The organism is Paenibacillus sp. p3-SID1389, assembly GCF_025151705.1.
Lineage (GTDB): Bacteria > Bacillota > Bacilli > Paenibacillales > Paenibacillaceae > Fontibacillus > Fontibacillus phoenicis.
Window position 1 is genome coordinate 1 of the sequence record NZ_JALXVO010000001.1, and the last position, 212,777, is coordinate 212,777.

The following is a 212,777-nucleotide window of genomic DNA, read 5'->3' on the forward strand; positions in this document are numbered from 1 at the left end:
TGTAACCGTCAAGTACCTTTGAACAAATTTCGCGAATTTATTTTCAACAACTAGAAATTTTCAAATATGGTTTGGCGGTGCTTGAGCCGGTAGCTGTCTCCTGTCAGGTGAATCACCTCGCTTCGATGCAGGATCCGGTCCAGAATGGCGGTTGTGACGGCCGGATCCCCGAGCAGTTCTCCCCAATCTTCCGGTCCTTTGTTGGACGTCAGGATGATGGAGGCCTGCCCATACAGTTTGTTGATCAACTGAAAGAACAAGTGAGCCTCCTGCCGATCCAGCGCCATGAACATCAGATCGTCCAGAATCACCAGATCGGAACGGATGATCCGATTCACCCGCAGCTGGGCGTTTCGGGAAATCTCTTGCGTCTTCAAGAGATGCAACAACTGATCCATCGTGACGAAACTGACGCTATATCCTTGATTCAATGCCTCGACGCCCAGTCCAATCGCCAGATGCGTCTTCCCGACGCCTGGCGGGCCCAGAAAGAGCAAGTTATAATGCTGCTCCAGCCACATCAGTTCCCGAAGTTGCTGCAACTGACGTTGTCCCAGGGACGGTTGTTCGTCGACCCGAAATTCGTCCAACGTTTTCAGTTCCGGGAACGCGGCGCGTTTGTACCGACGGGCAAACTGCTTTTCTTCCCGTTTTTTCAACTCGTACGAAAGCACGCGCTGCAAACACTGGCGGTAACTCCACTGCCTGGTTTCGGCTTCCATCAGGAGTTCGTCCAGCGCCCCAGCGGCGGCGGTTAACTGCAGCGCGCTGAATACGGACTTCAGTTCCATCGTCGCTTCACTCATCGGGCTCCCTCCAGGATGGCTTGATATACGTCAAACGGGCGAACTTGCGGCTTCATCTTCAGTTTCTGCCGTTCCGGCTCGCTGAGCAACCGGACATCGGTCGGAACGGCTGGTGCCGCGGCCGATTTCAGAGCCGCGTAATAGTGCAGGGCATCCACGAAATCCGTGGCCTGGTAGAGTCGATGTTTCAGACAATAGGCCAACGCTTGCGCCAGCACATCCGGATCCGCGTCTTTGGCGTGTCGATCGATCCATTGCAACTGGTCCCGAATGTAACGCGGTTTTTGTTCCCGGATAACCGCCAGATAGGATCGGGCTTGCGCCGGTTCTGGAAAGCGGGCGGCCACGTGTTCCATATAGGCGCCAATCCCTTTGGAACGATCCCGGGCATGGTTGGTGTTTTTGATGAGTTTGCCTTTACCCGCATGCAGCGGATGGCGGGCCAGTTCCTCGCCGGTTGCCGGATCGAACGCCACCAACTGCTTGTCCGGCGTCACGCGAATCTCCACAGACGTGTCCGTGCCGGTGTAGGTGCCAAGCGGCAGCGAGTACCGGTTCCCCTGAAAGACAATCGTATTGTCTTTTCGCACCCGTCTTGTTATACTGGGTGCAGAATTGGTTTGTATTTTTTCGGGAACCGGCAGGAGATGGCGCCGCTCTTCGGCGAACACGTCCGCCGGTATTTTTTTGGTCGTGTGATGCATTCGCCCGTTTCCGGTTCGGTTCAACCAAGCCAAACAGTCTTCGTTCCACCGGTCGATGTGGGTAAACGTCCGATGGCGCGCAAAGTTGCGTTTGACGAAACCGACGACGTTTTCCACCCGCCCCTTGCTTTCCGGATCTTGCTTGCGGCACATGCGAATCTGAAATCTGCGCTGCCGGACGTAGGCGGCAAATTCGGCCTTCAGAATCAGATCGCCGTGGTTTTCGCTTACAAGCAGAAGATGATCCTGGTCATAGACGATCTCGCGAGTCATGCCGCCGAAAAATTCAAAGGCGTTCTCGTGGCAGCGGATCACATCCGCCGTGGTAAACGGTCGATCCTGCCATTCCACGTATTTGTACCGGGAATGGGACAGGACAAACGTGATGCACCATAACCGTACGGGATGCTGATGAAGATCGTGCGTTCTCGTTTCGCCGAAGTCAACTTGCATCTGCTGTCCCATGGGCGGGTCTTCCACCGCTTCGTACTGGCGCATCGGTTTGCTTTTCGGGATACCATGCCGCTCACGCAAGTGCCGGACGAAGTGCCGAACGGTGCTCTCGCAGACGTTGGCATCCAAGCGCCGTTCCTTCAACCAGTCATGAATCTGAGCGGCCGATAGGTCCGGATATTCCCGCAACCATTGAAGAACTTGGGATTCAAACGGATCCAGCTTCTTTCGCCGCGTCTTCACCGATTCGATGAATGCCTGCATTTCTTCCGGCGACATGTTCAGATATTTGTACACGGTGTTTCGAGAAATGTTCAGTTTGCGGGCTATCTGTGAAACATTGAGCCCCAACTGTTTCAGTTGATAGATTTCAATGTACATAGGCCACCTTTCCGCAGATTTCATTCTCCTCACCCTACACTGATGAATTTCCAGCTTGATTATATCGGGTGAGGGAGAATCAGGGAATTCGTGTTCAAGATTATTTCGTGTTTCTTGTTAATTTTATTTTAGCGGTTACACCTTCAGGAGCAGAAGACCATTAGCAAAATGCCCGTCAAATCAAGGTTTCTGCGGATTGTAACAGATCACATCGCAGAACAGAATGTTCCCGCATTCGGTGCATGTGGAGTGCTGTGCGTTGATAGAACGGAGCAAATAAGAAGCAGGTGGGTTCGAGAATCTGTAGTAGATTCTCGGTGACCCGTCTGCTTTTATTTTTTTATACACCTAAAAATATAAACAGCATTTTCATCCGATTGGGGGAGAATGAGGGAAGACAGGCGCCCGCTTAATTCCATAGTAAAATCGCTAGCTTCTCATAGGAATTTTGGGGAACTGGCCAAGAACAAAGAACGACTTCGGGTCTGTATTAGAAGCGCGGTTTTTGCGTCCATCTTCTCTATACAGGCAGGATAATCGATGTAATGCTTCCAGCTATAGCCATCCGTTACGTCTGGGAAAGAGCTGAAGTGGGGCATACCGTTATTTTCCTTGTCTGAAGATCAAGCTCTTTCTTGATTTTCAGGGCTATTTGGTTTCATAATGAAATTCTGACGAGATATGTATGAATATGCCTCTCATTGGGATAATGGTATTATTAATGTCATTATTGATGTCGCACAATTGAACTTGTGCGACATTTTGTTCATTTTTTGTTCAATATAGCATAGAAGATCGGGGATATTCAAGGATTAAAACGCTTCTTTTAGACAGTCTTCGACAAAATCCGGAGCTGCTTTTTTGATTTGTTCCACAGTATGTATATAACGCTGGGTCGTATTGATGTGGGAATGCCCCAGCGTCTGCTGCACCTGTTGAAGGGACGCCCCGTTGAGCAAAGCCAAAGTTGCATTGGTGTGCCGTAACCAGTGAGGCGTAACTTTTTTGGAAAAATTGGCTTTTTTACGGGCGATTTCGATGATTCGTTCAATCTGACGGGGGGTAAGCGGGAATACTTTGCCGCTTCTTCTATTTTCCATACGGTATGTACAAAGCAGCTTCCAGAGCATATCCGGCACTTTGACCTCCCTTTCTTTCCGCCCTTTGCCATTACGCACGGTCAACCAAATCGAAGTTCCCATGGGATCGGTATGAAAATCGTCCCATTCGATAGAAACCAATTCGGAAACCCTCAAACCGAGCATGACCAAGGTCAGACCGATAGCATAATTGCGAAGCCCCATCGTGTTTAATTGCTGCAATATCTTTACAACCTCATGTTTCGTTAAAAAATGACGGCTGCTGTTATTTGACACTTTAGGCTTCTTGATACATGCTGACGGATCGTGGGTAAAGCATTGAATATTCGGGCTATTCCCCCACTTATATAGGGAACGAAGAGGAGTCAGCAAAACGGAAATCGTTGCCGCTGCATATTTGCATGGGTGATTCCCATCCCCTTCGAGCAAGCTCAGTTTATATAGCTCGATATCCCTCCAGGTAATGTCATTCAGCCTCTTTGGATTGATGAAGCTTTGAAATCGCTTAATCGCGTATTTATAATTTCGCAACGTATGTTTTGAATGGTGGTAGTTCGCCAAAAACATGCTGACAATGACTTCGTCCGTTAACTTCTCTTGCCCTTTCTCAGACAACTCCAAAATTCCGTGTTTCATGTTTGTCCCTCCTGTTGTCGCACAAGTTCAATTGTGCGAAATTGTACATCGTATGTCGCAAAATGTACATGACTTTATTTAGCAGCTATTCCATATCCCTAAGGGGGTGTAAACGAGTGGAAGTTTCACAGCAAGAGCAGCATCAAGACCAGTACATCGTGATTGAACTGGGCGCGGAAAAATACGCTCTAAAGCTTGCTGAAGTCTATGAAATTATCAAAATGCAAAAAATCACGGCCATCCCTAACAGCAAGACATTTTTGGAAGGCGTTACGAATATTCGGGGGAGAATAGTGCCGATCATCAGCTTGCGTAAAAGATTTCAATTGAAAGAGGCGCCCGTCATTCCTAAAGCGAGAATCGTCGTGGTGAATTATAACGAAGAAATGATCGGCATCGTTGTAGATGGAGTGAAGCAAGTGATCAAGTTTGCCGATATCCAGCCTTCTAGCGAAATTGTTTCCGGAGTTGACGGCAGTTATTTTGAAGGGATTGGCCAGTCGGAAGAGGGGCTGATCGGCATCTTAAATTTAGAACATGTTCTTGTAGGGTAAGGGGGAAACCCGTATGAATCGTTCGGAAATGATGGGAGTCTTCCTGTCAGAAGCGGAAGAATTGCTCCAATTGCTGGAGATCGAGTTTCTGAATTTGGAACAGCACGGCGAGTCGCCGCAAATCATACAAAACATTTTTCGGATTGCTCATACATTAAAAGGTTCGTCCGCGGCGATGGGTTTCGAGGAAATGAAGCAACTGACCCATGAAATGGAAAATATTTTAGACAAGATCCGAAATCAGCTTCTGCCGGTGACGCAGCAGGTTGTGGATGTGTTATTTCAATGCTTGGATTATTTAAACGGGTTGAAAAGGGAAATTGAACAGCAAGGGGCTACAAAAACCAATATCGATGCGATCGTGCAGCAATTGCGGCTATTGGACAATGGGACGGAAGAGACCCTCGAATCGAAAAGCGGGATGTTGGAAAGCAAAAAACAGAGCTTAAAAAAGTGGATTTGCAAAGTTCGTTTATCCGAGCATTGCGAGATGAAGCTTCCTCGGGCACACCTTGTGCTGCATCATCTTAAGAAATGGGGAGACGTTATTTCGACGGAACCGGAATTGGACAGCGTCATCGAGGAAAGTAATCTCCATGAAGTTTCCTATATCGTCGAGACGAACGGGGATTCCGAATACCTAGAGCATTCGTTGAGCCAGCTTATGGATGTGGAAGCTGCTGAAGTGGCGCCTTTTTCAGATGAGAACTTGGCCTTGGCCGATGCTTTCATGCCACGGACAGATGCCGACAAGGAGGCGGAGCAACAAAACCCGATCCCCGGCCCGGACAGCAAAGAAGAGAAGAAAATAGGACAAACGATTCGCGTCGATGTGGAACATTTGGATAGCATTATGAATCTGGTCGGCGAATTGGTCATCGACCAGACAAGAATCGCCCAAGTCGGAAATTTGTTGCGCGATCGTTACGCTTCGGATGAAACGATCGATGATTTGGAGCTGATTTCCAATCATGTCGGCCGACTAATCGGAGAACTTCAAGAATCCGTGATGAAGACGCGAATGCTTCCCGTCGAGCGGTTATTCAACCGGTTTCCAAGGATGATGCGCGATTTATCCCGTACGTTGCACAAGGAAGTGAATCTGCTGCTTGAAGGGAAAGAAACCGAACTGGATCGGACTGTCATCGAGGAAATTAGCGATCCGTTGATTCACCTGATCCGAAATGCCGCAGACCACGGTATCGAAGAAGCGGAAGTTAGAAAAAAACTAGGGAAATCCCTTAAAGGGACGATCAAAATTAGGGCATCCCATCAAGAAAATCAAGTGGTGCTGACGGTAGAGGATGACGGGGCGGGAATCAACGCGGAGAAAGTAAAAGAATCCGCCATACGCAAACAATTGATTACTGCGCAAGAAGCCGAAACGATGTCTCAGCAGGAATTGATTCAACTTATTTTTCTTCCCGGTTTTTCGACAGCCGCCTCTGTCAGTGATATATCCGGCCGCGGAGTCGGGATGGATATTGTCCGCAATCATATCGAGAAATTAAACGGATTAATCGATGTGGAAACCCGTTTAGGCGAAGGGACGAAATTCACGATTAAGCTGCCTCTCACTTTAGCTATTCTTCGGGGACTGCTCATTAAGCTGCAGGAAACGACTTTTGCCTTGCCTATGAACAGTGTGATCGAAATCGTTCGTATATCGCACAAAGAAATCCACTCCGTTAAGGGACAAGCTGTTGTCAAAATCAGAGAAAAAATTGTTCCGCTCATCGCTCTGCACGATCTGTTTGGCATGCCCGGCGGCAGAAGAAAAACAAAACATGTATTTATCGTCGTTGTCGGACTGGCGGAAAAACGGCTCGGCTTGGTTGTTGATGAATTGATCGGCAGCCAAGAAATTGTAGTCAAATCGATCGGTTCTTATGTCGGACAGGTCGAGGGCGTTTCGGGGGCAACGGTGCTGGGCGACGGAAGCGTAGCGTTGATCCTGGATGTAACCGGCATATTCAAAGCGGCAAATAACCTTAAGTCTATCGAATCCAAACTTTTGGATGTGCGGGAGGGATGATCCGTTGACAGCTCCCCAACAAATCCAGCAATTGGTTACCTTTCGAATCGAAACGGAGGAATTCGGGCTTCCTATTGCGGATGTATATGAAATCATTTTTGTCCCTGCCATCACCCCGATTTCGCAAGCGCCAAAATCGATCGTCGGAGTGATTAATCTCCGCGGGGAAGTCATACCGGTCGTCGATCTTAGAATTCAATTTTTGAAAGAACCGGTGAAGTCGAAAAAGCAGCGCATTATGATAACCCGCTTCCAAGAAAGAGCGATCGGGTTATTGGTCGATGAAGTGAAAGAGGTGCTGCGGATCGATGAAAACAGCTTGGAGCCGGTTCCCGACACGCTTGTGACCTCACAAACGGCTTATATGCGAGCCATCTGCAAAATGGATCATCGTCTCATCGTTTTGCTTCATCTGGAACATTTGATAGATACCATGGAAATGAATTCTATCATCCGTGAAATTGATCATAAGGAGGAGAACGTTCTATGAGCACTTTGAAGAAAAACATGGCTTACAAATTTATGAGAGCCGCAGGCGTTTCCGAAACGATTGAAGCGGCTATCGCCGATTCCAAAAGGTTAGAACAAAATTTGCAGGATCTGGCCGCAATTGCGGAACAGATCTCTTATGGGACCAGCCAGCAGGCGTCAGGCATGGAATCCACATCCGGCGTTATTGTGGGGATATCGACATCCATTCAAGGGGTAAGTAACCATTCAGATCGTCTGGCGGCTTCCGCCAGTGAAATCTCGGAGGCTATCCAAGAGATGGTCGCTTCCGTACAGCAGGTAGCCGGGAACAGCGAGAGTACGGCAAGCTCGGTAGAGCAAATTTCCGCGTCGATTGAAGAAATGGGGCAATCGATCAAAGGCGTGGCCGGCAATGCGGCGAGCCTGACCGCTTCAGCGGAAGAAACATCGAATGCCATTCAGGAGATGGTCGCCTCCATTCAGCAAGTAGCCGGGAACAGCGAGAGTACGGCAAGCTCGGTAGAGCAAATTTCCGCGTCGATTGAAGAAATGGGGCAATCGATCAAAGGCGTGGCCGGCAATGCGGCGAGCCTGACCGCTTCAGCGGAAGAAACATCGAATGCCATTCAGGAGATGGTCGCTTCCATTCAGCAAGTAGCCGGGAACAGCGAGAGTACGGCAAGCTCGGTAGAGCAGATTTCCGCGTCGATTGAAGAAATGGGGCAGTCGATTAAAGGCGTGGCCGATAATGCGGTGAGCTTGACCGCTTCGGCGGAAGAAACTTCGAATGCGATCCAGGAGATGGTCGCTTCCATTCAGCAGGTTGCCGGAAATGCTGCAAGCACGGCAAGTTCGGTTGAACAAATCTCCGTGTCCATTGAGCAGATGGGAAAATCGATTCGCGGCATTGCTGCCAATGCAGATGAGTTGGAGCAAATCGCCGGTGATACCTCCGCTTCGATTCAGCAAATCGCGGCCTCGATTGAACAGGTGGCTCAAAATGCGCAAAACGTGAATTCACTGACAAGCCAGGTTCAAACGGATGCCCAAAATGGCCAAAAGGCGGTTAGTCAGTCCCTCGCGGGAATGAAAGAAATTGCGAGCGTCGTTAAACAGGCCTCCGGCGTCATGAGCAATTTGGGAAAAAGTTCGGAAGAAATCGGAAGCATCATTGAAGTGATCGATGATATTGCCGAGCAGACCAACCTTCTGGCGCTTAACGCCGCAATTGAAGCTGCGAGGGCGGGCGAACACGGAAAAGGGTTCGCAGTTGTGGCCGATGAAGTGAGAAAACTCGCTGAAAGGAGCGCAAAAGCCACCAAAGAAATTGCCCAATTAATTAAAGGGATCCAAAGCGAAACAACCGATGCCATTAAAGCGATCGAAATCGGCATGGTCAAAGTCGAACAAGGAAATAAATTGGCGGATGAAACAGGCATAGCCATCGAAAAAATCGTAACCGGAGTCGAGAAAATTACGAACGAAATCAGACAAATTACGACGGCCACCGTTGAACAGGCTAAAGGAAGCGAACAGATTGTTAAAGCCGTAGGCGCATTAACCAATCAAGCGGAGATGATGACGCAGGCGACGAAGGAACAAGCCGCCGGCGTCGAAGAAATCGTGAAAGGCGTTGTGAACGCCCGTGAACAGGTGCGCCAGATCACCGTAGCGACCGGCGAACAGGCCAGACAAGGTGAAAATATCGTAAGAGCGGTGGAAAATGTAGCAAGTCAAGCAGCGATGGTGACGCAGGCGACGAAGGAGCAGGCCATCGGCGTCGAAGAGATCATCAAGGGAGTCGTGAACGCCCGTGAACAAGTGCATCAAATTACCGTAGCGACGGGCGAACAAGCTAAGCAAGGTGAAAATATCGTAAGAGCGGTGGAAAATGTAGCAAGTCAAGCAGCGATGGTGACGCAGGCGACGAAGGAGCAGGCCGCTGCCGTCGAAGAAGTCGTTAAAGGTGTCGTGAACGCTCGCGAACAGGTGCGGCAAATCACTGTAGCGACGGGCGAACAGGCTAAGCAAGGTGAAAATATCGTAAGAGCGGTGGAAAATGTAGCAAGTCAGGCCGCGATGGTGACGCAGGCGGCGAAGGAGCAGGCCATCGGCGTTGAAGAGATCATCAAGGGAGTCGTGAATGCCCGCGAACAAGTGCGTCAGATTACTGCAGCTACAGTGGAACAAGCAAAACACGGACAGGATATTGTAAAAGTTGTCGGTAACCTTACAAAACAGGCTGCCGAAATTACGGAAGCGGCGAAATTTCAAACGAAAGAAACAAACAACCTTGAAAAGGCGATATCCGAAGCAAAGCGCGCTGCTGAGCGGAATATTCAAGATGCGGGAAGAATGGTTGCAGTGGCGAGAGAATTGGCAGACCAATCTTCCACAATAAAAAATTCACTTCGTATTTTAATATGAACCATGGAGAGGACGCTAAAGGCTTAGTCCAAGAGCTGCTCATATAGGAGTTGCAAGATGAAATGAATATGGAGTACTTAAGCGAAATTCAGGATCATAAGATGCGCCTCAAAGATTTGGCGCAAATGATTTATGATCTTTGCGGACTGAATTACTTGGACAATCTTCCGCTACTGGCCTCGAAAGTCTCAAAGAGACTATCCGGTCTGAATATGACGTTCGGGGAGTACATCGAATGCTTAACAAGGAACCCGCAAGAATGGGATCACCTTGTTGAACTCATTACGAACAACGAAACCTATTTTTTTCGTGAAGAGAGTCAGCTCAATGAATTGAGCCATGTGATTCTTCCCCAATTCCGTGATAAAAAATGTATTCGGATTTGGAGCGCCGCGTGCTCCACGGGAGAAGAACCTTACAGCTTGGCGATGACCATCGCAGAATCAGGCATTGTACCGCTAAAGTCTGTACATATCATTGCAACCGACATTAATCGAAAGGTTCTGCAAATCGCAAGACGCGGGTGGTACCCTAAGAATTCGTTATGCTTCCGCCGGACTCCTAAGGAGATGTTGGACAGGTATTTTATTCCGCAAGATGATGGATTTCAAATCATGGGCTTCATCAAAGACAGGATTGAATTCCGGTATGCGAATCTCTTAAATGACCAGGATTTGGCGCCGGTCGAAAAAGTCGATATCCTTTTTTGCAGAAATGTGCTCATTTATTTCGATTCGGAAGCCACGCGACGGGTCATAGCGAAGTTTGACCGTTTATTAAATCCGGGGGGCTATTTATTTCTGGGACATGCCGAAACGCTCACAGGCATGAACACCAATTTCGAGACGATTCATGCTCATTCGACATTTTACTACCGAAAGCGGAGCAATGATTCGGGAGTTCATCATTTGGACGAGACTTTATCACAGGGAGGCAAAGCGAATTGAGTCGGTACGGTGTGCTCATCGTCGATGATTCCGCCTTTATGAGGAAGGCGATCAGCACCTTGTTCGAGAAGGATCCTGATTTTTTTATCGTGGGAATCGCCCGCAACGGCCTTGAAGCCATCGAAAAGATAGAGCGTTTCAAACCGGACGTCGTTACGATGGATGTGGAAATGCCGGAGATGGACGGAATCACCGCCTTGGAATTCATCATGAAGCATCATCCGGTATCGGTCGTGATGCTGAGCGAACTGACCAGCAAAGGAGCAGAAGCAACGCTAACGGCGTTGCAATTGGGCGCGGTAGATTTTTTCCCGAAAAGCTCTTTGATCAAGGACCCGATCGATCCGAAAATGATAGACGATTTTCTGATGAGGGTAAAGGCCGCCGCCAGCGCGAAATTGCCGATCAGAAACCATATTGCGTCTGCGAAAGAAATAGCGGCAGAAAAAAAGAGAAAGGGGGCCGCTGCCGTTGAACTGCTTATGATCGGATGCTCTACAGGCGGACCGTCGGCTATCCAATCCATTCTGCCCCGGTTTACAACCGACTTTCCTGCGGGAATTGTCGTTATCCAGCATATGCCGCCGGGATTTACCAAACCGTTGGCGGACCGTTTCAACACCATTTGTAATTTGCAGGTGAAAGAAGCGGAGGATGGCGATGTTGTGAAGCCAGGGGTTATCTATATTGCGCCTGCGGGGTATCAAGCCTTGTTTCAAAAAACAAATGACGGAAAGACGATTCTCAAAATCGTAGAGGATGACGGCAGATTGTACAAGCCGTCGATTGATGTTTCGCTTCAGTCCGCAGCTCCGATTTACCGCGATCGCTTGTTGGCCGTTATTCTTACCGGAATGGGGTCGGACGGGTTAATCGGCTGCGGTGAAGTGAAGCGGCAACAAGGTCATGTGATCGTTGAATCCGAAGAATCGTGTATCGTCTATGGAATGCCTAAAGTGGTTTATGAGGCGGGATACGCCGACCGGCAAGTCGCTTTGCCTCATATTTATCAAGAGATCCTATCTTTTATTTAGGACGATTTCTGTTCATGATTCGGTAACATTGCAAGGAGGTTCTAAATATGGAAAAAGAAAAGGAAATCCTCACACCTGAAGAAATCGAGGAAATCATCCGCAAATTGGAGCAAATCGATACATCAGATTCGGCGGGAGTGGAGTGAAATCGTTCAAGATCAACGTTGATCGGTACGTATAAAAATGTGATTTTTCGCCCGCCGGGATTTCCGGCGGACGAAAACAATCGCATCAATTCCGTTTGCTTAAAACATCCACGGCCAAAATGGCGTTGGCCACTTGTTCTGCCGTGATTTCACGGGAAAGGTTGTTCATCGTTTCATTCGGCGCCGTGGCGGCCTCGCCGACTTTCAGCAGCTCCTCAAAAGTCACATTCTCCAAATGCAGTTCCTCTAAAGTTGTCGGTAGACCGAGCTCCCGGTAAAAGTTAATGTACTTAACGATCTCCTCTTCGGGGTGAAGCTCAAGCACCAACTGAACAAGCGTTCCGTAAGCTACTTTTTCGCCGTGCGTTAAATGATGGATTTCGCCGGACAACACCGTCAATCCGTTATGAATCGCATGCGCGCCCGCTAGGCCGCCGCTTTCAAACCCAAGACCAGATAGCAGCGTATTGGCTTCGATCACCGCTTCGACGTGCTTGGTCACCAACCCTTTTTGCACGGCTTTATAGGCGGGAATTCCGTATTGGAACAATGTTTCTTCGCATGCCTTGGCGATGGCTTGCGCGGCGATGCTAGGTTTCCCGCCGGACATCGCGGTGCCGCCGCTTTTGACCGTAGCGCGCACTTCAATCCATGTCGCCATCGCGTCGGCAATGCCGGAAGCGAACAAGCGGGCCGGAGCTTTGGCCACGATGGCGGTGTCGACCAGGACGAGATCGGGATTTTTGTTGAAGAACCGGTAGGACTCGAACACGCCTTCGTCGCTGTAAATGACGGAGAGAGCGCTGGTCGGCGCGTCGGTCGAAGCCGTTGTCGGGACAATCACCACTTTAGTCTTAAGCTCATCCGCCACGACTTTGGAGGTATCCAGCGTTTTGCCTCCGCCTATCCCGATGACAAAATCAACCGATTGCGCTTGTCCTTCCTCGGCAATACGGCGTATTTCATTAACGGAGGCTTCGCCGTTGAATAAAACAAAATGATGTTCAATCTGCTCCGACGATAAGCTTTGGGTCACCGTTTCTTGGGTAATGCGCCAAACGACATCATCGGCGATCACGAGCGGTTTACGTCCCAACGCTTTGACGTATTTCCCCAAATCCCGCAAAGCGCCTTGACCTTGGATATACTTGTTGGGTGAAACAAAAACGATGTTTGCCATGTAGCTCTCCTCCTGCAACATTATAAATTCATCTTTCATTAATATCGCCTGCGCTTGGAAGAATATGCATTTTTAACATAATAACATAACAGACGGGGAAAGGCGCCCTTTAGAAAAGAGTTTATAAAATTTTAAATAAATTGCTTGAAAAATCTCCCTTCTCCCATTACAATCCTAATTGATAATGAGTTTCAATATCATTTAGGACAAACAATAGGGGGAGAAGGGGAATTATGTTGAAATTCAACAAAACGTTTCTAAGTATGATCCTTATTTTGATGATCGCCGCTTTGGTCGGCTGCGCAGCCGGCGGACCGGCAAAAGGGACTTCCGATACCGGCAGCCAGGCTGGCGCAGCCGTCGATTCGAATCAAGCGAAGAGCGGCGGAACGGACGCGGCTGGGGAAGAGATCCGGGTCGTCAAGCACGCCATGGGCGAAACGGAGATCAAAGGAACGCCTAAAAGGATCGTAACCTTGTTCCAGGGAGCCACCGATGTGGCCGTTTCGCTTGGAGTGAAGCCGGTCGGCGTGGTGGAATCCTGGGTGCAGCAGCCTATCTACGAATATTTGCGGGCCGATCTGGAGGGCGTAGCGATCGTCGGTCAAGAGACGCAGCCGAATCTGGAAGAGATACATAAACTTCAGCCTGATCTGATCATTGCCACGAAGACGCGGCACGAGGATGTTTACGAACAGTTGTCGCAAATCGCACCGACGGTCGTGACGGAAACGCTTTTTGACTGGAAAGAAACGCTGAAGACGGCAGGCGAGGCGTTGAATCTCAAGGACAAATCCGATCAGTTGCTCGCCGATTGGGATGCGAGAGTAGCCGACTTCAAGCAGAAGATGGGCGACCGCTTGCCGATCGAGGTAACGATCACCAATTTCAGAGCTGATCAGGTACGGATTTTCTATATGGGCTACGCGGGGAAAATTCTCAAAGAGCTTGGCTTTACAAGACCTCCCGGACATGATCAAGACATCTGGGGCGTTCAACTCGCTTCCAAAGAGAGCATCCCGGATATGAATGCCGACATCATCTTCAACTTCAATTCCGGCACCGATACCGAAGCGATTCAGAAAAACTATGAGGAATGGACGAAGAGCAAGCTATGGGCCAATCTGGACGCAGTTAAGAACGGCAAGCTCGTTCAGGTGGACGAAGTGGTGTGGAACAGCGCCGGCGGCTACAAGACGGCCAATATGCTGCTCGACGATCTGTACGAATATTTCGAGCTGAATTAATCGCAAGCAGGAAGGCCTGCCTTGAACAGGCAGGCTTTTTGCCGCATTTTAAATGACGAAGACGAAAGAGTGAGGAAATGTTTCCGCTTTTTGTACGGGAAAAATCGAAGCTGTTGGGGCTGGCGGCGCTGCTCGTTCTGCTTGTTGCGTCATGTGCCGCCAGCATGATCTTCGGCCGCACGGAAATTACGATTTCCACGGCGGTGGAGGCGTTCAGGAATTACGACGAAGAATCCGTCGAACATATCGTACTGCATACCGAGCGGCTGCCGCGGACGGTTATTGCCGCCGTCGTAGGGGCCGGCCTGGCGGTTGCCGGAGCGCTCATGCAGGCATTGACCCGCAATTCGCTGGCGTCGCCGAGTGTGTTCGGGATTAACGCCGGAGCGATTTTTTTCATCGTGCTGGCGGTCGTGCTGCTGTCGGTGTCCTCGTTAAAGGCGATGATGTGGTTCGGCTTTGCCGGAGCGGCGATTGCGGCGGTGATCGTCTATGCGCTCGGCTCGATCGGGCGGGACGGCTTAACGCCGATCAAAATCGTGCTGGCGGGCACGGCGATTACGGCTTTGTTCTCATCCTTCACGCAGGCCGTGCTCGTTCTGGACGGGACGGGGCTAGAGGATGTGCTGTTCTGGCTGGCCGGCTCCGTCAGCGGGCGGACGCTGGAGATGCTCTATCCGGTTCTGCCGTATATGGCTTTGGCGGTGCTAACCGCTCTCTTCATGGGCCGGGCGATCAACCTGATGTTGACCGGCGATGATATTGCCAAAGGCATGGGGCAGAACGTCGTGCTGGTCAAAACGCTGATGGGGGCCGTCATTGTGCTTCTTGCCGGAGGTTCGGTGGCCGTCGCCGGCTCGATCGGTCTCGTCGGACTCATCGTGCCCCATATGATGCGCGCCCTGGTCGGGAACGACTATCGCTGGCTCATTCCTTACTCGCTCGCAGGGGGAGCGGTACTGCTGCTATGGTCCGATGTAGCCGCCCGGTTGGTCATTCTGCCGGACGAACTTCCGCTTGGCGTCGTGACCGCCTTGATTGGCGGGCCGTTCTTCATCTATATCGCCCGCAAGGGGGGAACGAAGATATGAAGGAAACGATCATGGTTCGCAGCAAAAAAGATACCGTATCTTTCCTGATCGAGCGCAAGGCGGCGCTCGCCATTGCCGTGCTAGCCGTCCTGGTTCTGCTCGCCGCTGTGGCCGGACCAAGCCTAGGCGGCGACATCCTGTCTCCGCTGGAAGTGCTCCGGACGATCTTGGGGCTAAACGCCGGGGAGCATGATTTCGTCGTGCTCACGCTGAGACTGCCGCGGGTGCTGCTGTCCCTGCTTGTCGGCGCGGCGCTGGGCATGTCCGGCGCCATCCTGCAGGGGGTCATCCGCAACCCGCTCGCATCTCCGGATGTCATCGGCATCACCGGAGGCGCGGCGGTGGCGGCGGTCGGTTTCGTCTCGCTGCTGGGAGGCGCGCTCAGCATCAAGCTGCTGCCGGCGTTCGCGGTTGCCGGCGCCATTACGGCTTCGCTGGTCATTTACGCGCTGGCTTGGAAAGAGGGGGTCACGCCGATTCGCCTGGTGTTGATCGGGATTGGCATATCGGCCATCACCGGCGCCGGCACCACGTTTATGCTGATCCTAAGCCCGTTCTACACCGCCGGGCAAGCTTACATTTGGCTAACCGGCAGCGTGTACGGCGCTTCCTGGGCGGATGTTTACACCATTCTGCCGGTGATCGTGCTTATCGTGCCGCTGGCCCTTTGGCTTGCGCGCAGCCTGAATGCGCAGGCGTTCGGCGACGACCTGGCCGCCGGGCTTGGCGTTGCCGTTCAGCGCCATCGTCTGGCGCTGCTATTTTGCAGCGTGCTGCTCGCCGGATTTGCGGTATCCGTGGCCGGCACCCTCGGCTTCGTCGGCCTGATCGCACCGCATATCGCCAGAAAGCTGGCGGGCCGCATGTTCGGCAGCGTGCTGCTCGTGTCGGCGCTGCTCGGGGCTCTGCTTGTGTTCAGCGCCGATTTGATCGGACGGACCGCATTTGTGCCGCTGGATGTTCCGGCCGGGGTGTTCACGGCGGGAGTGGGCGCGCCTTTCTTCTTGTACTTGCTGTTTAAGAACAGAAACCAATTTTGAATAGGGGGAGAACCGTGAGTATTTTGGAAGCGAAAGACCTTACTATCTCCTATGGAGCGGAGCCTGTGATCGAAAATTTGAACTTGACGATACCGAAAGGCCAAATCTCGGTCCTGATCGGCAGCAACGGCTGCGGTAAGTCCACGCTGCTGCGCACCATTGCGCGCCTGCAGAAGCCCCGTTCGGGCACGGTGCTGCTGAGCGGGGAAGAGATCGCCAAGCTGCCGAGCAAGGAAATCGCCAAGCGGATGTCCATTTTGCCGCAAGGTCCTTCCTCCCCGGAAGGCTTGACGGTGAGCCAACTCGTCAGGCAGGGAAGATACCCGCACCAGAGCTGGCTGAAGCAATGGTCGCGTGAGGATGAACGGATGGTTCGCCTGGCGCTTCAGGCCACGCGCCTGACGGAACTCGCGGACCGACCGGTGGACGCGCTGTCGGGAGGGCAGCGCCAACGCGCCTGGATCGCCATGACGCTCGCCCAGGGAGCGGAAACGTTGCTGCTCGACGAACCGACGACCTACCTCGATATGAGCCATCAGATCGAAATCCTCGATTTGCTGTTCGAATTAAACGAGAAGGAGCGTCGCACGATTGTGATGGTTCTGCACGATCTGAATTTGGCCTGCCGCTACGCCCATCATATCGTCGCGGTCCACGGAGGGTCCATTTACGCCCAGGGACGGCCAGAGGAGATCGTGACCCGCGAGATGGTCCGCACCGTCTTTCGGATGGACTGCGAAATTGCTGTCGATCCGCTGTTTGGCACACCGCTGTGCATTCCACATGGAAGGGGCAGGAATGTTCATGAAGAACAACGCTATGGCCACCTGGCTTGAGCCGGAGGAATTTCAGGTGCTGTCCGACGAGTACCGCTTAACCCGAGAGCCTTCCGCCGACCGGACGTTCTCCATTCCGTTTACCGACCTTTTAAATCCGGAGAGAAGCGAGGCTTATTTTCGCGGCGTAAGCGGCATTTTCGAGACCGACTCGCAGTCGGCGGCCGTCTCGCTTTTCGCCAAGCGGTATGCCTTTCTCGTTATCGCTTCCAATTTATACGCGATGTCTTGCTTCAATAAGGGATTGAACCTGGAACTGGAGAACGGCTGGATCGAGTCGTGCTATCAGGGGCAGGCCTGGCTGCCCAAGGCGCGGCTGAAAGACTGGCAGGCCAGCGAGCCGCAAGCGGATCAGCGCAGCGAATGGCGCGATCTGATCCTTGAACGGATGTTTGCCGGTAATCTGTCCCGGGTATGGAACGGCGTTTCCAAAACGGCGCGGATCTCCAAAGCGCTGTTATGGGAAAACACGGCCATTTATGTCTATTGGTTGTATGAGAAAAAATTTGCGGAAGGAGCGGGGCCCGAGCAACAGCGGCGGATGAAAGAGGATTATCATTATTTGCTTCACGACGCGCCGCCCCGCCTGTTCGGCGAATCCCGCAATCCGCTCAAGCGGTTCGACAGTCCGAAAGTGTTCAGGGACGGTTACGACAAGCCGCTAAGAGTGCGTAAAACCTGCTGCCTTTATTATTTGACGTCGGATGAGCCGGGTGATTACTGTTCGACGTGCCCCAAACGGACTTAATACGCCTTCTCCATCAAAGATAACCGCTACATCACTGCCACGCCGACGATATCGGTACCCGCTTAGAATCCCCTTGTCAGAATATGAATATCGGCTTTCCTGCCGCCATATCAAAAAGCATGTTCTGCCGTTTCCGCGCCGTCGGTCTAGCGCAACCCGCACTGGCCGATGGCTTTTGCTTCCGCATTCCTTTTCTGTGCAAAAGATGAATATTTTCCCTTTAAAGATAAATATTGACAATTTTAAATCAGGTCACGTAAGATAGTTTTATAAATGATAGTGATTATCATTATCATCAAAACAATCCGACGGGCTTTCACAAACCCTCCTTAAGTCAACAAAGGCAAAGCTCGCCGGATAGGAAGGAGGGGTTATCATTGACGTATCCGACCGGGAGCCGAAATGCGCTTAACCGGCTGCTGATCAACAAAGCCAGAGAAATGGGCATCGGCTGCCGGCTGCTCCTTGCGGGGTGCGAGGATTTTTTGGAGCTGAGCTATCAGGGCAGGAGCATCGTGATCAACAAAACGAGATCGCATCGGCTGTCCTTGATTGCCGGGCTGCTGGCCAAGAATAAAGAGGCTACAAATTTGCTGCTCTCGCAACGGGGGCTTCCCGTGCCGCCTTATATGGTCGTTTCGGAAACGGGGGCGGAAGCGGTCCGGTTCCTGCAAACTCATTTGTCCGTTGCGGTCAAGCCGCTCGACGCAAGCGGCAGCGCCGGCGTCACGTTGGACGTCCGGACCGTGCCGCAGCTTGAAACGGCTATCCAAAGGGCGGGAAGCTATGGCGGTAAGGTTATGCTCCAGCGGTTTGTGCCGGGGGCGGATTATCGCGTCCTGGTGATCAACTACCGCATCGCGGCGGTTACCGAGTATCGCCCTGCCTTTGTGACCGGCGACGGCGCTTCATCGCTCAGGGAGCTGATCCGGCGTCTGAACGAAACCCGAATCCGCCAAAGCGAGATCGGCGAGATCGAGGCGTTTGCCGAAATCAAAACCGATTCGGTGCGCTTGCTGGCGGCGCTGGACCAGCAAGGCGTGGCGCTAGACGATATCGTTCCGGCGGGATGTCTGGTAAAGCTGCAAGATATTCGCAACGCTCCGGCCGGGGAAATCAGCGAAATTTATGCCGACCGCACGGATTTGATCTGTCCGGCTAACGCGGCTATGGCCGTTGAAGCCGCCAAGGCGCTGCAGATTGACGTCGCCGGCATCGATATTCGCTGCCCGGATATCGCCGTTCCTGTCACCGAGGCGTCCGGCGGCATCCTGGAAGTCAATGCGCTGCCCGACATGATCCACCATGTTGTTCCGTATGAGGGCGCTTCGCGCGATGTCATCCGCATCTATTTGGAATACCTGTTTGAAGAGGCGCTTACTTGGAATCGATAGACGAGAATAAAAGGAGCGTAGGCCCGATATGTCAGCAAAGGTCCGCAATGTACAAAACGAATATTTAAGGCGGCAGGAAGCAAAAGAGTCCAATGCCCGCACGTATCCCCGGCATTTTCCGCTGGTCATCAGCAGCGCGAAGGGCATCACGGTGACGGATACGGAAGGCCGGACGTACTATGACTGCCTGGCCGGCGCCGGCACGCTGGCGCTGGGGCATAATCATGAAGTGGCGCTGGAGGCGATCCGCAGCGCGCTTGAGCGGCAAATCCCGCTGCACACCCTCGATCTCGCCACTCCGCTCAAGGTGGATTTTATGGAGGAAGTGTTCTCGTTATTGCCCGAGGAATTAAAGGATCGCAGCAAAATCCAATTTTGCGGCCCGACCGGGGCCGACGCGGTAGAAGCGGCGATTAAGCTGGTCAAACATGCAACCAAAGGCAAATCCGTGCTTGCCTTCCATGGCGGCTATCACGGTTCGACGCAGGCGGCCATGGCGCTAAGCGGCAATCTGGATAAGAAGCAGCATTTGCAGAGCCTGCTGCCGGATGTGCATTTTCTGCCTTTTCCTTATGAATACCGCTGTCCGTTCGGGATGGGCGGAGGGATGACCGCGAAGCTGAGCGCATGGTATATCGAAAACTTGCTCGACGACTGCGAAAGCGGCATCGCCGCGCCTTGCGGCGTTATCGTGGAGACGGTGCAGGGCGAGGGAGGAGCGATTCCCGCCGATCTGGACTGGCTGCGGGAGCTAAGACGCATTACGGCCGAACGAAACTTGCCGCTGATCATCGACGAGGTGCAGACGGGGATCGGCCGCACGGGGCGGATGTTTTCGTTCGAGCATGCCGGGATCGTCCCGGATGTCATCGTTTGCTCCAAAGCGATCGGCGGCGGCCTGCCGATGTCCCTGGTGATCTACAAGGAGGAGCTGGATGTGTGGCAGCCGGGCGCGCATACCGGAACCTTCCGCGGCAACCAGCTTGCCATGGCCGCGGGATTGGCGACGCTTCGCTATATCCGGGAGCATGACGTGCTCCTTAACGTGCAAAAACGCGGCGAGCAGTTCATGGCAAGGCTTGGCACCTTGAAAGAAAAATACGCGGCGATCGGCGACGTTCGCGGCCGCGGGCTGATGATCGGGGTGGAAATGGTCGACACCGCCGGCCCGAAGGACCGTCTCGGCCACTATCCGCCGCATGGAGAACTGGCTGCAGCCATCCAACGAAGCTGCTTTCAAAACGGCTTGATCGTGGAGGTTGGCGGCCGCCGCTCCGCCGTTATCCGCTTTCTTCCTCCGCTTACGATCACCGAGCGGGAGACGGAGGAAGTGCTGGACATCTTCGAGCGGTCGGTAGCGGAGGCTTTGGCCTCAGCCGCCGTAGCGTCCGCTCCATGCTGAGCGCGGTTAATATGTGAAGCAGTTGGACTATTTTATTTTTCCAGGAAAGAAGGTTGGCATCATTGTTGGGGACGGAAAGCAAGCTTCGGCCGGAAAGCCTGAAGCAAGCGAACGAGCATACGTGCAAGCTGTTGCTGAACTGTTATATCCGCGAGCTGGGACGCGAAAGACGCAGGCACATCGATCTGAATGCCCGAACGCTGGACTATGCCGTAGTATTTCCGGCAAGCGGGGTTACCGTTTTCGGCAAGCTTGCTTATTATTCCGCCGCAGGAGAGCATGAATATCACAGTATGCGCTGGCTCGGCGGGAGTGAGGAAGGCGCCGTCGGGTACGAAGAGCTGGTGCGCTGGATCGTCGGCGAGCTTACGGAGAACGAAGGCCCGTTAACGGGCGGGCTATGGATTACGGCGGAGAAGAAACGCAGCTTTGTGGAACAAGTCGGAAATAGCTGCCGCAATCTGGCGTTATTTATCGAACGGGCGGCAGAGCATGGCGTGTTCGACTACCGTTCATCGGAGCAGGCGCTGATTTACGGGCATCCGTTTCATCCTTTTCCCAAGAACATGTCCGGATTTACCGAGCGGGATGTGCTGCTTTACAGTCCGGAGCTGCGCTCCTCGTTCCGGCTAAGCTATTTTGCCGTAAGGAGGGATGTGTACCGGGAGGAATGGGTGTCAGAGGGCGGAAAAGTGCCGCCGTATGAAAGCGTGCAGGACCATCTGCGGCACGTCCTTGGCGGCCAAAGCGGCGAATACGCCCCGCTGCCTGTACATCCTTGGCAATACCGGCACGTGCTGGGCCTCGCCAAGGTTCGCGAATATATCCGCGACGGGAAATTGATCCCCTTAGGCAGCCTGGGTCCGCTCGCTTATCCGACCACTTCGGTGCGCACGGTCTATATCCCCGAGATGAACTGCAACATCAAGCTGCCTTTGAATATGCAAATTACCAATTTAGTCCGCACCAACAGCGGCGAGCAAATGCGCAGAACGCTAGATGCTTCCCGCTATTTGCTGCGGCGGGGCGGATTCGGCCCGGACTCGCCCGCGGGTATCGCTTACGAAACGGGCATTGGCACGTGCCGCTTCGAGGAGGAGGAGCTGACCCGGCAGTTTACGGTTGTCTACCGTCCGATCGAGTTCGATCCATCTTGCACCTATGTGCTGGCCAGCCTGGTGGAAGCGCCGCGGCCGGGAAAACCGTCGCGCCTCATGACGCTGCTCGGCGGCGGCGAGGTTCCCATCGAGCGCTGGTTTGAGCGCTATCTGGAGCTGTCGATGCTGCCGATCGTGCGCCTCGCCGGGGAGCAAGGCATTCATTTCGAGGCCCATCTGCAGAACACGCTGCTCACCGTGCAAGGCGGCATGCCGGCCGCCTTCATCATCCGCGATCTGGAAGGCGTCAGCGTCGAAATCGACAAGGCGCATGCGAACGAGGAGGAGGCTCCGTCCCCGCCCGGTCCCCTGTTCTATCCGAGGGAAGAGGCTTGGAAGAGGACGGGGTATTATTTTTTCGTAAACCATTTGGGCTTGCTCATTCATTCCATAGCTCGGGACGTGAACGCTTCGGAAGAGCAGTTCTGGGGAATCGCCCGCGACATGCTAATGCGGGAATACGCTAGAAGCGCTAATCCTTTCGCCAAGCATTTGCTGACGGCCGAAACGTTTCGGGCCAAGCGGAATATGCTGAGCTGTCTTGCGGGTAACGGCGAAACGCCGTCTTATGTGGAAGTGAACAATTTGCTTAGAAGAGAGGGTGAGCCATGTGGAGACTACGATCCGTTTGCCTGACCACAAACCGGCCGGCTATGCCGACGTGCAGGAGAGAATGATGCGCCAGACGCTTGAGGCGTTATGGTTCGAAGGCATCCTGGACTGCGCGAAAAACGGGGGGATTTGGCGCACGCATGGCATCGGCGCGGACAGACAGCCGGTCGTCTATACCTGCGAGGCGGAGGAGAAATATTCGTTCGGCCGGGTGAAAATCGCTAAGGGCTCCATCCGAAGAGCAGGGGAGCCCTGCGCCGATCTGCATCTATTTCTGGAGGAGCTGGTGCTTAACCGCCTGCAGGGAGAGCGGATCGGCTCGTTTGTCCGCGAACTGCTGGAAACGCTGGCCAAGGACAGCCAGTGCAGGGCCGTGCTGCCGGAGCGCATCCCGGACGGCGACAAGCACTACGATGCGCTGGAAAGCCATATGACAGACGGGCATCCTTACCACCCCAGCTACAAGTCCAGAATCGGCTTTACGCTGAAGGACAATTTGGCGTACGGTCCCGAATTCAATCAGCCCATCCGCCTGTTCTGGGTCGCCGTCAAACGGGAGCTGACCGATACGGCGCTGGCTGCGGGCTCTACGGCGGAAGATTTGTACCGGCCGCATTTGACGGAACAAGATATGGACCGGTTCGGCCGGATTTTGCGGGAAGAGGGCGACGGAAGCTCGTATACGTTCATCCCCGTCCATCCCTGGCAGTGGGAGCATCGGCTGGAATCCGTCTTCACCCGCCAGCGGCAAAGCCGCGAGCTTATTCCGCTCGGGTTGTCAGACGGCGTATACCGGGCGCAGCAATCGATCCGCACGCTGTCGCACAGAGAGCACCCGCAGGCTCCCTATCTCAAATTGTCGCTTGGCATCACCAACACCTCGACCGGCCGCATTTTGGCGCACCATACGACGCAAAACGCCCCGTTGATCAGCGACTGGCTGGATGGCCTGATCCGCGAGGACGAGCTGCTGCAGCGTGAGCGATTCGGCATCCTTAAAGAAATTATGGGCGTGTCCTTCCGGTACGATAGGCTGCCCGCGGTTCAGTACGGCAGTGCCTACGGATCGCTCGGAGCGATCTGGCGGGAGAACGTATCTGTTCATTTGCGGGACAAAGAGGAGGCTTGGCCGCTAAACGCGCTGACGCTGGTGCAACAAAACGGCGTGCCTTTCATCCAAGACGCCGTTCGGCGGCACGGGATCGGAACCTGGAGCGAAGCGCTCGTCCGAACGCTGACGCTGCCGATGATCCATCTGCTGTATGCGCACGGCATCGCCTTGGAATCTCACGCGCAGAACATCATTCTCGTGCTGAAGGACGGGCTGCCGAAGCGGATCATCGTCAAGGATCTGCACGACGGGGTGCGTTTTGTCCCGGGCAGGCTGCGGCATCCGAAGCGGGCGCCGAAGCTGCATCCCGAGCCGGAAACGCACCGCAAATTCAACCGGTATTCGTTCATCCACGCCGAGACGATGCCGGAAGTGCGGGATTATGTGTATGACGCGTTCTTTTTCATCTGCATGAGCGAGATCGCCTGGACCCTGGAGACGTTCGGGCTTGCGGAGCGGAAGTTCTGGAGCCTGTGCGCGGCGGTCATCTTGGAATACCAGCGGCAATATCCCGAGTATGGGGAAAGTTTTCAAGGCTATGACCTGTTTAGCACCGACGCGTTGGTGGAGGAGATGACCAAGCGGAGGCTGTACGGCGACGGCGAGCTGTATTTCCGCAAACCGCTCAACCCGCTGCGGCTGGCGAGGGAGAGTCTGGCGGCGTTATGAGACCCAATGCACTTAAGCTGAAAATAAACCGTAAACAGCCGGTGTTCGGCCTGTTCGTCTCCATTCCGCATCCCGTGATCGTGGAAATGATCGGCCATGCCGAATACGATTTCGTCATTATCGATTGCGAGCACGCTTCTACGAACATGGAAAGCGTCGAGGAGCTGATCCGCGCCGCCGAATTGATGGGCGTGACTCCGCTGGTCCGCGTTTCGGGTGTGAACCGCTCCGAAATCTTGAAGGTGCTGGACTGCGGAGCGCAGGGTATCGTCATCCCTCATGTCGAGCGGCGGGAGCAGGTCGAGGAAGCCGTCCGCTGGGCGTATTACCACCCGCTTGGAAGCCGCAGTCTCAATAGCGGCCGGCCGGGCGCGTTCGCCAAATATTCGCTGACGGAGTATATCCGGGAGGCCAACGAAGCGGTCATGGTGGTGCCGATGATCGAAAACGTGGAAGGTATTAGGCAATGCGAGGACATTTTAGCCCATCCGCAGATCGGGTTTGTGCTGGAAGGCGCGGCGGACCTGTCGCAATCCCTCGGCTTGCCGTGGCAAACCGGGCATCCGGAGGTGCGGCGGGAGTTGGAGCGGCTGCATGCGGCCGCGCAGCGTCTCGGGGTTCCGTACGCCGCGGTTGCGAGAAGCAGGGAGGAAATGCGGATGTGGGCGGAGCGCGGGGTGCTCATTTATGTGCTGGGAGATGACCGAAATACGGCGTTTCGCGCCTATATGCAAAAGCGAAACGACTACCGGGATATGGGAGATTGGACATGAAAGCATACGTGCGGGAAGCGATCAACAGGCTGCAAGCGGAAAGCCGGGAGCCGTTTTGCGCTTATCTGTATGACCTGGGCGGCATTCGCGCGCATGTGCGAAGGATGCGGCGGTATATGCCGGAACGGACGGGGCTGTTTTACGCGATTAAAGCCAACCCGGACCGGCGCATTATCGAAGCGCTGCTGCCGCTGATCGACGGATTTGAGGTAGCCTCCGCCGGCGAGCTGCTCAAGGTCAGGGAGGTGAGCGGCAGCGTTCCGGTTCTGTTTGGCGGCCCCGGCAAAAAGGAAGCGGAGCTGGAGGCGGCCATCCGGCATAATGTTTCCTATATTCATGTGGAAAGCCTGCTGGAGCTGAGAAGGCTGATCCGGCTTACACAAGGGCGGAGCGAGCCGGTCCGGATTTTGCTGCGCATGAACCTGAGAACGAGCGCGTTGCCGCTGACCCAAATTACGATGGGCGGCCGTCCGACCCCCTTCGGGCTGGACGAGGAGCTGCTTGATGAAGCGATCGCCGTTATACGGGAAGAAGGGCGGGGCGCGGTTAGGTTATGCGGCTTTCATTTTCACTCGCTCTCGAACAACTTGCGGGCGGAGCTGCATGCCGAAATGATCGAGCTGTATTTGCGAAAAGCGGAAGAGTGGATGGAACGCTACCGTCTGGACATTGAGATCGTCAACGCGGGAGGCGGCTTTGGCGTCCGTTACGATGACGCTCCGGCGTTCGACTGGGCCTTGTTCACTTCCCTGATCGCACGAAGCGAAGCTAGAAAAAGGCTAGCCAGAGTTCAGTTGTGGTTCGAGCCGGGCCGGTTTCTCGTAGCAGACCACGGTTATTACGCCGCGGAGGTGATCGATATCAAGCCTTCGCATGATCGGCATTTTGCTGTGCTGAGGGGAGGGACCCACCACAACCGGCTGCCCGCTTCCTGGGGGCATAATCATCCATTTGCTATCTTGCCGGCGGAGCGTTGGGCGTATCCTTTCGCCAGGCCAGAGATCAGGCGGGGCAAGGTGACGCTGGTCGGCGAGCTTTGCACGCCCAAGGACCGGCTGCATGCGGATGCCGAAGTCGAGCTGCTGCGCGTCGGTGACATCGTTGTGTTCGAGAAGTCGGGCGCTTATTGCTGGACGATCTCGCACCACGATTTTTTGGGGCACCCGCACCCGAAATTTTATTATTTAGCGGAAGGAAATGATCATGCATACCATGCGAACATGGACAATTGAATCAGGACGGCAGGCGGCGGAGTTACGGATTACCGGCGATTTGATGAACGCCTTTTTGACAGAGCGGTTTTTCCGGCTGGATGAGGGGACTTTCGGGACGCTGTCGGCCGCGCCCGAGCAGATTCGGCGGTTATACAGCGGCTATGGCGGTAATGGAGCGATTCGCATTTTTGCCGGGGAAATCGCGTTTTTGGTTGAAGACAGCCCCAGGCTTGGCGTTCAGTGGGTGCAGGATTCTCCAATTTTTAAACGCGCGTCCGACGGAAGCTGGGCTTTCATCAACTCTCCGGCGGAGCTGGCGAAAACGGTGTTGCGTGCGGTGTTGTCGGAGGAAGCCTACAGCCATCAGGGGGTTGCAGACTTTTTGACCGGCGTGGAGGTGGCGGCCCGGCAGCTTGCGTTGAGCCTGAGCCCGGAATGCGCGGAGGGGCTGCTGGCGTTTGCTCCGTCCTCGGCTTACGAGTGGTTTATCAAAGGAGAACGAATCGCTGCGCTGCGCGATCGCCCGTTCCATCCGTCGGCCAAAGCGAAAATCGGGTTTACTGAGCAGGACTGCCTGAAGTATTCGGCGGAGTTCGGGGAGCCGATCCGCCTGCGCTGGGTAGCGGTGCGCGCCGATTCGGTCGTACGGGGTTGCCCGGAAGGGCCGTTGTCCTGCATGGATCTGCTTGCGGCTGAGCAGCGGGCCGCCGTGGAGGACGAGATGCAGCGGCGGGGGCTTAGGCCGGACGAATACGTGCCTCTGCCTGTGCACCCGTGGCAGCTTCAGCAGGTGATTTTGTCCCGCTTTATCCGGGAAATCGAGGAGGGGACGATCGTGGTGCTGGATGCGGAGGCTGGTGAATTTCTAGCCACCTCCTCCTTGCGTTCTCTTGCTCCGCCATCCATCGTGGAGGTGGGGAGCGGAGCGGACGTTAACGCTGTGGCCGCTGTGGCGATGCTCAAGCTGCCGGTCAGCGTGCTGTCGCTGGGCGCCGCCCGCTATTTGCCGGTCGTGAAGCTGCTGAACGGCTTGGCCGGGGAGAAGCTGCTGCGTCAGGCCATAGCTTGCGACGACACACTGCAGGGCCGGGTTTTCCTATGCGAGGAGCGGCACTGGTGGGGATACATGCCGGCATCGATGGGGCTGTTCGACGACCATCCGCGCCATTTGGCCGCCCAGCTTCGCCTATACCCGCCGGAGCTTTTTGAGGCGGAACGCAAGGTGATTCCGATGTCCGCGCTTGGCGTCCATTTGGGAGGCCGGCATATTTTGTCGGAAATCCTGGGCAAGGAGCTTTCCCGCGAAGAGGTGTTCAGCTTCTATAGCGACCTCGCGCACCTGTTCTATGACGTGGTGATGCGGCTGTTCAAGATCGGAATCGTCCCGGAAATTCACGGGCAGAACTGCTGCCTGGTTCTGGAGCGCAATCAAGTGAAGGGGCTGCTGCTCCGCGACCACGATTCGGTGCGCCTGCATCAGCCATATCTCGATAAGCACGGCATCGGCGATCCCGGGTACCGCATACGGCCCGGCTATTCCAACAGCCTGTACAACGAGACGATTCACAAGCTGATTTTTTATGTTCAATCGCTGGGGACGCAGGTCAATCTGGCTTCGATCATGGAAGCTTTGTCCTGCGCGTACGATCTGCCGGAGTCCCGGTTGTGGACGATCACGGAGCAGGCCTGGAAAGAAGCGCTGCAAGGGGCGGGGCTGCCGGAAAGCGACCGCGCCGAGCTATACCGGGCGATCTTCGAGAGCGGAGAGTGGCCGGTGAAGCTGGTCGTTCGACCGCTGCTGGAAGCGGACGGGGTGCCCGGTGCGATGCCGTCGGGAAAAGGAACCGGGCATAATCCTTTCCTTAGAGGACGGTTGTAGGAACAAAGTTTTTAGACTGCAAGGAAGTAATTTTCTTGCAGTCTTTTTTTGTTAGTCTAGTGAGCTGATCTTCTGGGCAATCAATTTCGTCATGGCATGTTTGTGAGGAATCCCTGAGGAATGGCAGTCGAACACAATTTCTGAGCTATCTTTGATCAGCCAGTTGTGATAATGGGAGAGCAATTCACCAGAGTACCATTTATAGGCATGGGGCTCTTTTTCGGGAGGTGGAGCGATAAACGGTTTATGTACGAACACATTCAAGACGTGCAGGCCGTTTTCATTCGTGAATTGCTTATAATTTTCAAAGATGTCTTTACGATACTCCGGTTTGATGTAGTGAAGCACCCCGCTGGAAAAGATGATGTCGTAATAAGTATCTAAACGGTAATCTAAAATATCTGCCTTAAAGACATGAACATGAACGCCGGCTTGTTCAGCAAGTTTCCTCGTTTTCTCAATTCCGGCATCCGAAACATCAAAGGCGCTGACATCATATCCATTTCGTGCAAAGAAGACCGCGTCTTTCCCTTCGCCGCATCCCACATCCAGTAATTTTAAGTGTTTGGTTGGCGGCATAAGTTGTAAGACCTGATAACAGGCTTGATTCGGCACAGTCCCCCAGTAATATTCTTGCGTCTTATACGCATCCTCATAAATCGTAATCCGTTTGTCTTGCGAGGCATAGCCCAGAAGTTTGTCGATGCTGACTTCCAGGGTTCTGGATAACGGGGGTAAGAGCGATATATCAGGCATCGTCTGGGCATTTTCCCATTTGGATATGGCTTGAAAAGAAACCCCGAGGATTTGTGCCAATTCTTCTTGCGTAAGCCCCTTCTCTTTGCGGTAGATACTTATGTTTCTCGCCAATTGTTCCTTCATGTTATCTCACGCTCCTTCATGTACCCCATTGTAGGGGCGCCGCCCGGAATGAACAATAACCTCCTATTTGAATTTTTCTTAGATTCAACTACCCGTTGAGAAAAAAATAAGGTTTGGGGGCGTCCAGGTAGTCGGAAGATTTATTTAGGACTTAAGCACCATTGGAATTATTTTCATATTTTTGTATGATCGAAATGTAAATATTTCTTTTATTTAACAATATATGAAAATATAGAATAGAAAGCGATTACAATTTTGTGGCTCATATCCGGAGTGAGTCGCAAATTATTTATACTAGGAGGTATTCAAATGATTAGTAGAAAGGTCTCTATTAAAGCCGCATCACTTATGGTTGCTTTAGCCGTATTCCTATCTACATTTTTCGCAGTTCTTCCAGCGAGTGCAGCCTCCAGAGGAGCATGGGCTCCAAATACTTCCTATGCAGTCAACGATACCGTAACTTATAACGGAAGTACTTATACTTGTATTCAAGCGCATACTTCCCTCGTCGGTTGGGAACCCCCGGTTGTTCCTGCTTTATGGTCGTTAAGCGGCGGCGGCGGTGGAACTACACCAACCCCACCACCAACAACCCCGCCTTCCACAGTAACAAAACCAGCGGAAGTTCCGAGCCGCATCTGGACCTATGTGATGAATGCGGATAATGCCTATGGCAAAGGCGGAGATTTTGCTTTATTGCTAAGCGCCGTGATCAAGAAGGAAAGCTACTTTGGAGATGGTTTATCGGGCAGTCCCTCAGCCGGCGACGGATTGATGCAGGTTGAACCCAACACGCGGAATGCGTATTTATCTCAATTTAGTGCGAAATATGGCCATGCCTATAATCACAACAGTGAGCAGGATCAGGTATATATGGGTGCACTGATTTTGAATGAGAAGATTGTTCGATTCGGCAGCATCTATAACGGCTTATTGCACTATAACGGGGGAGATTATTGGTATCCGGGTGCTACGGATTCCTATGGCCGCCCGATTCTGGCCGACCAATATGCAAATACCGTTTACGCTCAGTATAAGAGCTATGGCGGCAGATACTAAGGCGTAGAGGATAACAAGATCCACCTAAACGTCTGGTTTGGGTGGGTCTTGTTTTTGTTTTTTTAATTACCTATAGCCGCTTCCAAGGCTTCTGCACCTGGCCGTCATCATGCCTGAGGGCGACTTCTTTCTCCTTCAACGCTAACCCAGCTTCGATCCTGCTACTTTTCCCGGAGCTTGCATGCATGACCATTTGAAGAAAGTGGGGATGATTATATAATAGATAAGGTATTATAACGAGAGGATTTGAGGTTGAAGTGAACCGAAATTTTTGGCGTGATTTACCGCGGCCTTTTTTTATACTTGCACCAATGGAAGATGTGACGCATGTGGTGTTTCGTCATGTCGTGAGTCAAGCAGGCAGACCGGACGTCTTCTTCACGGAGTTTGCCAATACGGAGAGCTATTGTCACCCGGAGGGGAATCATAGCGTACGCGGGCGTCTGCTCTTTACCGAAGATGAACAACCGATCGTGGCGCATATATGGGGCGATAAGCCGGAGTATTTTGCAAAGATGAGTATCGGTATGGCCAAGCAAGGATTCCAGGGGATCGATATCAATATGGGGTGCCCGGTTCCGAATGTGGCCACCAATGGGAAGGGGAGCGGCTTAATTCTCCGTCCTACGGTTGCCGCCGAAGTGATCCAAGCCGCCAAGGCCGGGGGATTGCCTGTAAGCGTGAAGACGAGACTTGGTTTCAACAAGGTGGAGGAATGGCGGGATTGGTTGACCCATATTTTGAAGCAAGACATTGTGAATCTGTCGATCCACCTGCGCACCCGAGAAGAAATGAGCCAAGTTGCGGCCCACTGGGAATTGATTCCGGAAATTAAGGCGCTTCGAGATCAAGTGGCACCACAGACCCTGCTTACGATTAATGGAGACATTCCGGACCGGCAAACCGGTTTGAAGCTGGCAGAACAGTATGGGGTGGATGGGATCATGATTGGAAGAGGGATTTTTAAGAACCCATTTGCCTTTGAAAAAGAGCTGAGAGAGCATAGCACTACCGAATATCTTGATCTGTTAAGACTGCATTTGGATCTCCATGATCAGTATTCCGAACAATTGGAGGCGCGTCCGTTCAAGGCGCTGCAACGTTTTTTCAAGGTTTATGTCAAAGGGTTCCGCGGGGCAAGTGAATTAAGAAATCAGTTGATGAGCACAACGTCAACCGATGAAGTGCGGAAGATGCTAGATGAGTTTGCTGAGCAGACGGTCAGTGACTAGAGTGAGCCTAAAGCAAAAACAGGTCAATTATGGTAGAACACCCATGCTCTGAAAGAATGTGCCGAATGGCGTCAATCTCTCGTCCACCCACAGATCGAGCTTCTGAATGACACGGTCAACGGCTCCTCGGTCGGAGATCCGGTGCATTCTTCGTGCGATCTCCAGATTTTCCACCACGGATGCGGCGCATGTTTGATAAATTTTACCAAGGCGATCCCTCCCGTTCCATGACGGGGACCGGATTGGGATTAACCATTGTCAAGCGCATTATCGATCTGTGCGAGGGGACAGTTGAGGTAGACAGCGAACTTGGAGTAGGCTCGGTATTTACGATTCGGCTGACTCTTGGTATAGATCTCCAATCTAAGGGACCATAAAATGACGCCCCACATCACTCTCAATTTCAGGGTGAAGGGGCGTCTTCGTCTGTTCACTTCTCATTTCAGCAGCGGCAAAAAAATCTCATCCACGATCTCCTCCATGGTCGCCATGGAGACGGGTTCTAAAGTAATCAACCACTCATGTCTCACGAGATCTACAGGCAGCCTTGTAATGCGCGGCGTAATTTTCTCAGGACGGATTTCCCCTCTCTCTGCCGCTCGGTTCAAAAGGATCGTCATGGCGTTGGTTCTTCGGAAATTGAGAATATCGGAGAAGGGGATGCCAGATAATACGGACATGAGGCCATGAATCGTTTTGGGCCCAATTTGATGCAGAATCTCATTTAACTGATTGAGCAAGAGGAGCACATCGCTGCGCAGTTTCCCGGTATCCGGGAGTTTCTCCGAAACCGCCGGCAGATGATTTAGGATGGCTGCCAGGACAAGCTCTTCCCGATTCGGCCAACGCCGATAAATGACAGGCTTGCTGGTTTGAGCACGAGCGGCAACTCCTTCAATCGTAAGGTTATGAAAACCAACCTCCATCAATTCTTCCCACGCGGCTTGAATTATGGCCGCCTCCAATTCAGATCCTCGTCTTCTCGTCGTTCCTTCGCCTTCATTAATTTTATTCATAAACGAACCTCCAATAAAATACGTTGAGTTTCTTATTTGTTTGTTATATTATAAACTCAAATAAGAAACTTTCGGTTTCTAAATAGATGAGGAGTGGTACACATGAGTAAACCAGGCGAACTTGCAGCAGCTCAATCGAAAATAGATCCAGCTGTGATGAAAGTGGCATGGATTCTGCTGGTTGGGATGCTTGCCCCTTTATTCGATACTACCATAATGAACGTCGCCATCGATACCCTTGGCACTGTACTGCATGCTCCGGTTACATCGATCCAGTGGGTGATGACGAGTTATTTGCTCGCCATTAGCCTGGTGATTCCGATTTCCGGCTGGTTGGTCGATCGTTATGGCGGTCAAAACATGTGGATATTGGCTTTAAGTTTATTTTTAGTCGGTTCTGTATTATGCGGCTTGTCTTGGAATGTGGGAAGTCTCATCGCTTTTCGAGTGATTCAAGGCTTGGGCGGCGGTTTGATGATGCCCATCATGCAGACGATGATTGTACGCGCAGCGGGCGGAGCGAACTTAGGCCGGATCATGGCGATTGTAGGTTTGCCGGTTCTGATCGGTCCGATTCTTGGCCCCGTATTAGGCGGGGTGATTATCCATAATCTAGATTGGCGTTGGATTTTCTATGTCAATCTTCCGGTGTGCTTGATCGCGCTGCTCTTATCTGTAAGGGGGCTGCCCAAAGATGATGTCGCAAATCATCCGCAGAAGCTAGACCTCTTAGGTTTAATTTTGTTGTCTCCGGCTCTCGTGCTCATGATTTATGGACTCACCAAAGTCAGCTCGGAGCATGGTTTCTTCAAAAGTCTTGTCCTTGTCCCGATCGCGATTGGACTGCTGTTTATGATCGTCTTCTGCTGGTATGGGCTAAAGAAATCGGATCACCCGATCGTCGACCTGCGAATATTTAAGAGCAAAACTTTTTCAGCGTCCTCTTGTCTGTTGTTTATTTCAGGACTCTCTTCCTATGCAGGCATGTTGTTATTGCCGCTCTACTATCAACAGGTTCGTGGTCAGAGCGTGCTTGCTTCAGGGTTACTATTGATTCCTCAAGGCGTCGGGATGTTAATGACCCGCTCCTTGGCAGGGAAACTGACGGATACCATCGGCTCCCGATGGGTGGTTCTCGGTGGTACCATTCTGACGCTGCTCGGAACCCTTCCCTTTGCCTTGGGGGCAGCCGATACCAGCGAGGTTCTGCTGGCGATCTCCCTGATTGTCCGCGGCGGAGGACTTGGGGGCCTGATGCTCCCCATCATGGCAACCGCCTATGAGGGATTATCTAAGGAATTGATTCCGCATGCCAGCAGCGCGACCCGGATCCTCCAACAAATTGGGGGTGCGTTTGGAGCTTCTGTTTTTGCCGTCATCTTACAGAATCAAATTAACGCCCAATCCGTTCACGATATCTCAACGCTGAATACAGCTTTTAACCATACCTTTATGTGGTCAGTGGGCTTCACGATTGTATCGCTTGTGTTTATTTTCTTCTTGCCTCATAAGAAAAGAGCCTAAACTCAAGAAGACACTCGGAATTCTTCCGGGTGTCTTCTTTATTTCAAACAGCTGATAGTCTAAAACTCAACCCCGCGAACCTTCGAAAATACCATGGTATCCCTTAGCGAACCATCAACCGCACATGCATCGTTACGTAGAATTCCTTCCAATCTAAAGCCCAAGCGTTCGGCTACTCTTGCACTCCGTGTATTACGTGAGTCACATCTGATCTCAATACGATTGGCTTGCAGCTCTTCTAAGGAAAAACGCGTAATGGCATTTACGGCTTCGGTTACGTAACCTTGTCTTTCAAAAGAGGTACGCACCCAATATCCAATTTCAAATTTACGTGCCTGCCAATCGATTCGATGGAGACCACTGCTGCCAACGATTTGACCTGTATTCTTATGTACTAGAATAAGCCTCAGATCTTTACGTTCTAGGAAGTGCAATCGGGCTCGTCGTATGTCTGCCTCGGATTGTTCGATCGTTGAGATGCTTTGTGCCCAGGGCATCCACGGCCGTAATTGCTCAATACTCTCTTTAACAGCCTCATTTATGGCCGCTCCATCTCCCCATAATGGCGCACGGATCAATAAGCGCTCACTTTCGAAGCTTTCAGGGAACTCTATTAATATTGGATCCATATTTGTAGTGCCCATTATCTCCACACTCCCAGAAAATATTTCCAATCAGCATATCATATGCATTGATTTTTACTCAAGTGGAAGTTAATCATGATGACTAGGAGATGTCATTCTAGCAAAATTGAGTTATAGTAGGTAATGCAATCGGAACATTCGAAAGGGCAGTCATCATGAACAAAGCAAATTCCTTCTTCCTTCGCAAGAACGAAGAATTAGGTGTTGAATTAAATGAAATCCAGAAGCAAGCGGTCCTTCAAACAGAGGGACCCTTGCTTTTGTTAGCTTCACCGGGATCGGGGAAGACCACAACGATCATTATGCGGATCGGGTATCTGATCGAGGAGAAGGGGGTTCCTCCCAGAAGGATCAAGGCGGTAACGTTTAGCCGCGCTTCGGCGAACGATATGAAGGAGCGGTTTAAAGCCTTTTTCCCAGAGCTGACGCCTGTTGATTTCTCCACGATTCATAGCCTGGCTTACGAGGTGGTGCGAGAGCATTTCCGTGCGACCCAGACGCCGTTCCAGATCATCGAAGGCGATATCGACGCGGCCCAGCAAGAAACCAGCGGTTCGGAGCAACTCCCGCTACACAAGAAGATCATATTGCGGAATCTCTTTAAAGCGATAGCCGGAGAGAATATTACGGATGACCAGTTAGATGAGCTGACGACCTATATTAGCTTTATCAAAAATAAAATGATCCCCTCCGAGCAATGGTCTAAGGTCAAAGTAGAGGTGCCCCATGCCGAACGGATCTTGCGGGAGTACGAGCTCTTTAAGCAGTCTGGCACCCGGTCGCTGCTGCTTGATTATGACGACATGCTGGTGGTTTGCGAACGGATTCTGGCGGAGAATGAAGGGGTGCTTCGCAGGTATCAGGGGCGTTATGATTATGTCCTCACAGATGAGAGCCAGGATACGTCCAGGGTGCAGCATGCGATTATCGAGAAGCTGGTGCATAAGCATCGTAACTTATGCGTCGTCGCCGACGATGATCAGAGCTTGTACAGCTGGCGAGGGGCGGATCCTGCGTATTTGCTGAACTTCAAGCAAGTCTATCCGGAGGCGGCGATTTTGTTTATGGAGCAAAATTACCGCTCTTCCCCGGATATCGTGAACGTCGCCAACACGTTTATCCAGCGCAATCAGGACCGATACCCGAAAAAGATGTTCACCGAGAATCCCCCGCATAAGCCAATTGAGATTCGCTGCTTGGACGATTACGGCGATCAGGCCAAATATCTGGCGAAAGAGATTCAGCAGATCGAGAACCTTGCCGAGGTGGCGATCCTTTATCGGAATAATTCCTCATCCATCGCTTTAATGAACGAATTTGATCGTGCGGGCATTCCTTTTTATATGAAGGATGCGGATAACCGGTTCTTTTCCCATTGGGTTGTCGAGGATATCCTGAATTTCATGCGGATGACGTTCACGGATAAACGTCCCGATATTCTGGAGAAAATCCATCTGAAATTTAATGGTTATATCAGCAAGGAGCAGATGGCGGCGCTGCTCAAGATCCAGAATGACGAATCGGTCTTTGATAATCTGCTGAATCGGGTGCCGTTGAAGGATTATCAAGTGAAGCAGCTGCAGATGTGCAAGGAAACGTTTCAGGAAATGAAGGGGATGCCGCCGCTGCATGCCATTCACGTGATCCGCGATCGCTTGGGCTATGAGAAAGCCCTTGAGAAGATTTGCGAGTGGAAGGGGTTCCGCATGGAATATCTGATCGGCATCCTGAACACGCTGGAGGAAATTGCGGCGGGGCTACATACCATGGAGGAGTTTGCCGCCAGATTAAAATACCTGGAGTCTGCCTTGCGAACGGCAAGGTCCAAGCGAGGGCAAAATGCCGTCACCTTCTCGACAATGCACAGCTCCAAGGGCCTGGAGTTCGAGCGAGTGTATATGATCGATCTTGTTGAGGGGATCATCCCGTCTAAGGCGGATAAGGAGAACGCGGAAATGATGGAGGAGGCGACCCGGCTGTTTTATGTGGGGATGACCCGGGCGAAGAAGCATCTGGAGCTTCTGACTTACAAGAAACGGGATGGGGTAGAGGTGACGGAGTCGAGGTTCGTGGCATCCGTCAGGTACATCCAACTTCCACCCCAAGCGTCCGCGGCTTCATCCGTGGCTTCACCCCCCATCCCCGCTCAATCGCAGGTCAACCCCAACGCCATCCGAAATCTGGCCGAGCTAAGGGAAGGGGAATCCATTGTCCATCGGGCTTTCGGAAAAGGCATGATCGTTCAAGTGAACGGGGAACGGGTTCATATCCGGTTTGAGACCGGGGAAAAAGCCTTATCAACGACCACCTGTCTCCAAATGGGCTTGTTGGAGCGAGCAGAAGGTGCATCATAACGATCGCCACCCCAATCGCACCGGCTATACACAAGTATACCGCTAAGAAATAAGCATCTGCTTAAACAGGTTTAAGCAGGAGAGACGCTGATCATTTCAGCGTCTTTTTTTTTATCAACCGCCCTGCAAGAAAAATCAATTCCAGGAAATGTACTGCCAATCCTGAATTTCCTTCATTCTGCCCGCCTGCAAAAATAAGCGATTGCTGGAAATTGACGGGCATCTTAGAGTGATTACATCGAACATCAAAGGGAAAGGAGAGGGAAACATGGCTTCCTCCTTGGAACCGATTACAAAACGGACACCGCCTGTAACCAGGGCCCGCAGTCATCGGCTGCGACAAATTGGGAAAATCCTGATCCGGGATAAATTCCTTTATGTGTTGGCACTACCGGGCCTGCTGTACTTTCTGATCTTCAAATACGTTCCGATGTGGGGAATCATCATCTCATTTCAGAACTATTCGCCTTATCAGGGGGTGTTGGCCAGTCCTTGGGTGGGACTGGAGCATTTCCGGCGGTTTTTCTCCAATCCTGATTTCTTTATGTTGTTTCGAAATACGCTCGCAATTAACACGTTGTCGCTCATCTTCTTTTTTCCGCTGCCCATTCTACTCTCCTTGATGCTCAACGAAGTGAGGCAGCAGGCTTATAAGAAAATTGTACAATCCATCGTTTATCTGCCGCATTTCTTATCTTGGGTCATTATTGTAGGGATTACCTTCATTTTGTTCTCAACGGGAGATGGAGCGGTTAATCAAATGTTGGTGAGTTTGGGCTTTGAGAAAATCGATTTTCTCACCAGTAAAAATTATTTCTGGGCCATGCTCACCGCCCAATCCATCTGGAAGGATGCCGGGTGGGGAACGATTATCTTCTTAGCAGCGATGGCCAGCATAGATCCGCAGCTCTACGAGGCGGCCAAAATCGATGGGGCGGGCCGGTTCCGCCAAATGTGGAATGTTACGCTGCCCGGCATTCGCTCGGTCATTGTCATTTTGCTGATTCTGCGCATGGGTCACATTATGGATGTCGGCTTCGAGCAAGTGTTCCTCATGATGAACGGGGCCGTCTCAGAGGTGGCCGACGTCTTCGATACGTATGTGTATCGTCTAGGCGTGAAGCAGGGACAATTTAGTTACAGTACGGCCGTTGGTTTATTTAAGTCGATGGTGGGATTGATTCTCGTCATTGGGACGAACAAGCTGGCTAAGAAGTTTGGCGAGGAAGGGGTGTACTAACCGGATGAGTTATCGCAGCCGTGATCGGATGTTTCAAGCCGTTAATGCCATCCTGCTCGGCATCATCAGCCTGATTACGTTTTTTCCGTTATACTACGTGTTTGTCGTTTCGTTTACGGAACCGTCCGCGTACCGTTCCAGCGAACTTCAACTGTTTCCCAAACAGTGGAGCCTGGATTCTTATAAATACTTAATGTCCACCAATGCATTCTTAAACGCTACCGGCAACAGCGTCTTTCTGGCGCTGGTTGGCACGGCGCTTAGCCTGTTAATTACCTCTTGCTTGGCCTATGCGATTTCTCGTAAGCGCTTGCTGGGGCGGAAAGTCATCATGCTGCTGATCTTACTGACCACGTTGTTTAATCCTGGCATCATCCCGCCTTATTTGCTGGTCCGTGACCTGCACCTGATCAATAGCATTTGGTCCCTGATTCTCCCGGTGCTGACCAATGGGTGGTACGTCCTCCTGATGAAAGGATTTTTTGACAGTATCCCAACCAGTCTGGAGGAGGCGGCCCGAATTGACGGCTGCAATGATGTCAGCGTGTGGTATCGCGTCATTCTTCCCTTGTCGCTGCCTTCGCTGGCTGCATTTGGGTTGTTTTACGCCGTGGCTTATTGGAACACCTTCTTTACGGCGCTTCTTTATATCAACGAGTTCTCCAAGCAGCCGCTCCAAGTGTTGCTGCAAAATATGCTCATCGATGCTTCAACCGCTGCCGGGGGTTCCGTTGCGGCGGAAATGATGTCCGAGCAGCGAATTCCGCCGGAGACGCTGAAAATGGCGGCCGTAGTGATCGCGACCGTTCCGATTCTACTCGTGTATCCCTTTTTGCAGAAGCATTTTGCCAAAGGGGCCATGGTGGGTTCGGTCAAGGAATAGTCTTATCTATTTATTCGAATAGGGAGGTCAATGCGTCATGCAAAAAAAGAGTTTCGTCTTGTTGAGTGTCACCTTGCTCGTGAGTCTGTTGCTATCCGCTTGTTCAGCTGGCACGAAGTCGGGATCCAGCGGTTCGGAGGGCTCGACCAAGCCGCTGGAGGTAAGCATTATGACCATGTATTACACGCCGGAGCCTCCGGGACCGGATAATGTGGTCGTCAAAGAATTCGAGAAGCGGACCAATACCAAGTTGAATATCACCTGGGTCTCTCCCAATAACTATGGGGATAAAGTGAATGTCACCTTGGCTTCCGGCGATATTCCGGATCTCATCCTGCTGGATGACCCGTTTAATGCGCAAGTGCGGGGGATGGTGGCGCAAGGTGCTTTTTGGGATCTGACCCCGTATCTTCAGGACTACCCGAACTTAATGCAGTACCCCAAAGAATCCTGGGAAAACACGAAGCAGGCTGACGGTAAAAACTACGGCATCCCGCGTCCGCGCCCTACCGATGGCGGAGGGTTCACTTACCTGCGTAAGGACTGGCTGGATAAGCTGAAGCTGGACGTTCCAACCACGACCGACGAGCTCTATGAAGTGCTTAAAGCGTTCGTTGAGCAAGACCCGGACGGAAATGGGAAGAAGGATACGATCGGGTATATCGGGTTTGTGGATCAAAACGGGATGGCCAATTTCGGTCAGCTTCAGAACAGCTTCACCCAAGTGAACGGCGAGTGGAAGTTGATCGACGGCAAGCTGGTAAACGTCAACCTGTTGCCTGAAGTCAGAGAGAGTCTGGTTTGGCTGAATCGGGCTTATACGGAAAAGCTGATTCCGGAGGACTTTGCCGTATTAAAAAATACGCAATCCAAGGACTTGCTCAAATCGAATCGCGGCGGCGGGTTCCAGGATACGGTGGAGGCGGCTTGGGAGCCTACGGAAGAGCTGCGTAAAACGATTCCTGAAGCCGACTTCCTGCCCTTGGTTTCGCTGAACGGGTATTCCAATAAAGACAGCGGATTTTTCGGGATGTTTGCGATTCCCAAAACCGTTCCCGAAGACAAAATGAAGCAGCTGCTGAAGCTGATGGATTATGGGGCAAGCCAGGAAGGAAGCGACTTGGCCAACTTCGGCTTCAAGGATGTGCACTATACCGAGGAGAACGGCATCAAATTAGCGACGCCGCAAGCCCAGAAGGATATTGTCGCTCAGCAGGCGCTGGGTCAAATTTTTCTGAAATATGATCCCTACCTCCGGGCTTATCGTACAGGAATGCCGCTTGATGTCCTGGAACGGAACAAGAAAATTATCGACGAGAAAGCGAAAATCAGCATTGGGGATCCGGCGATCGGACTGTATTCGGAGACCAGCACCTTAGTAGGGACGGAGCTGCGCAAGAAAATTCAAGATATGAAAACCAAGGTGATGATGGGGAAAGAACCGATCAGCGCTTGGGATGAATACGTGGAGAAATTGAAGGCGGATCCGGATTTGCTCAAAATTACCGAAGAGATGAACGAAGCCTATCAGAAACGTGCAAAAAGTGAATAATGACCCAGCCCCCGAGACCAAAAATATGGTTTTCGGGGGATTTTCCTCGTTTCCATCTATAGTAAGATAGGGAGTACCAATGGAAACTACGGAAAGGCGGGGATTTATGAAGAAGAGCCATTTTTTTCGAAGAAGCTTATTTTTGGTGTTATGTGTCACCAGCCTGCCCACCGTGATTATAGGGATTACGTTCTACATCGCTGGCCGTGCCTATATGGAAAATGAAATCACGCGTCATCATGACGCTTTATTGGTGAAGACAATTGATCGAATGAACGAAAATTTAGCCCAACTGGAGCTGGCTGCGACGCAGTGGTCCTTGGACAGTCGTCTGGACGGAAGGCTCGGAGAGATTGATTTAATTGACGAATATAACGTGACGCATAACCTTTATCGTTTTTTGGGGGTCATGAAAGGAGCCTATCCTTTAATTGACCAAGTCTATTTGTATTTAGACCGGCAGAAGCCGGTGATCGTATCGGATATTGAAGGGATCGTCCCAGTGACCGATGTCCGGCAACAGAAGCAATTTCACGGGTTGCTGCAGCAAGGCAGAGCGGAGTTTTGGCAGTTCGACTTAACGAAGGTAAACGGAAAAGGGGCAGGCCCTTATGTGGCTCTCGTCCATAAGCTGCCGAGTATCGGCAAGCCATACGGCGCGCTGATTTTTTATTTGGATCAGTCGAAGCTGGTGCAAATGGTGGAAGGCATGTCGGTTGATAATGAGGGCGCTTCCTTTTTGATGGGGAAGGATGGCTCGCTGCTGGTCTCCCCGTCGTCCCTGAACCGGAAGAATGCGGAGCTGGAGCTTGCCGTGCAGGAGAGCGTCATGCTGAGGAAGGAGAAGACCGGCTCTTATCTATTTGAATGGAAAGATAAATCCTATTTGATCTCTTACGGGGAATATTCCCGCTTAGGCGAACCTTGGAGATACGTCACCACGATGCAGCTGTCGCAACTCACCGCGCCGATCGTGATTATCTCCCGAATTATTTTGGGGATGGGAGGCGTCGGGCTGATCGTGGCTTGTCTGTTCTCCTGGATGGCTTCGCATCGGCTCTACCGTCCAATCCGCCGGTTGGTTCGCCTGGTCAAAACGCAGAAGCCGGACCCCGGGTCTGAGGTAGGAGATGAATTGGACTATATCGCCAACCAGTGGAACCATTTGAGCGAAGAACGTAAAGCCTTGGAGACGAAGCTGAAGCAAGCGTATCCCTCGCTGAGGGCCGCTTTTATGATGCAGCTGGTGCAGGGGCATGTTTACTCGCTGAAGGAGCCGGAAATCCGTGCAAGGTTAGAGACCTTTGGATGGTCATCGGAATCGCAGTGGTTTGGGCTTATGCTGGCGCGGGTCACGGGGGTGTCCAAAGCAGACAACCGTTTTATGGAGAACGATGAATATCTGGTCTCCTTCGCCGCGGCCAACATCGCACAGGAAATGGTGCGAAGCCGGGGCATTCAGGCGGAAATTATCCATTTCCATGACCTCACCGTGGGGATCCTGCTCTCTTTTCCGTCCGAAACAAGAAAACCGCATGTCAAGGAAGAGCTGTTCAGCTTGGCGGAGGATTTAGTCCGTACAATCAGTTCGCTGCTTAAGATGCAAACGACGATTTGCATTGGCCGGTTAACCAACGAGATCAAGGATATTCCGGAAATGCTGCCGTTTCTCCAGAACGCGATTCTTTATCGGGATCTAAAGGAACAATGCCAGGTGCTTGATTTAGAGGAGATTCTGCCCTATACGCCACAAGAGGTTCATTATCCCTTTGCTTTGGAGAAGGAACTGCTTCAAGCGTTGCGGATGGGGCAATGCGAGCAGGCGATGCAGCTGATCGAGGCATTTATCTCGGAGCTGGTCCTGCATTCGGGCAAAGAGAAGCTGCTGAAGGAAGGCGTGATGCAGGTGCTGGGAAGCATCATGCATACGTTATTGGAGACCGGCTACCAGCCTCACCAGTTATACGAAGGTGACAACCCGTTTGAGCAATTAAATCAAATTCGGGAGCCGGAGCAGATCGTGCGTTTTTTTCAACAAAAAATCATCCTCCCGTATGCGCAGAAGTTAAGCGAGGATCAGACGGCCCGAGCGAAGCCGCTCATCGAACAGGTGACGGCAATGCTGAAGGATCAGTTCGCAGAAGGGATTTCGCTCGAAGCGTGCGCGCATCATTTTAATACAACGCCATATACGCTTAGCCGCTTGTTCAAACAGGTGACCGGCATGAATTTCATCGATTATTTAACGGCCCTCCGGATCGATAAGGCGAAGGAACTGCTCAGCGACTCGGATATGAAAGTGAATGAGATTGCAGAGCAGGTTGGGTTACAACCTTCCTATTTTATTCGGCTATTTAAAAGGTTTGAACAGATTACGCCGGGACAATACCGTGAGAAAATCATGAAATAAAGTAAAAATTTCATATCCCTCACTGCATCCTTTTTCATTATAATAGAGAAATATAATAAGATTTGGGGGTCGTCATGAAAACAACACAAACTCAGCTAGGCCAAGGGCGGAATGAGCGTTTCTCTTCTGCCGGTTTTATCTTGGCTGCGATTGGCAGTTCCGTAGGTCTCGGAAATATGTGGAAATTCCCGTATATTACGGGCGAACACGGAGGGGCTGCCTTCTTCCTTCTCTTTATTATCTGTTTGATCTTGATTGGCTTGCCTCTGCTGTTGGCGGAGCTGGCCATTGGGCGGGCAGGACGCGGAAGTGCGTCTACCTCCTTTGTTAAAGCCGGCGGTCCTAAAGTGTTTGGCCGTCTCGGGCTGCTGCAAGTCATCGCTCCTTTTCTCATCCTGAGCTTCTATGTCATCGTTGCCGGCTGGACGCTTCATTATGCTGTTCAGTCCTTCAGCGGAAGTCTATATGTCAATTCCGACTATAGCGGGCAATTCGGCTCGTTCACCCAAGGCCTGATGCCGCTCGTATGGCAAGCGGTGTCTGTGCTGGTTACCGCCATTGTGGTAGGGAAAGGGATCTCCGGCGGCATTGAAAAGTTCAATAAAGTGCTGATTCCGGGTCTTGTTGTTCTTCTGATCATTTTGATGATTCGGGCATTAACCTTACCGGGAGCTGGGGAGGGCGTCTCCTTCTTCCTTCAACCGGATTTCTCGAAGCTGAGTCCGGAGGCGGCTTTGGTTGCGCTGGGACATGCCTTCTTCTCGTTATCGCTGGGGATGGGGATTTTGCTCACCTACGGGGCTTACGTAGATAAGCGTCAATCCCTTGGCACGGCCACGCTGGCGATCGGGGCAGGGGACTTGGTCTATGCGTTTATTGCGGGGTTGATCATTTTCCCGACGACCGCTTCTTTTGGCTTAGAGTCCAACGCCGGGCCGTCCTTGGTCTTCATCGCGCTGCCGGCTGCGTTCTCGGCTATGCCGTTTGGCGCCTTCTTCGGCGGGTTGTTCTTCATCCTGCTGGCGATTGCAGCATTGACCTCTGCGGTATCGCTGCTGGAAGTGCCGGTTACCTACGTGATGGACCGTTGGGGCTGGGGCCGCGGAATGTCCGTGACGATCATCAGCGTCCTCGTTCTGTTGGTCGGGCTGCCCTCCGTCTTGTCCTTTGGCGTCGTACCTGCTTTGACGGACATGGGCGGGAAGAACTTCTTCGACTGGCTTGATTTCATTACCTCGAATATTTTGCTGCCGGTGGGCGGCTTGATTACGACCCTCTTTGTAGGGTACTTTTGGAAAAATGCCGCGGAAGCTGCCGGGCTCAAGTCCGGTTGGTTCCGGTTATGGCTGTTTATGGTTCGGTATATCGCGCCGGTACTCGTCGTGCTTGTGCTGTTGCATACCACCGGAGTGATCAAGTTTTAGGAAGTTTAAGCAAGGGGCGCGGTCTATCGCGTCCCTTTTTTTGTTTGACTTATTTACAAAGCTTGCTATATATTTAGATAGCATGCTCTGTAAAAGGTGGTGAAGGGATGCAGCATGAAAGCAGAAAACCAATCCTGATATCTTCTTTGAAGATCATCGAGAATCAGGCTAGCAAAATCGGAGATCTTCACCTGAAGGAAGTTGGATTAACGCATAGTCAAGCCAACTTGATCTTATTTCTGGCTCATCACGCGGATCGAAAAATCCGCCAGCGGGATATTGAGGTTGCTCTCAATTTAACAAACCCAACGGTGAGCGGATTGATTAAACGGCTGGAACAGAAACAATTTATCGTACGATCTGAAGATCCGGAGGATTCGCGAGCGCGGATTATTTTGCTGACGGAAAAGGCGAAACTATTGGTGGATCAGATCTTTGAACATATACATCAAACAGAAACCAAACTGCTTGAAGGGTTTGCTGAGGAGGAAGTGAAGCTCGTGTCGAGCCTGCTAAGACGAATTGCCGAAAATGCGCTCAAAAATTTCTAACCCGGGGCCTGGAAGTAGATATGAATGATGGAGGGATGGCAATGGCAAAGCGCTCATCACAGTTTTGAGCGATTTTACGCCGCTGGCGCTCGCAGCCGGATTAGGCGCAGGTATTGGCCGACAGCGTGGCCGAGATCACGAAGATGGCCGCTCAGACTGGGGTTGGCGGATTGTATTGGACCGCAGCCATTTCGGGGATGGGATCATCGTTGGGGCGCTGGTTCTGATCCCGTTAAGAAAAAAGAGCCCACAAAGGCACCTGAGCGGATTTCGGGTGTCTTTTTTTATCCGCATATGAATCTACCAAAAAGTTAAAAATTAAACATTTCGCAAGCCTAACCTTGCATAAAATGAATTTGAATCGCTTACATATATTGGGTGACTTACAAATTTAGAGATTTGGAGGGTGAAGGATGGCTGCGAAAGTTGCAAAAGGTGCGAAGGCCGCAAAAGCGGCGAAAGGGAAGAGCTATACCGAGGTGTGGCATTCCGCCAAGTTCAAGACGCTGATCTCCCGCAAGAAACGGTTCATTATTCCGTCGACTGTCTTTTTCCTGCTGTTTTACTTCGCGCTCCCGATCATGACCTCGTATTCGGAGGTATTGAATCAGCCGGCGATTGGCCCGATTTCCTGGGCATGGCTGTTCGCGTTCGCTCAGTTTATCATGACGTGGGCGCTGTGCATCCTGTACTCGCGTGTTGCGCGAAGGTTCGACCGGTTGGCGGATGAAATTCGGCGGGAAATGGGGGCGTAACGATCATGGCATTTACTTTATTTTGCGCGATTGTGCTGTTGACGTTGGTCATTACCTATTTTGCCGCGAAAAAAACGAACAACACCAGTGAATTCTACACCGCAGGCGGCGGGCTGAAGGGCTGGCAAAATGGAACCGCCATCGCCGGTGACTATATGTCGGCCGCGTCATTTCTCGGTATTGCCGGGTCGATCGCCTTGGTTGGGTTCGACGGATTCTTTTACAGCATCGGGTTTCTCGTTGCTTATCTTGTCGTGTTGTACCTGGTTGCGGAACCGCTGCGGAATCTGGGCAAGTATACCGTTGCTGACATGATTGCGTCCCGCTTTGCGAACAAGGAAGTCCGCGGCTTTGCGGCGCTGAATACGATTGTGATCTCGATCTTCTATATGATTGCGCAGCTTGTTGGAGCCGGGGCGCTGATCAAGCTCCTGCTGGGACTCGATTACGTCACTTCGGTGCTGATCGTTGGGGTGCTTATGACCATCTACGTTGTGTTTGGCGGGATGCATGCCACAAGCTGGGTGCAGATCACCAAAGCGATTTTGCTGATGGGCGGCACCTTCGTGATCTCGCTGATGGTCTTCGCCAAGTTTGATTTTAGCCTGACCGGCATGTTCGAGCAGATGAAGACCGCAACGCCACTCATGGAAAAGTACTTAAATCCGGGCAACAAATATAACGTGCCGCTGGAGACGATATCGCTTAACCTGGCATTGGTGCTGGGGACGGCGGGGCTGCCGCATATTTTGATCCGGTTCTTTACGGTGAAGGACGCCCGTACGGCTCGCAGCTCCGTGGTTTACGCGACTTGGATCATTGGGATCTTCTACGTGATGACGATCTTCCTTGGCTTCGGGGCCGCTGCGTTCGTTGGCACCGAGGAGATCACCGCCGTCGACAAAGCCGGCAATATGGCCGCTCCGCTGCTGGCTAAGGCGCTTGGCGGCGACTTCCTGTTCGCTTTTATCTCGGCGGTCGCGTTTGCGACGATCCTGGCTGTGGTCACCGGCCTTGTTCTGTCCGCAGCGTCGGCTTTTGCACACGACTTCTACGGACAGATCGTCCGCCGCGGCAAAGCGTCCGAAGGCGAGCAGCTGCGGATGGCTCGCTGGGCCTCGATTGGCGTATCGATCATCTCGATTCTGCTGGCTCTTTTTGCTCAGAAAATGAACGTGGCTTTCCTCGTCTCGCTGGCTTTTGCCGTTGCGGCAAGCGCTAATCTGCCGATTATCCTGTTCACCGTGTTCTGGCGAAGATTTAACCGCACGGGGGCGATATCCGGCATGCTGGTTGGTTTGTTCAGCACGATTATCCTTGTGGCGCTAAGTCCAAACGTCTGGGATCCGGAGCCGGGCAAGGCGATTCTGACCGGAACGGCTCTTTTCCCGATGACGAACCCGGGAATTATTTCCATCCCGCTTGGCTTTCTTGCTGCGTTTGTCGGCACCTTCCTGTCCCGCGAGAAAGATGAGGCGAAATACGCCGAGGTGCTGGTTAAAGCGAACACCGGAGCTTAAGCAAAGGCTAAATTGCAACCTAACGACTCCAATTGGGGTCGTTTTTTTAAGATATCAGAAAGTATAAACTTCGGGGCATTGGCATCCTGATATCGCAAGAAAAACTTCCGCTAAACGCGGTCTGTCTACTTTGAATGTACGTCGATAGACGTTTTTCTTATATGTAAAAATCTAGATAAAACCTTTAATTCGTGAAGTGAAATGTATGCGCTTACCTACTATAATTTTCTATCAAAGGGGGTGATAGTTAAATGTTGGTAAAAGAGGCTCCAAGGTAGGTGATGCCCCAGGAAACGAAGCTTGACCTCGGTAAGAAGCAGGGAGCAAGAATTATTTTTGTTAGTCAAATCTATTTCTGAGGAGGAATGTTTGATGAAATTAAAAAAGAAGATGCTCACTTTACTCCTGACGGCTTCGATGAGTTTCGGTTTATTTGGGGCAACCTCGAGTGCAGCAACGGATTATTGGCAATATTGGACGGATGGCGGCGGAACGGTGAATGCGGTTAACGGGTCCGGGGGCAATTACAGCGTAACTTGGCAAAATAGCGGGAACTTCGTGGTCGGCAAAGGCTGGAGCGTAGGGTCGCCAAATCGGACGATCAATTACAATGCCGGCATCTGGGAACCTTCGGGGAACGGGTACTTGACCCTTTACGGATGGACTAGAAACTCGCTGATCGAGTATTACGTTGTCGACAGTTGGGGGACGTACCGGCCAACAGGTACTCACAAAGGAACGGTGAACAGCGACGGAGGCACCTACGATATTTATACGACCATGCGCTATAATGCGCCTTCCATTGATGGCACGCAGACGTTCCAACAGTTCTGGAGCGTGCGGCAATCGAAACGACCAACCGGCAGCAACGTCTCCATCACCTTCAGCAATCACGTGAATGCTTGGAGAAGCAAGGGCATGAACCTGGGCAGCAGCTGGTCGTACCAGGTCTTGGCGACGGAAGGCTATCAGAGCAGCGGAAGATCCAACGTCACGGTGTGGTAATGGTTCATCGCTAAATTTGGTCTCAAGGCCGTTCGGTTTGCCGCCGGCGGCCTTCACTGATCTTCAATCAAAGGGGAGCTGACCTTGAGGAAGCGATACATGAGCATGATCTTGTCCATCACCATCATGGTGCTGGTCTCCGCCTGCTCGCAGGCAGCAATGGGGAGACCGGAGCGGCAGAACGACTCCTTCGTGCTAGTTCAAGGCGGGAGCGTGAAGAACACCCGGTCTAATTTTTATGGCTCGAGCAGGGTACTGGCTGATTTTTATATCGGAAAATATGAAGTGACCCAGAGAGAATGGGTGGAAGTGATGGGCAGCAATCCGTCTCAGTTCCAAGGCGACCAATTGCCGGTGGAGATGGTGAGCTGGTACGACGTGATCGAGTATTGCAATCAGCGGAGCATAAAAGAGGGCTTGAAACCTTTTTACAATATAGATAAGCAAAAAATAGACCCCAACAATCAAAGCGAATACGATCCTGTGAAATGGACGGTCACCATCAATCCGGACGCGAACGGGTACCGGCTTCCGACGGAGGAAGAGTGGGAGTATGCAGCTGGGGGCGGGCAGCACAGCCAAAGCTATAAATACAGCGGAAGCTCGCGTGTGGACGATGTGGCCTGGTATTGGCGGAATGCCGGAGAGGAGTACCTGAGCGGGGACTGGAACTGGCCGATCATTGAGAGTAATCATAGCCGAACCCGGCCTGTTGGCGGCAAGGAGCCCAATGAGCTGGGGCTGTACGATATGTCTGGCAATGTGAGGGAATGGTGCTGGGATTGGTACGGGGACGAGGTGAACCAGAACTATAAGCGTGGCTCATTTCGCGTAGTGAAAGGCGGCGGCTGGATCGGCGATGTCAGCAGCAGCGAGGTGTCGTTTCGCGGCAAGTTTGAAGCGAGCGGCTTTGGCCCGGATCAAGGGTTCCGCCTGGCGCGCAACAAGTAGTTTGGCGAGGACGCTTGGCCTTATTTTGGAATTGAATCAAGCCCTTCTCACGTAGTAAGCTAGGGGGAGAAGAACCCATACGGGATGAAGGGAGCTGGCTCCATAAATGAAGCTGGAAACGGTGATGCAGGAGCTTGAGGCACTCGGTAAGGAGCGCCTGAAAAAAATGTACATGTCCAACGGCGCGCGGGAGCCGCTGTTTGGTGTAGCCACAGGAGAAATGAAGCCGCTGTTCCGGCAGATCAAGATCAATCAGCCCTTGGCTGAGGAGCTTTACGCGACGGGGAATTACGATGCGATGTATTTTGCGGGGATGATTGCGGATCCGAAGGCGATGACGCATGCGGATTTTGATCGCTGGATCGAGGGGGCGTATTTCTATATGCTGTCGGACTTCGTGGTTGCCGTCACCTTGGCGGAGGCGGATATCGCCCAGGAGGTGGCCGACCAGTGGATCGCCAGCGGGGACGAGCTGAAGATGTCGGCGGGTTGGAGCTGTTACTGCTGGCTATTGGGGAGCCGGCCGGACAGCGAATTTGACGAGGGCAAGCTCGCCGGCATGCTGGAAACGGTGAAAAACTCGATTCACGATGCGCCCGAGCGTACGAAGTCTGCGATGAATAACTTTGTTTACACCGTCGGGGTTTCTTACCGGCCACTCCACACTCAAGCGGTGGAGACCGCCCAGGCGATCGGCCCGGTCGAGATGAAACGGGGGAAGAAGAAAAGCGCCATTCTGAACGCTTCGGAAAGCATTCAAAAAGCGCTGGATCGCGGGCAACTGGGCTTTAAGCGGAAGTATGTGCGGTGTTGAGATTGGCGGGGAGGGGACACGGAGCTGGTAGCTGTGGGCGTTAGTCCACCGGGTGCATTCTATATGAAAAATCGAATACAATCGGCTAAATTCGGCGATATCGGCGAAATGTATTCGAAAAATCATACAGAATTGGGCCTGATGCGGGTGAAATCGAGCTACAACGGTTTCCCATTCAACGTCGGCGGGTCCTCGGGCTTCATCTCGGGACCGAAATCGTCCGTCGCTGCGGCAGGGTTGCCGTCCTGGTTCCAGGCGTCTTTCGTCATGAAGGCGCCTTTTCGGCCTTCGTTGGTGGAGTCCTTGGCCTTGGCCCGCTGCAGCTGCTGCTGAGTGTAGTCCTCATTTTTGCTCATCTTAGGCACCTCCTTAGGTTTCGTGTATCGTGGGTGGTTATTTAGTATTCCCAAAGATCATTTCCTCAAAAAAGAAAATCCGCCAAAGCTCGAACTCCTTGGAGTCCAAGCCTTGACGGGTCCCTATCTCATGATCCTTCAGCTTATTGCGCCTTCACGAACTCGGCCGCCTTCACGCCGGCCTGACGTCCGAAAATGATAATATCGGCCACGGAGTTGCCGCCGATCCGGTTATCCCCGTGCAACCCGCCGGTAACTTCGCCAGCGGCAAACAGACCTGGGATCGGGTTGCCTTCTTTGTTCAATACTTCTGTGTTGGTGTTGATTTTCACGCCGCCCATGGTGTAGTGGATGCCGGGAGCAATTTTGATGGCATAGTACGGTGCGCCGGACAAATCGTTATCCATCCCGGTGGTTCTGCCGAATTCGGCGTCATTTTGATTCTGAACAGCCGCGTTCCAAGTTTCTAACGTTTGCGCCAAAGCATTTGCCGGTACACCCATCTTTTCGGCCAAAGCTTCAATCGTGTCGCCCTGGAGTACAATGCCCATCTTCTCATATTGTTGGATCGCTTTAGCTCGGGATTTCACACCGGAATCAAAGACAAGGTAGGCGGACTTCTCAGGCAGGGCATTGATCGCGTTGGTCACTTTATCGCGCGTGTCCATTTCATTAAAGAAACGCTTGCCTTCGCTGGAAACAAGGATCGCGCCTTCGCCGCGCACGGCTTCACCGATCAGATAAGATTTCTCCTGTTGAACAGTCGGGTGAACCTGGATCTGATCCATATCAACGGTAACGCCGCCCAATTTCTCAATCATCGTAATGCCGTCGCCGGTGCTGCCAGCTTGGTTGGTCGTGACATATCCCTTTAAGTCCGGTCTAAACTGCGTGATCATTTCCGGATTGGCCCCGTAACCGCCGGTCGCCACGATGACGGCTTTGCCGGTAATCGTTTTTTCTTCGGTATCGTTCAGGACCACCTTCACGCCGCTCACTTTGCCGTCTTGCTGAGTAATCTCCTTGACATTGGCGTTGACGAACAACGGAATGCCTTGTTCTTCAACGTTTCGGACCAGGCCGTCCACCAGGTATTGTCCCACGGCGGAGCCGTCTTCCGGACGGTGCGTGCGTTTTTCGCTCATGCCGCCCGTAATCGTGAGGTTATTCAACCGAATGCCAATGGAATCGAGCCAATCGATCGCGCCTGCGGAATGGTCAACGAAGAAACGCAACAGTTCGGTATCATTTGTATTGTGGCCACCTTTTAGCGTCTCTTCATAGAACTTGTCGTTGCTGTCTTCAATGCCTTGTTCCTTTTGGAATTTCGTCTCCGAGGCGTTCATGCCGGAGGACGATTTCGTCGTGTTACCGCCGGCCACCGGCATTTTCTCGAAGATAACGGGGTTCATACCGTTGGCTTTCGCTTCGAGTGCTGCGGTCATGCCAGCACCGCCTGCGCCGATGATAATGATATCGTAGCTGTCCTTCAATTGATCGTGAGGCGTATAGCTTTTTTCGGATGCGCCGGCTACGGCTTCGGCTTCGTTTTCTTTGGCTTTGTCCGTCTGTCCGCCAGCCTGCGTCTGGTTCTGATCCTGAGCCTGGTTCTGAGGCTCATTCCCATTGTTGCCGCATCCCGCGATGACAAGCATCAAGGATAAGACGAGAATGAGTGCTGCTGTAACTTTCTTTTGCATGATAAACCCTCCACTTCTGTCTATATCGGGGTGCTGTTTCTCTTTCGTTCCCCTTGGAGAGGATAACATAAGGGCATACCATAGTAAGTGAACCATTTCACAATTCGACAAATTTTGATATCCCAGCGTCCGGTACCCAGCGTCCGGTAAAAACAAAAAGGCAACTCCGTCAGCCAGGTTAAATTGGCTTGGCGGAATTGCCTTTATTTTTGCATGATCTATACAGCTTCCATCTTCTGCGCGGTATACAAGCGGTAGTACAGACCACGTTTGGCCATCAGCTCATCATGCGAGCCGGATTCGGCAATCCCCTTGTCGGAGACATACATGATGCGGTCGCAGTTCTTCACCGTCGACAGCCGGTGCGCGATGATGAACGAGGTGCGTCCCTTGAGCAGCTCGTTTAAGCCTTGCTGAAGCAGGCGCTCCGTCTTGGCGTCGATCGAGGAGGTCGCTTCGTCCAGGATCAGAATGCGCGGATTGGCCAGCAGCGTCCGGGCGAACGAGATGAGCTGCCGCTGTCCTTGGGAGAGCTTCGAGCCGCGTTCGTTCACCTCGGTGTAGTACCCTTGCTCAAACTCGCGGATGAACTCGTCCGCGCAGACCGTTTTGGCCGCGGCGATGACTTCCTCCTCGGTGGCGTCCAGCTTGCCGTATCGGATATTATCCATGATCGTACCCGAGAAAATAAAGCTATCCTGCAGCATTATCCCCATCTGGCTGCGCAGCGACTTCAACGTCACTTGAGAGATGTCGTGACCATCGATCAGAATCGCGCCTTCGCTCACATTATAGAAGCGCGAGATGAGGTTGACGACCGTGGTCTTGCCCGCGCCCGTCGGTCCGACGAGGGCGATGCTTTCCCCGGCTTTTACCTCGAAGTTCAGGTGCTCCAGAATGTTCAGGCCTGGATCGTAAGCAAACGTAACGTCTTTGAATTGGACGTTGCCCTGCACCGGCGGCAAAGCCTTCGCCCCCGGGACATCGCTGACCGTCACCGGTTCATCCATCGTTTCGAAGATCCGTTCCAGATAAGCGACGGCGTTAATGAAGTTGTTATACAGCTGGGACAGGTTCAGGATCGGTTGCCAGAAGCGGGCCGCATAGTTACTCATCGCAAGGATGACCCCGAAGGTCACGCCTTCCGGACCCATCGCAAGCAAGCCAACCATATAGATCAGCGTCGTGACGATCGTCGCCAGGTTGTCGACGGAGAACGGGATCAGGGCGTTGTAGCGAAGCGCCCGCATCCATTCCTTGCGGTAGTTGCCGGCCAGGCGGGTAAAGATGCCTTCGTTATGCTTCTCGCGGGAGAAAATTTGCGTCACGCCAATCCCGCTGATGCTCTCCTGCAAATACGCGTTCATGTTGGAGCTTTTGTTGGAAACAGCCTGCCATGCCCGGCGCTGCCGGGTTTTGATCAGCAGCATAACGCCGAGGAACACCGGCAATCCGGCCAAGGTGACGAACGACAACCGGACATCCAACGCAAACATAAACACAGCGATAAAGATCAAATTGACGATCTCCAAAATAAAGTTGATGATCCCGTTGGACAAAACGTCCGATACGGCGTTAACGTAGTTGACGACGCGGATCAGGATTTTCCCTTGCGGGCGGTCGTCGTAATATTTAAACGGCAGCTGCTGCAGATGCTTGAACAGATCCGTACGGATATCGAAGATGATATCCTGGCCGACCCGGGTCATGATCCGGGAGCGGATCGTCGCCAGCTCGACGCTGACCACGATCGTGAGCAGCATCAGCGCAGACCACCCGACCAGCGCACCAAACGCTTTCTCCGGAATCGTCACGTCCACAACGTGTTGAATAATGAGCGGCGCCGACAGCGCGATTGCAGCCGACAAGGCGCTCAGCACAAACGCGATGATCATCGGCTTCTGCTGTTTTCGGATGTACACCATGGCACGTTTGAAGTGCTTTATGTCAAAAGGAGACTCCAGATTCTCATCCACATCGAACTTATTTCTGGCCATGGGCGCTCACCGTCCTTCCGATCCCTTCATTTTGAAGCATAAATACATCGTAATAATAGCCGCGTTTCGCGAGCAATTCCGCATGGGTGCCTTCCTCGATCAGCCGTCCGCCGTCCAGGATCAGAATGCGGTCCGCTTCGGCTGTGGTCGACACGCGCTGGGCAATGATCAGCTTCGTGCACGGGAAGTTCAGCTCGCGCAAGCTCTTCTGGATATGCTCCTCGGTTTCCAAGTCAACCGCGGAGGTGGTGTCGTCGAGGATCAGAATCGGTCGGCGCACCGCCAGCGCCCGGGCCAGCGCAATCCGCTGCTTCTGACCGCCGGATAAGCCGACGCCGCGTTCCCCAACGATGGTGTCATACCCTTCCGGCATTTTCGTAATAAAATCATGCGCAGCAGCGAGCCGGGCATACTCTCTCGTTTGTTCCTCCGGCAGTTCGGGATCGCCGTAAGCGATATTTCCGTCGATCGTATCGGAGAACAGCAGCACGTCCTGGGTCGCGATGCCGATGTTGCTGCGGAGCTCATCGAGCTCCAGGTCGCGGACGTCCACGCCGTCAACCAACACTTGCCCGTCGGATACGTCGTAAAAGCGGGGGATCAGGTTTACGAGCGATGTTTTGCCCGAACCGGTTGAGCCCATAATGGCGATCGTTTCCCCCGGATTCACCGAGAAGCTGATATCGTGAAGCACTTCATTGCTGTCATATTTGAAGCTGACATGCTTGAATTCGATCCGTCCTTCGTAACGGCGCTTTTCGATCGCTTTGTGCTCGTTTACGATTTTTGGTTTGGCGTAATAAATTTCTACAATTTTACTTAAGCTGGCGAAGAAACGTTGAATATCGTTAATGATAATGCCGATGTTGCGCATCGGGTTGGATACGGCCCAGATCAATGCGGAGAACGCGGAAAATTCCCCGAAGGTAATCCGTCCCTGCATGACAAAATATCCGCCAGCCAGCATCAGGATCACGTTAAACGCTTGTGCGAACGTCTCCAGATACGGGAAGTAGTCCAGCCACACGAGCGCGGCTTTCTTGTTCGCTTCTGAGAAGTGAATGTTCTTGTCGGTGAACTTCTCAATTTCAAATTCTTCACGGGCAAAGGCTTTAACGACGCGGTTCCCCGAGATGTTCTCTTGGGTGATCGTGTTCAGTTGGGACAACCGCTCGCGCAGATCCACGTACATTGGACGGACCTTTTTCGCGAAGATGTAAGCCACGATGAAGATCGGAGGCGCCAAGATCAGCAGCCACAGCGTCAACACAGCATCAATTGTGAAAAAATAAGCGACGGCCGCAACAAAGATCGTCACCGATTCAATAATCGTCTTGATAATCCACGCCATCGAGTGCCGCACCATGTCCAGGTCCCCGGTCATCTTGGTCATGAGGTCCCCGGTCCGGTTATGGTCATAGTACTCCATATCCTGGCCTTGGATTTTGTTGTAGAGGTAGATGCGGACTTTGTACAGCATATTTTGCGAAGCCTGCTCGTATTGCATCGTCGTCAAATAAGCAAGCCCCGTCCGCAGCAGAGAGAAACCAATCATCCCCAAGCAGAGCATGATCAGCAGTCCCCGTTGCTGCGATAAATTTTCCATCGCATGTTCACCTGTGATAAACGTGTCGACAATGCGTTGGCCTATGTACGGATTGATAATCATGAGCGAGGAGCCCACGACGGAAAGCACCAGCGCCGTGATATATCTGGCCCGGTTGCCCTCCAAATTCTGCCACAGCCATTTGAGTTCAAACAATTCTGATCACCCGTTTCTGTTTGTTGTTGCAAGCTGTCAAATGCAACCCCGTTTTCGCAAATCATCGTGATTATACCACAACCGTTCACAGGTAAAACCCGCATATTCCAGCGTGTTGTCACGTAGGTTAGCGTTTTCGTGATGGGATCGCCTCTTTGCTTTTATTTCGGTAAAATCTTTAGAATATGAAGTGAATAGCTCCGATTTTGCAGGCCGATATGAAAAAAGTGAAGGAGGGGTTGCCATGGTCGAGGATATCGTCATCGTACCGTTAACCGCTGAAGATCGAGAGGAAGCCTGCCGGGTATTCGAGCAGACGATTCCAGAGGCGTTTGCCGCGGAAGGGTTTGGACATTTAATAGAAGATATTCGCGAGGAAATTGAGGGGAAAATCCAGCTGGTGGACGCAGCGCTTGGGGCTGCACCTGGCTTTGATTCACGCGGGGATGGGCCACAAGCGGTGGAGAGCCCTGTCTTTTTCCTCGCTGCGAAGATCGCTCGGGAGGTGGTCGGCATCATTTCCTTTGGCCCTTGCGGGAAGGAAATCAGGGAATGTACCCAGCACGCGTTGGACGATGTTGGCGAGCTGGGGAGCTTGTACGTGCTGTCCGCCTATCAAGGACAAGGCATCGGATCGGCTTTGATCGAGGCGATGGCGAAGGCGCTGCGGGAGCGGGGCATCGAGCGGTTCTGCCTCGACAGCGGCTACAAGCGGGCGCAGCAGAAGTGGCTTCGCAAGTTCGGTGAGCCTTATGCCGTGGCCAAGGACTACTGGGGGCCGGGGCAAGACCATATGGTATGGTTGTGTCAGGTGGAGGACTACGTGGTGCGCAGGTAGGGTTTCCGACTTCACTCGGTGCTGAAATAAGGGTAAAAAGTGGTCTTATTCTTCAAAATCAACACGTTCCTCGTAAAATAAGGCACTAAAATGTCCTTATTGATCTCAAATCGGGCCAATACGGGACATTTCAGCCTCTTTTCCTCCAAATAAGACCCTAAAAGGGCCTTATTTTCTTCATGGAGTGCAAAAGGGCGGAAATAACGCCACAAAAGGGCCTTATCGGAATGCTCTGCCGAAATGAGAACGGTCGGCCATCGCGCATGCACCGAACCGGTCCGATCCAACTCTCCATTTGCCGGGTTACCTGTGAAGTGTTATATTGGTAAGATTGGTGGAACGAGCTTCAAGCCTTGGGCGCTTCCTGCCAAAATTAGCGATTCCGGCAGTAAGGCCGGCAAGGAGTTATTATGCAATTTAAAGAACTGAACCTGATCCCTTCGATCTTAAAAGCGTTGGAGCAGGAAAACTATACGGCACCTACGCCCATTCAACAACAAGCGATTCCTCCGATTCTGGGCGGCCAAGACTTATTGGGTTGCGCGCAGACCGGTACGGGGAAAACCGCAGCATTTGCCATCCCCACCCTGCAGTTGCTGCATAAGGATGGCGCCCCGCGCGCAGGCCGGCGGAACATCCGCGCGCTTGTGATCACGCCAACCCGCGAGCTGGCGCTGCAGATTTACGAAAATTTTTGCGCCTACGGCAAGTACCTGCCTCTGAAATGCGCCGTCATCTTTGGCGGCGTGTCGCAGAAACCGCAGGAGGCCGCGCTGCAAAAGGGCGTAGACATTCTGGTGGCCACGCCCGGAAGGCTGAACGATCTCATGCAGCAGAAGCTGATCGATCTGAAGAACGTGGAGCTCCTGATTTTGGATGAAGCGGATCGCATGCTGGATATGGGCTTTATCCACGACGTCAAGAAGATCATCGCCAAGACACCGTCCCAGCGGCAAACCTTGCTCTTCTCCGCCACGATGCCAGATGCGATCGCGCAAATGGCCGATTCCATCCTGAGAAATCCCGTCAAGGTGGAGATTACGCCGGTTTCCTCAACGGTGGACACCATCGGGCAGTATCTGTATTACGTGGACAAGGGCAACAAGAGGGATCTGCTGATTCATCTTTTGAAAGACCCATCCATCGAATCCGCCATCGTCTTTACGCGGACCAAGCATGGGGCGGACCGGTTGGTGCGCCACTTAACGAAGGCGCAGGTCAGCGCCAAAGCCATCCATGGCGACAAATCGCAAGGCGCTAGGCAGACGGCTTTGCAAGATTTCAAGAATCGCACCTTGCGCGTCCTGGTTGCTACCGATATTGCGGCACGGGGCATCGACATCGACGAGTTGTCCCACGTCATCAACTATGAGCTGCCGAATATTCCCGAAACATACGTCCACCGGATCGGGCGGACCGGCCGGGCCGGACAAAGCGGCGTCGCCATTTCGTTCTGCGATTTTGACGAGAAGCCGTACCTGGCCGATATCGAGAAATTGATCGGAAAGCGGATCCCTGTCATTAAGGAGCACCCTTATCCGATGCAACAGACCGCCTTAGCTCCAAAGCCGGTGCAGCCGGCAAGGGAGTCCAAGAAGCGCACGGAATCCTTGAACACCAAACGTGTAAGACAATCCCGCTAAATGAAGAAGGAGTTGCACCTCCCATCTTGATGATGGTACAGGGCAACTCCTATTCTTGTAGGTCTTCCTAAGGCTCATTCCCCGCCCGACAACAACTTCAGCAGCTTCTGCGGAATGTTGAACTTCTGGTTGTCGATGAGCAACTGGAACTCTTCGGAGGCTTCGACTTGGTGAGCGTGCTTGATTTCCTCCATTTCCTGCTGCAGCTGTTCCATTTTCAAGTCCAGCTCGTAGGCGGTGTCGGCGGCGTTCTTGAGATCCTGGAGCAGACGATCCGGTACGGACTCGTTGTATTTATAGAAAATTTTGTGCTCCAGACTGGCCCAGAAATCCATGGCAATGGTGCGGATCTGAATTTCGACGCACACCATTTCCTCGCCGTCTGACATGAACACCGGCACTTCGACCAGCATGTGCAGGCTTTTGTATCCGTTCGGCTTGGGGTTCTTGATGTAATCTTTGATCGTAAGGATCTTCAGGTCCTTCTGCGCCTGCAGCATTTCGCTGATCCGGTAAATGTCCGAGATAAACGAACAGGTGATGCGAATGCCGGCGATGTCGCGGATACTGCGCTTGATATCCTCTAAGGAGGAAGCGCCGCCTTTGCGGTACAGCTTCTTCATGATGCTTTCCGGAGACTTGATTCTAGACTTCGTATGCTCGATCGGATTGTAGTCGTGGAGAAGCTGAAACTCCTCCTGCAAAATTTCGATTTTTGTCTCCACCTCGTGGAGAGCAAATTTGTACATCATCATAAATCGGGTCAACGACTTCTGCAAGGCCTTCATTTGCTCTAAGGGGTTCACAAAAGATTGATTTATCATTAGGGGCTCCGTCCTTTAACATTGTTCATCACATGATTTCCATTTCCATTATAGCTTAGGAGACAGGCCAGATGCCAGAAAGGGGGATATCATGAGCGAACGCCCCTGATTGATTGTACTTACGAGGTTTGCAGCAGGGGCAACGCGTCCGTCAATTGGATCTTATACGATTTGACCAGGGTCTCCCCATTGGTGGTATCAGCTTCGTAAGCCCGTTCGAATCCGAGGCTCTCATACAGCTTCACCGCAGCGGCCATCATGTCCGACGTATGTAGGTACAGCGTGCGGGCGCCCAGCTCCAGGGATCGGCGGGCGGCCTCACGAATAAGCTGCTTTGCAATTCCGCGTCTGCGGGCATAGGGGGATACGGCGAGCAGCCGGATGATGGGGGATTGGATGCCTAGGTCCGATCTCCCATAGGCCGCTTCCGAGTTCAGGAACAGCTGCACGCTGCCCACGATGTCTCCGTTAAGCTCGGCGACAAGGCGGGCATAAGGGCCGTTGTCGTAGACAGAGCTTCGGATGTTCTCGCGATATTCCTCCCACCGCTCACGGGGCATATCAAACGCATATTGCCGGTAAGCTTCCAGCATCACCTTGGCAATTTGTTCCCGTTCATCCTCCCGGGCATCCCGGATTAACACTTCCTGCTCTAAACGGCTCATCTCTCCAACACTCCTTATCGAAGTAATTCATTTAACATCCCAATCAGGTGAAGTGAAATCAGTATAGACTAAATACCGACTAACCGCATCGGAATATAAAAATATTTACACAGTCATTAAAAAATTCTATATCGAACGATTGACAAAAAGTGGCGGGCTCCCTAAGATTAAGGATAATTTTAATAAAACCGCCTATGTAGATTGGTATAGTAAGAAATATAGATTAATTTGGGGAGGGATCTTTTTGAACATCGATCATATTGAGGCGTTTGTATACATCAATCACTACGGCAGCTTCAACAAAGCGGCGGAGGTGTTATTTCTTTCGCAGCCGACGGTGACCGCGCGGATTCAATCGCTGGAGCGGGAGCTGGATTGCCGATTGTTCGATCGCTTGGGGAAACAAATCCAGCTGACGGAGAAGGGGAAACAATTTCTGCCCTACGCCCAGCAAATCCTCCAGATTTACCAAAAGGGAAAACATCATCTCCATTCCCGGCCGGGAACTCCTGAGGAACTTCGAATCGGGAGCACCGTATCCGTGTCCAACTATTTAATGCCGCACCTGCTCGTGCTTCTGCATAGGCGCTTTCCGTTAATCAACCTCAAGGTGATAACCGGTCCGACTGACGTTCTGGCAGGCAAGCTGGCGGCTAAGGAAATTGACGTCGCTTTTGCCCGCAAGCAGATGAGCCCGTCGTTCCAATCCTATCCCTTCTACGATGATCCGATTCGGTTATACGTGTATAAGGATCACCCGCTTGCCGCTGTCGGAAGTGCATCCATCCGCGACATTCGGCGGGAACCGCTGGTCTTCTTCGAATGCGGCTCCCTCGATTGGATGCGAATTCATCGCGCGTTTGAAAGCCTGGAGCAGCCGCCCAACATTGTGTATCAGGTCGATAATGCCGAGACGGCGAAGAAGCTTGTGATCAGCCGGGCCGGCATCTGCTTTCTCCCTGGGTTGTCCGCCAGACAAGAAGTGCAGGAGGGAATCCTCGTGCCGGTAGACATCCTTGAGACGGCCGGCGTTTCTTTACAAACCCACCTTATCTCCCTCAGCGGTGAAAACAACGTGTTTTTGGACGCTTTGTTAGAGCTAGGCGCTTCTCCTATCGACGATTTGCATGTACCCATAGAAAAACTCGATTAGACGTGTAACAAAAATCACAGTAAAGTAGTGTCAACATAATCCTGACTAAACTTATAGGGATTGTAAAACAAAGATCACCGTGAATAAGGAAGGGGTTAGAGACATGAAGAGATGGTTAAGTGCAGCGGCCGTACTGGTGTTAGCGGGGGCGCTGGCAGGATGCGGAGCGGGAGCGTCCGGCGGGACGGAAGCGAAGGATACGGCGGCGAGTGCGGACACGGGGGAAGTGAAGAAAATCATCGTAGGGACGGGCACAGGCTTTCCGAAAGTATGCTTTATCGACGAGAACGGGAAATTAACCGGATTTGACGTTGAGCTGGTCCGCGAGATCGATCAGCGTCTTGAGGAATATGAATTCGAGTTCCAGACCCAGGAGTTTTCCAACCTGCTGCTGAGCTTGGAGACGAAGAAGATCGATTTTGTCGCTCATGAGATGGAGAAGAACCCGGAGCGGTCCGAGAAATACCTGTTTAACAAAGAGCCCTACGCGCACTGGAGAAATAAGATCATCGTCGCGAAAGACAACAATACGATTCATTCCTTGGATGATTTGAAGGGGAAGAAGGTGTTGACCTCACCAACCAGCGCGCAGGCACAAATTTTGGAGAACTACAACAAGGAAAATAACAATGCTATCGAGATCGTGTACCAGAGCGGTGCAGCCAACGATACGGTCAGCCAAATCACTTCCGGCCGCGTCGAAGCCACATTGGGAGCGGACTTCTCGCTGTCGCTGATCGATCCTCAAGGCAAGCTGAAGACGACCGGGGAGGAGCTGTCACAAGCCGATATTCTCTTCGTCTTCCGCAAAGACGATCCGGAGGGACAGAAGCTGGCGGATGCGATCGACGAGGTGATCAAGGAATTGAAGGCGGACGGAACCTTAGGCAAGCTGAGCAAGGAATGGCTGGGAGAAGACTTCACTAGCTAATCAACAAGGCGGGAAAGGAGGGAGATTTTCGTGGGGGCACCGTTTGATTTTTCTTTCGTGATCAGCGCCTTTTCGAAGCTGTGGTCGACGCTGGGCGTCACCTTGCTGATTGTGGGCGGGTCGCTGCTGACGGGAATGATCGTCGGGTTTGTGATCGCGTTCCCCCGGCTGTATCGGATTCCGGTGTTGCAGCAGTTTTCGAAGGTATATGTCTCTTTTTTCAGAGGGACGCCGATCTTGATCCAATTGTTCCTGTTCTACTATGGCTTGCCGGAGCTGTTGAAGCTGGTCCACCTGGATATCTCCCGAGCGCCCGTGTTGTTCTTCGTCATTTTGACCTACGGCCTGCATACCGGAGCCTTTATGTCGGAGATGATCCGCGCTTCGGTGACGGCCGTGGATCGGGGACAGGTCGAAGCAGCCTATGCGATCGGGATGAAGGGGCATCAAGCATTCACCCGAATTGTATTGCCGCAAGCGTTGGCGGTGGCGGTGCCGGTCTTCTCCAATATGGTGATTGCCTTGTTGAAGGATACTTCGCTGGCGTTTACCCTTGGCGTCATGGAACTCACCGGCAAAGCCCAGACGCTTGGCGCGCTTACTCAGCATTTTATTGAAGCGTATTTGGCTCTGGCGTTCATCTATTTGGTCGTGAGCTTCACATTAGAGAAGCTGCTGCGGGCCGCCGAACGGCGTTTGCTGAAGCATGAGCAGCCGGATGGAGCGGAGAGAAGGAGATTTCGGATCGAGCGGAAGCCGTCGCTGAGAGGCATGTTTGTTGGGCTCGGCGCAGAAAAAGGAGGCGCAAAACTATGAAAATCGACCCTTCTTTTGTCTGGACGGCCTTCGTTCAGCTGTTGTCGGCGATTCCCACCACCTTAATGATCACTGCCGTGTCCGTCTCGGTTGGCTTTGTCATTGGCGTGATCACCGCGCTGTTCCGGCTGTATCGGGTTCCTGTGCTGGGGCAAATCTCCACCGCTTATGTCACCTTTATTCGCGGAACGCCCATGCTGACGCACTTATTGCTGATTTACTTCGGGTTGCCGGTCATTATTGACGGCTTATCGGAGGGGTTCGGCTGGGGCTTTAAGTCCGCCTCCATTCCGATGATTGCTTTTGCCTATATTTCCTTTTCTATCACGGCCGGGGCTTATATGTCCGAGGTCGTCCGCTCGGGGCTGCTGGCGGTGAACCGCGGGCAGCTCGAAGCGGCCTATTCCATCGGGATGACGACGTTTCAGGCGCTGCGGCGGATCGTGTTCCCCCAGGCGCTGGCGTTCAGCCTGCCGAACCTGTCCAACTCGGCGATCGGGATGCTGCACGGGTCGACGCTGGCTTTTACCGTATCCGTCGTGGATATTAACGCGAAAGCGCAAATCGTTGCCTCGACCAACTGGAAGTTTTTTGAGGCCTATGTTGCGGCGGCGTTGATTTTCTGGGGGCTGACCGTCCTGATCGAACGGCTCACGGCGCGGCTCGAGAAACGAATCCAACTTTACAATCGGGGGGGAGTGGCATGATTCAGCTTCGTCAATTATCCAAGTCTTTTGGGCGCCAGCAGGTCTTAAAATCGATTGATCTGACGGTGAACCAAGGCGATGTCGTAGTCATTCTGGGACCAAGCGGCTCCGGCAAAACGACGCTGCTGCGATGCATCAACTATCTGGAGAAGCCCAGCGGCGGCGAGATTGCCATCGGCGATTACCGGGTGAACTGCAGCCGCGCGACCAAGAAAGACATTCATACCCTCCGGCAAAAGACGGCGATGGTGTTTCAGCAATATAACTTGTTTCGGCACAAGACGGCGCTGGAGAACGTGATGGAAGGCTTGGTGATCGTCAAAAAAATACCCAAGGAAGAAGCCAAAGCCCGCAGCATCGCTTTGCTGGAGAAGGTGGGGCTGGCCGGTAAGCTGGACGCTTATCCAAGCCAGCTGTCCGGAGGCCAGCAGCAGCGGGTGGGCATTGCCCGAGCACTGGCGCTTGAGCCGGAGGTTATTTTATTTGACGAACCTACGTCGGCGCTGGACCCGGAGCTGGTTGGCGAAGTGCTGGAGGTCATTCGCAAGATTGCCAAGGAAGGGATCACGATGATCGTCGTGACCCATGAGATGGGGTTTGCCCGGGATGTGGCCAACCACGCCGTATTTATGGACGGCGGCGTCATCGTGGAAGAAGGGAGCCCGGCGGAGCTGCTGTATCATCCGCGTGAAGAGCGGACGAAGCAGTTTCTGAAACGGATTACCCCTGAGCCGAGCTATAGCATTTAAGCATTTAGGATTTAGGAGGCGACTGAGAGATGGGACTCACGATTAGCGTGTTGGATCAAAGCCCGGTTTACCCGGGGGAGAGTGCGGAGCAGGCGTTTAAGCATACCGTATCGCTGGCCCGCAAATCCGAGGAGCTGGGGTTCCGGCGGTTTTGGGTGTCTGAGCATCATGATTCGGAGCAGGTGGCCGGTTCCTCGCCCGAGGTGCTGATTTCCTACCTTCTGGCGAAAACGAGCACGATCCGGATCGGCTCCGGCGGCGTGATGCTCCAGCATTACAGCCCGTATAAGGTGGCGGAAAATTTCAACGTGCTGGCTTCTCTGGCGCCGGGGCGGGTCGACCTTGGCGTTGGCCGGGCTCCAGGAGGTTTGCCGAAGAGCACGCAGGCTTTGCAGCAAGGCGTAAGGGAATCGGCGACCTTGACAGACAAAATCGTGGAGCTGCGCAAATACGTGCAGAACCGCCTGGAGGCGGACCATCCGCTGGCCGGATTGCGCGCGGCCCCGCTCCCGGCGGAGGCTCCTGAGCTCTACGTGCTTGGGGCGAGCGTGGATAGTGCGCAAATCGCTGCAGGACTAGGCTTGCCTTATGTGTTTTCCTTGTTTATTAACGGGGATCCGGCGATTGCGCTCAAGGCGATCCAAACCTACCGGGAGAGCTTTGAGGCGTCCCACGGTACCGAGCCTCAAGTCATCCTGGCGTTGTCCGTCATCGTCGCCGAATCTGAAGCGGAAGCCGCCGAGCTTGCCGGCAATCAGAAGGTTGTGAAGGTGCGGCTCGCCAGCGGCAAATTGGTGACGCTTGGCACACGGGAGCAAGCGGAAGAGTTCGGCCGTCAGGCCGGAGAGCCCTATACGATCGAGGAGCAGGAGCCTTGGATTGTTAAAGGGACCAAGGCAACGGTCCGGGAGCAGCTGTTCGCGCTGCAGAAGGACACCGGCATCGAGGAAGTGATTGTCACCAGCAATATCACTCCTTTCGAGAAGCGAGTCCGCTCCTTTGAGCTGCTTCGCGAAGCATTAGTCGAAGTGCCGGTGGAGGCGTAACATGTCTAACGATACTTATACGACTCAAGAGTTGTCCGGTACAGCGGCAGCGCGGTTCGTAGAGATTCGCCGGGAGCTGCACCGGTACCCGGAACTGTCAAACGAAGAGTTCGAGACGACCCGTCGAATTCGCGGCTGGCTGGAGGAAGCGGGCATCCGGATCCTGGACATTCCGCTGACAACGGGGCTGGTAGCCGAGGTTGGCGGGCTCCAGGGCGGGCCGGTCATCGCGCTTCGGGCGGATATCGACGCACTGCCGATTCAGGAGGAGACGGGACTCCCGTTTGCTTCGGCGAATCCCGGCAAGATGCACGCCTGCGGGCATGATTTCCATACTGCCGCCCTGATCGGTACGGCGTATGCGTTGAAAGCGCGGGAGGCAGAGCTGAAGGGCACGGTCCGGCTGATCTTCCAGGCAGCCGAAGAGAAGGCCAAAGGCGCGCGGCAAGTCATCGCCAGCGGGGCGCTCGATGGGGTGCAGGCGATCTTCGGCATGCACAATAAGCCCGATCTTCCCGTCGGGACGATCGGGATCAAGAGCGGCGCGCTTATGGCCGCCGCCGACGGCTTTGTCGTTGAAGTCGCCGGACGGGGGACCCACGCTGCCGTGCCGGAAGCCGGCAACGATCCGATCGTCACCGCCGCGCATCTCGTGACGGTGCTGCAATCGATTATCAGCCGGAACGTTGGTTCCCTGGAAAGTGCCGTCATCAGCGTCACGAAGCTGCACAGCGGCACGGCGTGGAACGTCGTCCCTGAAACAGCGCTGCTGGAGGGCACGATCCGCACCTTTGATGAAGAGGTACGGCGGCGGGTGCTGCAGCGCTTCGAAGAGGTGGTTCAAGGAGTGGCGGCTGCATTTGGCACGACAGCTTCCGTCCGCTGGATCGAAGGGCCGCCGCCCGTGCTGAACGATCCCAAGCTGGCGGAGCTTGGGCTGGCGGCCGCAGAGGCGGCGGGGTATCAGGGCATCACGCCGGTTCCGTCGCCGGCAGGAGAGGATTTTTCGTGGTATCAACGGGAAGTTCCGGGGCTCTTCGTCTTTATGGGGACGGATGGGCCGCAGGAATGGCATCATCCAGCCTTTGATCTTGACGAGCGGGCGATTCCGGTAAGCATCGGCTTCTTCACGAAGCTGGCGGAGCTGGCATTGGAGGAGCTGGCACGGGATAACCGACGGAAGGAAGGCGCGTCCCGATGAGCACGCCCGCCGTTTATGACGTCATCGTCGTTGGCGCAGGCTCCATGGGGATGAGCGCCGGGTACTATTTGGCCCGTAAGGGGCTGCGAACGCTGCTGATCGATGCATTTGATCCGCCGCACCGGGAAGGCAGCCATCACGGCGAACCCCGGCTGATCCGGCATGCTTACAGCGGAGATCCCGTGTATACGGAATTGGCGGTTCGCGCCCACCGCTTATGGAATGAAGTGGAGGAGCTGACCGGAACTCGGCTGCTGGAGCCGTCCGGCGTGCTGAATATCGCGGATCGCACCATCTATTCCTTTAAGGAGCGAATTGCGCAATCGGAGGCGCTGGGCGTCCGTACGGAATGGCTGGATGCGGCAGAAATCCGCGCCCGCTGGCCAGAGCTGACGATCCCGGATTCGTTTGAGGCGATGTATGAGCCGGACGCCGGGTACTTGTACAGCGAGCGATGTGTGGAGGCGTATCGCAAGCTGGCGTTGGCGCAAGGCGCGGAGCTGCTGACGTACGCCATCGTGCGGAATTTGAAGGTACACAGCGGAGCAGGCGGCGTGACGGTTTATACCGCGGACGACAAGTTTCATGCCGGGGCCGTTCTGCTTACTGCCGGGGCATGGTTCAGCACGCTCGCCCCGTTCGTCAACCTTCCCATTCGCGCCGTGCGCAAGGTGGTCGGATGGTTCGAGACAACCGGTCCTGGCTTCGACGCGGGACGTTTTCCCGGGTTTACATTGGGGACGCCGGAAGGCGGGTATTACGGGTTCCCGAACATCGGCGGAGCCGGTCTTAAGATCGGCCGCCATGACGGCGGAATCCCCTGGACCCCGGGGGAGACGTTGGCGCCTTTCGGAAGCCGTCCCGAGGATGAAGCGGATTTGCGCCGCGTGCTGTCAGCCTATATGCCGGGGGCGGCCGGCCGCCTAAAGCAAGGCGCGGTCTGCAAATACGAGATGTCGCCGGATGAGGATTTTATCATCGACCGGCATCCAGAGCACCCGCAGGTTTGGGTGGCGGGCGGCTTTTCCGGACACGGCTTCAAATTTGCCAGCGTGATTGGGGAGCGGCTTGCGGACTTGGTTGAAAAAGGGAAGACGGATGACTCGCTGCGGCCGTTTGCGCTGGATCGTTTTGGCCAGTTGGCGAAGTAGAGAGATTTGGCGCTGGACCTGATTGGGCCAGTTGGCGTAGCAGGGAGTTCGGGAAGAAGCTTAATTTGGAATCGGAGGGGATGGCATGACTAAAGTAAATTTTGAAGCTTTTTTGAATACACATGGACAGCTCGTTACGGCCATTGATGGCCTCAGCGAGGAGCAGACCACTTGGAAGCCAAAGCCGGAGAGCTGGAGCGTACTGGAGGTATTAACCCACTTGGTGGATCACAGTATCGTTGTCTCTTTTAGGATCCGGGATATTCTGGCGGGAACGGAGGCGCGGCTGCCGGCTTTTAACCAAGACGCCTGGATCAGCGGGCAATATGCCAACGCAGGTAAAGTCTCCGATGTGCTGCAGGCCTTTCATGCGTTGCTTTTGTACAACAGCCTGCTGTTAAGCCGCCTGGATGCGGCCGACTTGGAGAAAACCGGCGTGAACGCCAAGGGAGAAACTGTCTCCATCAAGGATATTGTCGAGGGCTTTACCAACCACGTCCAACGTCATTTGGGGCAAATCGATCGAATCAAACAAGCAGCCGGGTTTGCCCTAAGCAAGAGCTAAGGGCTAGGAAACGAACGATACCCAAACGATAAGGAGGAACGAGATCATGGCGAAACCAAGACAACTCAAATTAGGCGCATTATTGCACGGGGTAGGAGGAGGAACCTCCCTGTGGCGTCATCCGGATGTGCAGGCGGATGCCAGCGTGAATATCGACGTGTATAAACGTTGGGTGCAAAAGGCGGAGGCCGGCAAATTCGACCTGGTATTTATTGCGGACGGCTTATACATCACGGAGAAATCGATCCCCCATTTCCTGAACCGCTTTGAGCCCTTAACGCTCCTCAGCGCCCTGGCGGCGGTCAGCAAGCATGTGGGTCTGGTCGGAACGTTGTCCACTTCGTACAGCGAGCCGTTTACCGTTGCCCGGCAGTTCGCCTCCTTGGACATGATCAGCGGAGGGCGCGCAGGCTGGAACGTCGTAACCTCCCCGTTGGAAGGCTCGGCGCTGAACTATGGGAAGAAGGAGCATCCGGACCATGCCAAACGTTACCGGATTGCCACCGAGTTTCTGGAGGTGGTCCGCGGTCTGTGGGATTCGTGGGAGGACGACGCATTTGTGCGGGATAAGGAGACGGGGGTATTTTTTGATCCGGAAAAAATGCACACGCTGAACCACGTCGGAGAATTCTTCTCGGTGAAGGGGCCGCTGAACATCGCCCGCTCTAAGCAAGGGCAACCCGTGATCTTCCAGGCGGGCTCCTCTGAGGTCGGCAAAAATTACGCAGCCAAGCACGCGGACTCCGTGTTCACCGGGCATGAGACGATCGAGGACGCGCAAGCTTTCTACCAAGATGTGAAGTCCCGCGCTGCATCGTTTGGACGGAATCCGGAGGAAGTCCTGATCTTTCCGGGGATCAGCCCGATCCTTGGCCGTACGCCGGAGGAAGCGGAACGCAAATATCAAGAGGTCGCCAGCCTGGTGACGATCGAGAATGCGCTGGACTATTTAGGCCGTTTCTTCGAGCATCATGATTTCTCCCAATATCCGCTGGATGAGCCGTTCCCGGATGTCGGGGATTTGGGCAAAAACAGCTTCCAAAGCAGCACGGATAAAATCAAAAAAGACGCCAAGGAAAAAGGGTTGACGTTAAGACAAGTGGCGCTTCAAGTCGCAACGCCGCGCGGCGGATTTATCGGGACGCCGGAGCAGGTCGCAGACCGGATTCAGGCCTGGTTTGAGGGAGGCGCAGCCGACGGGTTTATGATTACCGCTGCCGTTCCGAACGGGCTGGAGGATTTTGTGGATCTGGTCGTACCGATTCTGCAGGAGCGCGACCTGTTCCGGACTGAATACGAAAGCGATACGCTGCGCGGCAACCTGGGCCTGCCGTTTCCGGAGAACCGATATACGCTGGAGCGTAAAGCGGTAGCGGCTAAATCCTGAGGCGGGTACCGGCATGCTGAGGTGGTGCAGTTAGCTTTGCCAAATTAGGAGATGGATCACGAATAGGAGGAGATCAAATTATGAGCAAAATCGTTATTATCGCTGGGAGTCCAACCTTAGGTTCACGGTTGTTCGGATTAACGGATTACGTACAGGAGAAGTTGACCCAAGCGGGCAATTCCATCGATTGGTTCTCGGCGGCAGAGCTGCCGGCGGAGGATTTGCTCCGGGCGAATTTCAACAGCGAGGTTGTGAAGGAGCTGAACGCAGCGGTTGAAGCGGCCGATGCCGTTATCATCGCCAGCCCGGTCTATAAAGCGTCTTATTCGGGCGCGCTGAAGACGATCCTGGATTTGATCCCGCAAAAAGGGCTCCAAGGCAAAGTAGTGCTGCCGCTGTTCATCGGCGGGACGATTGCCCATTTGCTGGCGGTGGATTACGCGTTGAAGCCGGTGGTTGCGGCGCTTGGCGGAACTCATATTCTCAGCGGTGTATTTGCCGTCGATCAATGGGTTAGCCGGTTGGAGAACGGCGGGTTTGCGCTGGAAGAGCAGCTTCGGGTGCGGCTGGACGAGGAGGTAGCCGAGCTGAACCGGGAACTGGCCCGTTATCGGCTTGGGGCAGAGGAGCAGAAGCAAGGCCAGGTTGTGTAAATTCAGAAGGCGATGTGCCTGAAGGTGAAGGAGTGCTTCACGGGATTCTGTGCTGCACTAATGCCGACTAAACATATGAGTTAATGATTGATTAGAGTGTCATGATTTCTAAATTAAACAAAGGTGGAGTGAACAATGGGTTCCCATTCCAATAGACAGCTCCGGTTCGGAGCCGCGATTCATGGCGTAGGGAGCAGCCATACGGCGTGGAGGCATCCGCAGATTCCTTCGGATGCCAGCGTAAGCCTTGCTTTTTATACGCAACAAGCGCAAATCGCTGAAAACGGAAAATTCGATTTTGTATTCATTGCGGACGGTCTCTACATCAATGAAAAATCGATCCCGCATTTTCTGAACCGGTTCGAGCCGATTACGATCTTGTCTGCGCTTGGCGCTGTAACTTCACGGATCGGCCTGGTCGGAACGCTGTCGACCTCGTACAGCGAGCCCTTTACGGTCGCCCGGCAGTTCGCGTCGATCGACCATATTAGCAAAGGGCGGGCCGGTTGGAACGTTGTGACTTCACCTTTGGAAGGGACGGCCCTCAATTTTGGCGGCAAACCGCACCCCTCGCATTCTGAGCGATACCGAATCGCCGAGGAATATTTGGAGGTCATCAAAGGCCTGTGGGACTCCTGGGAGGATGACGCTTTTATTCGCGACAAGGAGAGCGGGGTTTTCTTCGACCCGTCCAAAATGCATCGGTTGAATCACGAGGGCGAGTATTTCTCCGTACAGGGCCCGTTAAACATCGCGCGTTCCAAGCAGGGCCAACCGGTCGTGTTCCAAGCCGGCTCCTCCGAAAGCGGCCGCAACCTTGCGGCCAAGACGGCGGACGCGGTATTCACCGGACCGGAGACGCTTGAAGAAGCCAAGGCGTTCTATCAGGACGTGAAGCGGCGCGCCGTCGAAAATGGGCGTTCCCCTAATGAGATTCTGATCTTCCCGGGAATCGGTCCAATCATTGGCCGGACTGAGGAGGAAGCGGAGCGGAAATACCGCGAAATCGCCGAATTGGTGACGCCGGACAAAGCGCTGGAGTACCTTGGACGGTATTTCGAGCACCATGATTTCTCCCGATATCCGCTGGATGAGCCGTTCCCGGATCTGGGCGATTTCGGTTCGAGCAGCTTCCGCAGTACAACGGAACGTATCAAGAAACGGGCGAAGGAGCAGAACCTGACGCTCCGGGAAGTTGCGCTGCAGGAGGCGACGCCAAGGACGGTGTTCTTTGGCACGCCGGAGAAGGTTGCGGATATTGTGCAGCAATGGTTCGAGGAACAGGCGGCGGACGGTTTTATTATCGGAGAAAGCGTTCCGGGCGGGCTGAGAGATTTCGTGGAATGGGTCGTGCCGATTCTGCAGGAACGCGGATTGTTCCGCACCGATTATGAGGCGGATACGCTTCGCGGCAATCTGGGGCTGCCTGTGCCGGTGAACCGTTACACGGCGCAGAGGGCGCTGCAACAGGCCGGCAGCGTTCGGTATGTCTGATCAAACGTTAGTTTAAGCACAGGGAGGGCGTTGATGCCATGAGAATCATGAAAACCAAGCGCAGTAAATCCATCGTCGCAGCGGCAACGATGATGGTGGTGCTGCTATCGGCCTGCGGGAGCCATCCAACCGCACAAGAAAGCCCAAAGGCTGAGGCGTCCGCCTCGGATGCCGAACAAACAGCTGCCGCACAAGGCGGGGAACTCACTTATGCGCTGGCGACCTCACCCGATACGTTGGACCCGCATCGCAGCGGGCTTGCCGTAGCGGTTCGGGTCCTTCGCACGATCTATGACAGCCTGGTCGTCCAGCTGCCGGACAATACCATCAAGCCGTGGTTGGCGAAGGAATGGACGGTTTCGGAGGACGGGCTCAGCTATACCTTCAAGCTCCGGGAGGATGTCAAATTCCATGACGGAACCCCGTTTAATGCCGAAGCGGTTAAATTCAACTTCGACCGGATTCTCGATCCGGCCACAAAAGCGGCGAATGCGGCTGCCTTGCTTCAGCCGTATGAATCCTCCGAGGTAATTGACGAGTACACCGTCAAGCTCAACCTTTCGACACCGTCCAGAGCGTTCCTTGGCAACCTCAGCCAGGCGCTGCTTGGCATCGTCTCGCCGACGGCAGCCAAGCAATACGGTGATCAGCTGGGACAGCACCCGGTGGGAACCGGACCGTATAAATTCGTGAAATGGGAGGAAAACGCCGGCATTCAGGTGGAGCGCAATCCAGATTATCATTGGGCGCCTGAATTGGTCGACAACCCGGGAGCGCCTTATCTGGACAGCGTGAACTTTCGTATCATTCCGGAGGAAGCGACCCGGATCGGAAGCGTGCAGAGCAAGCAAGTGCTCGCTGCCGAAACGGTGCCGCCTCAGAATGCGATCGCACTGAAGAACCATGCCGAGCTGCAGTTGCTCCAGACCAATACGGTCGGCCTGCCGTATACGTTATTTTTTAATCTGGACCATGCCCCCTGGAATGAGCTGAAGGCCCGGCAAGCCGTGCAGCTCGCAGTTGATGTGGATGCGATCGTCAAGACCTTGTACTTAGGCACTTACGAGCGGGCTTGGTCACCGCTGACGCCGGGAACGTTTGGCTACGATCCTTCGCTGGAGAACTCGATTCAACCTGATCTAACGAAGGCCAACCAGCTGCTGGATGAGTTGGGATGGGTGAAGGGAGCGGACGGCATCCGGGAAAAAGACGGCAAGAAGCTCACCCTGCATTACGTCGACGGAACCCCGAACCGGGAAAAACGCAACGACATCGCAGTGATCATTCAGCAGCAGTTGAAGCAAATCGGCATCGCCGTTGAGGTGGAGATCACCAAAGATGTCCGGACCGTGGTGTATACCAACGGAGATTACGATTTATACGGAAACAGCCAAGTCAATTCTGATCCGAACGCACTCTATTCGTTCTACCATTCCTATGATCCGAACGGACAGCCCACCTTGTCGCGGCTGAACAGTCCAGAGGTGGATGAGTGGCTCGAGCAGGGAAGAGTGGAGAAGGATGACGCGAAACGGGCGGAGCTGTACAAGAAAGTGCAGCATTACATTATCGACAATGCGATCATTCTTCCGATCTACGTGTTCCCTTATACCGTAGCTGCATCCCAGTCCGTACAAGGAATCAAATTCGATTCCCTCGGCTATCCGTTGTTTAACGATGTTTCATTAAAGAAGTAACGCGAAGGGAGCTGCATTAGGAAAATGGTTTGGACGATCTTCCAGCGGCTGATCGCCTCGTTGCTGGTCATTTTCGGATCGCTGGTGCTGGTCTTCACCATTTTGTACGTCCTGCCCGGCGATCCGACGGACGCGATGATTGATCCCGCGCTGGCGACGCCGGAGGCGATTGCGGCCTTACGGCACCAGCTTGGCGTTGACCAGCCGTTCCACGTTCAGCTCCTGCGGTATTTCGGCGGTATATTCCGGGGAGACTTCGGCAACTCGCTGCTGAATTCGGACCCGGTGCTGCCCAAGATCGTGGAGAGCTTGCCGGCTACGCTCGCTTTAACGGCGGCCAGCGCCTTCGTGTCCGTCGTTGTCGGGATCCTGCTGGGCGTTCTCTCGGCGATCCATCGCAACCGGGCGATTGACATTATTGCCCGGATCATCGGATTATTTGGCATCTCCATGCCGACGTTCTGGTCGGGCATTCTGCTGATCCTGATCTTCTCGATTACGCTGGGCTGGTTCCCGGCGATGGGATCGGACGGCTGGAGGACCCTCGTCCTGCCGGCCCTTGCACTTGGCACCGTCGGGGCGGGATTTATCCTCCGGATGGTTCGAAGCAGCATGCTCGATGTCATTGGGGAGCAGTTTATCGTCACCTTGCGATCCAAGGGACTCACCGAGCGCGCGGTGATGTACCGGCATGCGCTCAGGAACGCGTTGATCCCGGCTGTGACGATGATTGGCATGCTGATCGGCGAGATGCTGGCCGGCACGGTCGTGATCGAGACCGTATTTTCCCGACAGGGCATCGGCAGGGTGATCTCGGACGCCATCATGGCCAAGGACTTGCCGGTGGTTCAAGGCGTTATCCTGTTTTCTGCCGCCATTTATGTATTCGTTAATCTGCTAGTGGACATTTCTTATGCGATCATCGATCCACGAGTCCGACGCTCCACTTAATGAGGTTCACGTACTCTATGAACGGGAGGGAAATCGAGTGAGAGAAGCGATCTTCTCCAAAACCGTCTGGCGCGAACGTAAAGCCGGAGCTTCGGCCGCGCCGCGAACCGGCCGATTTTCGGTCAATGACCTGCTTCTGGTGTTGGCCGGATTATTCATCTTGTTTATCGTCGCATGCGCCATCGTCCCTTCCTGGATCGCTCCGTATGCTCCGACGGAAATGCTGACGGACCGTATCCTGCAAGCGCCCAGCCGGGCTCATCCGTTGGGTACGGATTATTTCGGCAGGGATGTCTTCAGCGTGATCGTGCATGGAAGCCGCGATTCCCTCTTTATCGGGCTGGCTTCCGTGCTGACCGGCGGGTTGATCGGCGGAGCTTTCGGAGCCATCGCCGGGTATGCGGGCGGATGGGTGGATACGGTAATGATGCGAATCAACGATATTCTGATGACGATTCCGGGGATTCTGCTCGCGCTTGCGATCGCCGCGGCCCTTGGCCCCAGCCTGTTTAACATCGTGCTGGCCGTCGCCGTCTCCTCCGTACCGGGATATGCCCGCGTGATGCGAGCTCAAATTTTAAGCATTAAAAACCGCACGTTCGTGAAAGCCGCCGCCTCCATCGGCGCTTCGCCCTGGTCGATCTTCTGGAAGCATGTGCTGCCGAACTCCCTTTCACCGCTGCTGGTCATGGCGGCGGTGGGGATCGGCACGTCGATTCTGACGGGATCGGGTCTCAGCTTCCTCGGGCTGGGCGTGCTTCGCGAAATCCCGGACTGGGGGACGCTGCTGTCCCAGGGCAGAGGTTACCTGACCGTAGCTTGGTGGATCTGCACTTTTCCAGGGCTGGCGATTACCTTGTTTGTCTTGGCAGTCAATATACTGGGGGACCGTCTGAGAGATCATCTGGATCCGAAAAAACTTACGCAGCGATAGGAGGGGGCCATGAGGAGCGCATTGTTGGATATTCAGCAGCTTTCCGTTGATTTCAGCACCCGAAACGGACTGATCCAGGCGATTCGGGATGTCACCTTAACGATCGGAGAAGGGGAAACCGTTTGCCTCGTCGGCGAGTCCGGAAGCGGCAAGACGGTCACCTCCAAAGCCATTATGCGCTTGATCGATCATGAGAACGGCAGGATCACGGGCGGCAGCCTCCGCTTAGGCGGGACCGATTTGACGGGACTGTCTGAGGCGGAGCTTCGCCGGGTTCGCGGAAAAAAGATGGCGATGGTGTTCCAAGAGCCGATGGCCGCCTTTGACCCGGTATTTACAATCGGCCGGCAAATCCGGGAAACCATCCTGCAGCATGAGCGGATCTCCAAGCGGGAGGCCGATGAGCGGGCGGTTCGCCTGCTTGAACGCGTGGGCATTCCGGAGCCGAGGCTGCGGCTGAAGCAATACCCGGGCGAACTGTCGGGCGGCATGCTGCAACGGGCGATGATCGCGATGGCGCTGTCCTGCGGCCCGGACCTGCTGATCGCAGATGAGCCGACAACCGCATTGGATGTGACCATCCAAGCGCAGATTCTGAGCTTGCTTAAGGACTTGCAGCAAGAGTTCGGGATGTCGATTTTGCTCATCACGCATGATTTGGGGATTGCCGCCGATATCGCTGACCGTATTGTGGTGATGTATGCCGGGGAAATCGTGGAGGAGGCGCCGGCAGAGCAATTGTTCCGACTCCCCCGCCATCCGTATACCCGCGGACTGCTTCGCTCCATCGCTAAGCTGGATACCGTCCGCGGGACCCGGCTCCATTCCATCGAAGGGTCGATTCCCAGCCTGGCCGAGCCGCCCAGCGGGTGCCGGTTTCATCCCCGTTGCGCTTACGCCACGGAAAGCTGTATTCGGGAAGCCCCGCCTTTAGTGGCAGATGCAGAAGGCCGCCGAACCGCTTGCTGGCACTCGGAAGAGCTGGTCCGGCAGGATAGCTGGCTTGCGGCGCAACCGGAAATCGAAGCCGCCCCGATACACGTACGCAGCTCTTCCTCGGAGAGCGAAGGCCCCATCGCGACGGCCGAACCGACTGATGTAAACGAAGGCGAGGTGCTGTTTGCCGCTGAGCATTTGCGCAAATATTACCGCGTTCACGGCGGAGGCTTAGGGAAACGGACCCGGCTGATCCGTGCCGTAGACGATGTCACGTTTACGATCAAGAAAGGGGAAACCTTTGGCCTGGTTGGCGAATCCGGCAGCGGGAAGTCGACGCTGGGGAGGGTGCTGCTGCAGATGGAGAAAGCGACGGCAGGAAGCGTGTTGTTCGCCGGCGAGGACCTTACTCGACTGAGCGGAGCAGCCTTGCGTTCGGCCCGCCGCCATATGCAGACGATTTTTCAGGATCCTTATGGCTCGTTTGATCCGAGGTGGAAAATCGGGGACAGCATCGCTGAACCGCTCAAAGTTCACGGAGATTTGCCCTCTGGGGAAATCAAGGAGCGCGTTCGCGAATTGTTGGAGCTCGTTGGTTTGGACCCATCTTGGGACGAACGGTATCCGCATGAGTTCTCCGGCGGGCAGCGGCAACGCATCGGCATCGCCCGGGCTATCGCCTTGAACCCGCAGTTCATCTTAGCGGATGAAGCCGTCTCGGCCCTGGACGTGTCCGTCCAGGCTCAGATCATCAACCTGCTGCAGGACCTGCAGCAGAAGCTGGGGCTGACCTATCTGTTTATCGCCCACGGGCTGCAGGTCGTGCGGCATATTTCCGACCGGATTGGCGTGATGTATCTCGGGAAGCTGGTGGAGATTGCCCCAAGCGAATCGCTGTTCCTTCGGCCGGCCCACCCGTATACCCGGGCGCTGATCGACTCCATTCCCCGGAGCCGCCCGGGCGAGGGACAGGGGCAAGGGCAGCTTCCCCGCGGCATCACCGGTGAAATCCCATCCCCGGCGAATCCCCCGGCAGGCTGCCGGTTTCACACCCGCTGCCCGTTTGCCGTCTCGCGCTGCCGGGAAGAGGAGCCGCAGCTTCGGCCGCTCGAAGGCGGCCATTACGCGGCCTGTCATTTTCCGTTATGAGGACTGGAACTGAACGCCGGTTCTGGCCCATTCTCCTGACGTTGTTTTTAGGGTCCTTTGCCGGGGTATATCACGTCGTGTCGCTAAACGTCTCGCTTCCCGGCTTTATCGGGATCTTTCATGCCGAGCTGAATACCGTACAGTGGGTGATTACCGGCTTTTCCTTGGCCTGCGGCATGATCGCGCCGGTCAGCGGATATGTATGCCTTCGGTTTGGGAGCAAACGGGTGTTTCTGTGGTCGCTGGCAGGGATCAGCGTGACCTCGCTGCTGTGCGCGATCTCGTGGAACGTTCAGGCGCTGATCGGGTTTCGTATCCTGCAGGGGGTGTTCTGCGGACTGATCCAGCCGGTTTCCCTGATGATGATTTACCAGACGCTGCCGCGCGAACGCCAACCGCTGGCCGTCAGCGTCTGGTCGTTTTCCACGGTGCTGGCCACAGCGATTGGACCTTCGCTAAGCGGTTGGTTTCAGCAGGTGGATTGGCATCTGATTTTTCTCGTGACCGTGCCGCTCGGCATCGGCGCCTGGATCGCCGCGAAGGTTCTGCTGCCGTCCGCAGGAGGCGCCGATGCTTCGAGAAAATTAGATATCGCCGGGCTGTTCCTTGCCACCGGAGGAAGCCTGGCCATGCTGCTGCTGTTCGGGAATTTGCATCAATGGGGGCTTGCTTCTCCTTTAACCTGGGCGTGCTTGATCGCCGGAGGTGCAGCCTTCGTAATGTTTGTGCGAGTGGAGTTACGCACCCCAGAGCCGCTGTTGAATCTGCGGTTATTTCGCAATTTACCCTTTACAGCAAGCTTAAGTCTGACCCTGATTCTTACGGTAGCCCTGTACTCCGGGGTGTATTTCATCCCGCTGTTCCTCGAGGAAATCCGCGGAATGTCCGCCTTCCATATCGGGCTGCTGTTTCTTCCGGCTGCGGCGTGCCTGACCTTGGCGACCTTCCTCTCAGGGAAAATATACGCTTCCCGTGGCCCCGCGCTGCTGGTTGGTGCGGGCAGCTTGCTGCTGCTGGCGGCCAACCTGCATTTCAGCCGGCTTCATCCGGAGACGACGCTGCTTTCGGTGATCATCTGGTTATGCATTCGTAACGCCGGTACGGGGTTTGCACTCACTCCAGCCACCGGCAGTGCGATGGGGGCGGTGTCCGAGCAGGAATCGGGAGATGCTTCGGCGCTGCTCAGCTGGCTGAGGCAGATCGTTAGCTCCATCTCGCTGGGGATGTTCACGTCTGTGTTCTACGTCCGTTTGGGGATCCATGAAGCCCGGATGCATGCCGAGCTTAACGCTAACGGGCTGAGTCGAGAACAGTTGTACAGGGAGGCGTATACGCAGAGCATTGGAGATGCCTTTTGGCTGGCGAGCGGGTTAATTGCCGCAGCGATTCCTCTTGTTTGGCTGATCCGTAGAAAGAGACAGCCACAAGATGCCGGTGCTCCTGCTTTAAAACGCTCTGTCTGAGGAAAGTAGTCCAATGTAACTTTGATTAACCCGGTAGGAGGCGAAAGCCTGATGAAAGTTGCTTTGTTCAGCTTGATGATGAATGTTCCCAATGCGGTAACGGGGGAAGCGTGGACGGCGCAGCAAAAATTTCAAAATGTGATCGACCAGGCCATCCTCGCCGAAAAACTGGGGTTCGATGCTTATGGGATCGGTGAGAGACACGGGGAACCTTTTCTCTCTTCTTCACCGCCGTTGGTCCTGACCGCGATCGCTGCTCAGACCACCCGCATTCGCCTTCTCACCACCGTTACGGTGTTGAGCGTGCTTGACCCAGTTCGGGTCGCCGAGGATTATGCCACCTTGGATCATTTGTCCGGAGGGAGGCTGACGATGATCATCGGCAAAGGCAACGATCCCCGGCATTACTCGTTGTTTGGCATCACAGAAGAAGAGCAATGGGAGTCGCTCGCCGAACGATACGGATTGCTGAAGCGGCTGTGGACGGAGGAGAAGGTAACCTGGTCGGGCCGTTACCGGCCCCCGCTCCAAGAGGTAACGACCTTTCCGAGACCCCACCAATCGGAAATCCCCGTATGGCACGGCAGCGCATCAAGCACGCTGTCGACGGAGCTCGCCGCCCGGTACGGGGAGCCGATTTTTTCTTCGAACTCTTTTCACCCGTTTGAAAAATACAAAGCCTTAATCGATCATTACCGCGAACGACTGGTCTATTATGGCCATGATCCCCACAAAGCGGTGGTGGGAGCCGGTTCGGGAAGTTTATATCTCGCGGACACGGCCGAGGAGGCCTTGCGGCGGTTTAGACCCTATTATGAGGCGTTCAGCGGGACGGAGGCCGCCAAGCACAATCAATCGCCGTTTACCTCGCTAAAGGATATGGTGGAACGGGTACCGGCCTTAATCGGCAGCGCTGAACAGATTATCGTGAAAATCCTGAAATACCACGAGGCCTTCGGACATACCGTGCTGGGGATTAGCGTGGACGGATTAAGTGAGGCCGAGCAGCGGGAGCAGCTTCACCGGTTTGCCGAAGAGGTGCTGCCGGTTTTGAAACGGGAGATTCCAAACCCCTTGTACCGTGGAATTTAAAAAAAGAGCTTCTTTACACCCGAAAGGGGGTGGAGAAGCTCTTTTTGCTGTTCACTCAAGCTGGGGTTTCACTCAGCCGCCCAGCTGCGATTTTACCTGCTGCACTTCCTGATCGTCCGCCATCATCGCCGGCTGGTAGAATCCTTTGGACTGAGCCAGTTGGAACAGCTCGTATTGCGATTTCTCGCAATTGTCCCGGATTTGCTGAATCGTTGATCTCAGCTGGGGATTCGCGCATTCGGAAATGACGCTGGAGTAGGTGGTCAGGCTGCTTTTGACCATGGACAACGCGTCGTTCACCATATCTTTATCCTGCATCATCGTGTAAAGCTCCTCCTAATTCAGAAATGACATGAGCTGCTGCTTCGTATTCAGTGCGTCCTGAGCCGATTTTTGAAAGTAAGCTTTGACTTGCGGATCAACGGACTGCTGCGCGTAGGCAAGCATTTTTTGATGTGCTGTTTCATGAGCGCCAATCAGGTGCCGCAGGCTTTGCAGCTCCTGTTGATTGATTTGGGCCATGCCATCTGCTCCTTTCAGGTGGTATTCGCTGGTTATTGTTTGCGAAACCGGAGCAAATATGCGATGAGTTGATTTTTTCTTGGAAAAAAGCAGCGGATCTATGAAGAGCATTACAATTCTCATCCCATGTGAACTATTAAAATAGTCACTGTAATTTTGCGGAAAATAGTTAAAAATAAAGATGAAACGTTATTTAGACTCATTCTAATGAGGCAGTTCAAGCAGCAGGGTATCAATCTATGAAAATTTAATACAAAGGTGGAATCATCATGTCCAGGCGAGGCAATCCTTTCCAATTGTTGAAGAGATTCAGGTTCCATTCGCTAACCGGCAAAATGCTGGGAATGATCGTGCTGCTTATGACGATATGCGCCGTTTCTTTCACGTTGGTGGCCTATTATGAGGTTCAACGATCCATGACCAGCCAGATGAAGAGTGACGGGACGACTCTGGTGACCAATATTAAACGCGAAATCATCAGCAATAAGTTGTTGGATAAGAAAGAACTGCAGAAGGTATTTCAAACCATCATGGAGGAAGGCGACGGCAATCTTATTTATGTCTCGCTCTACGATGCCCAGGGGAATCTGATCGTATCGGATAACAGTCAGATTGCTGGAGGCTCCGCAGGAGAAAATGACGCCGTTGCATCTGCATCGCTCACGAAGTCGAGCATGGATTTAACCACCGTGGTGGCCAAACAAGAGACCACAGGCCAAATACTAAAAACGCCAAGCGGTGAGAAGGTTTATAATATTTCAACGGATTTTACATATAACCAGGAGCTCTCCGGTGCATTAAATTTGGGGATCTCGCTGAAAAGCATGAATGAGCAAATTCGTGATGCCCTGATTGAGACGATCGGGATATCGCTGATCATATTGCTGCTAGCAGTTGGCTTGGGCATTTGGATGGGGCGCCGGATGATACTTCCGATCCAGAAGATGTCTGAATGCATCAAGCGGTATGCTGCAGGGGATTTTACAGAAGAATTTCACCATCACAGCCAGGATGAAATCGGCAAAATGGCTCAGGATCTGGCCCATATGCGCAGCAAGCTGGGCGGAATGATGGAGAACATCCAGCAACGTGCCAGCCAAGTCACCTTCGGTTCGCAGCAGCTCTCGGTAATGATCGGAGAGAGCTCGCAAGCGGCGAAGGAAATCTCAACCGCGACCGAAGCGCTGGCGACCGGTTCCAGCGATTTGGCGGTGCATGCGCAGGAGGGGTTTGAGCGGCTGAATAGCTTAGCCGAAGAGATTCTTGCCCTGACCGCGCGGGCAGACCAGATGAAGGCAAGAATTGAAGAGACGCAGGAAGCGAACCAAACGACGATGAACAGCATGAAGCAACTGCAGAAGGCGATCCGGGATAACGCGGAAGTTACCGTCAACATCGAGGAGCAGGTGAACGACCTCAGCGACAAATCGCAGTCAATCACCCAGGTGACGACCGTGATCAAGGCGGTTGCCGAGCAAACACACTTATTGGCGCTGAACGCTATGATCGAAAGCGCAAGAGCCGGCGAACAAGGCCGGGGCTTTGCGGTGGTCGCGGAGCAGATCCGCAAGCTGGCGGTACAGACGACAGGTTCGGTGCAGGGGATCGAGGAAATGGTGAGGGAAGTCGCCGCTGCAGTTGAGAAGACCCGAGAATATATGCATCAAGGCACTGAAGTTATCACGCGGACGAGCGAGGTGTCGCGGGAGACTGGACAAGCGTTCCGTCATATTTATCAGACGATCCGTCAGATGATTGCGGGCATGCAGGAAATGATCGAAGGCATCACGCAAGTAAACAGCGACAAAAACGAAGTGATCGGCACCATCGAAAACATCTCCTCCATCGCCCAGGAATCTACGGCATCGACTGAGGAAATCTCGGCTTCTACCGAACAGCAACTCGCCAGCATGGAGCAGGTGTCCGCTTCGGCCGTCGAGATGAAAGAGATCGCCGACGATTTGCATCGGATGGTGGGACAATTTAAGTTCTAAGTTGATAGCCACCAAGAACACCCCGTTTCTCTCAATTTTTTCGGAGGAACGGGGTGTATTTTCTTCCGCTTCAGATATTTTGCTTTATAATAGAACCCAGGCAATGGCTTGAACGATGACATGAGAGGTGGAGGGTGCATGAAGACGACAGAGCTGGCTGTTCCCCGATTAGGGGTGGGCGCGGTCATTCGGAATGATCGGGGAGAGATTCTGATGGTGCTGCGTAATCGGGAGCCGGAAAAGGACACTTGGAGCATCCCCGGCGGCAAAATCGATATCTATGAGACGATGGAGCACGGCGTTGTGCGGGAAATCAAAGAAGAGGTGAACCTCGACATCGCAGTCATTGGGGTACTGTGTACGGCAGAGACGATCCGACCGGAAAAAGCAGAGCATTGGGTCTCGGTGATTTACGAAGCGGAGATTGTTGGCGGCGAGCTGCGGAATATGGAGGAAGGGGGCGCGATCGGGGCGATCGACTGGTTCCCGCTCCATCGCTTGCCGGACAAGCTGGCTAGTTTCACAACGGCTGCGGTTGCGGCGTTAAGGCAACAGAAGTAGGCGGGGAAAAAGAAAAAGGGGAGACCTGTTCCATCAGCGTGGATATCGGTCTCCCCTTTCGTTGGAACGAGCAATCATCCGCGTTTGGCCAATGACAGGCGAAGCTCGCGCCGCAGCCCGCGCACCTGCGCGTACACGGCGACGAGCTGCGTCAACAGGCCGGCGATGCATACACCGGTCCAGCCGAAATGCGCATAGCTGAACGAGCCGATCCCGGAGCCCAGAGCTCCGCCGATGAAATACGATACCATATAGATCGTATTGATACGGTTGCGGTACTCGTCGCTGATGGCGTGGATGCGGGCCTGGTTGGAGATCTGCGTCGACTGGACGCCAAGGTCGAGCAGAATGACGCCGACAACCAGGCCCGCCAAGGTGTAGCCGAAGCCGAGCATGCAGGCGTAGGCGAGGATCACCGCGCCCATGCCGATGGCGATGGTGAAGCGCGGACTGCGCCGATCGGCCATCCGCCCGGCGATCGGCGCAGCCAAGGCTCCGACGACGCCAATCAGGCTGAACAGACCGGCCGCGTCAGGGCCGAGGCCGTAGTGCGGTTCGGCCAGCAGGAACGACAGCGTCGTCCAGAACACGCTGAAGGCGGCGAACATCATGCCGCCGTTCAGCGACGCTTCGCGAAGCAGCGGCAGATCTTTAATGAGTGACGCCATCGAGCGGAACAAATCCCCATACCCGGCCATTGCCACGGACGGGGACTTGGGCAGGCGGAACGCTAAGAAGAAGGCCAGAAGGATCATGAGTCCGGAGGCGATAAAATAAACGGTCGGCCAGCCGAGATATTCGCCAACGAGCCCGCTGAACGTCCGGGAGACGAGAATCCCGATCAACAGTCCGCTCATGACAGTGCCGATGATTCGGCCGCGCTCCTTTGGGTCGGCCAGCTGTGCGGCGAGCGGCACGATCAGCTGCGGGACGATGGAAGTGAAGCCCACGGCGAAGGAGGCGACGCTCAGGATGATGCTGTTCCAGGCAAATGCCAGAAACAGCAGGGCGCCGGCGGAGCAGACGAGCATGAACAGAATCAGCGATTTTTTCTCACGGATATCGGCCAGCGGCAGGATCATCAGCATCCCCAGGGCATAGCCAACTTGCGTCAAAGTGGCAGCGTACCCGACCTGGGATTGCGTAACGCCAAACGAGGCGGCAATTTCCGCCAGCAGCGGTTGAATGTAATAGAGATTCGCCACGGCGATGCCGGCGGTGACCGCCATGGTCAACACGAGAAACCGACTCAGCCGAATCGGCGTGCTTTCCGTACTTTCGGTAGGCATGTTTTCTCCAGCCCCTCCTTTCGAGATTTTGGACAAAAAAACAACCTAAGTCCTGTGGAAACGGGGCTTAGGTTGTTTCGCGTAGGGACACTTAACTTACGGCAAAATGTTCCCCGCAGCACGGTAAATTTCGTACCATTCCTCGCGGGTCAAACGGATGTCGCTGGCTTTGATGCAGTCCTTCAAGCGGTCGAGGTTCATCGTCCCGATGACCGGTTGCATTTGGGCCGGGTGACGCAGCAGCCACGCGATGGCGATGGTCGTATTCGTGACGCCGTATTTCGCGGCGATTTCGTCAATTTTCTGGTTCAGCTCAGGGAACTTCTCGTTGCCGAGGAAGACGCCTTCAAAGAAACCGTATTGGAACGGCGACCACGGCTGAATCGTGATATCGTTCAAGCGGCAGAAGTCCAGCACGCTGCCGTCACGGTTAATGGCGGCTTCGTTTTCCATATTTACGTTAATGCCGGCCGAAATCATCGTCGTGTTCGTGATGCTCAGCTGCAGCTGATTGGCGACGATCGGCTGTTTGACGTATTTTTGCAGCAGTTGAATTTGCATCGGGTTCTGGTTGGACACGCCGAAATGGCGTACTTTGCCCGCGGTATGCAACTGGTCGAACGCCTCCGCAACCTCTTCGGGTTCTACCAGGGCATCGGGACGATGCAGCAGCAGCACATCGAGATATTCGGTTTTCAGACGCTTCAGAATGCCGTCCACCGACGACAAAATATGCTCTTTCGAGAAGTCAAAGAACCCTTGGCGGATGCCGCATTTCGATTGCAGGATGATTTTCTCCCGAATTTCTGGATTCATGTGAATCGCATCGGCGAAAATCTCCTCACAGGAGCCGCCGCCGTAGATATCCGCGTGGTCAAAAAAGTTAGCGCCTTCTTCCAGCGCGGTTTGGACGAAACGTTCCGCTCCGGCTTTGTCCAGCGAGTTAATTCGCATACAGCCGACGGCAATGACAGGGACCTCCAGCGTGCTCGTACCAAGCTTGATCGTCTTCATTAATCGGATCCTCCTCTATGGTTAGGAATAGATGATTTATTCACCCGGGCCGGATATGTAAAAATATGAGATCGAATCCAGTTCCATCGATGGCGCCTGGATGCCCCCATCATTGTGACATAGAAAAACGGCGGATTCAAGAGCAGGGCAACGCGTTAAAGAAAAACAGCCCAAAAAGGCCGCCGGATCATAAATCCGGCAGCCGAAAGCGGAAAGGAAGGGAAGCCCCTGACCGTTTAGCGAAGGGCTTCGCTGGTAGCAGCAACGCGTTTGTCTTTCAGCACGACGTTGTTGCTGTACAACATCGAGTCGCTGCTCAAACGGTAAGTTGGGTAATTCTCATGGGCAAACAAGCGTAAGACGTCATCAAACAAAATTTCTTGCTGGCGATCCACCAAAAAGGTGAAGCCGCCCGATTCAAATGCGATATCAGTAGGAAGCGGCTCGCTGACCAAATGCAGCGAATAAACGCCGGCTGCGCTGCACCCTTCCGATTCGCCAACCAGCTTGAAGTACCCCGGCTGGCCGCCTAGGCTTTGCGCAAGTTTTTCTTTCGTCAGGTTCGTCATGTCTACTCTCATTCGACACACATCCTTTAGCCTCTATTTATATTTAGTAAAATTAAATTTCCTACAATTTATTTATAAACAATTTAATGAAAGGTGTCAAGTGGGGGAAAGATCACTTGTACGCCGAAGACCTGAGCGAAAGTATGCAGCTGATGGAATGGGTTTGGCAACGGGATGACAGAGCACTGCGGAACCTTGGACGCTACGAATATTTTATTCGCGGCAGCGAGGCGCGGGCGGGAAAGGATTCGCTTTTTAAGAGAAAAAAGCAAAAAAATTTAGATAATAATGATTTTCATTCTCAATTAGATATGATACGATGGTTCCATCCAAGTAGATCATTTACTTTGTTTACGTGATAAAAAAGGAGAGGTAACGACGATGGAACCAACCGTATATGATGTCACGATTATCGGAGGCGGCCCTGCCGGGTTGTATTCGGCCTTTTATAGCGGCTTGCGCGAGATGAAGACGAAGCTGATCGAGTATCAGCCTTTTCTTGGCGGCAAAGTGAATGTGTATCCGGAGAAAATGATTTGGGACGTCGGCGGCCTGACGCCGGTCACTGGAGAACAGCTGATCCAGCAATTGATCGAGCAGGGAATGACGTTCCAACCGGAAGTTGTGCTAGGTGAAAAGGTGACTTCGATTTCTCGGGGCGAGGATCGCATTTTTACATTGCATACTGCATCGGGAGCCAAACACTACTCCAAAACGATCATCCTGGCCATCGGCGGCGGGATTCTGAAGCCCACGAAGCTCGACATCGAAGGGGCGGAACGATTCGAAGTGACGAATCTCCACTATACGGTGAAATCGCTGGGCCGGTTCAAAGGCAAAACCGTGCTGATCTCCGGCGGCGGGAATACCGCGATCGATTGGGCGAACGAGCTGGCTCCGATTGCGAAGAAGGTCTATCTGACGTACCGAAAAGAAACGCTGAAAGGCCACGAGGCTGAGGTGACGAAGCTGATGAAGAACGATGTGGCTTGCCTGTTGAACACGTCGATCGTGAAATTGACCGGCGCCAAGGGCGGAGATTCCATCCGCAGCGTATGGATTCAAAACCATGAGGACGGCTCCATCGTCGAGCTGGAAGTGGATGAGGTGGTGGTCAGCCACGGGTATGAACGGGATAAGGCGCTGCTGGAAAACAGTGAAGTCAAGATCGAAATGGCGAACGAGTACGGCGTAAAAGGAACGGCCATGAGTGAAACCACGGTGGAGGGGATTTTTGCTGCGGGGGATATTTTGTCTTATGAAGGCAAGCTGCATCTGATCGCCGGGGCTTTTCAGGATGCGGCGAACGCTGTGAACCGAGCCAAACAGTACATCAACCCGGAGGCAGAGGCATATGGAATGGTCTCCTCGCATAATGATCTGTTCATTGAAAAAAATCGGGAGCTGAAGAAGCAACTGTTTGCGACAATGGCAGAATAACCGAATCTACTACATATGGATGCGTTTACCTGAATTGGGTAGGCGTATTTTTTTACCCTTTTACTGTTTATGTGCCATAAAAGTGGGAATATATCGAAACCTCACCCAATAGATATAAAGTCAGCAGCTTGTATAGGCTCCTTGAAAACTATGAACGGTGAGGGAGATGAGAGTTTGAGCAAGAAAGTCGTTGCAGGAATCTTAAGCTTCCTCCTGGCATTTACGCTGCTTCTGCCGATGGCAGGAGCCGAAGGCGACGCTTTGGCGGGAGCCGATGCAAGGAGGGACGGCGTTCCCCGGTTGAATCAGGACGCCGTGACGCAGGAAGCGCTGCGTAAGCAAGTATCGGACGTTCAGCTGAAAGGCAGAGAGCAACGGGAGGTTTTGGGTCAAGCCTCTCCCGCAGGCAATAAGTTGCAGCTGGAACGCCAGGACGCCGAAGCGGCCGCGGTTCAACCGCAAAACTTCGTTCCGCTTACGGACGGCAGCGAGTTAACGACGGTCATCGTCGAGCTGCAGGAAGCGCCGTTAAAGGTGTTTGAGGCTACGCAGAGCAAAATGAAAACAAGCCATTCGCTGAGCTCCCACAGAAAGGCGATCGATTTGCAGCAGCAAACGTTCAAGACGCAAGCGGTTGGTAAACTGAAGGCCAAAATTAAACGCGAGTACGAAAATATTTTTAACGGGTATTCGCTGATCCTTCCGGCCAATGAGATCGAAAATCTGCTCAAGCTTCCGGGAGTGAAGGCCGTTTATCCTAACGAAACGGTCTATGCCACGGAGGAGGAAGAGACTCCGACTGCGCCGCTGGACAGCGTGTCGTTTATCGGCAGCGGTGACTTCTGGGCCGAAGGAAACGAAGGCCAGGGGATTAAAGTTGGGGTCATCGATACCGGTGTGGCGAAGGTCCATCCCGATTTGGCGGATGCGGTTCCGGATGGGTATTGGGGTTATGACTTTGTGAACGATGATTCCGAGCCCTACGAAACAACGAAGCAGGATTATTTGGATGCACATGCCCAGAATCCGTCGCTGCCTGAGTTTGATGAAAACGGCAGAGCTTACTATACTTCGCACGGCAGCCACGTCTCGGGAATCGTAGCCGGTCGTGGCGTTGGCACGGATGAACTGGCAGGGACCAAAGGGGTCGCACCAGAAGCGGAAATTTACGCTTATAAGGTGTTAGGTCCATACGGCAGCGGTACGACGGAGGATGTGATCGCCGGTATCGAGCGTGCAGTCGTGGATGGCATGGATGTCATCAATCTGTCGCTGGGCTCCAACACCAATAACCAGCGCTCCGCCGACTCGATTGCGGTCAACAATGCGATGAAAGCCGGCGTTGTGGCCGTGGTATCCAGCGGCAACTCCGGACCGGGGGCTGCGACGGTGACCGATCCGGGCAGTTCGGAGCTGGCGATTACGGTTGGCGCATCCAAGCCGCCGCTCGTCACGCCGATTATGCGGATTCCGGCGATGGGCGGAGAAGGCTTCTTTATGGATACGTTTGATAAGTCCGCCGGGATCGAGGATTTAACCGAGTCTTACCCGTTGGTGGATGTTGGACTCGGGAAAGCAGCGGATTATGCGGGTAAGGACTTGAACGGAAAAATCGCCTTTATCAAACGCGGTGAGATTTCCTTCGCGGAAAAAGCGCTCAACGCCCAAGCCGCGGGTGCGGTCGCCGCGATTGTGTTCAACAACGTGCCGGAAGCTTTGGAAAGCGGGACGTTGGGGGACGCAGATGTTCAAATCCCGGTTTACGCTCTTTCTGGAGCGTATGGGGGACGAATTCGGGAGGCTTTGAAGGAACAGGAGCTGTCTGCTGAATTCAGTACAACGATAGAAGAAGATATTATGGCGGGCTTTAGCTCGCGTGGACCAGCCAAACCGGGGTATGACCTCAAACCGGACATTTCCGCACCAGGGATGAGCGTTCGCTCCAGCGTGCCGGATTATGAAGGCTGGTATGCCGCTCAAAACGGCACCAGTATGGCCGCGCCGCACATTGCAGGTGCAGCAGCCCTCGTGCTGCAAAAATATCCAAACCTGACGCCTTATGAAGTAAAGTCCTTATTGATGAATAATACCGTGAAACTCAGCGATCGGAACGGTGACCGCTATACCCACATGGATCAAGGGGCCGGTCGGGTCGCGCTGGATCAGGTTCTGGAGGCCAAAGCGGTAGCGATGGCAGAGGATTCGACGCCTTATGTGGATGGGGATCTCCCGGAAACTTTTTATACGGGCAGCCTGTCGTTTGGATATGTTGGCAACGGCTTTTCTGCCAAACAACATGTGATCGTGAAGGACATCGTCGGGGAGTCCTCGACCTACACGGTCAGTTCGCATTGGTATGGCAATGCATCGATTGACCTAACCTTGTCTGCGGCAGAGGTTGCGGTCAGCGCTGGCGGGGAAACCAGCTTCGACGTCGAAGTTGTCGTGCCGGAAGAAGCCGCCAACCAACGGTATGAAGGTGAAGTGATCCTGACCGAAACGGCAACCGGGCATGTGATTAACCTGCCGGTATCGGTCTACGTTGGTGATACGCCGCAGGTGGATGTGGTGACGGATGTAGATCTGTCCAGCAACCCGATTTCGCCGAATAACGATGGACTTTATGATACTACAGACATCTCATTCACGGTGAATGAATATACCGATTACTTCTCGCTGGAAGTCCATGATCTGAACGGAAATTGGCAGGGCGTGGTCTTTGAAACCGATCAAGGCATTGATCCCGGCAGCTATACTTTGAGAGGTTGGGACGGAAGTGTTTTTGATGAAAATTACGACGAAGTGTTACTTCCCGATGGCGGATACCTGCTGATCCCTTATACTGGAACATCCTTGTTTGACTCCGTTCCTTCGGAAGACTCTGCTTATGTATTCTTCGTCGATACGACGGCACCGGTATCCCATCTTAGTGAACCGCCATTGACAGTGAAGAGCTCTGGTCAAACGGGAGTCATCTCCGGCGAAGTGACGGAGGATATGCTGATTAATTATCTCGTGAACTTCGGCGGGCTGGATATGGAGCTTGTGATTGGTGTCGAGGCGTGGTTTGCAGATCCAGAGGGCAATGTAGATTATCGGTTTGGCACTATTGATAACCAAGGGAATTTCAAAATTGAGGTTCCCGTATATCCTGGCGACAACGAATATGAAGTGTACATCTATGACTTGGCCGGGAATGGGTTCTGGGATCCGGCACATGTGTTTAGCTACAACCACGCTACAGAACCGGAATTGATCGTTGACACTGAAAATCTGACGCTGCAAGCAGGAGATACCGAACAACTCACCGTAACGTATAAAGCGGCAAACGGTGAGGAGAGCGACGTCACAGTAGCAGCAGAATATTCCGTAGCTGACTCGACTATCGCGACAGTTGACCAAGGCGTCGTAACCGGGGTAGCAGAAGGAACGACAACGATTGAGGTTGTGCACGAAGGTCTCTCCCAAACTGTTCATGTGACTGTTACTGCTGAAGGCGGCGAAGAACCAGAACCAGGGGAACCTTCGCTGATCGTTACACCACCTTCTCTGACTCTGAAAGTTGGAAAAAGCAACCAGTTAGCAGTGACTTATCGGGATGCGGATGGCAATGAAACCTCTGTGACAGATGCGGTATACGTATCGAGAGATCCGCTGATTGCTGCCGTTTCAAGTACGGGACTGGTTACGGCCTTGAAAGCAGGCTCTACCACGATCGACGTGACTTCCCAAGGTTTGTCGAAGTCCGTCCAGGTCACAGTCACCCCAGCTGACCCGCCTAACAATGGCGGCGGAGGCAATGGCGGAGGTAATGGCGGCGGCAACGGTGGCGGAGGCGGATCCAGCAGCGGCGGTTCCACTTCTACGCCAACCACGACACCAACAACGACGCCAACTAAACCAGCAATACCTAAGGATGCCGTAGCTATCAAGGCAGGCGAACCAACGGTGGTGAAGCTGCCAAATGGGTTTACGTTAACGATTCCGGAAGGCGCGATCACTTCCCCGGATGCCGCTTATGTCCAAGTCACGCCGGCAACCGAGGAAGAAACGAAGAAGCTGCTGGAAGGATTGAAGCTGCCAGCAGAAGTTCAACCGTTTGGAATCTATTATGATATCAACATTTTAGCGAAAGACGGGAAAGCGCTGGAAAATATCCAGCTCAGCAAGCCAGCCGAAGCCGCAATCCCGCTGACGGCATTGAATCCTGGAGCAATCCATGGCGGGAAGATCAGCCTGTTCAAGCTGGGGGACAACGGAGAATTAACTCAATTCTTCGGACGATTGAAGGACGGTAAAGTGGTTGCGAACCTGTACGGCTCTAGCCGTTACATCTATCTGGCCAAGAACGTCACCTTTGCTGATGTCACCCCAGCGAAGTTCGCTTGGGCGGTGGATGCGATCGAAATTCTGGCATCGAAAGACATTCTCGCTGGATCCATCGACGGCAACTTCCATCCGACATCGCAAGTCACTCGGGCGGAATTCGTATCCATGCTGGTTCGGGCACTGGAATTGAAGGCTGATCCAAACGCAGCTAGCCAGATTTCCTTCCTTGACGTTCCTGCAGGAAGCTGGTACGAGGAGGCCGTGAAGATTGCGACATCCAAGGGGCTGATCAGCGGTTATTCCAACGGTACTTTTGCGCCGGACCAACCGATTACTCGCGGTGAAATCGCAGTGGTTTTGGCGAAGGCGCTGGAGGTCCTGGGCCAATCCGCAGGGGAAGGCGGAGCGAATCACAGCTTTGCCGATCAAGCTCGCATTCCAGCTTGGGCCGCCGAGGCGGTAGCCAAAGTCACGAGCCTTGGCATCATGAACGGCAAGGCGGGGAACCGCTTCGAGGCCGAATCGCCAACGACCCGAGCTGAGGCAGCCGTCGTGGTGTACCGCATCTTCAAAGATTTTACCAAATAAGATTTGAACGTTCCGCCGTCGGTGCGCATGATGCCGGCGGCGGTTTTCATATACATGAGGTAAGGTTCGATCTCACCGAAGGAGCGTGGACAAGTGGAACAGAAAGTACGTCGTTATCATGAACTAAAACAGCTGCAGAAAGAAACGGAGCAAGAGCTGGCCGCATTACGTGGCGAAATTTTAGAACATTTTCAGGAACAAGGCATTTCGGAGCTGGACGTGGGGGAATACCGGGTTAGAACCATCCGCCAGGAACGGAAGGAGTACGATGATCGTAAGCTTTACGAAGCGCTTCCCGATCCTGGCGTGTGGCGTTTGGTTTCCAAAGCGGACGCCCAGAAGATCGCCGGACTCGTGAAGCTGAACGTAATCCCCGAGGAAAAGCTGGAAGGAACGTTCTCCATCAAACAAGTCACGCTGGTGCAGGTGGACAAGAAGTAGCGACGCAAAGCCGGAATTAGTCCGGCCGCCGCGTTGCCCCAGGACTGGCTGTCGACACAGGGATGGCTTGGCGATTCCGGCGCAAATCCAGCGGCGCTTGGTGGTACCATTTTTTGAATTGATGATAAAAATGGCTGACGTTCTCGAACCCGCACTCCAGGGCGATTTCCACCACGCGCAGCTCCGTCGTCAGCAGCAGGTTGCGGGCTGCGCTCAGCTTCAGCTGGTTCAAATATTCCGTTGGCGTCTGCTGCAGATATCGGCGGAAGGCGCGGTTCACGTGGCCGATGCTTCTTCCGGACAATTCATACAAGGCGGGAAGCCCGCGGTGGAGATTTTCTTTCAGCTGCATTTTGCTGAGTGCATGCTCCAGCCATAATGGAATCTCCTCCTGCTTGACCGGATTCGGGTTAAAAAAGTAACGGGTTAGCAGGTCGATCAGTCCGCTTTTGAGGACGAGGCGGGCCTTCTGTTTGTCGATGGAGGACAACAGCTTGATGCGTTCGAATAAGGCGACGAATTCGCCAACTTCGGTTGGCGACAGCAGGGCCACCTGGGGCAGATGCGATTGCAGCAGCCGCTCGGCGATCTCTTCCTCCCCCAAAAAAGCCATCGCTTCGTCCATCAAGCTATGCCGGCAGGGAACATTGTAAAACCGGCAGTCCTCCTCCCCGTTCCGCTCGTATCGATGGATATCCTCCGGCCGGATGAAGACCAGGCAACCCGCCTGTAGCAATTGGGTCTCCCCATTCACAACATGGCGGCAGCTCCCTGCTTCAATTACGAAAAATTCATAGAAATCATGGGTATGCTCCGGCGAAACCTGAGACAAGGCCTCCACCCGAAACGGGTTGACCGGCACCTCCGGATCAATGTAGTTTTCCTCGGTATATTTCAGCATGGAAGACACCTCTCCACAACAAGATGATGTTAAAATAGCACATGACTTAGGTGAAGACAATACAAGAAAATATCCAGCCTCTTTAGTACAATCAAACCATGGTCAGGATAAAAAAGTACATGAGGAGGCAAAACAATGCTGCTTGTCGACTTGGGCGGAGCTTGGCGGATGAAACGGCTGGACCAGACGGAATGGCTCCCGGGAACCGTGCCGGGTTCGGTTTATTATGATTTGTTGAATGCCGGACAAATGCCGGACCCGTATTACCGCGATCAGGAGTACGAGGTACTGGAGCTTTCGAAATACGATTATGAATATGAACGGACCTTTCAGGTGGACGAGCCCACGTTGGACCATGACCGGGTGGTGCTGCTTTGCGAGGGGTTGGATACCCTGGCTGAGGTGTACTTGAATGGGACGCTCATTCTGAACGCAGACAATATGCACCGGACGTACGAAGTTGACATCAAATCGCAGCTGATTCTCGGGGAAAATCACATTCACGTGATTTTGCGTTCGCCGGTTGAATACGTGCTGCGCAAGCAGGCGGAACGGCCGCTGATCGGCTGTGCTGACGCCGTGCCGGGGATTTCCCATCTGCGTAAGGCGCATTCGATGTTCGGCTGGGATTGGGGGCCGCAGCTGCCAGACCTCGGGATCTGGAGGGACATGACCATCCGCGGTTACGATCGTTCCCGGATCGAAGATGTGTACATCACGCAAACCCACGAGCCCGGCAAGGTCAGCTTGGATGTACGCGTGCGGACGGATAGCTGGGCGGAAGGGAACCGGGAGATCACGGTCCGCGTAACCAGTCCGTCGGGCCATGTGCTGGAAACCCAAGTTTCGGAGCAAAAAGAGCAATCCACCGCTGGGGCAAATGGCACTCTCCGAGAGCGGCATATTCCGGTAGTGATCCTAAATCCGGAGCTGTGGTGGCCCAACGGGCTCGGCGAGCAGCCGCTATACGAAGTGGAGGTTGTGCTTAGCGAGCAAGGCCGGGAGCTGGACCGGCACGACCTGCGCATCGGCCTGCGCACCCTGACGGTGCTGCAGGAAGAAGACGAATGGGGCGAATCGTTCCAGTTTGTCGTGAACGGGATTCCGTTCTTTTCCATGGGGGCGGATTATGTTCCTGAGGACAACATCTTTCCGCGGCGCAGCCGAGAGCGGACAGAACACCTGATCCGCAGCTGTGCTGAAGCCAACTTTAATACGATCCGCGTCTGGGGCGGGGGACATTATCCGGAGGATTATTTTTACGATTTATGTGATGAATACGGGATCGTGGTGTGGCAGGACCATATGTACGCGTGTGGCGTCTATGAGTTGACCGAGGAATTCAAGGCGAACATCACGCAGGAGACGATCGACAATATGAAGCGGCTGCGCCATCACGCTTCGCTGGGGCTTTGGTGCGGGAACAACGAGCAGGAGATGGCCTGGGATGAGTGGAATTGGGCGGAGCAAACCTCGCTGCAACTGCAAGCGGACTACATCAAGATGTATGAGGTGCTGCTGCCGGAGATCGCGAAGGAAATCGATCCGAATACGTTCTACTGGCGGGCCTCGCCGTCCTCGAAGGGGAGCTTCGACAAGCCGAATGACGAAAATTACGGGGACATGCATTACTGGGATGTGTGGCACGGCAAGAAGCCTTTCACCGCCTACCGCACCATCTACCCGCGTTACATGTCGGAGTTCGGGCTGCAGTCATTCCCGTCGCTGAAGACGGTGGAGACGTTTACGCTGCCGGAGGACCGGAATATTTTCTCTTATGTAATGGAATCTCACCAGAAAAACGGGACGGGGAACGAAAAAATCCTCTACTACATCGGGGAAACGTACCGTTATCCCAAGGATTTCTCGTCCCTGCTGTATGCCTCCCAGCTGGTTCAAGCCGAAGGCATGCGTTGCGGAGTCGAGCATTGGCGTCGCAACCGCGGCCGCTGCATGGGGGCATTGTACTGGCAGCTCAACGACATTTGGCCGGTAGCCTCTTGGTCGAGCATCGATTACTACGGCAGATGGAAGGCGCTGCAATATGAGGCCAAGCGCTTCTTTGCTCCCGTGTTGGCGTCGGCCTGCGAGGAAGGTACACGAGTCGCCTTGCACGTATCTAACGAAAGCAAGCAGACCGCGAAGGGCAAGCTGGTCTGGACGCTGCGGAATGCCTGCTCCGAAGTGCTTCGGCAGGGAGAACGGGCGGCGGAAGTCGCTCCGTTTACCAGCGTGGAGCTGGAGCAGCTTGATTTTGCCGGAGAGCTGGACACCAAAGCGAAGCTGCGGAGCACCTATCTCGAATATGCTTGGGAGGAAGACGGAGAGATCGTCAGCGGCGGCACGGTCCTGTTCGTCAAAGCGAAGCATTTCGAATTCGCCAATCCGAACATCCAAGCCGTGATCACGGAGGCGGAAGACCGCTTTACGATCACGCTGACCGCAGAAGCGTATGCTCGGTTCGTAGAGCTGGATTTTACGGGGCTGGACGCCATCTTTAGCGACAATTATTTCGATTTGTCCGGCGGATCGAAGAAGACGGTCACCATCGCCAAATCGACTCTGAGCCGTCCGGCGGCATTAACCGAGCTGCAAGAGCGGCTCACGGTTCGCAGCGTGTTTGATATCTAAACCGCAGAAGATAAACGGGGGTGTTCCTTAGGGGCCCCCCTTTTTTAAGCAGATGATCTTCAAAATGACATATCCGTCGTAAAAACAACATATTTACCCCTCATGCTGCAATCGCCTATCGTTAGGAGGAACAAGCATAGAGGGGGAATAGCGATGTTACCATGGTTTGAAGACGCCAAGCTGGGGATCTTTATCCATTACGGGATTTACGCGGTTGACGGTGTTTCCGAATCTTGGTCCTTTCATAACGGCGTGATCTCGTATGAGGATTACATGAAACAATTGGACGGGTTCACAGCTTCCCGGTTTGATGCCGACCACTGGGCGGAATTGATCGAGAAGTCCGGGGCCAAGTACGCGGTGTTGACGACGAAACATCATGACGGCGTAGCGCTGTTTGATACCCAGTACAGTGATTTGAGCGTGGTCAAGCGAACGCCGGCCAAACGTGACATCGTTAAAGAGTATGCCGAAGCGATAAAGAAACGGGGAATTCGACTAGGTTTGTACTATTCGTTAATCGACTGGTCCCATCCTGATTATCCTAGCGTGTATCCAGGCGGTGCTGTGCCCGAGGATCTAAGCCAGGTTAACCGTTTCTCGGAACCGCTGGACGGTAAACAGGACGAGGCGAAGTGGCAGAGGTTCTTGCAGTTTAATCGTCATCAGCTGAGCGAACTATTAACGAAATATGGCAAGGTTGATTTGCTCTGGTTCGACGGGGATTGGGAACGAAGTGCTGAGCAATGGGGATTGCCGGAGTTTAAGGAGTTTTTGCTGTCTTTTAACCCCGATCTGATCATCAACTCACGCCTAGCCGGTCACGGGGATTATAAAACGCCGGAGCAAGGGCTACCGATCACAAGACCCGAAGGACCTTGGGAGTTCTGTACGACGATTAATTCGTCTTGGGGCTATCAACACAATGATCATAAATATAAATCGTTAAATCAAATTATCCGTATGTTCTGCGACTGCATCTCTATGGGCGGCAACATGTTGTTAAATATCGGTCCCCGCGAGGACGGAACGATCGATCCGAGACAAGCTGTCATTTTGCTTGGGTTAGGCGATTGGATACGCGCGCATGAAGAAGCCGTGTATGGAACTGTCGAAGGGATCATGACCCGCTATTGGTTAGGCGGAAGCACGTTAACGAAAGATCGGAAGACGTTATATCTGTTCGTTTACGATGACCCGAAGGAAAGCGTCTGCCTCAAGGGCTTATGTAATCCGATTCAAAAAGTGACCGTGCTCCATTCGGGCAAAGAACTGAAACATGAAATTCATGGCGGTGTGCCCTGGTTTAATATCCCGGGAACGACGTGGATCTATTTAACGCCTGAGGATTGTCATGAGCATGTTACCGTTCTGAAGCTGGAGTTTGCTGAGCCAGTCGAAATGTACGGCGGTTCGGGTGCGGTTGTCACCCATAACTAGAGTAGGGAGAAGCATTGGGCGTACGTCGGTCGGCAGGTCCAGGCCTGTCGTCCGGGCCCGTTTTACAGGATTATCCCGTTTGATCAGAAGATAGGCAAAAGGTAAGATCGTACCCCTCCGACCAAAGCCGACGCAGGTTGTCCGCCCTTTCCTCAAGACCTCCAGGCAATCCTCCTCGTTAGCAAAATCGTCTGCAAAATGGTGGAAACCGATTCCACCGTTACCTCCAAAGTCCTTTCCTCTCTCGTGAGAAAAATAGGTACATATCGTTTGTCTGGACGATTTATCGCAAACATATGCTCATCTTTTTTACCTCATTGGGCCCCCTGACCAAAGGGGATAATCCTGCAAAGAAGGGGAAAAGAGGGGTCCGCATCTTTCCCCACTCATTGGAGCCATTTGACGATGCGGGTGGACAGCCATTGGCAGAGCAGGGCTATGAGATATTGCTCAGCCACAAGCCCAGACTCATCGGCAGGCGGCGGACATGCCAAAGATGCATTCTAGTCCATGTTTTGTTGTCAGAGAAAAAGGGTTTATAGAGAGATACATGGAATTAAAGTTTTATACATACTTTGTTTGTTCTGAAAAGCGGTCACCGAGAAGGATTTGTTCATCAGCTATGCACAAAACGAGCGGGTTATCCGAGTACCTAGCGATATCCAAGCCGATTGGCGATAAGCAGGAGCCTACCAATCTCGAGGTGACTTTCTCCTACCAGGCGATTCTTTCGTTCGGCGGCACGGTGAGCGTGCAAAGCGCACCCGGAGCGGGGACGAAGTTTACGATTAGCTTGCCGATCTATAACTGTGAGGAAGAAGCAAAGGGGATGAATGAAGGATGAACAAATCCGTCGGAGAGCTTGCGGCCAAAATTGTGCTCTGTGTCCTGTTGTCTAGTGTGATTTTATTCTTAGGATTTTTTGCCGGTTTAATCGTGTCATTCTCCGGCGGAGCGGTGTTCTATACGCCTTTGGTGCTGGTTGCGGCGGCCGTGTTGGTCGTCTTTCTGGCTTTCTTTATGTTCTTGCCGGAGCGGCACCGTCGCAAGTTGTATTTCTCGCTGCTTGCCGTCGTGATCTTGGGCGGCTTGACAACAGGGGGATACGAGATTCGCAAAGCTTACCACAACAGCATTCCGGTCGTCAGCGACCAGGAGGTAGATATGAGGCCGTATCGGCCGTTTGCGGACACGGGGAAGCTGGCCGTGCTGCCGGAACCGTCCAAATTGACATTAACGGAGGATTTACCGCGGCTTGACGGAGCAACGGCACTTTATCCTCTGTATGCAGCGTTTGCGCAGACCGTATATCCGCGCCAGGATTATGATCTCTACGACAGCGAGGTCATGGTGAATACGACACCTGTGGCTTATAAGAATTTAATCGAAGGCCGGGCGGATATCATTTTCGCCGCCGCGCCGTCGGAGGGGCAAATAGCCGCCGCCCGCAAGGAAGGGAAGGAATTAAAGCTCACCCCGATCGGCCGTGAGGCGTTTGTCTTTTTCGTGAATGCGTCGAATCCGGTAACCGGGTTAACGACGGAGCAGATCCGTGGGATCTACTCGGGGGAAATTACCCGATGGAGTGAAGTGGGGGGCCGCGATGAGCGGATCCGCGCGTTTCAGCGCCCGGAGGACAGCGGAAGCCAGACGATGCTGATACGGGTGATGGACGGACGGGAGCTCGCCAAACCGCCCAAGGAGAATGTGGCCTCCGGGATGGGTGGCATCATTTCGCGGACCGCGGATTACCGCAACTACAAAAACGCGCTGGGCTATTCGTTCTTGTTTTATGCCACCGAGATGGTGAAAAACGGGAATATCCGCCTGTTGGCCATCGACGGCGTGAAGCCGGAACGAGCGACGATTGCCAGCGGCGAATATCCGTTTGCGGCCGAGTTTTACGCGGTAACGGCGGGCAGTGACAATCCGAACGTGGAGAAGCTGATCGAATGGATTCGCTCCCCGCAAGGGCAGTATTTAGTGGAGCAAACGGGCTATACGCCGCTCGCCCCCTAGGGCGTATTGACACTCGAATTGGGGATCGATAAACTAAAAACTAGGAATTAGCACTCTTCCTTGTAGAGTGCTAATATGTTGTAAGACAAGTTCCCCCATGGGGTGAAAGGAAGGAGATCCGATTCATGGCGAAAAAGCAGTTTAAAGCAGAATCTAAACGACTGCTGGAAATGATGATCAACTCGATTTACACACAGCGGGAAATTTTTCTGCGTGAGCTGATTTCGAACGCCAGCGATGCCATTGATAAGATTTATTATCGGGCGTTAACGGATGACAAGCTGGTATTTAACAAGGACGACTATTTTATTAAGATTAAGCCGGATAAAGCAAACCGCACCTTGACGATTTCCGATACCGGGATCGGCATGACCAAGGAAGAGCTGGAGAAGCACCTGGGGACTATCGCCAACAGCGGTTCGTATGCGTTTAAGAACGAAAATGAACTGAAGGATGGTCATAACATTATCGGGCAGTTTGGTGTCGGCTTCTATTCCGCATTTATGGTCGCCGACGTGGTTACCGTGATCAGCCGGGCGCTGGGTTCGGACGAGGCCTACAAATGGGAGTCCAAAGGGGCGGACGGCTACACGATCGAACCGTGTGAGAAGGAAACGGTGGGTACGGATATTATTTTGAAGATCAAAGAAAACTCCGAAGACGACCAATATGACGAATACCTCGAGGAATACCGTCTGAAGTCGATTATCAAGAAATATTCGGATTTCATCCGTTATCCGATCAAGATGGACGTCACGAGCAGCCGGCCGAAGGAAGGCAGCGAAGGCGAATACGAGACGTACACCGAAGAGCAAACCATCAACAGCATGGTGCCGATCTGGCGGAAGAACAAATCCGAACTGACGGAAGAGGATTATGTCAACTTTTACATGGAGAAGCGCTACGGGTTCGATAAACCGGTATCGCATATCCATATCAAGGCTGACGGCGCGGTCGTGTACAATGCGATTTTGTATATTCCGGAGAAGACGCCGTTTGACTATTACACCAAGGAATACGAAAAAGGGCTGGAGCTCTACTCCAACGGCGTGCTGATCATGAATAAGTGCCCGGATCTGCTGCCGGACTATTTCAGCTTTGTCAAAGGGATGGTCGATTCCGAGGATCTGTCGCTCAACATTTCTCGGGAAATGCTGCAGCATGACCGCCAGTTGAAGTTGATTGCGAAGAACATCCAAAGCAAGATCAAGAGCCAGCTGCAAACGCTGCTGAAGGAAGACCGTGAGAAATACGAGAAGTTCTACGCTTCGTTTGGCCGCCAGCTGAAGTTTGGCGTGTACAACGACTACGGCATCAACAAGGACGTGCTGCAGGATCTGCTGCTGTTCACTTCGTCCAAGGAGAAGAAGCTTGTTACGCTGGATGAATACGTCTCCCGCATGCCGGAAGACCAGAAGTATATTTATTATGCTGCCGGTGAATCGGTAGAACGGCTGGAGAAGCTGCCGCAAACCGAGCTGGTGCTGGATAAAGGATACGAGATCCTGTATTTCACCGACGACATTGACGAGTTCGCGATCAAGATGATCATGAAATACAAGGATAAGGAATTCAAATCGGTATCGAGCGGTGATTTGGGCATCGAAGCCGAGAATTCCGAAGATAAGGCGAATACGGATGAGAACAAGGAATTGTTCGCCGCAATGAAGGACCTGCTGGCGGGCAAGGTGAAGGAAGTTAAAGCGTCCAAACGTCTGAAATCCCATCCGGTCTGCTTGTCGACGGAAGGTGAGCTGACGATCGAGATGGAAAAGGTACTGAACTCGATGCCAGGCTCGAACGGCCAGTCGGTTAAAGCCGAAAAAGTGCTGGAGATCAACGTGAACCACGACGTCTTCCAGTCGCTGAAGAAGGCTTACGAGAGCGACAAAGAGAAGCTGGCCTTGTACACGAACCTGCTGTACAATCAGGCGCTGCTGATTGAAGGGCTGCCAATCAACGATCCAGTTGAATTTACGAACGATATTTGCAAAGTGATGGTGTAAGCGGAAGAACCACCTTCCTCCGAAAAATGCGGGAGGGTGGTTCTTTTATTTTTGGCCTGGAATATGCCATCATGAGGGTGGGGGCGATACAGGGTGTTTCATGAATTTAAGCTTGTGGCGGAAACGCCGGTTTACGTGCAGGTGAAAAATTATATCAAACGACTAATGATGCAAGGCGCTTTGCAGGCCGGGCAAAAGCTTCCCTCAACACGGGAACTGTCGGAGCTGCTGGGCGTCAGCCGGGGCAGTATCATTGCTGCCTATGAAGCCTTGCAGGATGAGGGGCTAGTGTATGCTGTCACGGGGAAAGGGAACTTCGTCGCCGAGGCCTCTGCACCAAGCGGGCAGGCGGTCCCCACCTGGCGGATGGATTGGCGCGAGCGGATGAATCGGCAAGCCCGGCTGTCCGTGGAGCTCGACCATATGAAACGCAGCAGGCCCGGCCTGCGGGCGGCGAAAGGCGCCATTTTGTTTACGAGCATCGCCCCTGACGAGGAGCTGTTTGATCTGGAGAACGTCAAACGCGCATTCTTGGATCGGATGGCGGTGGAAGGCCGCGTCTTATTGAACTATGGATACGCAAAAGGATATAAACCACTTATCGATTATTTGCTGAACTATATGGAACGTAAAGGCGTGGATCTGCAAGGCAAGGATTTGCTGATCACCAGCGGCTTTACGGAAGGGCTGGACATCGTGTTGTCAGCCCTGGGGCGGGATGGCAGTGCGGGCGGACGCATGTTATGCGAAAACCCAACGCACCAAACCGCGATCAAAAATTTGCGGCGGCACGGGTTCGAGATCACCGGGATTCCGATGGAGCCGGACGGCCTGGACCTGGCAGCGCTGGAGCGCGAGCTGAAGACGCAGGCTTTTGACGGCGCGTTCCTCGTTCCTTCCTATCATAACCCAACCGGGATCGTGACGTCCGCTGAGAAACGGCTGGCGATACTAGAGCTGCTCGGCCGCTACCGGGTGCCGGTGATCGAGGATGGATTTAATGAGGAGCTGAGGTATTCCGGCTCCCACGTCGCGCCGTTGATTGCGATGGCAGGGCAGGGGAACGGCGTGGTGTATTTGGGAAGTTTCTCGAAGGTGCTGTTCCCGGGGATTCGTGTCGGCTGGATCTTAGCAGACCGGAAGCTGATCGAGGTGCTGGAAAGCGTCAAACGGGCGCGCAGCATTCATACCTCAACGTTGGACCAATCCCTGCTGTATCAATACTTGCTGAACGGGAATCTCGAAAAATATCTGAAACGGGCCAGGGCCGAATATCGGCGGAAGTACGAATGGACGAAGGCCTGCTGCGAGCAGTACGTGCCATTCTCCCGGTTGTCGGGCAGCGGCGGGTTACATTTGTTCCTGGAGTTTCCGGAGGAGTTCGATACGTGGAAGCTGCTCGAGCTTTGCGCGGATCAGGGCGTCCTCTTTACTCCGGGGGATATGTTCTACGTTGACGGCGGAGGACGGAACACGATGCGAATTGGTTTTTCGCGGGTATCCGAGGAAGACATCGAAAAGGGGATTCGCCTGATCGGTGATACGGCTACAAAGCTGTTAGGAGATCAGAGTTAGCAACGGGGTAGTTAGGTGCTGCATGGACTTAAACAACGGGTGAAGGAGAGAAACAGGATGAAGGTAGGCGTAATTATGGGCGGCGTCTCCTCGGAGCGCGAGGTCTCGCTGATGACGGGGAAGGAAATCGTGGGGAAGCTGGACCCCAATAAATATGAAGTGGTGCCGATTGAGCTGACGAAGCGGGAGGAGTTGATCGACCGGGTGCGGGGCATCGACTTCGCTTTGCTGGCGCTGCATGGCGCGTTTGGCGAGGACGGTACAGTGCAGGGTGTTCTGGAGACGATGGGCATCCCGTACTCGGGCAGCGGCGTGTTGTCCAGCAGCTTATGCATGGATAAGAATCTGACGAAGAGGCTGCTGCAGACTGAAGGGATTGCGACGCCGGACGGGGCCTATCTGGAGCGGGCCATGTTCGCGGACGGAACGTGGGAACCCAAGATGGCGGGGCTCGCGTATCCGCTGTTCGTCAAGCCGAATGCAGGAGGCTCCAGCATCGGCGTCCAGCGCGTCGATCGGCCGGAGTTGTTGCGCGGTGCGCTGGAGGAGGCGTTCCGCTGGGGCGAGTCTGTGCTCGTCGAGTCCATGGTGTCCGGCCAGGAAATCACCTGCCCGATCCTGGACGGGGAGCTGCTTCCGGTGCTGGGCATCCGGGCGGCCAATGGAGCGGAGTGGTTTGACTACGAAGCCAAATACAGCGACGGCGGGGCGGAGGAGAAGCCGATCACGCTGCCTCCCGACGAAGAGACGCGGGTACGGGCGGCAGCACTGGCGTGTTATCGGCTGCTGCAATGCCGCGTTTATGCCCGGGTCGATATGATTCTCAAGGACGGTGTCCCTTACGTGCTGGAGGTAAATACGCTGCCGGGGATGACGGCGAACAGCCTGCTGCCGCGCAGCGCCGCTGCTGCTGGCATCAGTTACAGCGAACTGCTCGACCGGATCATCGAGCTGTCGCTGGCCGAGCGAGGGAGCGGCGTTGCCGCCACATAAAATAAGAGACCCGCTGGTTGCGGATCTCTTGCTCTTGTTGAATGCGGCGAAATCGCCTAGTTAACTGGGGAACTGGGCAGCTCCAGCGCTTGCTCAACAGGCACATACTCGTAGTGAAGGTCCCGGGCAACAGAGGCGTACGTAATCGCACCAGCGGCGACGTTAACGCCTTTGCGCAGAGCTGCCCGTTCACTGAGCGCCGTGTAAAGGCCCTTCGAGGCGATCTCCAGCGCATAAGGCAGCGTAGCGTTGGCCAGCGCCAGCGTAGAGGTGCGCGGTACGGCGCCCGGCATGTTCGCCACGGCGTAATGCACGACGCCATGCTTCACATAGGTCGGATCGGAATGGGTCGTGATCCGGTCGACCGTTTCGAAGATGCCGCCCTGGTCGATGGCCACGTCCACGATGACCGAGCCGGGGCGCATCGCCTTCACCATGCTTTCGGTGACCAGCTTTGGCGCCTTGGCACCGGGGATCAGTACCGCGCCGATCACCAGGTCGGATTCAGAAACCGCCTCGGCGATGTGCTGCGGATTCGACATCAGCGTCTGCACGCTGGCGCCAAAGATGTCCTCTAGCTGCCGCAGGCGATCCGGATTCAGATCGATGATCGTCACGTCGGCGCCTAGGCCGATCGCCACTCGGGCTGCGTTCGTGCCAACGACGCCTCCGCCGATGATCGTCACTTTGCCGCGCTTCACGCCAGGCACACCGCCGAGCAGGATGCCTTTGCCGCCGTGCGGCTTCTCCAGGAACTGCGCCCCGATTTGTACGGACATCCGACCGGCAACCTCGCTCATTGGCGTCAACAGCGGCAGCGTTTTGTTCACTTCAACCGTTTCATACGCGATGGCGGTCACACCTTGATCTTTTAACGCTTGCGTCAGTTCCGGTTCCGGCGCCAGATGCAAATACGTGAACAGGATCAGACCTGGACGGAAAAAGCCATACTCCGACGGCTGCGGCTCCTTCACCTTCATCACCAGATCGGCCGACCAGGCTTCGGCGGCGCTGCCGACCACCTTGGCCCCGGCGGCCGCATATTCCGTATCCTCAAAGCCGCTGCCAGCACCCGCCTGGGTCTCGATCCATACCGAGTGACCTGCTTTCACCAGCGAATAGGCGCCCGATGGGGTCAGGGCAACTCGATTCTCATTATTTTTGATTTCTTTGGGGACTCCAATGATCATGCTGTAACCTCCTCTGTCAAACGATCTGACATCAGTATAGGACAGGAGCTGTGATTTTTGTTTGTGGCGATATGAGAAAAAAGACAGCCCGCATTGTGAAATTTCACAATGCGTTGCTGCCGCCGAAACGTTCGGCTTTGAGTTCCAAATATAAGGTTACTTTCTGCTCCATGCTGGTTAAGTCGATCCGGCCGATTTCAGCGATTCGCTTCAGCCGGTAATTCAGGGTATTCGCATGAACATGCAGGGCTTCGGCGGCTGTCTTCGCATTGCTGTCATGCGCCAAAAACACCTCCAGCGTGTGCACCAGCTCGCTGTGATGCTCCTGATCGTAGGCCCGCAGCCGGGCCAGTTGGCTGCCCGCGCGGCCATGTCGCTGGAGCTCCTCCCAGATTCGGGGAAGATACCGGTAATACCCGAGATCGCTATATATCACGAGATCTCCGGTCTCCTTGGGAAACCGCTGCTTCACCTCAAGCAGGAGCAGCGCTTCGCGGTAGCTGTCTTCCAGCCGTCCGTATTCGCTGTAGAGACATCCGCTGGCCAATCCTAGGAAATGCGGCGAAAAATAGGTGCGCAAATTCTGCTGAAGCAGCCCCAGCTGGCTGGCGACTCCATCCTTAGTATCCGCCGTTATCGGCGCAAATAACAAAATCAGCTGATTTTTATTGATGGCGTGCAGCACGATCCGGCTATAAGCGGAGAGGGGAGCGCATTTCTCCAGCGCCTGCCGCTGCCACGATTCCTTCACTTCGGCGGCAAACTGCAGGACGACCACATGGAATTGCGGAGGGAGTGCGATCCCGATCCGCTGAGCCTTATCCCGGATTAGGGTTTCGTTGGACAGATGCCCGGTCAGCAGCTGCCAGAAAAAATCGCGATGCGCCTCTTCCTCCTTATGGCGCTGCAGCTGCCACCTAGCCATTTTGGTGCGGGCGGCTTGGGCCGCCTTGGCGAATAACGCCATTTCCCGTTCTGAAAAAGGCCTCTCCGCCTCCAGCACCCAAATAAAGCCGACAACCCGGGAGCCCGAACGGATCGCCGTTGCAACGCGGCCGCTAAGCCCCACCTCTTGAATCGGAGCGACGCGAATCGGCGCTTCGCTCTCCAATAGGCGAGGCATAACGCCGTCCCGCCAGAGACTGCCAATGATCTGATCGGGCACCCGGCGCCCGACGATGGTGGCCAGCCGCGCCGCGTCGGTCTCTGGCTCGTGCGAGCTGTAGGCAACCAGCCGATGGTTGGCGTCTTCGATCGTGACCGGACGGCCCAGCACGTCGCTGATCTTCTCCGCGAGCAATTCCAGATTGTCGGAGTATGGCTCGAAAATATCGTCTTGATCTTGGCTCATAGGCGAGCGTCACCTCCGATGCGGTATGGTTTGTGAAGCCGCACTAGGATCATGCCGTTTTTTTGGGGTAGGAAGACAAACCCCGGCAGGAGCGGCTCAATTATACTTAATTTCAAGATGCTTCATGCTGATTATTGATTAGGAAAGAGGTATTCCACGATGACAACGATGCAATCGAGGGTCTCCACCCCTACCGGCTATCGGGAAACTTGGGCGGAAGTGTCGCTGGACGCCATCGCCCACAATACGGGGCTCTTCCGTAAGCAAATCGCCGAGGGCTGCCGGCTGATGGCCGTAGTCAAAGCGAACGGCTACGGACACGGAGCGGTGCAAGCGGCGCAAGCCGCCATCCATGCCGGCGCCGATTGTCTCGGCGTTGCCCTCGTTGATGAGGCGCTGCAGCTGCGAGCGGCCGGTATATCACAACCTATTCTAGTGCTCGGCTACACGCCACCGTTTGGCGTCGAAGCGGCGGTTCGGCAGGGCATCACCTTGACGGTGGATACCCAGGAAGTCCTGCAGGAGACGATCGCTTGCGCCAAAAAGCAAGGGTGCGCGGCGCGCATCCACTTGAAGGTGGATACCGGGATGTCCCGGATCGGCTTATCTACCACCCGGGCGGTGATTGAGCTCGCTGAACTTGCGGCAGCCGCTGCGCCCTTCGTCATCCTTGAAGGCGTGTTTACCCATTTCGCTGATGCGGATGGACCTGACCCGGCGTATACGTTGGAGCAATTCGCCCGGTTCCAGGCTTGCCTCGATGCCCTTGAGGCCCACGGCCTGCATGTGCCGATCAAGCACTGCTGCAATAGTGCCGCCACGATGCGGTTCCCGCAAATGCACCTGGATCTGGTTCGCATCGGGATCGCACTCTACGGGCTATATCCTTCGGCGCAGCTGCGTTTGCCGGAATATCCTTTGCAGCAGGCGATGCAGCTCAAGACGAAAATCGCTTCGCTGCGGCGGATCAAGCCGGGCCAAACCGTCGGCTACGGCCGGACGTACCGGGCAGCCGAGGAGCGGCTGATCGCCACCGTGCCCATCGGGTACGCCGACGGGCTGTCGCGGACGATCTCAAACCGAGGGTTTGCGCTCGTTCGCGGGCAGCGGGCGCCAATCATTGGCCGAGTTTGCATGGACCAGACGATGTTGGATGTCACCGATATAGAGAGCGTCCAAGCGGGAGAGGAGGTCATCCTCTTCGGCGGAACGGGCGAAGCGGCGTCGATATCGATTGACGAGGTCGCCGATTGGATTGGAACAATCAACTATGAGGTCGTTTGTCAGCTCGGAGTCAGAGTTCCGCGCGTTTACCCTCAAAACTTAAATATGTAAGATTAGGTATCATGCTTATGGCATCATAATCCAAGGTGCCGGTTTTCGTAAAGAGGGTTTTTGCGGTATTTTCCGTAAAAACCTCTTTTATGTCATATATCTTAACGTTGCGTGCGGGAAGGTTTCAAGTAGAGTGGGAATGATCCGGATTACTCCTTGCGCGGCTTACATGATCCGGTCTAGAATTGGGGCATGAGTTCCTTTATTTAAAATCCAAACATCGCAGGAGCGTGAGAGGATGAAGTACAGAAGGTACGGAACGACCGGCAAGCAGGTGTCGGAAATCGGCTTTGGCGCTTGGCAGCTCGGCAACAAGCAGGATTGGGCAGCGATGGAGGATGATGAGGCCATTCGCCTCGTACATGAGGCGTTGGACCTTGGCGTGAATTTTTTTGATACCGCTCCCAATTACGGTCAAGGCAAAAGCGAGGTCTTACTCGGCAAAGCGCTGGAACGAAAACGGGATAAAGCGGTCATCAATACGAAGTTCGGTCATTCCCCGGAAGGGACCGATTATTCCGCATCTCAGATCCGCAATTCGGTAGAACGCAGCCTGACGCGGCTGCAAACCGATTATTTGGACTCCGTATTGATCCACAACCCGCCGTTTGATGTTCTGGACGGCAAATACGGCCACTATCAGGTGCTGGAGGATCTGAAAGCGGAAGGGAAAATCCTGGCGTACGGCGTGTCCGTCGATTCCAGCCGTGAGATGTTGGAGGCGCTGGAGCATTCCCGGCTTGGCGTAATGGAAGTGATGTTTAACATCTTTTATCAGGAAACGGCGCAGGCGTTCCAGGCGGCGAAGGAGAAGGATGTCGCGCTCATTATTAAGGTGCCGCTGGATTCCGGCTGGTTGTCGGGGAAATACGACGGCAACAGCTCGTTCTCCGGCGTTCGCAGCCGTTGGTCTCCGGAAGTGATTCAGACCCGCGCGAAGCTGGTGGAGCAAATTCGCTTCCTGGAAGATGAGCAAACGACGATGACGATGGCGGCGCTGCGCTTTATTTTGGCTTATCCGGAGGTGACGACGGTGATCCCCGGCGTCCGAAGCAGCGCCCAGCTCCGTGAAAATGTGGCTGCAAGTGACGCGGTCCTGCCGGACGAATCGCTGCGAAAACTGCAAGAGCTTTGGGAACGGGAAATCCGGTATAAATCGCTGGGCTGGTAAGTACAAATGAAATTTATGGTGCAGGATAAGGCATTTTATCGCAGCTTCTTCAGACTGACTCTGGTAATTGCTTTGCAAAACATCATTTCCTTTGGCGTCAACTTATCGGATAATATCATGCTTGGCGGTTACAGCGAATCGGCCTTATCCGGAGTAGCTCTGGCCAACCAGATCCAGTTCCTGCTGCAAATGCTCGTGCTGGGCGTAGGGGAGGGCGTCGTCATCCTGTCGTCACGGGCATGGGGCGCGCAGGACATGGGGACCATCAAGCAGGTGGCCAGCATCGGGATGCGCCTGGCGCTGCTACTAGCGTTGCTGCTGTGGCTGGCGGTGTTCTTGTTCCCGCACGGATGCCTGTCTTTATTCACCAACGAGGACAGCGTCATCGCTGAAGGGGCCAAATATTTACGGATTATCGGCTTCTCCTATCTCTTTTTTGCGGCAACCAATCTGCTGCTGGCTTCCCTGCGCAGCGTGGAAACGGTCAGAGTTGGATTTATCCTCTCCGTATCGACATTACTGATCAACGTCTGCCTGAACTATTTGCTGATTTACGGGCATTTTGGCTTTCCGGCTTGGGGCGTGCGCGGCTCGGCCGCAGCGACGTTAACGGCCCGGATCATCGAGTTGGCCATCGTGGTGGGATATCTCAAACGGGTGGATCGCAAAATCCGGTTCGCGCTGCGGGACTTCTTCCAATTTGACCGGGGCACGTTCAAGCAATACCTTAGCGTGGGCTCCCCAATCCTGATGTCTAATGCCCTCTGGGGGCTGGCCATGGCGGTACAGTCCGGGATCTTGGGGCATATGGGGGAAGCAGCGATCGCCGCGAACAGCATCGCCACGACGGTCTTCCAAATCGTGTCGGTCGTCACGTACGCTTCGGCCAGTGCAACGGCCGTCATCATCGGGAAGACGATTGGCGCCGGACATCCGGAGAAAATCAAGCCATACGCCCAAACGCTGCAGGTGCTTTATGTGATCATCGGTTTGGGGACGGGGGCGGTGCTCTTCTTGATCAAAGACATGGTACTGGGATTTTATGCCATATCCCCGGCATCGAAGGATCTGGCCCTGCAGTTTATGACGGTGCTCTCCATTACGGCGGTAGGCACGGCTTACCAAATGCCGGCGCTGACGGGAATTGTGCGCAGCGGGGGAGATACGAAATTTGTGTTGTACAACGATTTTATCTTCATGTGGCTGATCGTGTTGCCTTCCGCCTTTCTATGCGCTGCGGTGTTGGGGTTATCGCCGCTGCTGACGTTTATCTGTCTTAAATCCGATCAGATTCTGAAATGCTTGGTGGCGATCGTGAAGGTGAATCGCTATCGGTGGATTCGGACGTTTGGAAACCCGGAGCCTCGAGCATAAACTCCACATAACAAAGAAAGGACCGCGATCGTCCGGCTGCTGCCGGACCCATGCGGTCCTTTCTTTTTTTCATATCATGCGGGTTATTTCGATTGGGCGCCCAGCACCGGCTGGTATCCGGCCGGAATGTACGTGACGGCCTTCACCTCGGAAATGACCTGAGGATAAAATTGTCCTGGCTGAGGCTCTACGACGCGATAGTCGATGATCGCCTTGCCGTCTTTAAAGGAGATATTCGACACTTCCAGGCCGTAGCCCGGATGCGGCGCCATCGCCGTGATCTTCACTTTCGTCACGTCACTGGTGATTTTGTCTGTGCTCACTCCAAAATCGTACAGGCCGGGAATCGGGTTCACAATCGGCTCATTGTCTTTGATAAATTGCAGCGTCCGGTCAAGCATGCCTGCGGCTTCACTGCGGGAGATCGGTTGCTTCGGTCCGAAGTTGCCCTTCTTATCCAGGGTGACGATTTTGGCTTTCAGAAGCGCTTGAATGCTGTTCATATAGTCTTTGTTGATTTGCTTCTCATCATTGATGGACAAATATTGCATCGTAAACGCGTATTCGCCCTTCGTGCTCAGCGCTTTGAACAGCCAGTGGCTGAATTGCTCCTTCGTCACTTTGGCGGCCGGGTTGATGTCCTTCGGAATGTCCAGCCCGTAGTAGTTCGCGATCACGAAGGCTTCGGAATACCAAGCGTTATCTTTCACCTTGGTGTAATAGTTGCTGGCTTTTGGCAATTGGATGAACCGGACCGTATCGAAGTTCAGGTCCAGCGTTTTCACGATCAGAGAGACGGCTGCAGCACCCGTCAGCTTCTGGGCCGGGTAGTAACGACCGTGAAGGCCGCCTTTAATGATCCCCAGCTTCTCCAGGCGTTCGATCGCCTTCTGCTCCTTGTCGCCTTTAATGTCGCTGAAAGCTGAGGCCGTACCGCCAAACATCATCGTGAACGCGATGACCATTAGCAGCGTCAGCTTTGAAAGTTTAGAGAAAGAGAAAGTTCTTTTCGGTTTCATTCGCAAAATCCCTCCTGGAAACAGTAGTGAGTTAAACGCATCCGATCCGCCGGCTGCTCTGCTCTTGCGCAGCGTCCGGCGAGGCTTTGGGTATCATTTCCCTCCTTCCGGATTCAGTTTGGTTTAACCCTTTGACGCAGGAAGGGCTGCAGATGTTTCAAAGAATCTCCCATTTTTTGCGAAAAGTCTCAGTTAATCAGTCCCGCATAACGCAGCCCCTGACGGATACCGCCCTCATCCACGGCAGCCGTGACATAATCGGCATAAGGCAGCAGCTCCGGATAGGAATTGCCCATGGCGATCCCCAAACCTACTTCCTGCAGCATTTCCTTATCATTCAAACCGTCCCCGAAGGCTACAGCAGCGGACAGGGGGATGCCGAGACGCTCCAGCATGGCTGCGATGCCTACCGCCTTGGAGCCGCCGCGGAGCGTCACATCCATCGCTTTCGGGTGCCAACGGATCAGACGCAAGTCCTCGAATTGCCCATCGTACAGCGCTTCGTCCTGCTCCTCACAATGCAGAAAGGCTTGATACACCGGGGATTTGCTCCAAAATTCCGGATCGAATCCCGGATGCTCGACCTTCAGGGAATTAATGGATTCCACGACAAAGGGGTGAGCCTCGGTATTGGCGCAGTAGCGTTCATGCCCCTGAAACACCAGCGGATGCTGATGACGTCCGGCCAGCTCGACGAGCTTCCGGAGACTTTGCGCGGGCAGGGGCCGCTGGAGCAGCGGCTCGCCCCGGTAGACGACGTAAGCGCCGTTCAGACTGACGAAGGATTCGATGCCCAGCAGCTTGGCGATCGGTTCAAAAAAATACGGCGCCCGCCCGGTTGCAATCACCGGCTCGATGCCGTTCGCTTTTAGTTCGGCGATGGCCTGGATTGTATCCTGAGGGACTTGCTTGTCCTCGTTCAGCAGCGTGCCGTCGAGATCAAAGAAGACGATTTTGTAGTTGTTGTTCATCTGTATGGCTCCTATCCGTTCGTTTTTTTTTATCTTCATCTATAAAAATAGTGTACCATGGGCACGCAAACTGGTCATACTTCTCCTTCCTCTTGTATAGAAAGCGTTGTCAAGCTATACTGTGAGCGATGGCCCGGCAACTGCTACAGTTCAGCCGGACGGTAAAATTAGACCCTATTGTGGAGAGAGGAAGAGGTCAATGCCGGTTATCGACAAGCCTTTGGACGAGTTACGCAAGTACAAAGGAATGAACCCGAAGCTGCCGGATTTCGACGCTTATTGGGAGGTAGCGCTGCGGGAAATGCGCGCGGTTGATCCGCAGGTGCGATTGGAAAAGGCCGAATATCAGCTGCCGGGTGTGGAATGTTATCATCTTTATTTTACCGGGGTAAAGGGAGCCCGCATCCATGCGCAATACGTGCGTCCGGCTAAATCGGATGGCCCGGCGCCGGCCGTGATCCTGTTCCACGGTTATTCCGGGAATGCCGGGGACTGGACCGAGAAGCTGGGGTACGCCTCGCTGGGCTTCCATGTCTTTGCGATGGACTGCCGCGGCCAAGGCGGCAAATCGGAGGATGTCGGCGGAACGATCGGCAATACGCTGCAAGGCCACATCATCCGCGGGGTAGACGGGGATCCGCAAAATATGTTGTTCCGCCATATTTTCCTGGATGCCGTGCAATTGACGGGGATCGCGATGGATATGCCGGAGATCGACGAGAATCGCGTTGGCGTTACCGGTTGGTCGCAAGGCGGCGGGATCACGTTAGCTTGCGCAGCGCTGGAGCCGCGGGTTCGCCGGGCTGCTCCAGTTTATCCGTTCCTCTCCGATTACCGCCGGGTATGGGAGATGGATTTGGCCAAAAACGCATACGAGGAGCTGCGTTTGTATTTCCGCCGCTTCGATCCGCAGCATGAGCGGGAGGAGGAGCTATTTGCCAAGCTAGGCTACATTGACGTGCACCATCTGGCCAGCCGCATTCAAGCCGAAGTGCTGATGGGCGTTGGATTGATGGACGAGATTTGCCCGCCGTCCACGCAATTTGCCGCATACAACGCGATTACTTCGCCGAAGAAGCTGGAAATCTACCCGGATTTCGGTCATGAAGGGCTGCCGGGAATGCACGATAAGATCGTTCAGTTTATGCTTGGGATGTAATGTAAGTCCGCCGTGAAAAGAAAGCAGGCACACAGGCCGACGGATAGGCAGAAAGGAGCGGTGTTCGTGACAGGCACGTTATTTATCAACGGGAGAATCCAAACGTTGGAACAGAGCGGACTCTCCGAGAAAGAAGCGGATGCGATATACTTGGAGAATGGGCGCATTCGCGCCATCGGGAGGACGGCAGAGCTCAAGCTGCAGCTGGCGGGCCGGGCGGTGCGTACCGTCGACTGGGAAGGGGCCGTGGTGCTCCCCGGCTTAACCGACTCGCATATGCACCTGTCCATGCACGGCATGAAGCTCGCCATGCTTGATTTCAGCGGCGTCACTTCGAAGGAGGAGATGCTGCGCCTCGTGCGGGAGCGCGCTGCCGTGACGCCGCCCGGCGAGTGGATTCTCGGCTTGAATTGGGACGAGAATCGGTTCGTGCCTGCCGCTGCGCCAACGCTGGAGGAGCTGGATGCGGCCAGCGACCGCCATCCGATCTTCCTGACGCGCACCTGCTTCCATGCGTATCTGGCCAACTCCGAGGCGTTTCGCCGCGCGGGGATTACGGCGGATACGCCGGATCCGGAAGCTGGCGCTTACGGCAGAGACGAGGACGGCCGCTTAAACGGCTGGGTGTATGAGGAGGCGTCGGTGCCGTTCACCCGGGCGCAGCCCGAACCGGACTACGCCGCGAAGAAGGACGCCATCCGCCGCGCCTGGCTCGACGCGCTGCGCCTTGGGCTCACAGCTGCCCATACCGAGGACCTGCGGTTTCTAGGCAGCATCGAGACGATGCGGCGAATATGCCGCGAGCTGCGCGAGGAAGGGATCGCCTTCCGCACCCACCAGCTGCTGTACTATCCGTTCCTGGAGGAGGCGGAAGAGCTTGGGGTGCGGGCCGGCGACGGCGATGACTGGCTGCGCATCGGTGCGGTGAAGCTGTTCGCCGACGGAGCGATCGGCGGCCGCACCGCGCTGCTAAAGCAGCCGTACAGCGATGCGCCGCACACCCGGGGCATGGCGATCCATCCGGAGGAGCGGCTCGCCGAGATCGTGCGTGAGGCGCGGCGGCAGGGCTTCCCGATCGCCGTGCACGCGATCGGCGACGGCGGCGCCGATCTCACGCTGCGCGCGATGGAGGCGCAGCCGCTGATCTCCGGCAGCCGGCTCCCGGACCGGCTGATCCATGCGCAGGTGCTGGACGCCGGGCTCGTCCAGCGCATGGCCGCGCTGCCGCTCGCGGCGGATATCCAGCCGCGGTTCGTGGCCAGCGACTTCCCCTGGGTGCTGGAGCGGGTGGGGGAAGGGCGTACGGAGTACCTGTACGCCTGGAAGAAGCTGCTGGCGGCCGGAATCGCCTGCGCCGGCGGCAGCGACGCGCCAATTGAGCCGCTCAGCCCGTTCCTCGGGCTGCATGCGGCGGTGACCCGGCGGGCGCCGGGGGAGACGCACGAGGGCTATCTGCCCGAGGAGAAGCTCTCGACGGCGGAAGCCTTGGCGCTCTTTACCCGCGGCAGTGCACAGGCCGCCGGGGAAGCGGAGGAGCGCGGGGAGATCGCCGTGGGGAAAGCCGGCGATTTTACAGTCATCGACCGGGAGATCGAAGGCGATCCCGAGCAGCTTCTCCAAGTCCAGGTGCGGATGACCATCGTCAACGGGGAGATCGGTTACCGGGCGCCATAGACTTGCACGGTGAAGCCGGAGGTCATGTCCAGCAACTTGTTCCGCTGTTGAGCCTTCCCACTCCCCTCTCGCGCCTAATGTATATGAAAAATCGAATACAATTTAACGATTTGGGCGGATTTAAGGGAATCTATATGAAATTTCATATACATTTGCTCATTTCCGAGAGAAACAGCCTAAATCTATATGAAAAACCGAATAGATTCCCTTTTTTTCTTCGTTGGCACCATTTTATATATGAAATTTCGAATAGATTTCCGATATGACCTAAAGAAGCCGTCCCAGGGAGCTTGAACTCCCGGGACGGCTTTCTTTGTTGTGCTCGAGCATGGTGCCTGAACATCCTTACACCGTGAAGCCGGAGGTCATGTCCTGCAGCTTCTTCGCCATCGCGGCCAGCTGGTCGGCGGTGCCGTCGATTTCGTTCATCGTGGCGAGCTGCTGCTGGATGCTGCTACTAATCTGCTCCGTGCCTCCGGCGATCTCTTCGGTCGCGATCGCGATGCTGCTGATCGCTTTCTCCATCTCCCGGGTGCTCTGCGCCTGCCGATCGTTATCCTCATCGATGCGGGCGATCTGGCCGATGATTTCTTGCACGCTGCCCAGAATATGATCGATACTGCGCTTTGCCTCCGCCGCTTTTTCCACGCCTTCTTGCACCTTGCCGGCCGCTTCATTGGCCGAGGCTACGGCTTCCGCCGACTTCAACTGGTTGTCGGCAACCACATCGGCGATCTCTTGAGCGGCGATCCGACTCTCATCGGCCAGCTTGCGAATTTCATCGGCCACGACGGAAAATCCTCTGCCGGCTTCCCCGGCGCGGGCCGCTTCAATCGCGGCATTCAGCGCCAGCAGATTGGTTTGGGCAGAGATGCCGGCGATCAGCTCGGTCATGTTGGCGATGCGCTCGGATGAATCGTTAAGCTGGCGGATCGTTGACGTAACGAGGCGGGTTGACGACTCGATATCGGTAATGGCCTCTTCGATCTCTGTAATTTTCATCGCCCCGTTGGCTGCGGCTTCGCCGACGATTTTACTCTTCTCCGCTGTATGTTTGCTGGCGATGGCCGTGGATTCGGAGAACCGGGCCATATCGGTTAAGCTGGCGGACGTTTCCTCCGCGACAGCGGCATTCTCCGAGGTGCCGGAAGCGATCTGCTGTACCGTGGCGGAGATGTTTTCCAGTGAAGCGGTGGTTTCTCCCGTTGCCCGGCTCAGCAACTGACTGGCGGAATACATCGTGCCGCTGGAGGCGATGATTTCCCCGATGATCGTTTGCAGCTTGGCCATAAAGGCGTCAAAGCTTTGGCTGAGCACGCCGAGCTCATCCTTGCTGCGATAACCGATTCGCCCGGTTAAATCGCCGTTGCTGTCGGCAATCTCCTTCAGCTTGGCGGTTACTTTTTCAATCGGATGGACGACGGCGCGAATAATAAACAATGCCAGAACGACAGTGACGGCGGCGGAAATGGCCAGCAGGATCAACATGGTGATCCAGGTGGAACGGTAGACCGCTTTGCTGTCTTCATAGGTTTGCCGCGCTTCATTGATATGTTCATTGATCCAGCCGTCCATCGCGTCGATCAATTCGGCTTTCGCCGTATCCAAGGCGGTCATTTCTGCTGGAGGTCCGCCGGGTTCCCCTGCCGGTTCGGCGGCTGGGTCTGCCCCCGCCGCAACCCCTGTTGCATCCCCTGCTTCAGCACCCGCTTCAGCGGCCTCCTCCGTTGCAGGCGCGTTCGCCCCTGGGCCTCCTGGACCGGTCATGCCGTTCTGGTACGTCGTCAGGAAGTTGTCCAACGCCTCAGTATATGCTGCGTATGTAGTCAATACATTGCTTACAGTCGCTTGGTCAGTTTCATCGTTATATTCGGACAAGCTTGCCTCGATCTTCGTTAAGGTTGCGGTGATTTCCTCCTTCAGCGAAGCGCGTTCTTCGTCATCGGAGGCGTTCATGTAGCTGTTGGCCGAGGTGCTCGCCGCAATCATGCTCGATTTCAGCTCCTCCAGCTTCACGATCGGCACGAGCCGTTCGTTATTCAGTTCCTCCAGCTTGTCGTTAACGTTGGAAATTTCCCGAAGACCCACGACACCGATGATAAGGAGAAACGCAAACAGGCAATACGCCAGCAAGCGGATTTTTAGCGCAATCTTCATGTCTTGGATGAGTTTCACGTGATTGTCCCCCTAGGTATGTATTCGTATAATGGATATGTCCAGTGTATCTGGGGGGACTGAAACCAGCATGAATAACAACTGAATGGAGCATGAAAGACCGCTGAATTCACGATGAACGGATACTGAATTTTTACTGAAAAGAACATGAGGAGGTTTTTTCCGTTGTCGCTGGAAATTGAACGCAAGTTTCTGTTACCGGCGTATCCGGAGCAACTGATTCGGGAGGGAGCGCTGGTGGTTCGGTCGGAACATGCGATCGACCAGACGTATCTAGCCCTACATGAGGATCAGGAGCTGCGGGTTCGCAGAATTGAGGACTTGCGTACCGGAGAGATTCAATATACGCATACCTTCAAAAGAGGGTTTGGCCTGTCCCGCGAAGAAGTGGAGGTGTCCATTTCGGAGGGGCTGTATGAGCAGATTATCGCGATTCATCAGGCGATCCCTTTGACCAAACGACGGGTGACTGCCGAATGGGACAAGCGTACAGTAGAGATCGACGTTTACGACCAGATCGATTTTATCGTGCTCGAAGTGGAGTTTAGCTCGGAGGAAGAGGCGCGGTCCTTTGAGCCGCCGGCCTGGTTTGGCCCGGACATCAGCACCAGCAAGGAATACAGCAACAAGAAGGTATGGCGCGATTTACAAGCCCGCAAAAAAGAGACCTGACATCCTCAGGTCTCTCGTTCTATGACAGTTCTCTATTCCAGCGCCAATCCGCCGCTTCCTTCCCGCAGCAAGAACCGGTAGTTATTGCGGACGAACTCCAGCACCTTATCGCAGATGATCCGGTGACCGTCTTCGTTCGGATGGATACCGTCTGAGCAGAGGAACTTCGTGTAATCGGGGTGCTCCAGAAATGCGCCGCGCACGTCGATCATTTTGGTCTTGGTCATTTCCGATACATTCAGAATCGTTGAATTGTACCGTTCCTGCCACCAATAAATCTTTGTGACGCTCCCCAGCCATTTCAGGATGTTCTTCTCCGCTTCCGGGTCGTTGCGGCTGACCCATTTGAAGTAATTGTCGGCGTTGAGCGGCGGCAAGCTCATCAGGACCGGTACAATGTTCTGACTCTTAACGAATTGGATCGCTTCGGTCAGCATTTTTTCGAATAAGGAAAAGTCGGTTTTCGGGTGGTGTTCTGCATCGGGATGCTCAGCAATTTCGTTCCAGTTGAAATCACAGTCATTGCCTCCATACTCGATTAAGATGATGTGGGGTTTATCTTTCTCCACGTCCCTCTTGAGGTTCGTGAGCCCCTTCATTAACGTGTTGCCAAACCGCGCGGTATTATGAACCGCACCCTTCAGCTTCTGCTGCAGCAGTGAAACATAATTGTTCTCCAAGACGACGTACTTATGACGTTGTTCATCATAGATGACGCCTTTGGAAATGGAGTCTCCGCTGACCATATACTTGATTTCATTTTTGGAAAAAAACTTGCTGTCGTTAATCACAATATCACCCCTCTTAAACCCCGAAACCTTGTTCATTTCGTTATATCTATTGTAGATGAGTTTTCTTGCCATGCGCAAGTAAGCAGTTTGTATTGACAGGATATGTGAATGCATGCGAAAGTGGACAAGGTTGACAGGGAATGAGAGAATACGAGTGAAGCAACCATGAACAAAGGGAGGAAATCAATGTGATACGTTTCGCCACGATTGGAACGAACTGGATTACGGAACGTTTTATTCAGGCAGCACTGGAAACGGAGCAATTTGCCTTAACGGCGGTTTACTCCCGGACCGAGGAGAAGGGCAGAGAGTTTGCTGCCAAGTTTGGCGATCCGCAGGTATATACGGATTTGAAAGCCTTAGCGGCCAGCTCTGACGTCGATGCCGTTTACATCGCCAGCCCGAATTCATTTCATGCGGAGCAGGCCATCTTGATGATGGACCACGGCAAGCATGTGTTATGCGAGAAGCCGATGGCGTCCAATGCGGCAGAGGTTCGCCGGATGATCGAAGCGGCGCGTCGCAACGACGTGCTGTTAATGGAGGCGCTGAAATCGACGCTGATGCCGAACTTCCGGGCCGTTCAGGATAATTTGTACAAAATCGGCCAGGTGCGGCGTTATTTTTCAAGCTACTGCCAGTATTCTTCGCGGTATGACGCCTTTAAGCAGGGCAAGGTGATGAATGCCTTTAATCCTGCGTTTTCCAGCGGGGCTTTGATGGACCTCGGCATTTATTGTATCTATCCGATGGTGACGTTGTTCGGGAAACCGGAATCCGTGCAGGCTTCGGCGATCATGCTGTCTTCAGGCGTAGACGGGGAAGGCAGTCTCGTTGTGCGTTATCCGGAGATGGACGGCGTGATTATGTATTCCAAAATTACCGACTCCTATTTGCCAACGGAAATCCAGGGGGAATACGGAACGATCGTGATCGATCGAATCAACCAGCCGTATGAGGTCAAAATCCTGTACCGTGACGGCACAACCGAGGAGCTGACCTGCTTCCAGCCGCAGGAGTCGATGTACTACGAGGCGCTGGAGTTCATTGAGCTGATTCTCAGCGGCAAGCGGGAGAGCCAGATCAATACGCATGCCCGTTCGCTGGCTGTCGCCGAGCTGATGGAGGAAGCCAGACGCCAGTTTGGCCTGCGGTTCGCAGCGGACGAGGCATAAAGGGCGGCAGTGTTGTCGCCCGCTTAAAATTATTTAAAGGTTTTAATTGTTAAAAATTGAAAAATACCACTGTATGTTGTATTCTATTAATGTAAATTTATATCAAATTATCCTTAGAGAGGAAAGGTGGTATTTGTAATGAAGTTTTCGAAGTTTCCTGTCGTCCTGTCACTTGTGGTAAGTATGTTTGCATTCGCAGTTCCTTCGACTTTTGCTGAGAGTGGGAGTATAGGTTCAGAAGAGATTAAAGTAGTTAGAGCGATCTTAGTTGAAAATGGCGTGAAAAAAGAGTTAAGTGCAACAGAATACGAGGTACTTATGGAACAAAATAACCATAAAGTACAAAGAGATTGAGAGACAAAAGAATATAAACCAGGCAAAACTAAACAAAAATGATGGTGTTGCTAATGAATTGAAACCAGACGAAATAACTCCTTTTGCATTAATAGACATGAGCATATATACTGAGGCTGGTTTTATTCAATCCGTGTATCGTAACGACTTAACTCGTAGGATTTCTGTTCCTGTATACAATGAAACAAGTCAAGAAGTGACCCGGACTATTTCTTTCACTGCTTCGCAATCTTATACAAGCAATGTATCCCTTACCTCCACGTATGCGAAAAACGCATTCACAGCAGGTGTAACAGTAGGCTCTTCTTGGAGTAATACTTACAGTGATAGCGATTCTGTTACACAAAAAATTCCACCCCACAAATATTCCTGGATGGAATATACCCCCAATATGAGTAATTCCTATGGAACTATGCATGAAGAAGTATGGAATTTTGATGGTTTTACTAATGTGAAAATTGTGGACAAAACCTATTTTCTTGATGTTTATATAGCCAAACCAGGAAATGCTGGATTACCCGACGGACTCTATACAGTAAAAGAGAGCAGCACTAAACCCAACTGAAATATAAGGTGACAAGTTATGAATAAACGAGGTACCGGTACAATCCTAATCGTGATCGCGGCAATGTTATTTATATTCCGTAATTCAACTCACTTACTAGTGGCTGCAATCATGGGGCAAAAGAATGGCAATTTTGCTGAAGGTACATTTAGCAATGCCATGGGGGCAACCTTTTCTTACTCGATGATTCCTGAAATTATTGCATTAATTGCGGGGCTGATCTATCTGATTTGGGCAGAAATCCAAAAGGAGAAATAATCAGCTAAAATAAAATATTGTCCGATAGCTAGGCTGTTCATTCCATTCGAAGCTGTCGCGAGCTAATGGTGGACGTCAGAAGCCAATTTCGGCCTGCTGCACGCGGCAGACGCTTCGATTTCCGCAGAATAAATAGAAATCAAGCCCAAACTGGTTGGCCAGTTTGGGCTTATTCGTGTGCGCCCGGCATGGGCGATAACTAGGCGGTGAAAGTCCGCTACAGGCTTGGCAGTAGGAACTGTTAGCCAAGGGCAAGGGTGTCCGTCGCGAGGCGGAATCTGAAGGAAGCCGGAGGCAAACCCTCGGTCTGACGAACAGAAATCACATACAAGGCATGGTGAGACGGACGAGCTTGCACGACAAAGTAAAGTCCAATACTGCCCGAATCTCATCATGTAAATGTGGCAGATAGATGAGGGGAAAGTTATCGCTCTTACCCGGGGAGGTCTCACAGACATGGAGTAGGAAAATCCGAAGCATGGAGTAAAGCTTGCTGTGAGAAGTCAGCAGAGGCCATAGTACGCGGAGCCGGGACAGCGGCGAGCGGAAGGGCTGAACAATCTAAACGAATTTGATCAGGAGATGGAAGCCGAGGCGTGGAGGTGATCCGCTATGCCGATGACATCGTGGTGCTAGCAAAGAGTAAGCGAGCAGCCATACGACTGCTGGAATCCAGCCGGAAGTATCTGGAACAGAAGCTAAAGCTCCAAATGAATACGCAGAAGAGCAAGGTCGTTAGCGTCTTAGCGCAAAGGCACTTCAAATTCCTCGGATTTGCTTTGGGAAAGAACGGAGACGGCGTATACATACGCGTACATCGTTAATCCCTGGCCAAAGCGAAGAAGAAGCTAAAAGAGCTAACGAGTCGAAGCCAAGGCAGAAATGCACGGCAAGTCATGGAAAACGTAAAGGTCTACATTCGCGGCTGGATCGGCCATTTCTATGTAGCGGACATGAAGCGAATTCTGCAGAACTGGAATGAATGACTGCGAAGACGGATGCGGATGTACATCTGGAAACAATAAAAGAAGCCGAAGACGAGGGTGCAAAACCTGCGAAAGCTGGGAATACCGGAGTGGCAGGCATACCCATGGGGAAACACTCGATTGGGCTATTGGTGTGTAGCCGGAAGCGCAATATTAAATCGCTCTGTAACAAACGAAAGGCTCGCACGAGCAGGGTATTATGACTTCCCTGCTCAATACGAGCGATTACGTCAATTGCACTCAAGCGGTTGAACCGCCGTATACCGAATGGTACGTACGGTGGTGTGGAAGGTCGGCTACTCCATTATTGGGTAGCCTCCTATCCGATTGAACCTACTTACGATAATTACACTCTTCTGATTGCTATCATCCCCCACTATCGCCCCCCGTATTTTCGGATATAAATCTTAAAGGGACAATCATTCTCTCCTTCACAATCATGTAATTGAGAAACGTAGAGGCTTGACAGGCCTGAGATCTGAATATTGAAAGGGCCCGCTGTTAGATAGCTTTTATCAAACCTAGTTGCAACCGTTTACATCCTGAGATAGGATTATCGGAAGAGGTGAACTGGTTCATGAAGGACAAGAAATGGCTGGCGGGCATCATGATCTGCATCGTTGTATTGGTCTATTTGTTTATCGGCTTTGCCAGGTACTCGGGGAAAATCGGCAGCATTGTCAAGGAGCTGCAAGGGCAGCCCGCGAGCGGAGAGCCACGCTATCATATCGTGCTGATCGAGCAAGAGCGCTACCATCCCTATTGGGAAATGGTGGAGAAAGGTGCAGCGGAGGCGGCGGAGAAGTATGGAATCGACATCGAGTTCACGGGACCAGTGCGCAACAACATGGAAGAGCAACTGAACCTGCTGGAAAAAGCGATCGCCGCCCACGTCGACGCGATTATCGTGCAGGGGCTCAATGAAGAACGGTTTACGCCGGTCATCGATAAGGCGGTACGCCGCGGTATCCCCGTCGTGACCATCGACACCGATGCGCCAAACAGCCAGCGGCTGACTTATGTCGGCACTGACAATTTAGCCGCGGGCGAGCGCCTGGGTCGCCTTGTCGTGGAGACGACTGGCGGGATAGGCAAGATCGGCGTGATCATCGGCAGCGATCAGGCCGCCAACCAGCTGCAGCGGCTGGACGGGCTGAAGAAAATCGTCGCCGAACACGAGGGGCTGGAGATCGTGGACGTTCGCAGCTCGAACATCTCCCACATGGAGGCGATTCAGCAGGCGGCCAACATGCTCCGGAACCATCCGGAGATCACCATTATGGTTGGCACCAGTGCAACCGATGCGCTTGGCATGCTGCAGGCGGCCAAAAACCGCGACGACCTGACGATTATCGGCTTCGACAATCAGAAGGAAACGCTGGAGGCGATTCGCAAGGGGGAGATCGAAGCGACGGTTGCGCAGCAGCCTTTTTTGATGGGGGAAACGGCCGTTCGGCTCCTTTATGAGCACTTTGGGGGACAACCGCTGAAGAAGGCTTACTTCACGGAAGTGAAGGTGCTGAATGCGCACAATGTGGAGGAGGGCGAGAGTTTATGAGCATCCGCCGCAAGTTGTTTCTGTTCATCCCGCTGTTCGTGCTGGTGATGAGTTCGGTATCGTTTTTCCTGTTCCAAAGCGGAAAGAGTGTTCAGGAGAGCTACCACTTGATGATGAAGCGCATCTTGCTGTACAAAGAGATCTCCTACGAGGTGGGAGAGAACATGCGGTCGATGAACCGTTTCATCATGCAAGTGGACATGGAAAGCTTGCCCGAGGTTGTTAAGCATTTAAACGCAGTCAAGTCCTTGAGATCGGATCTCGACGGCCTCCAAACGATTGGCGGAAGCGACCTGGCCCTCGCCAATTACCGCAACCTGATCGACACGTTCCTGGAGCAGGCCGAGGCGATGATCGAGCGGATCAGTTACGAGGATTCCGATACGATGGCCGGGGCTTATATCGAAGCCGAGCAGACGCAGCGCTTTATCCGCGAGGAGGCTCAGGAGCTGGTCGACTTGGAGCTGGAGCAATATAAGCCGATTTACGAAGAGATGATGGATGCGACCGGAAATCTGAACAAGCTGGGCATTCTGCTGGTGGTGACGGCAGCGGCCTTCAGCATTCTGCTGGCGATTTGGTTGTCGCGCAGCATCACCAATCCGATCCGCCGGCTGGTCGCGACTGCCAAGCAGATCTCCAAAGGGCGGATGGACACGAAAGCGCCGGAGAGCGACAGCAACGATGAGATTAGTATTTTGTGCCGGGCGTTTAATGGAATGATTGACAACATCCAGCAGCTGATGGCGGAGAATATCAACAACTTGGAGAAGGACCGGCTGGTGAAGGAGCTGGAGCTCAAGACGCTGCAAAGCCAGATCAATCCGCATTTTTTATTTAATACTTTAAACTCCATCTCCAAGCTGGCATATCTCGAAGGGGCAACCAAGACAAGCGACCTGGCTGTTTCCGTGTCTCGTCTGCTGCGCTACAACTTGCAGAAGCTTGACCAGGCGGTCCCGCTGCGCGAGGAGGTGGCCCATGTTACGGAATACATGAACATCCAGAAGGCGCGGTTCCGCGATCGGATTGCCTTCAGGATGAACATCGACGAACGCGCACTGGACGGGAGAGTCCCTTGCTTAACCTTGCAGCCGATTCTGGAGAACGCTTTTGTACACGGCATTGAACAGATGGAGGAAGGGGCTGTGCTGGAGCTGGCGATTCGCCTTGGCGAGGGGGATCGGGTCGAGATTGAAATCCGCGATAACGGGGTTGGCATGAGCCGAGAGACGGTGGATCGGCTGCTGCAATCGGTACGCGGCGATGCTCCGCAGATGGGGGGTAAAAGGCATTCGACCGGCTTGGGTACGCATAATGTGTTCAAGCGGCTGCATTTATTTTTTGACGGAGAGGAACAAATCGAGATCGACAGCGAGGAAGGGGCTGGAACCGCCGTCCGGTTTACGCTGCCTCTTCGCGTAGGGATTTCATAGGACAGGGAAGGGGGAATCCGAATTGTACACTTTGCTGATTGCGGACGATGAAGCATTGGAACGGGAAGGTCTGGAAATGATGATCAGCCACGCGATGCCGGATACGTTCCGTTTTGTTCATGCGGAGAATGGGAGGCGGGCGATCCAGCTGGCGGAGGAGGAAAGGCCGGATTTTATTTTTATGGATATCAAAATGCCGGGGATACAGGGCTTAGAAGCGGTGCGGGAGATTATGGCCCGTCAGCCGGGGGCACGGGTGGTTATTATCACGGCCCATGATTATTTTGCCTATGCGAAGGAGGGGCTGGCGCTAGGCGTACGGGAATATTTGCTGAAGCCGGCTCGGCGGGAAGAGATCGTAGACGTACTGAAGCATCTAATCGCTGAGACCGAAGAGGCGAAGCGGGCCCGCGACGAGCAGCTCTCCCTGCAGGAGAAGCTCTCCCACCTGCTGCCGCTGGCGGAGAACGAACTGTCGCTGATGTTAATGCTGGAGTATGCGCAGGAGGTCGAGGCCGACCAACTGGCCCGAATGCTGAACCTCAAGTGGAGGAAAGGCTACGCGATGGTATTGTCATTTGTGAAGCACACCCCCAAGGAATGGGCCAGCTTCCAGGTGGTCAAGAAGGAGATTTACGATGCGGTCAAGCAATGGGCGAAGCCGGGCTTGTCCTGCATTGTCAGCCCGGTGGTGGGCCATCAGATCGCTTTGTTTATCCCGTTGCCGCCGGGACGGCCGGGGTATGAGCAGCGGGTGATGGCGTTGGAATGGGGCGAGCGGCTGCGCAGCCAGGTGGAGGAGCGGTTTGGGCTGCCGTTGTCCGTCGGGATCGGCGGGGTCCGCGAGGGCTGGGACGGGCTAAGCCGCTCGTACCGCGAAGCGGTTCGCGTCTGTGCGGAGGAGCAGGACATCGTCTGCGTCCGACATTATGACGATATCGCCGAAAGCTCGGGCGGCCCCGCGATTCCGCTGGATGAGGAGAAGAAGCTGCTGGATGCACTGCTGCGGCAGGACAAACCCGAAGCAGCCGAGCGCTTTGACCTGCTGTTCGAACGCCTGAAAGGGGGGCGGTCGGATTATTTTCCGCGTCTGCGCGGGGATGTAATTGGGTTGCTCCTCTATTTGAGCCGCGGCGTGGAGGCGGGGGACGGTCCCGAGTTAATCGAGGATCTGAGCGCCTGCGAGGATACGGCATCGCTGCGCGAGCGCGCGCTGCACCGGCTTGGCGGCTGGATCGACGGCCTGCGGGAACGGAAGGAACGCAGCCGTTCACATGTGCTTCAGCGGGCGATCCTATTCGTCAACCAGCGGTTCAAAGAAGAGATCTCGATGGAGCAGACGGCGGAATACGTGAATCTCAGTCCTTACTACTTCAGCAAATTGTTTAAGCTGCAGACCGGAGAGAATTTTAGCGATTATCTCACCCGACTGCGGATTGAGGAGGCGAAGCGGCTGATCGCCGAGCGCTCGTTAAGCCTGAAAGAAATCTGTTATGAGGTGGGTTACAAAGACCCGAATTATTTTAGCCGGGTATTTAAGAAATCCGTTGGCATCACCCCCAGTGAATATCGCCAGCAAATCGAAATCGAATAAGTCCGTCCGTTCGGTTAGCTTAGGTGAGTCCTTGTCCCAGACAAGGACTTTTTTGTTGTGATTGCACAAAAAAATCCATTGAAAGCGTTCGGTTTGAAAGCATTTACATCCGATGGCAAAGGAATGCAGAACAAGCGCAAACAAGTGCAGGCTTTGACCGAACCGAAGCGCGAGGAGCGATGCTACGATATTTTTGTAAGCGGAATCATCAAACGATTATTTAAAAGAAGGGGCGTAGGCGTAGTGAAAAAACATAGTCATTTTGTACGGTTAAGCTTGGCAGCCATTTTGTTAGCTTCCACCCTGGCAGGCTGCGGGGTTGTTTCGGACGGCAGCGCCAACAGCGGGAACACAAAGAACAATGCAGAGAGCGCGGCTGGAGGCAAGGACGACGGGAAAATCGTCATCGGCATGTCGATGGACACCCTGAAGGAAGAACGGTGGCAGAAGGACCGGGATTTATTCACCGCCAAAGTCGAAGAGCTCGGGGGCGAAGTGAAGGTGCTTGCGGCGAACGGTGACGACGCAACGCAGTTGAGCCAGGCGGAGCAACTGATTTCGCAAGGCGTTGACGTGTTGGTGGTCATCGCACACAACGCCGAAGCAACCGCACCCATCGTGGAAAAAGCGCACAAAGAAGGCATCAAGGTCATCGCGTATGACCGTTTGATCAGAAACTCGGACGTTGACTATTACATCTCCTTCGATAACGTTCGGGTCGGCGAACTTCAAGCCCGCGCTGTAATTGAAGCGGCACCAAAGGGCAACATCGTTTACATCGGCGGTGCGGACACCGATAACAACGCGCACATGTTCAAGGAAGGCGCGATGAACGTGCTGAAGCCGCTGGAGGAGAAAGGCGACATCAAGATCGTATATGACCAGTTCTCCAAGGACTGGAAGCCGGAAGAAGCACTGAAGAATATGGAGAATGCGCTGACCGCCAATAACAATGACATTCAGGGCGTGGTCGCTGCAAATGACGGCACGGCCGGCGGGGTAATCCAAGCGTTAAACGCACAAGGTATGGCCGGCAAAATCCCGGTATCCGGGCAGGACGCGGACTTGGCCGCAGTCCAACGGATCGCCGAAGGTACGCAGCTGATGACCGTCTACAAACCGATTAAATCGATTGCCATCACCGCTGCGGAAATGGCAGTTGCGGCCGCCAAAGGCGAGGAAGTAAAAGCGGACAAAACCGTCAACAACGGCAAAATTGACGTGCCTTCCGTGCTGCTGGATCCAATTCCGCTCAACAAGGATAGCCTGAACGTCGTGATTGAAGACGGGTTCCACAAGCTGGAGGACGTGTACAAAAACGTACCAAAGGATCAATGGCCGAAGTAATGCGAACCGGACATCGGTAAGGGCGGAAGCGGCGAAAACCAGGGAGCGTTCGGCGCCTCCTTGGTTTCGCGCTTTTCGCCGATCCTTAGGCGAATGAAGGAGAGCTAAGCCTATGTATGTATTGGAAATGGTGAATATCAGCAAGGAGTTTCCCGGCGTGAAAGCCCTTGACCGCGTGAACTTCCAAGTGCGTAAAGGGGAAATCCACGCGCTCTGCGGCGAGAACGGAGCGGGTAAATCAACGCTGATGAAGGTGCTGAGCGGCTTGTACCCAGCCGGCACCTACAGCGGGGACATCGTCATCGGCGGCGAGAAGAAGCAGTTCCACAACATTGCCGATGCAGAAAAAGCCGGCATCGCCATCATTCACCAGGAGCTGGCGCTCGTGAAGGAGATGACGGTGGGCGAGAATATTTTCCTTGGGGCGGAACCAACCAAACGCGGCGTGATTCAGTGGGATGAGCTGTATCATAACGCGGCGCAGTGGCTGAAGCGGGTTGGGCTGAATATTTCTCCGGATACGAAAATCGGCAGTCTCGGCATCGGCCAGCAGCAGCTGGTGGAGATCGCCAAGGCGTTGTCCAAGCATACGCAGATTTTGATTCTGGATGAACCTACGGCCGCTTTAACGGAAAGTGAAGTGGCGATCCTGATGGACATCTTGAATCAGCTGCGCAGCGAAGGGGTGTCTTGCGTTTATATTTCGCACAAGATGCCGGAGGTGTTTGCTCTGGCCGACTCGATTACGGTGCTTCGCGACGGTCGCACGATAGCGACGCTGGATCGCAAGGAAACGAATGATGACCAGGTCGTGTCGATGATGGTCGGACGGGAGCTGACGGAACGGTACCCACGGGTGGAGCATCGCCCATCGGATACTGTGCTGGAGGTTCGGAACTATAACGTGTGGCATCCGGAGAAGCGGAATCAGAGGGTGATTAAGGATGTCAGCTTCCGGGTGCGCAAAGGGGAAATCCTCGGCATCGCGGGGTTGATGGGGGCCGGCCGGACCGAGCTGGTCAGCAGCCTGTTTGGCGCATACGGCGGTAAGGCGACGGGGGAGATCTTCGTAGAAGGCAATCCAGTGCGGATTCGCTCCGTCTCCGACGCCATCCGCGCCGGACTCGCCCTCGTCAGCGAGGATCGCAAGCGTCAAGGGCTCGTCATGGGGATGGACGTCAAGACGAATACAACGCTGGCGACGTTGGCTAAGGTCTCGAAGTTAAGCGTGATTAACGATAATGAGGAAATCCGCTGGGGTCTGAAATATGTGCAGGATTTAAAGACGAAAACCGCGTCGTTGGAAACCCCTGTCGGCACATTGTCCGGCGGGAACCAGCAGAAGGTTGTTATCGGCAAATGGCTGATGTCTGACCCGAAAATTCTCATCATGGACGAACCAACCCGCGGCATTGATGTCGGGGCGAAATACGAGATTTATCATCTTATGAATCAGCTGGTCGACCAGGGCGTGGCCATCATCATGATCTCTTCGGAGCTTCCAGAGGTGCTCGGGATGAGTGACCGAATTCTGGTGATGAGCGAAGGCAAATTTGTCCGGGAGTTCGACTGGCGCGAAGCGACCCAAGAAAATATCATGCAAGCCGCTACGGGAGGGAAATAAACATGGAGCTTCAAAAGGAACTAGGTAAACAAACGGATGGGGCCGCCTTAAAGCCGACGCTGTGGGGCAGCCTGTTCGGCAAAATGGACGTGCGGGCCTACACGATGGTGGGCGCACTGGTGTTGATCTGGGTGCTGTTTGGCCTGCTGGACCCGACTTTTTTGACGGCGCGGAACTTATCCAACCTGTTTACGCAAATGTCGGTGACGTCGATTTTGGCGATTGGGATGGTCTTGGTGATCGTCGCCGGGCATATTGACTTGTCGGTGGGTTCCATCGTGGGGTTGACCGGCGGGCTTGCCGCGATTTTCAGCAACTGGCTGGGGCTGCCGGCGATTGTGGTGATCCTCGCTACGCTGGCAGCTGGCGCGATCTTAGGCTTGCTGCAGGGCTGGTTGGTCGCCTACAAAATGATCCCCGCCTTTATCGTCACGCTGGGGGGCATGATGGTCTTTCGCGGCACGCTGATGGGCGTGACCAAATCGATGACGATCCCGGTCTCCGATAAAGTGCTGGCGCTGCTGGGTAACGCGTATTTTGCCTCGGGATTCGGCATCATCCTTGGGATATTGGCCATTGGCCTGATTGTGTGGAGCACGCTGCGCAAACGTCGTTCCCGGCAGAAATACGGCTTTGAGGTGGCGCCATTTGCAGTGGACGTGATCAAGATGGCCGCGCTCTCCCTGCTGGTCGTCGCTTTCGTGCTCGTGATGAATGCCTACAAGGGCATTCCGTTCCCGATCATCTTCGTTATCGCGCTGGCGGCCATTTTCTACTTCCTGTCCACCAAAACAACCTTCGGCCGGCACATTTATGCGATCGGCGGCAACCTGGAAGCGGCCCGGCTGTCCGGCATCAATATCCGCCGCAAGACGATGATCGTCTTCCTGCTCAGCGGGTTGCTGGCGTCCATCGCGTCGATTGTCTTGACGTCGCGCCTCGCTTCGGCGACGATCACCGCCGGGAACATGGCGGAAATGGACGCGATCGCGGCTTGCGTCATCGGCGGGACATCGCTGATGGGCGGTGCGGGTACGGTGCTGGGCGCCTTAATTGGAGCGCTCGTCATGACCTCGCTCGACAATGGGATGTCGTTGATGGGGCTGGAGTCGTTCTGGCAATACGTGGTGAAGGGCTCGATCCTCGTCTTTGCGGTTTGGCTCGACATTTCGAATCGGCGTAAAGGGTTGAGATAAGAGGGTGATGTAAAAAGACGGCACTTCTTTGGAGCTTGTCCCTGCGGGGTGAACTCCTTGGAAGTGCCGTTTTGATTGTTGATGGTCTTACGTTGGTTGGTCGCTTCGTTGCTGTTGACTTTCTTGCTTATTGGTAGGTGACGATCAGCGCATTGCTGATTTTGCGGCCCGGTTGGGTCAGGTATTTCCCGTTATAATACAGGCCGCTGGAGGCGCCGCCGTCGAGGTTCATCGCTTGGTACGCGCCGGCTTGCTTCATGATTTCCGCGAGCTGCGGAATCGTGGCGCCGCCGGTGGTCAGCAGGATCAGCTTATGGTCGCGCGTGAGGCCTAAGGCGCTGCGGGCACCGCCGCCGGTGAGAATTTTCGGGTCCTTGAAGCCCTCCGCTTTGACGTCAACGGCTACTTTGCCATTGACCACAAGGCGCGGCCCGGCTTGAAGCGCTCCCTCCATCGTGCCTGCGTTAAAGGCATCGTTGAAGTCATCGCCGGGGATCAACCGCGCCAGCAGGTTGGAGTCATAGGTGAAGATGGTGCGCTTGTCGCCGGAAGCTTTCATCTTCAACTCGCCGCCGCTGACGATATAGCCGTAAGGAGCTTTGTAGGCGTTATCTGTATAAGCGTTGAAGAACGTGCCGTTGATGGCAACGACAGCCTTATGGCGCTTGGCGAGGCTGCTCAGTTCCTCGACCTTGCCGACCGCGTCGCCAGCGAGCGCCACCTTCAGGCGGACTTTGGGATCCATCAACGAGATGGTGACCATCTGCGTGGAGAAGGAACGTCCGCCCACTTTAAACGTCTTGCGCGCGCTGACGATCGCTTTTGAGGCGCCGGCGCTGGTGAGCGCGCTGCGGCTTGTATACGGCAGGGTCAAGCGGGCATCGCCTTGACCCAGGGTAACTGAGCCGGCGGTTTTGTCCCATTCCGCCGGCAAATTGAACGTGGCGCTGACGAATTGCAGCGGCACGTAGGTCGCGCCGGCCTGGGGGAACGGCGCGTCGGCTAGGGTGGTCGGCTCGCCGTTAACCTCGGCCTTGGCGGAGCCGACCTTCAGGATCGCGGACGTGGCTTCGCCCTGCGCGATCGTCAACTGCTGCCGGGCTGCATCCCACTGAACCTGGATACCGTTCAGTCCGTTTAAGGCCCGGCTGGGCACAAAGGCATGTCCGCTGGAAGCGTCCAGCAGGACGACGTTTTTGGCAGGCGCCGCCGTCGCCGTGCCTGCGGCGGAGGCGGGAGCGGGGGCAGAGGCCCAACTGATGCCGCCGGAGATGAGGCAGACCAGGGCGAGCCCTAGAAGCAGCAGGCGTTTCGCAAAGGCGCGATAGAATATGCTCGTTTTGTTCATCAAGTTGGTTTCTCCTTTTATGTATATTGGGAATCGCTTCTTTAGGTAATATCGGAAATGTATTCGATTTTTCATATACAAAAGGGTGCCAACGACGAAAAAAATTGGAATATATTCGGTTTTTCATATAGATTTCGATCAATTCTCTCGAAACTGGGCAAATATATATGAAATTTCATATACATTCCCTTAAAACCGCAGAAAACGCTGAAATGTATTCGATTTTTCGCATACATTTGGTGCGGAAGGGAAGTGGAGATGAACTACATTGTGTGGAAGGTGAGTGTGGGCGCACCCATACCAATAAACAACGGTTCGAAGGGGAAGTTGAGCTGCATCGACACCAAATAAATAACGATAAAATAACGATGCGAGGAGGGGAGCCGCATCCATACCAGTAAATAACGGTTTGGAGGAGATAAACAACGGTGTAAGAGGGGAAGTCACATCCACACCAAAAAACGGTGCAAGTGCAACCCCTCACACTGCGTTGCAGCTTTATCCGCCGCATTCACAATCACACCTCATTCACCACCGCTCTCGCCAAGCTCACCATCCGCCGCATCCACCGCGTTCGCCAAGCTCACCATCCGTCGTATTCACCGCTATTGTCACGTTCACCACTGCTTTCGCCGCATCCACCGCTTTCACCGCATATACAGCTTCCGGTAATACTCCTCCAGCATCCGCTTGGTTGAGAATGCCTCGCGGGTGGTTTCGATGCTGCGCTGCATCATCTGCACCCAGCGGGGGCGATCCTCGTAGTAGGCCGGCACGACCCGGTTGAGCAGCGTGTCGTAGAGCGCTGCGCTGTCATGCCGGTCCAGCTCGTCCGGGTCGGCCGACTCGAAGCCGTCGCCGATCTGCCAGCCGTTCTCGCCGTCCAGGCAGGCCTCCGGCCACCAGCCGTCGAGGATCGAGCAGTTCAGCACGCCGTTGACGGCGGCTTTCATCCCCGAGGTGCCGCTCGCTTCCAGCGGCCGGCGCGGGTTGTTCAGCCAAACGTCCGCGCCGCGGGTCAGCTTGGCGCCGATCGTCATGTCGTAGTTTTCCAGAAACACGACGCTGCCAGGATATCGCTTCATCATCGCGACCAGGTTGCTGACGATCCGCTTGCCAGTTTCGTCATTCGGATGGGCTTTACCGGAGAACACAAGCTGGATCCGTCCGGATTCAAGGTAAGGTGCGATTAGGTCCGGACGGGAAAAGATCAGGTCGCTGCGCTTATACGGCGCAGCCCGGCGCGAGAACCCGATCAGCAGCCGCTCCGGATTCAGCTCCACTCCCGACCGCTCGCGGATCAACCCGATCAGCTCGCGCTTCAACTCCATATGGACGGCCCATACATCGCCGCCCTCGTCATAAGCGCGGAGCATCCGCGGGTCGGCCCACGTCGGCAGGTGGATCGCGTTGGTGATCCCGATGATCTCCGCGCGCCCGGCCACGTCCTTCCACATGCGGTTTGCGGTCTCCGCATGCAGCGCAGCCACGGCGTTGGCGCGGCGCGCCAGCCGCAGACCGGCGACGGTCATGTTAAACGGGTTGCCGCCAATCCGCTCCATCTGATCGCGGCTTAACCCGTTAAAGGCGGACATCGCCTCCAGCAAATCCAGCCCATGGGCTTCGTTGCCTTCCTTGACCGGCGTATGGGTCGTGAACACGACCGTTTCGCGGGTATTCCGCCAAGCGGATTCGAAGGTCAGCCCGGCCTGCATTTTTTCGCGGATCAGCTCCGTGGCGGCCAGGGCGGCATGCCCCTCGTTGAAATGGTACACCTCTACCGGGATGTTCAGCGCGCGCAGCGCCTTTACGCCCCCGATGCCCAGCACGATTTCCTGGGCGATCCGCTCCTCGCCGAAGCCGCCGCCGTATAAGCGAGCGGTAATCCAGCCGTTCTCGCTGCCCGGGAGGTCGGTATCAAGCAAATAAAGTGGATTATTGCCAAACTGTTCGGTTTTCCATACTTTGCAAGGAACCTCGGTATTTTTGATCGTCACCGTGACGGTGATGCCGGTGTCCTCAAGAAACTCGTATTCGTGATCGGTAAACATATCGTAGGGCCGTCCATCCTCGCCGATCCGCTGATCGGTATATCCTTGCTTCCACTTGATGCCAACTCCGACGAGCGGAGCGCCGATATCTTTGGCCCCTTTGATAAAATCACCGGCGAGGACGCCAAGTCCTCCCGCATACATTTTAAAATCGGAATGAAGACCGTACTCCATGCTGAAATAAGCAACGGTAGGGAGCTGCCTTTCGCCCATGGGAATACCTCCTTTGCTATGCAAACGTCATGCTGCACTGAAAGCGATTTACGCTATTAGTGTAGTCCGGAGGCGGGCGGAAGGTGACTGAAGGGGGATTGGCCCGTGAGAGCGGGGAGAGAGAGGCAGCGGGGAAAAGGGGGATTACTGCGTTAACACCCGGGAAGAAATTCGCTTAAGCCGGGCCATATTCATCCGGGCGGATGTCGCTGTCAACGTAAGCCCGCTCCTGTTCTTCGCTAGCGATTGCTTGAATTTCTTCGGAACCGATGTTGATGTAGACGTAACCGTCCTGGGCTTGCTTCTTTAAGGCACGTTCCTTAAAATATTTCGGGCTTGCCTCGCCCGACTCCTCGTCATAGACGAGCAGAATACCATCGGTCTTCCGGAATAGCAGCTCGTCCCGGCCCGCAAACTGCCAAGGGCCGAGGTAAGGATCTTTGCTCGCTGCAGCATAATGGTCGACCTGGCGAAGAATTTGCGAATAGTAGTCTTTTTTCTCATCGCTCCATTTCTCTTCTTGACGGCTGTAGGCGGTGATGATCGAGCATTTCAGCTGGGGGTACCGCTTCCTCAACTCAAACACAGCTTCGCAAGCCCACAGATCCACGCCGTATTGGCCGGGGGTAATGACCCACTCTAACCCTTCTTCCAACAAGGGGATGAGGCGATGGGTGATCGCTTGACGGATATAGGGAATGCCTGGGTGCTTCTGGTTGTAAATACCGAGCTCATGGGCGCGGTAACCGGTGACGAGCAGATTTTTCAAGTTGATAACTCCTTAGCTTCAGTTGTTCCTAGGGCCGATCGCGGCCACGTAACGTATTATACCTTGCTATCCCTTCCCGGCAAAAACAAAAATACCGCCTCGCGCAGGAGGAAGACCTCACCGGCTTGGCGGTAGATGTGCTTAAATCAAGAAGTTGTGATAGCCATTTGACATGGCTCTTACGCGGGATCAGGCAGATCGCCCAAGCCCATGGCAGCGGTTACAAAAAACGCGACCCATTAACCGTGAATCGAGAGTAGGGTAAATACCGTGTAGAACACTGCGTAAAAAACACCCAGCCCAACAATCCATAGAAAAGCGTTGCCTTTCAATTTCTCCGGTTGCCACATGAGGACTCGCTCCTTTACGTTTCACTGGACTTACAAATGTGAACAAATTGTGTCTGATTTAATTATTGAACATTTTGTGTCAAAAATCAAACAATTTATTGAACGAATTCAAACTTTTTTTGAAATCAACAAAAAACCATGCCCCGTAAGGCATGGTCGGTCGCTCGAGTTTCAGTTATTATCCTTTAAATGGGGAAAAGCCTTCCTCCGCCAAATACTCTCCGGCTTCCTCGCGGGTTTCGAAGGCCATCTCCAGGCTTAATCCGGAGTAGATATACCACAAATCATCCTCGTATTTGAGCGTCAGCTTCTCGCCTTTGGCATTTGCCCACACACCCCCGGTTGAGGTGTTCTGCAGGGAAGCGTCTTTCGATCCGGAGTTCACAGAGGGTGAAACGCTGTCTTCGTCCTTCCGGACGGACAAAGCGGTAATTGACGCCTTGACCAGGCGGCGCAGCTCGGGCTCCGCCATGTCCCGAATATTCACGAATCCTTTGGCATCGGTCTCATAACCGTCCAGCAGCCCGGCGTAAACAAACCCGTTCCCGTTGGGGTGCAGGTGGTAGACGACGGTCTTTTTATCATAAACGCTGCCTTCATAGTGGAAATTTACCCGGCCCAGCGATACGTTTCTTTGTTCCAGCTCAGGGAATGATTTGAAGATTTCCAGTTTCTGCTCAAATGTCAGCATGCAGCCCAACCTCTCAAATGGCGAAATTGCGGGGGCTTGTCCTTCCCGCGTCTATTGATTATAGCATATCGGACGCTCCAATTCGTTCCGTTTCCCCATCGGCGGGTTAACAGTTATAATGAATGGAAGATGAATCGAGCAAAGGAGGAAGGAACGAATGGGAGAGGCGACGATCAAGTGGGGAATTTTAGCGGCTGGGGGAATTGCCGAATCGTTTGCGGGGGATTTGGCGCATGCGAGCAACGGCGAAGCCTATGCCATCGGTTCGAGAAATCTGGAGAAGGCCAAGGCGTTTGCTGAGAAATTTGGGATTCCTAAAGCGTATGGAAGCTATGAGGAACTGGTCGCCGACCCGGAAGTCGATGCCGTCTATGTAGCTACACCGCATCCTTACCATAAGGAAAATGTGATGATGGCACTGCGTGCGGGAAAGGCTGTCTTATGCGAGAAGCCGTTTACGGTCAATGCCGCCGAATTGGAGGAACTGGTAGCCTATGCCCGCGAACACAAGCTGTTCCTGATGGAAGCGATGTGGACGCGGTTCCTGCCAGTCATCCGCCGGGTGCGGGAATGGCTGGCGGCCGGACGGATCGGCGAAGTGCGCATGGTGAAAGCGGACTTTGGCTTCCGCGCCGGCTGGGATCCGGCCGGGAGGCTGCTTAACCCCGAGCTTGGCGGCGGGGCGCTGCTGGACGCCGGCATCTACCCGGTTTCGTTTGCGTCGATGGTGCTGGGGCCGCACCCGCAAAGCATCCAAAGTACGGCGCATATCGGGGAAACCGGGGTCGATGAGCACTTCTCCGTATTGTTGACCTATGAAAATGGGGCTGTCGCTTCCTTAAACGGCGCCGTGCGGTTGGCGATCGGCAACGATGCTTATATTCATGGAACGAACGGCAAGATATACATTCCCGGGTTCCTTAACGCGACCACGGCCACGTTGTATATCGATGGGGAAGAGCCTGAGACCGTGACCGATGATCGGACCTTTAAAGGTTACACCTATGAGGCGGAAGCCGTCGGTCTGGCCCTGAATGCCGGGTTGACCGAAAGCAGCGACATTTCGCTCGATGAATCGCTGGCTATCCTGCGCTTGATGGATCAGATTCGCGGGCAATGGGGGCTGAAATATCCGTTTGAATGAAATGAAGAAGGAGTAGTTTTACATGACTGATCAGACGAACCAACTGCTAGAGGAGAACAATATTAAGCATGCGATGATTGGCGAGGTGATGCATCGGCTGTCGGACATCTTGCCCAGCCTGACCAAGACCAGGCTGGCGGCGTTAGCCGCCGTTTATAGCATCCCTGGCCGCTCCAAGATGAAGAAGGAGGAGCTGGCCGCCGCCGTTCAAGCAAGCATTGAGAATCCCGAATCGCTGGAGGTTGCTTTACGAAATAGCAGACCGAAGGAATGGGAGCTGTTCGCCTCGCTGCTTTACGGTTCCTATCAACCAAGCAACGCGACACCTTTCGGATACTACTATTATTTCCTGGATCGCGGCTTGCTGTTTACTTTTTTCACTGATAACCAGTTGCACCTGGTGATTCCGGACGAAGTGAAGGCAGCCTTCCGGAAGCTGGATCAACCGGCTTTCCGGCAAGCGCTGGAACGAAGCCACCGGCTCTACAATTACTTGATGGCCGCGATTAATCTGTATGGAATCATCGCGCCAGCGAAGCTTACGGAAATCTATAACGCGCAGAACAGCCATGCATCCATCACAGAAGAGGAATTGCTGCAACAGCTGAACCAATTTTTACTCCGGACGGATCAGTATTTTGAGCTTCGTCAGGGCTATATCGCCTCCTTGGACATGGAAGACAAAGAATTTGACGAGCTCAAGGGCAAAGTGCAAGGGAAACCTTACTACGTGCCGGAGGCGCAGGAACTGCTTAAATATGCGGATCAAGACTACTTTGAGATGACTCCGCAACTGACGGCGTTGCGGGAGTTTGTGACGAAGGAGTTTCATTTGGATGCGGAAAGCGCGGAGTATTTAGTAGACGACATTCAACTCGGCTGCTCGATGGAAGCTTCCTTGCAGGATCTGCTCTACGAATTCGAACGTCGGGACCTGAACTTCTCGTCGCAGAAGCAGGCACAGCAAGCGGTAGCCCTCATTGGCGACGTATACGATCACACCCGGATGTGGTCCAATGTCGGACACACGTTGGACGAGCTGCGCCGGATGCAGGACAATTCCGGAAGCTCGCAAGCGAGACCTTCCATTCGCGGGCATATCGTTAAGCAAGCCCGGTCGAACAAGATCGGCCGCAACGAACCTTGCCCTTGCGGAAGCGGTTTGAAGTACAAGAAATGCTGTGGAAAATAAACCAAAGCATCAATTCTAAAAGGCTGCCTAAGCACTCAAGCTTAGGCAGCCTTCTTCTCATTCTGGAACCACCGTCTTATCCGACATCGGCCGAGTCCGAAATCGGTGGATTGCTGGATTCCACCTGGGAGTACAGTTTGCGATACTGGCCCGGAGTTAAACCGGTTTCCTTCTTAAACTTACGGATGAAGTTAGGCGTGTCGAGGTAGCCGACCCGCTGAATAATGTCCTTCAGTGGATCGTTGGTGGACGTCAGATCGTTCATCACCGCCATCATCCGTTTTTGCCAGATGTATTGAACGAAATTGATTCCCATCTGATCTTTGAAGGAGCGGCTGAAATGGGACACCGAAATCGAATATTTGCAGGAGATTGCTTCCAGACTTAACGAGTGATCCATATAATTGCTGTCGATGTAGGCGATAATTCGGTCCATCAGGGAATGCTCTTCCTTGCGTTCGTTATGCAGCGCCAACTCGCAGATCCGCGAAGCAAGGCCAAGGAAATGGCGCTCCAGCTCCTGCAGGGAATTAAACGCATCGGAACTTGGGATTTCGTAGGTCCAATCGCGAATATCCATCTCCATTCCCGTTCGCAGAATTGTATTCAAGATGTCAAAGCTAATGCAGCGCTTCATCTCGACGGATAGCTCCGGATTTTGCAACACCTTCATCGATTCGCCGATCGTTTGGGCGGCCACTTCGTAGCTGCCTTGCTTTAAGCTTTGGGACAGCTTCAGCAACTCGTTCTTAGGCACCCAGGACGTTTCTCCCGGCGCATGGGACAGCTTCTCGAAGAAGGTGATGCTGCCATGCCCGGTAAACATCCGCGATTCAAACGCCGAGCAAGCCTCAATAAACGATTGGTTCAGTTGATCAGGATCGCTGTAATAAGTACCTACACCGATAACCGGGTCGATCCGGAACTGCTCCAGCAGATTGTCGTGGATGCGGTGGACGATCCGGCGGAACTGGTCGGGTCCGGACCAGGAGTCGACCTTGTCAAAGCCAACGATCAGAGCGATTTGTCCGGGTTTAGGCAGCTCCACGCTGTAAAGGCACGCGCCATATTCAGGAATTTCCGCCGCGGCCAGCCGCCCGATCATCGCCTGCCAATCGTGGGTGTTCAGCCGGCTCTTCGCCGCTTCATCCCGGCCGATTACCATGGCGAAATAATGCGCTTTGTTCAGGTTGATCTCCAGCGAGCTTAACAGCTCTGGCATCAGGCTGCGGGCGTTTCCGTATTTCAGCAACATCAATAGAAAATGATTGCGTGCATACGGCTCCTGCAGATCGGCGCGCGAGCTGTATTCCTGCAGCGCCGTACGGATGCGGTCCAGCTCGTTGCCGGTTTTGTGCGGTTTGGCAGCCAGTACGCCGGGCTTCGATTTGGAATCGGCAAACTTGACGAGGTCAAGAATCGGATGAAGCTGACGCCGCGCCAAGATCAGAGCCGCCAAGGTTCCGACGACGGTCAGCACAGCCAGCAGCAGAATCATTAGGCTGCGCAGATGCATCACGCTGTCAAGGAACTGCGAGCTGGGCATCAAGGTGACGTATTCCCAGCCGTTGGTCTCTGACTTGACCGAAACCACGGAATGCGATACCCCGCCTATCTCGATGCTGTGGATTCCTGTTGAAAGCGCAACCAATTGTTGTAAGTCCGATCCCTGAAGCGATTGTTCTTGATTGTTCTTGGAAGCCATGACACGACCGTGGTTATCGAAAATATAAGAAGATCCTTCATAGTTGCCAAGAATTGTATCGATCAGTCGGGTTAATTCCGATTTTGGGATCAAGTACATTAATGTCCCGTGCGGGTTCGGGTTGTTAGGTGTAATCGGAACGAGATAAGCCAAGACCGAATGCTGTATCGTTCCGTTCTGGTTCAGCATCTCGGTGGAGTGAATGACAGGAAACTTGACGGAATTCAGTTCCTCAACCAGTGTAGAGCCTTCCCAGTTCAGAAAATGATAACGTTCGTGAAACACGTCCAGACTTGTCATCCCGGCGGTGGAATAAATCCTCTCATCGCCATGGAAGTAAAGGAACATTTCCCCGATGATTGGGCTGGTCGCCTTGTAATTTTTGAGCGCATTGATCGCCTCTAAGCTGTAATACGGATCATGCACGCGATAACGGGCCAGTTGATCGTCATAAGCAACCCGCGAAGCGATATCGCTGAGCTGCTTAACATGGCTGTCCACGATCGTCTTGGCCTGCGTTAACTGGTTCAAATGGGATTGTTCAATTTCGGAGCGGAGATTGCGGACCGCGCTGTTATAGATGAAGACCGATAACAATGCAAGTGGAACCAGTAGCATGAACAAGTAAGACCAGGTGTATTTTTGAAAAAGCTTAGACTTAAAGTAATTCAGCTTCACGTTACGTCTGCCCCCTCGCCCGCTCTATTTTATTTTTTTATATAAAATGTAAAGGAGTTTGCCGGATAACGCAAGGGAGGAAAGTAGCGGAAGCGGGTGGTAAAAACATGTTATTTTTGCTTGCCAGCGCTTGTTCTCTGGCTTTATTCGGCTTAGATCGCGGCATGAACCGTAAAAAAATACACATTTCCTCCATTTGTTCAGGACAACTAAGTGTTAAGTTTATTTACATGAAAAGATATGAAAATCAATCAATTTGTTAAAATTGCCACGGCGTTTTGTTATCTCGAAGCAAAATGACATATTTACGAAGGCCTGGCGGCCCCATTACACTTCAGAAAAAAAGGAGGAGTCGCCGATGCAGAAAAGCGCACCAACCGCGATCGACACCAGGCCTATAACCCCAATCGCTACCAAAAGTAAACTTAGGACAAAAATCCTCCGGAATTGGCAATTGTACATTTTTATCGCACCTGCATTATTAAGTATTTTGATCTTTAGCTACGTGCCGATGTACGGGATTCAAATCGCTTTTAAAAACTTTATTCCCGTGAACGGAATTTTGGGCAGTCCATGGGTTGGCTTCGATCACTTTGTTCGTTTCTTTAATTCTTATTATTTCTGGGATCTGCTATGGAACACGCTGGGGATCAGCTTATACGGGCTGGCCGTAGGGTTCCCGCTCCCGATTATCCTGGCCTTGGCTTTCAACGAGGTGAAGGACGGCTTCTTTAAACGTACGGTTCAGACCGTAACCTATGCACCGCACTTTATTTCGATGGTCGTAATGGCGGGGATGATCATTACGTTCCTGACGCCTTCAACAGGGATGATCGTGAACTTGATTGAAGCGTTTGGCATCAAGGCTCCTGACTTCTTGTCCGATCCTCGCTGGTTCAAAACGGTGTATGTGCTGTCTGACGTATGGCAAGGAACCGGATGGGGCACGATCATTTATTTGGCCGCATTAACCGGGGTTGATCCGGGTCTTCATGAAGCGGCTATTTTGGATGGGGCCTCGCGTATGCAGCGGATTCGGTACATCAATATTCCGGCGATTCTGCCCACGATTACCATCCTGATGATTCTGAATATGGGCAGTCTGCTGGGCGTTGGGTTCGAGAAGATCCTGCTGCTGCAAAACCCGCTGAACATGGAATCCTCCGACGTCATCTCGACGTTCGTCTACCGGTCAGGCTTGCTGGATGCGCAGTACAGCTTCTCCACGGCGGTTGGCTTGTTCAACTCGGTTGTTAACGCGATATTGCTTGTCACCGTCAATCAGATCGTTCGGCGCGTCAGTGAAAACAGCCTATGGTAGAAGAAAGGAGTGGGGCATGTGGTATCGGCAATTAAGGAAACTCGGCGGGATCGCATTTTTCTAGCATGCAACTATGCGTTTTTGTTTCTGGCGCTGGTCATCGTCGCATATCCGATTATTTACATCATTAGCGCCTCTGTCAGTACCCCGAAATACGTCTCTTCCGGGGAAATGTGGTTATGGCCGATGGGCCTTACCTTCGAAGGGTATGAACGGGTGTTCCGGGATCCGCAAATCTGGACCGGCTACGGGAACACCATTCTCTATACCGTTGTAGGGACGCTGGTGAATCTGGCGGTGACAATCCCGGCCGCCTATGCGCTTAGCCGCAAAGACTTTGTTGGGCGGAACCTGTTTATGGGGATCTTTATGGTAACGATGTTCTTCAGCGGTGGTTTGGTCCCGACCTATTTGCTCATTAAGGATTTGGGCATGGTCAACACGATGTGGGCTTTGATCCTACCGGGGGCCACCTCCGTTTGGAATCTTATCGTTTGCCGGACGTTTTTTCAGTCCAACATCCCAAAGGAGCTCCAGGAGGCCGCAGAAATCGATGGCTGCAGCAACTTCCGGCTATTTTTCCAAATTGTGCTGCCCTTGTCGACTTCGATTATCGCGGTAATGGCTCTGTTCTTCGGGGTAGGTCACTGGAACAGCTACTTTTCAGCCATGATTTATCTGAATGACGATGCGAAATATCCGCTGCAGCTTGTGCTACGGCAAATTCTTGTCCTGCAGGAGATGTCGGCGCAAACCGGTTCGATCGACGCCGCTACCGCAACTGCCTTAAATAACCGGGCGGAAGTGGCCGCGCTGGTCAAATATGCGGTGATTATTGTAGCGACGCTGCCGGTCATTGTGGTGTATCCTTTCCTGCAACGTTATTTCGTGCAAGGTGTCATGATCGGTTCCGTTAAGGGATGATCTTGCCATACATTCAAAATATTCAAAAGGAGGATTCATTCATGCAGAAGCTGAAAAGACGGGGAGCATTAGCCTTAAGCTTGCTCCTGCTGGCCTCGTTGCTGGCAGCCTGCGGTTCGTCCGGCAATTCGGGCAACACGGCAAGTAATTCGGGAAATGGGGCGAATTCGGGAACGAACGCATCCAATTCCGAACAAGCTGGTGAAGTGAAGGGCGTTAAGAAAGAGGGATTCCCCATCGTCGATGAGCCGCTTACGCTGACGATGTTTGCGCCCGATGCCGGGATGGCTGATTGGAGCACGATGCCCGTAGTCCAAGAGATGGAGAAGCTGTCGGGGATCAAAGTGGAGTTCCAAACGGCTCCTATCGATAGCTTCAGTACGAAGAAAAACCTGGTGTTCGCCAGCGGTGACCTGCCAGATGCACTGTACGCAGCGGACATTACCCCTGCTGAGCAAGTCACCTATGGCAGCCAAGGGATTCTGATTCCTCTGGAGGATCTGATTGACAACTACGCTCCTAACTTGAAGAAGATCCTCGACGAGAACCCAGATATTCGTAAGAACATCACGACGACGGATGGGCATATTTATGCCCTGCCGTTCATCGATACCGCAGCGGTATGGTATCGCGGTCCGATGTGGTATAACGGCAAGTTCTTGAAGGCGTTAAACGCCGAAGAGCCAAAGACCACGGAAGAGCTCTACACCTATCTGAAACGGGTGAAGGAAGAGGATCCGAACGGGAACGGCAAAGCCGACGAAATCCCGCTCTCGTCCGTGAAGCTGGACGATCTGCGGATGTTCTTCTTCGGGTTCTGGGGGATGTATGACACGACCATCTATGCCGATAAGGACGGCAAAGTGCATTATGCGCCGCAAGAAGAAGGTTATAAAGGGTATTTGACCTTTATGAACCGCCTGTGGAAGGAAGAGTTGCTGGATCACGAGACGTTCTCGCAAACCGATGACCAGAAGAAGGCAAAAGGGAAAAATAACCAAATCGCCTTGTTCAGCGATTATCATCCCTATTTCACGCTCGGCGGGGAACCAAGTGATGAGCATCCGCTGATGACGCCGGTGGCGAGTGAAATTGCCGGTACGCCGGTTTACGGCAAGCATCCGGGCATGTCGGCCAACGGGACCTTCGCCATTACGAAGAGCAACCCGAATCCGGCAGCGACGATGCGTTGGATCGATTATCAATACAGCTATGAAGGTGCAACCTTGTGGACGCAAGGTCCGGAAGGACTGTTGTGGCAGTACAAGGACAAAGAGAACAAAGTGAAGGAATGGCTGCCGGTGCCGGATGGCAAAGACCGTGAGGAGTATCGCGGAACGATTACACCAAACTACGGTATTTTGACGCCGGGGGTCAACCTGAGCGAATTGACGAACGGCTTGAAGACAGAATTTGACGAATGGATTGAACAGCAAACCCAAGAGAAGCTGGCTCCGATCGGCAAACCGCCGTTCCCGAACGCCTTCCTGACGACCGATGAGCAATCCGAGGTGTCTGCGTTGCTGTCTGACCTGAATACGTATGTGACGCAAATGGAAGCGAAGTTCGTTACCGGCCAGGAATCGCTTGATAACTGGGATAAATATGTCAGCCAGCTGAAGAAAATGGGCAGCGATCGCATTGCCGAAGTATACCAAGCCGCTTATGACCGTTGGAATCAAGGCAGCTAAGGCAGCTAAGGTAGCTAATACGAACAAATAAATCTATCGGACCGAGATAAGGAGGCATCCATGAGCGAGAAGGAAATCGCGTATCAGGAGCCGTCGGCCGAGCCGCAGAAGGCGCCCTCCGAGGCGCCTTTTGCAGCTGAACCGGCAGTGGAGCAAGGCGTGCACAATTACAGCAGTGAACGGAACTGGGTGAAACCGGAAGATCCGTTCATCCTCGAGCGGCTGGAATGGTTCCAGGATCAGAAGCTGGGCCTGATGATGCACTGGGGGCCATACTCCCAGCTTGGCCTGGTGGAGTCCTGGGCGCTGAGCGATGAGGACGGGGACTGGTCCCGGAACGACATTGACTGGATCGATGACATGGAACAGTTTAAGCAGGAATATTTTGATTTGAATCGTACGTTTCATCCGATCCGCTTTCAGCCCGAATTATGGGCGAAAGCTGCAGCTGATGGCGGGTTCAAGTATTTAACGTTTACGACCAAGCATCATGACGGATTTTGTATGTGGGATACCCATACCACCAACTACCGGATCACCGGGCCGGATTGTCCGTTCCATATGCACCGTTATGCGGATATTTGTCGGGTGCTGTTCGATGCGTTCCGCGCCGAAGGATTGGCGATCTCCGCCTATTTCTCCAAAGCGGACTGGCATACGCCGTATTACTGGGCGCCGGGCATGGAACGGGGCCGCAGAATGTGGCGCGGACCTTCGTACGATCCGAAGCAGTACCCTTGGCTGTGGGAGCAGTTTGTTCAGTTTACCCATGCGCAAATCATGGAGCTGATGACGCGGTATGGCCGCATCGATATGCTGTGGCTGGACGCCGGGTGGGTGAATGCCCGCCGCGGTCAGGACATTCGTCTCGGCGAAGTGGTGGAGAAGGCGCGGCAAATCCAACCTTGGTTGTTGACCGCGGACCGGACGGTCGGCGGGCCGTACGAGAACCTGATCACCCCCGAGCAAACTGTGCCGGAGCGGCCGCTCACCGTCCCTTGGGAGAGCTGCATCACCATGGGGCATTCGTTCTCGTTCAGCTATAACGACAGCTATAAGTCCGTCCGCGAACTGGTGCATCTGCTCGTCGAAATCGTCGCCAAAGGCGGCAATCTTGCGTTAAACGTCGGGCCGCAGCCGGACGGGAGGCTGCCCAAGCCGGCGTTGGAGCGGATGAAAGGGTTAGGCGAGTGGCTGAAGGTGTACGGGGAAGCGATCTACGGGACACGGATCTGCGAGCCGTATGCTTCCGGGAACATTTACTTCACCCGCAAGGGAGAGACAAGATACGCCTTGATGCTGGTGCAAGAGGACACCGAGGCAATTCCGGAGGAAGTGCTTCTGCCGCTATCCGCTTCCGGCATCATCCGGATCGACCTGGTCGGCGGCGCCGAAGCCTTGGACTTCCGACCGTCTTCCGAAGGCGGGGTGGCGGTGCGCCTGCCCGACGCCGCGCGGCAAGGGGAGACGCCGATCGCGATCGTGCTGCGCATCCGCTAGGCAGTCTTTACTTAAGTCAGGAAGGGAGAGAGAACAACGGTGAATTACAGCGAGGTGCCTGAACCTTCAATCGAATATGCGCCCAAAACCTATGTCTGCAAGCGGGCCGCCGGGCCGCTTGTCCTGGACGGGCGGATCGACAAGCCGTTCTGGGATGCCGCGGCATGGACCGACGACTTCGTGGATATCGAAGGCGATGTGCGGCCCAAGCCAAGCAAACGGACGCGGGCGAAAATGCTGTGGGATGATGAATACTTCTACGTGGCGGCCGAAATGGAGGAGGACGAAATTTGGGCGACGCTGACGGAGCGGGATTCGGTGATTTTCCATGACAACGACTTTGAAATCTTTATCGATCCAGATGGCGACAGCCACCTATATTATGAATTTGAAATCAACGCGCTGAATACGGTATGGGATTTGCTGTTAGTCAAGCCATACCGGGACGGCGGACCGCCGGTGAATGGCTGGGATATTAATGGGTTGCGCACGGCGGTAGATATCGATGGGAAGTTAAACGATCCGACTGCAAAAAATCGACGGTGGAGCGTGGAGGTGGCCCTCCCGTGGGCCGCGCTGCGCGAATGCGCGCCGGAGGGGCGTCCGCCGCTGCCGGGCGAGTTCTGGCGGGTGAATTTTTCCCGGGTAGAATGGCGTGTGGAGGTGCAAGACGGCCGCTACGTCAAGCAAATCAATCCTGAGACCGGGAAGCCTTATCCCGAGGACAACTGGGTATGGTCCCCGCAAGGAGTCATCAACATGCATTATCCCGAGCTGTGGGGTTATGTAGTCTTTGCGGACGAGGGAGCCGATACGGGCGGCGGATCCGCCGGTTTCCCGCTGCCGCAGGACGAATATATCAAATGGGAGCTGCGCCGACTGTATTATCGCCAGCGGAACTATTATGCCCGTCATGGCCGATTTACGGCGGAGCTTACGGAGCTCGTCAGCGCGGAAGAAAGGGATTCGCTACGCATTCATCCGACGGTCGAGGCCGCGAGAAGAAGATTTGAGATTTCCGCGCCAGCTTCGGACGGCAAGGGAATCTATTATATCCGGGAAGACGGAAAACTGTGGAAGGAGTGAGCGTTGATGAGCGTGGAGACGCCGGTGTTTTCGTTAAGTGAACAGGAGCTGGAGCAGATTGAACGCAAGTTTGCGGACATCCGAAAGCTGGCACAGGGCCGGGAGAAGGAATTGTTTGACGTTTTTGACGGCCCTTTAACTGCCGAAGAGGCGTGGGCTTTAAAATTTCTATATGTGCATATGCCGCTAAATGATCTGGCCGATTATGACGGCACGTTTTTCTTGACCCATGTTCGTCAGGCGCTTGCCATCCGTAAGCAGGTACCTTGGGGCGCCCGGGTGCCGGACTACCTGTTCTTGCATTTTGTGCTGCCGGCCAGGGTGAACACCGAGAACCTCGAGGATTTCCGTGAGGTCATTTATGCGGAGTTGGGGCCGCGGACGGCGGGCTTATCGATGGCGGAGGCGATCCTCGAGGCGAATTACTGGTGCCATGAAAAAGCCACCTACATCGGCAGCGACTTGCGCACGCTGTCGCCGATCGGTATGATTCGCAACGCGCGCGGGCGCTGCGGCGAGGAGTCCACGCTGGCGGTTGCGGCGCTGCGCAGCATCGGCATTCCGGCGCGGCAGTGCTACACGCCGCGTTGGGCGCACTGCGACGATAATCACGCTTGGGTCGAGGCTTGGGCTGACGGCAAGTGGCATTATATCGGCGCTTGCGAACCGGAGGCCCGCCTAGACCAGGGGTGGTTCAGCGGTCCGGCACGACGGGCAATGCTGGTGCATACCCGCGTCCCGGCGACCTATTCCGGGCCGGAGGAGATTACCGTCAAGGGCGGCCCGTATGCGGAGCTGAACCTGCTGGCGAATTACGCGCCGACCCGGACGATCGCCGTGGAGGTGCGTGAGGCGGACGGCACGCCGGCGGCTGGGGCAAAGGTGCAGTTCCAGCTGTACAACTATGCCGAGCTCTTCCCGCTGGCCGAGCTGATCACGGATGAGCGGGGCGAAGTCCGGTTCACGACCGGTTACGGCGATCTGATCGTTCGGGCCGTGCGGAACGGGGCTTGGGGGCAGCGGAAGATCCGCATCGCCGATGGCGACCGGTTCGAGATCGTGCTAAGCGGAGCGGTGGCGGAGCAGCCGGCTGGAAGCGAGGACTTCGAGATGGTGCCTCCGCCGGAGCTGGAGGGTCCGGAATCTGAGCCGCTCCCTGCGGAGCAGTTACAGCGGCATGAAGAACGGGTGGCCGAAGGGGCTGCATTGCGCCGTGCTTACGAGGAGACGTTCTTAACGGAGGAGGATGCCAAGCAACTTGCTGCCCAGCTTGGGCTGCCGGCAGACCGGGTATGGAAAGTGCTTGAGCCTGCCCGCGGCAACAGCCGGGAAATCGCCGCTTTCCTGGAGGAGCGCGTCCCGGAACATGGCGAATGGCCGCTGCTTCTGCTCGAAAGCTTGCGGGAGAAAGATTTGACCGATACGATGCGCGAGACGCTGGACGACCACTTGACCGGATCGTTGCCATGGAAGGATTCGTACAACCGGGAGCTGTTCGTGACGTACGTGATGTGCCCGCGTGTGTGGTTTGAGATGATCACCCCTTACCGGAAGGCGCTTCAGAATCAATTTACCGAAGCGGAGATCAAATCTTATCAAGCCGATCCTTCCCGGATTGCTGAGTTCCTGAATGAAGGCTGGAAAGTGCATGAGGGACCGGGGAACCTGCGCGGCAAAGCAGGACCCCTGGGCACATTCCAGCTGCGGATTGCGGACCAAGGTGCGCTGGACATTCTGTTCGTCGCGTTATGCCGGAGTCTCGGCATTCCGGCAAGGCTGCATCCAAGCGAGCTGAAGCCGCAGTATTATGCGGCTGGTACTTGGGTGGATGCGGCAATCGGAAGCGTACGAGAAGGACAGGCGGAAGCCGAGGGCCGCGCCGGCCAATTGCTGCTTCGACGCGAAGCGAATGGCGGAACCGACGCACCAAACGCCTCTTATATGGAGAACTTCACCATCGCCCGGCTGGAAAATGGGTTCTATAAAACGCTGCTGTACCCGCACGGCAAAACCGATGTGTACGATACGGCGTTTGATGTTGAGCCGGGGGATTACCGGATCACATCGGGCGTACGGCTGAAGGACGGTACCGTGCTGGGACGGTTCACGTACTTCCGGGTGGTGGAGCAAGAGCAGACCGAGGTTACGCTGACCTTTCCAGCTCCATCACGGCATATCCCGGTGTACGGGACACCTGATCCCAAAACGCCGCTATGGCAAGCAGACGGGACGGAGACAACGCTGGGGGCGTTATGCCAAGGGCCACGCGGCGCGATGATCGCTTGGCTGGTGCCGGAACGGGAGCCGTCGAAGCATCTGCTGCGTGAAACAGGAGAGCTCGCGGAAACGTTTGACGTCTTGGGGATCCCGGTTATTTTTGTCCTTGGGCGTGAAGAGGACTCACCGGCTCCCGTCGTCCCTGAAGCCGCTGCCCGCTTGCCGAAGGGCGCGGTATTCGCCGGCGATCCGGGTCACATTGCGCTACGCCGGTTCACGGACGCCGGCATCCAGTTAGGGAGCGGAGGGTTCCCGCACCTATTTGTCCTGGACCATGAAGGGAACGTCCGTTACGTGCAATCGGGTTATAAGCCGGGAAGCGGCAAGGAAGCACTCCAGATTTTAAGCGATTTGTAGCTGTGTACGACGACAACTCAGGTTTGCGCGAGTAGCCGCGCAAACAAAGGGAGGAGCACCAAATGAGCCGGAACTATGTGGTGGCGGGATACGTTAGCGACCGCCACCTCCCTGAACTGACGAAGGAAGAGCTGAAGAAGCTGACCCATATCAATATCGCCTTTGGCCATGTGCGAGAGGACCGGATTCAAACGGGACATTTGCAAAACTTGGGCCTGCTGCCCGAACTCAAACGGGAGAATCCTGACTTGACGGTCCTGCTGTCCGTAGGCGGCTGGAGCGCCGGCGGCTTCTCGGAGGCCGCTTCAACGGAAGCCGGGCGGCAGGCAATGGCCGAGTCGGCGGTCCGCGCCGTCACGGAATATGCACTTGACGGGGTCGACCTGGATTGGGAGTATCCCTGCTATGCCGAGGCGGGGATTGCTGCCAGCCCGGACGACAAGGCGAATTTCACGCTGCTGCTGCGGACGATGAGAGAGGCGCTGGATCGGCAAGGCGAACGGGATGGCCGCCATTATGGGCTGACGATCGCCGCTGGGGCGGACCAATATTACATTGACGGTACGGAGATGGCTGAGGTCCAGCGTTACCTTGATTTCGTCCAGCTGATGACGTACGACATGCGCGGCGGCTTCCAGACGTTGACCGGGCATCACACCAACCTGTACACAGGAACCGGGGACCTGTTCCGCATTAGCGTTGACGCCTCGGTGAACCTGTATATTCAGGCCGGGGTGCCCAAGGAGAAAATCGTCATCGGCGCAGCGTTTTATTCACGCATGTGGAAGGACGTACCAAACGTGAATCGCGGGCTGTATCAAATGTCTCCCGGCCCGGGTGGGTACGGCCCGGACTTTACTGCATTAGCCGCCGAGTATATCGACCGCAACGGATTTGTCCGTTACTGGGATGAGGAGGCGAAAGCGCCGTATCTGTTTGACGGCCAAACGTTTATCTCCTATGACGATGAAGCATCGATCCGCTGTAAATGCGATTACGTCAAGGCGCAAGAACTGGCCGGGGTGATGTTCTGGGAGTATGGCTGCGATCGGACGCACCGGCTGCTTGATGCACTGTACCAAGGGTTAAAATCACCGTAAGGAACAATCTTAAACTTTCCTAGCCTGCAAAAAGCCTCATGCTTCGCCAACCTTGAACCAAAGGGATAGCGAGCAGCATGGGGCTTTTTGTTATGACATCAATCGTTCTAACTTTGCCGGGCCCGTCATAGATATAAATAGGGGTGTTTTTACCCGCATCTGCGGTACAACCTTAGGCCTGAGGATTTTCACAGTTTCCTAGATTCTTTGCTGCCGGAGGCTCCTGAGGTCTGCCGATCTTCGCCCAGAATATCATCCAGCCGCTGCACTTCTTCGGAGAGAGCCTGCAAGGAAGCCTCGATGTTGCCCAATTTATCGCCAACGGTTTGCAGCACATATTTGATCAGGATGAAGCAAAGTGTGACGGGAAAGCCAACATTAGCAACCAACGACACAATATCTGCAACCTGCATCATGGGTACCTCCTTGAACTTTTTTCGGGCCCTTCACTATATGGGGAAAAAAAGTTTGTCATGGCACAACCAAAATATAGAAAAAATGTTATAATCATTACTACTTATATAATTATGGTTGTATAACCCCCTTAAAAATTTCCCTATACATAGAAGATGAAAATGAAAGGGGGAGGTAGTTTTGAAGGAACAACATACCGTGTACGAGCAATATCGGAAAGAAGTTTATCGTATTGCATGGAGGGTTCAATACAGAGCGAGAGTCGTCAGAAAACGGGAATGTTCATTCAATGGAGTCGAGCCGGCCGTAACCTGCTTCACCTCATCTTCTGATAATAAAATTGTTGTAAGACAGCTGATCAATGCGCTTCCTTCTACGACGGGAAAAACGATCATCTCCAAAATCTATCTACAGGACAAAACGGAGGGGGAAGTCGCCCGCGAGTTGAATATGAGTCAGCAAGGGGTGAACAAATGGAAACGAAAGATGATCAAAGAGTTTTCCCGGATGATGAAGAGTTCCTGAGTTTGCTTCAGAAAGCAAGGGATAACGATCCCGATGCGACGTTAAAGTTAATCGAGCTGTTTAAAGGCGATATTGTGCATATAAGCAAGTATATTCATATGTCCGAAGAGGACGCCGTTTCCGACATCATTCTCGAGTTTCTGGAGATGATTAAGAGGCGGGAGGAGAAGTAATTGACATGCAAAAAAAGTCGGTCAGGAAGTTCATTCCTGATCGACTTTTTTAAATTTTTTGATGAATCCGGTTGTAAATGCGGTTTTTGATTTTCCCTTATAGATGAGTGCGGTAAAGGGGCTTTATCAGATAAAAGCGTTGGGAGAAGGAAGCGTTAAACGGATAGAGTCTCGGTCTCATGGAAAAGCTCCTGGAACGCTCGCCACGCGTAATCCCGATCTGTCAGCTTGTTTTGCACCGCAGCTTGCCAAACGGCATGGTCGGTGGTTAAAGACGAAAACTGATCTACGCCGTACCAGTCTAGCAGTTCTTCACGCGTTACACGGTAGGCCGCCGAACCTTCGTTAAAAATCACGGCCTCCAGGTTATCGATATAAGCAAAAGCGGCCGTGGCGCTGTATAAATACGCTCGATCGCGATCGACATCCGCCATCGGCACCGAAGAATCCAGATTCACTTGCACGGTGAACACGTCCGGATCAAGGGCAAAAGAACGAATCGGTCCCAGGGGGAGCGAAAGGAAGAGGCCCGAAACTTTAGAAGCATTGCCCATGTAAGGTGTCGCAAAAGAGGCCGTACGGGTGATGTCATGGGTCAGCGGATTGTTTTGCGCTTCGTTGTAGAGCGCCCCCTGCTTATCCTGGCGCGGTAGCGCCACGCCTTCCACCACGCCCAAGCAGACGAATCCGGCAAGGAGCAGGGCGAAAATTCCGATGTTCCAACGTTTGAAGGTTTGTCTCGTCGTCATGCTTCCCAATCACCTACTTCATGTTTTGTCAGCAACGAAGCGCTCAGCTGGAACGCCAGCGGAATCCCAATCGTGAGAAACGGCTTGGCGTATTGGATGCCCAGTAGCGCAAACTGATAAGGACCGCCGATCTTCACTTGATAGCCAAACCAGATATTGCTCCCGAACCGGAGGGCCGTAATCGCGAGCAGGGTGACAAGAATGAACAACCCCCACAGCAGCCACACGATCCGGCTTCGCCGCCGGGCCGCCGCGATATGTCGCGGAGCCGTTACTTCAAGCGCTTGGCCGCGCCACGTTAAATGCAGCACGAGATAAAAGAGGCCAAGAACCAGGACGAAGCCCAGAAGGAAGAAACTTAACGGCGTGCGTTCGATCAAACGTAATGGAATAGTGAAGATCCACAGAATGATGGCTAAAAACAGCATCTTTTGCATCCATTCCAAACGATAGCGGTTTACATAGATCAGTGGGTGTTCGTCGATCAGCCCGTCGATGCGGGTGAGGCTGGATGTTGCCGTTCGGACGGCTTGTTCGTAATCCATTCCGCCAGCCATGAGATCGGCGACTTTGGCTTCCAGATTACCGATGATTTCCTCTTTCATCTCACGGTTTCGTCCGGTTGCCGGGTAGCCGGCAAATAAACGATCCACGTGGTTTTGCAACGAATTCATGATGGGGATCCCTCCTGTTTCTCGATCAGAACGTCGATGATCTCGCGGGAAAATTTCCATGCCGCCAAATTGGCTTTGTAAACCTCGGCTCCCGCAGGGGTGACATGGTAATATTTGCGCCGCCCGCCCAAACTGCGATCTTCCCCCCAATAGGATTCGATCAGCTTCTGGGCCTCCAATCGCTTTAAGCTGGTGTAGAGCGACGGCTCTTTCAATTCGTAACGTCCTTGGCTAATGGAGGAGATGGATTTCATGATCTCATACCCGTAGTTATCTCCCTCCTCCAGCAGCACCCGAAGAATAATCGTATCGATGTGGCCGCGGATCAAATCCCGGCTGATGGCGCTGTCGTTCACTTTGTTCACCTCTTTTGAAACAATGTAATACATATTACTATGTGTGTCAATGTAGTTGATGCTTGGTTACTTTGTCACTAGATCGCTAAGTCAGTAAGTTACTAGATCACTAGATCCTATGGTCGCTTGTTATTGGCCGAAGAAGAAGTCTCATCGATTAGTTGTTGCGGCCCCCCCTGGGAACTTGTTGTAAAATAGATAGACTGAAGAAGAGGAGGGGAGTCTTATGGATGGTAACCATCAACCTGCTTCTATGCCGCTCCATCATGCGATTCATCCGGGGGAACGGATGACCTTCGGCTCGTACCCCCATTCAGCCGATGGGACGGTACAGCCGATCGTATGGCGGGTTCTCCAAAATTCAGGCAACGAGTTGTTTCTGTTGAGTGAAGAGATTTTGGACTGCAAGCTTTTATCACGGGAAAAGCGCGGATGTTTCGTGGCGGGATGCCGTAGACATCATCTGGCGCGACTGCGATTTGCGACAGTGGTTAAACGAGGAGTTTTTCGCTGCTGCCTTTAGCCCGGAAGAGCAAGCGTTGATCGAGCCGGCTTATTGCACAGATAACGGGGAAGGCTGCCCCGATACGGAGGACAACGTGTTTCTGCTGAGTGTAGCGGAGGTGAAGGCATTCACCGCAAGCCTTGGCAAGGACTGGATGACCGCCGTAGGGACGGATTATGCGAAATTGAAGAAGCCCGACGGCTGCAGCCTTTATGTCTATGACAAGGGCGAGGAAGTCAATTATGTGCTGCGAAACGGTCAGAAGCTGGGCTGTTCCTGGTGGTGGCTGCGCACGCAGGGCAATTTACCTTCGCGCGCCCATTTTATCGGTACGGGATGCAGCATCCGCAGCTATGCCAACGTCAGTCTGGCAAGGGATGGCGTGCGGCCAGCAATTAAGTTGAGTTATGTTTAATGAATGGATTTAACGGAACGTACAGCCCTTATTTCGCATGGAAGCAGCTGGTCGGAACTTTTAACGGAATCAGATGACGTTATTTGGCTCGAATAGGCTAGAGCGAGGTTGATTTACGTCCAATAACGGCCTTACGTTCCGTTAGAACGGGAAATCTCGCGGGAAATGGACTTTAGCGTCATTTGGTTCCGTTAGAGCAAGAACGAGGTATATCGTCTCGCCCCCAGTCAGTCCGTTTACGCTGCATTTGAACTTCTTAGGCAGGGAAATGCCAATGGGGGAGTGCTTACGAGTAGCCGGACTCAAAGGGATAAAGGTGAGAAAGGGGGCGGACGGGCTAGGGTCACCCCTAGGATTGTAAGCGCTTCAAAAAAATCTTGTCATCGAAAAAATCCCTTGTTATAATCGCATTGAAAAGCTTTTCAAATCGAGGATACAAACGATGAACAAAAACAAAAGCAAACCAACGATCCGTGATGTTGCTAAAAAGGCGGGGGTCTCCATCAGTACGGTCTCGCGCGTCATGAACGCGCCGGGTACGGTGGTGGAGAGCAAGCGAAAGCGCGTGCTGGAGGCGATTCAGGAACTGAACTACCAGCCGAACGCGTTCGCCCGCGGACTGATTTACAAGAAGTCTTTTACCTTAGGATTGTTGATTCCCGATATTGAGAACATGTATTACGCGGGAATGATCCGGGGAATGCAGGATGCCTGCAACAAGCTGGGGTACAGCCTGATGATCTGCAACACGGACCGTGATAAGGAGCGGATGTTGTCGTATATCGATACGTTTCATGAGAAGCAGGTGGACGGGATCGTATTTGCGAGCGACAAAATGTTTCCGGAGTATTACGAGAAACTGATTGGTTGCCGCATCCCCTGTGTCATGGTGTCGTCCCATTCGGACGACTACGATATTCCGTGCGTCGAAGTCGACGACGAGGCGGCAGCTTATGACGCAGCCGTTTACCTGATCGAGCTTGGTCATCGCCAAATCGGTATGATTGGCTTCAATCACGACAATTCCATTTCAGGCCCGCCGCGATTCGCCGGGTTTGTTCGGGCCATGAAGGAATACGGACTGACATCGAATATCGAAAACGTGAAATTTGCCAGTCACTATTTTGAGCATGCGTATCAGGCGGCACATGAGCTGTTTACCGAGCATCCTGATTTGACCGCGGTGTTTTGCGTTGCCGACGAATTTGCCATGGGGACGATTTCGTATCTTCGGGATCGGCACATTCTTGTCCCGGGGCAGGTGTCCGTCATCGGCTTTGACAACCACCGCATGGCCAGCATGTATATTCCTAAGCTGACCACGATATCCCAACCCATCTATGATCTAGGCCACCGTGCTGCAGAGAAGCTGCATGAGCTGCTGACGACCGGGAGCGTGGCGGTGCCCAGAGAGATCCTCCAACACAAGCTGGTCGTAAGGGAATCCTCACGGGAAAGAACCATGGTGTAGCCAAGTAATAACACACACAACGCAATACAACATACACAATGTAACACACATCGTAACACAACACACGCAATGTAACACAACTCACACATTCCAACACTCACCACGAACCATTTGAATCGTATTCTGAAAAGCTTTTCAAAAAAGCGGAACATTCCGGCTGGGTAGGTCATACACTTATACCGAATTGAAAACGGATACAGGCCTATATTTATCGTCGCCTGCTGCTGAAAAGCTTGATTAAGGAGGTGATTCGCCGGAATCGAATAAAGGTCGTCTGACCTACAGATGGTTGTTCCTAAATCATATCGAAGGGGATGTAGGGTCAATGAAAAAAAGATCAAAATGGACTTCCTTATTGCTCGTTAGCGGGTTATCGTTCACACTTCTCCTCAGCGCCTGCGGCGGAGGGAACAATGCGGCAAATAATGAACCGGCGGCTCCGGCTAATACGGGAACCACGGAACAGAACACAAATGATACCGCCGCAACCAATGACACTTCCACCGGCTCTCCGCTGGAGTTGGCGTTGAAAGGTGAATATAAAGGGACGAAAGTTACGATGTTTGGTCCGTTCGTAGATGCTGACCAAGTGAAATTCGAAACCAGCATCAAAGAGTTCGAGGAGAAAACAGGCATCGACATTCAATACGAGGGCTCCAAAGAGTTCGAAGCGACCATTAACGTCCGTGTAGACGGCGGCAACGCCCCCGACATCGCGGACTTCCCGCAACCGGGTCTGCTGGCTGCCGTTGCCAAGACCGGTAAGGTCATCGATCTGACCAACATACTCGACCAGGAGAAGCTGAAGGCGAACTACAACCAAAGCTGGCTTGACATGGCGACGATGGAAGATAAGGACGGCAATAAAATCATGGCGGGCATTTGGAACCGCAGTAACGTAAAGAGCTTGGTATGGTATCCGAAGAAGCAATTTGAGGAAGCGGGTTATACCATTCCGCAAACTTGGGATGAGCTGATGGCGCTGACGGAGCAAATCGCCAAGGACGGCGACACGGCTTGGGGGATCGGTATCGAAAGCGGCGCGGCAACAGGCTGGCCGGCTACCGACTGGGTAGAAGACATCATGCTCCGCACGACCTCGCCGGAAAACTATGATAAATGGGTTAGCGGTGAACTGCCGTTCACTTCCCCTGAAGTGAAGCATGCTGTTGAAGTAATGTCGGAAATCTGGATGAATCCGGATTACGTGTATGGCGGAACGAAATCGATCGTAACGACAGCATTTGGGGATTCGGCGTTGCCGATGTTCGACAACCCGCCGAAGATTTGGCTGCATCGTCAAGCGAACTTTATCACCAGCTTCTTCCCGGAAACCGCGAAGATCGACGAAGACTACGACTGGTTCTATCTGCCGCCGATCGACGAGCAATATGGGAAACCGGTGCTGGTAGCCGGCGATATCTATGCCATGTTCAACGATCGTCCTGAAGTTCGTGCGGTTATGGAATTCTTTACGACAGGCGAATCGATCAAATCGTGGGTACAATCCGGCGGCGTGATCGCTCCGATGAACGATGCTTCGCTTGACTGGTATACTTCCGAGGCCGATCGTCGTATGGCTCAGCTCGTGCAGGATGCGACCACGCTGCGGTTTGACGGCTCTGACCTGATGCCGGGTAAAGTAGGTGCCGGTACCTTCTGGAAAGGCATGACCGACTACGTGAGCGGTACGTCCACACTGGATGAAGCGTTGGCGCAAATTCAGGAAGGCTGGAATAACTAAGCCCGATTCTGGATCTGCGGCATAAACGATAACTAAAGCACCGCGGAGGGGCGCGCGAGCCGAAACGTGGGTTCCGGCACACACGCCCCTTCCTTTTTCATCAATCCAACCGGTTCAGGAAGTAACGCTCACAAAACATTTAGGAGGGGTCATGATGAGTTCAGAGGCCAAGCGAATCGTCAGCCTGAGGGCCGTGTTCTTCACCCTGATCGTCCTGGTCGCAAATGCCGCCGGACACGGCCTGATCTTCCGCTTTTTCCGCGACTCGACGCTGAATCCGCTGCTGACTGCGATCTTCGCCGTTTTATGGGGCGTACTCGGCGTGTACTTACTTTTCTATACCTTTAACTGGGCGGTGGAGCAGTATCCGGAGCAGGTGCGGCGGAAGGTGTTGCCGTATATTTTCATCGGTCCGGCCGTGATTTTGCTGGGATGGCTGCTGGTGCTGCCTGCCGTACGGACGTTGTACTTGAGCTTCTTTAACGCCTCGTCGGAGAAATTCGTTGGGCTCGCCAACTATGCGGCGATCTTCACCGATAAGCTGATGGGAACGGCGCTGCGCAACAACCTGCTGTGGGTGTTCCTAGGCACGCTTGCTTGCGTCACGCTTGGGCTGCTGATTGCCATCCTCGCCGACCGCAGCAGCTACGAGAAAATCGCCAAGTCGATTATCTTTATGCCGATGGCGATCTCGTTTGTGGCGGCGGGCGTCATCTGGAAGTTTGTTTATTATTATCAGCCCGGCGACCAGCAAATCGGTCTGTTTAATGCCATCGTCACCGCTCTAGGCGGTGAAGCGCAAGCCTGGACCAGCATGCTGCAGCCGTGGAACAACCTGTTTCTGATCTTAATTCTGATCTGGATGCAAACCGGGTTCGCCATGGTCATTTTCTCCGCGGCGATCAAAGGGGTTCCAGAGGATATTTTGGAAGCGGCACGTGTGGACGGGGCCGGTGAGATCAAAATCTTCTTCCGCATTATCATCCCGTATATCTCGGTGACAATCCTGACGGTGACGACGACGATCATTGTGTTTACGCTCAAAATTTTCGACGTGGTCATGGTCATGACTGGCGGACAATACGGGACGGAAGTGGTGGCCACGCAGTTCTATCGGCAATTCTTCATGTACCGTAATTTCGGGTACGGGTCCACGCTGGCGATCGTCTTGCTGATTGCCGTAACGCCGGTCATCTTCTTTAATCTGCGGCAGATCCGCAAGCAGGGGGGATTCTAATGGCGGGCACGAAATTGCATAAACGCAAACGCGGCAAAACGGTAGTTAACCTCGTTCTCGGTCTCATCTGCTTATTGTGGCTCATCCCGACACTGGGGCTGCTGATCTCTTCTTTCCGGCCGGCGGCAGACATTTTGCAAACCGGTTGGTGGAACGTGTTCCCGCACCGGGAATGGACGAATGCGGAAACGATTCAGCTCTCCAAGGATATCGACTTGCGCGAACCGATTGAAGTGAACGGAGAAACCTACAGTGACGACGAGCTGAAAGCCGGGGTAGTAAAAGACGGACAGCGGCTGATCTGGGAAAATCGCCGGGCCCGCACGATCCACGTCCAGGAGCAGGGCTGGGAGTTCAAGCCGGCGCTGACGCTGGAGAATTATAAGAACGTGCTGTCCGGTAAGGAATATAAGCTGAAGCTCGCCGATGGCAGCGAATCGATTCAGAAAGGGACCGGGTTGTCCCAGGCGTTCTGGAACACGCTAACGATCGCCGTTCCGGCAACGGTGATTCCGGTGCTGATCGCTTCGTTTGCCGCTTATGCCTTCGCCTGGCTGCGGTTCCCTGGCCGCAAAACGCTGTTTGTGGTGATCATCGCGATGCTGGTCATTCCGCTACAGGTTGCGCTCATCCCGGTGTTGAAGGACTATACGGCGCTGGGTCTGAACGGCAGCTATCTGGGGATCTGGTTGGCGCATACGGCCTTTGGTTTGCCGCTCGTCACGTACTTTATGTATAACTTCATCAGCCAGCTGCCCAAGGATTTGTTTGAGTCGGCCTTTATCGATGGGGCGAGCCATTTTACGATTTTCTCCCGGCTGATCCTGCCGTTGTCGGTGCCGGCGCTCGCTTCGATCAGTATCTTCCAGTTCCTGTGGGTCTGGAACGATTACCTGGTATCGCTGATCTTCATCGGCAACCAGCCAAGCGTACAGGTGATGTCGATGAAAATCGCCGATCTCGTGGGTTCGAGAGGCAACGACTGGCATTTGCTGACGTCCGCCGCGTTTATTTCGATGCTGATGCCGCTCGCGATCTTCTTCCTCCTGCAGAAGTACTTTGTTAGAGGGCTGATGGGAGGCTCGGTGAAAGGATGAACGAGCAGCCTTATGAGCATTCGGCGGACCTGTCGCTGAGCAAATTCATTAGCGTTCATACGACCCGGGATACCCGGGAGGAAGAGCTGCGGATGCGAAGCGAAGAAGTGCTGCGCTTGGCCGAGAGCCGCGGCTTTGACGGGCTGGCTGAGGAGCAGCACGCTTACCTGGACGCGTTCTGGAGCCGCGCCGACGTGGAAATTGCCAGCGATCCCGCGCTCCAGCAGGGGCTGCGGTTTAATGCGTTTGGCCTGCTGCAGTCGGCTGGACGCGACGGCATGACCAGCATGGCCGCGAAGGGGCTCATCGGCGAAGGGTACGAAGGGCATTATTTCTGGGATACCGAAAAGTACGTGCTGCCCTTCTTTACCTTTACGACGCCGGAGATCGGCCGAGCCTTGCTGGAGTTCCGCTACCGCACGCTGGAGCAAGCGCGGCAGCGGGCGAAGAGAACTCCGCCTATTTCCCGGCGGGCACCTGGTCAGCTAACGTAGCGTCAACTCTACCGATTGGATTCGCCATTTTTATCTATAAAGCCGCTGGCGTGTGGAACGCCGTGAACAAAAGCGACCCCTTTGCATAAAACAAAGGTGGCCGCTTTTATTTTGTGAGGAAGAAGGGAGGAAAAAAGAACTTAAGGTGTTTTGTACCCTTACGCGGCTGCAACTGCGGCGTTATGATAGGGAAGGATCAAGCAGGAAGTGTTTATCCAATTATGGAGATCTTTAACTAATGACGAAAAGGAGGTGGAGCACGATGTATCTGAACGACTTGGACGTTGCCAAACAGTATATTCGGGATCTTCGCCAGGAGCTGGACCGGTGTTTGCTGGCTGAGCAAATCCGGCGCAGGGAGCGGGAGAAGTCAAAGCGTGAGCGGTCTAAAGTACCCATAGGCTTCAACTCGGTACTGGTTACCATCCTCACCAGGATGAGAAAACGGCTGTAACCTCGGCCATCCCCTCTGGTATGTTCCCCGATACAAGAAAGACCGCCCCTCGTAAGGAACGGTCCTTCGCTTCGCAACGATTTTCCATTTTCCGTTTGTTTATGTCGTAAGTTCCCGGTTCTCAGTATCTAGTGTTTATCTGGATTTCCGCGTCCGAGAGGATTGATACAACTCATCGATGAGCCGCAGCGTTTTGAGGCCTTCTTCGCCGTCAATCGCAAAGCGAGTTCCTGTTCGGACGCGGTCATAAAAGTCGGCGATTAACAACTGATGGCTGGAGCCCCAGTAGGATTTGCCGATGATTTGTCCTGCGTCGTTAAGGTTCGCCGGCGGTTCGCAGACCAGGCTTTCCCGACCGTCCCGGGTCAAATACAGGCAATCGTCCCGCTGACGCAGCGTGCCGCCTTCAAACACCAGTTCCAGTTCAACTGGGGTGTTGGTGAGGTACGCATTGGTGGCGTAAAACAACCCGTGAACGCCGTCCGCAAACCGGAGGCTGGCATGCGCCGTATCCTCCACCTCGATCACGTCGCCAAGGGCGTCGGCAGTGACGCTCCCCTGGACGGAGAGGACTTCGCCGCCGAACCATTGGAGCAGGTCAAGCGTATGGATCGCTTGATTGATCAGCACGCCGCCGCCTTCCGTCGACCAGCGGCCCCGCCATGGGCTGTCGGTATAATAAGCTTCGTCCCGGTGCCAGGTGACGATGCCTTTCAGGCAGATGAGCCGGCCCAGCGTTTTCGATTCCAGGAATTCGCGGATTTTTCGGGATGAGTCGTTATACCGATTCTGAAAAACAACCCCCAGCTGTGCCTCGCTGCGCCGAGCTTCTGCCACCAGGTTCTCCGCCGCTTTGAGGTCATGTGCGAGCGGTTTTTCCGTCAGCACATGTTTGCCGGCACGGAGCAGCTGCGTCGCCATCTCCGCATGCAGGTGATGGGGCGTACAGAGGTGGACGACTTGAATATCGTCACGATCCAGCAAGGTCAGGTAATCGCTGGCCGCTTCGCAGGAATACGCCGCTGCGGCCTGCTCTGCCTTGGCGGCATCGCTGTCGACGACCACTTTCAGCTTCACGCCGTCCAGTTGCTGCACAGCCCCGGCATGCAGCGGAAAAATCGCTCCGCAGCCGATAATCGCCGCGCCGATCGGTTCTTGCATCGTCATCGTAAGGTCCCTTCCTGTCCTAGTAAGTTGGGGTGACGCGAAGTGCCTGCTGCTGAGCTTTTAGACACAGCTCTGCGGCTTTGAAGGCGTGCTCCTGGGTCATGGCGTTTTCCGTGCGGTTCAGGCAATCCAGAATCAGCTCGCCAAAGAACGGATAGCCCACCTGCCCGCGTACGGCAAAATGCTGCTCCCCGTCCTGATTCACCAGGTAGACATGGTCGCCCTCCGCATCCCGGGCGAGGTCGACGTATTTGCGCAGCTCAATATACCCTTCGGTGCCCAAAATGAACGTCCGTCCGTCTCCCCAGGTGCTGAGTCCGTCCGGCGTAAACCAGTCCACGCGGAAATATTGCGTCGCCCCGTTATCTCCAACCAACGTCGCGTCGCCGAAGTCCTCCAGCTCGGGGTATTCGGGATGATGATAGTTGGCTACCTTGCTGTGCAGCACTTGGGCATCCTTGCACCCAGTATAGAACAGAAACTGCTCGATTTGATGACTGCCGATGTCGCAGAGAATACCGCCGTATTTTTCCTTCTGAAAAAACCACTCCGGCCGCGAACCCGCATTCAGCCGGTGCGGACCAAACCCGGTCACCTGCAGCACGCGCCCGATCGCCCCTTGCTGAACGAGCTGACCGGCATACACGGCGGATTCCACGTGCAGGCGTTCGCTGTAATAGACCATATATTTGCGTCCGGTTTCGCGTACCTTCTGACGCGCAGCTTCCAGTTGGTCCAGGCGGGTGAACGGCGTCTTGTCGGTAAAATAATCCTTCCCGGCGTCCATCACCCTAAGCCCCAGCGGACCGCGCTCCGACGGCACCGCCGCTGCAGCGACGAGCCGCACCTCGGGGTCGGAGAGCACTTGATCCAGGCTGTCTGCCCGGGCGGCTTGCGGGTACTGCTCCACGAACGCCTGGACTTTGGCCGGGTCGGGATCATACACCCACTTCAAGGTCGCTCCGGCTTCGACCAGGCCGCCGGTCATGCCGTAAATATGCCCGTGGTCGAGGTGCACCGCAGCAAATATAAATTCGCCGGGTTTCACGACGGCATGGGGACGTCCCTTCGGCGCATAGTTCATTCCGTCCTTCGCTTGAAAAGAGGGGTTCTGTTGTTGTGCATCCATCGTATCGCCTTACATCCTTTCGTGGATAAACTCGGCAAATTGGCGGAGCATTTCTTTCGAGCCGTAGTGGCCGCTGAAATCCTCGATCCCCAGGTAGCCGTCGTAGCCGACGGATTTCAGGTCCCGGAGCAGGCGGCTGTAATCGATCACGCCGTCCGCCAGAGGCGACCACTCGCAGCGCCAGGCTGCGGTGCCATCCTCGCGCGTACCGGTCTGCGACCAGGCGGCGTTTTTGACGTGGACATGTGCGAGATAGGGGCCCAGCAGCTCAAGTCCCATTTTGAATTGCTCATACCCTTCGTGCACCATGTTGCCCGGATCGTACAGGACGCCGATCTGATCGGGATCGCAGTGGCTGACGAGCCGATGGGCCAGGCTGGCGCTGGGCGCGATCGTCAGATGATGCGTTTCCACGACCCCTTTGACGCCGTATTGCTTGGCCAGGCGCTCTGCTTCCTTCAGATAGCGCACCGTTTTGTCGTACAGCTCAGGATAGGGGGTGGTGCCGTCATATCCGGCCGCGCCGACGCGGATCATTTTGGCGCCGAGCAGGCGGGCGACGGAGAATACGTGCTCCGTTTCCTCCAGATCCAGCGAGTTCAAATAAGGCGTGATGCTGGCGACCTCAAGCCCTTCGGCTTCGGTGATGCGTTTGAAGCGGAGCAGCTGCTCTTCAGAGGAAGACGGGTCGATCGAGCACAGATTGTTGCGCCAGTACGATGGTTTTTCACCAGCGACTTCGGCGGGAACTTCCTTGAAACGCCACTCCACGCCGTGGAGCCCGGCTTCGCGAGCGGCCTGCACCAACTCCTCCGGCGTCAAATCCGGGGTGGATACGGTAAATACGGACAATTTCATGGGCTATCGCTCCTCTTTGAAATCCTTAATGCTTACTCGTGTGCTAGACTAACGGCTCAATTCTCAATAAAGGTAAAAAATGGCCTTATTTTGCAAGGTTTGAGCGGATGCGGAGAAATAAGGGACTTTTTTGTCCTTATTTTGAATGGGAAGCGTGCGAAGCGGGCGAAACTTGCGTGTTTCCGGAAAATAAGGCCCAAATTTACCCTTATTTCGGCTCAACGGGCTGATTTGGAGCAAATAGAGGAAAAAAAGTCCGCTATTTGCTCGGAAGGCAGCCTGTGGGCAGGTCACCCGCCGCTAGAGTGCGTGCCGGCCACGTCCCATGGCGCTCCTGTGCCGCTAGAGTGCGTGCCGGCCACGTCCCATGGCGCTTCTGTGCCGCAGAGTGCGTGCCAGCCACGTCCCATCGCACGCTCTAGCGCCACTTCACTGCGCACCCGTCACGCCCATCGCGCTCCCGCACCGCTTTAATGCGTACCCGACACGTCCAGCACCTTGCCGCTGTCGGCTTCCTTGCGGAACGAGGAGGTGCGGATCTTCTCCTGCAGCTTGGCATAGAACAGCTCCTCGTTCAGCGGCAGTTCCACCCAGTCGTCGGTCCAGGCGGACAGGTGCATGGCGTTGGAGAGCGTCAGGCCGAGGATGCCTTCCTCGCCGGGGGCGAGCAGTTTCTCGCCGTGCAGCAACGCGTTCGTGAAGTTTTGCAAAATCCCTTTATGCTGCGGGCCGTCGCCGCCGCTCACCGGGATTTCGCATCTCCAGCATTCCGGCTGTCCAAAGCCACCGGTATACTCCGCGTTAAACTTCGGCTCGGGCACGCGCAGCCGCCAGAACGTGAGCTTGCCGTCTTCCACGACGATTTTGCCGTTGTCGCCGGTCAACTCGAAACGGTTCGTGCCCGGCGCTTCGCCAGTCGTGGTGACGAACAGCCCGGTGGCGCCGTTTTCGTATTCCACGTAGGCGGTCACGTCGTCCTCGACCTCGATGTTGCGGTATTTGCCAAAGTGGCAAAACGCGCGCACCCGCTTGGGCATCATCCCGGTCGTCCACTGCCATAGGTCGAGCTGGTGCGGGTCCTGGTTCAGCAGCACGCCGCCGCCTTCTCCGGCCCAAGTGGCGCGCCAACCGCCGGAGTCGTAGTAGCTTTGCGAGCGGTACCAGTTCGTGATGATCCAATTCGTGCGGCGGATCCTCCCCAGCTCCCCGGACAACACAAGGTCGCGCAGCTTGGCGTACAGCGGATTCGTCCGCTGATTGTACATGATGCCGAACTGCTTCCCGGACTTCGCCGCCGCTTCATTCATCTCGCGAACCGCTTTGGTGAACACGCCGGCTGGCTTCTCTACCAGCACATGGTAACCGCTCTCAAAAGCTTGCACCGCCAGCGTCGGATGATCATAGTGCGGCGTGGCGACCAGCACCGCATCCATCGCGCCCGAAGCAAACAACGCTTCCGGGGTATCAAAAGTCAGCACCGTCTCCGGCAGACGCTCCTTCGCCCACTTCAAGCGGTCGGGGTTCGTGTCGCATACGGCGGTCAGCTCCGCGCCCCGGATCTCGCCGCTGCTGAGGTTTAATGCGTGTGACGTTCCCATATTGCCAATCCCGATGATGGCGAAACGTACTTTGTCCATATAATCGCTCCCTGCCTCCTATATAAGTAGTACCATAATTGATATGAACGTCCTGTCAGCTTCTATATAGTCCTGTCGCTCTTAGCTTAGCTTGAATCGGAAGGGTTGAGAATGGCACGAATTAAGACGGTTTTGCACAAAATTAAGGTGTATTCGATAAATAAGACTGATACAATGGGATAAGAATCTTTCGGTATGAAAAGGTTTACAGCGAGACATAGGGAAGGGTGAAGAAGCCGATGAATGAGATGGACCAACTTGCCGGGCGTTTGCCCGAGAGCTTAACCGTCACCGTGACGCATGCACAGCTGAGAAGCGGCTTTCCCGGATGGAACCGGACGGAGCTGGCCCCCAGCTTTAATCGGCTGTATTTTATCGCGGAGGGGGAAGGGGCGGTCATCATCAACGGGGAGACGTATTATCCCCGGCCGGGTCAGCTGATGATCATGCCGGCGGGGAGCAGTCAAACGACGTTTACGAATCCGGAAAATCCCTATACCCGGTATTTCTGCCATTTCGACGCTCAGGTGGGGGAATGGCCGCTGTTTCATGCGAGGAGCAAGCTGTACATCAGCGATGCCGGCAATCCCGAGGACGTCCGAGCGACCTTCGAGGAGCTGATCCGTCAGTTTCAGTCCGGGGGACCCTTTGCCGGGTTACGCATGCAGGCTTGTCTGCTGAATCTGCTGGCCTGCTGTCTGGAGGAAGGCGGCTACCACGATTATTTGAAGGACTATATGCAGTTTACGGAACGGAACAAGCTGAACGGTGTGTTGAGATATATCCAGGAGCATCTGCACGAGCCGATCGAAATCGAGACGTTGGCCGACCTGGTGCATTTGCATCCGAACTATTTTATTCCCTATTTTAAAAAAATCATGGGAGTCACCCCGATGCATTACGTGCAGCGCAAACGGATGGAGGAGGCCAAACGGCTGTTGACCTATACGGACGACAGCATCGCGGACATCGCCGACCGGTTGGGCATGCAGCTGGCGCATTTCTCCCGCCAGTTTAAAAGTCATGCCGGGATTTCGCCGACCGCGTACCGCGCCTGCACGCGGTAATCTGCTCCGTGTTGAATCCAACTGAACTTAACCGCCCGCTCTCCGCGCTTTGATGCGCAGGGGGCGGGCCTTTTTTATGCTCACCTTGGATGTAAGGCGTTTTCCTGCATGAATCATTACATTGCGGTATAGCTGCGGGACAGGGGGGTTTTTAGAATGGGGGTAGAAAAAACATCCAGTTCTGGCATCGCAAACCGAAGTTCCACCATTTCACGATTGAAGGAGGCGTAAAGGTGAGAAGACGTTTACGGACAAGGAAAATGGCGCACGCATTCATCCTGCTGTTCGTCGGTGCATTGGCTTTCTCCGGACCCTTGGGATCCGCGCAAGCCGTACAGGCGGAGGAAGAAGCCGGGGCTTATGCCCGAAACGGCAACATCGTGCAGGCGTCAAACGGAAGGGTTTCGCTGGTTTACGATTTAGCGGAAGGAATCGGCAGCTTGTCGTGGAACGGACAATCGGTCGTGCAGCAGTTCGAGTCAAGCTTTCGCGAGAAAGGCGGCGAAACGCGTTCAACCCAGGAGGCGGTGGAAAGCACGGCGGAGTGGAGCAAGCTGAAACCGGACAAGTACGGCAAAAACGGCCGCAAGCTGACGATTCACAGCCAGCTGGCAAGCGGTGAGCAAATCGATTTGAACTTTTACTTGTACCCGAAGGTTTCGTACGTGTTGACCGACATGCAGATGCAGCGGGCGGACGGTCTAAACGTGGAGGAGCTGACCCCAATTGCCGCACAGCGGATCGAGATCGGGGCGGGCAATGCGAAGAAAATTTTTACGACGCCGTATTCCAACAACTTCGATTTCGGGGTTGCGCCGGTGGACGATTTCGGGAAAAGCCAAAACGGAGCCGACCGTTTTGCTGGCGAGCAGCTGACCTGGGACGACTTCAACGGGATCAGCCATTGGGTTGCAGCGGTGTTTGACAACGAGAACAAGCACGGCTTTGTTGGCGGGGCGGCGACCGTCCAGAATTGGAAAAGCAGCCAAAAGCTCGGCGAAGCGGAGCTTCCTAACGGGCCGCTGACCGCATTTTCCCTGTATAACTGGGGTGGGAGTCATAGCGGTACGACGGTGTCTTCGGATCTGTTTTTCCTCGGGTATTACGACGATTATCAACATGGCCTTGAGGAATACGGCACCGTTTATAACCTCGGAGAGCCTCATATGGAGTGGGACGGCGACGTACCGATGGGTTACAATACGTTCTACTCGCATGACCGTTATGCCACCGCGGAGGCTATGTATGCGATGGTCGACTACGTGGCAGAGCATTTGAAGCCGCTGGGATATAATTATTTTAATCTGGACGGCGGTTTTCAACCGGAAAGCGGCCTGCCTTTTGAACAATCGATCACCAAGTTCATCGACTATGTGCATGCCAAAGGGCTGAAAGCGGGCGGATATTCGACGCCGTTTACGATTTATGAGGAGTGGATCGACCTGCCGATCGAGGGGACGGGATTAACCCATCGTGACATCTGCCTGAAGGACGAGCAGGGGAACTTGATCAAAACCTATCTGAACACGTACGCGCTGGACCTCAGCCATCCGGTAGCTCAGCAGATTGTGAAGCGGAATATCGACGATTATATCCGCTGGGGCTACGATTACATTAAGCTGGATTTTATCGATATGGGGATGTACGAGGGACAACATTACGATCCTTCGGTGAACGGAATGCAAAACTACCGAATCGGGATGGGCATTATTCGCGACGCCGTACTGGCGGCGGACCGCCCGATTTACATCAACGAGTCGATTGCCCCGCTGCTGCCGGCTGCGTTTGCCCATGGCCGTCGGACGGCTTGCGACACGTCGCTTGGCGTAGCGAGCTACTCCGGCATTGAGCGGCAGGCGTTTAATACTGCGGCTTCCTGGTGGACGAACGGAACGCTCTACGAATACAACGATCCGGATATGATCATTCCGCAGTACGTGATCCAAGGGTTCTGGTACAAGTTCAGCCAGCAGGACGCGAAGCTGCTGAACACGGCGGTGACGCTGGGCGGAGGGCATTATCTGATCGGCGACAATCTGCCTTTTATCGACGAGGATCGGTTGGCTTGGCTGCATAACGAGGAACTGCTGGATCTGGTGAAAAAAGGGCAGGCCGCCAAACCGCTGCAGATGACCGATTTTTACCATCATGAGGCGCATTCCCCTGCGGTCACCGTGCTGTCGGAAGGGAAGGACAACCGCGTGGTCGGGTTATCCAATTGGACCAACCAGGCGCAGGACATCCAGGTTGATTTGGTTGATCTCGGCCTCAAACCCAACAAAAAATACCGGTTGACCGAGCTGTACAGCGGGCGGTCGCTGGGCACGGTGCAGGGCACGTTAACGTACTCGCTGGAAGCGAAGGGCTCGGCCGTTATTCAAATCGCGGGTTCGGGAAAACCGGAGCCTGCGGACCCGCTGCCAACGAATTTGGCGTTAGGCAAGCCAGTCAACGTCTCCTCGATCTGGGGCGATCCCGGCTACGAGGCCGATAAGCTGACCGACGGCGATCTTACAACGCGCTGGAACGCTGCGGATGGGCAGCTGAACGACCAATGGGCGGAAATTGATTTTGGCACAGCAACGAAGGTCAATCAGGTTGTCGTGAAGGAGTTCCGGGATCCGTATTTCAAAACGGCCAACTATACGCTCCAATATTGGGACGGTTCGGCTTACCGGAACATTACAAAAGGATTTACGCTAGGCGATAACCGGACGCTGACGTTCCCAGAGGTTACCACCACCAAGCTGAGACTTTACCTGAATACGAACTACGGGGTGCCTTCGATCTACGAACTGGAAGCCTACTATGTTCCTGGGGTGAGCGGCAGCCGCATCGATCAGGACGACAGTGATATCCGGTATGATTATTACTCCGACGTGCGGGCGGGAATTCAGCGGATGCAGACCTTCACGTTAGAGCATACGGATTTGCCTAAACTGGATGTTTACATTTACGAGAGCTATCGGAATGAGGTGCCAAAGGACGCTTATTATTTCGAGCTGGTCGTGTTGGACCAACAGGGTCAACCGGCGGAGAAGCTGTTTACGGCTTCGCTTCCGGCGTACAACATCCCGGGCTCGATCTCGCCTTATTCGATTTACCCACAGTTAAAGGGACTGGATACGAGCAAAACCTATGGTTTGATCCTAAAATCGCCCGGTTCGGACTATACGCCAAGTACGGACAACAACTACGGATTTGCCTACAGCGACGAGAACCCTTATGCGGGCGGGGAAGCCAAGCTGTCCACGGACGGAGGGTTAACCTGGTCCGCGGAAACGAATCGGGACCTGATCTTCACGTTATATACATCCGCAGATTGGGTGGACGAGGAGCTGGGCCCAACGGTCGAAAGTTTGACAGGGGAAACGCCATAAGTCATACGGAAAAGCAGAGGGGGAAGGCCGTGGGGCCTTTCCCCTGTTTTTTGAAGATATCAGAAAGTATAAACTACGGGGATTGGCATCCTGATATCGCAAGAAAAACTTCCGCTAAACGCGGTCTGTCTACTTTGAATGTACGTCGATAGACGTTTTTCTTATTTGGTGACTACTCCCTGATCCGATATACTGATACCAAACTCATTTCGCCGGCCAGTCCAGACTCCCTGCAAAGTTGGTGCGCGGAAAGTCGGAAGGGGCAGGAGAACTCCTAGTATGATGGGAACCAGAGGAGGTGCAAACGATGGATGTGCTAAAAAATATGAACGAAGCGCTAAACTACATCGAGCGGAATTTGACGGAGGAGATCGATTATGGGGAAGTCGCCCGGATCGCCGTTTGTTCGGAGTACCATTTTAAACGGATGTTTTCGTTCCTGGCCGGGATTTCGCTGACGGAATACATCCGCCGCCGCCGATTAACGCTGGCTGCTTTCGGGTGCCGGTTCAATTTCACGGAGTAAATCCGCATATCGCAGAAATGGCGCAGCAGTTAACCCCGGAGAAGATCGCTCAGCTGAAGGGGTTGTCCAATCTCGAACCGGCCGGGATCATCAGCGCGTCGATTAATTTCTCGGAAGGGCGCATGGAGGAGCAGGGGGAGCTGGACCATTATCTTGGCGTGGCGACAACGCAGGTTTGCCCGGACGGCTATGCATCGCTTGCGGTGGCCGCTTCGACATGGGCGGTGTTCACTGCCGTCGGCCCATTCCCGGATGCGCTGCAGAACGTTTGGGGACGGATTTATTCCGAGTGGTTCCCGTCCGCTCATTACGAGCTGGCCGAAGGACCGGAGCTCCTATGGAACGAGAGCCCGGACACCTCCCTGCCCAACTATCGAAGTGAAATCTGGATTCCGGTGGTGCGCAAAGGCTGAAGCTTCGACTGAGCTATGGTTGTTCTCCGGCTTAACCTATAGTACTATCTGCTAAGAGAGAGTGTTGAGCAGATAGGTGACAGGAAGGAAGAAGGAGAACCATGGAAAACGAGAAGCGCAAAGTGGGAGTGTTGTTTGTATGCCTGGGGAACATTTGCCGTTCGCCCATGGCGGAAGCCGTCTTTCGGCATCTGGTGAACGAAGCTGGATTCAGCGAACGGTTTGTGATCGATTCGGCGGGAACCGGCAACTGGCATACAGGCAATCCGCCGCATCACGGCACGCGCCGCATTTTGGATCAGTACGGCATTTCCTATGAAGGGCTGAAAGCGCGGCAGGTGGCGCAGGACGATTTTGCCAAGTTTGACTATATCATTGCGATGGATAACCAGAACGAACGTGATTTGAAGGCGTTGGCCCGCAAGACCAATGCCCGGATCGTGAAACTCTTGGATCTGGTGCCGGAATCGCAGCTAAAGGAAGTTCCCGATCCGTATTACACCGGGAATTTCGAAGAGGTCTACGGCCTGGTGCAGCAGGGCTGCCGCGCTTTACTGGAATTGATCCGGCAGGAGCACGCCCTTGGCTAAGCGCAGATCAGCCTAAACAAGAGCTAACCACAAACACAGAACCCGTCCGGCAATCGCCGCGACGGGTTTCTTAATTGTTAGCTTTTGATCGCGCCCATCATGATCCCTTTGACGAAATATTTTTGCACGAACGGGTACACCATGATGATCGGCAGCGTCGCCACCATCGTGACCGCCATCCGAATGCTTTCGCTGGAGACCGGGATGCGCTTGGCGTTTTGCGCCAGCTGCTGGGCATCGGTCATCATCGCGCCGGTCTGGAATTGGTTAAGGATCTTGACCAGAACGGCCTGCAGCGTCTTAAGCTCCGGTTTATACGTGTAAATATAGGAATCGTACCAAGCATTCCAGTGGCCGATGGCCAGGAACAAGCCAATCGTCGCCAGCACCGGTACACACAGCGGAAGAACGATGCGGACGAAAACCTGCAAATCGTTGGCGCCGTCGATTTTGGCCGATTCCTCGATTTCGCCGGGCAACTGCTCGATGAAGGTGCGAACGAGGATCATCAGAAACACTCCGATCAGCCCCGGGAAAATAAACACCCAGAACGAGTCAATTAACCCCAACGCCTTGATCACCATATACGTTGGAATCAAGCCGCCCCCGAAATACATCGTAAACACAAAGAAGAACGAAAAATACTTCCAGCCGAGCAAATACCGTTTGCTTAAGGAGTAAGCCAGCATGGAGATACAGATAATCGACACCGCGGTCCCGATCACTGTCCGCAGCGCCGTCACCTGCAGCGCACTCCAGATTTCCGGGTTGCGGAAGATGGTAATATAGCTGGCTGTCGTAAACTCTCGCGGCCAGAAATACAGGTTGCCGCGCAGCGAGTCCGTCGCATCGTTCAGCGAGATGATCAGGATGTTCCAGAACGGATAAAACGTGACGAGAAAGATGCACGTCAGGAACAGGTACAAGGCCGCATCAAACAGATGCTCGGTCATCGTTTTTTGATTTTTCATGCAGTTCCCTCCATGCCAGGTTTAGAATAAGGACTGGCCGTTGATTTTTTTCGCGATTTGGTTGACGATCACCACGATGATAAAGGCGACCACCGAGCTGAACATGCCGACAGCGGAAGCGTAAGAGAACATCCCGTTCTGGATCCCGTAGCGGAACGAGTAGGTTGAGAGCACGTCGGAGTAATCCTTCGTCAAATCGTTCCCGAGCAGGAAGTGCTGGTCGAACCCGGCGTTCAGAATGCCGCCCATGGCCAGAATCAGCAGGATGACGATCGTCGGCTTTAGATGCGGGAACGTGATATAACGGATTTGCTTAAACCGGTTGGCCCCATCCACCTTGGCCGCTTCGTACAATTCCGGGTTGATGGAAGAGATCGCCGCCAAATACATGATCGAGCTGTAGCCCATATCCTTCCACGTATTGCCCAAGGCGACAATCCACCAGAAGTACTTGCCGTTTTGCAGGAACAGGATGCTCTCATTGGTAATATGGAGAAACTTCAGCAACGCGTTCACCGCACCATCCGAGGACAGCAGCGTAACGATAATGTTGGCCGCGATAACCCAGGAGATGAAATACGGCAAATAGGAGGACGTTTGCACGATTTTTTTGAATTGGACGTTTTTGATTTCGTTAATGGCCAGTGCGATCAGGATTGGCATCGGAAACGAGAACAGGAGTGTAATCAACGTCGAAGCCAACGTGTTGCGCAGGATGATCAGGAAATCGCCGTTATTAAAAAAATAACGAAACCACTGCAATCCCACGAATTCGCTGTGGAACAGACTGTACCAGAAACGGCCGAGCGTGGGCTGGTAGTTCACGAACGACATATACAATCCGGCCATTGGAGCATAGGCGAACAGGATCGCCCAGATGAGCGCCGGCAGCATCAAGAGGAACAGGTATTTTTGTTGTTTGAAGACGGGCCAAACTTTCCGGCGCGGGAGGTTCAGGTCCGTGCCTTCACGTAGCTTCAAGTCGGTTTGCATAGCGGCACCTCGCATTGGTTTTCTAGTTCAAGTTCAAGTCAGGACGTCCAGCCTATGGCTTAAAAAAATTATAAGACCCCCGAAAAATCCGTGTCGATAAAGCAAAACATCGAATCATGCTTGAAAATAACTTTCATGCGAAAGGAGGATTCAGCTCCCGAAGATGTAAGCGCTATAATTAAAGTGGACGCAGGAAGTCGTAAGTTGAAAGGACCGTCCTCCCAGGACGGTGATCAGGCATAGAAAGACAACCGAAGGGGGCTTGCGGCATGTACAGCATTTTTCTGGTGGACGACGAGCAATTGGAATTGGAGATGATGCGGGACTTCATCCGTTGGGAGGAGATGGGGATATACGTCGCCGGCGTCGGCATCAACGGGAAGGATGCCCAAGAGAAGATCCAAGCCATTCAGCCTGACATTGTGCTGACAGACGTCCAGATGCCCTTCATGGATGGCCTGGAGTTGGCAAGGTGGGTCAGGGAGCAGTATGACTGGATGCAGATTGTATTTCTGACCGGTCATGACGAGTTTAGTTATGTGAAATCGGCCTTGCACGTCGGAGCGGTCGGTTATTTGCTTAAGCCGCTGGATCTGGAGGAAATCTCCGGAGTAATGGCGCGGGTGAAGCAAAAGTGCGAAGAGGTACGTTTAAAATATAAATCGGTTCAGATGACGAAAGCCAAGTTGTTGAAAGAGCTACTCCACGAAAAATCACCGGTTCGGCAGGAGCAGCTCACCGCCGAGCTTCACAAGCTGGAACGGGGAGGAGCCTCCGGCCCTTCCTATTCGCTGGCGCTTTGCAGCGCGGACCGCAGCGCAAGCGGCATCAACGGCGGAGAGCCCGACGGCACAGGGGAGGCGGGTTCGTTGGAAGCCGCGATCTCCCGTCTGCCCGAGGTGACGGAGGAATATTTCCACGCCGTCCGTAAGGACGCGGTGGTTGCTGTGCTGCAGGAAGGGGAGCTGGCGATCTTTATCGCGGCTGAACCCGAAAGCGGAAGCCAGCCCGCCATGACGCGAGAGCAGTGGGGGACGCTGCAGCAGACGGTCCGGGGATTGTTGGGGCTGTCAGTCACGCTCGCCATCGGCAACGAAGCGGTCGAACCGGCCGGCATCGCCCAACTGTATGAACGGGTGCGCAGCTTGCGAGACGAGCGTTTTTTCCTTGGGCCGGGGCAGATTTTGGTCGCAGGTGACGTCAAACCGGGATACCGCTACGGCACGCTGCCGCCCTTCCCGGAGCAGGCGTGGCTGGAGGCGCTGCAGCAGCTGCGCAGCGAAGAGGCGGAAGCGATGTTGCATGATTATCTCATAAACGTTCGCCAGCTGCGGATCGATAAATCGCTTGTGTACGAGTGGGCGATCGACCTGCTGGACCGCTTGGAGGAACAGATTCACAGTCCGAGCTTAAACGGCCAGGCCGAACCGGTCAAACGTGCCGCCCTGTATCAATCGGTTTACGATTGTCAGACGCTGCAGGAGATCGAAGCGGCGATTTGGCGGGCGGCAGCGCATTATTTGGAGCTGCTGATGGAGCGGGCCACGGACAAGAACGCCAAGCTGGTGCATCAGGTCTGCCAGATCATCGATAATACGTATCATGAGCCGATCACCATTCAAAGCTTGTCCAGCCAAGTGTATTTGTCGCCGAACTATCTGCGCTCGATCTTCCGGGACAAAACCGGGATGACGATTCACGACTATCTGACTCGCATCCGCCTGGAGAAAGCGAAGGAGATGCTGGCGGATCCATCGCTGAAGGTACAGGATATCGCCCAGAAAATCGGTTACGAGAGCACGTCCTATTTCATTTCCTTATTCGTGAAAAACCAAGGAGTCACGCCAAATGAATATCGAAAAAATCTTTAAAGGGACGGAAGGAATGAACCCGATCGCTCGGCGGTTGTCCTTGTTCAGGCATCATTGGTTCGCCAATCTTCGGCTGCGCAACAAGCTGTTTATTATTTTCCTTCTCGTGTCTTTTATCCCGTGCTCCGTGCTGATTTATTATTCCTATACCTCCACGCGGAACACGATTACGGAGCAGACGTACGCTTCGTTAAGCGGGACGCTCAATCAGATCAATACGAACCTTGAAAACCGGCTGGGGTATTATGAGCAGCTGACCAATATTTTGTATATGGATGCGCAGCTGCGGAACTTTTTGTCCAACGATTACGAACAGGCCTATTATTATCTCGATGCGTTCCGCTACATCAATCGGACGATGTCCTCCATGATGATTTCCAACGCGAATATTCAGGGCATCACCATTTACATCGATAACAAGACGTTGTATTCCGATAAGCAGTACATCCGATATACCGAGGAGCTGCCGGAAACGGTGAAGCAGCAAGCGCTGAATGCGGCCGGGAGTCCGGTTTACACCCATATCGAAGATCCGCAAACCGGCACGTCCTACGTCACGCTGGCCCGTTCGCTCAGTTACTTTAGCTTGTCGCACCCTTACGGCATTCTAACGATCAATATCGACGACAAGGAAATCTATTCCCTGATCGAAAAAGAGAACGTTAATAAGAGCGTCTACATCATCGACGAGACCGGCCGCGTGATCAGCTCCGGTGATGCGGCGATGAAGGGGAATCAGCTGTTTGACCTTTATCCCATTCAAGCGGATTTAACGTTGTCCAGCGGGAAATTTGATAAGCGGATTGGCGGACAGGAGTTGTTTTTTACCTACAAAAAGCTACGCAACGGATGGACGACGGTAATTACCGTCCCTTATGACGAACTGCTCGCCAATACGAATAAAGCGACTAAACGGATTGTCTGGATTTCGGTCACTGTGATCGCGGTTGCCGCCCTGCTCATTTTCGTGACGGCGAAGGTGATCACGAAACGGATTGAGGGGCTGCTGCAGCAAATTCGCAAGGTGGAGCGGGGGAATTTCCAGGTTCAACGCATGCCGATGGGAAACGATGAGATCGGGCAGCTGTCGTACGCGTTCCAGAAGATGGCGGCGCGTATTCAGGAACTGATTAATGAGGTATACGTTAAGGAAATCGCCGTAAAGGATTCGGAGCTGACGACGCTGCAGGCGCAGATCAATCCGCATTTTCTATACAATACGTTGTCCTCGATCTCCTCGCTGGCTTTGAAGGAAGGCAGCATGCAGGTCTATCAGATGGTTAACCATTTATCGAAGTATTATCGAATCTCGCTGAACAAGGGCAAACGGGTGGTGTTGCTGGAACAGGAAATCCAGTTAGTCAAAAACTACGTTTCCATCCAGGCCATCCGGTTCCGCGGGATGCTGCATATGCACTACGATTTGGACGAGTCGTTGTTTAACCGGACGGTGATCAAGTTGATATTGCAGCCATTTATCGAGAACTGCATCAATCACGCGATCTGGAGTGAGACCGGCATCAACATTATCGTCAAGCTCAAGGCGGAAGGAGAGGATCTGTTGCTGCAGGTTATCGACGACGGACAGGGCATGACCCGCCAGCGGCTGGAGGAGGCGTTTAATAAATCAAGCAATCAATCCGGCTATGGTATCAAAAATGTCGACGACCGAATCAAACTGGCTTACGGGGAACGATATGGGGTGGAAATCTTCAGCCGGCTTGGCATCGGGACGAATGTGACGATCCGCCTGCCGCTGAATCCGAACGCGTCCGAGCTGGAAACGCGGCTGAATACGGGGTGATAACGAGCTATAGCAGGGGCTCAAACTGAGGGGAGCCGATGAAAGTCGTTTTCCATTATGAATAGTAACATTGCGTTATGGATATACATGGGGGCGCTTTTTACAATTGAGTTGAGCTTGAGGTCCAAGCGCAAATGTACAAGAGAGGGGTTTACGCAAATGAAGAAGAAGCTGCTATTCATGGTATCCTCTATGATGATCCTTGCCCTGCTCGCTGGCTGCGGGTCCGGGAACGCCCCGTCGGCGGGAGGAAATTCTCCTGCGGCGAACGGAGGGACAAACGGAGAGGCGGCAGATGATAAGTCGCCGATCACGTTGACGTTGTTTGACCAGAACACCGGGGATCCGTTTACGAACCCTGTGGCGAAAGCGATTACAGAAAAAACCGGCGTGACCGTAGAAATCCAGCAGCCCACCGGGAATCCAGCGGAGAAGCTGAACCTGATGCTGGCAAGTAACGATTTGCCGGACATCGTGCTAATGAGCCGCGGAAGCGACATCATGAACAAGTATATCTCCTCGGGAGCCGTGATCCCGCTGGACGATCTGATCGAGAAATACGGACCGAACATCAAGAAAATGTACGGGGATACGCTGAAGAAAACGCGCAGTGCGGACGGGAAGAACTACTATCTGGCCAACTGGTACGGCCTGGAGCAGTACCCGGTGTTTGGCTTCCTGATGCGGATGGACTTGATGAAGGAGCTGGGCGTTGGGGATAAGGTGAACAACGGCGAGCCGTTTACAGCCGAAGAGTTCGAGAACCTGTTAAAGGCGTTTAAGGAGAAGTACCCAACGATTGACGGCAAGGAAACCATTCCGATGACGTTAAATGGCGACAACATGAGTGGAGTTACCGGTACGTTCAAAGGAATGTATGGCATTATGCCGTATTACGAGAAGGACGGCAAGCTGCTGAAGGATATCCGCGATCCGCGGTATTTGGAAATGATGAAATTTATGAACTCCTTGTATCGCCAAGGTCTGCTCGACAAAGAGTGGGTGACGATGAAGACGAAGCAGTATGAGCAGAAGCTGGCGGCGGGGAACGTATTTGCTACGGCGGATGCCAGCTGGAACGTGGGCGGAGCGAACGGTTTGCTGAAGGCGGATGCTCCGGACCCAGCTAAGGCGGAGGAAAGACAGTTCTATCAATATAAGGTGCTGGCACCGGGGATTGGACCGGACCAAACGACGTATGGGCCGAAGAGCTCGTTGGGTTGGGACGGTATCTCCATCACCAAGACGAACAAGGATCCGGTCCGTACGATCAAGTTCTTGGATTTCCTTGCCAGCGAGGAAGGGCAGTATTTGATGATGTGGGGCGTGGAAGGCGTGCATTGGGACATGAAGGACGGCAAGCACGTGCCGCGTCAAGAAGTGCTGGACGCCTTCAAGAAGGATTGGGCGGAAGCTTCCCGCACGACCGGGATCCGCAAATGGACCTGGACGATCAAGAACGGACCAGGCTCCGACGGCACGCCGTATGACCTGATCGGCCGCGGGATGAGCGATCCGACGACGGACCTGGCGATCAAGAACCTCGCGGATACGTCGTTTGATACGGCGCCTTATGACAGCCTTGGCCCGGACGGCGGTACACCGGAAGCGATTATGGAGACGAAGGTCAACGAGACGATTAACGAGTACTTCCTGAAGATGGCCCTGGCTCCTAGCGAGCAAGACGTGGTAACCTTGTACAACACCATGATGAAGCAAGTAGAGGCTGCAGGCTTATCGAAACTGGAAGAAGTGTATAACAAGAAGTATCAAGAACGTATGGAATTGTGGAAATAAGACGGCCGTGACACGAGCGGCGGGGGATGAAGGTCCTCCGCCGCTTGTTTTTTGTTTGCACGGTATCTCTAATGTTCTATCAACTTCCAATCAGAACGACAGAAATCCAACCGTTGTTGTATGGTTCCGCTTACATGGCGGCCTTATAATGATCCCCAAGAGGTGATCCGATGCTTTCCAAACTTGCAAAATACCGCTGGCAATACGTCATGGTGCTGCCCGCCGTCGTCCTGCTGTTCCTGTTCAGTTACGTGCCTATGGTGGGCATCCAGGTGGCGTTTCGGGATTTCCAAATCGGCACAACGATGTGGAACAGTCCTTGGGTGGGCTTCGAGAATTTTGCCTTTTTACGGGACGATCAATTTTGGCTGGTGGTGCGGAACACGGTGTACATCGCCGTTCTGAAATTCGTGTTCGGATTTCCGGCGCCGATCCTATTGGCGCTGCTGATCAACGAGCTGCGGCACAACGGGTTCAAGCGCTTCGTCCAATCGGTCAGCTATTTGCCGCATTTTTTCTCCTGGATCGTCGTTGCGTACATTTTGCAATCCTTCCTGACGCTGGACGGCGGGCTGGTGAACCAACTGATCGTGAATCTGGGCGGCGACCCGGTGTTCTTCCTTGGATCCACGGAGTGGTTCCGTCCAATGATTGTCGCCAGCAGCCTGTGGAAGGAAGTCGGCTGGAACACGATTCTGTACCTGGCCGCCATCACGACCATCGATCCGCAGCTGTATGAAGCGGCCAAGGTGGAGGGCGCCGGCAAATGGGCGCAGATGCGTCACATTACATTGCCGGGCATGATGCCCACCATTTCGATCGTGCTGATCCTCAGCATGCCAAGCTTGATCGCTGTCGGGATGGATCAAATTTATCCGCTGATGAACCCGGCCAATCAGCCGGTTGCGGACGTGCTGGATACGTATATTTTAAGAAGCGGCTTGCAGCAGGGGTATTTTGGAATGGCGACCGCCGTTGGGATGTTATCCTCATTGCTTAGCTTGCTCCTGGTGCTCAGCGCGAATCAGTTGTCTCGGAAAGCCAACGGAGAGGGGCTGTGGTAAACGATGCAAACTTCCACAAGCGATAAAATCAGCCAGGGCGTCATCATTTTCCTGATGCTGCTTCTCTGCGCCTCGGTCATCTATCCCTTCATGTATATGCTGTCGATTTCGCTAAACGTTGGTAGTGACGCAGCCAAAGGCGGGGTGTATTTGTGGCCACGGCAGTTCACTTGGGCCAATTACGAGATCGTATTGGGCAACGTCGTTATACGGCATGCCTACTTGATCACGGTAGCCCGAACCATTGTCGGCACGCTGGCCGGTTTGGTTGTGACGTTGCTCGCCGCATTTGGACTCTCTTACGAGCGGATGCCGTTTCGAAGCGCTCTGCTGACTTACGTGCTGATTACGATGCTGTTCAGCGGCGGATTAATCCCGTTTTACATTCAGCTCAACGAGCTTCATTTGCTGAACACGTTTTGGGTGTATATCGTTCCCGGGGCGTTCTCAGCCTGGAACATGTTCGTTATGCTGAAGTTCATTCAAGGAATTCCTGTGGCGCTTGTGGAATCCGCCGAGATTGACGGGGCCAACCCGGTCCGCGTACTGCTGTCGATCATCCTGCCGCTGTCGAAGCCGATGTTAGCCGCGCTTGCCTTATTTACGGCCGTCGGGCATTGGAACGACTGGTTTGCCGGGGCTTTTTTCGTCACGGACCAGAATCTGATCCCGGTGCAAACCTTCCTGCAGCAGCTGTTGTCGGCGCAAGACATGTCGACCGTGCTGGGCTCGAACAACAATATCGAAGCGCTTGCCCGCGGCACCCAGCTGTCCAATGTGACGCTGATGTCGATCAAGATGGCAACGGTGATGGTTAGCGCAATTCCGATCCTTTGCGTCTATCCGTTTTTGCAGAAATATTTCGTCAAGGGAGTGCTCATCGGCTCCGTCAAGGGGTGATGTGATCTCATAGAACACCACGGACCGGCAGAAGCATGTTGAATCATAAACGAAGGGGGAAACGAATTTGAATTCACGAAAATCTTGGACCCGAAAATGGATGGCCGCTGCACTCGCAGCGTTCATGCTCGCCATATCGGCTTGTTCCGGCGGCGGAGGGGGAAGTGAAGGGGCAGCAACGGGCAGCGCGGATGGAGGAAATGCAGGAACAGACGGCGGCGGCGTCGCATCCTTTAAGCTGTGGCTCGGCTGGACGGCGATGATCAACAACAACAGCATGGTGCAAAATTACTGGCGCGAGCATGAGCCGTTTATCGATCTCCAACTGGAATCCACTCAAGGCGATGCCATGACGGCGCTAAATCTGAAGCTGAACACAGGCGGCTTTGAGGATGCAGCGATCTTTGGCCGCAGTGACATCGTTGATAACGCCATGATTCGCTCCAATACGATTCTGCCGCTGGAGCAATACTTCGATATGCCTGACAAGTACCCGGGGTTGGCTTCCATCCCGAAGGAATATTTAGAGCCCATGAAGGATGCGGAAGGCCATATTTGGTCGATTCCAACCTGGTTTGACCAGAATCCGGACGATCCCTGGCCGGGTTGGGCCTCCGGAGGCTGGTTCGTACGTACCGACGTCCTGGAGAAGGTCGGAATGACGATGGATGATCTAAAGACGCTGGACGGCGTGGAAAAATACTTAAGGCTGGCCGCTGAGCAAAAAGATGCCAACGGCAACAAGCTGATCCCGCTCAGCTTCCTGTCCGAGGCCAGCGACGAGAACGTCATTGTGAGCACTTTCGGCGTGACTACGGCGACGGCCGGCGGTGTCATCCCCGTAGAGAAGAAGGGTGACGACTACGTCTTCATCTACGACGACCCGCAATATAAGGCGGCTTATCAATGGATGAACAAGATGTACCGCGAGGGCTTGCTGGATCATGAAGTGATGACCGACAAGAAGGAGCGCTACAAGGAGAAAAACAAAACCGGACGTATTGCGATGAACGCCGGCGGTTTCTTTAATATGGACGCTCAGTTGTGGGAAATCCTTGACGGTCCGACGGAGCCGGCCTGGTATTATGAGACGATTCCGTACCCGCAGGTTGAGGGCGTTAGCAAGCCGGGTTATAACCAGATCATTAATCCGTACCCGGGAAATGACGTCTACATCAGCAAAAAAACGAAAAACCTGGAGGCGATCCTCAAGTTTTTTGATTACACGCTGCAGCCGAAGCCGGAACAACAGCAGGTGGTCAACGAAGGTCCGGCCGGCGTGTTCTGGGACTGGGTTGACGGTCCGCTCGGCAAATGGGAATACACGAACGCGGAATACCAAAAGCTGCACGACTCGGGAGATCAGGCGAAGAAGGTCAGCACCACGCCCGAACTCTATATGACCTCGTCCTACAGCAACGAATGGTACCCGTGGTGGAACTACAATTTGACCGAGCCGAAAGGCCGGCTCAAAACGATCGATTTCACCGAGAAAATCGGCAAAATGGGCACGATCCGCGTCGCGCAGCCGTATGACCGGGTCAAAGCGAAGGCGGGCGGCCTGTGGGAGAAATATTTGCCGGAGCTGGACGCCGTCAAAACGGAATACAAAGCCAAGCTGATCATGGCCAAGGACGAAGCGGCCTTCGAGGAGGCCTGGAACGAATTCCAGGCGGCGCTAGAGAAACGCGCCCACTGGAGCGAGCTGAAGACCGAATGGTATGAACAGCTGAATGTTGAAATGCAGAACGGGTAAAGTGGCCCCCTGCGCCAGAAACAAGGTTGCCCCGATCGATGGATGGATCGGGGTCAGCCCTGTTTTTGCTTGTGGAACGCGATGCGAATCCCGACGTGTGTAAAAGTCCACTCATCATCCGAGGGGAAGGAGTGCAGCTGACGTGAGAGCATGGCTAGAAAACCGTGTGATCCGCTTCACCCGGGGGATGAACCTCCGCAGGAAAATTTTTATCATGTACGGCTTGATTTTGCTGGTGCCCAGCCTGATTCTCGGCGGGGTCACGATGGGCATCGTCGTGCGCAGCTTTCACGAAAATTACGTGGCGACCGTCGACGAATCGATCAAACAAACGGCGATCAACATTGACTATAGCAAGAAAAGCTACGACTTGCTGGCGATCCGCACGGCGACCGACAGCGAGCTCATTGCCCGGCTGGGGCGGGAATATGCGGATATGACGCAGATCATCGACACCGTCGACTATCTGGATCGCAATTTTATGTTGACGAGCAAATATTTGCCTGGGATCGTGGATTTTCGCATCTATCATACCAACTCGACTTTGGTGGAGGACGGTCGGCTCTTGTGGCGGCCGCAGCAGCGGCTTCTGTCCGGTTTGGACGAACGAAGCTGGTACGAGAAGACGATGGCCTCCTCTACGCTGCTGCTCTGGAGCACGGCACCGGACGCACCGGGCCGGATCGTGCTGACGAGCAAAATTTTGAACAGCGCCGGGGAGCCGCTGGGCATGGTCTATATTTTGCTGGACTACAACGTCGTGTTTGGCAATTTGCTGAAACATCCTTTTGCCGATGGCGGCAGCTTGTACATCGTGGATGAGGAAAAGCGTATCTTAGCCACAACCAAACAGGATAAGATCGGCCTTCGCATTCTGGCGGAAGGCTGGCTGGAGGAGGGCGGAACGGATGACAGAAAGAGCGAAGGGGCAGGTAAACAAGCAGACGGAGGCGCCGCCGTTTATGACCTGACCGGGACCAAGCAGCTCGTGACGCTGGAGCCGCTGACCTCCGGGTGGTATGTCGTCGCTCTAACGCAGATGAAGTATATGGACGGACGGAGCATCACGTTGCTGGCGCTGATCGCCGGGACGGCCGTTTTGCTGCTGGCGTTGTCGATGTTTCTGATCACGACGATTATGAATAACGTCGTTCGGCGCATCCGGCGGCTGGGGCATCGCATGTTCGACCTGTCGCGCGGCGAATTTGACGTGACGATCCGCAACAAAGTACAGGATGAACTCGGCGATCTGGAGCTGATGTTTAACTCCATGTCGGAGCGGCTTGGCCATCTGGTGGAAGACATCCGAACAACAAGCCTGCAGGAACGAGAGCAAGCCTTTAAGGCGATGCAGGCGCAGATCAATCCGCACTTTATTTACAATTCCTTAAGCCTGCTGCGTTGGCGTGCGCTGGATGTGCAAGATGACGAGCAGGTCCGGATTATCGATGCATTGACCACCTTTTATAGGCAAACGTTAAACAACCAGGTTGCCGTCATTCCCATCCGTGAGGAATTAGAGCATGTAAAGGCGTATCTGGAGGTGCAGCAGCTGCGGTATCCAGGGCGGGTCCGGATCGAATGGGATATCGACGAGCAGGCTGGCTCCTTGTATACGTTAAAAACCTTGCTCCAGCCGATCGTGGAGAACTGTTACGCGCATGGGGCGATCACAAGGCAACAGGACGCTGTCATTCGGATCAGCGTAAAGCGCGAGGTTGGCTGTATGGTGATGACCGTGTTCGATAACGGCCAGGGGATTGCCCCGGAGCGGCTGGCTGCGCTGGAGGCAGGAACTTACCTTGGCAGCGGTAACGGGTTCGGGACGGCGAACATCCGGGAGCGGCTGGCATTATATTTTGGAGAGGCAGCGGCATTTAAGCTGGAGAGCGAAGCGGGAGCCTGGACGCGGGCGACGATCCGATTTCCGGCCTGTACCGAGCCGCCGATCCTCCGGAAGAAGGGGTGGATAGGAGATGGATTTGCTGAAGGTTCTGATCGTGGATGACGAGCCCTCCAACATTCAGGGCTTGGTGCGTTACATCCGGTGGCGGGAGCTGGGGTATGAGGAGCCGAAGACAGGAGAGTCGGGCGAAGAGGCGTTAGAAGCGATTAGGCAAACGCCCTTCGATGTATTGATCTCCGACGTGGCCATGCCTGGTATGAACGGCATCGAGCTGGTCGCCCGGGCGAAGGAACTGCTTCCTCAGCTTCAAGTGCTGATGATCAGCGGGTACAACGAATTTGAGTTCGTGCAGGATGCCATCCATGTCGGCGCGCAAGGGTACGTGCTGAAGCCGCTGAAGCTGGAGGAGGTATCCAGTCGCTTGACGGCAATGCGGGAAACGGTGGAGAACATGCGCAGGCTGGCCGAGCAAACCGAAGATTTGAAGCGAAAAGTGTCCGGCAGCCAGCGTCTGATCCAGGAACGGGTTCTCAGTGATCTGCTCGCCGGACTTGTTCCCGGGGAGGATAGGCAAGCCTCTTGGGACGGCTTGATGAAGCTGCCAGTAGGGGTTCGCGAACTCAACCTGTTCCTGTTCAGCCTGGATCACTTCTTGTCCCTGAAGCAACGGGCCGAAGAACGCGTGGTGCTGTCGGCCGCATTACGCCAGACGGTTGATGTGGCCTTGTCCGCGTTCAATTCGGTTTGGCTGGCGCAAACGTCCCCCGATGAAATGGTCGCCTTGCAAATGAACCCGACGGTGGAGGACAAAGCGCGGATGGAGAAGCAATTGAGGTTCGTTCAGGTGATTCTGCAGGAGCAGCATCACTCCACCGTAACGATTGGCTGCAGTCCAGCGGCAAGCACCTGGGAGGAGCTCCCCGATCTGTACAAGGAGATGAAGTTCCGCATCGCCCAGGCCCGCTTGATTGCAGATGGGCAAATTGTGCGGGGAGAGACGCCGGATGCCGGCGCGTTTGACGATTACCGTCTGCGGGAGCAATGGATGCCGGAGCTGATCCGGAAAATGGAGGAGGGAGATGCTGCTGCGGTCCGGGACACGATGAACCGGGTGGTGGATCTCCTGTCGGGGCAGCCTTCTTTTTCCTATGTGCAGGCCGTTGGCATGAGCTTTCTCAGCGAGTTGATCCGCACGCTTCGGCGGGGGAGCGAGGCAGACCGGGAAACGAATATCGTGCTTTGGCGTCGGATGCTGGATTGCAGCAGCACAGAGCAAATCATCGAATTCCTGATGGAATGCGTGGATCGGTACATGGCGGTGGAAGCGCGGGAACGGATGAATCAACAGCGCCTTTTGATCCGGAAGGTAGCCGCGTTCATAGACGAACGAGTGCGGGACAATTGGACGGTGAAGCAGCTTGGGGAGCAGTTTAATTTGAACGCCAGCTATTTGAGCGTGCTGTTTAAGAAAGAAATGGGCAAAACGATTTCCGAATACGTTCAAGAAACCCGCATCCGGCAGGCCAAGGAACTGCTGAGCGACCCGAACATTAAAGTTTACGAGGTGGCGGATCGCGTAGGGATCCAGACTTCCGCTTATTTTACCTATCTGTTCAAGAAGCTGGTAGGCTGCACCCCTCAGGAGTTCCGAGATTATCGATAATCAAAAAAGGCATATCCCGTTATCAATCGGAACATCGTTGCATAGAACCCCGCAAGGTTCGACCTTATAATGGGGGCGAATAAGCGGAGAAGGGGTGGAGTTGAATGACCATAAACGGACCTATCACGGAAAAAGTTCGCTTCTGGGCGGAATCAGATACGCATAGGCATTTGGATAACGGGCTTGGCCGCTTAAGCTTTGATCTGGCCGGCGGCACCTTTGCCTGGACCTGCCGCGAAGCGCTGGTTTGGCAAGAGATTCGCAGCGCGTATCGGTGGCAGGGGAGGGAATACCATACCGGTCAGTATGAACACCATGAAGTGATCGGGGAGCCGAAGGAGCTGAACGATGCTTTTGGGTATGGCCTGCAGGTGGGGATTCGTCATGAAAAACCGGGGTTACCGAAGTTGGAGCAGTATTTTTACCTTTATGAGCAGCAGCCTTTCTTCTTGATTCGGGTCGTTGTGGCAGGGGAGGCGGGGCTGAAGCTAAACCGCATTGCGGTGCTGCAGTCCGCCAAGCTGGATTTCGAAAAAGCCGATGGCAACGGGGAGGACCAACTGCATGCCCTGCGCATCCCCTACGACAACGATAAATGGGTGCGTTACATCGCGAAGCCGCTGCCTTGGGAGACGGAAAGCTATGAAGCGGCAGCGTTGTTTTATCCGGGCAGCCGGCGGGGCTTCGTTACAGGCTCGGTGTCCCATGATGTTTGGAAAACGGGCATCCGCATCCGAAGCGAACGGGCTGGCAAGCTGGACGAGTTCGAGCTGTATGCCGGGGCAGCGGGCGTGATGACGCGGGATACGCAGCCGCACGGGTATGTGCACGGGCCGCGGGTCGAATCCCCGCTGGTGTTTGCGGGATACTACGACGATTACCGCGAGGGGCTGGAGGCATATGGCCGTGCTAACGCGGCGGTGGAGCCGCCGCTGAAGTGGGAAGGCGGCGTGCCGTTTGGCTGGAACAGCTGGTCGGCGGCGATGAGTACGCTGGATTACGAGTTGTATACGTCAACTAGTGATTTTCTGAAACGCGAGGTGCAGCCGCTGGGCTTTGAGAGCGGGGAGACGCTCTATATCAACTTCGACGCCTTCTGGGACCGGCTGACGGCGGAAGAGATGGCGGATGCGCTGCGCCGGGTGCGGGAGAACGGGCACAAGCCGGGCACGTATTGGACGCCGTTTGCGTTCTGGGGCAGTCCGGAGCAATTCAGCCGGGAAGTGGAGGGCACAAACGGCAAGTATACGTACGGCGAGATCCTGCTTCGCGATGCAGAAGGGGAGATCGTAGCCGACATTGCCGGCGGTTTGGCGATTGATCCAACGCATCCGGGGGCGCTGCAGCGGATCGATTGGTTTACGGAGAAGATCATTCGCGAAGGCTTCGAATACGTGAAGCTCGACTTCATGGCGCACGGGGCGCTGGAAGGGAAGCATTATGACCCTTCGATCACAACCGGCATCGCTGCTTACCGCCACGGCTTATCTTATCTGGCGTCGAAGCTGTCGCCGGAGGCGGTCGGACGGCCGTTTTTTATCAATCTGTCAATTGCACCGCTGTTTCCGTACGCTTTTGCCCATAGCCGCCGCATTTCCTGCGATGTATTTGGGCAGATCGGGGATACGGAATATTTGCTGAATTCATTGACTTATGGCTGGTGGATGAATGACCGCTTGTACCGATTTAACGACCCGGACCATACGGTACTGTACAAAAGCTTCAATCAGGAAGAGACAGCCTGGCACGAAGGGCGCAGCCGGCTGACGGCGTCGGTCATCGCCGGAACGCTGCTGCTGCTTGGCGACGACTTCCGTAAGGAAGGAGCGGCAGAACGCGCCAAAGCATGGCTTGGCAACCGCGCGGTGATGGACGTCGCTCGTTTGGGGCAAACCTTCCGCCCGTTGGAGTGGGGCTTTGGTGATCGGGCAGCCGATGTATTCGTGCTGGAAGCTCTCGCTTCAGAGACAACCGGCGGCAATGCGCTGTATGTGGCGGTGTTTAACTTCGACGGGACGAGGGGAGCCCGAAAGACGGTATCTCTGGCGCGTGCGGGTCTCGATCCGAAGGTGCTGTACAAGGTTGATGATTTGTGGGAAGGCACGGAACATGAAACCGCAGGTGAGTTGGTCGTTGACCTGAAACCGGCGGAAGCGAAACTATTTAAACTCAGCGGACGGTGATCTGAACATGGCAATTTGGGTGGATGAACAAAATCGATTATTTGCGTTGCAAACCAACGGCAGCTCCTACGTGTTTGGCCTGAATGAGAAGGGCCGGCTACAGCATTTGTATTGGGGAGCGCCGATCGATCCGGCAGAGGCATTGCCGCTGCTGGGGACGCGGGGGCATAGCTCCTTCGACGCGGAGATCGAACGGGAAGCGGAGGAGTACAGCTTCTGGGGCGGTGTCGGGTATGTTGAGCCGTCGCTGAAAGTGACTTGGCCGGATGGGGTGCGTGATTTTTGCCCGAAATATATCGGGTGCCGGGTCGATCAGCAAAATGGGAAAGATACGCTAACGCTGACGTTTCAAGATGAGGTGTATCCGTTTGAGGTTCGCTTGAGCTATGCGGCTATTGCCGAGCACGACGTGCTGGAGCGGTCCGCCAGCTTCGTGAATTTGGGAAGCGAGCCGGTGCTCCTGGAGACGACACAATCGGCTGCCTGGACGATGCCGGCGCTGCGGGACTATCGGTTTACGCATGTCACCGGGAAGTGGGCGGGTGAGTTCCAGCTGCGACGTACTTTCTTATCCGAAGGCAAAAAGGTCCTGGAATCGCGGCGCGGCTTCACCGACGGCCATGCCAATCCGTGGTTTGCCGTCGATGACGGGACGGCGGCGGAGGACCGCGGCGACGTCTGGTTCGGGGCGCTGGCGTGGAGCGGTAACTGGAAGATCGTCGCCGAACAAACCGCGTTTGGTCACGTTCGCGTCACTGGCGGCATCCACGACTTCGATAGCACGTGGCTGCTTGGCCCCGGCGAGACGTTTGCCGCGCCGATGTTTGTCGGCGGTTATAGCGCCGCCGGGTTCGGCGGGATGAGCCGGAAGCTGCATCGCTATCAGCACGATTACGTGCTGCCGAGCCGGGAGCCGCGCAAGGTGCTGTACAACTCCTGGGAAGCGACGTATTTCGATGTGAACGCCCAGGATCAAATGGCGTTAGCGGAGCGTGCGGCCAAGCTCGGCGTTGAGCTGTTCGTCGTTGACGACGGCTGGTTTGGGGCGCGCAACCACGATCGGGCCGGGTTGGGCGACTGGGTCGTCAACCGGGAGAAGTTCCCGAACGGGCTTGGCGAGCTGATCGATCGGGTGCATGCGCTTGGCATGGAGTTCGGAATCTGGGTGGAGCCCGAGGCGGTGAACCCGGACAGCGACCTGTACCGGAGTCATCCGGATTGGGTGTACCATTTCCCGACGCGGGGACGGACGGAGCTGCGCAACCAGCTGCTCTTAAACATCTCCAAGCCGGAGGTCAAAAACTACATCCTGGAGTTCATGACCGATCTGCTTAGCCAGCATCAAATCAAGTTCATTAAATGGGACATGAACCGGACGGTGACGGAGCCGGGGATGAAGGATCATCCGCTGAACCGCCAGAAGGAGATTTGGATTCGGCACGTGCAAAGCCTGTATGAGATCTGGGCCGAGCTGCGCCGGCGTTTCCCGCACGTGGAATTTGAGACTTGTGCGGGCGGGGGATCGCGCATCGACCTCGGCATTTTCCGCTATGCCGACCAGGCTTGGCCCAGCGATAATACCGATGCCTTCGACCGGCTGAGCATTCAGGAGGGCTTCTCCTATGTGTATGCGCCGAAGATGATGACCTGCTGGGTGACGGAGTCCCCTACCGGGATGAACCGCCGCGTCCTGTCGCTGCCGTACCGGTTCCACAGTGCGATGATGGGGACGCTGGGCATCGGTGCGAACCTGAACCATTGGAGCGACGCGGAGCTTGAGGAGGCCGCCGGGTTCGTCCGGCAATACAAAGCGATCCGTCCGCTGGTGCAGTTCGGCGATCAGTACCGGCTGGATGCGCTGAGCCACCTGGGCGTGACGGCGGTCCAATACGTGGATAAGGCCCGCGGGGACAGCGTGCTGCTGGCGTTCCTGCATTCGCAGCGGCTGGGCGATCGCCTGCCTCGCTTGCGCCTGCAAGGCCTCGCGCCGGACAAAGCCTACGCGATCGAAGGGCTGCCCGGCACCTGGAGCGGCCGCAGCCTGATGCAAATCGGCATCGAGCTCCCGCTGCGCGGCGACTTCGACAGCGTGCTGTACCGGATTCGCGAAGCGTAGTGCGCGACCGAAACCCCAGCCGATAGAGGTTGGGGGTTCTTTACGTTGCCTATTTAGCGGTAAAAATGTCCCTTATTTTCCACTCCACCTTGGAAATCGAGGAAATAAGGGACTTTTATGGTGCTATTTTGCAGAGAGAGCGACGAAATGGCGGAATTTCGACCAGCATCCGGAGAATAACGCCCTTTTTGGTCGTTATTTTCTGATATCTAGCCGATGAAGCCGCAATAACGGTAAAAAATTCCGCTATTCCCGCTGAAAGGAAAATTTTTCTTGCCATACTCCCCAATTTAAGCCGGCGTTCGAAGAGATGATCCGCAGCTTCTCGGCTTCATAAACTGATGTGGTTGTTTTTTTGAAGCACGATAAGCTATTTTAGAGGTAACTTATCAGATGAATCGGTGAACAAGGAGGGATGGATGATGCGGCAGGTGGATCTATCGGAAATGATTCGCCCGGCAAGCCGACGGAAGCAAAAGGAGATCATCCGTACTTCGGTATCTTTAAAGCCTGCGCGATTGGAGGCCGAAATCAAGCTGTTAGCACGAAGCGTGAGAAGCCGATTTTTGAAGAGTCTTTCGGAAGGACGCATTCAAATCAACAGCGAGCGAGAATGGACCTTACGCTAAAAACCGGGGAGGGACGTTAGTGTCTACCATATGGGAAAGTGAAGGGTTTCGGGAAAAATTGATCGAGGTAAAAAAATCAGCCCCAAGCGGCATAAACCACTTGGGGCCGATCTTTTTTTCGGATCGTGTCCGAGACTTACCGGATCACGATTTTGTGAACCACGCTGTTCACCGCGCCGGCGTCATCGGTCACCGTCAAGGTGACGGTGTACGATCCAGCAGCGGAGAAGCGGTGTTTGACTTTGGGGCCGAGCTCGGTGCCGCCGTCGCTGAATGACCAGCTGTAGCGGACGATGCGGCCGTCGGCATCCGAGGAGGCGGAACCGTCAAAGTCAATTTGCTTATTCTTGGCCGCACGCTCCACGGCATGAATGACGGCTACCGGCAGGACGTTTGGCGTATTTCCGGGATCCTCGCCCGGATTTTCACCCGGCGCGCTGACGAACAAACGGCCCGGCGCTTGGAAATCGCCGCTGTTTCCAGCCGCATCGCGAACTGTAACCACGATCACGCCGCCTTCCAAGACAAGCGAGGCAGGTGTCGTGTACGTTCCTTCATAGTGCCCTGGTTCAGTTTCCGTCATCGAAATTCCGTTGCTCGAACCGCCCGATAACGATAACGGCAGTTCGATGCGGAACGAAGCCGTCAGCCCTGGAACGCTGTCAAAGGATACCGTCACCGCTTCACCTGCTGTTAAATGAACATCCTCTGCCGGTGTCAGATTAGTGATCTCCGGCAGCTCGGTATCCACGTAGACCGTCCGAGTGACCGTGGTTTCGTTTCCGGCGTGGTCCGTCGCGGTTACGGTGATCAGATTCTCACCGGCATTAATCAACATACGGTACGCGAACGCGCCGCTGCCTTCCAGCGGAACTTCTTGTCCGTTTACGGTCAGCTTGTTGATGAACTCATCAAGCGCAGAACCCGTCACGTTCAGCACTTCCGAATTGGTTCGGAAGCCGTCCACCGGTGAAACTATTTCGAGTTCCGGAGCGGTGGTGTCCAGTGTAATTGTGACTGGCAGTGAACGATCTGTTGCTTTTCCGTTCACGATGACTTCGGCGGACAACGCGTTGGCTCCGTCATGAAGCTCGATCGGCAGACTGAATTGTCCGTTTTCAACCGTAGTTTCACCCGCCAGCTCGGTGCCGTTGTACACCTTCACCTGAGCGTCGTTGGCTGGAGAGGTTCCGGTCACGGTAAAGGTAGATTGATTCGTATAAGAGCCGTCCTCCGGCGACGTAATGACCGGCGCGTCCACCGGGTAACGCACGATGGCACGAATCATGAAGTTGCCTTGTGCTTGTTCCGCCAAGCTCCACGCCCCATTGATTCGATTCCAGCTGCGACGGGCGTTCGGGCTGGATTCGTCGGCTGCAAGCCCCGGAGCGTTTGTTCCGGCCAAGGTTTGAATGTACACGATGTAGAAGTCGCCTTCGACAGTGACCGGTTCCGGCAGCTCGAGCACGGTCCATTGGTCATTACGCAATGCGGTACCGTCAAAAGGACCGGCTACTTGCCGACCTGGCGCTCCGTCAGGGCCGGATGCGTCGTAAACGGCGTATTGGAACTCGGTTCCGCCCGGAACAGGCCATTCGGTATTCCAGAATCGGATCGATGCGCCGGTGACTTGCACCGCGCCGGCTTCCGGCGTCATGCGTACCGCCCAGGCGTTGTTTGCCGCGTTGAAGGCCCAAGCATTTTCCGGCGTGCCATCATCGTAGGCGATTTCGCCCGGCAAGCCCACAAACGGCCTGAGCGCCAACGAGCCGTCGGCTGTACCGTTCGGCGGTACCGTAACGGTTAACGTATTCGCGTAATAATCGGCCGCTCTTGCCGACAAGGTATAGGTGCCTTCCAGAAGCTCTAATGAGAAGCTGCCATCAGCCCCGGTGATTTGCGGTGCAACCATCGCATCTTCATGCACCATTACCGTTGCGCCTTCAATCGGCTCCCCAGTACGTTCATCGGTAATCGTTCCGGTGAGCGTACCTTTCGGAATCGGCTGCAGGGTGAAGTTGACCTTGGCGTTTACCTGATCGGCGATGGTCACATTGGCCGTTTGCGGATAATAGCCGTAGGCTTCCGCTTTCAGCGTGTAATCCCCAGCAACATGATTCAAGCTGTAGCGTCCGGTGGCTGGATCGGTTTTTACAGAGCGCCCGGTTTCCACCACCGTCACGGTTGCGCTGGCCGGCAGGCTGCTGATGCCGATGTCACCGGCTGGCTTCGCTTGTTTCACCTGCTGCTCGAATTCGGCCTTGCTTGTGCGGGTCAGCTTGTAGGCCGGCCCGGATTTTACGGCCTTGTCCGTTTTTGCTCCGGCTTCGCCAAGCACGTTTTGCGTCACCTGATCTTCCGGTGTATTTACGCTAAGCACCTGAACGTTGTCGATGTACCAGCCGGCTTTCACAACGCTGCCGTCCGTCGTTAAACGGAACCGCACCTGAACTTGCTCTCCGACATAATCTTCGAGATCGTAATAAGCGGTGCTCCAAACCTTGCCATTGGTGCTATGTGAAAATTTGCCCAGCTCGTTCCATGTCGTTCCGCCGTCGGAGCTGATTTCCACATAACCGTTATCATAATTGGTTTCAATTTCAAACCAATGATCAAACACAAGGGTAGCATTATCGACGGTGCTCAAATCGATCGTCGGGGAGATGAGCGAAGCATTTGTTCCATTCTCATAGTTGCTGTCGAGATCGGTTCCCCATACGTTTGGCTCGGAGACAGCGCTAGCCGGACCGGGTTCCACCGGGGTGCCGCGTTCCCATTCGTCCCGCGTGCCGCTGTGCGTCCAGCCGTTATCGCTGCTGCCGTCAAAGTTATCACTGAATACCGTCACCGGACGTACAACTGTCAGCTCCAGCTCATTGGATTTAGGGCCTTCGTTGTCACTGTAATCCGTAGCGGTGACCGCATAATAATAGGTATGATCCGTTTCAGTTGTTGTGTCGGTAAATTCCGTTTGGCCGCTTGTACCGATCACCTCATAACCGGAGCCCGAAGTGGTCGAGCGGTACACCGTGTACAATTTCACGTCCTCATCGGCGGACGGAGACCAGGACAACTCGGCACTGCCGGCAAAGTTCACGGAGCCGGTCAGATCGGCAGGTGCTTCAGGTGCGGTGGCGTCAGGTACTTGCAGGGACAGATCGTCCAGGTACCAACCGGCCTTATGCACGGAGCCGTCGCTGGTCAGTCCAAACTGCAGGTAAACTTGCTCACCGGCATAGTCGCGCAGGTCCAGGTATTGTGTTTTCCAGCCGTCGCTTGTGCCAGTGAATTCCGCTACCGGTACGAACGCGTAATCGGTGTCTAAAGAAGCGATATACACCGTGCCGATATCGTAGCCCTCCTCAAGGTCATACCAATGCTTAAAAGAGAGCAATGCCCCTTGCGGACTATCGGTCAAATTGATCGGCGGCATAAGCAGATACGAATTGCTGTTGGGGGCGTAGGTGCCGGTCAGATTGCTGGCGTACACCTTCTCACCGGAGTAGGCGCTGCCCGGTCCGCTGACTGGCGTTCCCCAAGCCCAAGTGTTGCCGGCTCCGCCAGACTGGAATCCGATGGGTTCCGACTCGAAATCTTGCAAATATCCGGGCTCGATCCCGGCTGACACCGTCACAGAATAGTGCTCGCTGTCAAATCCGTTATTGCCGTAATCATTCACGTGAATATAATATTCAAGGCCGGCTGTTCCGATCAGGAAAGCGGGGATGATGGCTTCATATACGCCATCCTTCTCGTTTCCGGATACCCGTGTGGCCGGAATATATAAATAATGGCTGGTTCCAGCTTCTTTCGCATAAAAATCGACCGACGTGACCGCCACCTCGTCGCTGACACGGGCGGATAATGTCAAATCAAAGCCTTCATATATTAAGGTAGGCGGCGTATGCTCTAGGACCGGTTCGTCCAAGTCTTCTCCGCCGGTCACCACGCGACCGGAGACGCTGCCGATCCCTTGGAGAACAGAGCCTACGGCGTTCAACGCATTTACAATGCCGTATCCATACCCGTTATTAGGGACTGTCTCATACTCGGCGTCTGTCCGCGGTGTGGCCGTGCTGGTCAGGATTTCCTCCAGCTGGTCTACCGTGAGGGAATGGTTGGCCTGCAGCAGCAAGGCAGCGATGGCTGTCGTATGCGGGCCTGCCATCGAGGTGCCGTCCCAGCCGCCTTCATAGGCACCACCGGGAACGGAGGACCGAATGTTGACCCCCGGTGCGGAAACTTCCGGTTTAATTTCACCGTAAGGCGAAGGTCCACGCAAAGAGAAATCCGCCAAATTCCCGTTGATGTCCGTAGCACCGGTGGCAAACGCTTCAGGATAGTTAGCTGGCGCAGCTACCGAACCGGGACCGCCGGGGTTGAAGATATCGGTGTTGCCCGCCGAGAACTCAGGGAAGATTTGCGCGCTTCTCCAAGCTTGTACGATCGGGCGGAACCATTCATCAATACCGGGGCCTCCTCCCCAGGAATTGTTCACCACGTCCGGAGCCAGCTCCGGATGCAGATTCCCTTCGGCATCCACCGGGGCGAGCAACCATTGGCCGCCGTCCAGAATGATGGCATCCGTGGTGGAGGGGTTAAAGATACGGACTGCGATCCATTTCGCCCCAGGCGCGACGCCGATCTGGTTCGAGCCGTCCGGCTCCGAACCAACCATCGTTCCCATGGTGTGCGTGCCGTGGCCGTGGCTATCGGTAGGCAGCGAAGCATGGCTGTGCGGATCATACCAGCTGAGTTCGGGATTCACGATATTGCCCGAAGCATCAAGGGCCCGCCATTTGCTCCGTAGAGCCGGGTGGTTGTAATCTACCCCGGTATCGAGGTTAGCTACAACGATGCCGGTGCCGTCGATGCCCATATTCCACACCTCGGGGGCATTGACCTGGGCGATGTTCCACTCGACGCTGCTTGGAGTAACGTCGGAGGGAGCTTGACTTGTGCCGCCCAGCGAAGAAGAAATTTCGTCGGCCGGTTTCACGGCAGGCTCTGCAGCCGCATCTTTGTGGATTTCAACCTTTTGCAGATGTCGTTCTTCATTCGGCAGAATTTTCTCCACTTCGGGGAAAAGGGCGATTTGCTCCAGTACTTCTTTCGAGCTTGTCACCGCCATGGCATTTACGATAAAGTAGCTTTTGTAGTCTTTCACCTCTCCGGATTGCTGGGCTTTCCGCAAGTATTCCTCCAGCGCATATTGGGTGCGGGAGGCCGTTTCGCGCAGGGCGCTGACAACGGAAGTCCGTACGGACAGCTTCGCGGCGGAAGGAGTGGATTTCTCCAGCTGGGCTTTCTGAAGAGCCAGCTTGGCGACCGAAGTTGTATCGGTCTGCTCCTTGAGTTTGACCAGGTAGGTGACGAAGTCGTCTTGCTTAAACTGGGTCTGCAATTTAGCGTCGATCTTGGCTTCGGCCACTTGGGGCGCGGTCGATCTCAGGCTGCTTTGTCCCGATACGCTGCTGCTGCTGGCGGAGGCGACGGGAACGAGAGTTAACGCAAGAAGGATCGACATGCCAAGCGAGAAAGGTTTGCGAAATCTCTTGAGACTTATCAACTTCTTCACTCCCTTTGATTAAGTTTTAAGCCCAACATCCATCCTGTGACGGCCGCCCGGAGAAACGAATAGCTGAGTCCGGACGCATTACGCCTGACAAAAATTGAAGCAAGTGCCTCTTGGGTACATCACCTCCTTCATGTAAAATAGTGGAAGCGGGTGTAAGTAAGTCATGGTGGATGTGGATGTGAGTTGAAGCCAATGCTGTGGAGAGAATCGTTTTAGTTTAGCAGGGGTCATAGAGTGAAGATAAGTTAACACGGAGCGCACCTTATTTTTCAACAATTCATAAAATAAGGTAAAATCTGGGGTTGTTACGGACAGTATATATCTGTAAAATCAGGTATACAAGTGGGTGGATGAGTAAAATATACATATTTTCTTATAAAAATAGGAAAAAATAACTAGAATTCAACGTGAACCACCGGAATTTATGTAAGATATCTTGACATCTTGCTGGCTTCGGTTTACATTAAGCACAAATTCATATCGGCGAATGAGGATGATGGGAGAGTCCGCGGGCTGATCCGAAAAGGGACGCCAGCTTAGCGGCACCGAAGGAGCAAGGGCCGGTCCTGCAGCCGGCAGCCGAATCTCTCAGGTACAAGGACCATGATCGGACGCCACTCTGGAGAGAGCGAACAGCCACCCAAGAGGTACATGGACCCGGATGTTAAGTTGAACCGGGAACATTAAACTTTCAGGTAACGGGGACAGAGCGAAAGGCAGCAGCCTTTTTGCTCTGTCTCTTTTTCGTCATAGAAAAAATGAGGGGAAGATGTAGCGATGCGATTTAAAAGCGTATTTTCTATTATCGGTCCGGCGATGATTGGGCCTTCCAGCTCACATACGGCCGGGGCTGTACGGATTGGACGATTTGCCCGTCAGCTGCTCGGAACCGCGCCGGTCAAGGCGGAGATTTGTTTCTACGGCTCCTTTGCCGAAACGTACAGCGGGCACGGTACCGATCTGGCCATCGTTGGCGGCATTCTGGATTACCGTACGGACGACGAGCGAATCCGCCAGTCGATGCAGGACGCTGAAAAGCAGGGGATTGAGGTGGTGTTTGCCACCGGAGTCCTGCCTGGGGCCCATCCGAATACGGTAAAAATAAAACTAACCCGCCAAGACGGAAGTCATATCGAGGTCATGGGGGCATCCATTGGCGGAGGGACGATCGTCATTCGCAACATCGACGGTTTTGAGGTGAAATGCTCAGGCGAGCTGCCGACGCTGGTCATCTCCCACGCAGACCGGCAAGGGGTACTGGCAGGGATTACGGCCTTGTTCAGCCGGGAGAACGTCAATATCGGCTACATTATTACCGATCGGAAAGGGCGGACCGCTGAGGCACTGACTGTTGTGGAAGCCGATTCGTCCATTCCGCCGGAATTAGTGGAGGCGATCCGTGCGTTGGAGCATGTCAGCCAAGTGTCCTATATTGATCTGACGAAGTAAAATGAGGAGGGAGCACGATGCGTTTTAAAAATTTACGTGAGCTGGCCCAGCTCTGTGAGCGGGAATCTCGCACGATTTCCAGCATTATGATTCAGGACCAGGTGGAAGAGAGCGGGCAATCGGAGGAAGAAATTTTGGCCGCCATGAACGAATACTACCAAATCATGAAAACGGCGGTGCATAAGGGGCTGACGGAGGATATCGTCTCCACAAGCGGGCTGACCGGCGGCGATGCCAAAAGGGTGGAGGCTTACCGCAATCGCAGTGAGACCTCGGTTGGTGACATCGCATGTCAGGCCATGGCTTATGCGCTGGCCGTGTCCGAGGTGAACGCTTCGATGGGCCGGATCGTCGCCACGCCGACGGCGGGCTCGTGCGGCATCATCCCCGGCGTGTTCGTCAGCGCCCAAGAGCGCTTCGGCTGGGAGGATGAGCATCTTGTGCGCGGGTTGTTTTGCGCGGGGGCCATCGGGTACGTGATCGCCAACAACTCGTTTATTTCCGGTGCAGAAGGGGGCTGCCAAGCAGAAATCGGATCGGCGATTGGGATGGCGGCCGGTGCAATGGTTGAGCTACGCGGTGGGACGCCGGAGCAGGCGGTGCACGCCGTTGGCCTCGCGTTAAAGAACACGCTGGGGTTGATCTGTGATCCCGTTGGCGGTCTCGTCGAAATTCCTTGTATCGTGCGTAACGGCTTTGGGGCGGTGAATGCGCTGGCTGCCGCCGATATGGCCTTGGCCGGTGTGCGCAGTGCGATCCCGTCGGACGAAGTCATCGACGTGATGCTGGAGGTGGGCTCGGCGATGCCCAGCCGCCATCGCGAAACCGCGCAGGGCGGGCTGGCACAAACGCCTACCGGCCGCAAAATCATGAAGGAGCTGCGAAGCCGGAAGAAGTAGAAGGAGTTGCTCCAAAGGTTTTCTTTTTTCAGAGGTAGGGTATGGATTTTGACGGTCGATGACCGAACCCACTTTGCGGGAAGCGACCATCGCGAGGATCGAGCCCGGGAAGATGACCAGTCCGGCATGGCTGGCGGTTAATCCGAAGCGATGCACTAAAATTTGCGGCAGCAAAAACAAGGTGGCAAAGCTGCCAGCGATACGGCCGACATGATCAAGGCCATCGCTTTGCCGCGCCGCTGGATCGGAACGTAACGGGATAACGTAACCATCGACAACGAAACGACCGCTCCGGCACCGGATGCTTGCACGACGCGAACGGCGAGCAGAATCCAGAAGCTCGGGCTAAACAACCCGGCGACGGCGGCGAGGCCTAGTGTTGTTCGAAAATTATCGAACGATTGAAATATATCATGCCTTACCTTATGATATAAATAGGGGAGAATGAATTCATCACGAAATTTAGATATAAAGGAGTTTTCCTTATGAAGGTTCTATATCACCCCGAACGGGATGAAATCCAATTGTCTTCCGTGTTGTACGCTTTAAGTGACCCGATTCGGCTTAGCGTTGTGGCGGAAATGCGCCGCTGCGGCGAACAGCCTTGCAATTATTTCGAGGTTCCCATCGCCAAATCGACGTTGTCGCACCATATCCGGACGCTGCGGGAAGCCGGCGTCATATCGACCCGGATCCAAGGCACGCAGCGGTTTATTTCGTTGCGGGAAGTGGATTTGGAGTCCCGCTTCCCAGGTTTGCTGACCTCGATCTTGGAGGCTTATGAGAAAACAGAACATAAAGAGCTAAACGTCAAATCGAAGTAAGATGATAAGCTGATCGTTAAAATAATACGAATATCCGATTAGGTAGAGACTTGAGCTATAAATCGGAGCCAAGGGGGAGCGTACCCGTGTTGAATATTGATCTCTCAGGACAAATCGCGCTGATTACCGGAGCAACCGGCCAGTTAGGTCGGGTGATCACCCGGACATTGTCCGATTGCGGAGCAAAGGTAGTTATTCATTATGTGAATAACGAAGCCAAAGCCAGGGAATTATTTCAAGAGATCACTGCGGCCGGAAGAGAGGCCTTGATCGTACAAGGCGACATTACGAAGGAAGCGGATATCCAAGCAATCCAAGCGAAGGTTACGGCGGAACTTGGCGATCCGGACATCGTTGTTGCCAATGCCGTGGTGCAATATAACTGGACTTCGGTTCTGAAGCAACCAGCGGAAGACTACGTGAGCCAGTTTGAATCCTGTGTTCTGCAGAGTGTGTTCCTGGCCAAGGCATTTATTCCTGCGATGATGGACAAAAGAAAGGGGCGCTTTATCGGAATTAATACCGAGTGCGCTATGCAGAACTTCCCCAACCAGTCGGCGTATACGGCAGGGAAAAGAGGCATGGACGGCGTTTACCGCGTCCTGGCTAAAGAGGTTGGGGAGTACGGGATAACCGTAAATCAGGTCGCCCCGGGCTGGACGATCAGCGATCGCGACCGTGAACTGACGGATCGGAATGATACAGCTTATATTACTGGAGTTCCGCTGAAGCGGCGGGGAGAAGATCAAGATATTGCCAATGCGGTGGCGTTCCTGGCTTCTGATTTAGCTGGTTTTATCACAGGAGCGTACCTCCCGGTGACCGGTGGAAATGTCATGCCGGCCATCTAGGCCCATGACGACGACCAAGCTCTCGGGCAAGCAAGCCACCCCGAAGGCATACCTATCGGTACTCGGCCTGTGCTGGCTTGCGCTTGGATCGAGCGCCGCGGTACACCGCAGCCTTTGGGCATAGAGCTGCCGGTTGAAGCTGCATTGCCGGACTTAGACAGCGGGCTTCAGGAGGAGATCGGCCTGCTGCTGGCGCGTAAGCGGAGCGGAGCCCATCCGGAGCCTGAGCCGTGTCTTCTGCGAGTAGACAGCTATTTGTCCGACCGGATAGAAAAATTTGAGCAACTCGCATCGACCTGGGAATCCCAAAGCCCAAATACGGCCCCGGCTTTGTCATGTTGGATGAAGTGTTCATTTCTGTCCTGCAGGAAGTGTGGAACATGAGATTAGGGTAAGAACCGCTAAGGGAGTCTTGGCGGTTCTTTCTTTTTTCTCTTTTATAATAAACTTGAAAAATTAGTGACACAGATGCATAAATGGTCTATAATCAACGGAAGAAAGCATAATGTAACAGAATGATCAAATAAGTAATACAGTTGCCGGAGTGAGAGGAGGGACGCTTATCATCACGTTGGAGCATGTCAGCAAGACGTACAGCTTGCGAAACGGGCGATTTGAAGCGTTGCGCAATGTCTCCCTGCAGATCCCGGAAGGCACCATCCACGGCATTATCGGGCCCAGTGGGGCAGGAAAATCAACGCTGCTGCGAATGATGAACGCTCTGGAGCTGCCGGATCAAGGGAAAGTGACGGTTCTGGGCCAGGAGCTCACTGCGCTCCCTGAAACTGCGCGGCGCGAGGTGCGGCGCTCGATCGGCATGATCTTTCAGCAGTTCCACCTGCTGAATAACCGGACGGTCAGTGGGAACGTGTCGGTACCGCTGGAGCTCGCCCGCTTGCCCAAGAAGGAGCGCGCCGAACGCGTGCGGGAATGTTTGCGTTTCGTCGGCCTGGAGGACAAGGCCGGCCAATATCCGGCTTCCCTCAGCGGGGGGCAGAAGCAGCGGGTGGCGATTGCACGGGCGCTGGCGAGCCGGCCAAGCATCCTGCTGTGCGATGAGCCGACCTCCTCGCTGGACCCGAAAACCACGGCAGAGATTCTCGAGGTGCTGCTGCATATCCACCGGACATTAGGGATGACGATCGTGATCGTCACGCATGAAATGGACGTGGTGCGCAGCATTTGCCAAGGGGTTTCGGTGATGGAAGAGGGCCGGATCACCGATGCGTTTACGCTCCAGCGGAACGATGCGGAAGTGGGCACCGCCGCAATGGCTGGTTACCACGCTTCGTATCGGGAGCAGTTGCTTGGCGGGATGGAGGTGTAAGGGCGTTGGATTTTCTCATGATGATGTGGGATGGTTTCGTCCAGTATCGCAGTCAAATTGGCGAAGCGATCGGCGAGACCTTCGTGATGGTTGGGATCGCGCTGCTGGCGGCCTTACTGATTGGCTTGCCCCTAGGTACAGCCTTGTATCTGACCGGTAAAGGCCAGCTATATGAGCACTCCCTGAGGTACGGCCTGCTAAACGGGATCGTGAACGTCGTTCGCTCTTTTCCGTTCCTGCTGTTGGTGGTGTTTATGATTCCGCTCACCCGCCTGATCGTTGGCACGGCGATCGGGACGCTGGCCGCCTCGATTCCGCTGGCCGTTGTGGCAATCGCTATTTATGCGCGGTTTGTCGAGCAATCGCTGCTGGAGGTGCCGCGCGGCGTAATTGAATCGGCACGGTCCATGGGGGCGTCCAAGCTGCAGATCATCACGAAATTTTTGTATGTAGAAGCCCGTCCCGGCCTGGTGTTGGGGTTAACTTCCTCGACGATCAGCTTCATTTCCTTTTCGACGGTCATGGGTGTGGTCGGCGGCGGAGGGGTTGGCGATTTTGCCATCCGTTACGGTTATCAGCGGTTCGAAACCGAGCTGATGGCTGTGGTGATTGTGCTGATGGTAATTTTGGTACAAGGAATTCAATTTATAGGAAATGCGTTGTCCCGATGGTTGGATAAACGCTAACAATGGAGGGAGAAACCATGCTGAAAACAGGAAAATGGATCATGTCGCTCGTAGTTCTGATGTTGGTGCTGAGCGCTTGCGGCAATAACAGCAATACCTCGAATAACGGAACAGGTGTGGAAGCACCGGCAGCGGCGGATACGGAGACGACAGAGAACGGAACCGCGGAAACTACACTGAAGGTAGCTTCGTTGATTCCGCCGATGACGGACATCCTGGAGCTGATCAAACCGCAGCTGAAGGAAGAGGGCATCAACCTGGAAGTTGTGATCTTGTCCGACAATGTGCAGCCAAATGATGCGCTGGCGAACAAGGAAGTGGATGCGAACTTCTTCCAGCACGTCCCTTGGATGGAGGAGTACAATAAAAACAAAAACGCCAACCTCGTTCCGGTTCAGCCGGTGTATCATGCGGTATACGGCGCTTACTCCAAACGTTATAAATCCATGGAAGAGCTCCCGGACGGAGCAACGATCGTGATCGCAAACGACGCGTCTAACGGAGGACGCTCCCTTGACATGCTGGACAAAGCCGGCGTGATCAAGCTGAAGGAAGGCGTAGGGATTAACGGGACTCTTGCGGATATCGTAGAGAACAAGCATAACTATAAATTCGAGGAAGTTGACCTGCTCATGCTGGCCCGGATGCTGGACGATGCCGATTTGGTGCTGATGACCCCGGCTTATGCCAGCCCGCTGGGACTTACGCCGAAGAAGGATGCCTTGCTGACGGAAACCGTCGAATCGGCATTTGCAATCACTTTGGTGGCTCGTGAGGACAACCGTGATTCCGAGCCGATTCAGAAGCTGGCAAAGGCGATTTCCAGTCCGGAGGTCAAGAAGTTTCTCGAGGACAATTACGACGAGATTGCGATTCCGGCGTTCTAATTCAGTGTCCTGACACGAAATCTCGACACGGCGCCTTGCTGATCGGAATAGGTCAAACTTCCCTCTTCATAGGATGATGTTAGAATGATCCATATGGAGGAGGGGAGTCGATGCAGGTTCATATCGTCCAGCCAGGCCAAACGACGTATAGTATCGCACAAGCCTATGGCGTACCTTATGAGGATATCGTTGAAGCCAATGAATTGCCGAATCCGGAACAGCTCGTGGTTGGACAAACCTTGGTCATCCCGATCGTCGGCAGCTATTATTGGGTTCGGCCTGGGGACAGCTTATGGTCGATCGCCCAGCGATTTGGATTAAGTTATCAAGAGTTAGCCCGCGTTAACGCCATTAGCGTAGAGCGCCCCCTTTCGATCGGGTTTCGGCTGTACATTCCGCCGCGGCCGCGAAGAAGCGCTGAATTTAACGCTTATGTAGAACCGCGCGGCGGAACGGTTTCTCCGGCGCTGGAGGAAAGTGCGCGGGAAGCAGCGCAGCACCTGACATACCTGGCTCCGTTTAGCTTCCTAGCGCAACGGGACGGCTCGCTTCGAGAGCCTCCGCTAAATCAATTTCCGGAAATTGCCCGGGCGAACCGGGTTGTCCTGATGATGGTGATCACGAATCAGGAGAATGATCAGTTCAGCGACGAGCTTGGCCGGATCTTACTCAACGATATCCCGATTCAAGATCGTTTTTTGGACAACATCGTCACGACAGCAAACAAATACGGATTTCGCGACATTCATTTTGATTTTGAGTTTCTGCGGCCCGAAGACCGGGAGGCATACAACGCTTTTTTGCGTAAAGCCAAAGCGCGGTTCGCGGAGCAGGGCTGGCTGATGTCGACGGCTTTGGCGCCCAAGACCAGTGCCGGTCAGCAAGGCAAATGGTATGAAGGACATGATTACCGGGCCCACGGTGAAATTGCCGATTTTGTCGTGATCATGACCTATGAATGGGGCTACAGCGGTGGACCGGCCCAGGCGGTGTCGCCTATTGGTCCAGTCCGCCGGGTTCTTGAATATGCGCTGACGGAAATGCCAGGCTCCAAAATCATGATGGGGCAAAACTTATATGGGTACGACTGGACGTTGCCATTTGTGCCGGGAAGCACCGCACGGGCGATTAGTCCGCAGCAGGCGATCCAAATTGCCGCGCGGCATGGAGTCGCCATTCAATACAGCGAGCGGGATCAGGCACCGTTCTTCCATTATTGGGATGCGGAAGGAAGGGAACATGAAGTCTGGTTCGAGGACGCCCGCTCGATCCAAGCCAAGTTTAACCTGATCAAGGAGCTGGGGCTGCGCGGGATGAGTTATTGGAAGCTGGGTTTAAGTTTTCCGCAAAATTGGCTGCTGCTCGAAGACAATTTCGAGGTGGTCAAGCGGGGATAAAGATGAATTGTTGGGACATGATCAGGCTTTGTGATTTTTGCAACAGAGTCGCTTGACAGCCTGCGTTATGATAGAAACAACTTAAGTAATCCAAAATTAAATGAATAGAGATCTTCGGGGTAGGGTGAAATTCCCGACCGGCGGTGAGGTTTCGGCAAGAGGGAACCGCAGCCCGCGACTCGCAGATGGCCTTCACGGCCCGAAGCGACTGACTTGGTGAGAATCCAAGGCCGACGGTAAAGTCCGGATGGGAGGAGATCAATGAAGCTGAAGTTTGAATCAGGGACCTGCCATGGTCGCCTGCCAAGCTTATTTGGTCAGCCCCCGCAAAGCCTTTAGAAAGGTCGATGCGGGGGTTTTCTACGTAGACCCTCTATTCAAGAAGGGGACAGACACCATGGAGAAAGTCAAAGTAAGCAGTGGTGTCCAAATTTCTGCTGGATTGAATGCAGGGGCACTTACGGGCGCATCCGGTCAGATTCAGCACTCGCCCAGAACGGCTCAAGCACGCAAATCGCGCAGCGGTTTCTGGCTTGTCGTGTTGGGTGCAGCATTGTGGGGCGTAGACCCGTTGTTTCGGGTGATCCTGCTGAAGTCGCTGACCTCGGCGCAAATCGTATTGATTGAGCATCTGATTATCGCGCTTTTTGCCATACCGGTCTTATGGAAAAACCGCACCGAGCTTAAAGGGCTTGGTTGGCGTCAAGGGGGCGCGCTGCTATTTATTTCGTGGGGCGGTTCGGCCATCGCCACGATTCTGTTTACGTTGGCCTTGTCAAGCGGTGACCTGAATGCAGTCCTGCTGCTGCAAAAAATGCAGCCGCTGTTTGCCATCCTGCTGGCCGGATTGCTGCTTAAAGAGAAGCTGCCGCGCCACTTTTTCGGATATCTGCTTATCGCGTTGCTTGGAACGTATTTGCTGACCTTCGGGTTTACGATGCCGATTGGGCATTGGAGCGATTTTGTGCAGATCGGCAGCCTGTTGTCGCTAGGCGCTGCCGCATTGTGGGGCGGATCCACGGTGATGGGCCGGTTGATGGTAGGGACGATGAAATATGAGACGGTGACATCGTTGCGGTTTATTTTGGCACTGCCGCTGCTGCTGGCTATCACTTGGAATGAAGGGGCCGCCTGGAGCCTGCCGACCGGCACCTCGCAAATCGCCGCATTTTCCCTCAATATGCTTGGACAAGCGTTGTTGCCGGGGCTGCTAAGCCTGCTCGTCTATTATAAAGGGCTGACAACAACCAAAGCGTCGGTCGCCACCCTGGCGGAGCTGAGCTTCCCAATGGTTGGCGTTCTGATCAACTGGATTGCGTTCCAGCAGTTGATTACAGTAGCCCAGGCATGTGGATTCGTGCTGATTTGGGGCACGTTATTCCTGATCTCCCGTCAGGGAGATACCAACCAATAATCCAGCAAGTCGATGAATAAGCGGGATTTCCTCCTGTCCCACAGGATGGAAATCCTCGCTTTTTTTTCATTCTCCACACCCCTCTTTGGTGAAATTTGTTATGTGATAATAAAAAGTATCAAAAAAGGATGAAGATCATTTGTCGGGAGACGGTGGGAAGTTTCATGTTGGATTTCCAAAGAATCGGCGGGCCTTCATGCACCATACGCGGGAGACATTGCGGCAATGCTGGAAGGAGGGGATTCCCGCCTCGTTTATTTTGATCGATGTCGACCACTGTAAGACGATTAACGACTCCTTTGGCCATCATATCGGAAACGAGCTGCTGCGGGAATTCGCCGGGAAGGTCCATCCTCGACTGCGGGAGGGGGATTTGTTTGGCGCATAACAGCGAAAGGCCGGGCCCATTAGGGCCCGGCTTTTGAAGATTTCAGAAAGTATAAACTTCGGGGCACCGGCATCCTGATATCGCAAGAAAAACTTCCGCTAAACGCGGTCTGTCTACTTTGAATGTACGTCGATAGACGTTTTTCTTATGTTGCAGGCGGGTTTATTTCTCGTCCAGCCACAAAATCGCTGTTACACCGCGCGGATAATACCGGCTGCCGCAGATCACGCCGGCCATCATCTGGTCGCTCCAGCTCCAGTAGGCGTTCTTCTCGGAAGTCAACCAGGCCACATGCGCCGCATCGGCAGCTTGCCCTCGTTCGTCCCAAGGGAGGCCGAGGATCCGGCGGGCGATGAACTGGCAGAGATAAATTTTGCTGAGCCAGGAGTTGTTGCTCGTCGAGGACAGCTTCCAGCCACCGTCCTCGAACAGGCAGATCCCCGGCTGCAGCACCGTGTTCAGATGCGTGGAGAGCGCTGCGATATATGCGCCGAACCGACCGTTTGGATCCAGCGCTTCCTCGCAGCCGGTGTAAAGCGGGAAGATGAGCCCCTCGATCGCAGGAATGATCTTGGAGTCATTGTTCTCTTGAATGACGGCCGGAATGTAACCGCCTGGCAACAGGTGCGAGGTAATCGTGCCTGCGCACAGCTCGGCTTGTCGTCCGGCCAGCGCAGCCGCCGTTTCGCGGCCGTTGTCGCGAAGCAGCTTCTCCATTGCGACGTACGCCGCCCAGCTCTTGCCGGCCAAATAGATGTTGTTCCGCGCTTGCCCCAGCGAGACATCCAGGCTGTCATAGGTGGTAATCTCCGCTCCGCCCATCGTTCGGGAGCTGTCGAGGCCCATGATGCCGGTACGCTGGGACGGGTCAGGATGGTCGCGGTTCACCATGCTTTCCAGACATTGCTCTAGGATCGGCAGGTTGCGGTCCAACCATTCGCGGTCGTTCGTTTGATGCACGTAAACGGTGGCGCTTAGCACCCAGTTGACGAGCTGCTCATGAGTCATGTGAGAGAAGCAGTCATCGATCGCATGCAGCTCATAAGACGAATAGCCGGGACGGGAGAACGAGTTAGCCACGCCCATGTCATGCGTGAAGCTGATGCCGCCAGGATATTCGGTCGGATTCCCGGGAAACCGCACCGTATCCCGATAGCTGTAGCGGCTGGTGTAAAGGTCGAGTTCGTTTTTGACCGTCCATGGATTCATTTTTAGCTCGTAAAACAACTGGTCAACCAGCAAATCAAACGTATTCATCATCCGGTATTCGCCTTCATTGACGATCCAGAGCGGTTTGCCGTCATGCTCCAGCATCTCAGTGGAACCGTAATAGCTGCGGATGGCATGCGCGAGCATAAACTTCTGGTCCTCGCTTAACTTGGCGTCGTTAACGAGCGCGTCCGCTTGGCGGGCGACCTCCAGCTTGCGGTCGAATTGTGCTAACGCATATTCAGCCACTTCTTCGATGTTCGCGAAATACCGCGTATAGTAGTAGGACGCATCCATCCCGGTCGTGACGTAACCGGCACGGTAGAAGCAAAGCGCAAAGCGGTAGGTGGCTTTCTCGCCGGCCGGGGTATCCATAAGCAGCGCGCCCACCGGCCCAAGGCCAAACCGGAGGTTTTCCGGAACCTTTGGCTTAAGAATCGATTCCATCTTAAAAAATCCGGCGCTGGTAATCCGCGGATCGCTCGCCGCAATAGCGGTATGGCGGCCTTGGCCAATGCCGCAAATACGTCCGCCCGTCACGTCCTCCAAGCGGCGGATGGCGCTGACAGGGTCGTTGTTTTGCAGACCAAAGAAGGCTTTGCGCGTCGACGTTCCCCGGGTGTTGTCCACCGTGATCTCTGCAAGCACGGCCGGCATCAGCGCGAAACGCAGCTGCTCTTCCGTTGCCGTCTCGGGGTCAGGCACGCCTTCAAACGGAGAGATCAGGCGGAACGTCAAATCGCCGGCTTGCCATTCGTCAATCGCCGCACCAAACCGGCGGTCGATTTCGCTCCGGTTGTACGGGGTGATGAGATCGCTTTCTTTTTGCTGAACGGAATGCTGCTGGCTGGAGCCTGAACCGCTCTCCTCGGTCGTATAACGATCCCGCTCGTCCAGACCTTCGCCGAAGAACGGTAAAGCCCGGTAACGCTCTTGCCCATCATCCTGCAGTCCAATGTAGATGTTCTGTTTTGGCGGGCTGCCCAGCTCAAGGTCGAAGCCGCCGCTTTGGCCGGGATAACCTAGCGTAAAGCTGGCGAACGCTCCCATCGGGGAGTGATGCGCGTTAAAAAATATATTTTTACCCAAGTTAATTACCTCCTGTTCAATTCACAGCGGTTATGCTAGTTTGATTATAACAAGGCTTTGGAGGAACGCCCATGTCCAAACCGCCAATCGATTTATCCAAAACGTTCACGGTGGCGAGGCGGGGGAAAGCGATCATAGAAAAGCGGAGGGATAAGGGTGGCTAGAGAGCATCAGGTTACCGAGTATATGCTGCCAAATATGGATTCGACGTTTAAGCTCTTTGCCGCGCATTTGCGTACGGTAACGCCGGAGTGGTCGTATCCGCGCCACAGCCACCCGCTGTTTGAGGTGAACTTGCTGCTGGCAGGCAGCCAGGAGATGATCGTCGGCGGCAAACGTTATGTGCAGCAGCCCGGCGATTTCCTGCTGCTTCGCCCTGAAGACGTGCATGAAAGCCGGGCGCTGGGGACGGAGCCAATGACGTATTATTGCTTGCATTTTAACGTCGACGAGCCCGTGCTTCGCGAGCTGTTGTGCCGAGGCGAGACACCGCTTCACACCGCAGACGGGCCGCTGGCCCAAGTCATTCGGCCGAGCTTGGACAAGCTGATCGCGCTTACCTCGGACGGGTCAGGTGCGAAGCTGGCGGACAAGATGCGGGCGATGGCTGCGGTGTTCGAGCTGTTTGCCGGCCTGAGCGAAGGGCTGGCAGAGCAGGAGTCCGGCGCGCCGAGCAGCCGGATGAACCGGATCGCGGCGGAGATCGCCGCCGCGCTGGAGCGCAGCGTCGAGGAGCCGGAGACGGCCTGGAGCGCGTCAACGTTGGGGAACGCAAGCTCCGGCAGCAATGGCGCCGGCGGGGATGGCTCCCATGGCAGCATCACCGGCGGAAGGAGTTCCGGCAGTAGCGTCTCCCGTGGTAACGGCTCCCACGGTCGTCGATCCGTCGACGTTCTGGACGGGGACCGGTCGCGTGAGACCGTTGCGGCGGTTACCGCTGGACTTGGGTACAGCGCGTCCTCCTGCAATCGGATCTTCCGCAGCGTGTACGGGATGTCGCCGCGCCAGTATTTATCGGCGCTGAAGCTAAAGAAGGCCAAGCTGTTGCTGATGGAGCCGGAGCTATCGGTCGAAGCCGTCTCGATACGACTTGGCTACAAGGATATTGCCCATTTCAGCCGTCAGTTCAAACGTTGGACTGGGGAATCGCCGGGCAAGTTTAGAGCACGATTTCATATTTAACTTTGAATTCATATCCATTTTAAATTGAAAGGGGCTAGCTGTTTTGACCATTGAAAATGAAAGCGCTGACTTATTGGCGTTACCGCGAAGCAAGCGGATTGTCTTTTTTGGCGACAGCATTACGGAGAACGGTACGTATATCCGGAACTTGGAGGCTTTTTTCCTGAAGCATCTGCCGGAACACCGGCTGGCCGCCGCTGGCGGAGGCGCTGCAGCTGGCCAAGGCACTGCTGCCGGCGATCGAGCGCGCCGCCGTGATGTAGGGCGGCGCGGAGAGCGCTGAGGCGCGCGAATGGATGGGGTTCGCGCGCACCGACCTATACTTCGGCGCCTTCGCGGACGCCGACCTGGACCTGCTCGAGCAAGGCTGGCACCTAGCCTACTGCCGGCTGAGCCACCTCTACGGCTGCCCGTACGCCGCCGGGCAGATGGAAGCATTTCGCGCCTGGCTGACCGCGAAATACGGGCTCGCCCCGAAGCCGGTGCTGCTCGTCTCCGGCGACGCCGATCTCGACGTGCCGTTTGAGGAGAACGGGGCGGTGCTTGAGCGCACCTACCGGGCACATGGCGGCACGGTGACGACCATCCTCAAGCCAGGCGGCGGCCATCACCCGCACAGCTTGCCCGACGTCACGCCGATTGTGCAGTTTGTCCTTTCTTCGGCTGCGAACCGAATACAGTAGCTGCCTATAGCCGTCCGATGTGTATCGGACGGTTTTCGTTAGGGGAGGGGAACATAGTCTAGCCGCGCTCTTTTCAACGATTATCCCGTTGCATCAGGCAATGAAGAAAGAAAAAGAAATATGATATGCAAAGTCGAAGTAAGATGCTGCAAGAAAACCGATAAGTACGGATATATGCGATAGGGGGAACAGAATCTCTCTGCGGCCCTTTTTTTGACGATTATCCCGTTGAATCAGCTGGTGGAGAATGAGAAGGAAGTAGTCAAGTCAAGTACAGTAGTAAAAAGATGCTGTGAGAAAACCGATGGATAGGAACATATGAAGGAACATATGAGCGACAACTCACTGAGTAGAGATAGATTGCGAAAAAAATTCGGTATAGCTGAATTCGGTATAGCTGTAAATGGGTCGATCAGCTGTGCTCGAAAGTCAAGGTAGGAGGCTCCTATTTCGTGTTGTTTGGCATTCCAATCAGCACCTCTATCATTGCTATTAATAACCTCTTAGTACCTCGATTAGCAGGTTTACGCCGCTGCTGCAAGGAAGGGCTTCTGACCACGTGCGATTAACTGGCGGTAAGGGATCGCTGGAATGGACAGGCACATTTGCAGCAGGTCCTGGCGCATTTCTTCCTCGGAAAAGGTCATGCGCAGGTAACGGCGGACGGTGTACTCATTCAAATACGCCTGCAAATGCGTTATCCCCAAGGCAACATACGTGCGTCTGATAGAGTCCCTCGCTTCTCTCACAACTCTCCGTAGGGGCAGATACATCCGATA

The 212,777-nt window shown here is 54.2% G+C and carries 175 protein-coding genes, 2 pseudogenes and 2 riboswitches; of the genes and pseudogenes, 132 read left to right on the plus strand and 45 right to left on the minus strand.

Annotated features, from left to right (window positions below; translation table 11 throughout):
- Positions 1-50 precede the first annotated feature (50 nt).
- The 3 genes from istB to M3G15_RS00015 form a co-directional block, all read right to left on the minus strand.
- Positions 51-806: an IS21-like element helper ATPase IstB gene (gene istB, locus M3G15_RS00005; RefSeq protein WP_260069697.1), complete on the minus strand. Its 756-nt coding sequence runs from the start codon at positions 804-806 to the stop codon at positions 51-53.
- Complete coding sequence (gene istA, locus M3G15_RS00010; protein WP_260069698.1) at positions 803-2,344, minus strand: IS21 family transposase; 1,542 nt, start codon at positions 2,342-2,344, stop codon at positions 803-805. The genes istB and istA overlap by 4 nt, the downstream gene beginning before the upstream one ends.
- Before the next feature lie 812 nt (positions 2,345-3,156).
- On the minus strand, positions 3,157-4,080 hold the full coding sequence (locus M3G15_RS00015) for a tyrosine-type recombinase/integrase (RefSeq protein ID WP_016313416.1): 924 nt from the start codon (positions 4,078-4,080) through the stop codon (positions 3,157-3,159).
- A gap of 116 nt (positions 4,081-4,196) precedes the next feature.
- Here M3G15_RS00015 and M3G15_RS00020 point away from each other — a divergent pair, with 116 nt between their 5' ends.
- The 6 genes from M3G15_RS00020 to M3G15_RS00045 all read left to right on the plus strand — a co-directional run bounded on the left by M3G15_RS00020 (position 4,197) and on the right by M3G15_RS00045 (position 11,548).
- Positions 4,197-4,634, plus strand: coding sequence for a chemotaxis protein CheW (locus M3G15_RS00020; RefSeq protein ID WP_260069699.1), 438 nt, complete (start codon positions 4,197-4,199; stop codon positions 4,632-4,634).
- A gap of 13 nt (positions 4,635-4,647) precedes the next feature.
- On the plus strand, positions 4,648-6,669 hold the full coding sequence (locus M3G15_RS00025) for a chemotaxis protein CheA (RefSeq protein ID WP_260069700.1): 2,022 nt from the start codon (positions 4,648-4,650) through the stop codon (positions 6,667-6,669).
- 4 nt (positions 6,670-6,673) lie between these two features.
- The gene (locus M3G15_RS00030) at positions 6,674-7,159 is read left to right on the plus strand and encodes a chemotaxis protein CheW (protein WP_260069701.1); all 486 of its coding nucleotides are present in this window, start codon (positions 6,674-6,676) and stop codon (positions 7,157-7,159) included.
- Positions 7,156-9,567 carry a methyl-accepting chemotaxis protein gene (locus M3G15_RS00035; protein ID WP_260069702.1) on the plus strand — a complete coding sequence of 804 codons (2,412 nt, stop codon included), beginning with the start codon at positions 7,156-7,158 and terminating at the stop codon, positions 9,565-9,567. Before M3G15_RS00030 ends, M3G15_RS00035 begins: the two co-directional genes overlap by 4 nt.
- A 62-nt stretch (positions 9,568-9,629) precedes the next feature.
- Complete coding sequence (locus M3G15_RS00040) at positions 9,630-10,514, plus strand: CheR family methyltransferase (RefSeq protein WP_260069703.1); 885 nt, start codon at positions 9,630-9,632, stop codon at positions 10,512-10,514.
- Positions 10,511-11,548, plus strand: a complete 1,038-nt coding sequence (locus M3G15_RS00045) for a protein-glutamate methylesterase/protein-glutamine glutaminase (protein ID WP_016313410.1) — start codon at positions 10,511-10,513, stop codon at positions 11,546-11,548. The genes M3G15_RS00040 and M3G15_RS00045 overlap by 4 nt, the downstream gene beginning before the upstream one ends.
- A gap of 231 nt (positions 11,549-11,779) precedes the next feature.
- On the opposite strand, the gene M3G15_RS00050 is transcribed toward M3G15_RS00045, so the two are convergent.
- Positions 11,780-12,874 carry a glycerol dehydrogenase gene (locus M3G15_RS00050; RefSeq protein WP_260069704.1) on the minus strand — a complete coding sequence of 365 codons (1,095 nt, stop codon included), beginning with the start codon at positions 12,872-12,874 and terminating at the stop codon, positions 11,780-11,782.
- Between the two features lie 233 nt (positions 12,875-13,107).
- Here M3G15_RS00050 and M3G15_RS00055 point away from each other — a divergent pair, with 233 nt between their 5' ends.
- From M3G15_RS00055 to M3G15_RS00110, 12 genes are all read left to right on the plus strand, one after another.
- Positions 13,108-14,121 (plus strand): ABC transporter substrate-binding protein, encoded by a 1,014-nt coding sequence (locus M3G15_RS00055; protein WP_260069705.1) that lies wholly within the window; start codon positions 13,108-13,110, stop codon positions 14,119-14,121.
- Between the two features lie 77 nt (positions 14,122-14,198).
- Positions 14,199-15,212 (plus strand): FecCD family ABC transporter permease, encoded by a 1,014-nt coding sequence (locus tag M3G15_RS00060; RefSeq protein WP_260069706.1) that lies wholly within the window; start codon positions 14,199-14,201, stop codon positions 15,210-15,212.
- A complete protein-coding gene (locus M3G15_RS00065) occupies positions 15,209-16,252 on the plus strand; it encodes a FecCD family ABC transporter permease (protein ID WP_260069707.1) in 1,044 nt (347 codons plus the stop codon). The genes M3G15_RS00060 and M3G15_RS00065 overlap by 4 nt, the downstream gene beginning before the upstream one ends.
- A gap of 14 nt (positions 16,253-16,266) precedes the next feature.
- The gene (locus M3G15_RS00070) at positions 16,267-17,088 is read left to right on the plus strand and encodes an ABC transporter ATP-binding protein (protein WP_260069708.1); all 822 of its coding nucleotides are present in this window, start codon (positions 16,267-16,269) and stop codon (positions 17,086-17,088) included.
- Entirely contained in the window at positions 17,057-17,836 is a 780-nt protein-coding gene (locus tag M3G15_RS00075; RefSeq protein ID WP_260069709.1) for an IucA/IucC family C-terminal-domain containing protein, read from the plus strand. The genes M3G15_RS00070 and M3G15_RS00075 overlap by 32 nt, the downstream gene beginning before the upstream one ends.
- 377 nt (positions 17,837-18,213) lie before the next feature.
- Positions 18,214-19,230, plus strand: coding sequence for an ATP-grasp domain-containing protein (locus tag M3G15_RS00080; RefSeq protein WP_260069710.1), 1,017 nt, complete (start codon positions 18,214-18,216; stop codon positions 19,228-19,230).
- Positions 19,231-19,258: 28 nt separating this feature from the next.
- On the plus strand, positions 19,259-20,632 hold the full coding sequence (locus tag M3G15_RS00085; protein ID WP_260069711.1) for a diaminobutyrate--2-oxoglutarate transaminase: 1,374 nt from the start codon (positions 19,259-19,261) through the stop codon (positions 20,630-20,632).
- A 53-nt stretch (positions 20,633-20,685) separates the two neighbouring features.
- A complete protein-coding gene (locus tag M3G15_RS00090) occupies positions 20,686-22,425 on the plus strand; it encodes an IucA/IucC family protein (RefSeq protein ID WP_260069712.1) in 1,740 nt (579 codons plus the stop codon).
- Entirely contained in the window at positions 22,400-24,181 is a 1,782-nt protein-coding gene (locus M3G15_RS00095) for an IucA/IucC family protein (protein WP_260069713.1), read from the plus strand. The genes M3G15_RS00090 and M3G15_RS00095 overlap by 26 nt, the downstream gene beginning before the upstream one ends.
- Complete coding sequence (locus tag M3G15_RS00100; RefSeq protein ID WP_260069714.1) at positions 24,178-24,954, plus strand: HpcH/HpaI aldolase family protein; 777 nt, start codon at positions 24,178-24,180, stop codon at positions 24,952-24,954. The genes M3G15_RS00095 and M3G15_RS00100 overlap by 4 nt, the downstream gene beginning before the upstream one ends.
- On the plus strand, positions 24,951-26,186 hold the full coding sequence (locus tag M3G15_RS00105) for a type III PLP-dependent enzyme (RefSeq protein WP_260069715.1): 1,236 nt from the start codon (positions 24,951-24,953) through the stop codon (positions 26,184-26,186). The genes M3G15_RS00100 and M3G15_RS00105 overlap by 4 nt, the downstream gene beginning before the upstream one ends.
- Entirely contained in the window at positions 26,158-28,047 is a 1,890-nt protein-coding gene (locus M3G15_RS00110; RefSeq protein ID WP_260069716.1) for an IucA/IucC family protein, read from the plus strand. The genes M3G15_RS00105 and M3G15_RS00110 overlap by 29 nt, the downstream gene beginning before the upstream one ends.
- Before the next feature lie 51 nt (positions 28,048-28,098).
- On the opposite strand, the gene M3G15_RS00115 is transcribed toward M3G15_RS00110, so the two are convergent.
- Complete coding sequence (locus M3G15_RS00115) at positions 28,099-28,929, minus strand: methyltransferase domain-containing protein (RefSeq protein ID WP_260069717.1); 831 nt, start codon at positions 28,927-28,929, stop codon at positions 28,099-28,101.
- 309 nt (positions 28,930-29,238) lie between these two features.
- Between M3G15_RS00115 and M3G15_RS00120 the strand changes: the two genes are divergently transcribed.
- From M3G15_RS00120 to M3G15_RS00130, 3 genes are all read left to right on the plus strand, one after another.
- Complete coding sequence (locus M3G15_RS00120) at positions 29,239-29,988, plus strand: carbohydrate-binding protein (RefSeq protein ID WP_260069718.1); 750 nt, start codon at positions 29,239-29,241, stop codon at positions 29,986-29,988.
- 311 nt (positions 29,989-30,299) lie between these two features.
- Positions 30,300-31,220, plus strand: coding sequence for a tRNA dihydrouridine synthase (locus M3G15_RS00125; RefSeq protein ID WP_260069803.1), 921 nt, complete (start codon positions 30,300-30,302; stop codon positions 31,218-31,220).
- Positions 31,221-31,447: 227 nt separating this feature from the next.
- Positions 31,448-31,597: an ATP-binding protein gene (locus M3G15_RS00130; RefSeq protein ID WP_311202241.1), complete on the plus strand. Its 150-nt coding sequence runs from the start codon at positions 31,448-31,450 to the stop codon at positions 31,595-31,597.
- A 60-nt stretch (positions 31,598-31,657) separates the two neighbouring features.
- Here M3G15_RS00130 and M3G15_RS00135 read toward each other — a convergent pair whose 3' ends face one another.
- Positions 31,658-32,236 (minus strand): TetR/AcrR family transcriptional regulator, encoded by a 579-nt coding sequence (locus tag M3G15_RS00135; protein WP_260069719.1) that lies wholly within the window; start codon positions 32,234-32,236, stop codon positions 31,658-31,660.
- Positions 32,237-32,338: 102 nt separating this feature from the next.
- On the opposite strand from M3G15_RS00135, the gene M3G15_RS00140 reads away from it, so the two are divergent.
- Positions 32,339-33,760 (plus strand): MDR family MFS transporter, encoded by a 1,422-nt coding sequence (locus tag M3G15_RS00140; protein ID WP_260069720.1) that lies wholly within the window; start codon positions 32,339-32,341, stop codon positions 33,758-33,760.
- A 59-nt stretch (positions 33,761-33,819) separates the two neighbouring features.
- Here the strand turns inward: M3G15_RS00140 and M3G15_RS00145 are convergent, their stop codons facing one another.
- Entirely contained in the window at positions 33,820-34,404 is a 585-nt protein-coding gene (locus M3G15_RS00145) for a GNAT family N-acetyltransferase (protein WP_260069721.1), read from the minus strand.
- A 155-nt stretch (positions 34,405-34,559) separates the two neighbouring features.
- On the opposite strand from M3G15_RS00145, the gene M3G15_RS00150 reads away from it, so the two are divergent.
- The 12 genes from M3G15_RS00150 (at position 34,560) to M3G15_RS00205 (ending at position 49,863) form a co-directional block, all read left to right on the plus strand.
- Complete coding sequence (locus M3G15_RS00150; RefSeq protein ID WP_260069722.1) at positions 34,560-36,758, plus strand: ATP-dependent helicase; 2,199 nt, start codon at positions 34,560-34,562, stop codon at positions 36,756-36,758.
- A gap of 268 nt (positions 36,759-37,026) precedes the next feature.
- Positions 37,027-37,998, plus strand: coding sequence for an ABC transporter permease (locus tag M3G15_RS00155; RefSeq protein ID WP_260069723.1), 972 nt, complete (start codon positions 37,027-37,029; stop codon positions 37,996-37,998).
- A 4-nt stretch (positions 37,999-38,002) separates the two neighbouring features.
- The gene (locus M3G15_RS00160; protein ID WP_036644887.1) at positions 38,003-38,881 is read left to right on the plus strand and encodes a carbohydrate ABC transporter permease; all 879 of its coding nucleotides are present in this window, start codon (positions 38,003-38,005) and stop codon (positions 38,879-38,881) included.
- A 37-nt stretch (positions 38,882-38,918) separates the two neighbouring features.
- Positions 38,919-40,433 carry an extracellular solute-binding protein gene (locus M3G15_RS00165; RefSeq protein ID WP_260069724.1) on the plus strand — a complete coding sequence of 505 codons (1,515 nt, stop codon included), beginning with the start codon at positions 38,919-38,921 and terminating at the stop codon, positions 40,431-40,433.
- Between the two features lie 106 nt (positions 40,434-40,539).
- The gene (locus M3G15_RS00170) at positions 40,540-42,843 is read left to right on the plus strand and encodes an AraC family transcriptional regulator (RefSeq protein WP_260069725.1); all 2,304 of its coding nucleotides are present in this window, start codon (positions 40,540-40,542) and stop codon (positions 42,841-42,843) included.
- 74 nt (positions 42,844-42,917) lie between these two features.
- Entirely contained in the window at positions 42,918-44,267 is a 1,350-nt protein-coding gene (locus M3G15_RS00175) for a sodium-dependent transporter (protein ID WP_260069726.1), read from the plus strand.
- A 107-nt stretch (positions 44,268-44,374) separates the two neighbouring features.
- The gene (locus M3G15_RS00180; protein ID WP_009224567.1) at positions 44,375-44,818 is read left to right on the plus strand and encodes a MarR family winged helix-turn-helix transcriptional regulator; all 444 of its coding nucleotides are present in this window, start codon (positions 44,375-44,377) and stop codon (positions 44,816-44,818) included.
- A 413-nt stretch (positions 44,819-45,231) separates the two neighbouring features.
- Positions 45,232-45,573: a DUF485 domain-containing protein gene (locus tag M3G15_RS00185; protein WP_009224569.1), complete on the plus strand. Its 342-nt coding sequence runs from the start codon at positions 45,232-45,234 to the stop codon at positions 45,571-45,573.
- A gap of 5 nt (positions 45,574-45,578) precedes the next feature.
- Positions 45,579-47,093 carry a solute symporter family protein gene (locus tag M3G15_RS00190; protein ID WP_009224570.1) on the plus strand — a complete coding sequence of 505 codons (1,515 nt, stop codon included), beginning with the start codon at positions 45,579-45,581 and terminating at the stop codon, positions 47,091-47,093.
- 369 nt (positions 47,094-47,462) lie between these two features.
- The gene (locus tag M3G15_RS00195) at positions 47,463-48,098 is read left to right on the plus strand and encodes a glycoside hydrolase family 11 protein (RefSeq protein WP_036644891.1); all 636 of its coding nucleotides are present in this window, start codon (positions 47,463-47,465) and stop codon (positions 48,096-48,098) included.
- Between the two features lie 99 nt (positions 48,099-48,197).
- Complete coding sequence (locus M3G15_RS00200; RefSeq protein ID WP_036644892.1) at positions 48,198-49,049, plus strand: SUMF1/EgtB/PvdO family nonheme iron enzyme; 852 nt, start codon at positions 48,198-48,200, stop codon at positions 49,047-49,049.
- Between the two features lie 106 nt (positions 49,050-49,155).
- Positions 49,156-49,863: a DNA alkylation repair protein gene (locus M3G15_RS00205; RefSeq protein ID WP_009224573.1), complete on the plus strand. Its 708-nt coding sequence runs from the start codon at positions 49,156-49,158 to the stop codon at positions 49,861-49,863.
- A 158-nt stretch (positions 49,864-50,021) separates the two neighbouring features.
- Here M3G15_RS00205 and M3G15_RS00210 read toward each other — a convergent pair whose 3' ends face one another.
- From M3G15_RS00210 to M3G15_RS00225, 4 genes are all read right to left on the minus strand, one after another.
- Positions 50,022-50,219 carry a hypothetical protein gene (locus M3G15_RS00210; RefSeq protein ID WP_009224574.1) on the minus strand — a complete coding sequence of 66 codons (198 nt, stop codon included), beginning with the start codon at positions 50,217-50,219 and terminating at the stop codon, positions 50,022-50,024.
- Between the two features lie 143 nt (positions 50,220-50,362).
- A complete protein-coding gene (locus M3G15_RS00215; RefSeq protein WP_260069727.1) occupies positions 50,363-51,919 on the minus strand; it encodes a flavocytochrome c in 1,557 nt (518 codons plus the stop codon).
- A 218-nt stretch (positions 51,920-52,137) separates the two neighbouring features.
- On the minus strand, positions 52,138-53,916 hold the full coding sequence (locus M3G15_RS00220) for an ABC transporter ATP-binding protein (RefSeq protein WP_260069728.1): 1,779 nt from the start codon (positions 53,914-53,916) through the stop codon (positions 52,138-52,140).
- Complete coding sequence (locus tag M3G15_RS00225; protein ID WP_260069729.1) at positions 53,903-55,678, minus strand: ABC transporter ATP-binding protein; 1,776 nt, start codon at positions 55,676-55,678, stop codon at positions 53,903-53,905. The genes M3G15_RS00220 and M3G15_RS00225 overlap by 14 nt, the downstream gene beginning before the upstream one ends.
- Before the next feature lie 244 nt (positions 55,679-55,922).
- Between M3G15_RS00225 and M3G15_RS00230 the strand changes: the two genes are divergently transcribed.
- On the plus strand, positions 55,923-56,516 hold the full coding sequence (locus M3G15_RS00230; RefSeq protein ID WP_260069730.1) for a GNAT family N-acetyltransferase: 594 nt from the start codon (positions 55,923-55,925) through the stop codon (positions 56,514-56,516).
- Positions 56,517-56,926: 410 nt separating this feature from the next.
- Positions 56,927-58,159, plus strand: a complete 1,233-nt coding sequence (locus tag M3G15_RS00235) for a DEAD/DEAH box helicase (protein WP_260069731.1) — start codon at positions 56,927-56,929, stop codon at positions 58,157-58,159.
- 74 nt (positions 58,160-58,233) lie between these two features.
- On the opposite strand, the gene M3G15_RS00240 is transcribed toward M3G15_RS00235, so the two are convergent.
- Positions 58,234-58,983, minus strand: a complete 750-nt coding sequence (locus M3G15_RS00240; RefSeq protein ID WP_260069732.1) for a GTP pyrophosphokinase — start codon at positions 58,981-58,983, stop codon at positions 58,234-58,236.
- Positions 58,984-59,102: 119 nt separating this feature from the next.
- On the minus strand, positions 59,103-59,648 hold the full coding sequence (locus tag M3G15_RS00245; RefSeq protein ID WP_260069733.1) for a GNAT family N-acetyltransferase: 546 nt from the start codon (positions 59,646-59,648) through the stop codon (positions 59,103-59,105).
- A gap of 244 nt (positions 59,649-59,892) precedes the next feature.
- Here M3G15_RS00245 and M3G15_RS00250 point away from each other — a divergent pair, with 244 nt between their 5' ends.
- From M3G15_RS00250 to M3G15_RS00335, 18 genes are all read left to right on the plus strand, one after another.
- Entirely contained in the window at positions 59,893-60,801 is a 909-nt protein-coding gene (locus M3G15_RS00250) for a LysR family transcriptional regulator (RefSeq protein ID WP_260069734.1), read from the plus strand.
- A 103-nt stretch (positions 60,802-60,904) separates the two neighbouring features.
- Complete coding sequence (locus M3G15_RS00255; RefSeq protein WP_260069735.1) at positions 60,905-61,732, plus strand: transporter substrate-binding domain-containing protein; 828 nt, start codon at positions 60,905-60,907, stop codon at positions 61,730-61,732.
- 30 nt (positions 61,733-61,762) lie between these two features.
- The gene (locus M3G15_RS00260; RefSeq protein ID WP_009224585.1) at positions 61,763-62,548 is read left to right on the plus strand and encodes an amino acid ABC transporter permease; all 786 of its coding nucleotides are present in this window, start codon (positions 61,763-61,765) and stop codon (positions 62,546-62,548) included.
- Positions 62,545-63,255, plus strand: a complete 711-nt coding sequence (locus tag M3G15_RS00265; protein ID WP_009224586.1) for an amino acid ABC transporter permease — start codon at positions 62,545-62,547, stop codon at positions 63,253-63,255. The genes M3G15_RS00260 and M3G15_RS00265 overlap by 4 nt, the downstream gene beginning before the upstream one ends.
- Complete coding sequence (locus M3G15_RS00270) at positions 63,252-64,004, plus strand: amino acid ABC transporter ATP-binding protein (RefSeq protein WP_127576338.1); 753 nt, start codon at positions 63,252-63,254, stop codon at positions 64,002-64,004. The genes M3G15_RS00265 and M3G15_RS00270 overlap by 4 nt, the downstream gene beginning before the upstream one ends.
- Positions 64,005-64,033: 29 nt before the next feature.
- Positions 64,034-65,050: an LLM class flavin-dependent oxidoreductase gene (locus tag M3G15_RS00275; protein WP_260069736.1), complete on the plus strand. Its 1,017-nt coding sequence runs from the start codon at positions 64,034-64,036 to the stop codon at positions 65,048-65,050.
- Between the two features lies 1 nt (position 65,051).
- Positions 65,052-66,251, plus strand: a complete 1,200-nt coding sequence (locus M3G15_RS00280) for an amidohydrolase (protein ID WP_260069737.1) — start codon at positions 65,052-65,054, stop codon at positions 66,249-66,251.
- On the plus strand, positions 66,248-67,402 hold the full coding sequence (gene solA, locus M3G15_RS00285; protein ID WP_260069738.1) for an N-methyl-L-tryptophan oxidase: 1,155 nt from the start codon (positions 66,248-66,250) through the stop codon (positions 67,400-67,402). Before M3G15_RS00280 ends, solA begins: the two co-directional genes overlap by 4 nt.
- A gap of 85 nt (positions 67,403-67,487) precedes the next feature.
- On the plus strand, positions 67,488-67,967 hold the full coding sequence (locus M3G15_RS00290) for a DinB family protein (protein WP_009224591.1): 480 nt from the start codon (positions 67,488-67,490) through the stop codon (positions 67,965-67,967).
- A gap of 46 nt (positions 67,968-68,013) precedes the next feature.
- The gene (locus M3G15_RS00295) at positions 68,014-69,354 is read left to right on the plus strand and encodes an LLM class flavin-dependent oxidoreductase (RefSeq protein ID WP_260069739.1); all 1,341 of its coding nucleotides are present in this window, start codon (positions 68,014-68,016) and stop codon (positions 69,352-69,354) included.
- 80 nt (positions 69,355-69,434) lie between these two features.
- Entirely contained in the window at positions 69,435-70,007 is a 573-nt protein-coding gene (ssuE, locus tag M3G15_RS00300) for an NADPH-dependent FMN reductase (protein WP_009224593.1), read from the plus strand.
- Between the two features lie 135 nt (positions 70,008-70,142).
- On the plus strand, positions 70,143-71,501 hold the full coding sequence (locus M3G15_RS00305; protein WP_260069740.1) for an LLM class flavin-dependent oxidoreductase: 1,359 nt from the start codon (positions 70,143-70,145) through the stop codon (positions 71,499-71,501).
- Between the two features lie 38 nt (positions 71,502-71,539).
- Positions 71,540-73,198 (plus strand): ABC transporter substrate-binding protein, encoded by a 1,659-nt coding sequence (locus M3G15_RS00310; protein WP_009224595.1) that lies wholly within the window; start codon positions 71,540-71,542, stop codon positions 73,196-73,198.
- Between the two features lie 24 nt (positions 73,199-73,222).
- Positions 73,223-74,149, plus strand: coding sequence for an ABC transporter permease (locus M3G15_RS00315; RefSeq protein WP_028538696.1), 927 nt, complete (start codon positions 73,223-73,225; stop codon positions 74,147-74,149).
- A gap of 37 nt (positions 74,150-74,186) precedes the next feature.
- A complete protein-coding gene (locus tag M3G15_RS00320) occupies positions 74,187-75,083 on the plus strand; it encodes an ABC transporter permease (RefSeq protein ID WP_036699952.1) in 897 nt (298 codons plus the stop codon).
- 9 nt (positions 75,084-75,092) lie between these two features.
- Positions 75,093-77,168 (plus strand): ABC transporter ATP-binding protein, encoded by a 2,076-nt coding sequence (locus M3G15_RS00325; RefSeq protein ID WP_260069741.1) that lies wholly within the window; start codon positions 75,093-75,095, stop codon positions 77,166-77,168.
- Positions 77,165-78,631 (plus strand): DHA2 family efflux MFS transporter permease subunit, encoded by a 1,467-nt coding sequence (locus M3G15_RS00330; RefSeq protein WP_009224599.1) that lies wholly within the window; start codon positions 77,165-77,167, stop codon positions 78,629-78,631. Before M3G15_RS00325 ends, M3G15_RS00330 begins: the two co-directional genes overlap by 4 nt.
- Positions 78,632-78,682: 51 nt before the next feature.
- Entirely contained in the window at positions 78,683-79,723 is a 1,041-nt protein-coding gene (locus M3G15_RS00335; RefSeq protein WP_260069742.1) for an LLM class flavin-dependent oxidoreductase, read from the plus strand.
- A 72-nt stretch (positions 79,724-79,795) separates the two neighbouring features.
- On the opposite strand, the gene M3G15_RS00340 is transcribed toward M3G15_RS00335, so the two are convergent.
- Positions 79,796-80,044 carry a spore coat protein gene (locus M3G15_RS00340; protein WP_009224601.1) on the minus strand — a complete coding sequence of 83 codons (249 nt, stop codon included), beginning with the start codon at positions 80,042-80,044 and terminating at the stop codon, positions 79,796-79,798.
- Between the two features lie 15 nt (positions 80,045-80,059).
- Positions 80,060-80,245: a hypothetical protein gene (locus tag M3G15_RS00345; RefSeq protein ID WP_009224602.1), complete on the minus strand. Its 186-nt coding sequence runs from the start codon at positions 80,243-80,245 to the stop codon at positions 80,060-80,062.
- Positions 80,246-80,514: 269 nt separating this feature from the next.
- Here M3G15_RS00345 and M3G15_RS00350 point away from each other — a divergent pair, with 269 nt between their 5' ends.
- Together M3G15_RS00350 and M3G15_RS00355 are read left to right on the plus strand one after the other, a co-directional pair.
- Positions 80,515-82,239: a methyl-accepting chemotaxis protein gene (locus tag M3G15_RS00350; protein ID WP_260069743.1), complete on the plus strand. Its 1,725-nt coding sequence runs from the start codon at positions 80,515-80,517 to the stop codon at positions 82,237-82,239.
- A 138-nt stretch (positions 82,240-82,377) separates the two neighbouring features.
- On the plus strand, positions 82,378-82,800 hold the full coding sequence (locus tag M3G15_RS00355; RefSeq protein ID WP_085170803.1) for an NUDIX domain-containing protein: 423 nt from the start codon (positions 82,378-82,380) through the stop codon (positions 82,798-82,800).
- Between the two features lie 74 nt (positions 82,801-82,874).
- Here M3G15_RS00355 and M3G15_RS00360 read toward each other — a convergent pair whose 3' ends face one another.
- The 3 genes from M3G15_RS00360 to M3G15_RS00370 form a co-directional block, all read right to left on the minus strand.
- Complete coding sequence (locus tag M3G15_RS00360; RefSeq protein WP_260069744.1) at positions 82,875-84,089, minus strand: MFS transporter; 1,215 nt, start codon at positions 84,087-84,089, stop codon at positions 82,875-82,877.
- A 96-nt stretch (positions 84,090-84,185) separates the two neighbouring features.
- Positions 84,186-85,103, minus strand: a complete 918-nt coding sequence (locus tag M3G15_RS00365; protein WP_009224607.1) for an aldo/keto reductase — start codon at positions 85,101-85,103, stop codon at positions 84,186-84,188.
- 236 nt (positions 85,104-85,339) lie between these two features.
- Positions 85,340-85,684: an iron-sulfur cluster biosynthesis family protein gene (locus tag M3G15_RS00370; protein WP_036644899.1), complete on the minus strand. Its 345-nt coding sequence runs from the start codon at positions 85,682-85,684 to the stop codon at positions 85,340-85,342.
- A gap of 104 nt (positions 85,685-85,788) precedes the next feature.
- Between M3G15_RS00370 and M3G15_RS00375 the strand changes: the two genes are divergently transcribed.
- The 4 genes from M3G15_RS00375 (at position 85,789) to M3G15_RS00390 (ending at position 92,470) form a co-directional block, all read left to right on the plus strand.
- Positions 85,789-86,031 carry a hypothetical protein gene (locus M3G15_RS00375; protein WP_260069745.1) on the plus strand — a complete coding sequence of 81 codons (243 nt, stop codon included), beginning with the start codon at positions 85,789-85,791 and terminating at the stop codon, positions 86,029-86,031.
- A 22-nt stretch (positions 86,032-86,053) separates the two neighbouring features.
- Positions 86,054-87,112, plus strand: coding sequence for an NAD(P)/FAD-dependent oxidoreductase (locus tag M3G15_RS00380; RefSeq protein ID WP_127576152.1), 1,059 nt, complete (start codon positions 86,054-86,056; stop codon positions 87,110-87,112).
- 174 nt (positions 87,113-87,286) lie between these two features.
- The gene (locus tag M3G15_RS00385; RefSeq protein ID WP_260069746.1) at positions 87,287-92,029 is read left to right on the plus strand and encodes a S8 family serine peptidase; all 4,743 of its coding nucleotides are present in this window, start codon (positions 87,287-87,289) and stop codon (positions 92,027-92,029) included.
- Positions 92,030-92,122: 93 nt separating this feature from the next.
- Complete coding sequence (locus M3G15_RS00390; protein WP_009224612.1) at positions 92,123-92,470, plus strand: hypothetical protein; 348 nt, start codon at positions 92,123-92,125, stop codon at positions 92,468-92,470.
- A gap of 16 nt (positions 92,471-92,486) precedes the next feature.
- On the opposite strand, the gene M3G15_RS00395 is transcribed toward M3G15_RS00390, so the two are convergent.
- Complete coding sequence (locus M3G15_RS00395; protein ID WP_260069747.1) at positions 92,487-93,371, minus strand: helix-turn-helix domain-containing protein; 885 nt, start codon at positions 93,369-93,371, stop codon at positions 92,487-92,489.
- Positions 93,372-93,506: 135 nt separating this feature from the next.
- Here M3G15_RS00395 and M3G15_RS00400 point away from each other — a divergent pair, with 135 nt between their 5' ends.
- The 7 genes from M3G15_RS00400 (at position 93,507) to M3G15_RS00430 (ending at position 104,035) form a co-directional block, all read left to right on the plus strand.
- The gene (locus M3G15_RS00400) at positions 93,507-96,002 is read left to right on the plus strand and encodes a beta-mannosidase (RefSeq protein WP_260069748.1); all 2,496 of its coding nucleotides are present in this window, start codon (positions 93,507-93,509) and stop codon (positions 96,000-96,002) included.
- Between the two features lie 153 nt (positions 96,003-96,155).
- A complete protein-coding gene (locus M3G15_RS00405) occupies positions 96,156-97,442 on the plus strand; it encodes an alpha-L-fucosidase (protein ID WP_009224615.1) in 1,287 nt (428 codons plus the stop codon).
- Positions 97,443-98,064: 622 nt separating this feature from the next.
- Entirely contained in the window at positions 98,065-98,286 is a 222-nt protein-coding gene (locus tag M3G15_RS00410; protein WP_260069749.1) for an ATP-binding protein, read from the plus strand.
- On the plus strand, positions 98,283-99,461 hold the full coding sequence (locus tag M3G15_RS00415) for a PstS family phosphate ABC transporter substrate-binding protein (RefSeq protein WP_260069750.1): 1,179 nt from the start codon (positions 98,283-98,285) through the stop codon (positions 99,459-99,461). The genes M3G15_RS00410 and M3G15_RS00415 overlap by 4 nt, the downstream gene beginning before the upstream one ends.
- A gap of 125 nt (positions 99,462-99,586) precedes the next feature.
- Positions 99,587-101,467 carry a molecular chaperone HtpG gene (gene htpG, locus M3G15_RS00420; RefSeq protein ID WP_009224618.1) on the plus strand — a complete coding sequence of 627 codons (1,881 nt, stop codon included), beginning with the start codon at positions 99,587-99,589 and terminating at the stop codon, positions 101,465-101,467.
- A 93-nt stretch (positions 101,468-101,560) separates the two neighbouring features.
- Positions 101,561-103,042, plus strand: coding sequence for an aminotransferase-like domain-containing protein (locus tag M3G15_RS00425; RefSeq protein WP_260069751.1), 1,482 nt, complete (start codon positions 101,561-101,563; stop codon positions 103,040-103,042).
- 57 nt (positions 103,043-103,099) lie between these two features.
- Positions 103,100-104,035 carry a D-alanine--D-alanine ligase gene (locus tag M3G15_RS00430; RefSeq protein WP_009224620.1) on the plus strand — a complete coding sequence of 312 codons (936 nt, stop codon included), beginning with the start codon at positions 103,100-103,102 and terminating at the stop codon, positions 104,033-104,035.
- A 56-nt stretch (positions 104,036-104,091) separates the two neighbouring features.
- Here the strand turns inward: M3G15_RS00430 and ald are convergent, their stop codons facing one another.
- On the minus strand, positions 104,092-105,225 hold the full coding sequence (ald, locus tag M3G15_RS00435; RefSeq protein ID WP_260069752.1) for an alanine dehydrogenase: 1,134 nt from the start codon (positions 105,223-105,225) through the stop codon (positions 104,092-104,094).
- A 103-nt stretch (positions 105,226-105,328) separates the two neighbouring features.
- Entirely contained in the window at positions 105,329-106,576 is a 1,248-nt protein-coding gene (locus tag M3G15_RS00440) for a PucR family transcriptional regulator (RefSeq protein ID WP_260069753.1), read from the minus strand.
- A gap of 159 nt (positions 106,577-106,735) precedes the next feature.
- On the opposite strand from M3G15_RS00440, the gene alr reads away from it, so the two are divergent.
- The 3 genes from alr (at position 106,736) to M3G15_RS00455 (ending at position 110,456) form a co-directional block, all read left to right on the plus strand.
- On the plus strand, positions 106,736-107,911 hold the full coding sequence (gene alr, locus M3G15_RS00445) for an alanine racemase (RefSeq protein WP_260069754.1): 1,176 nt from the start codon (positions 106,736-106,738) through the stop codon (positions 107,909-107,911).
- A gap of 238 nt (positions 107,912-108,149) precedes the next feature.
- A complete protein-coding gene (locus M3G15_RS00450) occupies positions 108,150-109,082 on the plus strand; it encodes an aldo/keto reductase (RefSeq protein WP_260069755.1) in 933 nt (310 codons plus the stop codon).
- Positions 109,083-109,088: 6 nt separating this feature from the next.
- Complete coding sequence (locus M3G15_RS00455) at positions 109,089-110,456, plus strand: MATE family efflux transporter (RefSeq protein WP_260069756.1); 1,368 nt, start codon at positions 109,089-109,091, stop codon at positions 110,454-110,456.
- An 83-nt stretch (positions 110,457-110,539) separates the two neighbouring features.
- On the opposite strand, the gene M3G15_RS00460 is transcribed toward M3G15_RS00455, so the two are convergent.
- Together M3G15_RS00460 and M3G15_RS00465 are read right to left on the minus strand one after the other, a co-directional pair.
- Entirely contained in the window at positions 110,540-111,475 is a 936-nt protein-coding gene (locus M3G15_RS00460) for an S-layer homology domain-containing protein (protein ID WP_260069757.1), read from the minus strand.
- 188 nt (positions 111,476-111,663) lie between these two features.
- Entirely contained in the window at positions 111,664-112,446 is a 783-nt protein-coding gene (locus tag M3G15_RS00465) for a Cof-type HAD-IIB family hydrolase (protein ID WP_009224627.1), read from the minus strand.
- Positions 112,447-112,645: 199 nt separating this feature from the next.
- Between M3G15_RS00465 and M3G15_RS00470 the strand changes: the two genes are divergently transcribed.
- Complete coding sequence (locus M3G15_RS00470) at positions 112,646-113,605, plus strand: alpha/beta fold hydrolase (RefSeq protein ID WP_009224628.1); 960 nt, start codon at positions 112,646-112,648, stop codon at positions 113,603-113,605.
- 66 nt (positions 113,606-113,671) lie between these two features.
- Positions 113,672-115,279 carry an amidohydrolase gene (locus M3G15_RS00475; RefSeq protein WP_397376571.1) on the plus strand — a complete coding sequence of 536 codons (1,608 nt, stop codon included), beginning with the start codon at positions 113,672-113,674 and terminating at the stop codon, positions 115,277-115,279.
- A 345-nt stretch (positions 115,280-115,624) separates the two neighbouring features.
- On the opposite strand, the gene M3G15_RS00480 is transcribed toward M3G15_RS00475, so the two are convergent.
- Positions 115,625-117,454, minus strand: a complete 1,830-nt coding sequence (locus M3G15_RS00480; protein WP_009224631.1) for a methyl-accepting chemotaxis protein — start codon at positions 117,452-117,454, stop codon at positions 115,625-115,627.
- 165 nt (positions 117,455-117,619) lie between these two features.
- Here M3G15_RS00480 and M3G15_RS00485 point away from each other — a divergent pair, with 165 nt between their 5' ends.
- The gene (locus M3G15_RS00485; RefSeq protein ID WP_009224632.1) at positions 117,620-118,126 is read left to right on the plus strand and encodes a CYTH domain-containing protein; all 507 of its coding nucleotides are present in this window, start codon (positions 117,620-117,622) and stop codon (positions 118,124-118,126) included.
- 32 nt (positions 118,127-118,158) lie between these two features.
- On the opposite strand, the gene M3G15_RS00490 is transcribed toward M3G15_RS00485, so the two are convergent.
- Positions 118,159-118,917 carry an SGNH/GDSL hydrolase family protein gene (locus M3G15_RS00490; RefSeq protein WP_311202240.1) on the minus strand — a complete coding sequence of 253 codons (759 nt, stop codon included), beginning with the start codon at positions 118,915-118,917 and terminating at the stop codon, positions 118,159-118,161.
- A gap of 191 nt (positions 118,918-119,108) precedes the next feature.
- Between M3G15_RS00490 and M3G15_RS00495 the strand changes: the two genes are divergently transcribed.
- The 12 genes from M3G15_RS00495 to M3G15_RS00550 all read left to right on the plus strand — a co-directional run bounded on the left by M3G15_RS00495 (position 119,109) and on the right by M3G15_RS00550 (position 131,010).
- Positions 119,109-120,092 carry a Gfo/Idh/MocA family protein gene (locus M3G15_RS00495; protein ID WP_269724332.1) on the plus strand — a complete coding sequence of 328 codons (984 nt, stop codon included), beginning with the start codon at positions 119,109-119,111 and terminating at the stop codon, positions 120,090-120,092.
- A 138-nt stretch (positions 120,093-120,230) separates the two neighbouring features.
- Positions 120,231-120,446 (plus strand): hypothetical protein, encoded by a 216-nt coding sequence (locus M3G15_RS00500; protein WP_260069759.1) that lies wholly within the window; start codon positions 120,231-120,233, stop codon positions 120,444-120,446.
- A 58-nt stretch (positions 120,447-120,504) separates the two neighbouring features.
- On the plus strand, positions 120,505-121,011 hold the full coding sequence (locus M3G15_RS00505; RefSeq protein WP_260069760.1) for a hypothetical protein: 507 nt from the start codon (positions 120,505-120,507) through the stop codon (positions 121,009-121,011).
- Between the two features lie 18 nt (positions 121,012-121,029).
- Positions 121,030-121,269, plus strand: a complete 240-nt coding sequence (locus M3G15_RS00510) for a hypothetical protein (protein ID WP_009224636.1) — start codon at positions 121,030-121,032, stop codon at positions 121,267-121,269.
- Between the two features lie 596 nt (positions 121,270-121,865).
- Positions 121,866-122,093 carry a reverse transcriptase domain-containing protein gene (locus M3G15_RS00515; protein WP_260069761.1) on the plus strand — a complete coding sequence of 76 codons (228 nt, stop codon included), beginning with the start codon at positions 121,866-121,868 and terminating at the stop codon, positions 122,091-122,093.
- A 3-nt stretch (positions 122,094-122,096) separates the two neighbouring features.
- Positions 122,097-122,255: a group II intron maturase-specific domain-containing protein gene (locus M3G15_RS00520; RefSeq protein WP_260069805.1), complete on the plus strand. Its 159-nt coding sequence runs from the start codon at positions 122,097-122,099 to the stop codon at positions 122,253-122,255.
- Positions 122,256-122,832: 577 nt separating this feature from the next.
- Entirely contained in the window at positions 122,833-123,813 is a 981-nt protein-coding gene (locus M3G15_RS00525) for a sugar-binding protein (RefSeq protein ID WP_260069762.1), read from the plus strand.
- The gene (locus M3G15_RS00530; protein ID WP_260069763.1) at positions 123,810-125,249 is read left to right on the plus strand and encodes a sensor histidine kinase; all 1,440 of its coding nucleotides are present in this window, start codon (positions 123,810-123,812) and stop codon (positions 125,247-125,249) included. Before M3G15_RS00525 ends, M3G15_RS00530 begins: the two co-directional genes overlap by 4 nt.
- Before the next feature lie 22 nt (positions 125,250-125,271).
- Complete coding sequence (locus M3G15_RS00535) at positions 125,272-126,843, plus strand: helix-turn-helix domain-containing protein (protein WP_260069764.1); 1,572 nt, start codon at positions 125,272-125,274, stop codon at positions 126,841-126,843.
- A gap of 93 nt (positions 126,844-126,936) precedes the next feature.
- A complete protein-coding gene (gene xylF, locus M3G15_RS00540; protein ID WP_260069765.1) occupies positions 126,937-128,190 on the plus strand; it encodes a D-xylose ABC transporter substrate-binding protein in 1,254 nt (417 codons plus the stop codon).
- A 112-nt stretch (positions 128,191-128,302) separates the two neighbouring features.
- Complete coding sequence (locus tag M3G15_RS00545; RefSeq protein ID WP_260069766.1) at positions 128,303-129,814, plus strand: xylose ABC transporter ATP-binding protein; 1,512 nt, start codon at positions 128,303-128,305, stop codon at positions 129,812-129,814.
- Between the two features lie 2 nt (positions 129,815-129,816).
- Positions 129,817-131,010: a sugar ABC transporter permease gene (locus M3G15_RS00550; protein ID WP_009224642.1), complete on the plus strand. Its 1,194-nt coding sequence runs from the start codon at positions 129,817-129,819 to the stop codon at positions 131,008-131,010.
- 127 nt (positions 131,011-131,137) lie between these two features.
- Here M3G15_RS00550 and M3G15_RS00555 read toward each other — a convergent pair whose 3' ends face one another.
- The 4 genes from M3G15_RS00555 to M3G15_RS00570 all read right to left on the minus strand — a co-directional run bounded on the left by M3G15_RS00555 (position 131,138) and on the right by M3G15_RS00570 (position 136,432).
- Entirely contained in the window at positions 131,138-132,358 is a 1,221-nt protein-coding gene (locus M3G15_RS00555; RefSeq protein ID WP_260069806.1) for a phosphodiester glycosidase family protein, read from the minus strand.
- Between the two features lie 647 nt (positions 132,359-133,005).
- Entirely contained in the window at positions 133,006-134,622 is a 1,617-nt protein-coding gene (glgP, locus tag M3G15_RS00560; protein WP_009224644.1) for an alpha-glucan family phosphorylase, read from the minus strand.
- Between the two features lie 175 nt (positions 134,623-134,797).
- Positions 134,798-135,391, minus strand: coding sequence for an SLOG family protein (locus tag M3G15_RS00565; protein ID WP_009224645.1), 594 nt, complete (start codon positions 135,389-135,391; stop codon positions 134,798-134,800).
- Positions 135,392-135,919: 528 nt separating this feature from the next.
- Positions 135,920-136,432, minus strand: a complete 513-nt coding sequence (locus M3G15_RS00570) for a hypothetical protein (RefSeq protein ID WP_009224646.1) — start codon at positions 136,430-136,432, stop codon at positions 135,920-135,922.
- Between the two features lie 157 nt (positions 136,433-136,589).
- Between M3G15_RS00570 and M3G15_RS00575 the strand changes: the two genes are divergently transcribed.
- Positions 136,590-137,576, plus strand: a complete 987-nt coding sequence (locus M3G15_RS00575; protein WP_009224647.1) for a Gfo/Idh/MocA family protein — start codon at positions 136,590-136,592, stop codon at positions 137,574-137,576.
- Positions 137,577-137,598: 22 nt separating this feature from the next.
- Positions 137,599-138,768 carry an SEC-C metal-binding domain-containing protein gene (locus tag M3G15_RS00580; protein WP_260069767.1) on the plus strand — a complete coding sequence of 390 codons (1,170 nt, stop codon included), beginning with the start codon at positions 137,599-137,601 and terminating at the stop codon, positions 138,766-138,768.
- A gap of 76 nt (positions 138,769-138,844) precedes the next feature.
- Here M3G15_RS00580 and M3G15_RS00585 read toward each other — a convergent pair whose 3' ends face one another.
- Positions 138,845-141,151: a helix-turn-helix domain-containing protein gene (locus M3G15_RS00585; protein WP_009224649.1), complete on the minus strand. Its 2,307-nt coding sequence runs from the start codon at positions 141,149-141,151 to the stop codon at positions 138,845-138,847.
- Between the two features lie 358 nt (positions 141,152-141,509).
- Between M3G15_RS00585 and M3G15_RS00590 the strand changes: the two genes are divergently transcribed.
- The 7 genes from M3G15_RS00590 to M3G15_RS00620 all read left to right on the plus strand — a co-directional run bounded on the left by M3G15_RS00590 (position 141,510) and on the right by M3G15_RS00620 (position 151,407).
- Positions 141,510-142,472, plus strand: coding sequence for an ABC transporter permease (locus M3G15_RS00590; RefSeq protein ID WP_009224650.1), 963 nt, complete (start codon positions 141,510-141,512; stop codon positions 142,470-142,472).
- A gap of 18 nt (positions 142,473-142,490) precedes the next feature.
- Entirely contained in the window at positions 142,491-143,396 is a 906-nt protein-coding gene (locus M3G15_RS00595; protein WP_009224651.1) for a carbohydrate ABC transporter permease, read from the plus strand.
- Positions 143,397-143,437: 41 nt separating this feature from the next.
- Positions 143,438-145,087: an extracellular solute-binding protein gene (locus tag M3G15_RS00600; protein WP_009224652.1), complete on the plus strand. Its 1,650-nt coding sequence runs from the start codon at positions 143,438-143,440 to the stop codon at positions 145,085-145,087.
- Positions 145,088-145,147: 60 nt separating this feature from the next.
- A complete protein-coding gene (locus M3G15_RS00605; protein ID WP_260069768.1) occupies positions 145,148-146,587 on the plus strand; it encodes an alpha-L-fucosidase in 1,440 nt (479 codons plus the stop codon).
- A 39-nt stretch (positions 146,588-146,626) separates the two neighbouring features.
- Positions 146,627-147,673 (plus strand): carbohydrate-binding family 9-like protein, encoded by a 1,047-nt coding sequence (locus tag M3G15_RS00610; RefSeq protein ID WP_260069769.1) that lies wholly within the window; start codon positions 146,627-146,629, stop codon positions 147,671-147,673.
- A gap of 6 nt (positions 147,674-147,679) precedes the next feature.
- Positions 147,680-150,307, plus strand: coding sequence for a transglutaminase domain-containing protein (locus M3G15_RS00615; RefSeq protein WP_260069770.1), 2,628 nt, complete (start codon positions 147,680-147,682; stop codon positions 150,305-150,307).
- A 62-nt stretch (positions 150,308-150,369) separates the two neighbouring features.
- Positions 150,370-151,407 carry a glycoside hydrolase family 18 protein gene (locus tag M3G15_RS00620; RefSeq protein ID WP_009224656.1) on the plus strand — a complete coding sequence of 346 codons (1,038 nt, stop codon included), beginning with the start codon at positions 150,370-150,372 and terminating at the stop codon, positions 151,405-151,407.
- A 188-nt stretch (positions 151,408-151,595) separates the two neighbouring features.
- Here M3G15_RS00620 and M3G15_RS00625 read toward each other — a convergent pair whose 3' ends face one another.
- Positions 151,596-151,823 (minus strand): hypothetical protein, encoded by a 228-nt coding sequence (locus M3G15_RS00625; protein WP_009224657.1) that lies wholly within the window; start codon positions 151,821-151,823, stop codon positions 151,596-151,598.
- A gap of 178 nt (positions 151,824-152,001) precedes the next feature.
- Here M3G15_RS00625 and M3G15_RS00630 point away from each other — a divergent pair, with 178 nt between their 5' ends.
- Together M3G15_RS00630 and M3G15_RS00635 are read left to right on the plus strand one after the other, a co-directional pair.
- On the plus strand, positions 152,002-152,346 hold the full coding sequence (locus M3G15_RS00630; RefSeq protein WP_260069771.1) for a sigma-70 family RNA polymerase sigma factor: 345 nt from the start codon (positions 152,002-152,004) through the stop codon (positions 152,344-152,346).
- A complete protein-coding gene (locus M3G15_RS00635) occupies positions 152,295-152,519 on the plus strand; it encodes a hypothetical protein (protein WP_260069772.1) in 225 nt (74 codons plus the stop codon). Before M3G15_RS00630 ends, M3G15_RS00635 begins: the two co-directional genes overlap by 52 nt.
- Before the next feature lie 155 nt (positions 152,520-152,674).
- Here M3G15_RS00635 and M3G15_RS00640 read toward each other — a convergent pair whose 3' ends face one another.
- The 3 genes from M3G15_RS00640 to M3G15_RS00650 are packed head-to-tail and all read right to left on the minus strand — an operon-like array spanning position 152,675 to position 154,298.
- The gene (locus M3G15_RS00640; protein WP_260069773.1) at positions 152,675-153,268 is read right to left on the minus strand and encodes a DUF4825 domain-containing protein; all 594 of its coding nucleotides are present in this window, start codon (positions 153,266-153,268) and stop codon (positions 152,675-152,677) included.
- Positions 153,265-153,942, minus strand: a complete 678-nt coding sequence (locus M3G15_RS00645) for a permease prefix domain 1-containing protein (protein WP_036644908.1) — start codon at positions 153,940-153,942, stop codon at positions 153,265-153,267. Before M3G15_RS00645 ends, M3G15_RS00640 begins: the two co-directional genes overlap by 4 nt.
- The gene (locus M3G15_RS00650) at positions 153,939-154,298 is read right to left on the minus strand and encodes a PadR family transcriptional regulator (protein ID WP_036644910.1); all 360 of its coding nucleotides are present in this window, start codon (positions 154,296-154,298) and stop codon (positions 153,939-153,941) included. The genes M3G15_RS00645 and M3G15_RS00650 overlap by 4 nt, the downstream gene beginning before the upstream one ends.
- Before the next feature lie 386 nt (positions 154,299-154,684).
- Here M3G15_RS00650 and M3G15_RS00655 point away from each other — a divergent pair, with 386 nt between their 5' ends.
- The 7 genes from M3G15_RS00655 (at position 154,685) to M3G15_RS00685 (ending at position 161,715) form a co-directional block, all read left to right on the plus strand.
- The gene (locus M3G15_RS00655) at positions 154,685-155,218 is read left to right on the plus strand and encodes a DUF6273 domain-containing protein (protein WP_260069774.1); all 534 of its coding nucleotides are present in this window, start codon (positions 154,685-154,687) and stop codon (positions 155,216-155,218) included.
- Positions 155,219-155,660: 442 nt separating this feature from the next.
- Complete coding sequence (locus tag M3G15_RS00660) at positions 155,661-156,689, plus strand: LacI family DNA-binding transcriptional regulator (RefSeq protein WP_009224664.1); 1,029 nt, start codon at positions 155,661-155,663, stop codon at positions 156,687-156,689.
- A 325-nt stretch (positions 156,690-157,014) separates the two neighbouring features.
- Positions 157,015-158,433: an ABC transporter substrate-binding protein gene (locus M3G15_RS00665; RefSeq protein ID WP_260069775.1), complete on the plus strand. Its 1,419-nt coding sequence runs from the start codon at positions 157,015-157,017 to the stop codon at positions 158,431-158,433.
- A gap of 151 nt (positions 158,434-158,584) precedes the next feature.
- Positions 158,585-159,670, plus strand: coding sequence for a carbohydrate ABC transporter permease (locus M3G15_RS00670; protein ID WP_397376572.1), 1,086 nt, complete (start codon positions 158,585-158,587; stop codon positions 159,668-159,670).
- Positions 159,670-160,767, plus strand: coding sequence for a carbohydrate ABC transporter permease (locus M3G15_RS00675; RefSeq protein WP_260069777.1), 1,098 nt, complete (start codon positions 159,670-159,672; stop codon positions 160,765-160,767). The genes M3G15_RS00670 and M3G15_RS00675 overlap by 1 nt, the downstream gene beginning before the upstream one ends.
- Complete coding sequence (locus M3G15_RS00680; protein WP_260069778.1) at positions 160,764-161,261, plus strand: hypothetical protein; 498 nt, start codon at positions 160,764-160,766, stop codon at positions 161,259-161,261. The genes M3G15_RS00675 and M3G15_RS00680 overlap by 4 nt, the downstream gene beginning before the upstream one ends.
- Positions 161,262-161,523: 262 nt before the next feature.
- On the plus strand, positions 161,524-161,715 hold the full coding sequence (locus M3G15_RS00685; RefSeq protein WP_036644918.1) for a hypothetical protein: 192 nt from the start codon (positions 161,524-161,526) through the stop codon (positions 161,713-161,715).
- 135 nt (positions 161,716-161,850) lie between these two features.
- Here M3G15_RS00685 and M3G15_RS00690 read toward each other — a convergent pair whose 3' ends face one another.
- The 5 genes from M3G15_RS00690 to M3G15_RS00710 all read right to left on the minus strand — a co-directional run bounded on the left by M3G15_RS00690 (position 161,851) and on the right by M3G15_RS00710 (position 166,506).
- Positions 161,851-162,882: a Gfo/Idh/MocA family protein gene (locus tag M3G15_RS00690; RefSeq protein WP_260069779.1), complete on the minus strand. Its 1,032-nt coding sequence runs from the start codon at positions 162,880-162,882 to the stop codon at positions 161,851-161,853.
- A gap of 19 nt (positions 162,883-162,901) precedes the next feature.
- Positions 162,902-164,011, minus strand: coding sequence for a Gfo/Idh/MocA family protein (locus M3G15_RS00695; protein ID WP_260069780.1), 1,110 nt, complete (start codon positions 164,009-164,011; stop codon positions 162,902-162,904).
- 9 nt (positions 164,012-164,020) lie between these two features.
- Positions 164,021-164,869: a sugar phosphate isomerase/epimerase family protein gene (locus M3G15_RS00700; RefSeq protein ID WP_009224672.1), complete on the minus strand. Its 849-nt coding sequence runs from the start codon at positions 164,867-164,869 to the stop codon at positions 164,021-164,023.
- Between the two features lie 290 nt (positions 164,870-165,159).
- Positions 165,160-165,297: a hypothetical protein gene (locus M3G15_RS00705; RefSeq protein ID WP_260069781.1), complete on the minus strand. Its 138-nt coding sequence runs from the start codon at positions 165,295-165,297 to the stop codon at positions 165,160-165,162.
- A gap of 42 nt (positions 165,298-165,339) precedes the next feature.
- Positions 165,340-166,506: a Gfo/Idh/MocA family protein gene (locus tag M3G15_RS00710; RefSeq protein WP_260069782.1), complete on the minus strand. Its 1,167-nt coding sequence runs from the start codon at positions 166,504-166,506 to the stop codon at positions 165,340-165,342.
- Positions 166,507-166,745: 239 nt separating this feature from the next.
- Between M3G15_RS00710 and M3G15_RS00715 the strand changes: the two genes are divergently transcribed.
- The 4 genes and pseudogenes from M3G15_RS00715 to M3G15_RS00730 all read left to right on the plus strand — a co-directional run bounded on the left by M3G15_RS00715 (position 166,746) and on the right by M3G15_RS00730 (position 172,482).
- On the plus strand, positions 166,746-167,573 hold the full coding sequence (locus tag M3G15_RS00715; RefSeq protein WP_260069783.1) for an AraC family transcriptional regulator: 828 nt from the start codon (positions 166,746-166,748) through the stop codon (positions 167,571-167,573).
- A 233-nt stretch (positions 167,574-167,806) separates the two neighbouring features.
- Positions 167,807-170,953 carry a discoidin domain-containing protein gene (locus M3G15_RS00720; protein WP_260069784.1) on the plus strand — a complete coding sequence of 1,049 codons (3,147 nt, stop codon included), beginning with the start codon at positions 167,807-167,809 and terminating at the stop codon, positions 170,951-170,953.
- A 307-nt stretch (positions 170,954-171,260) separates the two neighbouring features.
- Positions 171,261-171,892, plus strand: a pseudogene (locus M3G15_RS00725) (GyrI-like domain-containing protein).
- Positions 171,893-171,993: 101 nt separating this feature from the next.
- Positions 171,994-172,482: a low molecular weight protein-tyrosine-phosphatase gene (locus M3G15_RS00730; RefSeq protein WP_009224677.1), complete on the plus strand. Its 489-nt coding sequence runs from the start codon at positions 171,994-171,996 to the stop codon at positions 172,480-172,482.
- A 77-nt stretch (positions 172,483-172,559) separates the two neighbouring features.
- Here the strand turns inward: M3G15_RS00730 and M3G15_RS00735 are convergent, their stop codons facing one another.
- Both M3G15_RS00735 and M3G15_RS00740 read right to left on the minus strand, forming a co-directional pair.
- Complete coding sequence (locus M3G15_RS00735; RefSeq protein ID WP_009224678.1) at positions 172,560-173,453, minus strand: carbohydrate ABC transporter permease; 894 nt, start codon at positions 173,451-173,453, stop codon at positions 172,560-172,562.
- 21 nt (positions 173,454-173,474) lie between these two features.
- Entirely contained in the window at positions 173,475-174,446 is a 972-nt protein-coding gene (locus M3G15_RS00740; protein ID WP_009224679.1) for an ABC transporter permease, read from the minus strand.
- Positions 174,447-174,715: 269 nt separating this feature from the next.
- Here M3G15_RS00740 and M3G15_RS00745 point away from each other — a divergent pair, with 269 nt between their 5' ends.
- The 11 genes from M3G15_RS00745 (at position 174,716) to M3G15_RS00795 (ending at position 192,135) form a co-directional block, all read left to right on the plus strand.
- Positions 174,716-176,317, plus strand: coding sequence for a response regulator transcription factor (locus M3G15_RS00745; protein WP_260069785.1), 1,602 nt, complete (start codon positions 174,716-174,718; stop codon positions 176,315-176,317).
- The gene (locus M3G15_RS00750; protein ID WP_260069786.1) at positions 176,295-178,121 is read left to right on the plus strand and encodes a sensor histidine kinase; all 1,827 of its coding nucleotides are present in this window, start codon (positions 176,295-176,297) and stop codon (positions 178,119-178,121) included. Before M3G15_RS00745 ends, M3G15_RS00750 begins: the two co-directional genes overlap by 23 nt.
- A gap of 159 nt (positions 178,122-178,280) precedes the next feature.
- A complete protein-coding gene (locus tag M3G15_RS00755) occupies positions 178,281-179,918 on the plus strand; it encodes an ABC transporter substrate-binding protein (protein WP_036644921.1) in 1,638 nt (545 codons plus the stop codon).
- 170 nt (positions 179,919-180,088) lie between these two features.
- Entirely contained in the window at positions 180,089-180,982 is an 894-nt protein-coding gene (locus M3G15_RS00760; RefSeq protein WP_260069787.1) for an ABC transporter permease, read from the plus strand.
- A gap of 3 nt (positions 180,983-180,985) precedes the next feature.
- On the plus strand, positions 180,986-181,882 hold the full coding sequence (locus M3G15_RS00765; protein ID WP_260069788.1) for a carbohydrate ABC transporter permease: 897 nt from the start codon (positions 180,986-180,988) through the stop codon (positions 181,880-181,882).
- Positions 181,883-181,949: 67 nt separating this feature from the next.
- Positions 181,950-183,638: a type 2 periplasmic-binding domain-containing protein gene (locus M3G15_RS00770; protein ID WP_260069789.1), complete on the plus strand. Its 1,689-nt coding sequence runs from the start codon at positions 181,950-181,952 to the stop codon at positions 183,636-183,638.
- Between the two features lie 142 nt (positions 183,639-183,780).
- Positions 183,781-185,646, plus strand: a complete 1,866-nt coding sequence (locus tag M3G15_RS00775; protein ID WP_260069790.1) for a sensor histidine kinase — start codon at positions 183,781-183,783, stop codon at positions 185,644-185,646.
- The gene (locus tag M3G15_RS00780) at positions 185,615-187,207 is read left to right on the plus strand and encodes a response regulator (protein WP_260069791.1); all 1,593 of its coding nucleotides are present in this window, start codon (positions 185,615-185,617) and stop codon (positions 187,205-187,207) included. Before M3G15_RS00775 ends, M3G15_RS00780 begins: the two co-directional genes overlap by 32 nt.
- A gap of 104 nt (positions 187,208-187,311) precedes the next feature.
- On the plus strand, positions 187,312-189,390 hold the full coding sequence (locus tag M3G15_RS00785) for an alpha-galactosidase (protein WP_260069792.1): 2,079 nt from the start codon (positions 187,312-187,314) through the stop codon (positions 189,388-189,390).
- A gap of 7 nt (positions 189,391-189,397) precedes the next feature.
- The gene (locus tag M3G15_RS00790; protein WP_260069793.1) at positions 189,398-191,506 is read left to right on the plus strand and encodes an alpha-galactosidase; all 2,109 of its coding nucleotides are present in this window, start codon (positions 189,398-189,400) and stop codon (positions 191,504-191,506) included.
- A gap of 419 nt (positions 191,507-191,925) precedes the next feature.
- On the plus strand, positions 191,926-192,135 hold the full coding sequence (locus M3G15_RS00795) for a hypothetical protein (protein WP_157273497.1): 210 nt from the start codon (positions 191,926-191,928) through the stop codon (positions 192,133-192,135).
- A 136-nt stretch (positions 192,136-192,271) separates the two neighbouring features.
- Here the strand turns inward: M3G15_RS00795 and M3G15_RS00800 are convergent, their stop codons facing one another.
- A complete protein-coding gene (locus tag M3G15_RS00800) occupies positions 192,272-197,704 on the minus strand; it encodes a S8 family serine peptidase (RefSeq protein WP_260069794.1) in 5,433 nt (1,810 codons plus the stop codon).
- Between the two features lie 496 nt (positions 197,705-198,200).
- Positions 198,201-198,327: riboswitch (glycine riboswitch) on the plus strand.
- 163 nt (positions 198,328-198,490) lie between these two features.
- Between M3G15_RS00800 and sdaAB the strand changes: the two genes are divergently transcribed.
- Positions 198,491-199,162, plus strand: coding sequence for an L-serine ammonia-lyase, iron-sulfur-dependent subunit beta (sdaAB, locus tag M3G15_RS00805; protein ID WP_009226214.1), 672 nt, complete (start codon positions 198,491-198,493; stop codon positions 199,160-199,162).
- A gap of 17 nt (positions 199,163-199,179) precedes the next feature.
- Positions 199,180-200,061, plus strand: a complete 882-nt coding sequence (sdaAA, locus tag M3G15_RS00810; protein WP_009226215.1) for an L-serine ammonia-lyase, iron-sulfur-dependent, subunit alpha — start codon at positions 199,180-199,182, stop codon at positions 200,059-200,061.
- A 155-nt stretch (positions 200,062-200,216) separates the two neighbouring features.
- On the opposite strand, the gene M3G15_RS00815 is transcribed toward sdaAA, so the two are convergent.
- Positions 200,217-200,414 (minus strand): MFS transporter, encoded by a 198-nt coding sequence (locus M3G15_RS00815; RefSeq protein WP_232282344.1) that lies wholly within the window; start codon positions 200,412-200,414, stop codon positions 200,217-200,219.
- 132 nt (positions 200,415-200,546) lie between these two features.
- On the opposite strand from M3G15_RS00815, the gene M3G15_RS00820 reads away from it, so the two are divergent.
- The 9 genes from M3G15_RS00820 to M3G15_RS00855 all read left to right on the plus strand — a co-directional run bounded on the left by M3G15_RS00820 (position 200,547) and on the right by M3G15_RS00855 (position 207,835).
- A complete protein-coding gene (locus tag M3G15_RS00820; protein ID WP_009226217.1) occupies positions 200,547-200,885 on the plus strand; it encodes an ArsR/SmtB family transcription factor in 339 nt (112 codons plus the stop codon).
- Between the two features lie 89 nt (positions 200,886-200,974).
- Positions 200,975-201,736 carry an SDR family NAD(P)-dependent oxidoreductase gene (locus M3G15_RS00825; RefSeq protein ID WP_260069807.1) on the plus strand — a complete coding sequence of 254 codons (762 nt, stop codon included), beginning with the start codon at positions 200,975-200,977 and terminating at the stop codon, positions 201,734-201,736.
- 69 nt (positions 201,737-201,805) lie between these two features.
- A complete protein-coding gene (locus M3G15_RS21580) occupies positions 201,806-202,120 on the plus strand; it encodes a DNA polymerase beta superfamily protein (RefSeq protein ID WP_397376573.1) in 315 nt (104 codons plus the stop codon).
- A 178-nt stretch (positions 202,121-202,298) separates the two neighbouring features.
- Positions 202,299-203,063, plus strand: coding sequence for a methionine ABC transporter ATP-binding protein (locus M3G15_RS00830; RefSeq protein WP_260069808.1), 765 nt, complete (start codon positions 202,299-202,301; stop codon positions 203,061-203,063).
- Between the two features lie 17 nt (positions 203,064-203,080).
- Positions 203,081-203,749, plus strand: a complete 669-nt coding sequence (locus M3G15_RS00835) for a methionine ABC transporter permease (protein ID WP_036646124.1) — start codon at positions 203,081-203,083, stop codon at positions 203,747-203,749.
- Positions 203,750-203,766: 17 nt separating this feature from the next.
- Positions 203,767-204,636, plus strand: a complete 870-nt coding sequence (locus tag M3G15_RS00840; RefSeq protein WP_260069795.1) for a MetQ/NlpA family ABC transporter substrate-binding protein — start codon at positions 203,767-203,769, stop codon at positions 204,634-204,636.
- Between the two features lie 110 nt (positions 204,637-204,746).
- Positions 204,747-206,033, plus strand: coding sequence for a glycoside hydrolase family 18 protein (locus M3G15_RS00845; RefSeq protein ID WP_260069796.1), 1,287 nt, complete (start codon positions 204,747-204,749; stop codon positions 206,031-206,033).
- 106 nt (positions 206,034-206,139) lie between these two features.
- Positions 206,140-206,296: riboswitch (FMN riboswitch) on the plus strand.
- Between the two features lie 134 nt (positions 206,297-206,430).
- Entirely contained in the window at positions 206,431-207,447 is a 1,017-nt protein-coding gene (locus M3G15_RS00850) for a DMT family transporter (RefSeq protein WP_260069797.1), read from the plus strand.
- Between the two features lie 139 nt (positions 207,448-207,586).
- Entirely contained in the window at positions 207,587-207,835 is a 249-nt protein-coding gene (locus tag M3G15_RS00855) for a diguanylate cyclase (RefSeq protein ID WP_260069798.1), read from the plus strand.
- A 162-nt stretch (positions 207,836-207,997) separates the two neighbouring features.
- On the opposite strand, the gene M3G15_RS00860 is transcribed toward M3G15_RS00855, so the two are convergent.
- Positions 207,998-210,133 (minus strand): glycoside hydrolase family 52 protein, encoded by a 2,136-nt coding sequence (locus M3G15_RS00860; RefSeq protein WP_260069799.1) that lies wholly within the window; start codon positions 210,131-210,133, stop codon positions 207,998-208,000.
- Between the two features lie 156 nt (positions 210,134-210,289).
- On the opposite strand from M3G15_RS00860, the gene M3G15_RS00865 reads away from it, so the two are divergent.
- Genes M3G15_RS00865 through M3G15_RS00875 form a run of 3 tightly spaced genes read left to right on the plus strand, consistent with a single transcriptional unit; the run spans position 210,290 to position 211,998 of the window.
- Positions 210,290-211,315 carry an AraC family transcriptional regulator gene (locus M3G15_RS00865; RefSeq protein WP_260069800.1) on the plus strand — a complete coding sequence of 342 codons (1,026 nt, stop codon included), beginning with the start codon at positions 210,290-210,292 and terminating at the stop codon, positions 211,313-211,315.
- Between the two features lie 43 nt (positions 211,316-211,358).
- Positions 211,359-211,598 (plus strand): hypothetical protein, encoded by a 240-nt coding sequence (locus tag M3G15_RS00870; protein WP_260069801.1) that lies wholly within the window; start codon positions 211,359-211,361, stop codon positions 211,596-211,598.
- A gap of 13 nt (positions 211,599-211,611) precedes the next feature.
- Positions 211,612-211,998 (plus strand): alpha/beta hydrolase, encoded by a 387-nt coding sequence (locus tag M3G15_RS00875; protein ID WP_260069802.1) that lies wholly within the window; start codon positions 211,612-211,614, stop codon positions 211,996-211,998.
- Between the two features lie 524 nt (positions 211,999-212,522).
- On the opposite strand, the pseudogene M3G15_RS00880 reads toward M3G15_RS00875, so the two are convergent.
- A pseudogene (locus M3G15_RS00880) lies at positions 212,523-212,777 on the minus strand (transposase); the annotation flags it as partial.

Bases quoted from the DNA above. Each gene is read 5' to 3' on its own strand.
- M3G15_RS00750 (WP_260069786.1), top strand. From the start codon at position 176,295: ATGAATATCGAAAAAATCTTTAAAGGGACGGAAGGAATGAACCCGATC.
- M3G15_RS00335 (WP_260069742.1), top strand. From the start codon at position 78,683: ATGAAAGTTGCTTTGTTCAGCTTGATGATGAATGTTCCCAATGCGGTA.
- M3G15_RS00700 (WP_009224672.1), bottom strand. From the start codon at position 164,869: ATGAAATTGTCCGTATTTACCGTATCCACCCCGGATTTGACGCCGGAG.
- M3G15_RS00450 (WP_260069755.1), top strand. From the start codon at position 108,150: ATGAAGTACAGAAGGTACGGAACGACCGGCAAGCAGGTGTCGGAAATC.
- M3G15_RS00265 (WP_009224586.1), top strand. From the start codon at position 62,545: ATGAAAATCGACCCTTCTTTTGTCTGGACGGCCTTCGTTCAGCTGTTG.
- M3G15_RS00370 (WP_036644899.1), bottom strand. From the start codon at position 85,684: ATGAGAGTAGACATGACGAACCTGACGAAAGAAAAACTTGCGCAAAGC.
- istB (WP_260069697.1), bottom strand. From the start codon at position 806: ATGAGTGAAGCGACGATGGAACTGAAGTCCGTATTCAGCGCGCTGCAG.
- M3G15_RS00325 (WP_260069741.1), top strand. From the start codon at position 75,093: ATGAGGAGCGCATTGTTGGATATTCAGCAGCTTTCCGTTGATTTCAGC.
- M3G15_RS00235 (WP_260069731.1), top strand. From the start codon at position 56,927: ATGCAATTTAAAGAACTGAACCTGATCCCTTCGATCTTAAAAGCGTTG.
- M3G15_RS00440 (WP_260069753.1), bottom strand. From the start codon at position 106,576: ATGAGCCAAGATCAAGACGATATTTTCGAGCCATACTCCGACAATCTG.
- sdaAB (WP_009226214.1), top strand. From the start codon at position 198,491: ATGCGATTTAAAAGCGTATTTTCTATTATCGGTCCGGCGATGATTGGG.
- M3G15_RS00015 (WP_016313416.1), bottom strand. From the start codon at position 4,080: ATGAAACACGGAATTTTGGAGTTGTCTGAGAAAGGGCAAGAGAAGTTA.
- M3G15_RS00645 (WP_036644908.1), bottom strand. From the start codon at position 153,942: ATGAATTCGTTGCAAAACCACGTGGATCGTTTATTTGCCGGCTACCCG.
- M3G15_RS00355 (WP_085170803.1), top strand. From the start codon at position 82,378: ATGAAGACGACAGAGCTGGCTGTTCCCCGATTAGGGGTGGGCGCGGTC.
- M3G15_RS00845 (WP_260069796.1), top strand. From the start codon at position 204,747: ATGCAGGTTCATATCGTCCAGCCAGGCCAAACGACGTATAGTATCGCA.
- M3G15_RS00075 (WP_260069709.1), top strand. From the start codon at position 17,057: ATGAAGAACAACGCTATGGCCACCTGGCTTGAGCCGGAGGAATTTCAG.
- M3G15_RS00150 (WP_260069722.1), top strand. From the start codon at position 34,560: ATGAACAAAGCAAATTCCTTCTTCCTTCGCAAGAACGAAGAATTAGGT.
- M3G15_RS00180 (WP_009224567.1), top strand. From the start codon at position 44,375: ATGCAGCATGAAAGCAGAAAACCAATCCTGATATCTTCTTTGAAGATC.
- M3G15_RS00600 (WP_009224652.1), top strand. From the start codon at position 143,438: ATGCAGAAGCTGAAAAGACGGGGAGCATTAGCCTTAAGCTTGCTCCTG.
- M3G15_RS00160 (WP_036644887.1), top strand. From the start codon at position 38,003: ATGAGTTATCGCAGCCGTGATCGGATGTTTCAAGCCGTTAATGCCATC.
- M3G15_RS00360 (WP_260069744.1), bottom strand. From the start codon at position 84,089: ATGCCTACCGAAAGTACGGAAAGCACGCCGATTCGGCTGAGTCGGTTT.
- ssuE (WP_009224593.1), top strand. From the start codon at position 69,435: ATGAGCAAAATCGTTATTATCGCTGGGAGTCCAACCTTAGGTTCACGG.
- M3G15_RS00570 (WP_009224646.1), bottom strand. From the start codon at position 136,432: ATGCTGACATTTGAGCAGAAACTGGAAATCTTCAAATCATTCCCTGAG.
- M3G15_RS00760 (WP_260069787.1), top strand. From the start codon at position 180,089: ATGCTTTCCAAACTTGCAAAATACCGCTGGCAATACGTCATGGTGCTG.
- M3G15_RS00145 (WP_260069721.1), bottom strand. From the start codon at position 34,404: ATGGGCACTACAAATATGGATCCAATATTAATAGAGTTCCCTGAAAGC.
- istA (WP_260069698.1), bottom strand. From the start codon at position 2,344: ATGTACATTGAAATCTATCAACTGAAACAGTTGGGGCTCAATGTTTCA.
- M3G15_RS00100 (WP_260069714.1), top strand. From the start codon at position 24,178: ATGAGACCCAATGCACTTAAGCTGAAAATAAACCGTAAACAGCCGGTG.
- M3G15_RS00730 (WP_009224677.1), top strand. From the start codon at position 171,994: ATGGAAAACGAGAAGCGCAAAGTGGGAGTGTTGTTTGTATGCCTGGGG.
- M3G15_RS00640 (WP_260069773.1), bottom strand. From the start codon at position 153,268: ATGACGACGAGACAAACCTTCAAACGTTGGAACATCGGAATTTTCGCC.
- M3G15_RS00120 (WP_260069718.1), top strand. From the start codon at position 29,239: ATGATTAGTAGAAAGGTCTCTATTAAAGCCGCATCACTTATGGTTGCT.
- M3G15_RS00055 (WP_260069705.1), top strand. From the start codon at position 13,108: ATGTTGAAATTCAACAAAACGTTTCTAAGTATGATCCTTATTTTGATG.
- M3G15_RS00350 (WP_260069743.1), top strand. From the start codon at position 80,515: ATGTCCAGGCGAGGCAATCCTTTCCAATTGTTGAAGAGATTCAGGTTC.
- M3G15_RS00315 (WP_028538696.1), top strand. From the start codon at position 73,223: ATGGTTTGGACGATCTTCCAGCGGCTGATCGCCTCGTTGCTGGTCATT.
- M3G15_RS00685 (WP_036644918.1), top strand. From the start codon at position 161,524: ATGTATCTGAACGACTTGGACGTTGCCAAACAGTATATTCGGGATCTT.
- M3G15_RS00065 (WP_260069707.1), top strand. From the start codon at position 15,209: ATGAAGGAAACGATCATGGTTCGCAGCAAAAAAGATACCGTATCTTTC.
- M3G15_RS00745 (WP_260069785.1), top strand. From the start codon at position 174,716: ATGTACAGCATTTTTCTGGTGGACGACGAGCAATTGGAATTGGAGATG.
- M3G15_RS00795 (WP_157273497.1), top strand. From the start codon at position 191,926: ATGATGCGGCAGGTGGATCTATCGGAAATGATTCGCCCGGCAAGCCGA.
- M3G15_RS00210 (WP_009224574.1), bottom strand. From the start codon at position 50,219: ATGAGCAAAAATGAGGACTACACTCAGCAGCAGCTGCAGCGGGCCAAG.
- M3G15_RS00190 (WP_009224570.1), top strand. From the start codon at position 45,579: ATGGCATTTACTTTATTTTGCGCGATTGTGCTGTTGACGTTGGTCATT.
- M3G15_RS00245 (WP_260069733.1), bottom strand. From the start codon at position 59,648: ATGAGCCGTTTAGAGCAGGAAGTGTTAATCCGGGATGCCCGGGAGGAT.
- M3G15_RS00550 (WP_009224642.1), top strand. From the start codon at position 129,817: ATGGAGCTTCAAAAGGAACTAGGTAAACAAACGGATGGGGCCGCCTTA.
- M3G15_RS00405 (WP_009224615.1), top strand. From the start codon at position 96,156: ATGTTACCATGGTTTGAAGACGCCAAGCTGGGGATCTTTATCCATTAC.
- M3G15_RS00715 (WP_260069783.1), top strand. From the start codon at position 166,746: ATGAATGAGATGGACCAACTTGCCGGGCGTTTGCCCGAGAGCTTAACC.
- M3G15_RS00365 (WP_009224607.1), bottom strand. From the start codon at position 85,103: ATGAAGACGATCAAGCTTGGTACGAGCACGCTGGAGGTCCCTGTCATT.
- M3G15_RS00620 (WP_009224656.1), top strand. From the start codon at position 150,370: ATGAGCCGGAACTATGTGGTGGCGGGATACGTTAGCGACCGCCACCTC.
- M3G15_RS00735 (WP_009224678.1), bottom strand. From the start codon at position 173,453: ATGAAAAATCAAAAAACGATGACCGAGCATCTGTTTGATGCGGCCTTG.
- M3G15_RS00615 (WP_260069770.1), top strand. From the start codon at position 147,680: ATGAGCGTGGAGACGCCGGTGTTTTCGTTAAGTGAACAGGAGCTGGAG.
- M3G15_RS00230 (WP_260069730.1), top strand. From the start codon at position 55,923: ATGGTCGAGGATATCGTCATCGTACCGTTAACCGCTGAAGATCGAGAG.
- M3G15_RS00025 (WP_260069700.1), top strand. From the start codon at position 4,648: ATGAATCGTTCGGAAATGATGGGAGTCTTCCTGTCAGAAGCGGAAGAA.
- M3G15_RS00220 (WP_260069728.1), bottom strand. From the start codon at position 53,916: ATGGCCAGAAATAAGTTCGATGTGGATGAGAATCTGGAGTCTCCTTTT.
- M3G15_RS00755 (WP_036644921.1), top strand. From the start codon at position 178,281: ATGAAGAAGAAGCTGCTATTCATGGTATCCTCTATGATGATCCTTGCC.
- M3G15_RS00790 (WP_260069793.1), top strand. From the start codon at position 189,398: ATGGCAATTTGGGTGGATGAACAAAATCGATTATTTGCGTTGCAAACC.
- M3G15_RS00050 (WP_260069704.1), bottom strand. From the start codon at position 12,874: ATGGCAAACATCGTTTTTGTTTCACCCAACAAGTATATCCAAGGTCAA.
- M3G15_RS00455 (WP_260069756.1), top strand. From the start codon at position 109,089: ATGAAATTTATGGTGCAGGATAAGGCATTTTATCGCAGCTTCTTCAGA.
- M3G15_RS00415 (WP_260069750.1), top strand. From the start codon at position 98,283: ATGAACAAATCCGTCGGAGAGCTTGCGGCCAAAATTGTGCTCTGTGTC.
- M3G15_RS00660 (WP_009224664.1), top strand. From the start codon at position 155,661: ATGAACAAAAACAAAAGCAAACCAACGATCCGTGATGTTGCTAAAAAG.
- htpG (WP_009224618.1), top strand. From the start codon at position 99,587: ATGGCGAAAAAGCAGTTTAAAGCAGAATCTAAACGACTGCTGGAAATG.
- M3G15_RS00545 (WP_260069766.1), top strand. From the start codon at position 128,303: ATGTATGTATTGGAAATGGTGAATATCAGCAAGGAGTTTCCCGGCGTG.
- M3G15_RS00200 (WP_036644892.1), top strand. From the start codon at position 48,198: ATGAGCATGATCTTGTCCATCACCATCATGGTGCTGGTCTCCGCCTGC.
- M3G15_RS00165 (WP_260069724.1), top strand. From the start codon at position 38,919: ATGCAAAAAAAGAGTTTCGTCTTGTTGAGTGTCACCTTGCTCGTGAGT.
- M3G15_RS00105 (WP_260069715.1), top strand. From the start codon at position 24,951: ATGAAAGCATACGTGCGGGAAGCGATCAACAGGCTGCAAGCGGAAAGC.
- M3G15_RS00530 (WP_260069763.1), top strand. From the start codon at position 123,810: ATGAGCATCCGCCGCAAGTTGTTTCTGTTCATCCCGCTGTTCGTGCTG.
- M3G15_RS00130 (WP_311202241.1), top strand. From the start codon at position 31,448: ATGACGGGGACCGGATTGGGATTAACCATTGTCAAGCGCATTATCGAT.
- M3G15_RS00510 (WP_009224636.1), top strand. From the start codon at position 121,030: ATGAATAAACGAGGTACCGGTACAATCCTAATCGTGATCGCGGCAATG.
- M3G15_RS00305 (WP_260069740.1), top strand. From the start codon at position 70,143: ATGGGTTCCCATTCCAATAGACAGCTCCGGTTCGGAGCCGCGATTCAT.
- M3G15_RS00270 (WP_127576338.1), top strand. From the start codon at position 63,252: ATGATTCAGCTTCGTCAATTATCCAAGTCTTTTGGGCGCCAGCAGGTC.
- M3G15_RS00695 (WP_260069780.1), bottom strand. From the start codon at position 164,011: ATGGATGCACAACAACAGAACCCCTCTTTTCAAGCGAAGGACGGAATG.
- M3G15_RS00140 (WP_260069720.1), top strand. From the start codon at position 32,339: ATGAGTAAACCAGGCGAACTTGCAGCAGCTCAATCGAAAATAGATCCA.
- sdaAA (WP_009226215.1), top strand. From the start codon at position 199,180: ATGCGTTTTAAAAATTTACGTGAGCTGGCCCAGCTCTGTGAGCGGGAA.
- M3G15_RS00850 (WP_260069797.1), top strand. From the start codon at position 206,431: ATGGAGAAAGTCAAAGTAAGCAGTGGTGTCCAAATTTCTGCTGGATTG.
- M3G15_RS00255 (WP_260069735.1), top strand. From the start codon at position 60,905: ATGAAGAGATGGTTAAGTGCAGCGGCCGTACTGGTGTTAGCGGGGGCG.
- M3G15_RS00875 (WP_260069802.1), top strand. From the start codon at position 211,612: ATGGGGTTCGCGCGCACCGACCTATACTTCGGCGCCTTCGCGGACGCC.
- ald (WP_260069752.1), bottom strand. From the start codon at position 105,225: ATGATCATTGGAGTCCCCAAAGAAATCAAAAATAATGAGAATCGAGTT.
- M3G15_RS00115 (WP_260069717.1), bottom strand. From the start codon at position 28,929: ATGAAGGAACAATTGGCGAGAAACATAAGTATCTACCGCAAAGAGAAG.
- M3G15_RS00155 (WP_260069723.1), top strand. From the start codon at position 37,027: ATGGCTTCCTCCTTGGAACCGATTACAAAACGGACACCGCCTGTAACC.
- M3G15_RS00215 (WP_260069727.1), bottom strand. From the start codon at position 51,919: ATGCAAAAGAAAGTTACAGCAGCACTCATTCTCGTCTTATCCTTGATG.
- M3G15_RS00125 (WP_260069803.1), top strand. From the start codon at position 30,300: ATGGAAGATGTGACGCATGTGGTGTTTCGTCATGTCGTGAGTCAAGCA.
- M3G15_RS00840 (WP_260069795.1), top strand. From the start codon at position 203,767: ATGCTGAAAACAGGAAAATGGATCATGTCGCTCGTAGTTCTGATGTTG.
- M3G15_RS00430 (WP_009224620.1), top strand. From the start codon at position 103,100: ATGAAGGTAGGCGTAATTATGGGCGGCGTCTCCTCGGAGCGCGAGGTC.
- M3G15_RS00275 (WP_260069736.1), top strand. From the start codon at position 64,034: ATGGGACTCACGATTAGCGTGTTGGATCAAAGCCCGGTTTACCCGGGG.
- M3G15_RS00410 (WP_260069749.1), top strand. From the start codon at position 98,065: ATGCACAAAACGAGCGGGTTATCCGAGTACCTAGCGATATCCAAGCCG.
- M3G15_RS00340 (WP_009224601.1), bottom strand. From the start codon at position 80,044: ATGATGCAGGATAAAGATATGGTGAACGACGCGTTGTCCATGGTCAAA.
- M3G15_RS00110 (WP_260069716.1), top strand. From the start codon at position 26,158: ATGCATACCATGCGAACATGGACAATTGAATCAGGACGGCAGGCGGCG.
- M3G15_RS00680 (WP_260069778.1), top strand. From the start codon at position 160,764: ATGAACGAGCAGCCTTATGAGCATTCGGCGGACCTGTCGCTGAGCAAA.
- M3G15_RS00665 (WP_260069775.1), top strand. From the start codon at position 157,015: ATGAAAAAAAGATCAAAATGGACTTCCTTATTGCTCGTTAGCGGGTTA.
- M3G15_RS00345 (WP_009224602.1), bottom strand. From the start codon at position 80,245: ATGGCCCAAATCAATCAACAGGAGCTGCAAAGCCTGCGGCACCTGATT.
- M3G15_RS00670 (WP_397376572.1), top strand. From the start codon at position 158,585: ATGATGAGTTCAGAGGCCAAGCGAATCGTCAGCCTGAGGGCCGTGTTC.
- glgP (WP_009224644.1), bottom strand. From the start codon at position 134,622: ATGGGCGAAAGGCAGCTCCCTACCGTTGCTTATTTCAGCATGGAGTAC.
- M3G15_RS00710 (WP_260069782.1), bottom strand. From the start codon at position 166,506: ATGGACAAAGTACGTTTCGCCATCATCGGGATTGGCAATATGGGAACG.
- M3G15_RS00060 (WP_260069706.1), top strand. From the start codon at position 14,199: ATGTTTCCGCTTTTTGTACGGGAAAAATCGAAGCTGTTGGGGCTGGCG.
- M3G15_RS00185 (WP_009224569.1), top strand. From the start codon at position 45,232: ATGGCTGCGAAAGTTGCAAAAGGTGCGAAGGCCGCAAAAGCGGCGAAA.
- M3G15_RS00040 (WP_260069703.1), top strand. From the start codon at position 9,630: ATGAATATGGAGTACTTAAGCGAAATTCAGGATCATAAGATGCGCCTC.
- M3G15_RS00470 (WP_009224628.1), top strand. From the start codon at position 112,646: ATGCCGGTTATCGACAAGCCTTTGGACGAGTTACGCAAGTACAAAGGA.
- M3G15_RS00690 (WP_260069779.1), bottom strand. From the start codon at position 162,882: ATGACGATGCAAGAACCGATCGGCGCGGCGATTATCGGCTGCGGAGCG.
- M3G15_RS00170 (WP_260069725.1), top strand. From the start codon at position 40,540: ATGAAGAAGAGCCATTTTTTTCGAAGAAGCTTATTTTTGGTGTTATGT.
- alr (WP_260069754.1), top strand. From the start codon at position 106,736: ATGACAACGATGCAATCGAGGGTCTCCACCCCTACCGGCTATCGGGAA.
- M3G15_RS00175 (WP_260069726.1), top strand. From the start codon at position 42,918: ATGAAAACAACACAAACTCAGCTAGGCCAAGGGCGGAATGAGCGTTTC.
- M3G15_RS00205 (WP_009224573.1), top strand. From the start codon at position 49,156: ATGAAGCTGGAAACGGTGATGCAGGAGCTTGAGGCACTCGGTAAGGAG.
- M3G15_RS00820 (WP_009226217.1), top strand. From the start codon at position 200,547: ATGAAGGTTCTATATCACCCCGAACGGGATGAAATCCAATTGTCTTCC.
- M3G15_RS00400 (WP_260069748.1), top strand. From the start codon at position 93,507: ATGCTGCTTGTCGACTTGGGCGGAGCTTGGCGGATGAAACGGCTGGAC.
- solA (WP_260069738.1), top strand. From the start codon at position 66,248: ATGAGCACGCCCGCCGTTTATGACGTCATCGTCGTTGGCGCAGGCTCC.
- M3G15_RS00635 (WP_260069772.1), top strand. From the start codon at position 152,295: ATGGAAACGAAAGATGATCAAAGAGTTTTCCCGGATGATGAAGAGTTC.
- M3G15_RS00605 (WP_260069768.1), top strand. From the start codon at position 145,148: ATGAGCGAGAAGGAAATCGCGTATCAGGAGCCGTCGGCCGAGCCGCAG.
- M3G15_RS00555 (WP_260069806.1), bottom strand. From the start codon at position 132,358: ATGAACAAAACGAGCATATTCTATCGCGCCTTTGCGAAACGCCTGCTG.
- M3G15_RS00035 (WP_260069702.1), top strand. From the start codon at position 7,156: ATGAGCACTTTGAAGAAAAACATGGCTTACAAATTTATGAGAGCCGCA.
- M3G15_RS00780 (WP_260069791.1), top strand. From the start codon at position 185,615: ATGGATTTGCTGAAGGTTCTGATCGTGGATGACGAGCCCTCCAACATT.
- M3G15_RS00575 (WP_009224647.1), top strand. From the start codon at position 136,590: ATGGGAGAGGCGACGATCAAGTGGGGAATTTTAGCGGCTGGGGGAATT.
- M3G15_RS00580 (WP_260069767.1), top strand. From the start codon at position 137,599: ATGACTGATCAGACGAACCAACTGCTAGAGGAGAACAATATTAAGCAT.
- M3G15_RS00460 (WP_260069757.1), bottom strand. From the start codon at position 111,475: ATGAAACCGAAAAGAACTTTCTCTTTCTCTAAACTTTCAAAGCTGACG.
- M3G15_RS00290 (WP_009224591.1), top strand. From the start codon at position 67,488: ATGACTAAAGTAAATTTTGAAGCTTTTTTGAATACACATGGACAGCTC.
- M3G15_RS00835 (WP_036646124.1), top strand. From the start codon at position 203,081: ATGATGATGTGGGATGGTTTCGTCCAGTATCGCAGTCAAATTGGCGAA.
- M3G15_RS00085 (WP_260069711.1), top strand. From the start codon at position 19,259: ATGTCAGCAAAGGTCCGCAATGTACAAAACGAATATTTAAGGCGGCAG.
- M3G15_RS00525 (WP_260069762.1), top strand. From the start codon at position 122,833: ATGAAGGACAAGAAATGGCTGGCGGGCATCATGATCTGCATCGTTGTA.
- M3G15_RS00625 (WP_009224657.1), bottom strand. From the start codon at position 151,823: ATGATGCAGGTTGCAGATATTGTGTCGTTGGTTGCTAATGTTGGCTTT.
- M3G15_RS00675 (WP_260069777.1), top strand. From the start codon at position 159,670: ATGGCGGGCACGAAATTGCATAAACGCAAACGCGGCAAAACGGTAGTT.
- M3G15_RS00395 (WP_260069747.1), bottom strand. From the start codon at position 93,371: ATGCTGAAATATACCGAGGAAAACTACATTGATCCGGAGGTGCCGGTC.
- M3G15_RS00330 (WP_009224599.1), top strand. From the start codon at position 77,165: ATGAGGACTGGAACTGAACGCCGGTTCTGGCCCATTCTCCTGACGTTG.
- M3G15_RS00465 (WP_009224627.1), bottom strand. From the start codon at position 112,446: ATGAACAACAACTACAAAATCGTCTTCTTTGATCTCGACGGCACGCTG.
- M3G15_RS00135 (WP_260069719.1), bottom strand. From the start codon at position 32,236: ATGAATAAAATTAATGAAGGCGAAGGAACGACGAGAAGACGAGGATCT.
- M3G15_RS00310 (WP_009224595.1), top strand. From the start codon at position 71,540: ATGAGAATCATGAAAACCAAGCGCAGTAAATCCATCGTCGCAGCGGCA.
- M3G15_RS00765 (WP_260069788.1), top strand. From the start codon at position 180,986: ATGCAAACTTCCACAAGCGATAAAATCAGCCAGGGCGTCATCATTTTC.
- M3G15_RS00280 (WP_260069737.1), top strand. From the start codon at position 65,052: ATGTCTAACGATACTTATACGACTCAAGAGTTGTCCGGTACAGCGGCA.
- M3G15_RS00240 (WP_260069732.1), bottom strand. From the start codon at position 58,983: ATGATAAATCAATCTTTTGTGAACCCCTTAGAGCAAATGAAGGCCTTG.
- M3G15_RS00295 (WP_260069739.1), top strand. From the start codon at position 68,014: ATGGCGAAACCAAGACAACTCAAATTAGGCGCATTATTGCACGGGGTA.
- M3G15_RS00380 (WP_127576152.1), top strand. From the start codon at position 86,054: ATGGAACCAACCGTATATGATGTCACGATTATCGGAGGCGGCCCTGCC.
- M3G15_RS00740 (WP_009224679.1), bottom strand. From the start codon at position 174,446: ATGCAAACCGACTTGAAGCTACGTGAAGGCACGGACCTGAACCTCCCG.
- M3G15_RS00500 (WP_260069759.1), top strand. From the start codon at position 120,231: ATGAAGTTTTCGAAGTTTCCTGTCGTCCTGTCACTTGTGGTAAGTATG.
- M3G15_RS00590 (WP_009224650.1), top strand. From the start codon at position 141,510: ATGCAGAAAAGCGCACCAACCGCGATCGACACCAGGCCTATAACCCCA.
- M3G15_RS00785 (WP_260069792.1), top strand. From the start codon at position 187,312: ATGACCATAAACGGACCTATCACGGAAAAAGTTCGCTTCTGGGCGGAA.